We start from the raw sequence: 230686 nt of genomic DNA, 5'->3' as shown, positions 1-230686 counted from the left end.
TGCAATCCACCCTGGATATGGTTTCTTGTCAGAAAATATTCAATTTGCAAAACGTTGTGAAGAAGAAGGGATTATCTTTATCGGTCCAAAAAGTAAGCATTTAGACATGTTTGGAGATAAAGTTAAAGCAAGAACACAAGCGCAGCTAGCTCAAATTCCAATTATTCCTGGTAGTGATGGTCCAGTAAATTCAATAGAAGAAGTTGAAGAATTTGCTGAAAAGTATGATTACCCGATTATTATTAAAGCATCCCTTGGTGGCGGCGGTCGCGGTATGCGTATTGTACGTGCTAGTGAAGAGTTAAGAGAATCGTATAATCGCGCGAAATCAGAAGCAAAAGCAGCCTTTGGTAATGATGAAGTGTACGTTGAAAAATTCGTTGAAAAACCTAAACATATAGAAGTACAAATTTTAGCAGATGAAGAAGGTAATGTTGTTCATTTGTATGAGCGTGATTGCTCTGTACAACGACGCCATCAAAAAGTAGTTGAAATTGCACCGAGCGTGTCGCTTTCAGATGATTTGCGTCAGCGTATTTGTGATGCTGCAGTAAAGTTAACGAAAAATGTAAATTATTTAAATGCTGGAACGGTAGAATTCCTTGTAAAAGGTGATGAGTTTTACTTCATTGAAGTAAACCCACGTGTTCAAGTTGAACATACGATTACAGAGATGATTACAGGAGTGGATATCGTTCAATCGCAAATTTTAATAGCTGATGGACATGCATTACATAGCAAAATGGTAGGTGTTCCTAAGCAAGAGGAAGTGGTTGTGCATGGATTTGCAATCCAATCTCGTGTAACGACTGAAGACCCACTAAATAATTTCATGCCGGATACAGGGAAAATTATGGCGTACCGATCAGGCGGTGGTTTTGGTGTTCGTCTTGATACAGGTAATAGTTTCCAAGGTGCAGTTATTACACCGTACTACGATTCTTTACTTGTAAAAGTTACTACTTGGGCACTTACTTTTGAACAAGCCGCTGCAAAAATGGAACGTAACTTAAAAGAATTCCGTATTCGTGGTATTAAAACAAATATTCCATTCCTAGAGAATGTAGTAAAACATAAAAACTTCTTATCAGGAGAATATGACACTTCATTTATTGACGCGTCACCTGAACTATTCTTGTTCCCGAAACGTAAAGACCGCGGAACAAAAATGTTAAATTATATTGGTACAGTAACAGTAAATGGCTTCCCAGGAGTAGGGAAAAAAGAGAAACCAATTTTCCCAGATGCTCGTATACCAAATGTGATACACTCAGAGCCAATGCAAAATGGAACGAAACAAATTTTGGATGAGCGTGGAGCGGATGGATTAGTAAAGTGGGTACAAGATCAAAAGCGTGTACTTTTAACTGATACAACATTCCGTGATGCACATCAGTCATTACTTGCAACTCGTGTTCGTACAAAAGATTTACATCACATTGCAGAGCCGACAGCGAGAATGTTACCAAACTTATTCTCAGCAGAAATGTGGGGCGGTGCAACGTTTGATGTTGCGTATCGTTTCTTGAAAGAAGATCCATGGGAACGATTACTAGATCTTCGTGAAAAAATGCCAAACGTTTTATTCCAAATGTTACTTCGCTCTTCAAACGCAGTAGGTTACAAAAACTATCCAGATAATTTAATTCAAAAATTTGTGGAATGTTCTGCTCAAGCTGGAATTGATGTGTTCCGTATTTTTGATAGCTTAAACTGGGTAGAAGGCATGAGAGTTGCAATTGATGCTGTACGAGATACTGGTAAAATTGCAGAAGCGACAATGTGTTACACAGGAGATATTCATGACCCGTTACGTAGTAAATACGATTTAAATTATTATAAAAACTTAGCAAAAGAGTTGGAAGCATCAGGAGCTCACATTTTAGGAATTAAAGATATGGCGGGCTTACTAAAGCCAAACGCAGCATATGATTTAGTTTCAGCATTAAAAGAGACGGTGTCGATTCCAATTCACCTGCACACACACGATACGAGCGGAAATGGTATTTTAACGTATACGAAGGCAATTGAAGCAGGTGTTGATATTGTCGATGTAGCGGTGAGTTCAATGGCTGGTCAAACGTCACAACCAAGTGCGAATACACTATACTATGCGTTAGGTGGAAACGAAAGACAGCCAGGTGTTAATATAGACTCATTAGAAAAACTATCTCATTATTGGGAAGATGTACGAAAATACTATGCTCCATTTGAAAGTGGTATGAATGCTCCTCACACAGAGGTATATATGCATGAAATGCCGGGTGGACAGTATAGTAATCTTCAACAACAAGCAAAAGCGGTTGGCTTAGGAGATCGCTTTGATGAAGTTAAAGTGATGTATCGCCGTGTTAATGATATGTTTGGCGATATTGTAAAAGTAACACCATCATCTAAAGTTGTCGGTGATATGGCATTATTTATGGTTCAAAATCACCTAACAGAACAAGATATTTTAGAACGTGGACATGCTATGGACTTCCCAGGATCTGTTGTTGAAATGTTCTCTGGAGATTTAGGACAACCATATGGTGGTTTCCCGAAAGAATTACAAAAAATTATTTTAAAAGGGAAAGAGCCATTAACAGTAAGACCGGGTGAATTATTAGAACCGGTAGATTTCGATGCTTTAAAAGAAGAGTTATTCCACAAAATTGGACGCGAAGTAACAATTTTTGATGTAGTCGCATATGCATTGTATCCAAAAGTATTTATGGACTACGAAAAAGTTGCTGGGATTTATGGAAATGTATCTGTGCTTGATACACCGACATTCTTCTATGGTATGAGACTTGGTGAAGAAATTGATGTGGAAATCGAGCAAGGTAAAACATTGATGGTTAAACTAGTTTCCATTGGGGAGCCACAGCCAGATGGAAATCGTGTGCTTTACCTGGAGTTTAATGGACAACCGCGTGAAATCGTAGTGAAAGATGAAAGCGTGAAATCAACTGTTGCACAGCGTGTGAAGGGGAATCGTGAAAATCCAAATCATATTAGCGCAACGATGCCGGGAACTGTTATTAAAGTAGTTGTAAAAGAAGGCGATGAAGTGAAAAAAGGTGATTCCATGGCAATTACAGAAGCGATGAAAATGGAAACGACGGTTCAGGCGCCATTTAGTGGTAAAGTGAAAAAAGTATATGTAAATGATGGGGATGCAATTCAAACGGGTGACTTACTTATTGAATTAGATCATTAAAATAAAGAAAAAGAGCTGTGCGAAAGCAGCTCTTTTTTGTGTGTAAATAATACCTTGCCGAATTGGCAAGGTATTAAAATTTTACTTTATTTTGTTTGCTTAGAAGTTGATTCAGTTTCTTTTGCATTGACGGTACTTCTTGTACCTATCATAACTAAATAGCATAGTACAGCAAACAGGCAAGAAATGAAGAGTGAATGTAATAATGCCATTGCTAAACTAGCATTTGTCAATACGACTAAAATTCCTACTATAGCTTGAAGTGTAACAAGGACAAATGAAATAATCCATCCCCAGTATACTACACGCTGCTGCTTGTAATGGCGAATAGCGATAATCATCGCATATAGTATCCAAGCAAAAATTAACATCGCTGCAACTCTATGTCCCATTTGAACCCACTCATGTAGTTGAGTTGGCATAGGTCTATTTTTGCTACATAAAGGGAAGTCTGGACAGGCTAAGGTAGCTCGTTCGTGACGTACTAAAGCTCCTGTGTAGACAACGATATAACTGTAAATTGTTACACCATAAATATGAAATTTCATTTTTTTGTCCATAATAAGTGAACGTGCATCAAATTTCTGATCAATTTCAAAAATAAGACACGTTAACAAGATGACAGAAGCAAATGAAATTAAGGAAATACCGAAATGAATAGCTAATACAGCAGGCATTTGACCCCAAACAACCGCCGCCGCCCCCATTAATGCTTGTGCAACTAAAAATACGAAGGATAAAATTGCTAACGTCTTTGTTTCGCGCACATGTTTATAATATTTCCAGGACAAGATACAAAGAAGAGTAACAAGGATTCCTGCTGATCCAGATGTTAAGCGGTGACTTAGCTCAATAATAGTCTCCATTGATAAATTAGATGGAACAAATTCACCGTTACAAAGAGGCCATGATTTGCCGCATCCTTGGCCTGAACCCGTTTTTGTAACTAAAGCGCCTCCTAGTAAAACTACTAATAAATCGAGACTTGTAATGACTGCTAACCATTTAATAAAGCGTTGCAATCTCTTTCACCATCTTTCTGCTATGAAGTTATTGCGAAATATTTTCATTCCATTATGTATAGAATAAAACGTGCTACAGTCCTATGATATATAAAAAATAATAAAATAGCAAAGAAATGGAGGGCGAGGACAACGTACGTATTATAAAGAAAAAAATGGAATTTAAAATACATATTTTAGGAGGAATTCAGGCTATTTTGAAAAGAAATGGGGAGAATACATGCTAAATATGACAAAATAGTTTATTATAGAAGATAACATCATGTTATGATAAGGATAAATTAGAATAAAGTTTTTTAATGTTCGACACAAAAAGTTCATGTTTTCTTCACAAAATGTTCGGGAAATGTGATTTAATATATTGGAGTATGGGCGTAGATTAGTAGTAGAGTGGGTTAACAATATATCTACTGTAATAATATTGCTATATAGAAGCGAAATATTTCACATGAAATATATGCTTAGAAAGATGATAGGTTTAAGAGGGGGTTAAAGTGATGAACCATGCAACAAGTGAGCTGCATGATGAGTCAGCTGTTTCAATTGTACCGGAAACAACTCGGTTACAAGATTTATCAGCGCTCGTTAAAATGGGGATTGTAAACTCAAATACACTTACTGTATTTACAGGATTTTGGTTGGCTTTACATTTTAATGGATTGAGTGTTATGGACAATCTAGATAAGTTATTTTTCACAATCGTTGGTTCGGCATTAATTATGGCAGGGGTATGTTGTTTAAATAACTACATTGACCGAGATATCGATCCATTAATGGAAAGAACAAAAAACCGTCCAACGGTAACAGGTAAATATAAACCTGGCTTTGCACTTGCATTTGGACTTGTAATTTTACTTCTTGGCTTTGCATTTTTATTACTTACTACACCGATGGCAGTGTTAATCTCATTTATTGGTGCCTTCACATATGTTGTTTTATATACGTTATGGACGAAGAGAAAATATACGTTAAATACTGTTGTAGGTAGTATATCAGGAGCAGTTCCACCTTTAATTGGATGGGCGGCAATTGATCCGTCTTTAAATCATCCAATTGCTTGGATGTTATTTTTAATTATGTTTATTTGGCAAATCCCACATTTCCTCGCATTAGCGATGAAGCGTGTTGATGAATATCGAAATGCAGGAATCCCAATGCTTCCTGTTGTACAGGGATTTGATATTACGAAACGTCAGATTATGATTTGGACAGTATGTTTATTACCACTACCATTTTATATGAGTGGACTTGGAATAACATTCATGGTAATTGCAACATTGCTTAACATCGGATGGATCGCATTAGGGCTTTATGGCTTCCGTCAGCAAGATGACATCAAGTGGTCCGTAAAAATGTTTGTTTATTCCCTGAATTACTTAACAATCTTATTTGTGTCAATGATTGTAGTTACATTCTTCTAAGACAACGACATGATTGGATTTCTTTACGTTGAGATTTACTTTACTTAACTATAAAGTACAATCTAATTCACAAAGAAAGTGGGGGTTGTTTGTATGAAGAAACAGTGGCGACTGCTTTCGTTCGTTTCACTGCTGGCTTTACTGTTAGGGGGATGCGGTAAAGCTTTTCAGTCTACTTTAATTCCGCAAGGGGAAGTAGCAAAAATGCAATATGATTTGCTCTTGCTAGCGAGTGCAATCATGGTAGGAGTAGTACTTGTAGTTACTATTATTTTCTTATATGTAATTGTGCGTTTCCGACAAAAAAAGGGTGAGGAAGATTATATTCCAGAGCAAGTTGAAGGAAATCACAAACTAGAAATTATATGGACAGTCATTCCGATTATTCTTTTGTTAATCTTGGCTGTTCCGACTGTTACATATACATTCAAGCTTGCTGATGTAAGTGCGATGGAGAAAAAGAATATTGATAAAGATACTATCGTTGTTGATGTAACAGCGAATCTTTATTGGTGGGAATTTTCTTATAAATCAGAAAAAATAGTAACTTCTCAAGATTTAGTTATCCCCACAGGTAAGAAAGTGTATTTGAATTTGAAGGGTGCCGATATTAAACATTCGTTTTGGGTTCCATCTTTAGCTGGGAAAATGGATACAAATACAGATAATGTAAACAAAATGTGGTTAAAGGCAGATAAATCGGGCACTTATAATGGTTTTTGTACAGAATTTTGTGGCCCATCACATTCTTTAATGCAGTTCAAAGTGAAAGCTCTGGATGAAAGCGAGTACAAAAAGTGGCTTGCTGACATGAAGAAGATTGATGGAAAAAAAGAAGTAGCTTCTACAAAGGCGCAAGAGGGTCAAGAAATATTTAATAAAAGCTGTATTGGTTGTCATGCAGTTGGATCAAATGATAGTAGACCACCTTCTGCTCGTATCGCACCGAACTTAGCAAACTTCGCAGATCGCGATATGGTTGCTGGTATTGCCGAAAATAATGAAGAGAACTTAAAAAAATGGCTCAAAGATCCTGAAAATATGAAACCAGGTAATAAAATGACTGGTAAATATGGCAACTTAACGGATGATCAAATTAATGCATTAAATGCATATTTACAAACGTTAAAGATTGAAAAATAAAGAGGGATCATTTGCGAAGGGGAGGTTGAAAACGTGAGTTCTGTAGCAAAAAAACAGGGGATGGGTGCTGTCATATGGGATTATTTAACGACAGTAGACCATAAAAAGATTGCCATTCTCTATTTAATTGCAGGTGGATTGTTTTTTGTAATAGGTGGAATAGAAGCACTATTTATTCGCCTGCAGTTAGCGATTCCTAACAATGCTTTTCTTGTTGGGGATGCTTATAATCAAGTATTAACGATGCACGGTACAACAATGATTTTCCTCGCAGCTATGCCACTCGTGTTTGCATTTATGAACGCCGCTGTACCACTTCAAATTGGAGCACGTGATGTGGCGTTCCCGTTTTTGAATTCGCTCGGATTTTGGTTATTTTTCTTTGGTGGATTATTTTTAAATTTAAGTTGGTTTTTAGGAGGAGCGCCTGATGCAGGGTGGACATCGTATGCATCTTTAGCTTTAGCCTCTAAAGGACATGGTGTTGATTTTTATGTACTCGGCTTGCAAATATCAGGTATTGGTACATTAATTGGAGGTATTAACTTCCTTGTTACAATTATTAATATGCGCGCGCCAGGGATGACGTACATGCGCATGCCGATGTTTACATGGACAACATTTGTAACATCTTCACTTATTTTATTTGCATTTCCACCATTAACTGTAGGATTAGGACTTTTAATGTTAGATCGTTTATTTGGCACAAGTTTCTTTAATCCGGCACTAGGTGGGAACACGATTATATGGGAGCATTTATTCTGGATCTTCGGTCATCCGGAAGTATACATTCTTATACTCCCAGCTTTCGGAATATTCTCAGAAATCTTCGCCACATTTTCGAAAAAACGATTATTCGGTTATTCCTCTATGGTGTTCGCGACAGTATTAATAGGGTTTTTAGGATTTATGGTATGGGCGCATCATATGTTTACTGTTGGTCTTGGGCCTGTTGCAAATGCTATCTTCTCGGTTGCAACAATGGCGATTGCAGTTCCAACGGGTATTAAAATATTTAACTGGCTCTTTACAATGTGGGGTGGAAGTATTAGGTTTACAACACCAATGATGTGGGCGGTAGCTTTTATTCCATCCTTCGTTATGGGTGGAGTTACAGGTGTTATGCTTGCTTCTGCACCAGCTGATTATCAGTTTCATGATAATTATTTCGTAGTAGCACACTTTCATTATGTAATTGTTGGTGGTGTTGTATTTGGTTTACTTGCAGGTGCGCATTATTATTGGCCACTTATGTTTAATAAAATATTAAATGAAACATTAGGTAAGATAACATTTTGGTTATTCTTTATCGGTTTCCATTTAACATTCTTTATTCAGCATTTCCTTGGATTGATTGGTATGCCACGTCGTTACTACACATATCTTGAGGGCCAAGGGTTGGAAATGGGGAATATGATTAGTTCTATCGGAGCTGTGTTTATGGCTCTTGGAACGATTGTTCTTTTATTCAATGTAATAAAAACAACGGTATCAAAAGAGAAGGCTGGCCGTGATCCATGGGATGGACGTACATTAGAATGGACAATGCCAGCACCTACACCGGAATACAATTTTAAACAATTGCCATTTGTTCGCGGGTTAGATCCGTTTTGGATTGAAAAACGTGAAGGTAATAGAGAGATGACAGCAGCGGAACCGGCCGGTGATATTCATATGCCAAATGCTTCATTTTCACCATTTATCATTTCTCTAGGCTTATTCATAGCAGCATTCGGTGCGATGTATATGCAGGGTGGCAAAGATAAATTTTGGTTATTAGTAGCGATTATCGGTTTAATCATTACGTTTGGTACAATGTTCCTTCGTTCAGTAATTGATGATCATGGATATCATATTCATAAGGAAGATTTAGATGATAAGGGGGGCAAGGCGTAATGCATGTAGATGAGAAATTAACGAATGAAACATTTCCAGCAGAGCCTGAAAAAGCAACCCTTGAGGGGAAAAATAAGTTTGTTGGTTTTTGGTTATTTCTTGGAGGCGAAACAGTGTTGTTCGCTTCCTTATTTGGCACATATTTAGCGTTAAAGAACTCTACAAATGGTGGACCAACATCTCAAGAGATGTTTCAAATGCCACTCGTTTTCATTATGACGATGCTTTTGTTAACAAGTAGTTTAACGAGTGTATACGCAATGTATCATATGAAAAATTTTAACTTTAAGAAAATGCAACTTTGGTTACTTGTAACAGTGTTGCTTGGCTTAGGATTTTTGGGGTTTGAAATATATGAGTTTTATCATTATACGCATGAATTTAAGCATACTATGAGAAGTAGTGCATTTGGTTCTGCATTTTATGCTCTTGTTGGTACACACGGGCTCCACGTGTTGTTTGGATTATGTTGGATTTTAACATTAATCTTTAGAAACGCGAAGAGAGGCTTAAATTTATACAACGCACCAAAGTTTTATGTTGCATCAATTTATTGGCACTTTATTGACGTAGTTTGGGTGTTTATTTTCACTGTAGTATATTTGATGGGAATGGTGGGATAAACAATGACGGTTAAGCAAACGAATAATCCTAAGGTGGATCTTGTTTATCGGAAGAGAAAAAGTGCAGAGGAAATGAAGCACCAAGTTGTTACATTTTCACTAATGATTTTTTTAACATTAGTTGCATTTGCAGCGGTGGCATATCCGAAAACATTTAGCCCGATTTTTTCGGTTCCATTTATATTATTGTTAGCAGTCATTCAAGTTATATTTCAGTTATATTATTTCATGCATATGAGTCATAAAGGGCATGAAGCGGCGAGTTTCTTCTTGTACTCTGGATTGTTAATTGGTTTATTAACAATATTAGCCTTTATGACAATTGTGTGGATTTAAACAGTGATAGTAGGGGGCTCTGATATATCAAAGCCCTCTTTTTATATGAAATATAAGAATTTTGAAAAGGTAGGTGTGGAAATGGAAAACTTATGGGTATTTGGTTTTCAAGCTTTATGGAGTCCAATTTTTTTATTATTTATGATCTCGATTCTTATTAGTTATTTTTTAATTATTGGACCGTATAGAACGCGATTTGAAAATGCGACGAAGGTAAGTAAGAAGCAAATTTTTTATTTTACGACCGGGATTGTTCTTTTGTATTTTGTAAAGGGAGGACCTATTGATTTAATTGGTCATATCATATTTAGTGCACATATGTTTGAGATGGCAGTAATGTATATTGCGGTGCCTCCGTTATTACTGCTTGGTATACCTGTTTGGTTATATCGTTATATTACTTCTTTTAAGTTCGTTCAAATTGTGATAAAGTTTTTTGCTAAGCCGCTTATTGCGTTGTTTGTATTTAATGGCCTGTTTTCCTTTTATCATTTGCCAATTGTTTTTGATGCAGTAAAACAAAGTCAAATAGCGCATCCTATTTGCCTTGCTATATTGTTTTTTGCAGCAATGATGATGTGGTGGCCGATGTTAAATCCACTACCAGAATATCAAACTTTAAGTGATATTAAGAAGCTTGGTTACATGTTTGCTAATGGTATTTTATTAACGCCAGCTTGTGCGTTAATAATTTTTGCGACTGCACCATTATTTGCAACATATACAGATCCGGCCGCTTGGATGAAGGCAATGGAACTCTGTGTACCGGCGGGTACTTTATCAGATTTAAATATAACTGGACCAGAATTTTTACATTGGATGCCGGTAGTACAAGACCAGCAAACAGGTGGTATTATTATGAAAATTGTCCAGGAAATAGTGTACGGTACGATTATCGGTTATGTGTTCTTTAAATGGGCACGTAGAGAGCGTGAAAAGGATAAAGAGCAGCTGCAAGAGTTACCTCCTTATTTGCAGACGAAATAAAAACTAGCGCATCGTGTTAATGCGCTAGTTTTTTTGTTATTCAATAATTTGAAATTCTTTTAACTCTTTTTCGATATTTTGTAGGAGTTGTTCGCTTTTTTGAAGTACATTCGTTGGAAAAATCTCATCATCGCCATATTCAACGCCATGAGGATAATAATGTTTTCCTAATAAGGGTGGCAATAGTTTTACTTGAGCGTGTCTGCCGCCGATGTCACCTTCAACAGCAAATCCTTGTACACGTAAATAATAAATATCCTTTAATATTTCAAATTTATAATCATATGTAACGCGTTCGTAATCCCATTGTCCGGCAAGTACAAAATGATTGTTTTCCATAATCTCAGTTAAAAGAGTTAGATCAACGACTGCATCATTAAAGTTTGTATTTGTAAATTGCATAGAATACCTCCTTATTTTAATGTTAGTTCATTATTTTTATAATAGTACGAATAATAAGAAAGTGCAATTCGTATTGCGAGAAAAGGGATAATCCAGACTTTTTTCGTGAAAATATGATATAGTGAAAAGAGTACGGTACACACAAAAAAAGGGAATAAAAGGATTTGTGTATATCTCGATTTTATGCTTTGTTCAGGAGGTATATCGTTTGAAGAAATTATTGCGTATCGTAATGATTACATTTTTAATTTTAGCTGTTGATTTATACGGGAAGTTACTCGTGTCACAATATATATTAACCCCATCTCACTCTAAGCAAGAAAATAAAATTGTGAAAAAGAAGAAGCAAGTAAATGAAGAATCCACAGACACTGTTTTAAATATGATTGGCGGGGACTCTGAGAATTTATTAGCGAAGTGGGGCGAACCATCTCGAATAGAGCCGTCTGCTTATGGATATGAATGGTGGGTGTATAATCAAGATTTAGCTCAGTATGTTCAATTTGGAGTTGCTGAACGTAAAGTTGTAACGGCGTATGTTGCTGGTGAGCAAGTTAAGGTGGCTCCCTATTATATAAATGAAAAGTATGAAGAGGTATATAAAAAGAATCCACTTTCACATGAGATTTCATTAAAAAGAGGAAAGAATAGTTATCAATTTGAGTTATCTGATACGGAAGTAATGGAACAACCGCTAGTACCTGTAGAAGATGGATGGGCACAATTATACTTTGATCACTTTACACATGAGCTTGTTGGTCTTCGTTATATGGATGATGAAACGTTATTACGACAAAGACCATATCAACTTGTTTATTCAGGTGAATTAATAGCGGAACAGCCGCTGACACCAGAAAAAATGAAGCAAGTAGAAAATGGAAATATGCAACAAATTCTCGATTTAACAAATATTATTCGGAGTCGTCATCAATTACCGTTGTTAACATTGGATCAACAAACTGCAGATGTTGCATTTGGCCATAGTAAAGATATGAAGGATAATAATTATTTTTCACACGATTCACCTACTTTTGGTACGTTAGGAGATCGCTTGCAACGTGGGCAAGTGGCTTTTCAACTTGCTGGTGAGAATATAGCGGCGCAACATAGTGATGGAATTGCCGCGGTACAGGGTTGGTTAAATAGTGAGGGTCATAGAAAGAATTTATTAAATGAACAATTTACTGGATTAGGTGTTGGGGTATATGATAAATTTTATACTCAAAACTTTATCCGAAAATAAAATGAAACTTTAATCAGTAGGGGCATCCTTCATTGATTATTAGTCTTCACCAATCGGGCTTTAATTGTCCACAAATAGGAAGATAAAAAGGTGCATGAATCGTCTAAAAATAGGCGAACCATGTGCCTTTTTTTTCTTACAATATAGTAGATATACATGAAGAGGTGAGGATTATGCCAACAACAAAAGGGCCGTTACATCCATCGGTTCAACAGTTTAAAGAGTTTGTAAACCATCACCCTAAAATGGTTCATGAGGTTAGAAGTGGTCAAAAAACTTGGCAGCAATTTTATGAAGAATGGTACTTACTTGGTGAAGAAGATCAAATATGGACAGCATATAGACCTGATGGAGCACCTGCTTTTTCTTCGGTAAAAGAAAATAAAGAAGAAAAAGAAAATCGAACAGAAGAGGAAAAAACTGCTGATGTGATGGGGCAAATGCTTTCTTTCTTTAAAAAGCTAGACGTAGAACAAATGCAACATCATTTAGCAAATGTAACGAGTGCGATTGGTAGCGTGCAACAAGTTATTCAACAATTTCAAGGAAACCGTGCGCAGCAAGAACAAAGTACTTCTGAAAATAATCCTTTTTTCTTTCAAAAGGATTAGGGGGAAAGAGAATGAGAGCAGAGCTTATGGAGTTTATAAAAGCTGATGAGGATTTAGCTCGCTATATTCGGGAACAGCCATACTGGTACCGGAAATTGACGCGTAACCCAGAAGAAAAAGAAGCTTTTGAGTTAGCTGCCATGCAGCATTTCAAAAAAACGATACCAGATAAAGTGGAAAAATTTCAAAATCAATTGGCCGTTGCTTCAATTATGATTGATATGTTCCAGTATATGAAGCAGCAAAATACGACGTAATTGGAAGGGAAAACTATGTCCGTTATGCAAAACTTTTGTTACAATAGAATCGGATTATTTAAAAAAGGAGTTGCAGCATGACGGAAATTTGTTTAGTACGACATGGACAAACTGATTGGAACTTTCAAGAGATTATTCAAGGGCGCGAAGATATTCCACTCAATGAAGTTGGGAAGAAGCAAGCGAGTCAAAGTGCAGCTGCCTTGCAAGCGGAATCGTGGGATATAATTATAAGTAGCCCGTTAATTAGAGCGCAAGAAACAGCTAAGGAAATTGCTGGGGCTATTGGATTACCATCTATTTTATTAGATGAGCGATTTATGGAACGTAATTTTGGGGAAGCTTCTGGGAAACCAGTTGCAGCCGTTAGAGAGTTAATTACAGAAGGTAATGTAGAAGGAATGGAGCAGGATGAAGAAATCGTAGAGCGCTGTTTTACGGCTTTACAACAGGTTGCAGCAGCACATGGAGATAAACGTATTATCATTGTTGCGCATTCACATGCAATAAAAGCTATTTTACACGCAATTGCACCAAATGAAATTACATTTAAAACGCCGTTAAAAAACGCATGTATTAGCTACGTGAAAGAGAATAGCGGGAAATGGGATGTTCTTAAATATAATATTGCGGAGCATATTAGTGTATAAGAGTGCAAGGAGATTGTATGAAAAGTAATTAGAATCATATCTTTCTTTTAGGTGAGACACTTCAATTAGTAGTTCTGTTCCAAATGTGTTATGATGAATACTCGGAGGTGTCTCTCATGATTGTAGCGACGCTGGAAAGCGTATTGATTTTAGATAAGGCAGAGCAGCTTGCAAAAGCGATCATCTGTTCAGATATAGCAGAAGATTACCGTAAGTATTATAAGGATTTACAAGAAGATATAGAAGTCCAGACGCTAATTCAGCAATTTACAGCGATGAAAGAGCGATACGAAGAAGTGCAACGTTTTGGTAAATATCATCCTGATTATACTTTCGTTTCGACGAAAATGAGGGAATTAAAGCGTTCTGTAGATATGCATGATAAGGTTGCAACTTTTAAAAGAGCAGAAACAGCTTTACAGAAGTTATTAGATGAAGTTAGTGTAGCAATTGGTTCTGAGGTATCTTCTTCCGTTAAAGTTCCAACAGGAAATCCGTTTTTTGATGCGGGTGGCTGTGGCGGTGGTTGTGGTACCGGAGGCGGTTGTGGTTGTAAAAAAACGGGGTAATTTACCCCGTTTTTTAGAATATAGAAGAAAACGTATACAGAGTTTGTTCTTTAATGTCATAAATTTATGATTGGTTTTCATAAAATATAAGAATATAAGTTTTTAAAAGGAGAAGATGGAGAAGATTATGTTCGGGCAACGACAAAGTATGATTGTTTATTTACATTCATTGAAACATGCCAAGATTTTAAGGAAATATGGTAACATTCATTACATATCAAAACGTTTGAAATATGCCGTTGTATATTGTGATATGGAACAAATTGAGCATATGATGCAAAAATTGAATAAACTTCCTTTTGTAAAAAAAGTAGAACAGTCGTATCGCCCATTTTTAAAAACGGAATTCGAAAATTCGCGTCCTGATCGGGCAAAAGAATACGATTATAGCTAAGTAAAAAAATCCCCTGCTAAATTTAGCAGGGGATTTTTTACTTGAAATAACGTGTTATTTCATTGGAGGAATGAAATTGTTCATTCGTAAAATACCAATTAGATGATTAAAAAATAGTTCTTTTTCAGGGAAAGTTGTTGATGGTTTTACAGTAAAGGGAGTAACTTTTTCCCCTATTTGTTCCGCCATTTCTTCAAATAAAACGACACGTTTACTTTTTTTATTTTCAAGTACAGGAATGCCTTCACGACATATGTATAATGGTTGGAAATCACCAGTAGTTGTCGGTTTTAGTATTACAACAAGTGAACACACTTTTTTTTCGTTTTTTACAGTTTCGAATTGTAACATATGTGTTACACGTTCTTGGTTTGTTTTGGCAATTTCAAGTAATTCATATAAGTCAGAGTAGCCTTCTCCGAGTTCTATAAAGCGTTGAATCATATTTTTTCCTCCTCTTTCTTTTACTGTACCACCTCACTTTTTAAATGAAAAGTAGACAAATAAAAAAACCCTGCAAAGCAGGGCCCTTCTAATACTAGTATGTACTACTAGTAAGAAGGCAAAGGGAGAGGAGAAACCGGAGGAAGAACTTATGGGGAAACGTAAGTCTTCTCCGCGGTTGGCAACAACATCGAAAATGATGTTGTTATATTTATTTATGTCCAATCTAAAATGAAGATATACATAATGAAATTAAAATTTATGTTAGGCTTTTTATTTTTCTTTTTTTTATTTTATGATAGGATAAAAAAGGTAAAGTGGAACTGATGTACATAGAGGGTTGTTGCTTGCAAATAGTGAAATGGATATGAAAGAAATAGCGAGCGATTATTTTAACTGAGGTTTTCAATTAGTTAAATAAAAGATTAATGAAAAAATGTATGAAATAGTATGAATCGGTAGCGGTTACCGACTTGAAATGAATTTGATGTAATCGCTCTATAGATTGAAATAAAGGTAGTGACAACAGATGAGAGTAGTTTCAGGAAAATGTAAAGGGCACCCACTTAAAGCGGTACCTGGTAATACAACGCGTCCAACGACAGATAAAGTGAAAGAATCTATTTTTAATATGATAGGTCCTTATTATGATGGTGGTATCGCTCTTGATTTATTTGGTGGTAGCGGTGGTCTTGGAATTGAGGCCATAAGTAGAGGGATTGATAAAGCGATTTTTGTTGACCGAGATAGTAAAGCGATAAAAGTCATTCATCAAAATTTAGAAAGCTGTAGACTACAAGAACAAGCTGAAGTGTACCGAAATGATGCAGAGCGTGCGGTAAAGGCGCTTATAAAGCGTGAAATATCATTCGATCTTATACTAATAGACCCTCCATATAAAGCTCAAAAAATTGTGTCTTTAGTTAGTGTAATGGATCAACATGGATTGTTAAATAAAGATGGCATCATTATGGCAGAGCATGGGGATGACGTGGTTTTACCTGATTCTATAGGAGAACTTGTAAAAGTACGGGCAGAAAACTACGGGATTACAGCAATTTCGATTTATAAGTATGAAGGTGAGGGGACAGAATGACAAGTATAGCTATTTCTTCAGGGAGTTTTGATCCAATTACCCTTGGACATTTGGATATTATTAAAAGGGGAGCAAAAGTATTTGATGAAGTATATGTAGTTGTTTTAAACAATTCATCAAAAAAACCATTCTTTTCGGTAGAAGAACGCCTAGAGTTAATTCGAGAGGCGACAAAGGATATTCCGAATGTAAAAGTTGATTCACATAGTGGATTATTGGTGGAATATGCAAAAATGCGTAATGCAAATGCAATATTACGTGGTTTACGAGCAGTTTCTGATTTTGAATATGAGATGCAAATTACTTCAATGAATCGAAAACTAGACGAAAGTATCGAAACTTTCTTCATTATGACAAATAATCAATATTCATTTTTAAGTTCAAGTATTGTGAAAGAAGTTGCGAGATATGGTGGGAGTGTAGTAGACCTTGTTCCTCCGATTGTAGAGCGTGCTTTAAAAGAAAAGTTTAAAACCCCGTTAAAGTGAACGGGGTTTTTCTTTATAAATGCGTAAAAACAATAAGATGACATATAAATATAAACAAAATAAGGTGAAGATTGGTCCGTAGTGTATAAATGATGTCCAAATATCAGTTAGTGTATAAGAATGATTCAATAAAAATACGGGAAGATCTTCTTGCGTAGGCGAGAAAGAATGAACTTTTTCATAAAATGGTCCCCAAAATATAAAAGTGAAAATAGGAGCGAGAATACTTTGGATAATTCGAGCTAAAAAATATGGTTTAAAGCGGATATCTGTCTCCGCTAATATGCTTGCTACTTGTGCCTGAATAGAAAGACCGCTAAATGCTAAAATGAAGCTTGTTACCATCGCTTGTTGAAGAAGTGTTGATTCATTAATTTGACTAATCATTTGGCTTCCAAGCGTCATTTCAAAAATACCGGATAATATCGGAATACTAAATTGGGATGTAAGTTGGAAGAATGATAAAATATGTTGCATAATAAAAGAAAGCGCTTCTGTAATTTCGAAAACAGTAATCATTTTATTTAAAACAGAGAATAAAATAATAAACCCACCAATCATGAGCAATGTTTGAATAGAAGAAACGATAGCGTCACCGAGTAGTTTTCCGATTGGTCTTTTTTCTTGCATACGTGTTTGGTGGAGGATGGAAAAAGGATTTTGAAAGGCACGCTTTTGATTCGTATGTGTGTCTTTTATGTAAATATCGTTATTACCATAAAAGCGCATAAGTAATCCGACGATAAAGTTACTTATATAATGTGCTGCTGCTAATACGAGTCCTAATTTCGGATTATTGAAAAAACCAATAGAAACCGCTCCGAAAATAAAAAGTGGATTAGAAGAATTTGTGAAAGATACGAGTCGTTCCGCTTCAATTTGTGTTAGTTGATTGCTCTTGCGTAGTCTAGCGCTTAATTTGGCGCCAGCGGGGAATCCTGAAGCCATTCCCATTGCCCAAACAAATCCGCCTACCCCTGGAACACGAAACAGTGGACGCATTAGTGGTTCTAATATAACACCGATAAATTTTACAATACCAATACTGATTAGAAGTTCCGCAATGATGAAAAACGGTAGTAGTGAAGGGAATACAACTTCCCACCATATATTTAACCCGCGAATTGAAGCTTGCAAAGCATCTTGGGGGTGAAGTACAAGAGAAAAGGTTAAAAACAACATTGATATGGTAAGAAAAGCAGTTTTCCATTTTTCGTACATGTAAGAAAATCCCCCTTTGTCCCAAAAACGTTCATTTCAGTATACGTGGATATGTGGTGAATTTAGACCATAAGTATGAAAAAGGAATGAAAAAAATTAAAGGGTGAGAAAAATGAAGGAACCAAAAATCGGTTTAGCGCTTGGATCCGGAGGTGCAAAAGGTTTTGCTCACATAGGGGTAATAAAAGTGTTAAGGGAAGCTGGCATCCCTATTCACATGATAGCAGGTAGTAGTATAGGGGCATTAATTGGTACATTTTATGCAGCAAGTTGTGACGTTGAAAGACTGTATAAATTGGCAGCTGTTTTCAAAAGGAAATATTATTTGGATTTTACAGTTCCTAAAATGGGATTTATTGCTGGAAAACGTATTAAAGATATGATTAAAATGTTTACATATAATAAAAATTTAGAAGAGTTAGATATCCCGACAGCTGTTGTGGCTACTGACATTTTGAAGGGGGAGAAAGTTGTTTTTACAAGTGGTCCGATTGCGGAGGCGGTTCGAGCTAGTATAGCTGTACCAGGGGTGTTTGTTCCAGAAAAAATAGATGGCCGCTTATTAGTGGATGGAGGGGTAATTGACCGTATTCCCGTATCGGTTGTAAAAGATTTAGGTGCTGATATTGTTATTGCTGTTGATGTATCTCCAATTAAGGTGAATGGAGAGGTTACATCGATTTATGATGTAATTATGCAAAGTATTGAAATTATGCAACATGAACTTGTGATGAATCGGCAAATAGCATCAGATTTAATGATGCGGCCAGCAGTGGAACAATTTAGTTCGCGTGCTTTTACACATATTGAAGACATTATTAGGGTCGGAGAAGTGGAAGCGGAAAAACATATTTCAAACATTTATTTACTAATTGAGCAGTGGAAGGAGAAACATAATGTTTAAGCGTTTTCGGTTTATATATGCAATTTTAATAGGGGTTATATTGGCGATGCTACTTGTTTATGTGCGCTTGCCGTATTATGTGACAAAACCAGGTATGGCCGCGAAATTAGCGCCGTACGTGCAAGTTGACGGTGGAACTAAAGAGTCTGGTGATTTCATGCTTGTCACTGTCTCAATGGGACCTGCTAATGTGGTGAACTTAATAGCCGCGCAATTTAATAAATATACACACGTTTCGAAGGCGGAAGAAATATTGCAAAAAGGCGAGAGTGATGAAGAATATCAATTTCGCCAAAATTATGCAATGAAAGATTCGCAAAATGCAGCAATCTATAATGCGTATAAACGTGCAAATCGCTCTGTTTCTTTTGAAAATAAAGGTGTACTAGTTGCTGGTGTAGCAAAGGGTATGCCGTCAGAGGGAAAGCTTAAGCTTGGAGATGTTATTATAGCTGTCGATGGAAAAATATTCGACAAGACGGAACAATTTATTGAGTATATGACAGGGAAAAAAGAAGGGGACACAGTAAATATTGAATACAAGCGGGGCGGAAAACAGTTTAAAGAAAATTTAAATGTAAAGACGATTCCTAATGGGAATGGACGCGTCGGTATAGGGGTCTCTATCGTTACGGAAAGAGAGTTAGTAGTAGATCCGAAAGTGAAAATCGATTCCCATGAAATAGGCGGTCCATCAGCGGGGTTAATGTTTACACTAGAAATTTATAATCAGCTCGTTGAAGAAGATTTAACAAACGGACATGAAATAGCTGGAACAGGTACAATCAATGATAAAGGAGAAATTGGTCCAATTGGTGGTATTCAGCAAAAAGTAGTAGCTGCTAGTGATGCGGGAGCTGAAGTGTTTTTTGCGCCAAATGAAAAAGGTGTAGAGAAATCGAATTATAAAGATGCTCTTGAAGCTGCGAAAGATATTAAAACGAAGATGAAAATTGTACCGGTGGACACACTGGATGATGCACTAACTTATTTGGAAAAAATGGGTGAAACAAAGTAAACCTCTCTGAAGAAGAGAGGTTTTTCTTATAGGAATTTTTTCGTTATTTCATCATAACGAATTGGATGATGCGTTGCGTCTTGTTTTAGCAGTTGTGTCCGCAAAGGTTCTTGCATTATGGAGAAATATACAGCATTTGATTTTCGTTCTATGTCTAAAGTTGGATGTTCGAATGTTTTTGTATGAGTAAGGATTGGGAGTTCTATTTTTTTCTTATTTCTAGAAAGATAAGTTTGTCCTTTTTGTGACATTCCGAGAAGACGGATATACGGCGCATGTTGCTCTATATTTGCTTTGTGTATTTCTTCCTTCGTTGTATTTGTTAAAATATGTGTACAAGCTCTTTGCAATCTAGTCCATGTATAACGTTTTGTTTTTAATGCTTCCATGAATGAATAGAAAGATGAACTGTTTTGTATTTTTGATAAAATACGATGCTCTAAACCTTCTTCCATTTCATATATATGTTGTAAGTCCTCTGAAGACATCGTCATAAGTTTGTATTTAAAAAATGAAAAGTATTTTTCCCAGTTATGTAACGTCCCGTAGTTTTGCTTGTAGTTTTCTAAAAGAGAAGCAGTCATTTTCGGGATAAAAGGCTCAATAGTTGTAGAGGAACTGTTTTCATTAAATAGCTGTTTGCGAATACTTGTTGCACTTGCAATATGTTGATCGTGAAATGTTTCATCATGATAATGAGAGGCGAATCTTTTTATAGTTTGTGCTTGCATCGAACTGTTTTGTAAGAGAATTGCTTTAATGTACTGTAAGCCTAAAATGTTATTTGGTTGTGACATATCTACGTTTTTTTCGGGTGGTAAGATGTGTAGAAAGGCTTCAGATGTAGCTTTTGCATAACTATTACCTGCATTCATAAATTGCTTTACAAGACGATTAAAAGTCTCTTCTTCATTTTTTTGTATAGCGATGGTATTGTAGAAATTTTCAGCTTGTCCATCTTCACTACCGAAACAAATTTCAGAAACACCAAGTGCGTTTAAAATCGAAATTGCGCCATTTGCGAAAGTTTCGGCCTTTTGTGTTGCGAATGCATATGGAAGCTCTACAACGAGGTCTACGCCGTTTGTTAAGGCCATTTTGGTACGATACCATTTGGAGATGAGTGCGGGCTCACCACGCTGCAAAAAAGGACCACTCATAACGGCGATAATAATATCAGACTGTGTTAACTTTTTTGTTTGTTGCACATGATAAGCATGACCGTTATGAAAAGGGTTATATTCAACAACAATACCACTGGATTTTATGGTAATCTCTCCTTTCGATGTAGCATCTTTTTGGAAAACGTGATAGTCTATATATTATTTCCTATGATGACTTCATTATAGTGTAAAGAAAAAACATTGACAAATATAAAATGGCTAGCTATAATTTTGTTTGTTGCCTTGAGGTGATATGATATGAAATGGTCCATCCATCAATTGAATAAATTGAGAAATAAAGGATTGACATTAAATGAAATGGTAGATGTAAGTGGGCTAAAAGAGGTCGAGAAAGATATTCGTGAAATTAATCCTGCTCATGTAACAGGAAGAGTTGATTTTGGCTCCGGTAAGTTTACGTTTCATCTACATATAACTGGAAGCATGGTTTTACCATGTTCTCGCTCTTTAGTAGATGTGACATTACCATTTGACATTAAAACAACTGAGGTGTTCCAAACTTCGGAAGAAGAATTTGAAACAGAAGCTGAAATTCATTGTTTAGAAGGAGAAGTACTTGACTTACTGCCCGTAATCAAGGAAAATATACTTTTGGAGATTCCAATGCAAATTTTCAGTGATGATGTTTCTGGTGGAGCACCGATGCAAGGTCAAGACTGGCAAGTGATTTCGGAAGAAAACAAAGAAAAGACTGTTGATCCACGATTAGCAGGACTTGCAAAGTTTTTTGACAAATAATCGGAAGACTGGTTTAGGCCTTCATATGAAAATAACTATTTCTTTTAAGGAGGTGGGAAGAATGGCTGTACCTTTTAGAAGAACTTCTAAAACAGTAAAAAGAAAGCGTCGTACGCATTTCAAATTATCAGTACCTGGTATGGTAGAGTGCCCAAGCTGTGGTGAAGCGAAATTAGCTCACCGTGTATGTAAAGCATGCGGTACTTACAAAGGTAAAGAAGTAATCAGCAAGTAATTGCGGGGAAATAAACGTAGAAGATATCTTCTACGTTTATTTTTTTTGTCTTATTCTTTATTTGTTGTATTCTATCTTTTCTAGTAACTGCATATGCTTAATAAAAAATGCATAGGGAGGACTAGAGAGATGGCGACAACAAGACAAGATGCTTGGACTGATGATGAAGATTTGCTTCTGGCAGAAGTAGTACTCCGGCATATTCAAGAAGGTGGAACGCAACTTTCTGCCTTTAAAGAAGTGGGGAGACATTTGTCTCGCACACCAGCAGCATGTGGATTTAGATGGAATTCTTATGTTAGAAAGCAATACAAAGAACGTATTGAAGAAGCAAAGCAACTTCGTAAAGTAGAAAATTATGAAGTGAAAGAGACAAAGGTATTAGAGCCTACATCAATTACATTGAATGATGTTATTGAATTTTTGCGAAATTATAAAGATGAAAGCTCTTTAATGGTGTTGCAACAACAAATTGAATCGTTACAAACAGAGAAAGAACGTCTTCTGGAGCGATTATCAGTATATGAGGAAGAATATAGAACATTACTTGATTATATCGATCAAAAAAGAAGTGTAATGGTAGCGGAAAGAAATGGCGCTCGCTCGAATGGAGAATTAGAAAAATTAAAGAAATAAAAACAGCTGCGTAACAGCTGTTTTTTTTTGTTTCTTATGCAGATTCTTCGTTTGTAATCGCATTCGAATTTGTTTCTGGATGCCAAATATAAAAATCACCATCAGTTACTGATACTGGCTGGAAACTTAATTTATCCCAAAAACCAGATGACTGGATACGTGCTATCGTTTTAATTGGGAATTGTAGTTGTTTCGCATAATTAACAAGCAATTGTCCGAATCCTTGTTTTTGAAAAGTCGGCAATACTTCAAGTTTATAAAGTTCTAGGTAAGTACCTGTAATTTCAAATGGTTCCCCGCCGTTCCTTTTCATATATAGACTCATACGTGCGATTAGCGATCCTCCATAATAAATACCGTAAAATGGAGACTCACTATCATTTTCAATAATGTTTGCTTGTAATTCTTCCAACATGGATAGTTCTTGAGCTCCGCACCCTTTAAATTTTTTAAATTCATCTAATGTTTTATAATTGATGAGCAAGCGTTCAACTTTTGGGAATCCCATTACATCACGTCCTTTTCTTATCTTGTTGAATGCAGAAAAGTTAAAATATTTATAATAATATTATAACTCATTTTTAAATTTTTATGAAGAAGATAGAATATTTCTTTCATTATTTTTTTGAGGATTTGCTAAACTAAGAATAGAACTATGTATATGGGTAGTATATACGTAGTGAAAGAAGAGGTTGCATTTGTTAAAAGATAATTGAATCCTCAACTATGTAATTGTAATTTAATAAGATATAAAGGGGGAAAGGCAAGGGAACTTATAGCACTTGTTAATATGAGTTCTTTGTGTGAAGATGAAAATTGGAATTGTTGGACCGGGAGCTATTGGTCTCCTATATACATTTTATTTACAAAAAAGTAATCAAGATGTTACGTTGTTTACAAGAAACGATAAGCAAGCAGAAGAATTAAACTTAACGGGTGTAACTTGTATTAGGAATGGAGAACGTGAAACGGTATTTCCATCTATTTTACCGATAGAAAGTATGCTGGATAAACAGTTAGATTATATATTTATTGCTGTAAAGCAATATCATGTAACTGATATATTACCTTTTGTGCAGGGAGAATCGTCATTAATCTTTTTGCAAAATGGAATGTCACATCTTCACGTTATGCGAAAAATAGGAAATGAACGTATAGCAGTCGGGATTGTGGAGCATGGTGCAAAAAAAGAGGATGGACATACAGTTCGTCATACTGGAATAGGTGTTACAAAGTTTGGTGTAGTGCGTGGTCAATCTAGTTGTTTTAAAAAGGTATTTAATTGTTTTCCTTTTGATTATTTTCCGATTCAGATAGAAGATGATTGGAAGGGGATTATGCGTAATAAATTAGTAGTCAATGTATGTATTAATCCGTTGACGGCATTATTGCGGGTTGAGAACGGGGAGTTAATTTCAAACCCACTTTTTTATCAAATGATGGAGCAAGTATTTCAGGAAGTTGCATTTCTTGTTAAAGAAGAAGATAAGGAAATGCTATGGAAAATGGTATGCCAAGTATGTGAAAAAACATCCCATAATACTTCATCTATGTTAGCGGACGTAAGAGCGAATAGACAAACGGAAGTTAATGCGATTGTTGGATATGTATTAGAAGAAGCTAAGGAACAACAACAATCTGTTCCGACACTTCAATTTTTGTTCAATGCAATAAAAGGAATGGAATTATAAGTGTTTTTCTTTGCTTTTACGTGAAACATTGAATACAATGTGGGTTGGTGAGAGAACAGGATACGAAAGGAAGAATTATATGGAGATAAAAGAAATCTCTGTTCCACTACAAGGTGTTGTAGCGGACTATATGAACGGTAAAAAAGAGATACAGTCATGTTTTGATTATCTGTTAACAGAGGATGCTTTTAAACAGCGTTTACATGATTTACGTGAGAGAGAGTTTTTCCGTCAAGATTTAGTAACGCATTTATTAGAATATAATACACAATTGCAAGCGGGAGAATTTACAATTCAAAATATAAAAGCGCTTGAAGATGAAAATACATATGTAGTTATAGCTGGACAACAAGCTGGGTTATTAACTGGTCCGCTTTATACAGTTCATAAGATCATTTCAATTTTACAGCTTGCAAAAGAAAAAGAAGAGAGCTTAGGGGTTCGGGTTGTTCCTGTCTTTTGGATTGCTGGTGAAGACCATGATATGGATGAAATTAATCATACATTTGTAACGAAAAATAAAAAAATAAAAAAGACCATTTTTCATGATCGTTATCCGAAAAAGGCGAGTGCTTCTGAGTCTGAGTTTTCTATTGAAGACTGTAGAAAATGGGTCGAAGAGATTTTTAAAACATATCCGGAAACGAATTTTACAAAGGATGTATTACAATTTGTTGATGATGCTTTAGGTAAATCGCATACATATGTAGATTTCTTTGCGCACCTTATTACGAAAATGTTCGCAAATTCTGGTTTAATTCTTGTAGATTCACATCATCCTGCATTAAGAAAATTAGAAGTGCCGTTTTTACAACAAATTATAAGTAAATATAAAGAAATTCAAGTAGGGCTTCGTAATCAACAGGAAGTACTTAAGGAATTAGGTTTTAAACCGATTATTGAAACGAAGACAAATGCAGTGCATATATTTATGGAAATTGATAATGAGCGAGTATTGCTTGAAGAGAATCAAGGGAAGTTTATTGGAAAAGATGGAGTGCATTCATTTTCGTATGAAGAATTGATGGAAGAGATGGAAAGAAGTCCAGAACGTTTTAGTAATAATGTTGTAACGCGCCCTCTTATGCAAGAATATGTGTTTCCTACGTTAGCGTTTATTGGCGGTCCAGGGGAGTTAGCTTATTGGAGTGAATTGCAACAAGTGTTTCATACGGTAGGTTTCCAAATGCCACCTGTTGTTCCGCGGCTTACAATTACTTATATGGAGCGAGATATAGCGACAGATTTATATGATTTAGATTTGCAAGAAATTGATCCATTTCTAAATAATATAGATAATCTGCGTGACAATTGGCTTTCTAATCAAATAGAGGAGCCGATAGACGAGCGATTTATAGAAGCGAAAAAAGAAATAATGGATATTCATACATCATTACAACAATTCGTGAAAAAAATAGATCCAGGGTTAAATGAGTTTGCGGGGAAAAATGAACTGAAAATTAATGAGCAAATTGAACTGTTAGAAAAAATGTTGAAAAGAAATGTTGAGAAGAAACATGAGGTTCAACTGAATAAATTCCGCCGTTTACAATTCGCGCTTCGTCCATTAGGAGCACCGCAAGAACGTGTGTGGAATGTGTGTTATTATTTAAATCAGTTCGGCCTTGATTTTGTTGACCGGGTAATGGAACAATCTTTTTCGTGGGATGGAAAACATCATGTAATAAAACTATAGAATCTTGCTCTTTTGAGCAGGATTTTATTTTTATTCTGTTGAATTAACTGTGAAGTGGAATATTTCTGAATTATCCATCTTATTTTAATGTAATGAATCGCTATGTATCAGGTATATATATATGACAAAATAGCACAAAATGTAAACGGATTAATATCTTTTTCGACAGGTTTTTGTTTAAATTCCCGCAAAAAATGATAAAATTTAGTATATAATAAAATAAAATAGCGATTTGTATAGCGTACTACCTTGTTGGAAGTTAAATGAGTCGTTCTTTAGTAGCATTTCATCCTCTAGTAGTAAATTGTGTTTGTAGAGTGAGAAATGTATTTAACATAATTAATTGGAAAAAGAGTAGGTGCAGCAATGTTCAAACACGTAACAGTACTTTTGAAAGAAACAGTAGATGGCTTAGATATAAAACCGAGTGGTACATATGTAGATTGTACACTGGGTGGAGGAGGACATAGTTCTTATTTATTATCTCAGCTAACAGATGGTGGAAAGTTAATAGCATTTGATCAAGATGAAATAGCGATTCAAAATGCGAAGGAAAAATTTTCTTCTTATGGTGAACAATTTGTAACAGTGAAGAGCAACTTCCGTTATTTATCTGAAAAACTACATGAATTAGGTATCACAGAAGTAGACGGGATTTTATTCGATTTAGGTGTTTCATCCCCACAATTAGATACACCAGAGCGTGGCTTTAGTTATCATCATGATGCACCGTTAGATATGCGGATGGATCAAGATGCCCCATTAACAGCATATGATGTTGTGAACAGCTGGTCATATGAACAACTCGTAAGAATTTTCTTCCAATACGGAGAAGAAAAATTTTCAAAGCAAATAACAAGGAAAATTGAAGCTTATCGCGAGAATAAGGCTATTGAAACGACAGGAGAATTAGTGGAATTAATTAAAGAAGGTATTCCAGCTCCGGCACGTAGAACAGGTGGACATCCTGCGAAGCGAGTATTTCAAGCGATTCGTATTGCTGTAAATGATGAATTAAAAGTATTTGAAGAAGCGTTGGAATCTGCAATTGATATGGTCAAGCCTGGTGGAAGAGTTAGTGTTATAACATTCCATTCTTTAGAAGATCGTATTTGTAAAACGACGTTTAAGCGAAATAGCACAACGCCGCAATTACCACAGGGACTACCGATTATTCCGGATGAATTTAAGCCGAAATTAAAGCTTATTACAAGGAAACCGATTTTACCTTCTGACATTGAATTAGAAGAAAATAATCGAGCGCGTTCTGCGAAGTTGAGAATCGCTGAAAAACGATAAAAAGGAGAGAGAGGTATGACTAATTTAGCTGTAAAGTATAAACAACAGGCGCAAGAAGAGGTACAAATTCAAGCGCCGCCACAGCAGATGGTTAAGCCAAAAGTTAAAACGAAAATTACAAGAATTGAAAAGCTATTGTACGTAACGTTTATTGGATTTTTATTATATGCTTGTGTAGCATTTATTGGGAATAAAGCTGGTCTATATCAAGTTAATGTAGAAGCAGCGACGATAGAAGAACAAATTGTGAAAAAACAAAAGGAAAATCAAGAATTGCAGGCTGAAGTAGAAAAGTTAAGTCGTTATGAACGTATCGCTGAAGTTGCAAAAAAACACGGGCTAGAAATTAATGCGAATAATGTGAAAGGCCTAAAGTAAGGCAAATAGGTGTGAAGAAAAGATGAAGAGAAATATGACCAAATTTCATACCAATAAGGGAGCAGGTTATTTTATGATATTTTTCCTCCTGCTCTTTTTGCTGTTATTAGCCCGATTTTTTTACATACAAGTAACAGGAACAGTGGACAATCATGATTTGAAGAAACTTGCTGAACAGAAACATAGTAAAAAAGGAGTTCTCGAAGCAAATCGAGGAACAATTTATGACCAAAATGGTCATGTGCTAGCACAAGACGCAAATTCCTATAAAATGGTAGCGGAATTAAAAGGTGCTAAGCCTGTTGAGGATAAAGAGGATACTGCAAAGAAAATCGCTGGAGTACTCGGAACGGGCGAAGATGCGATCTTAGCCGCTTTAAATAAAGATAGAAGTCAAGTGGAATTTGGAACATTGGGTAGGGGCTTGACGAAAGAAAAGAAAGAACAAATAGAAGCGTTGAAATTGCCAGGAATCTCTTTTATCACCGAAAATGCGAGAGTATATCCAAACGGTGATTTCGCATCTTACGTCATAGGGCATGCCAGCCCTGATGAGAATGGAATCGCAGTAGGTCAATTTGGCTTAGAAAAGAGTTTGGATAAGTATTTAGGTGCTTCTAATGGTGAGGTAGCTTATACAGGGGACCGTAAAGGAGTATCTCTTGACGGTGGGAAAGTGAATGTAAAGGCACCTAAAAATGGAGATAATGTGTATTTAACGCTTGACCAACGTATTCAAAGTTATTTAGAAGACGCAATGAAAGAAGCGAGTAAACATTATGAACCAGAAAATTTAATTGGAATTGTTGCGGATCCAAAGACGGGGAAAATATTAGCGATGTCTAGTAAACCTGGTTATGATCCGAACCAGGGAAAGATGGATTATTATTATAACGATGCAATTGCAAATGCATTTGAACCGGGATCAACAATGAAGATTTTCACATTAGCGGCGGCCATTAATGAAGGTGTATATAATGGACAAGACTTTTATCAGTCTGGTACATATCAAGTTGGTAATCGCAAAATAAAAGATCACAACGGCGGCGCTGGATGGGGTTCTATTACTTTTGATGAAGGGGTAGAGCGCTCTTCAAACGTAGCGTTTGCAATTTTAGGTGATCAAAAACTTGGTCCAGATCGTTTCCGGAAATATATTCATAATTTTGGATTAGATGAAAAAACAAACATTGATTTACCTAGTGAAGGGTCAAATACAATTTTATTTGATCAACAAATACAACAAGTAACAACAGCGTTTGGACAAGGTTCTACAGTTACACCAATTCAACTTGTACAAGCTGCAACAGCGATTGCAAATGATGGGAAAATGATGAAACCTTATACAATTGATAAAATTGTGGATCCAATAACAGGTAAAGTACAGCTAGAGCATAAACCAAAAGAAGTAGGGAAACCTGTTTCCAAAGATACAGCAGCGCAAGTAAGGCAATTACTAGAACGTGTTGTTACATCACCGAAAGGAACAGGAACTGCATATAAAATTGATGGGTACTCAGTTGGGGGGAAAACAGGTACAGCACAAATTCCTGACGGGAAAGGTGGCTATATGACGGGAAGAGAGAATTATATATTCTCATTCTTAGGTATGGCACCGATGGACGATCCGCAACTTGTTGTGTATGTGGCAGTTAAACAACCAAAATTAAAAGATGATGAAAACGGGGCTAAGCCTTTAGCAGATATCTTTAAATATGTAACGAAAAATAGCTTAGAGTACTTAAAGATTAAGCCGAATGAAGTAAAAGACCCGAAAAAATATGTGAAAGAACAACAAACTGTCGTTCCAGATGTAACCGGAAAAACGATGGAAGAAGCGAAAAAAGCAATTGATAAAGCAAAACTTCGTCCAATCGTATTAGGTGAAGGTAAAGTGCAGCAGCAAGTGCCAAAAGCAACTGAACAAACATTAAAGGGTGATCGAGTCTTCTTAGTAGGAGATAAACCTCCAATGCCAAATATACAGGGATGGGCACTGCGTGATGTTATGAATTTAGCAAAAACATTAAAGCTTAACTTAAAACCTTCTGGTACAGGATATGTAACTGAGCAAAGTGTAGCGGAAGGGACATTGTTGCAACCTGGTACAGAATTAGGTGTAACACTCGTACCACCACTTGAACCGCAGCAAGAAGCAGAAAAGCCATAATGGTAATAGGGAAGAAGTTCTAATTAAATAAGTACAAGCATATATTGGAACAAGCTAGGCGTAAGGGAGGCTTGTTCCAATATGCGTGTATCAAATGTAACAGTTAGAAAACGACTTATTTTTATACTTATATCGGGTATACTCATTTTCACCATTATCGATATTCGTCTTGGATATGTGCAATTTTTTCTTGGAAATATGTTAACGGATCGTGCGAAGGATTCATGGAGTCGTAATATTACTTTTGAACCAGAGCGAGGGAAAATTTTAGATCGAAATGGTGTGGAGCTTGCTACGAATAAAAGTGCACCGACCGTCTTTGTTGTGCCGAGGCAAATTGAAAAACCAGCAGAGACTGCAGAGAAGTTAGCTGCAGTATTAGGTGTGGAAAAAGATGATGTTTATAAGCGGATTACAAAAAAAGAATCGATTGTAAGGCTTGATAAAGGCGGAAGGAAAATATCGCATGACAAAGCGAAAGAAGTACGCGGATTAAGTTTAAAGGGTGTGTACATCGCAGAGGATTCTATCCGGTACTATCCATTCGGTAATTTTTTGTCACACGTATTAGGATTTGCGGGCAGTGATAATCAAGGGCTTATGGGACTAGAGAAATATTATGATAAAGAGCTAAATGGTGATAAAGGTCATGTGCGATTTTTTGCAGACGCGAAAGGACAGAGAATGCCTAACGTTGGAGATGATTTCAAAAAACCAGAAGCCGGCTTGAATTTAGGATTAACAATTGATTCACGCATTACGAGGATTATGGAAAGAGAAATGAATATTGCGGAATCAACGTATAATCCTGACGGTATGATAGCAATTGCAATGAATCCGAAAAATGGTGAAATTTTAGGTATGTCAAGTCGACCAAGTTTTGATCCAGCAGATTTCCAAAGTGTTTCTCCGGAAGTATATAACAGAAACTTACCTGTATGGAGTACGTATGAGCCGGGGTCAACATTTAAGATTATTACATTAGCTGCAGCCTTGAATGAAAATTTAGTAGACTTAGAGAAAGATACATTTTATGATGATGGGGCAGCTGAAGTTGGTGGAGCTAGATTGCGGTGTTGGAAAGCTGGCGGCCATGGTAGCCAAACGTTTTTAGAGGTAGTTCAAAACTCTTGTAACCCAGGATTTATTGAACTCGGTGATCGTCTTGGTAAAGATCGATTGTTTAAATACATTCGCAATTTCGGGTTTGGACAGAAGACCGGAATTGATTTACAAGGTGAAGGTAGCGGGATTTTATTTAATTTAGATAAAGTTGGTCCAGTCGAGCAAGCGACGACTTCATTTGGGCAAGGTGTTTCTGTTACACCGATTCAACAAGTAGCAGCTGTAGCGGCCGCTGTAAATGGTGGAACTTTGTATCAGCCATATATAGCGAAGGAATTTATTGATCCGAAGAATAATCAAGTTGTCAGCAAAAAGACACCTGTTGCGAAAAGGGAAGTTATTTCCAAGGAAACTTCAGAGAAAGTTCGTTACGCATTAGAGAATGTTGTAGCGAAAGGTTCGGGTAAAGGGGCTTATATTGATGGATATCGTGTAGGTGGAAAAACTGGAACTGCTCAAAAGGTGAAAGATGGAAAATATTTAGATAATAACTACATTGTATCATTTATCGGTTTTGCTCCAGCTGACGATCCGCAAATTGTTGTTTATGTAGCAGTGGATAATCCAAAAGGAGTCACTCAATTTGGTGGAGTTGTAGCAGCACCTATTGTTGGGAATATTCTTCGTGACGCACTTCCTGTAATGGGAGTGGAACCGAGAAAAGAGCAAGTTGAGAAAGAATATAAATGGGGCGATACACCAACTGTGGAAGTTCCTAATTTAATTGGTATGAAAAAGAAAGATTTACAAACGCAACTTGTAGACTTGAAGCTTGATATAAGTGGTGATGGTGGGAAAGTAATTAAACAATCACCAGAAGCAGGAGCTAAAGTAAAAGAGGGTTCAAAAGTTAGAATTTACTTCGGGAATTAAAGGTAACTGATTGTGTTTTATGGTACAATTGGTGGAAGTGAGTTCTTTATAGAAAAATTGCTTTACTTGAGACGATAAGTGTCTCATTAATAAATAAATCTATTGATTAGACTATAGTAGCACTTACCTCCTATTTTTATATAACTAGGAGGTAACGTGTTACTTGCTAAAATAAGAGATAAATAAACAATGTAGAGAGGGTTTAGTGAAATGAAGTTGCATACACTTGTATCATGTTTGCATGATTTTCCAGTTGTTCCAACAGAAAATCCAGAAATAACATCTATTGAAGCGGATTCACGTAAAGTGAAAGAGGGAAGCTTATTTATATGTATGAAAGGATATACGGTTGATAGCCATGACTTTGCTAAGCAAGCAGCCGCACAAGGAGCGGCTGCTATTGTTGCGGAAAGACCAATTGATGTTGACGTTCCAGTTGTACTTGTGAAAAATACTTTTCGTTCGCTAGCGGTTTTAGCTGATTATTTTTATGGCCAACCAACACACAAGTTACATTTAATCGGTATTACAGGTACAAATGGAAAGACAACAACATCGCATATTATGGATGAAATTATGCGCGCACATGGTCATAAAACAGGGCTAATTGGAACGATTAATATGAAAATCGGTGATGAAACATTTGAGGTGAAAAATACAACACCAGATGCACTAACACTTCAACAGACATTTTCAAAAATGGTTGAACAAGGTGTGGATAGCACAGTAATGGAAGTTTCGTCTCATGCTTTAGATCTTGGCCGTGTACACGGGTGCGATTATGATGTTGCAGTATTTACGAATTTAACACAAGATCATTTAGACTATCATAAAACGATGGAAGAATATAAACATGCGAAAGGGTTGCTTTTCGCACAGCTTGGCAATAGTTATCATCATAATCGTGAAAAATACGCTATATTAAACAGTGATGATCCAGTAGCAGAAGAGTATATGAGAAGTACAGCAGCTACTGTTGTAACATACGGTATAGATGTTGCAAGCGACATTATGGCACGAGATATCGTAATGACGAGTGGCGGTACAACATTTACACTTGTAACACCGTATGAAACTGTAAATGTTACGATGAAATTAATTGGTAAGTTTAATGTATACAACGTGTTAGCTGCTACAGCAGCAGGTCTTGTTTCAGGAGTGAGCTTACAAACAATTATTGATGTAATTAAAGAGCTTGCTGGCGTTCCTGGACGTTTTGAAGTTGTAGATGGTGGACAAAATTACACAGTTATTGTTGACTATGCGCATACACCTGATAGCTTAGAGAACGTACTAAAAACAGCAAAACAGTTTGCAAAAGGCGATGTATATTGTATCGTTGGTTGCGGTGGTGATAGAGATAGAACGAAAAGACCAATAATGGCAAGTGTCGCAACCGAATATGCAACTCATGCAATTTATACATCAGATAATCCAAGAAGTGAAGATCCGAAGGCTATTTTAGATGATATGGTAAATGATGTGAATGGGAATAATTATGAAGTAATTGTCGATCGAAAAGAAGCGATACGTTCCGCTATCTCGAAAGTAAAAGCAGAAGATATTATTATTATTGCTGGTAAAGGGCATGAAACGTATCAAATTATTGGTAAAGAAGTTCATCATTTTGACGATCGTGAAGTTGCTAAAGAAGCAATCACGGAGCGTTTAAACAACGAAGTGTAACAGCATGAGAGGAGGACTACATGTGCTTGAACAAGGTTTATTAGTAACGGCTGGGGTAGCATTTTTAATTTCTGTTGCCCTTTCGCCATTATTTATTCCATTTTTAAGAAAGTTAAAGTTCGGACAGAGTATTCGTGACGAAGGACCGAAGTCACACCAAAAGAAATCAGGGACACCAACGATGGGTGGTATTGTCATATATGTATCTATGATGGTGACTACGCTTATTATGGCGATTAAATTTAACAATTTAGGTGCAGAAGTATCATTGTTATTATTAGTTACATTTGGGTACGGATTAATCGGATTTTTAGATGACTACATAAAAGTAGTAAAGAAAAGAAATCTTGGTTTAACATCAAAACAAAAATTGATTGGTCAGCTTGTAATTGCTATTGCGTTCTTTTTAATTGGAAAAGGGCAAGCATTTCACACGTATATCATGATTCCAGGAACTGATGTTAAATTTGAATTAGGCTGGGCGTATTTTGTTCTCGTATTATTTATGCTTATTGGTGGATCAAATGCGGTTAATTTAACAGATGGTTTAGATGGTTTATTATCAGGAACAGCTGCTATTGCATTCGGAGCATTTAGTATTATTGCTGTAGCTCAAGAACAATTTGGGGTAGCGATTTTCTGTATGGCAGTCGTAGGAGCTGTACTTGGCTTTTTAGTATTCAATGCGAATCCAGCGAAAGTATTTATGGGGGATACTGGTTCTCTAGCTTTAGGTGGTGCTATCGCAGCTGTAGCGATTTTGTTAAAACAAGAATTGTTACTCGTTATTATTGGCGGTGTATTCGTAGCGGAAACTTTATCTGTTATTATCCAAGTTATTTCGTTCAAAACAACAGGAAAGCGTGTCTTTAAAATGAGTCCATTACATCATCATTATGAATTATGTGGTTGGTCAGAGTGGCGCGTTGTTGTAACGTTTTGGTCTGTAGGATTTTTATTAGCTGTGCTAGGAATTTATATCGGGGTGTGGATGTAATTGAAAACTGTAACTGAATATCAAAATAAAAATGTTCTTGTATTAGGTATTGCTAAAAGTGGTTATGCAGCAGCTACTTTATTAAAAAAGTTAGGGGCAAACGTCATTGTAAATGATGGGAAACCATTAGCGGGTAATGTGCTTGCAGCTGAGTTACAAGCGGAAGGAATGGATGTTGTATGTGGTGGACATCCATTAGAATTGCTGGAGAGAAACATTTCACTTGTCGTAAAAAATCCAGGAATTCCATATTCTAATCCACTCTTAGTGGCGGCGAAAGAAAAACAAATTCCAATTGTAACTGAGGTTGAATTAGCATATTCCATTTCAGCAGCACCGTTTGTTGGGATTACGGGATCTAACGGTAAAACAACAACGACAATGTTAACGTTTGAAATGTTAAAAGAAGGACAAAAGCACCCAGTTATTGCGGGGAATATAGGTACTGTAGCTTGTGAAGTTGCACAATTGGCGAAGGAAAATGAAGTTGTCGTTACGGAACTTTCATCGTTTCAATTGATGGGAGTGGAATCGTTCCAACCAAAAATTGCAGCCTTTTTAAATTTATTTGAAGCGCATTTAGATTATCACGGGACGAAGAAAGAGTATGGTTTGGCGAAAGCGAATATTTTCAAAAACCAAACTGAAGCAGATTATAGTATAATTAACGCAGATGATGCAGATGTCATGGCGTTATCGGCATATAGTAAAGGACAGAAAGTATTATTTTCGACGACGAAAGAAATTGAAGATGGTGCGTATATAAAAGATAACGCTCTTTATTTTAAAGGCGAAAAAGTAGTTAAAGTAAGTGATATTGTTTTACCTGGTAAGCACAATTTAGAAAATATTTTAGCAGCAATGAGTATTGCTAAATTACTAGGTGTTTCTAATGAAGCAATTACTGCTGTGTTAAAAAGTTTTACAGGTGTAAAACATCGCTTAGAATATGTAACAACGATTAATAATCGTAAATTTTATAATGATTCAAAAGCGACGAATATGCTAGCGACAGAAAAAGCATTATCTGCATTTACACAACCGATTGTATTATTGGCTGGTGGACTTGATCGTGGTAATGAATTTGATGATTTAATTCCATATTTTAAACATGTCAAAGCGATTGTGACATTTGGACAAACTGCACCAAAATTAGTAAGAGCGGCAGAAAAAGCAGGATTAGATGTAATTGAAAGTGTCGATACTTTAGATGATGCAGTAGTGAAAGCTTATGCTCATTCTACCGATGGTGATGTAATTCTTCTTTCACCAGCATGTGCAAGCTGGGATCAATTTAAAACATTTGAAGAAAGAGGAGACATTTTTATACAAGCTGTGCATAAACTTATATAAAGTAAATCAAAACATCAGTAGGCTAACACCTACTGATGTTTTGTTACATAGGGCAAAGGTTCTGCCCAAAGAGGTGGTGTTCATGGGTAATGAAGAAAACGCCTGATTTTATTCTCATCATCGTTACACTTGCGTTGTTAACAATCGGAATGATTATGGTTTATAGTGCGAGTGCGGTTTGGGCCTCTTATAAAATGGGGGATTCATTCTTTTTTGCAAAAAGACAATTGTTATTTGCGAGTCTTGGGGTAGTAGCTATGTTTTTTCTGATGAAAATTGATTATTGGGTATGGCGTACGTATTCAAAAGTAATTTTACTAGTTTGTTTCGTTCTTCTTATTCTCGTTCTTATTCCTGGAGTAGGTCTCGTTCGTGGAGGGGCGCGAAGTTGGATTGGAATCGGGGCATTTTCTATCCAACCGTCAGAGTTTATGAAATTCGCGATGATTATTTTCTTAGCAAAATTTTTAGCGGAACGACAAAAATTAATTACATCTTTTAAACGAGGTTTACTACCGGCTCTTAGTTTTGTATTTCTTGCTTTTGGGATAATTATGTTACAGCCAGATCTTGGTACGGGAACGGTAATGATTGGGACATGTATTATTATGATATTTATTTCGGGAGCAAGGGTCTTTCACTTTGCAATGTTTGGTTTGCTTGGTGCAGCGGGATTTGTAGGGTTAATTGCATCAGCGCCATATCGAATGAAACGCATCACATCATATTTAGATCCGTGGTCGGATCCGCTCGGAAGTGGATTTCAAATTATCCAATCGTTACTCGCAATTGGACCTGGTGGTTTATTTGGGCTTGGACTTGGACAAAGTAGACAAAAATTTCTTTATTTACCTGAACCACAAACAGACTTTATATTTGCAATCTTATCTGAGGAATTAGGTTTTATTGGTGGTTCATTTGTGTTATTATTATTTAGTCTATTATTATGGCGTGGGATTCGTATAGCATTAGGAGCGCCAGATTTATATGGTACGTTTTTAGCAGTAGGTATTGTGGCGATGATTGCGATTCAAGTAATGATTAATGTTGGTGTTGTAACAGGACTGATGCCTGTTACCGGTATTACTTTGCCATTTTTAAGTTATGGTGGATCAAGTTTGACCTTAATGTTAATGGCAGTAGGTGTATTATTGAATATAAGTCGCCATTCTCGCTATTAAACCCTGTTTAAAAGACAGGGTTTTTCGTGTGTGTGTGAAAATACAATATGTATATAGAAATAAATACGATTGAATAAGAACAGGGAAGTGGAGGAATCAGTAGTGCGAGTATTAGTAAGTGGTGGGGGTACTGGAGGACATATTTATCCAGCTCTTGCTTTAATTAGAGAAATAAAAAAACTAAATCCGGAAGCAAGATTTTTATACATTGGTACAGAGAATGGATTAGAGAGTACCATCGTACCGAAAGCGGGTATTCCGTTCCAATCTATTGTTATAAGTGGATTTAAACGAAAAATATCTCTTGATAATGTAAAAACCGTGATGCGTTTCCTAAAAGGTGTTCAAGATAGTAAACGATATATTCGTCGTTTTAACCCTGATATTGTGATTGGTACGGGTGGATACGTATGTGGGCCAGTTGTATATGCTGCGGCTAAATTAGGTATTCCGACTATTGTCCATGAACAAAATAGTGTACCTGGTGTAACGAATAAATTTTTAAGTCGTTATGTCGATAAAGTTGCAGTTTGTTTTGAAGCAGCGGCAGAACATTTTCCACAGTCAAAAGTGGTTATGACAGGTAATCCACGTGCATCAGAAGTAATGGACCAAAATGGAATGAAAGGAAAACGTTCGGTAGGACTATCCCTTTCTAAAAAATCCGTGCTTATTTTTGGTGGGAGCCGCGGGGCTAGACCGATTAACGATGCTTTTGTAGAAGCGATTGAACAATTTGGGAATAAAAGTTACGAAGTATTATATGTAACAGGCGAAGTACATTATGATAAAGTTATGGAAGCCGTGAAACAAAAAGGGAATCCGAATAATGTTATTATTAAACCTTTTATTCATAATATGCCAGAGGTACTGACGGGTGTAGATCTTGTTGTTTCAAGGGCAGGGGCTACAACGCTTGCAGAATTAACAGCGTTAGGAAAGCCGAGTGTATTAATTCCAAGTCCGTACGTAACAAATAACCATCAAGAAAAAAATGCACGATCAGTTGTTGATAAAGGAGCAGCTAAAATGCTACTTGAAAAAGATTTAACATCTGAAACGCTTATTCGTGACATTGATGAGATTTTATTGGATACACAAACATTACAAAATATGAAACTGGCTACTAAGCAACTTGGTATTCCAGATGCAGCAAATAAGCTATATGAAGTAATGAACAAGCTTATTAAAAAATAACATTAGGTGAACGCCCCGCATATTACTGTAATAAGGAGACTTGATATGGGGGAGATTGTCTATGGAACAATTAGTAAAAGAGCTTTTAGAAGCAAATGTTGGTCGCGTGTTAGTTAATGAACCGTTAGCGCGTTACACGACTATGAAAATAGGCGGACCAGCTGATATTTTAATTGTACCAAAGCATGTTGCTGGTATTGAGAAGACTCTAGAGTTAGTAAAGAAGTACAAGACAAGGTGGACTGCAATTGGTCGTGGTTCAAATCTTCTCGTATCTGATCAAGGTATAGAAGGTGTGGTTATTCGTTTAGGAGAAGGATTAGACCATTTAGAAGTCGAAAAACATAGAGTAAGAGTCGGTGCTGGATATCCCCTTATTAAATTGTCAACTTTACTTAGTCGACAGGGATTAGCGGGCCTGGAATTTGCAAGTGGTATTCCAGGAAGTGTTGGCGGTGCAGTGTATATGAATGCAGGCGCTCATAAGTCCGACATATCGAGTGTATTAACGAAAGCTCGTATTTTGTTTGACAATGGAACAATTAATTGGTTGACGAATACCGAAATGGGCTTTTCTTATCGCACATCTGTATTGCAAATGAAACGCCCTGGTATTGTTTTGGAAGCTGAATTCCAATTGGAGGTAGGCGAACGCGAGGGAATTGTAAGAAGCATGCAAAAGAATAAAGAGTATCGCCGTGAAACGCAGCCTTGGAATCACCCTTGTGCAGGAAGTATATTTCGAAATCCAGTCCCCTATTTTGCAGGAGATTTAATAGAAAAATCAGGGCTTCGTGGTTATACAATAGGTGGAGCTCAAATTTCTGAAATGCATGGGAATTTTATTGTTAATACTGGTGTGGCCTCAGCGCAAGATGTATTAGACTTAATCGCATTGGTAAAGCGTACAATTAAAGATAAATTTGGTGTTGATATGCATACAGAAGTAGAAATAATTGGAAGATAACGGTTGTTCGTTCCGCTCATTATCATTTATGTTATAATAAGAAGATAAGAACGGCATGAGGAACATGCCGTTCTTTATGTTACATAGGGGGATCGTACATGAAAAATAGTAAAGTGATTAAACTACAAGATCGTGTACCAAAATTAAAGAATCAAAATAAAAAAAATAAGAAACCTGTTAATCATCGGTTAATTTTATACATATCGATTTTATTTTTATTAGTACTCTTTTTAATTTATTTTCGGTCTCCGCTTAGTAATATAAAAAAGATAAGTGTCTTTGGAAATCATTATATGACAGATGAACAAGTTATGAAGGAATCAGGTGTGACATATGATACGAGTTATTTCCGAGTAACAGCACATAAAGCAGAAGAAAACTTAACGAAACGAAAAGAAATTAAAGAGGTAAATGTAAAAAAACGTTTCCCAAACAAAATTGATGTTCATATCGAAGAATATTTAACAATTGGCTATATAAACAAAGATGGGAAATTACAACCGTTATTAGAAAATGGGAAAACACTCGATGTACTTCCGAACGGAAAGCTTCCAGTTGCAGCACCAATTTTTGAACCATTTAAAGAGGAAAAAATGAAGGAATTAATTGCAGAACTAGAAAAATTAACGCCAACTATTTTAAGGTCTATTTCTGAAATCCGTTATACACCAACGAACGCAAATGAAGATCATCTTACTTTATATATGAATGAAGGATATGAAGTGAGCACCACTATTCAAAATTTCGCAAAGCGAATGGAAGCTTATCCACTTATTTTAAAAACAATTGAACCTGGTAAGAAGGTTTTAATTGACTTAGAAGTGGGTGCATATACGAAGGAACTAGGTGCTGAAGAAAAGAAAGAATAGAATGATAGTTTTTACTGCGTTATTACGTATGAAATGAAACAAACGTTCTTTTATATGGATGCTAATTTGCAAGAATGCTTAATTTGATGAAAAAAATGTAAATTTTCTTAGATTCATACTAGGATTGGTACAAGTTTCACTTTTCTACAAGTACATCTTAGTGTAGACTTATACTTGGCGGTAATCTTTACACTTGAAATATAATTATTTCAAGATAGAGCAGTTATTCACAGGTTACTGCGATATTCTTAAATGAATGTTAAATAAAAATAAGAAAAATATAGGGTTAAAAAAGGGAAACGTACAAAGACGTTGAATATTTTTCTTATAAATAGTAAAGTTGCGATTGTTGTTCCATATATTGAGTTGTATGGTATAAATAAAGAAGGAGGTGCCAAAGAATGAACAGCAATGAAATATATGTTAGTCTTGACATCGGTACATCCAATGTTAAAGTCATCATTGGTGAAATGGTTAATGATAGCTTAAACATTATTGGTGTTGGAAACGTAAAATCAAATGGTTTGAAAAAGGGATCGATAGTTGATATAGATGAAACTGTTCGATCAATTAAAAAAGCAATTGAACAAGCTGAGCGCATGGTGGGTATCCACATTGAGCAAGTTGTAGTAGGTGTCAATGCAAACCAGGTACAGTTGCTCCCGTGTCACGGAGTAGTCGCTGTTTCAAATGAAGATCGTGAAATCGGGAATGAAGATGTCTTACGCGTTCTAGATGCAGCGCAAGTTGTGTCAATTGCTCCTGAACGTGAATTTATTGATGTGGTACCTCGACAGTTCATTGTAGACGGTCTTGACGAGATTAACGATCCACGCGGGATGATCGGTGTAAGATTAGAAATGGAAGGTACACTTATTACAGGCTCGAGAACTTTACTACATAACCTACTTCGTTGTGTAGAAAAAGCAGGTCTTGAAATTGTTGATATTTGTCTGCAACCTTTAGCGGCAGCGACAGTTGCGTTATCTTCGGATGAAAGAAATAGAGGGGTAGCCCTTGTTGATATGGGCGGAGGATCTACAACCTTATCTATTTTTAAAGATGGAGAGTTGCAAGCAACGAGCGTATTGCCATTAGGTGGAGATCATATAACGAAGGATATAGCGATTGGGCTGAAAACTTCAACAGAAAATGCAGATCAAATTAAGCTGAAATATGGACATGCTTTTTATGATACAGCATCTGAAGAAGAGATGTTTACGGTTCCTATTATGGGAAGCGATCAAACAGAACAATATTCTCAGTTGGAATTATCGGATATAATAGAGGCTCGTGTAGAGGAAATTTTAATGTTTGTTCAAGATGAAGTGCATAAGTTAGGAGTAAAGCAAGCTGCTTCTGGATATGTACTAACTGGTGGGATAGCTTCTATGCCGGGTGTTCTTGATCTTGCATACGATATTTTACATGAAAATGTTCGTATAGCAACTCCTGATTATATTGGTGTTCGTGAGCCTCAATATACAAGTGGAGTTGGATTAATTAAACATTCTTATCAAAAAGCTAAATTACGTGGGAAAAATGTGCAGGAAAAGCAAGAACATTTTGAACCAGTACCAGCACCAATGCCGGTACAACAGCAACCTGCGAAACAAAAAACTCGTAATCAAAACAATACTAATCAAAATGATGACCGCATGATGTCAAAAGTAAAACGTGCATTCCGTTATTTATGGGATTAAAATTGGACACGAAAAATGAGGTTCTAGGGGGATTTCGACATGTTAGAGTTTGATACTACTCAAGATCAATTAGCGAATATAAAAGTTATCGGTGTCGGCGGTGGCGGAAACAACGCTGTAAACCGTATGATTGAACACGGTGTACAAGGTGTAGACTTTATCGCTGTGAATACTGATGCACAAGCATTAAATCTATCAAAAGCTGAAACGAAAATGCAAATTGGTGGAAAATTAACGCGTGGACTTGGTGCAGGCGCAAACCCTGAAGTAGGGAAAAAAGCTGCAGAAGAAAGTAAAGAACAGATTCAAGAAGCGCTTCGTGGCGCGGATATGGTCTTCGTAACTGCTGGTATGGGCGGCGGAACTGGAACTGGTGCAGCTCCAGTTGTTGCTCAAGTTGCAAAAGAACTAGGCGCGTTAACAGTTGGTGTTGTAACACGTCCATTTACATTTGAAGGGCGTAAACGTGCAACTCAAGCTGCATCTGGTATTGCGTCATTTAAAGAAAATGTAGATACACTTATCGTAATTCCAAATGATCGCTTATTAGAGATTGTTGATAAAAATACGCCAATGTTAGAAGCGTTCCGTGAAGCAGATAACGTATTACGTCAAGGTGTTCAAGGTATTTCTGATTTAATTGCTACACCAGGTCTAATTAACTTAGACTTTGCAGACGTAAAAACAATTATGTCTAATAGAGGTTCTGCTTTAATGGGTATCGGTTCTGGTAATGGTGAAAATCGTGCTGCGGAAGCTGCGAAAAAAGCGATTTCTAGTCCATTACTAGAAACATCTATTGATGGAGCTCAAGGTGTTATTATGAACATTACGGGTGGCGCAAACTTAAGTTTATATGAAGTACAAGAAGCAGCAGACATTGTAGCTTCAGCTTCGGATCCAGAAGTAAATATGATCTTCGGTTCTGTTATTAATGAAGGATTAAAAGATGATATCGTTGTCACTGTAATTGCAACTGGTTTTGATGATAGTGCTTCGACACAACCACCAAAACCAATTATCCGTCCGACTGCGAATCACACACAACAGCAACAACAACCAGTAGCTCAACCTTCAAAACAACGTGAAGTTAAGCGTGAAATGAAACGTGAAGAGCCGGTTGTGCATGATCGTCATACAGATTCAGATGACATCGATATTCCAGCATTCTTACGTAACCGTCGTAGACGATAAAAGAAAAGGAGCTTTCATGCTCCTTTTTTTTGTTGTCTAAATGGAAAAGATCTGCTAAGCAGATCTTTTTTCAGGCTGTGGAGAAAGCCTTCTCCACAGCCTATTTTTGTGTCTGAACCTCTTTTTATGTGTCAACACTGATAAAAAAGAGGAAAAGGAGAGATTTCTTATGATGGGTGCTTTAAAAAATCATCGCGACGAGCGTGTATCTGTTTCTGTAGAAGAATTGGTTCCACAAGATCATTTCCTTCGTGCGATTGAAGCGACAATTAGTTTTGATTTTATTGAGGAGAAGTTACGCCCTTATTATTGTGAAAACAATGGCCGTCCGTCAATCCATCCTATCGTTTTATTTAAGATGATGTTTATTGGATATTTTTATGGTATTCGTTCTGAGCGTCAATTGGAAAAGGAGATTAAAACGAACATTGCCTACCGTTGGTTTTTAGGGTTCTCTCTATCAGATACAATTCCAGATCATTCTACAATCAGTTGGAATCGCCGTACTCGTTTCGTTCATACAAATATTTTCGAAGAAATTTTTGATGAGATTGTGAGACAAGCGACGGAGCGCCGTATGGTAGGAGGACGTGCGTTGATGACAGATTCCACACACATTAAGGCCAATGCCAATAAAAATAAATTTGTACATAAATATAAAAAAGAAAAGGCAAAGTTCTATATAGATGAACTAGAAGCTGCGGTAATCGAAGATCGTGAGGCGCACGGAAAAAAGAATTAAAACCTAGAAAGGAAAGTGATACCCCTACTAAAAAACTCGGATAAGTACAACGGATCCAGATAGTGGATTTTTAATGAGAGATGGAAAACCGAACGGTTTTCATTTTTTAGATCATCGTACGACTGATGCGAAGTACAATATTATTACAGATACCTATATAACGGCTGGAAATATGGCAGATTCCGAGCCGTATTTAGCACGTCTACAAGCTCAAGTTGATAAATTCGGGTTTGAAGTGGAAGCTGTAGCTCTTGATGCAGGCTATTTTACAGGATATATCTGTAAGAAGTTATCAGAAAGAAATATATTTATGGTGATGGGGTATCGCCGATTTGGAAAGAGAAATAAAGAAGTACCGAAAAGCCAATTTAAATATGTAGAAGAAATGAATGCATTTGCTTGTCCGATGGGATGTATTTTAGAATATGCGACAACGGATCGCGAAGGATATCGTCAATATAAATCGAATCCAGAAGACTGCGCTGTTTGTCCGCTACGTGAGGTATGCTTTTCAAAGAAACAAAAACAAAAAGTTATCACCCATCATATATGGGAGAAATATAAAGATATCGCTAGAAAAAACAAACTAACAGCTACAGGGAAAAAGTTGTATAAAGTACGATGTTCAACTATAGAGCGAAGCTTTGCGGATGCAAAAGAACTACATGGCTATCGATATGCTCGGTTTCGAGGGCTGAAATCTGTCCAAATGCAGGCTTACCTCACCGCCGCTTGTCAAAACATGAAAAAAATAGCCCTCCATCTAACCAAAAAGGGGTTGGTGGAGGGCTATTTTTCTAAATTCTACTATTTTTTGTTGTTTTCTTTCGCTAAAATCAAAAAAGATTCCAGAGTGTTGGGAACCCTAAAGGGTTTCCCAACACTCTGGGAAAAGATCTGCTAAGCAGATCTTTTTTTTATTTTGCATATGGAGAGCCCAGTCCTATTTTTAAACCATAAGCTGTGATAAATAAATTGAAACTTTAATTAGTCGGGGGTGTTCATCCAAAAATGATTGTTAGCCCGACGCCCACTTAACTTCTGTACTTTTTTATAGCTGAATTTTGAGGCAGGGTCTTACTGCCCGCAAATAGCAAGATAAACTTTGTATATATATAATTCAATTATTATGTATACAAGTAAAAAATTTATATTATTCTATGAAAAATACACTTTTATTTTTTACCGACAGATTATGTCTAGAAAACACAAAATAACAAAAAAATCCCTCCACCAATTGACACACTTTCCTATTGGATATGCATTATACTAGTCTCAACTTAAAAAAAGAGGTGAATTGTTTGGTTGTTTACGCCGACATCGTTTGGTTGTTAAACGCCTGCATTGATTTTCTTTTACTTTTATTAACAGCCACCGTGTTAAAAAAGAGAATCAAAAGATGGAGGCTTGTGTTAGGGGCATTTATAGGTTCAACTATTGTTATTTTCGCCTTTACGCCTTTTGCTTCTATGATGACACATCCAATTATGAAACTATTGTACTCGTTACTTATTGTGTATACAGCATTTGGGTTTTCGACATTTAGAAATTATACACAAACTGTTTTTACTTTCTATTTTGTAACCTTTATGGTTGGTGGAGGATTAATTGGAACGCATTACTTTTTGCAAACGAACGAAATGGTAAATGGATTAGTTCAATCTAAATCAGTTTCTTACGGTGATCCAATTAGTTGGGTATTTGTTATTTTTGGTTTTCCAGTAATTTATTATTTTTCTAAAAAGCGTATAGAAAGCGTAGAGGTCACAAAGATACACTATGATCAAATCGTGAAAGTGGAAATTCAATTAGCTGGAGAGGAACTAGAATTAGCAGGTCTAATTGATAGTGGGAACCAACTTTATGACCCGTTAACGAAAACACCCGTTATGATTATGCATATTTCATCATTAGAACATTTTTTGCCAGCTTGGTTAACAGAACAAATTTATTCCAAAACAGAAATTCCTCAAATACCAGAAAATGATTCTGGATGGGCGACGAAACTACGTTTAATTCCTTTCCGAGCAGTAGGAGTAGAGAATCAATTTTTATGGGCAATTAAGCCAGATTGTGTGCGAGTTTATCATGAAGGTAGTTCGGTTGTTGTAAACAAAGTACTGATTGGATTAAATACACAACAATTATCTACTAATGGTGAGTATCAATGCATTGTACATCCGAAAATGTTGATTTCGCAAAAGATGGTAATTGCTTAATTATGAGAGGCGGGATAATATGGTGAAATTTAAATTTTATTTGGTATACCTTTGGTATAAAGTATTGCTGAAATTAGGAATTAAGACCGATGAAATTTATTATATTGGTGGAAGTGAAGCGTTGCCACCGCCGTTAACGAAAGAAGAAGAGGCAGTTCTTTTGAATAAATTACCAAATGGAGATCAAGCTGCGAGGTCGATGCTTATTGAACGTAACCTAAGGCTTGTTGTATATATAGCAAGAAAATTTGAAAATACAGGGATTAATATTGAGGATTTGATTAGTATAGGAACAATTGGTCTTATTAAGGCAGTGAATACATTTAATCCAGAAAAGAAAATTAAATTAGCAACATATGCATCTCGTTGTATAGAAAATGAAATTTTAATGCATTTGCGTCGAAATAATAAAAATCGTTCGGAAGTTTCTTTTGATGAACCGCTTAACATTGATTGGGACGGAAATGAACTGTTACTATCAGATGTTTTAGGTACAGATGATGACATTATTACAAAAGATTTAGAAGCTACTGTAGATCGTCATCTTTTAATGAAAGCATTGCATCAATTAAATGACCGTGAAAAACAAATTATGGAGCTTCGGTTTGGACTCGCTGGTGGCGAAGAGAAGACACAAAAAGATGTGGCTGATATGCTTGGAATTTCACAGTCTTATATTTCTCGTTTGGAAAAAAGAATTATAAAAAGATTACGAAAAGAATTTAATAAAATGGTGTGAAGAATAAGACCAGTCGGTATCTAGACTGGTCTTATTCTTTTTTTGTGCATTAGGAAATATGATATTTGTGAAAAATGATGGAAAAACCGTATGCATAAAATCCCCTTCAAAGGAAATACTTTACACTGTACAGCAACTCCCGATAGGAGGGAACACTTTGACGAGAAACAAAGTAGAAATTTGCGGTGTTGATACAGCTAAACTTCCAGTACTAAAAAATGAAGAGATGCGTAAATTATTTCGTGAAATGCAAAGTGGAGAGATAAGCGCCAGAGAGAAATTAGTGAATGGAAACTTACGTCTTGTGCTGAGCGTCATCCAAAGATTTAATAACAGAGGAGAATATGTTGATGATTTATTTCAAGTTGGTTGCATTGGACTTATGAAATCCATTGATAACTTTGATTTAGGCCAAAATGTAAAGTTTTCAACGTATGCTGTGCCGATGATTATTGGAGAAATACGCAGATATTTGCGTGATAACAATCCAATTCGTGTATCTCGCTCATTACGAGATATTGCGTATAAAGCGTTGCAAGTAAGAGAAAAATTGATTGCTGAAAATTCAAAAGAACCAACAGCAATGGATATTGCGAAAGTTCTTGAAGTGACACATGAAGAGATTGTTTTTGCACTAGATGCGATTCAAGATCCGGTTTCATTATTTGAACCGATTTATAACGATGGAGGAGATCCTATCTTTGTTATGGATCAATTAAAGGATGAAAAACAAAAGGACGAGCAGTGGGTTGAAGAACTGGCGTTGAAAGAAGGAATGAAGCGTTTAAATGATCGTGAAAAAATGATTATTCGAAAACGTTTCTTTCAAGGAAAGACACAGATGGAAGTTGCCGAAGAAATTGGGATTTCTCAAGCGCAAGTATCACGTTTGGAGAAGTCTGCTATTAAGCAAATGAATAAGACGATTCAAGGATAAGGTCCTCACCAGTTATGGTGAGGTCTTTTTTATATATAATATTTTGCGCTCATAGTAGATTGGGTAGGTTCATATAATGAAAATAAAATGGATGTTCTATTAGTAGCGGTTATATACTGTTTATCCGCTTCGAAATTAGGCTGAAGTAAAAAGTTAGATGGAAGCGGGACTGCCCGTAAAAGTCCGATTGGCATGGGTTAATAATCAGTAGGGATGGGGATAATCCCACTGATTAAGGTTTCACTTTATTTGAGAGCGTACTTACGATTCATGATATAAGGGAGAGGATGAATATGATACGGATTTCGGAGTTTCAAATGAAGGATGTTGTAAATGTTTCAGATGGAAAGAGGCTTGGGAATATTGGAGATATTGATATTGATATAGACACAGGAAAGATTAGGGCGGTTATTATTTCTAAGCAGGCACGAATGCTTGGACTCTTTGGGAAGGAAGTAGAATTTGTGATTCCTTGGGAGCAAATTATGAAAATTGGAGAAGATGTCATACTTGTAAAAGTAGATCATGTTAATTCTGTAACAGAATCAATACAAACACCGACAATTTCATAAAGAATATTACAAATTCCTCTTTTTTTTCTGTTGTCATTATGAAAAAATAAAAGTATGGTAAAATAGACAGGAAGTACCATACTTTTTTCTGTTATTTTAATTAAAAGGAGTCGCTTTATGAGAGAACCATTTAAATATGCGGACGGTATACTGTATTTACAAGCGTGGAAAGAACTTGGAAACATTACTGTTGGATTTACGACAAAAGATGGTGGAGTAAGTACAGGCTCCTTTCATGCGATGAATTTAGGATTACATGTGAATGATATCGTGGAGAATGTTCATGAAAACAGACGCATTTTAGCTAATAAGTTACAAAAACCATTAGAAAAATGGATTTGCTCTGAACAAGTTCATGACCATTATGTTGAGAAAGTAGGACTGCAAGAAAAAGGGAAAGGCGTTTATTCATATGAAGACGGTATTCCAAAAACGGATGGCATTTATACGACTAACAAAGATGTTCTCTTAACATCTTGTTACGCTGATTGTGTTCCGCTCTATTTTTATGCACCATCACATGATATGATAGGACTTGCGCATGCTGGGTGGAAAGGGACTGTAACAGAGATTGCGAAAGAAATGATTCAAAAGTGGAATGCAGAAGGTGTTTCAAGTGATGAAATTCATGTCGCAATTGGTCCTGCAATCGGATCATGTTGTTATGTTGTTGATGATCGTGTATTAACAGCAGCACAGCAAGTAGTAAACGGATCTGTTCCTCATAAAGTAATTTCTGATGGTCAGTATGCAATTAATTTAAAAGAAGTTAATCGTATATTATGTGTACAAGCAGGCATAAAAGAAGAACATATTGTAATGTCATCTCTTTGTACAAGCTGTGAAGAACAATTATTTTTCTCTCATCGTCGTGATCAAGGTAAGACGGGGAGAATGTTGAGTTTCATAGGTTTTAAGGAGGAGTGAAGTAAGTGACAGTGCAAGGGAATTTAGCAGATGTAAACGAAGTAATTAAAGAATCTTGTGTACGAGCTGGACGTTCGATGAAAGATATTAAGCTCGTTGCAGTTACAAAAACTGTAGGGATTGAAAAAACAAGCGAAGTAATTGAAACAGGAATTATTGATTTAGGTGAAAATAGAAATGAAGGTTTCTTACAAAAATACGAGCATTTCGGTTCAAAAGTGAATTGGCATTTTATTGGATCATTGCAAACGAGAAAAGTAAAAGAAATCATTAATGAGATTGATTATTTACATTCATTAGATCGTCTTTCGCTTGCAAAAGAAATTCAAAAACGTGCTGATAAGAAAGTTAAATGCTTTATTCAAGTGAAAACATCATCTGAAGAATCAAAGCAAGGATTGGCGATAGAAGAAACAATTTCTTTTATTCAAAGTTTGCAAGAATTGGATAAGATTGAAGTGGTAGGATTAATGACAATGGCTCCGTTTACAGGAGAAGAGGAAGAGATTCGTCGCTGCTTTAAGGAATTGCGCATGCTACAAACAGAGGTGCAGGAGCTAGAATTATTACATGCACCATGTAAAGAATTATCAATGGGAATGTCAAATGATTACACGATTGCAATTGAGGAAGGCGCTACATATATTCGTTTGGGAACGGTTTTAGTAGGAAAAGCGTAGGAGGAAGGAGAAAGTTATTATGAGTTGGTCAAAAGTAAAATACTTCTTTTTTGACACACCGGAAGAAAAAGAAGCAGCTCAATATAGTTATGAAAAGGAGCAAACAGACATGAAAAAGCAACAAGATCCCCCAGAACAACAAGATGTTCCGTTTGCGAAAGTGCAACCGAAGCAAAATGTAGTGAGTATTGAAACAGCGAAGCAATCTTCAAAAGTTGTTTTACTAGAACCACGTACATATTCGGAAGCGCAAGGCATTTCGGATCACTTAAAAGGTAGACGAGCTGTTGTAATTAATTTGCAAAGAATGTCTACAGATCAAGCTGTACGTATCGTTGACTTTTTAAGTGGTACTGTATACGCTATAGGCGGGGATATTCAAAAAATAGGCCCGAAAACATTTATGTGTACACCTGAAAATGTTGATATCGTTGGTGCGATTTCAGAGTTATTCGGTGAAGAAGAAGAGACAAATATAAAGAGGTGGTAATACGCCATGACAACAGTTTTAACAGTGTTACTTACTGCTATCGAGATTTACTCGTGGGCACTAATTATTTACATTCTCCTATCATGGTTTCCTGGCGCAAAGGAATCAGCTTTTGGAGATTTTCTTGCGCGTATTTGCGAACCGTATTTAGAGCCGTTTAGGAGGTTTATTCCACCATTTGGTATGATTGATATTTCTCCACTTGTTGCTATTGTTGCCTTGAAACTTGCTAGAGGTGGTTTAGTGAGTTTATTCAACTATTTTTTATAGTGTGAGGTTAAATACATGAGCATCTATGAGCATTTTAGACCTGATGAAGAGGTCTTTGTGGATAAAGTATTAGAGTGGAAACAGGCTGCTGAGTACCATCAAGTCAAGTTAACAGATTTTCTTGATCCAAGACAGCAACAAATTGTTTCTATGGTAATTGGGCAAGGAGATGTAGCTGTACGGTTTGATGGTGCGATGCCTGAAGCCGAACGGAAAAGAGCAATAATTTATCCAGATTATCTAGAATTAAATGAAGAGGAATTTCAAGTAGAAGTATTAGAAATTGACTATCCTTCCAAGTTTTTTACGCTAGAACATAGGCAAATATTAGGTGCATTCATGTCGCTTGGTTTAACAAGGGAAAAATGTGGTGATATTTTGCTTCAAGAAGACCGTGCCCAAATTGCAGTTGCCAAAGAAGTTGTATCGTATATTGAAATGAACTTACAATCAATAGGGAAAATGAAAGTCACACTCTCTCCTATACAAGTAGAGAAAATTTTGCGTGTAGGTGAAAAATGGGGAGAAAAATCTGGGACTGTTTCGTCACTTCGTCTAGATGTTTTATTAGCTGAAATGCTACATATATCTAGGCAGAAGGTACAGCCTCTTATAAAAGGTGGCTTAGTAAAAGTCAATTGGAAAACAGTAGAGCAAACTTCGTATGAATGTTTTCCGGGGGATGTTTTCTCGGTTAGAGGGTATGGACGAAGTAAATTATTTTCTGTAGAAGGTAAAACGAAGCGCGACAAATGGAGAGTTTTGTATGGTATACTAAAATGATTGGTTTTTTAGAAGGAAATTCTCTTATTTTGTCGAAGAAAAGATATAATTGAAAGAGGAAATTTAGATAACTACTTGGAGGTGGCGTTGTGCCGTTAACACCATTAGATATTCATAACAAAGAATTTGGTCGCGGGTTTCGTGGCTACGATGAAGATCAAGTAAATGAGTTTCTTGATCAGATCATCAAAGATTATGAATTAGTCATTCGTGAGAAAAAAGCTTTAGAAGAAAAGGTTGCACAATTAGAAGGAAAGTTAGATCATTTTTCTAATATTGAAGATACGCTGAACAAATCTATCATTGTCGCACAAGAAGCTGCTGAAGAAGTGAAGCGTAATGCACAAAAAGAAGCAAAATTAATTGTACGTGAAGCAGAAAAAAATGCAGATCGTATCATTAATGAAGCGTTAGTGAAATCAAGAAAAGTTGCTTTTGATATTGAAGAGTTGAAGAAACAAGCGAAAGTATTCCGAACTCGTTTCCGTATGTTATTAGAAACACAACTTGAAATGTTAAACAACGATGATTGGGATAAACTAATTGAATTAGAAGACGAAGTGGACGAACTGTTGAAAAAAGAAGAAACAGTGTAAGCTTGACGTTTTTCTCATTATTACATATAATTTTAAACAGCATATTTATTAAGAAAAACGAAGATAGGGATAAGTACCTTTTTCATACCTTATATAGCGAACTGAGGATGGTGTAAGCTCAGGATAAGGAGATAATGGGAATATCACCCTGGAGTTCCGCGCTGAACAAATTTAGTAAGCGTAGGCGTATATTCGCGTTAAGAATATAAAGAGGACCTTATGCATTTGTATATGGTCTACTAGGGTGGTACCGCGGGAGACTTTCTCGTCCCTTTTTGGGGATGAGAGGTCTCTTTTTTATTCCCTTTTTTAAGGTCTGTCGTTTATATATTTAAGGAGGAATTGAGCATGGAGTACAAAAATACATTACTAATGCCAAAAACAGAATTCCCGATGCGTGGGAATTTACCAAAACGTGAGCCTGCAATGCAAGAAAAATGGGCTGAAATGAATATTTATGAAAAGGTACAAGAACATACGAAAGGCCGTCCTTTATTTGTACTACATGATGGACCTCCATATGCAAATGGTGACATCCATATGGGACACGCACTAAATAAAGTGTTAAAAGACTTTATTGTTCGTTTTAAATCAATGACTGGATACTGTGCACCATATGTACCAGGTTGGGATACACACGGTTTACCAATTGAGCAAGCTTTAACAAATAAAGGTGTAAAGCGTAAAGAAATGACAGTTGCTGAGTTCCGTAAGTTATGTGCAGAGTATGCATATGAGCAAGTGGAACGTCAACGTGAACAATTTAAGCGTTTAGGTGTACGTGCAGATTGGGATAATCCATATATTACTTTAGAGCCAGCTTATGAAGCACAACAAATTAAAGTGTTTGGTGACATGGCGAAAAAAGGTTATATCTATAAAGGACAAAAACCAGTTTACTGGTCTCCAACAAGTGAATCAGCTTTAGCAGAAGCTGAAATTGAATATCAAGATAAAAAATCAGCATCTATTTACGTAGCATTCCCTGTAAAAGATGGAAAGAACGTATTAGAAGGTGATGAGAAATACATTATTTGGACAACAACGCCTTGGACGTTACCTGCAAACTTAGGTATTTCTGTTCACCCAGAACTTGAATATGCTATTGTGAAAGTAAATGATGAGAAATATATCATCGCTTCTGAACTATTTGAGACAGTTGCAAAAACGTTAGAGTGGGAAAATGCTGAAGTTGTGAAAACGGTAAAAGGTAGCGAACTTGAGTATACAGTTGCAAAACATCCATTCTACGATCGTGACTCATTAGTTATGCTAGGAGAGCACGTAACAACAGATGCAGGTACAGGTTGTGTTCATACAGCACCAGGACACGGGGAAGATGACTTCGTTGTTGGTAAAAAGTATGGCTTAGAAGTACTTTGCCCAGTTGATGATAAAGGTGTATTAACAAATGAAGCACCTGGATTTGAAGGCTTATTCTATGATAAAGCTAACAAGCCAATTACGGAAAAATTAGAAGAAGTAGGCGCGTTACTGAAACTAACATTCATTACGCATTCATACCCACATGATTGGAGAACGAAAAAACCAATTATTTTCCGTGCGACAGCGCAGTGGTTTGCATCTATTGAAGCGTTCCGTAAAGAATTATTAGAAGCTGTTGCGGAAACAAAATGGGTACCAGCATGGGGAGAAACTCGTCTTCATAATATGGTTCGTGACCGTGGTGACTGGTGTATTTCTCGTCAGCGTGCATGGGGTGTGCCAATTCCTGTATTCTATGCAGAAAATGGTGATCCAATTATTACAGATGAAACAATTAATCATGTAGCAGATTTATTCCGTGAGCACGGTTCTAACGTATGGTTCGAGCGTGAAGCGAAAGATTTATTACCAGAAGGATTTACACATACAGGTAGCCCAAATGGTGAATTCCGTAAAGAAACAGACATCATGGATGTATGGTTCGATTCAGGTTCTTCTCACCAAGCGGTATTAGAAGAGCGCGAAGACTTACAACGTCCAGCTGATTTATATTTAGAAGGATCTGACCAGTATCGTGGTTGGTTTAACTCTTCATTATCAACAGCAGTTGCTGTAACTGGTAAAGCTCCGTATAAAGGCGTACTAAGCCATGGTTTCGTACTAGATGGTGACGGACGTAAAATGAGTAAGTCGATTGGAAACATCGTCGTACCGAAGAAAATTATGGATCAATTAGGCGGAGACATTTTACGCTTATGGGTATCTTCTGTTGACTATCAATCTGATGTACGTATTTCAGATGATATTTTAAAACAAGTAGCAGAAGTGTATCGTAAAATCCGTAACACATTCCGTTTCTTATTAGGAAACTTAGATGATTTTAATCCAAGTGAAAATACAGTAGCGGTAGCTGAACTTCGTGAAGTAGATCGTTACATGTTAGTGAAGTTAAATGACTTAATTACAAAAGTAAAAGATGCATATGAAACATATGACTTTGCTGCTGTATATCATGCAATTCACAACTTCTGTACAATTGATCTAAGTTCATTCTACTTAGACTTTGCAAAAGACATTTTATACATTGAAGGTGCAGATCACGCGGATCGTCGTGCAATTCAAACTGTATTATATGATGTTCTTGTTGCATTAACGAAACTTGTAACGCCAATCTTACCGCATACAGCTGATGAAGTATGGCCATATGTTCCTGGTGCAGAAGAAGAAAGCGTACAGTTAACTAATATGCCAGAAGCTACAGAAGTAGAGGGTTCAGAAGCGTTAAGAGCAAAATGGGATGCATTTATGACATTACGTGATGACGTTTTAAAAGCGTTAGAAGTAGCTCGTAATGAGAAAGTAATTGGTAAGTCATTAAATGCGAGCATTACGCTATATCCGACTGCAGAAATGAAGGCTATGTTAGAGTCTATTAGCGAAGACTTAAAGCAATTATTCATCGTCTCTGAGTATAAACTTGGTGGTACAATTGAAGAAGCACCAACAGATGCACCAAAGTATGAGCATACAGCTGTAGTTGTAGCGCAGGCGACAGGTGAGACGTGTGAACGTTGTTGGGTTGTTTCAGAAACAATTGGTAAAGATGCAGAACATGAAACATTATGTGAGCGTTGTGCAACGGTTGTTAAAGAAAATTATGTAAAATAATGAAAAAAAGCTGACTGCTCATAATAGCAGTCAGTTTTTTGTTGATGATATATCAAAATAACTTTCACTCTCTTTCCTATGAAGGAAAAATGTGTGTGAGGTAAGCGTGGAAATTTCGGACACACTAATTGTACATTGCAGCTGGGAGGAATGTACACGTGAATGAAATTTATATGGAAATAAAAGAAGAATTACAATTGATGAGAAAAGAGTTGCAAGATAGATTGGCGAAAGAAGTAATGCACACATACTATATGGAATTTGGGCAAGAACTTGGATACGAAATAAAGGAAGAGACAAAGAAAAAATTGCTATTACATGATATAAAAGAGGATTTAAAAGATGTAGAACGTGCATTGTTTAAAATGGAAATAGATATGTACGGTATTTGTGAAGAAACTGGAAGAGCGATTTCTACAAAACAAATGAAAACAATGCCGACTGCTCGTACTATTCATGAATTTTTCTATGAAAAGGTAAATGTATGAAATACGCACAACGATATTATGTTACCTTTTTTTAATTTATTTTATTCTTCTACAAAGGTTCATTGTGAAAAGGTAGCAGCTATGCTAAAATTTTGAGGTACACTGTCTTTGTGGGGGAAATGAAAATGATATATTATGTAATAGCGTTATTTGTCATTGCCATCGATCAAATATCGAAGTGGCTAATTGTAAAGAACATGGAATTGGGTACGAGCATTCCGATTATCGATAATGTATTATACATAACATCTCATCGAAATAGAGGAGCTGCCTGGGGTATTTTAGAAAATAAAATGTGGTTTTTCTACATTATTACAGTCATTTTCGTAGCATTTATCGTATTTTATATGAAAAAATATGCGAAAACGGACAAGCTTCTAGGTATTTCATTAGGTCTAATTTTAGGCGGAGCAATTGGCAATTTTATTGATCGTGTATTTAGACAAGAAGTAGTGGATTTCATTCACGTGTATATTTTCTCGTACAACTATCCGGTATTCAATATAGCTGACTCAGCATTATGTATTGGAGTTGTATTAATTATTATTCAAACAGTATTAGAAGGAAAGAAAGCGAAGGAGTAATTGAATGAGTGAAGTAGTACAAGTAACAGTTGCAGAAGAACAAAAAAGCGAGCGAATTGATAAATTCGTTGCAGAAATAAACAGTGAATGGTCACGTTCACAAGTGCAGCAATGGATTAAAGATGCTGTTGTGACAGTAAATGGGAAATCAGTTAAAGGGAATTATAAAGTAAAAGGAAATGATGAAATTACAGTAACAATTCCCGAGCCAGAAGAGTTAGATATTCAACCGGAAGATATGAATTTAGAAGTTTATTATGAAGATGCCGATGTACTAGTTGTAAATAAGCCGCGTGGCATGGTAGTACATCCAGCACCAGGGCATACGAAGGGTACGCTTGTAAACGGACTTATGCATCATTGTACAGACCTATCAGGTATTAACGGTGTAATGCGTCCTGGTATAGTACACCGTATTGATAAGGATACATCTGGATTATTAATGGTTGCTAAAAATGATATGGCGCATGAATCACTTGTAAATCAACTTGTAGCAAAAACGGTAACAAGACGTTATAAAGCGATTGTACATGGTGTAATTCCACATGATAAAGGAATAATTGACGCTCCAATTGGTCGTGATAAAAAAGAACGTCAAAGTATGACTGTTGATGAAAATGGTAAGAATGCAGTTACACATTTCCAAGTGTTAGAGCGATTTAAGGATTTCACACTTGTAGAATGCCGCTTAGAAACGGGACGTACACACCAAATTCGTGTTCATATGAAATATATTGGTTATCCACTTGCAGGGGATCCAAAGTATGGTCCGAAGAAAACATTAGATATGAATGGACAAGCACTTCATGCAGGGATTTTAGGTTTCGATCACCCTCGTACTGGTGAATATATTGAGTTTGAGGCACCGATTCCAGAAGTGTTTGAAGAAGCGCTAAATATTTTACGGAAATAGTATTGACAAATCATAAGAAAACTGAGATACTGACAACAGTTAAATAATAATCCTTTAACACAGCCCCGTGAGGTTGAGAAGGTAACGGTTTGAAATACTTAGGGTATGTTGTACCCTTTTTTCAAAAGTCCTCTCGCACACGCTGAGAGGACTTTTTTTATACCATTACTCTCACGCAAGAAAAAAACTTGGAGGTGTAGAGCATGCAAGAGAAAGCTGTCGTTTTAGATGACCAAATGATTCGCCGCGCTTTAACACGAATTAGTCATGAAATCGTGGAACGAAATAAAGGTGTCGATAATTGTGTTCTTGTCGGAATAAAAACACGTGGAATTTTTATTGCACAACGTTTGGCAGAACGAATTGGTCAAATTGAAGGAAAAGAGATGGAAGTAGGAGAGTTAGATATTACGTTGTATCGTGATGATTTAACACTACAATCGAAACATAAAGAACCACTTGTAAAAGGTTCTGATATTCCTGTAGATATTACGAAGAAAAAAGTTATCCTTGTGGATGATGTGTTATATACAGGAAGAACAGTTCGAGCAGCAATGGATGCTCTTATGGATTTAGGTAGACCATCACAAATCCAATTAGCTGTTCTTGTTGATAGAGGTCATCGTGAATTACCAATTCGCGCTGATTATGTAGGAAAGAACATTCCAACATCAAGTGAAGAGCGTATCGAAGTTGATTTGCAAGAGACAGATCAACAAGATCGAGTAAGCATATACGATAAGTAAAGCCCTTTTAAATGTAGTCCTGTGAGGCTGCCAAAGGGTCTTGACTTTCATATGTCAAATTTGGCATACGAAAGTGTAGGACTCTTTGTGCACAGGCACAAAGAGTTTTTTTATTGCAAAAATCAAAACTGAAGGAGGATGTAACAATGGAGCAAAAGCCAGTGTTAGACATTCATGAAGTACCGAAACCGGGAAAATGGTTTTTATTAAGTATACAACATTTGTTCGCGATGTTTGGATCAACAGTGCTTGTTCCGTTTTTAACAGGACTGAATCCATCAGTAGCTTTAATATCAAGTGGATTAGGAACGCTAGCGTTTCTTTTAATAACGAAAGGTCAAGTACCAGCATATTTAGGATCATCATTCGCCTTTATTGCACCAATTATTACAGCGAAAACAGCAGGTGGACCTGGAGCAGCGATGCTTGGAGGAATGCTTGCGGGACTTGTTTACATCTTAATCTCACTCGGAATTAAGAAATCTGGGTCAGAATGGATTATGAAATTACTTCCGCCAATCGTAGTTGGCCCAGTCGTAATGGTAATCGGTTTATCTTTAGCACATACAGCAGTGAACATGGCGATGAACGGTGCGGATGGTAAGTATAGCATTACACACTTTTCAGTAGCATTAGTAACATTAGCAATTACAATCATTTGCTCCATATTCGGGAGAGGATTTTTCAGTATCATACCAGTGCTACTTGGAATCATCGGAGGGTATATATTCGCTTACTTCCAAGGGCTAGTAGATTTAAAGCCAGTAGCTGAGGCAAAATGGTTTGTCATACCAGACTTCACAGTACCGTTTGTAACATATACTCCGGAGTTTTCATGGAAAATTGTACTCTTAATGGTGCCAGTTGCACTTGTAACAATTTCAGAACATATCGGACATCAAATTGTACTTGGAAATGTTATTAAAAGAGATTTAATTGAAAAACCAGGTTTACATCGTTCAATCTTCGGTGATGGGATAGCAACATTGATCGCATCACTAATAGGAGGACCACCGAATACAACGTACGGTGAAAACATCGGTGTGCTAGCAATTACGAGAGCATACAGTGTATACTTATTCATCGGTTCAGCAGTGTTCGCAATCATGTTTGGATTTATCGGGAAGATTTCAGCACTGATTCATTCGATTCCAACACCAGTTATGGGTGGTGTATCAATCTTACTCTTCGGTGTAATCGCATCAAGTGGTTTACGTATGATGGTAGACGATAAAACAGACTTAGGTGACAAACGAAACTTAATGATTGCATCAGTTATACTAGTAATCGGTATTGGCGGAGCGGTACTGCACGTAGGTGAATCGTTCCAAGTAGAAGGAATGGCGCTAGCAGCAATTGTAGGTGTACTATTAAATCTACTACTACCAGAGACAAAACAAACAAATAAAACAAAACAATCTAAGCAGATTGCATCATAAAAATAACCTTTTAATTCAGTCCTGTGAGATAGAAAAGGGTGGCTACTTTAACGCACCCTAGTCTCAAAGACTAGGGTATTTTTATACAGTTATTGTTATATAAATTCAATGGTGTTATCATAAAAAACAGAAAGATGAGGGATGACGATGAGCCATTTGTTAACGATGAGTGAATTATCGGAAGTAGAAATTTCAGAAATCCTAAAAGACGCAGAAGATTTCGCGAATGGAAAAGAGAGAAAAACGACAGAGCAAACATTTGTTGCGAACTTGTTCTTTGAGAATAGTACGAGGACGAGATTTAGCTTTGAAGTTGCTGAGAAGAGATTAGGACTTGAAGTATTAGACTTTTCCGCAGATGCATCTAGCGTACAAAAAGGAGAAACTTTATACGATACGATAAGAACACTAGAATCAATCGGAACAAAAGCGGTAGTCATCCGCCATGAGCAAGATCGTTACTTCGATGAATTAAAAGATCAGGTGAATATCCCAATCTTGAACGCTGGAGATGGATGTGGAAATCATCCAACGCAATGTCTGCTGGATCTTCTAACAATTAAACAAGAGTTTGGAAAATTTGAAGGTTTGAAGATTGCAATAGTTGGGGATGTTCGTCATAGCCGAGTAGCACGTTCTAATGCAGAAGCATTAACGAAACTGGGCGCGACAATTTACTTTGCAAGCCCAGAAGAGTGGAAAGATGAAGAGAACACATTTGGAACGTACAAGAGTTTAGATGAACTTGTTCCAGAAGTGGATGTGATGATGTTACTTCGTGTACAACATGAGCGTCATGACCATTATGAAACAGACATTATGAAAGAGTATCACGAGCAACATGGGTTAACAGTTGAAAGAGAAAAACGTATGAAAGAAGGAAGCATTATTATGCATCCAGCCCCTGTAAACCGTGATGTTGAAATTGCGAGTGAACTTGTCGAGTGTGAACGCTCACGCATATTTAAGCAAATGGAAAACGGGGTCTACGTAAGAATGGCTGTACTAAAACGCGCATTACCAAATGTATTAGGAGGAATGAAACATGAATTATTTGTTTAAAAACGGTCGTTATATGAATGAAGAAGGAAAAATTGTAGCAACAGATCTTCTCGTACAAAACGGTAAAATTGCGAAGGTAGCAGAAAATATTACGGCAGATAATGCTGAAGTAATCGATGTAAATGGAAAGTTAATGGCACCTGGATTAGTAGATGTACACGTTCATCTTCGTGAACCAGGTGGTGAACATAAAGAAACAATTGAAACAGGAACACTTGCAGCAGCAAAAGGTGGATTTACTACAATTTGCGCAATGCCAAACACACGCCCAGTACCAGATTGCAGAGAACATATGGAAGACCTGCAAAAGCGTATTAAAGAAAAAGCACATGTAAATGTATTACCATATGGAGCAATTACAGTACGTCAAGCAGGTTCTGAAATGACCGATTTTGAAACGTTAAAAGAACTTGGAGCGTTTGCTTTCACTGATGATGGCGTAGGCGTGCAAGATGCAAGCATGATGTTAGCTGCAATGAAGCGTGCATCGAAATTAAAAATGGCAGTTGTTGCACACTGTGAAGAGAACACACTTATTAATAAAGGATGTGTACATGAAGGGAAGTTTTCTGAGAAACACGGATTAAACGGTATCCCATCAGTATGTGAATCCGTACATATTGCAAGGGATATACTACTTGCGGAAGCTGCAAATTGTCACTACCACGTATGTCACGTAAGTACAAAAGGATCTGTACGTGTAATCCGTGACGCGAAACGCGCGGGAATTAAAGTAACAGCAGAAGTAACACCGCATCACTTAGTATTATGTGAAGATGATATCCCATCGGCTGATCCTAACTTTAAAATGAATCCACCGCTTCGAGGAAAAGAAGATCATGCAGCGTTAATTGAAGGACTATTAGATGGAACAATTGATATGATCGCAACTGACCATGCACCGCATACTGCAGAAGAGAAAGCGCAAGGGATTGAAAGAGCACCGTTCGGAATTACTGGTTTTGAAACAGCATTCCCGCTTTTATATACAAACCTTGTGAAAAAAGAAATCATTACATTAGAGCAACTGATTCAATTCTTAACAGAAAAACCAGCTGACACATTCGGTTTAGAAGCAGGGCGCCTAACAGAAGGTAGAACAGCTGATATTACAATTATCGATTTAGAACAGGAAGAAGAAATTGATCCAACAACATTCTTATCAAAAGGAAAAAACACACCATTCGCAGGTTGGAAATGCCAAGGTTGGCCGGTTATGACAATCGTTGGTGGTAAGATCGCATGGCAAAAGGAGAGTGCATTAGTATGAAAAGACAACTTATCTTAGAAGATGGAACAGTATTAATTGGAAAAGGTTTCGGAGGAGAAATAGAAAAGTCAGGTGAGGTTGTATTTACAACTGGGATGACTGGATATCAAGAAACTTTATCTGATCCATCATACTGCGGTCAAATCGTAACATTTACGTATCCATTAATCGGAAACTACGGCATTAACCGTGATGATTTTGAATCAATTCACCCATCTGTAAATGGTTTAATCGTAAACGAAATTTGTGATCACCCATCAAACTTCCGTAATGAAATTTCGTTAAATGATTACTTGAAAGAAAGAAATATCCCAGGATTAGCAGGAATTGATACGAGAAAATTAACAAGAAAAATTCGTCAATATGGAACTTTACGCGGACGTCTTTGCAATATGGATGTGGATGTAGAGGAAATCGTTAGCCAATTGAAAGCAACTGTCTTTACAGATCATGTGAAACGCGTATCAACAAAAGATCCATATCCAAGTCCAGGCCGTGGACACCGAGTTGTACTTGTAGACTTCGGAATGAAACATGGTATTTTACGAGAATTAAATAAGCGTGATTGTGATGTAATTGTTGTACCTTACAATACAACAGCAGAAGAAATTCTACGCCTTAGCCCAGATGGAATTATGTTAAGTAATGGACCTGGGGACCCAAAAGATGTACCAGAAGCAATTGAAATGTTAAAAGAAATTATTGGTAAAGTTCCTTTATTCGGGATTTGCCTAGGACATCAATTGTTCGCCCTGGCATCTGGTGCGAATACAAGTAAGTTAAAATTCGGTCACCGTGGTTTAAATCATCCAGTAAAAAATCTTACAACTGGAAAAGTAGCAATTACATCTCAAAACCATGGTTACGCAGTAGAAGAAGAATCAGTTGGAAATACAGAACTGGAAATTACACATGTTGCTTTAAATGATGGAACAGTAGAAGGTCTTCGTCATACGAAGTTCCCAGCATTTACAGTACAATACCATCCAGAAGCTTCTGCAGGACCAGAAGATGCAAATGATTTATTCGAAGATTTCTTAGCAATGATTGAAAACTTCAAGAAAGAAGGGGAAGAGTTATGCCAAAACGCCTAGACATTAACACAATTTTAGTAATCGGATCAGGACCAATTGTAATTGGGCAAGCAGCAGAGTTTGATTACTCTGGTACACAAGCTTGTCAATCTCTTAGAGAAGAAGGTTACAAAGTAATCCTTGTTAACTCTAACCCAGCAACAATTATGACAGATACTGCAACAGCAGATAAAGTATATATAGAACCATTAACATTAGAATTCGTAAGCCGTATCATTCGTAAAGAACGTCCAGATGCACTCCTACCAACATTAGGTGGTCAAACAGGCCTAAACATGGCGGTTGAACTTGCGAAATCAGGCATACTTGAAGAGTGCGGAGTTGAAATTTTAGGAACAAAATTATCAGCAATCGAGCAAGCAGAGGATCGTGATTTATTCCGTACATTAATGCAGGAATTAAATGAACCAATTCCATCTAGCACGATTATTCATACGCTGGAAGAAGCACATGAATTTGTAAAAGAAATTGGTTATCCAGTTATTGTTCGCCCAGCATTTACAATGGGGGGAACAGGTGGCGGAATCTGTAATAATGAAGAAGAACTAATTGAAATCGTATCAGGTGGATTAAAACATAGTCCAGTAACACAATGTTTATTAGAAAAGAGTATTGCCGGTTGTAAGGAAATTGAATATGAAGTAATGCGTGATTCGAATGATAACGCGATTGTAGTATGTAACATGGAAAATATCGATCCGGTTGGGGTTCACACAGGTGATTCTATCGTTGTAGCACCGAGCCAAACATTAAGTGACCGTGAGTATCAAATGTTACGAAACACTTCATTAAGAATTATTCGTGCATTAGGAATTGAAGGTGGATGTAACGTTCAGCTTGCACTTGATCCACATAGCTTCCAATACTATGTAATCGAAGTAAATCCGCGTGTAAGTCGTTCGTCTGCACTAGCATCTAAAGCAACTGGATATCCAATTGCGAAGCTAGCGGCGAAAATTGCAGTCGGTTTAACATTAGATGAAATTATAAATCCAGTAACACAAAAAACATACGCTTGCTTCGAGCCAGCATTAGACTATATTGTTTCAAAAATTCCACGTTGGCCATTTGATAAGTTTGAATCAGCAAACAGAACACTTGGTACACAAATGAAGGCAACTGGTGAAGTTATGTCAATCGGACGTAACTTAGAACAATCATTATTAAAAGCGATTCGTTCTTTAGAGCTTGGCGTTTATCACCTAGAGTTAGACCACTTAAAAGAGCTTGATAAAGAAACGATGAAAAAGCGTATTATAAAAGCTGATGACGAGCGTCTGTTCGTTGTAGCAGAAGCAATCCGTCAAGGTGTAACGAAAGAAGAAATCAACGAATGGTGTGAAATGGACTTCTTCTTCTTACAAAAAGTTGAAAATATCGTAAACATGGAACGCGAAGTAAAAGCGAATGTAGGAAATATGGAAGTGTTACAATCTGCTAAAGAAATGGGCTTCAGTGACCATTACATCGCCAATGCTTGGAACAAAACAGAGCGTGAAATTTACGATATGCGTAAAGAAAGCAATATGACTCCTGTTTATAAGATGGTAGATACTTGTGCGGCAGAGTTTGAATCTGCAACACCATACTACTACAGCACATATGGTGACGAGAATGAATCGATTGTAACAGATCGTAAGAGTGTAGTTGTACTAGGATCTGGTCCAATCCGTATTGGTCAAGGTGTTGAGTTTGATTATGCAACAGTTCACTCTGTATGGGCAATAAAAGAAGCTGGATATGAGGCAATCATTGTTAATAACAACCCAGAAACAGTTTCAACAGACTTCAGTATTTCTGACAAATTATACTTTGAACCATTAACAATCGAAGATGTAATGCACATTATCGATTTAGAAAAGCCAGAAGGTGTTATCGTCCAATTCGGTGGACAAACGGCAATTAACTTAGCGGCTAAATTAGAAGCACACGGTGTAAAAATCTTAGGAACATCACTTGAAGATTTAGACCGTGCAGAAGATCGTGATAAGTTTGAAGCAGCTTTAACAAAGCTTGGTATCCCGCAACCAGTTGGTAAAACAGCAACGACTGTAGAGCAAGCAGTAGCGATCGCTGACAAAATTGGTTACCCAGTATTAGTAAGACCATCTTACGTACTAGGTGGACGTGCGATGGAAATCGTATATCGTCAAGAAGAATTACTGCACTACATGAAAAATGCGGTTAAAGTTCACGCAGATCACCCAGTATTAATCGACCGTTATATGGTTGGTAAAGAAATTGAAGTAGATGCAATTTCAGACGGTGAGAATGTATTCATTCCAGGTATTATGGAACATATCGAACGCGCTGGAGTTCACTCTGGGGATTCAATTGGAGTATATCCACCACAGAGCTTATCTGAAAAACTAAAAGAACAAATTATTGAACATACAATTGGGCTTGGAAAAGGTTTAAACATTGTTGGATTACTAAACATTCAGTTTGTAGTATTCAAAGATGAAGTGTATGTAATTGAAGTAAATCCACGTGCGAGCCGTACAGTACCATTCTTAAGTAAAATTACAGGCGTACCGATGGCAAATATCGCAACGAAAGTTATTTTAGGTCAAAACCTTGTAGAACAAGGATATGGAACTGGCTATCACCCAGAAGAGAAGGAAGTGTATGTAAAAGCACCGGTATTCTCATTTGCGAAACTACGCTCAGTTGATACAACATTAGGGCCTGAAATGAAATCAACAGGGGAAGTAATGGGTAAAGATTTAACGCTTGAAAAAGCATTATATAAAGGACTTGTTGCTTCAGGAATTAACATTCCAACGCACGGATCAGTAATCATCACTGTAGCGGATAAAGATAAAGAAGAAGCGCTGGAAATTGCAAAACGCTTCCATGAAATCGGCTATAACTTATTAGCAACAGCAGGAACAGCACAATCGCTAACAGAACAAAACATTCCGGTGCAAGTTGTAAACAAAATTGATTCTGAAGACTACAACTTACTTGATATTATCCGTCAAGGGAAAGCTCAGTTTGTAATCAATACATTAACAAAAGGAAAACAACCAGCGCGTGATGGTTTCCGCATTCGCCGTGAATCAGTAGAAAATGGTGTGGCTTGCTTAACATCACTTGATACAACGAGAGCAATCTTGAGAGTATTAGAATCTATGACATTCTCAGCTCATTCAATGAAAGAAATTACGCAAACGAAGCGTCACGAGGTGGTACATGCATGATGCAAAAGCAAAATATGATCGTCGTTAACCAAAAAGAAATCGCAAAAAACATTTACGAATTAGTGCTTCAGGGGGATTTAGTGCAGCAAATGAACGATCCAGGGCAGTTTGTACACATTAAGGTAGCAGAGGGCATTACGCCCCTTCTGCGCCGCCCAATTAGTATTTGTAATGTCGATCAAGACAAGAACGAATTTACAATGCTATATCGTGCGGAAGGACAAGGGACAAAAACATTAGCGAAAAGAAAACAAGGTGAACTTGTAGATGTGTTAGGACCACTTGGTCATGGATTTCCTGTAGAAGAAGCGGAACCTGGACAAACGGCTCTATTAGTTGGTGGGGGAATTGGTGTACCACCACTATATGAATTGTCACAGCGTCTTGTAGCAAAAGGAGTACGCGTTATTCACATCTTAGGTTTCCAAACGAAAGATGTTGTCTTCTATGAAGAGAAATTCGCAGAACTTGGTGATACGTATGTTGCAACAGTTGATGGTACACATGGTACAAAAGGGTTTGTAACAGATGTAATCGATAGCTATGGAATTGACTTTGACATTCTCTACTCATGTGGACCTTTAGCGATGCTTCGTGCATTAGAAGGACGCTATAAGGAGAGAAAAGCCTACATTTCATTAGAAGAACGTATGGGCTGTGGTATCGGAGCATGTTTCGCATGTGTATGCCATTTGCAAGCAGATCCGAGTGGGCATTCTTACAAGAAGGTGTGTAGCGACGGACCAGTATTTCCAATCGGGGAGGTTGTACTATGAACAGATTGCAAGTTGAATTACCAGGGTTATCATTAAAAAATCCAATCATCCCAGCATCTGGTTGCTTCGGATTTGGTCGTGAGTATGCACAGTTCTATGATTTAAGTGTACTTGGATCAATTATGATTAAAGCGACAACAGAACAACCTCGTTATGGAAACCCAACGCCTCGTGTTGCTGAAACACCAGGCGGAATGCTAAATGCAATCGGGCTTCAAAATCCTGGATTAGAAAAGGTAATGAATTCTGAATTACCTTTTCTCGAGCAATTTGATCTTCCGATTATTGCAAACGTTGCGGGTTCACAAGCTGAGGATTACGTAGCGGTTGCGAAGGCGATTTCAAAGGCACCTAATGTTCATGCGCTAGAATTAAATATTTCTTGTCCAAACGTAAAAACGGGTGGTATCGCTTTTGGTACAAATCCTGAAATTGCTGCTGATTTAACGAAGCGAGTAAAAGAGGTTTCTGAAGTACCGGTATATGTGAAATTGTCACCGAACGTGGCAAACATTGTGGAAATTGCAAAAGCAATTGAAAATGCGGGTGCGGACGGTTTAACGATGATTAATACATTGCTTGGTATGCGTCTAGATTTAAAAACTGCAAAACCAATTTTAGCAAACCGTACGGGTGGACTATCAGGGCCTGCGATTAAGCCAGTAGCAATTCGTATGGTACATGAAGTAAGTCAAGCGGTTAACATTCCGATCATCGGAATGGGTGGTATTGAAACAGCGGAAGATGTAATTGAATTCTTCTATGCGGGCGCAAGCGCGGTCGCAGTTGGAACGGCGAACTTTATCGATCCGTTCGTATGTCCGACAATTATTGAAGAATTACCAGCATTACTAGATGAATTAGGATTTGATCATATTTCGGAATGTCAAGGAAGGAGCTGGAAGCAAACATGTCACAGTCGTTAATCGTTGCACTAGATTTTCCAGGGAAACAAGAGGTAGAACAATTCTTACACCACTTTGAAGGGGAAGAGTTATTTGTCAAAGTTGGTATGGAGTTGTTTTACAAAGAAGGTCCTGCAATTATTACGTACTTAAAAGAAAAAGGACATAAAATCTTCCTAGATTTAAAACTTCATGATATTCCGAATACGGTAAAAAGCGCTATGCGTAGCCTAGCTAGTCTAGATGTAGATATGGTAAATGTTCATGCTGCTGGGGGAAGCAGTATGATGAAAGCTGCGATTGAGGGATTAGAGGAAGGTAAGCAAGAAGGAAAAGAGAGACCGATTTGTATTGCAGTTACACAATTAACAAGCACTTCGGAAGCTATGATGAAAAAAGAGATTGGCATTGAGAAAACGTTAGAAGAAGCGGTTGCTCATTATGCAAAATTAACGAAAGAAAGTGGACTTGATGGAGTTGTTTGTTCAACACTTGAAGTACCAAAATTACGTGAAGTATGCGGAAATGAATTTGTAACAGTAACACCGGGGATTCGTCTTGCAAGCGATGATGTAAATGACCAAGTGCGCGTAGCAACACCGAAACGTGCGAGGGAACTTGGTTCAAGCTACATCGTAGTTGGACGGAGTATTACAAAAGCAGAAAATCCGCTTGAAGCGTATAAAACAGTAAAACAACAGTGGGAAGGTGTAACAGTATGAAAAAAGAAATCGCATCGCATTTATTAGAAATTGGAGCAGTATTTTTACAACCGAATGACCCATTTACTTGGTCTTCTGGTATAAAATCACCAATTTATTGTGATAATCGTTTAACTTTATCTTATCCAAAAGTACGCCAAGCGATTGCAGCTGGATTAGAAGAGTTAATTAAAGAGCACTTCTCAACTGTAGAAGTTATTGCAGGAACAGCAACTGCTGGTATTGCGCACGCTGCATGGGTAAGCGATCGTATGGATTTACCAATGTGCTACGTGCGTAGTAAAGCAAAAGGTCACGGTAAAGGGAACCAAATCGAAGGAAAAGCTGAAAAAGGTCAAAAAGTAGTAGTAGTAGAAGACTTAATTTCAACTGGCGGTAGTGCAATTACATGTGTAGAAGCACTTCGCGAAGCTGGCTGTGAAGTATTAGGAATCGTATCAATCTTCACATACGAGCTTGAGTCAGGAAAAGAGAAACTAGAAGCAGCAAACGTAGCATCATATTCTTTAAGTGATTACAGTGCATTAACTGAAGTTGCAGCAGAAAAAGGTATGATCGGACAAGCTGAAACGAAAAAATTACAAGAGTGGCGTAAAAATCCAGCAAATGAAGCTTGGATTACAGCGTAACACGAAAAAAGACGACCGCGGGGGAACGCGGTCGTCTTTTTTATATCATTGCTAAAATTTTATGTAAAGTTCCATCGATATCAAAGAAAATCATAGTACAATCTCCTCACTAATAACTACTTATTGTTTTCTGCAACTTCATATCCTCTCACAAACAATAGAGTCATATAAGAAATAATAAATGAGAAGATACTATACATACCGACCCAAAAGAAAAACTTTGGAGGGAAGGCGATAGCACCTACTATTAAAAAACTAGCAAACGTTACAATTGGCATTACATAGTACGTTCTCGTTCTACGTGTTCCAATAACAGAAACGATAAAGATAAGTAATGGACAAATTAATAAGACAAAAATCAATTCATTCATAGTTATGTCCCCTTTTCTAATTGAAGTAATCTGTTTCTCGTAAACGTTTTGAAATAAATACTCTCCTAATATAACTTCGCTAACATATACATAATCCCTTTTGAAAGTCAGTAATAAATGATTGATTTCACAATGAAAAACGTAAGCAAGAGAATACTCGCTTACGCTATAGAATAAACATCGCAACGATCGTGGTGACGATTAAGCCAATCACAACTGGTAAAAAGTTTCGGCGCGCAAGTTCAAAAGGATCTACTTTGCATATGGCAGCGGCAGGAATAAGCGCCCAAGGAATTAAAGTGCCACCGCCAGTCCAGATTGCTGCAATTTGCCCAAGTGCTGTTAATGTAGCTGTTCCATGCCCAAGTGCTGTTCCGAAAAGATTGGCAATCGAACCAGTAAGTGATATACCGGAAAAGCCAGATCCATCTAAGCCTGTTATGACACCAACGATAGTTAATGTTCCTGCCGATACATATTGGTTTAAAGGAACAATTTGAGATAAGGCGATTCCTAAGTCGTTAATGATTCCATGTGAACCTTTCGGTAAATAGTCCCCGATAATTTTCACAAAGCCGCTATCTCCTAAATAAAAGAGTGCAGCAATTGGGATAACTGGACCAAAGATTTTAAATCCAAATTGGAGCCCTTCTATAAAATAATCGGTCGTTTTATTCAGTCCATTACCTTTGTAGGCGATGAGAGAAATAATGATAATCATAATAACAGTCGTCCCGCCGATAAGTGCAGTTGCATCGCTTCCTTGTAGTTTAAATTGAATCATGCAAAGAATATCTATGGCATATACGATCGGAATACAAATAGCGAGCCATTTTTTTGTCTGAGGAGATAATGAAGTGAGCGTTTTAGAAGACTCAGTTGATGGAATAGATTCTTGTATAGATAAGCCTGTATGAAATTCTTTTCGTAAGAAGAAAAATGCGACGGAAGTTGTCACAATACCCATAACGATAACGAGGGGAACACTGGCTGAAACAACGCTGGAAACAGGAAGACCAGCAGCATCTGCAGTTAATTTCGGTGCACCTTGAATAACGAAGTCACCAGATAAGGCGATGCCGTGTCCGAATAAGTTCATAGCGATTGCGACTCCAATTGGCGGAAGGCCGACGCGTACAGCGACTGGTAATAAAATGGCCCCCATTAAGGCGACAGCTGGAGAAGGCCAAAAGAAAAAGGAAATTGTCATCATTAAAAGACCGATAATCCAGTAGGCATGTGCAGGTGTACGAATCATCTTTGTAAATGGTGAAATCATCGTATCATTTATGCCGGTATGAACGAGTAGGTTGCTCATTGATACGATAATGGAGATGATTAATATAGTTGGTAATAGTTCGGTAATGGCGTAAATGAAACTTTGAAAGATACCACTAATGGCAAGAGGGATAGAACTTGTAGCGGTTAATGCTAATAAAAAGATAAAAACGATACAAATGATCGTCGTATCTTTTCTAAAAATAAAAAAGGTAATAATAGTGAGTAAACAAAGAATATAGAGAGCATGTAAAAGCGTTAATTCAACTCCCATAACATTCACATCCTTTAGGCATTCGTGTAGTTCATTGTATGGAAGCAGTGAAAGTATGTGAGGATAGGAAAAAGAAAAAAAGTGAAATTTCATGTACTGTAATGGTAAGAACAATAAATGGATGTTACAATACAATTAACCCTAAAAATGGAATTAAAGAAGGGCTTATGCGCAAAGAAATTAGATTTTGGGGATTTATCATATCTTGTAGTCTATTAATCATTTTAAATCTGCTTACAAACAATGAATGGATAAGTATCATACCTGTTCTCGGGTTTGTTTTTATACTGTTATATCGTTGGGATGACATGAAACAACATGGTAAGAAAGGTATTGGAATTATGATAGGTATCATTGTTGTTTGTTCATTTGTCGTAGGGGTTATTTTAATAGAGGGCCAAAAGCAAATGGAGAAAATGTCTATTTTTCAAGATTGGATGTCTTCTGCGAAAGGTCTTTATCTTGTAATTGTAGTCGTTATTTTTCTAAGAGTCATGATAAGAATAGCAAGTTACATATTAAAGGAGAAGTAGAATGGGGGAGTACGAATGAGAGAGAAAATAGGGTAACTAACTGTTACGATTTATTTAACCAATTATAACTAAAGTTAATTAAATATATCAGTAAGCCCTGCTAGTCAAGTGATTGGCTAGTAGTGAGGGTTAACTGCGGGCAATCCCTAAAGCTGATTGAACTACAACGTGGCTAGAAATGGCGAGCGTGAATGTCGCGAAAGCAGAAAAAATCAATCAAATCGTGCACGGTTAAATCCTAAACACTAGAATAATGGGTCTTCCGCATCGAATCGTCTAAGTCAAAATTGATAAGATGAACGTTCAACGACTATCTCGTATAACTGACGAGAGTATATCACAAGCCTATGGTGATGGGAAAATCCTCTATCTCTAAAGAGATAAACATATAGTCTGCGCTCATGTGAAAACATGAGAAGTTCATAAGAGAACTGGCCAAGGAATTGCGCCCTTAGTTGAACGAGATAAATTTTATTGAATCTATCAAACTTCATTGAATACACTGAACGTATGTGCAATATTGGATTCAATGAGGTAAGAATAATAATGAAATTTTTACGAGTTAGTCAAGTATCGGAATTAACAGGTTTGTATCCTAGTAGTCTTAGGAGAATGCTGGTGGAACACGCTACTATTCAGAAGAACAAATCTTTCATTATCTGAAAGGTGAGTGCCGAATAATCGCACAGTAAAGGAGTAAAATTCTGATGATATTGGCGAAGAAAGTCAGACTGATTCCAACGCCTGAACAAGAAAAAGTGCTTAGAAACCATGCTGGTGCTGCAAGATTCGCTTATAACTATTGTAAAAAAATGAGTGATAGATACTATAAGTTATTTGGAAAATCTGTTTCACAGTTAGCTTTACAGAAACGATTTACAAAGATCAAGAAGCGAAAGCGATATGAGTGGTTAAATGACATCAACGCACAAGTTCCCAAACAGGCTTCAAAAGATTTTGATAAGGCGAGGAAAAATTCGTTCGAAAAGTACAAAAATGGTTATCACACTTCTTATAAATCTAAAAAAGATTTAATTCAAGGATTTTATGCCAATTATGAAAGACTGATTATAGGAAAGAAAGTAGTTCATATTCAGTCTATTGGAGAAGTGAAAGCAAGCCAACAACTACCAAGAAACAAAAAACTATCCAATCCAAGAGTTACATTTGATGGTCGTCACTGGTGGATTAGTGTAGGGTTCCAAGAAGACTTTGAATCACAAGAACTAACCGATGAGTCGATTGGTGTGGATGTTGGTGTAAAAGAGCTTTTTGTAGCTTCTAATGGTATGAAAGAACGAAATATAAACAAAGATGCCAAGGTTAAAAAACTTTTGAAAAGGAAAAAGTCAGCACAGAGAGATATGTCTAGGAGATTTAAAAAAGGTGTAAAAATTCAATCTGCCGGATATGAAAAAGCTAAAACTGAGCACCTGCGGTTATCTAGGAAAATTACGAATATCCGAAATAACCATATCCATCAAGCAACAGCTAAATTGGTGAAAACCAAACCAATGAGAATTGTTGTGGAAGACTTACCTATCTCAAACCTGTTAAAAAACAAAAAACTATCGAAAGCATTTTCATTTCAAAAATTAAACTTCTTTTTTCAATGTTTGTCATACAAGTGCGAGAAGTATGGCATTGAGTATGTAAAAGCTGATAAATGGTTCGCCTCAAGCAAGATTTGTTCATGTTGCGGAGTAAAATACGACCATTCAGTTCAACCAGAAGGACAGTGGAGTTTAAAAATACGTGAGTGGCGTTGTGTTGGGTGCAATAGCCATCACGATAGGGATGTAAATGCGTCGATAAATTTATCAAGATGGGTAAAATAAATGCTTGATAATAGGAGGTAACGATACTGCCTCGTGTGGAGTGTTATACCCCTCGTCCCTTCGGGGGTGCGAGAACACGATGAAGCACTAACTTGTATAAATTTGATTGAATTGTATAGATTTAGTTAAGTTTATCGTATCGGTATTATGGTGTGCTCGTTTGTTTACTATTATCAGTTATTTCGGGGCAACTTCTTAAAAGTGAATGGGTACCAGTAATATTATGTATAGGAGTATTGATTTTTGCTCCTATGTATCGCTGGGATGAATGGAAAGCATATAGTCGAAAAAAGAAAATTGTTTTCAGCATCGAGTTTGTCATTATAATTAGTACGATTCCGTTTTTGTTATTGAAAGGAAATGAGATAATAGATGGAATTGTAATGTTTCAAGGGTGGTTATTTATTGCGAAATTGCTATATTTAATATGCATTTTAATATCGGTAGCGGTAGTCGCTAAAAAAGTAAACGAAAAGTTATTCGTTAATGAATAAAAGAAAATGCCACCTTATTCGGTGGCATTTTCTTACTTTACTGAATGAGCTTTTTGCATCTTTTTAACTAAACGAATTTGTCCGCGATGGTTGATCTCATCTTCAAATACGTGAAACCACTTAAAGTAGTTATGAAAAAACTCCTGTTAAAAAGTTCATGATTTTTAACAGGGAATGACAATTAGTTCCCGATTTGCCTTTGTAATAACCTCATAGCCCTCTTTTGTGATGACAATATCATCTTCAATTCTACACCCGCCCCAGTTTGGTATATAAATACCTGGTTCAACTGTAACAACCATACCTTCTTCTAAAGTAGCCTTACTTTCTTGGGATAGACGGAGAGGTTCATGAATTTCTAACCCAAGCCCATGACCAGTAGAGTGGCCGAAATATTGACCGTATCCATGTTCTGTAATGTAATCTCTCGTTATATCATCGATACTTTTCGCAGTTTCTCCAGGTTTAATGGCTGCAGTTCCACGCTTTAATGCTTCTAATACAACATTATATATTTCTTTGAATTCTTCCGATGGTTCGCCAATCGCTACAGTACGTGTTAAATCGGAACAATACCCGTTATAAAGTGCACCGAAATCTAATGTAACGATATCGCCGTGCTCGATTATTTTATTCGATGCAACGCCATGAGGAAGTGAAGAGCGAACGCCAGAAGCTACAATAATTTGAAATGATGAGGATGTAGCCCCTTTCTTTCGCATGAAAAATTCTAATTCATCTCGGACATCAGTCTCACTTATTCCTGGCTTTAGAAACGTAAGGATGTGGTGAAATGATTCGTCAGCAATATTAGCCGCAATTTTCATTGTTTCTATTTCAGGTGTGTCTTTAATAATGCGAATATCTTCGATGATTTCGCACACTTGCACCATTTCCGCATGTATGTATTTTTGTAAGTTTTTATATTGTTGTAATGTCATGTTATTTTCTTCAATTCCAAGTTTTTGAATGTTTAATTTCGATACTTGATTTGCGATTTCTTTTTCTAGATTTCCTTTATGCATAATAATTTTAGCTTCTTTTATTTGTGATTTCGCTTGATCTACATAGCGGAAATCAGTTATAAAAACAGCTTTATCCGCAGAGATTAAGACGACGCCAGCGCTACCTGTAAAGCCTGTTGCATATTGGCGATTTTCTTTTTTGGTAATAAGTAATCCGTCAATTTCATATTTTTGTAGTTGATTTTGGATTTTATTAATTCTTAAAGTCATGTTAATTTCCCCCTTTTCACAGTATTGAATAAAGCAAATAGCGTGCCAAAAGTTAACTTTAGAGAAAGGATAGTGGGGAATATATATAAGGGAAGGTAAAGTTCTGTCCGCTATTTGTGGGAAGGACTATTTGAAAACTACGGATTGCTTCAAAATATTAGTGAGCAAATGAAAAGAACATCGAATCGATTTTTTTACACACTGTAAAAAAATTTATACAAATACGAGAAAATAATGTCAAATTTTTTTGGAATATCGAAGTTAGGAAAGAAAAGGATAAGCGATGTTTAGAGTGTATATTTGAAAATAACATTACATTTATTATTTATTTTAATATAAAAATTAATATATAAATAAAAAATTATTGATACAATAGGTAATTGTTGGGTTTCTCTCGAAGATAGGGATACGTAACGAATAAATAGGATTAAGGAATGTGAGTATATGAAAAAATTAAGTAAAGTAATGTCATTTTGCTTGGTAGTTAGTATGTTTGTTCTAGCAGGTTGTGAAAAAAGTGAAAACAAAGTTCAAGTAAATGAAAAGATTGAACAGCTTGATGAAGCACCAGAAGTGACAGGAAAAGAAGCGAAAAAGATTGTACGAAAGAGCGTAGATAGGATAGCAAACGCTTTTAGTGAGATGGAAAAAGAAAATGGATGGAGCCGAAATAATCCTGGAGATATGGAGACAGCGAAAAAAGGAGTTAAGGGATTAGTTACAGATAAGTTTGTAGAAAATCAGCTTCCTAAGTCGCTTGACACATTTAATAGGTCTAGAGAGACGGATATGTTGCCATTCCCAATTCATATTGAGCCAGACGTGAGAATAACTTGTTCACAGAAAAATGATGTTTTAAAGATTGAGACGCTTATCCTTGCAAATGATATGGGGAATGAAGCGGAGACGTGGGAATTTGTTTTAGTTTATACCGATGGAAAATGGTTAATGGATAAATGGTCATCAAATACGCCAGTAGATTTAAAGTTAACTAAAGAAGAAGCTAACGAAATTCTTAGAGTTCAAGGTTTCAAGAATGTCTCTTTCGTTAGAGAAGAGAATAGTGGAAATAAGAAATATATTTTTAAAGAAAGTAACGGAGTAGTTGCTGTGGATGCCCAAACATCTGTTATTACTCACAATGTAGATGATGAAGAGCAAGAAAAGGTAACGAAACAAGATTTTATTCAAGAGCAAGAAACAGCTAAGGGAAATGATTCCAGTACGTATACTAGTTCAAAAGAAGAGAAGCAGCCAAAAAAAGAATCTTCTTCAGTATTAGGTAAAACTAAGGCTCTAAATGAGTTAGTTGCTCTAGAAAACGAAGAAAAACATACAAATGTTATGTCAACAAATGACATAGTAAATGAAATAGAAGGAAATTATCAACTATGGGATAATAAACTAAATGAAATTTACAGTACATTAAAAAATACGATGTCAGCTGATGCATTTCAGTCATTAAAAACAAAACAGATTGCATGGGTTAAAGAAAAAGAAAGTAAAGTTACAGCGATTGGTACAGATCCAAATAATGGAACGATGAGACGTATAGAGGCTTCGGAAGAGAAATATAAGATGACAAAAGAAAGATGTTACGAATTAGTTAATGGATATATGAACTAAATTAAAGAATGCGTTGCTAGCAAGCAACGCATTTTTTAATTTACGCTTTTAATTTCATTACTGTATCAGCATCTGGTGTTACATATAATGTTTGTTGATTGTCATATGTAACAAATCCAAGTTTTGCACCGCTCGGTTTTTTGACATGGCGTACCTTTGTGAAATCTACAGGAACAGAACTAGAATCTTTTGCTTTACTGTAATAAGCAGCGATTTTAGCGGCCTCTTGTAAAGTCTCTTCCGTAGGTTCAAGAGAACGAATGACAACGTGGGACCCAGGTATGTCTTTCGTATGTAACCAAATTTCATCACGACGGGAGAATTTCGTTGTTAAATAATCATTTTGCTTATTGTTTTTACCGACGAAAATTTCTGTGCCATCACTAGCTAAATATTTGTCCAATACTGGTTTTGTCGGTTTTTTCTTTGTGTTTTTCTTCTTACGATTACGTACATAACCTTCTTCGGTCAGTTCTTCACGAATCTCTTCAATATCTTTTGAAGAAGCAACCTCCATTTGTTGAAGTAAGCTATCGAAATAAAGGATTTCTTCATTTGTTTTTACGATTTGTTCTTCTACAATAGCAACTGAATTTTTCGCTTTTTGGTACTTTTGGAAATAGCGTTGTGCATTTTCAGATGGTGTTTTTAAAGGATTTAATGTGATTTTTACAGTCCCACCATTTTCGTCGTAATAGTTAACGACTTCTATCTCTTTATCACCTTTTTTCAAAGCGTACATATTGGCTGTAAGTAGCTCTCCAAATAGTTGATATTTATCTGCTTTTCCGGCATCTTGTAATGTTTTTTCTAGTTTAATTAGCTTCTTTTCGTTTTTTGTTTTTTCATTTTGCATAAAGCGTTCTAAATCGTGAGCTTGTTGTTTTACACGATCGCGCTCTGCTTTACCAAAGAAGAAACGATCTAATAATTCACTAACAGATGAAAATGTTTTTTCGTTTCCTTGTAAGTGAGAAAGAGGGAATAGGTAAAAGAACTCTTTTCCATTTGCTGTTATCATTGCTGGCACGTACTGATGTGTTAGCAATGGTTTTTGCAAGCTGAAGAAAGCTTCAGATAATGCTTTTTCATTTGCCATACCTGCTTTTTTTACAACTTCTTTTGCAAATAATGGGGAAATTCCCATGAATGCTCCGACAAGTTGTTTGTCCATGTTGCCAGATAAAAAGTCTAGCGGTTTAATAAAATCATCTTCTGTTTCGATAAGAAGCGGATTAACTTTATGTTGTGCCGGTGGGGCAACATATTCAGCTCCAGCATATACAGTACGATGTCGGTTTACCGCTAAAGAAACGTGTTTTAAGCTATCTAAAATAACATTTGTTTTCGTATCTACTAAGATAATATTACTGTGTCGTCCCATTATTTCGATTACTAATGTTTTTACTGATTCGTCACCGATTTCATTGCGACTGCGGACTGTAATTTGAATAATACGTTCTAAGTCAATTTGTTCAATTTTTTCAATAAATCCACCTTCTAAATGTTTGCGAAGAAGCATACAAAACATCGGCGGTAGCGCTGGTGAATTGTAGTTTTGATTTGTTAAGTGCATACGCGCATATGTAGGGTGAGATGAAAGAATTAGTTTTTGGTTTTTTCCGTTTGCTCGAATATGTAATAAAACTTCATATTTTGAGGGTTGATATATTTTTGAAATTCTTCCTGTTTGAAGAGAATTTGCAATTTCATGTGTAATTGCTCTTGTAAATAATCCATCGAATGCCATGAATGAACACTCCTTTCTAACTAAAAGTTAATTATAGCATTTTTTTGGACGAGGCTGAATAAGCTTTCATTAGAGTATGTCTGGAATCAGGAGGTCGATGGCAGGATGAACTGGTATGAAATGCGAGCACATGAAGTGGAGGAAAGAACGAATACGAATGTGGAGGTAGGTCTTACAGAGCAAGAAGCAGAGGGCCGATTAAAGAAATTTGGTACAAATGAATTGCAAGAAGCAAAGCGGCCTTCTGCGCTTATGGTGTTTTTAGCGCAATTTAAAGATTTTATGGTACTTGTTTTATTTGGTGCTACAATTATTTCAGCTTTTTTAGGAGAGTATATTGATTCGATTGCAATTGTTGCAATTGTTATTATTAATGGTGTCCTCGGTTTCTTCCAAGAGAGGAAAGCTGAAAAATCGTTGGAAGCTTTAAAAGAATTGGCAGCTCCTCAAGTTACTGTACTAAGAAATGGGAAGTGGATAAAAGCGCCGTCAAAAGCGCTTGTACTAGGTGATATTATTAAATTTTCTAGTGGTGACCGTATTGGCGCGGATGTTCGCCTTGTGGAATCTTCAAGTTTATATATTGAAGAATCGGCTCTTACAGGAGAGTCATTGCCTGTACAAAAGAAGGTAGATGCGTTACAAGGTCAAGATGTTTCAATTGGTGATCAAAAAAACATGGCATTTATGGGGACGATGATAACGAGAGGTGCTGGAACAGGGGTAGTCGTAGCAACTGGAATGAATACAGCTATGGGGCAAATTGCAAATATGTTGCAAAATGCTGAGCAAATGGAAACGCCATTACAAAGAAGATTAGAACAGCTTGGAAAAATTTTAATTATTGTTGCTCTTATTTTGACGGCTCTTGTTGTACTAGCTGGTGTATATCAAGGGAATGAAGTGTATCACATGTTTTTGGCTGGGGTTTCGCTTGCTGTTGCAGCTATTCCAGAAGGATTGCCAGCTATCGTTACGGTTGCGCTATCACTTGGTGTACAGCGTATGATTAAAAAGAGGGCAATTGTGCGAAAGTTGCCAGCTGTAGAAACGTTAGGCTGTGCTTCTGTTATTTGCTCAGATAAAACAGGAACAATGACACAAAATAAAATGATGGTAACACATATGTGGTCAGGCGGAGAATTGTGGAAAGTAACAGGTCAAGGCTATGAGCCAACAGGTTCGTTTATGAAAGGTGAAGAAGTAATTGACCCTACTAAGACGAAATCACTGTATCAACTACTTACATTTGGCTGTTTATGTAATAATGCGAATGTTATTCAAAAGAAAAAGACGTATGTGTTAGATGGAGATCCAACAGAGGGAGCTCTCGTTGCTGCTGCAATGAAGGCGGGAATATCACGTGAAGCTCTTAAAGGAAAGTTTGAAGTCATTCGTGAATTTCCTTTTGATTCAACTAGAAAAATGATGAGCGTTATCGTTCGTGATTGTGAGGGTAAAAAATTTGTTATTACAAAAGGAGCACCAGATGTTCTTTTGCAAATGAGTCAAACAATTTTGTGGGGAAATAAGCAGCAGCCTTTAAGTGAAATGTATCGAAAAGAAGTGCAGGCAGCGATTCATAGTTTAGGAAGTCAAGCTTTACGAACGATTGCGGTGGCATTTAAACCGCTAAAAGCTACAGATTCAATTGAACATGAAAGAGAAGTCGAGCAGGATTTTATGCTTGTTGGAATACAAGGAATGATAGATCCGCCAAGACTAGAAGTGGCGCAAGCGGTGAAAGAGTGTAAAGAAGCTGGTATTAGAACGGTAATGATTACGGGAGATCATAAAGTGACGGCAATGGCAATTGCGGAACAGCTAGGGGTTTTACCGGCGGGTGGACGCGTTGTTGAAGGTGTAGAACTTGCGAATATGGATGTAGAGGCATTAGAAGATATTGTAGAAGATACGTATGTATTCGCTCGTGTGTCTCCTGAGCATAAATTGAAAATCGTTAAGGCGCTGCAAAATAAGGGACATATAGTAGCTATGACAGGTGATGGAGTGAACGATGCTCCAGCTATTAAAACAGCTGATATAGGGATTGCGATGGGAATTACAGGGACAGATGTTGCAAAAGAAGCTTCGTCACTCGTGTTGTTAGATGATAACTTTGCTACGATTAAATCGGCGATTAAAGAAGGTAGAAACATATATGAAAATATTCGGAAGTTTATTCGGTATTTGTTAGCATCTAACGTTGGTGAAATTTTAGTTATGTTATTTGCGATGTTACTTGCACTGCCATTGCCGATGGTTCCAATTCAAATTTTATGGGTGAACTTAGTTACTGACGGTTTACCAGCGATGGCATTAGGTTTGGATAAGGCTGAAGGAGATGTGATGAAGAGAACACCACGCCATCCGAAAGAAGGGGTGTTCGCTAGAGGGCTTGCGTGGAAAATTATAAGTCGTGGTTTTCTAATCGGAGCAGTGACATTAGTAGCGTTTATTATTGCATTTAACCAGCATCCGAATGAATTGAAGTATGCACAAACGGTAGCCTTCGCAACATTAGTACTGGCTCAGCTTATTCATGTATTTGATTGTCGTAGTGAACATTCTATATTTCACCGCAACCCGTTTGGAAATATATATTTAGTAGGGGCGGTTATTATTTCTTTACTGTTAATGCTTGTAGTTATATATTATCCACCATTACAGCCGATTTTTAGCACAATGCCGATACAAGCACGAGATTGGTTGTTAATTGGAGGATTATCATCTATTCCGACCTTCTTATTAGTAGGATCCTTATTAACAAGAAAAAAGGGGAAAAAGAAAAAGCCGCTGTTATATAAGAAGGGATTAAACTTGAAATAGTCAATGATATGAAAATATGATATAATTTACAGAAGGTAGTAGAGCCTTGTCTCTATTGCCTTTTTCATTGAGTTATTTCATGGCTTGGATGTGATAAAGATGATTTGTAGTATGACAGGATTTGGAAGATCGAAGGTAGAAAACGATACTTTTCAAATAACAGTAGAAATGAAGTCGGTGAACCATCGTTTTTTAGAAATGAGTATTCGGCTTCCGAAGCAAATGATGGCGTTTGAAGACAAGATTCGTAAAATAATTGCAAAGCAAGTTCGCCGTGGACGTATTGAAGTGTCTATTAGTATAACAGGTGAAGGGCTTGTTGAAAGAAAATTAACTGTGAATTGGGAACTTCTCAAGCAGTACCAATCCATTATGGAAGATATAAAAGGGAAATTTCAATTACAAGATTCTATTACACTCGGGCAACTAATGGGAATGCCAGAAGTAACGGCAGTTGAAGAAATAGAAAATGTAAATGAACAATTTGAAACCGGTTTATATGAGGCTGTTCGCCAAGCTGCTCATATGTTGAAAACGATGAGAGATGGTGAAGGAGAACGATTACATAAAGATATAGCATATCGTTTGCAAGAGATTCATAATTGTGTAAATGCAATTATTCCACATGCACCAATTGTTACACAAAAATATCGTGAACGATTAGAAAATCGCTTAAAAGAATTACATAATCAAGATTTAGATGAACAACGATTGTTGACAGAAGTAGCAATATTTGCAGAACGTTCAGATATTCACGAAGAATTAGTTCGATTACAAAGTCATTTAGATCAATTTCGTGAAGCATTGCAAATTACAGAGCCTGTTGGAAGGAAAATGGACTTCATCGTGCAAGAGATGCATAGGGAAGTTAATACGATAGGTTCTAAGGCAAATGACTTAACAATTTCAAAATATGTCGTAGAAATGAAAAATAACCTTGAAAAAATTCGTGAACAAGTACAAAATATTGAGTAGCTTTCAAAAAATATATAAAGTTATACGTGGTGGAGAAATCGGATAGACTTACTAGGAGGCGCAAACTATGGCCATGCGGTTTTTAAATATTGGATACGGAAATATTGTATCTGCTCATCGAATTATTGCTATTGTAAGTCCGGAGTCAGCTCCTATTAAACGGACAGTACAGGAAGCGCGTGAACATAATGCTTTGCTTGATGCTACGTATGGGAGAAAAACAAGGGCGGTTATTGTTATGGATGATGGGCATGTAGTATTAAGTCCAATTCAGCCAGAGACGATTGCACATCGTTTGAATAATAAAGAAGATTTAAGTGAGGAAGGGTAGGTTTTACATATTTATGAGAAGTAGAAGAGGATTGCTCATCGTTCTTTCGGGACCTTCTGGTGTCGGGAAAGGAACGGTTCGAAAAGAGCTGTTTAGCCATGAAGACACACGTTTTCAGTACTCTATTTCAGTAACGACACGTAAACCGCGTGAAGGTGAAGTAGATGGTGTGGATTATTTCTTTAAAGAGAGAGAAGAATTTGAAGAAATGATTCGTAATGAAAAGTTACTTGAATGGGCTGAGTTCGTTGGTAATTATTACGGAACACCGATTGATTATGTTGAAAAAACGTTACAAGAAGGAAAAGATGTGTTCTTAGAAATTGAAGTGCAAGGAGCAATTCAAGTTAAGAAAGCCTTCCCAGCAGGTGTATTTATTTTCTTAGCACCTCCAAGTTTATCTGAACTAAAGAACCGAATTGTCGGCCGTGGTACAGAAACTGAAGATGTTATTGAAAATCGTTTAACTGTAGCGAAAGAAGAAATCGAAATGATGGACGCTTATGACTATGTTGTAGAAAACGATCAAGTTGAATTAGCTTGTGACCGAATTAAAGCAATTGTGGTTGGTGAACATTGCCGCCGCGAAAGAGTGGCAAAATACTATAAAGAAATGACGGAGGGTCTATAATTATGTTAAATCCATCAATTGACTCATTATTAACAAAAATCGATTCTAAATATACACTTGTAACAGTAGCTGCAAAGCGTGCACGTGAAATGCAAATTGCTGATAATTGTGTTATTGAAAAGCCTGTTTCTTATAAATGTGTAGGTAAAGCATTAGAAGAAATCGATTTAGAAGTATTAAAATATGTACCAAGCGATGACACAATAATTGATTAAGACATTCTTTTCGACAAATTAAAACATAGACTTTATAATTTTCTATGTAACGGTAACAACCTATTTACAAGTAGGTTGTTATTTTTTTACGATAGGGATGAAAAGGAATCGAAAAAGACGGAACGAATACTGGTACTGACGAGCTGGAAATTCTATTTCAGTAGAATAAGTTTGAAAAAGAAAGAGGACGAGTCATATGCTAAAAGGGAAAAAGATACTTCTATGTGTAACAGGAGGCATTGCAGTTTTTAAAGCGGCTGCGTTAACAAGTAAATTGACACAAGCTGGCGCTCTTGTAAAAGTAATGATGAGTGAGTCGGCAATGAAGTTTGTTACGCCTCTTACATTTCAAGCACTTTCTCGCCATGATGTATATACGGATACGTTTGATGAGAGAGACTCCGCTGTTATTGCTCATATTGATTTAGCGGATTGGCCAGATGTTGTACTTATTGCACCTGCTACAGCTAATTGCATTGGAAAGTTAGCTGGTGGTATTGCTGATGATATGATTACAACTACTTTGTTAGCTACTACAGCTCCAGTGTGGATTGCACCTGCTATGAATGTGCATATGTATGAAAATAAAATTGTTCAAAAAAACATGATGACGTTAAAAACATTAGGATATACATTTATTGAGCCTGGGGAAGGTTTTTTAGCATGTGGTTATGTAGCAAAAGGAAGACTGGAAGAACCTGAAGCAATTATTGGACGATTAGAAGAGGCTTTCTCAGAACAACAACCATTGCAAGGAAAACGAATATTAATAACAGCTGGACCGACACGTGAAAAGATTGATCCGGTTCGTTTTATGACGAATTTTTCTTCTGGAAAGATGGGGTATGCGATCGCAGAAGTTGCAGCAGGCTTAGGTGCTGATGTCATACTTGTGTCAGGACCGACAGCATTAGAGTCACCATTACATGTCACAACAATACAAGTAGAATCTGCACAAGATATGTTAGAGGCAGTCCTTCAGCATTATCAGAGTGTGGATGTTGTCATCAAAACAGCAGCCGTTGCAGATTACCGTCCGAAATATGTTCATGATAATAAAATGAAAAAGAAAAATGGCGATGCTGTAATTGAATTAGAAAGAACAGTGGATATTTTAAAAACGTTAGGTGAGAAGAAGGACCGACAGTTACTTATCGGTTTTGCAGCTGAAACGACAAACATAGAGGAATACGCAACGAGAAAATTACGTGAGAAAAATGCAAATATGATTGTTGCGAATGACGTGAAAGCGCAAGGAGCTGGGTTTGGTACGGATACAAATATTGTGACAATGTATAGAAAAGATGGAGAAATCATTGAGCTGCCACTTTTAACGAAGAAAGAAGTGGCTCGTGAAATATTAAAGCAAATAGAAATGATGTTAGAAGATGATTATGTATGAAGTTTGCAAGTGTAATTGTTGATGTACCTGCACGTCAAACAGATCGACCGTTTGATTATATTATCCCTAAAAAATGGGAAGATATCGTGCAAACAGGAATGCGTGTAGTAGTCCCATTCGGTCCGAGGAAATTGCAAGGTTTTATTATTGGCATAAAGGATTCGGTTGAACTAGAAAGTAAAAAGTTAAAAGCGTTGTATGAAATATTAGATGTCACTCCGGTTTTAAATGATGAATTATTAAAACTTGGGTATTGGCTTACAAGTGAAACGTTATGTTATATGATTTCAGCTTTTCAGGTGATGCTTCCGACGGCGATTAAAGCAACATATAAAAAGCGTCTGCAACTTCGTAACCGAGAAGAAGTAGCACCAGAAATTCTTTCTTTATTTCAAGGGAAGGAAACGATAGATTGGGAAGTTATCGAAGCACAGCCGCACCTATATCGCACTATTCAACAAGAAATTAAAAATGGTACGACTGAAGTGGTTTATCAAGTAAAGGATAAAGTGCAGAAGAAGAAACAAAGAGTAGTTCAACCGGAGTTGCCGGCAGATAAATTGGAATTAGCAGCATTTGAACTGAAAACTAAAAAACAACAAGATGTACTCTATTATTTTGTAGAAAACTACAAAAGTGTACCGTTAAAAAATTTAACAGAAGAATTACAAATAACAGATGCTCCAATAAAAGCACTTGTTAAAAAGGGTCTAATCTCAGAAAAGTATGTAGAGGTATACCGGAGTCCGTATGACGATGATGATTTTGAACAAACGAAACCATTTCCGCTTACTGAGGAACAAAAACAAGTAATTACACCGATTTTATCATCAATTACAAATGAAACTTACAATCCATTTTTACTATATGGTGTTACAGGAAGTGGTAAGACTGAAGTGTATTTACAATCTATAGCAGCGGTGCTCGAGAAAGGAAAAGAAGCAATTGTGCTTGTTCCTGAAATTGCGCTAACGCCCCAGATGGTAGATCGCTTTAAAGGTAGGTTCGGTTCGCAAGTTGCAGTTCTTCACAGTGCGCTTTCTGTTGGCGAGAAATATGATGAATGGCGAAAGATATTAAGAAAAGAAGTGAAAGTTGTAGTTGGTGCGCGTTCAGCTATTTTTGCTCCATTCGAAAATTTAGGAATCATTATTATTGATGAAGAGCATGAATCAAGTTATAAGCAAGAGGATAACCCAAAGTATCATGCAAGAGATGTAGCAGTGTGGAGAGGACAATACCATAAGTGTCCAATCGTTCTCGGAAGTGCAACGCCGACACTTGAATCGTTTGCTAGAGCGAAAAAAGGTGTCTATGGGTTGCTTACAATGGAAAAACGTATGAACAAACAAGCTTTGCCGACTGTAGAAATTGTTGATATGCGTGAAGAGCTTCGTGATGGAAATCGTTCAATGTTTTCAAAGGCACTGCATGAAAAAATAGCAGATCGATTAGAAAAGAAAGAACAAATGGTTCTCTTTTTAAATAGAAGGGGGCATTCTACGTTTGTGATGTGCCGTGATTGTGGGTATGTCGTACAATGTCCGCATTGTGATATTTCGTTGACATATCACAAAATGAACCATCGTTTAAAGTGTCATTATTGTAGTCATGAGGAAAATATGCCAACGGAGTGTCCTGCTTGTAATAGTACGTATATTCGTTTCTTTGGTACAGGGACGCAAAAGGTTGAAGAAGAAATCACAAAACTATTCCCTGAGGCGCGGGTCATTCGAATGGATGTGGATACAACAAGCCGTAAAGGAATGCATGAAAAATTATTAAAGGCGTTTGGTGAAGAGAAAGCAGATATATTACTTGGAACACAAATGATTGCAAAAGGGCTTGATTTTCCGAAGGTGACGCTTGTTGGCGTTTTAACGGCGGATACGATGCTTCATCTACCTGATTTTCGGGCGAGTGAAAAGACGTATCAGCTATTGACACAAGTGAGTGGACGTGCAGGAAGACATGAATTGCCAGGTGAAGTTGTAATTCAAACGTATACGCCGGAACATTACAGTGTAGAATTAGCAAAGAATCAACAATATGATGTATTTTATGAGCACGAAATGCAAATGAGGCAAATGAGACAATATCCGCCATATTACTACGTTGTACTTGTAACTGTATCTCATCCGGAGTTATTAAAGGCAGTCCAAGTGACGGAAAAAATTGTCGGTCATTTACGAACGCATTGTTCAAGGCAAACAATGGTGTTAGGGCCGGTTGCTTCAGCAATTCCAAGGATAAAAGATAGATATCGTTACCAATGCATGATAAAATACAAACGGGAACCAAACTTAAAGAACGTGCTCAAAATGGTAAATGAACATTATCAAGCAGAAATGCAAAAAGAGCTACAAATCTCAATTGATTTTAATCCAACAATGTTAATGTAGCGGAGGGAAATATGGCAGTTTTAGAAATTGTAAAGCATCCAAATGAAGTGTTAGAAACACCATGCGAAAGAGTAATTAACTTTGATAAAAAGTTAGTGAAATTGTTAAAAGATATGCATGAAACAATGTTAATTGCAGACGGAGTTGGTCTAGCTGCGCCACAAGTGGGGGTAAGCTTACAAGTTGCTGTTGTTGATATAGGTGATGATACGGGTAAAATTGAATTAATTAATCCTGTTATTTTAGAAAAACGTGGTGAACAAGTAGGTCCCGAAGGCTGCTTAAGCTTTCCGGGACTTTATGGTGAAGTGGAGCGTGCCGATTACATTAAAGTACGTGCACAAAATCGTCGCGGTAAAATATTTTTATTAGAAGCGGATGACTTCTTAGCGCGTGCAATTCAGCATGAAATCGATCATTTACACGGTGTTTTATTTACATCTAAAGTGAAAAGGTATTATGAAGCAGGCGAATTAGAATAGGTTTAAAAGGAGCGGTTTTTGAATGATGAAAGTAGTATTTATGGGGACACCGGACTTTTCTGTGCCGGTGCTTCGTCGTCTTATCGAGGACGGATATGACGTAGTTGGTGTTGTAACGCAACCTGATCGTCCAGTTGGTAGAAAAAAGGTTTTAACACCTACTCCTGTTAAAGTAGAAGCGGAGAAACATGGTATTCCAGTAGTACAGCCGTTAAAAATTCGTGAAAAAGACGAATATGAAAAAGTATTAGCACTAGAGCCAGACTTAATTGTAACAGCAGCATTTGGACAAATCGTACCGAATGAAATTTTAGAAGCGCCAAAGTATGGATGTATTAATGTCCACGCATCATTACTTCCAGAACTTCGCGGTGGTGCACCAATTCATTATGCGATCATGGAAGGTAAAGAGAAAACAGGTATTACAATTATGTATATGGTAGAAAAATTAGATGCGGGCGATATATTAACGCAAGTAGAAGTAGAAATTGAAGAGCGTGAAACAACAGGTTCATTATTTGATAAGTTAAGCGAAGCAGGAGCACACCTTTTATCTAAAACGGTTCCTTTACTAATTCAGGGTAAACTAGAACCAATTAAACAAAGTGAAGCTGAAGTGACGTTTGCATATAATATAAAACGTGAGCAAGAGATAATTGATTGGACAAAAACAGGTGAAGAAGTATACAATCACATTCGCGGATTGAATCCATGGCCAGTTGCTTATACGACTTTGGCAGGACAAGTTATTAAAGTATGGTGGGGAGAGAAGGTCTCTATTACAGAGAAAGCTGAACCAGGTACAATAGTAGCTCTTGAAGAAGATGGATTTGTTGTTGCAACAGGGAACGAGACAGGCGTTAAAATCACTGAATTGCAACCATCTGGTAAAAAGCGTATGAGTTGTTCACAATTTTTACGTGGAACAAAACCTGAAATTGGTACGAAGTTAGGAGAAAATGCATGAGACAAAATGTTCGTGAGTTAGCTCTGGATGGCTTAATTCAAGTAGAAAAAAGTGGTGCATATAGCAACTTACTTTTAAATAATTTGATTGAAAAAAATACAATTGACAGAAAAGATATTGGTTTATTAACTGAAATGGTATATGGAACAATTCAACGTAGTGACACACTAGATTATTATTTACAACCATTTTTAAGAAAAAAGGTTGAAGCGTGGGTAAGAGTGTTGCTTCGCCTATCTCTATATCAAATGCTATATTTAGACCGAGTTCCAGAAAGAGCGGCTATTCATGAAGCAGTTGAGATTGCAAAGCGTCGTGGGCATAAAGGGATTTCAGGCATGGTAAACGGAGTATTGCGTTCAATTCAGCGAGAAGGTGTACCTTCGTTAGAAGAAATCGAAAATCCAGTAGAACGTCTTGCGATTGCAACGAGTCATCCAATGTGGCTTGTACAAGAATGGGCATCCGAATATGGTTTAGAGACAGCAGAGAAAATGTGTGAAGTAAATATGTTGCCACCTGTACCAACAGCACGTGTAAATGTTGATAAAGTAACGGTAGAAGAAGCGGTTGCGTTATTAGCTGATGAGGGTATAGAAGCAAAACGTGGCGAGTTGTCAGAGGATGCAATTCAAATTGAAAGAGGAAATGTCGCACATACAGAAGCGTTCAAAAAAGGTTTCCTTTCTATTCAAGATGAAAGCTCAATGCTTGTAGCACGTGCTTTAGAACCGAATAAAGGAGATACAGTTCTAGATAGTTGTGCTGCTCCTGGCGGAAAAACAACTCATATTGCAGAGCGTTTGGACGGAACTGGTAAGGTAATGTCGCTTGATTTACACGCACATAAAGTACGTTTAATTGAACAACAGGCGAAGAGACTTGGTTTAGAAAATGTAGAAACGATGGCTTTAGATGCTAGAAAAGTTCAAGAGCATTTTGCAAATGAATCTTTTGACAAAATATTAGTAGATGCACCATGTTCTGGATTTGGTGTTATTAGACGTAAACCTGATATTAAGTTAGGTAAAGATAAGGGCGATAGTGAAAGGTTATCAACGATTCAACTTGCGATACTAGAAAAAATAGCACCATTGTTAAAACAAGGTGGTCGCCTTGTTTATAGTACGTGCACAATTGAAAAAATAGAAAATGAACAAGTGATAAAGCAATTTTTACAAGAGCATCCTGAATTTGAATGGGATACTACGATAAAAGATCGCATGCCAGAAAAGTTAAATCCGTATATTGATGAAGGTCAAGTACGAATTTTACCGCATTATTTTGCAACAGATGGCTTTTATATTGCTTGTTTAAGAAAGAAGGTGTAGCATCATGGAAACGACTGTAAAAAAACAAAAGAAAAATCTAGAAACAAAGAAACCATCAATTTATTCTTTACAACTTCATGAAATGCAAGATTGGTTAAAGGAACAAGGAGAACCTAAGTTCCGTGCAGGACAAATTTTTGATTGGCTATATAAAAAACGTGTAAAAAATTATGAGGATATGTCAAACCTTGCTAAAGGATTGCGCGATAAATTGTCGAATTCCTTTGATATTACTACTTTAAACACTTTAGTAAAACAAACGTCTTCGGATGGAACGATTAAATTCCTATTCCAGTTATACGATGGATACTCTATTGAAACTGTACTAATGCGACATGAATATGGAAATTCCATTTGTGTAACAACACAGGTGGGTTGCCGCATTGGCTGTACGTTCTGTGCTTCTACACTTGGTGGGTTAAAACGAAACTTAGAGGCTGGAGAAATTGTAGCGCAAGTAGTAGAAGTTCAGCGTGCGCTTGATGAAACAGAAGAACGTGTAAGTTCTCTTGTTGTTATGGGAATTGGAGAACCATTTGATAATTATGATAACTTAATGTCATTCTTACGCATTGTAAATCATGAAAAAGGAATTCATATTGGTGCAAGACATATGACAGTTTCAACAAGTGGAATTGTTCCAAAAATTTATAAGTTCGCTGAAGAAGATATGCAAATTAATTTTGCGATTTCATTGCATGCTGCAAATACAGAGATACGTTCAAAATTAATGCCGATCAACCGTGCTTATAAGCTACCTGATTTAATGGAAGCTGTTAAATACTATGTAAATAGAACAGGGCGTCGTATTACATTTGAATATGGCTTATTTGGAGGAGAAAATGACCAAGTTGAGCACGCTGAAGAACTTGCTGCGCTCTTAAAAGGTGTAAAATGTCATGTAAACTTAATTCCGGTAAACTACGTGCCAGAACGTGATTATGTACGTACGCCACGAGAGCAAATTTTCTTATTTGAAAAGACGCTAAAAGATCGTGGAGTGAATGTAACCATTCGCCGTGAACAAGGTCATGATATTGATGCAGCCTGCGGTCAGTTGCGTGCAAAGGAGCGCAAAGAAGAGACGAGGTGACTAGATGAAAGCCGTGTTTCTATCGGATAAAGGAAAAGTTCGTCAACATAATGAAGATAGTGCAGGAGTTTTTCGCAATTTAGATGGAAATATTTTAGCGGTAGTAGCAGATGGAATGGGAGGTCATCGAGCTGGCGATGTAGCTAGCTCGATGGCTATTCAATTATTCCATGATTATTGGAAGCAAACGCATAATATGAATGAGCCTAAAAAGGTAGAAAAGTGGTTACATACTAACGTTGGAATTATTAATGAGCGCATATATGCTTACTCTCAGCAGCATGCAGAATGTAATGGCATGGGAACAACACTTATAATAGCCATTTGTACATCGAATTTTGTGACGATAGGTCATATAGGAGATAGTCGTTGTTATATGGTATCAGAGGGGGAAATGACGCTTGTAACGGAAGATCATTCGCTTGTAAATGAACTTGTAAGACATGGCGAAATTTCAAAGGAAGATGCAGAATATCACCCGAAAAAGAATGTTTTGTTAAGAGCATTAGGAAATGAAGAAACAGTTGGATTAGATGTTAAAACATTGGTGCTTGAAGAAGATGATCAATTACTTCTTTGCTCGGATGGATTGTCTAACAAAGTTTCTATTGCTGATATGCAACAAATTTTACAATTGAATGAACAGCTCGAGGCGAAGGGAGAGCATCTCATTCAATTAGCAAATGATCGTGGTGGAGAAGATAATATTACCCTCGTTATTATTGATTATACGGATTCGACAAACGAAAGTAGGTGAAGTGCAACGTGCTGATTGGAAAACGCTTAAATGACCGTTATAAGCTGCTGAAAATGATTGGCGGTGGAGGAATGGCCAATGTATATTTAGCTCATGATGATATACTCGGCCGAGATGTAGCGGTAAAAATATTAAGACTCGACTATTCAAATAATGAAGAGTTTATTAAACGTTTCCATCGAGAAGCGCAATCTGTTACAACGTTGTCGCATCCAAATATTGTGAATATGTATGATGTTGGGGAAGAGGATGATATATATTATCTTGTAATGGAATATGTACCTGGACGAACATTGAAGCAATACATAATTGATCGAGGGATGTTACCGATAGGAGAGGCTCTTGATATAATGGAGCAGTTAACGTCCGCTATGGCACACGCCCATCATTTTGAGATTGTACATCGTGATATTAAACCGCACAATATTTTGATTCGAGATGACGGAGTGGTCAAAGTAACAGACTTTGGAATTGCGACAGCTACAAGTGCAGCAACAATTACACATACAAATTCGGTGCTCGGTTCGGTGCATTATTTATCACCAGAACAAGCGCGCGGCGGTATAGCGAATAAACAATCAGATATTTATTCACTTGGGATTGTTATGTTTGAATTGTTAACAGGAAGACAACCGTTTTCTGGTGAATCTGCTGTTGCAATTGCGTTAAAACATTTACAAAATGAAATGCCATCTCCAAAAAGATGGAATGACAATATTCCACAAAGTGTTGAAAATATTATATTAAAGGCAACTGCGAAAGATCCGTTCCATCGATATCAATCTGCTAACGCGATGAAACGAGATATTGAAACAGCACTATACCCAGAACGAATAAATGAACAACCATTTTACATACCAGAAGATATGGAAGCAACGAAAGCGATTCCAATTATTCAACAAGAACAACTATTTCAAAATGTAAGTGATGAAACGATTGTATTAAAAGGAAGTAAAGTGGATGAACAAGTAAGAAAAGAAGAGACCAAATCAGGTAAGAAGAAAAAGCGAAATAATAAATGGCTGAAAGTTTTAATTACAACATTTTTACTTTTAGCGATAGGGATAACATTAGCACTTACTGTTATTCCAGGCTTCTTTATTCCGAAAGATGTGAAGGTTCCTGATGTGGCTGGTATGAAATATACGACAGCTGTAAATACATTAGTTGAAAAAGGTTTTGAAGTTACTGAACCTAATCTTGTATATACAGATGATGTTGAAGCCGGAAAAGTGATAAAAACAGATCCTATAGCAGGAAGAGTAGTGAAAGAAAACTCTAAAATTACTATCTATCAATCAGGTGGGAAAAAGAAAAGTAAGATGCGTGATTTGACAGGAAAAGATTTCGAGAGTATAAGAGCTGAGTTAGAAGAAGAATATAAACAAGTTACAATAAATTATATTGAAAATGATAAGCCGAAAGGTGAAATTGTAGAGCAAATACCAACGCCTGATCAAATGGTTATAGAGACAGAACAAGAACTGAAAATTTGGGTAAGTAAAGGACCTTATCAAATAAGACCAGGTGATTTTTCAGGATGGACTGAAAATAGTGTAAAAGGTTATTTAAATGAAAGAAAGCTTGTTTCTGATATAAAAAGAGAGTATTCAGATACGGTTGATAAAGGTCTTGTTATTTCACAGTTACCAAAGCCTGGGACACCTTTAAAAGAAGGAGATAAAGTATCGGTTGTTATCTCCGATGGTCCGAAGCCTAAAGTGACGAAAACGGTAAAAGTGGATAACATTTCTATCCCATATGAAGCTTCTGCAACAGGTGAGAAAAAGCCGCAAACAATAGAAATTTATAAAGAAGATATGCAGCAAAAAATGGATAAACCAGTTGAAACGAGAACAATTACTGAGTCAGCGATTATTTCTTTAGAATTTGTAATTCAAGAAGGTGCAAAGGGACACTATAAAATTGTTCGAGATGGAGTAACGATTATGGACAAGGAAGTACCATATCCAGCTCAATAATAGTGAATTCCATCGTCCTTATATAGAAGATGGAATTTATTACTCTTGCCTGTTATGCTGTCTACATCGTGGACTGTATAACAGGCAAAAATATATGATTCAAAAAGCTGTAAAAGTGATACTGTTGTAAATAATATTTCAAATTTGATGGTAGATTAAATATATGAACCTGGATATATATTTGGTGGGCTTTGAACTAATTGTTTAAAGAACGCTAGTCTATTCATATTTAATTGCAGTTTCATTTTATACAAAATAAAGGAGAATTATATGCCAGAAGGAAAAATTGTAAAAGCTCTAAGTGGGTTTTATTATGTGCAGAATGAGGAAGGGATTACACAATGTCGTGGGCGTGGTGTATTTAGAAAGAATAAAATTACGCCACTTGTAGGAGACCAAGTTGTTTTTCAAGCGGATAATCCGAATGAAGGTTATGTGTTAGAAGTATTTGATCGAAAAAATGAACTTGTTAGACCTCCTATTGCTAATGTTGATCAAGCTATTCTTGTTTTCTCTGCGGTAGAACCAGATTTTAATCCAGGACTGTTAGATCGATTTTTAGTATTAATTGAATATCATAACATTAAACCAATTATTTGTATTAGTAAGATGGATTTAGTAGATGAAAAAATGAGAGAAACTGTTGAATCTTATGCAAATGATTATCGTGAAATGGGTTATGATGTGTTGTTTACTTCTATAAATACATCGGAAAGTATTGATATTCTGAAACCATTCTTAGAAGGTTGTATTTCCGTCGTTGCAGGCCAATCTGGTGTTGGGAAATCTTCAATGCTAAACGTATTACGTCCAGATTTAGAATTGAAAACTAATGATATTTCTTCACATTTAGGACGTGGAAAGCATACGACAAGACACGTAGAATTAATTACAGTTGGAAGCGGACTTGTTGCGGATACACCTGGTTTTAGTTCGCTTGATTTCATAGATATAGAGGTAGAAGATCTTACATATTGTTTTCCAGAGTTGAAAGAAGCGAGCCAATACTGTAAATTTAGAGGGTGTACACACCTTGCTGAACCGAAATGCGCGGTGAAAGCTGCGGTTGAAGAAGGAAAGATTACCGAATATCGTTATAAGAATTACAAACAATTCGTAGAAGAAATTAGAGAGAGAAAGCCGAGGTATTAGTCATGATTAAAATTGCACCATCGATTTTATCAGCAGATTTTTCAAGATTAGGGGAAGAGATTAAAGATGTAGAAAAAGGCGGAGCTGACTACATTCACGTCGATGTAATGGATGGGCATTTCGTACCAAATATTACGATTGGACCATTAATTGTAGAAGCAATCCGTCCGATTACATCATTACCGTTAGATGTACATTTAATGATTGAAAACCCTGATAACTATATCCCAACTTTCGCAAAAGCGGGAGCGGATATTATTACTGTTCATGTAGAAGCGTGTCCTCATTTACATCGTACAATTCAGTTAATTAAATCTCATGACATTAAAGCAGGGGTTGTATTAAATCCGCATACTCCAGTTTCAGCGATTGAGCATGTATTAGAAGATATAGACATGGTATTACTTATGACAGTAAATCCTGGATTTGGCGGGCAGAAGTTTATTCATTCTGTATTACCGAAAATCAAACAAATTGCAGAAATGGTTAAAGAGCGAAATCTAGAAGTGGAAATTGAAGTTGATGGTGGTGTCAACGCTGAAACGGCAAGACTTTGTATTGAAGCAGGAGCGAATGTTCTTGTAGCGGGATCAGCAGTATACAATCAAAAAGACCGCGGTGAAGCAATTCGTGTAATTCGCGGATAAAGAATGAACGAACCTTTATCCTAGTGAAGCTTCTAGTTCATTAAGACTTCACTATTTATACATGTTAGAGTGGCAAATAAGGAGAAAGGCAATCTACCGAATGGCAGATTGCCTTTTTACAATAGAAGGGGAAGGAAAAATGATTATTCATATTTTAGCGGGAGGACCTGCAGAATACTGCGCAGATTTTTCGCGGTATGAAAATGAAGAAGTAGTTTGGGCGGCTGTTGATAGAGGAGTGTACCGTTTGTTGAAAAAAGGAATCACTCCGGCTGTTGCGTTTGGGGATTATGATTCAGTTACTGATGAGGAATTAGCGTGGATGAGGCAGCAAACAAATGAATTACATATCGTCCCGCGAGAAAAAGATCAAACAGATTTAGAAATTGCAATTAGCTGGGCTTTAGAACAGAAACCAAAATTAATTCGTATTTTTGGTGCTACTGGTGGAAGACTTGATCATGGTTTAGCAAATATTCAGATGCTTTTAAAGGGATTAGAAGTAAATATAGAAATGTGTATTGTGGACAATAAAAATGAAATAATGGTGAAAAAGTTTGGTATGTATATAATTGAAGGAAACGAACATTTTCCATACGTATCATTTGTACCAGTTACTGAAAGGGTAGAAGGCATTACACTTCACGGTTTTAAGTATCCTCTTACTAATAAAACAATAGAGTGGGGATCGACACTTTGTATTAGTAATGAACTCGTTGAGGAAAAAGGTACTTTTTCATTCACTTCTGGCATATTAATGATGATAAGAAGCACTGATTGAAGAAACAATTTTGCTCCTTGCATCATATAGTGAACAAGTGGAGTAATGGGGATTAGGAGGGAAACCATGAGATTTTATACAATTAAGTTACCTAAATTTCTTGGTGGAATTGTTCGTGCGATGTTAAATACCTTCAAAAAAGACTAAAAAAAGCACCTATTACCGGTGCTTTTTCCAATGGTATAATAAAAAAAGAGCCTAGCGGCTCTTTTTTTTATTATTAAACACGTTCGATTTTGCCAGATTTTAATGCTCTAGCAGAAACGTAAACACGTTGAACTTTTCCGTCGATGCGTACGCGAACTTTTTGAAGGTTAGCGCCCCATTTACGTTTTGTAGCGTTCATTGCGTGAGAACGAGAGTTACCAGAACGAGCTTTTCTTCCAGTGATAGCACAAACACGAGCCATTTATATTTCCCTCCCTTAACTACCGTAACATACGTAATTTTTCAATGTTAGCCTTTTATGCGATGCTAAAAACACTACTATAATTTAACACAACTAAAAAGAGAATGCAACACCGTAGGAAAAAGAAATCAAGAAAAAATACTTGACACTATATGTCAATGAAGAAAAGGTGAAATCAAGAAAAATTGCTTGACATATTATAGTGGTACATGTTGTATAATAACAATGGACTATTTTGCTCATCATAAAAAAATGTAATTTAAAACATAAAATATGAGAGTGAAAAAGAAAGAACGATGGAATTTTCTTTAAAAAGATTATATGATAGTAACTAAAGTAGTCTAGCTCACTTTCACCATTTATGAAGGGGGAAACGAGATGTCAATTGAAATTAAAACGAAGTACGGTCAAATTGATATTAGTACAGATGTAATTGCAACAATTGCTGGAGGTGCCGCAGTAGATTGCTACGGTATCGTAGGTATGGCATCGAAAAATCAGTTAAAAGATGGATTAACAGAAATTTTACGAAAAGAAAACTTCACTAGAGGCGTTATTGTTCGTAAAAATGAAGATGAAGTACATATTGATATGTATATTATTGTGAGCTATGGTACGAAAATTTCAGAAGTAGCACATAACGTGCAGACTAAAGTGAAATATACATTAGATCAAACTGTAGGACTAGCAGTAGATTCTGTAAACATCTATGTACAAGGAGTTAAAGTAATAAACTTGTAATGTGCATTAAGGAGGAAAATCTGTGTCAATTCAAAAAATTGATGGAAAACGTTTATCACAAATGATCATTCAAGGAGCCAATAATTTAACAAATAATGTTCAGCTTGTTGATGCATTAAACGTATTCCCAGTTCCAGATGGCGATACCGGTACAAACATGAACTTATCAATGACTTCAGGCGCACGTGAAGTGAAAGCAAATCCTTCACAGCATGCTGGTAAAGTCGGTGTAAGTTTAGCCAAAGGATTATTAATGGGAGCTCGTGGTAACTCTGGGGTTATTTTATCTCAGTTATTCCGTGGTTTCTCTAAATCCATTGAACAAAAAGAAGAATTAACGACAGTTGATTTTGCCGCAGCTTTAGAAGCAGGAGTAGAGGCAGCTTACAAAGCGGTTATGAAACCAATTGAAGGAACGATTTTAACGGTTGCAAGAGAAACGGGTAAATATGCAGTGACAGTTGCGAAAAAACAGCGCGACTTTGTTTTGTTTATGGAAGACGTTGTAAAAGAAGCGAACGCATCGTTAAATCGTACGCCAGATTTATTACCTGTATTAAAACAAGTTGGCGTTGTAGATAGCGGTGGTAAAGGTCTTGTTGTTGTATATGAAGGATTTTTAGCTGACTTAAAAGGAGAAACGATTTCTTCTAATATGCCTGCCCAACCATCTATGAATGACATGGTACGTGCAGAACATCACCGTAGTGTACAAAGCCAATTGAGTACAGAAGATATTAAGTATGGATATTGTACGGAATTCATGGTGAAATTAGAGCCTGGAAAAATGAAGGAACATAATTTCTCTGAACAAAAATTCCGTGAAGATATTAGTGTGTACGGAGATTCACTACTTGTTGTATCGGATGATGAGGTTGTAAAGGTTCATATTCATGCGGAACATCCTGGAGATCCTATGAACTATGGACAACGTTACGGTAGTCTAATTAAGATTAAAGTAGAAAATATGCGTGAACAGCATACTGCTTTATTAGATGAACCTACCATGGTACCTGAACAAACGAATCAGCCAATAGAGAAACAACCGTATGGTATTGTAACTGTAGCTATGGGATCGGGTATTAAAACTCTATTTGAGAGCATTGGTGCAACGAAAGTTATCGAAGGTGGCCAAACGATGAATCCGAGTACGGAGGATATTGTGAAGGCGATTGAAGAGGCAAATGCTGAAAAAATCATCATCTTACCAAATAACGGGAATATCGTGATGGCAGCAGAACAAGCAGCGTCAGTTGTAGAACAAGAAGTTATTGTTATTCGTTCAAAAACAGTTCCTCAAGGTATGGCTGCAATGTTAGCATTTAATCCAGTTGGAACGCTAGAAGAGAATGAAGAAAACATGAAAGAAGCTTTAGCTCATGTGAAAACAGGTCAGATTACGTATGCTGTTCGTGATACGGAAATTGACGGTGTAGCGATTCAAAAAGATGATTTCATGTGTATTGCAGATGGGAAAATTGTATCTACAAATGCGGAGAAAGTAGGAGCTGCAAAGCAATTACTAGAAGCGCTAATTGATGAGGATTCTGAAATCGTAACGATTCTACAAGGTGAAGATGCAACAGATGAAGAAGTGGCTAAATTAGTTGCGTTTGTAGAAGAGAACTTTGAAGATGCAGAAGTAGAAGTACATGCAGGGAACCAACCGGTGTATTCTTTCATCTTCTCTGTAGAATAAGAAAAGATTCGATTTGAAAATAAATGGGTTACTTACTTGCTAATGGATAAGAAATAGTGATATGAAGTTTATTACTAGTTTTTATTCAAAAGGCTAGCATATTGATGATAGAAAAGAGCCTTGCTGCTAATAGTGAGGCTCTTTTCTTACGTATTGTACAACTTTGTTTTATCCCGCTATTTGTGGGCAGTAAAACTTCCACCCCTTATATTCGGCTGGAGCAAAGAAGTTAAGTGGGAGATTAATTGTCCGTAAACGTCCACTGATTATAGTTTCACTTTATATAGAGGGATTAGAGTAGTTTCTCTTAGAATGCCTATGATAGAATATATAAGGTGAAAGAGAGCCATTACAGATGTCAATGATAATAATGGATAATCAATAGAATGAATCAAAGAAAATAATGTGACGGAGCGTGAGAATCTTGAATGAAGTTGTACAAGTTCCTGTTACGGATGTAAAGGGAATCGGAGGAGAAACATCTGAGTTGTTACACGAGATGGGAATTTATACAGTTTCTCATCTATTAGAACATTTTCCGTACCGCTATGAAGACTATGCGATGAAAGATCTTGCTGAAGTAAAGCATGACGAGCGTGTAACGGTTGAGGGGAAAGTTCATAGTGCTCCTTTACTGCAATATTATGGGAAGAAGAAGTCACGTCTTACAGTTCGTGTTCTCGTCGGTCGTTATTTAATTACAGCTGTATGTTTTAATAGACCATACTATAAACAAAAGTTAAATTTAGATGAAACGGTAACGATTACTGGTAAATGGGATCAGCATCGCCAAACAATTGCTGTATCAGAACTGAATTTTGGACCGGTTGTACGACAACAAGAAGTAGAACCTGTATATTCAGTGAAAGGAAAACTGACAGTAAAACAGATGCGCCGGTTTGTTGCACAGGCATTTAAGGAGTATGGAGATTCTATAGTCGAAGTGTTACCAGATGGTTTGTTAAGTCGATATAAATTATTATCACGCTATGAAGCGCTCAGAGGGTTACATTTTCCAGTGGGACAGGAAGACTTAAAGCAAGCGCGTCGCCGTTTTGTATATGAGGAGTTTTTCTTGTTTCAGTTGAAAATGCAAACATTACGGAAAATGGAAAGGGAAAACTCGAAAGGGACGAAAAAGGAAATTTCATTAGTAGAATTGCAAGAGTTTACTGATGCGCTTCCGTTTCCATTAACTGGTGCACAACGCCGGGTTGTAGATGAAATAATGAAAGATATGATATCTCCGTACCGAATGAATCGATTATTGCAAGGGGATGTAGGTTCTGGGAAAACAGTTGTTGCTGCGATTGCTCTTTATGCGGCGAAATTGGCTCATTATCAAGGTGCTTTGATGGTTCCTACAGAAATTTTAGCCGAGCAACATTATCAGTCGCTCGCGGAGACGTTTTCACATTTCGGTATGAAGGTTGAATTGCTAACAAGTTCTGTTAAAGGTGCGAGACGTCGAGAAATTTTGTCGAGATTAGAACAGGGAGAAGTAGACATCCTTGTTGGAACGCACGCTTTAATTCAAGACGAAGTTATATTTCATAGGTTAGGTCTCGTTATTACCGATGAACAGCATCGATTTGGTGTGGCGCAGCGCCGGGTTTTACGTGAGAAAGGTGAAAGTCCAGATGTATTGTTTATGACGGCGACCCCAATCCCGCGTACGTTAGCTATCACTGCATTTGGAGAGATGGACGTTTCTATTATCGACGAAATGCCAGCTGGTAGAAAGGTAATCGAAACGTACTGGGCAAAACATGATATGTTAGATCGTGTCCTCGGCTTTGTGGAGAAAGAGATAAAAAAAGGAAGACAGGCATATGTTATTTGCCCTCTTATTGAAGAGTCTGAGAAGCTGGATGTACAAAATGCTATCGACTTACATAGTATGCTGACTCATCATTATCAAGGGAAATGCCAAGTTGGATTAATGCATGGGAGACTATCATCTCAAGAAAAAGAAGAGATAATGGGACAGTTTAGTGAAAATAAAGTGCAAATTCTTGTGTCGACAACAGTTGTTGAAGTAGGCGTGAATGTACCAAATGCGACTGTTATGGTTATTTATGACGCGGAACGTTTCGGTTTATCACAGCTCCATCAGCTGAGGGGGCGTGTTGGGCGTGGTAGTGAACAATCATATTGTTTATTAATTGCGGACCCGAAATCAGAAACGGGAAAAGAAAGAATGCGCATTATGACTGAAACAAATGATGGATTTGTATTGTCAGAAAAAGATTTAGAGTTACGAGGTCCTGGGGATTTCTTTGGAAGTAAGCAAAGTGGTCTACCAGAATTTAAGGTTGCTGATATGGTACATGATTATCGGGCGTTAGAAACAGCAAGACAAGATGCAGCGATACTAGTTGATTCAGAAGCGTTTTGGCATAATGATCAGTATGCTTCGCTGCGTACTTATCTTGATGGGACAGGTGTATTCCAGGGAGAGAAGCTCGATTAAAAGTAGTCTGCAAAAGTTTTTGTTGCATTCTACTTTTAATGATTATATACTACTTTTAGTACCTAGTCATAAAAATGGATGGTGCGGTATGAAAAAAAGAAGAAGTAAAAAAGAAAGACAAGAATTATTACAACAAACAATAGAAACGAATCCTTTTATAACGGATGAAGATTTAGCGGAAAAATTTCAAGTGAGCATACAAACTGTTCGTCTTGATCGTATGGAATTATCTATTCCTGAATTAAGAGAACGAATTAAGCATGTGGCTACAAAACAACATGAAGAAGATGTGAAATCTTTACCGTTAGAAGAGGTTGTCGGAGAAATTATTGATATAGAATTAGATAGACATGCGATTTCTATCTTTGAAGTAAAGGTAGAACATGTATTTAAAAGAAATCAAATTGCTCGTGGGCATCATTTGTTTGCACAAGCAAACTCACTAGCTGTTGCGGTTATTGATGAAGAATTAGCTTTAACTGCAAAGTCCACCATTCGATATATTCGTCCTGTAAAATTAGGAGAGCGTGTTGTTGCAAAAGTACGTGTTGAAGATGTAGAGAATGATAAAGGACGGACGGTTGTCAAAGTGCGTAGTTTTGTTGGAGAAGAACTTGTCTTTACAGGCACTTTTGAAATGTATCGATCTAGTAATTATAGTGAGGAAGGTAACAACTTATGAAAATCGCAATAGATGCAATGGGCGGCGATCATGCACCAAAGGCTGTAGTATTAGGAGCAATGAAAGCTATTAAGGAATACTCAGATTTACATATTACTTTAGTAGGGAAAGAAGAGGGGATTCGTCAATATTTAACGAGTGAAGAGCGAATTACTATACTTCATACGGACGAAAAAATCGAATCGACAGACGAACCAGTAAGAGCGGTTCGTCGAAAAAAACAAGCTTCAATGGTACTAGCGGCGCAGCAAGTAAAAGACGGCGTAGCGGATGCTTGTATATCAGCAGGTAGTACAGGAGCTCTGATGGCAGCTGGATTGTTTGTTGTTGGTCGTATGGAAGGAATTGAACGACCAGCTTTATCACCTACAATGCCAACTGTTGATGGAGAAGGTTTTGTTATGTTAGATGTTGGAGCCAACGTTGATGCAAAACCAATTCATTTATATCAATATGCAGTAATGGGCTCTGTTTACGCAGAGAAGGTAAGAGGAATTAAAAATCCACGCGTTGGACTTTTAAACGTTGGAACAGAGGATGGTAAAGGAAACGAGCTTTCAAAACAAGTCTTTGCTATGCTCAAGGATGCACCAATTAATTTCGTTGGAAACGTTGAATCAAGAGATTTATTGCAAGGTGTAGCAGACGTTGTTGTATGTGATGGTTTTACGGGTAATGTAGCGCTAAAATCATTAGAAGGAACAGCACTTGCGTTATTCTCTATGTTAAAAGAACAATTAATGAGTTCGTTTACGAGCAAATTAGCAGCAGCGGTATTAAAACCAAAACTTATGGTATTGAAAGATAAAATGGATTATTCGGAGTATGGGGGAGCGGCGTTGTTTGGATTGAAAGCTCCTGTCATTAAGGCTCACGGTTCTTCTAATGACCAATCGATATTTAGTGCGATTCGTCAAACGAGAGAAATGGTAGCGAAAGAAGTAATTCCTACAATTTCAAGTGTAATGGAGAAGGAGCCGCTTCAATAAGAGGAGGATTTGAAATGGGAAAAATAGCATTTCTTTTTCCGGGCCAAGGTTCACAGGCAGTTGGAATGGGTAGACAGTTAGCGGAGAATAATAAAGAGGTTGCGAAAGTGTTTGCAAAAGCGGATGAGGTTTTGCATGATTCTCTTTCAGAAGTGATTTTTGAAGGACCGCAAGAAAAGTTAACATTAACGACAAATGCGCAGCCGGCACTATTAACAACGAGCTTTGCAATTTTAACAGCTTTGAAGGAGTATGATATTACACCTGATTTTGTCGCAGGACATAGTTTAGGTGAATATAGCGCTCTTGTAGCTGCTGGTGCATTAACATTCGAAGACGCTGTATATGCTGTAAGGAAACGCGGGGAATATATGGAAGAAGCTGTTCCAGGCGGGGAAGGTGCAATGGCAGCTATTTTAGGTGCGGATCCGGATATGCTGAAACGAGTTACAGAAGAAGTAACAAGTGAAGGATATGCAGTACAAATTGCTAATATGAATAGTACGAAGCAAATTGTTATTTCTGGAACAAAGCAAGGAGTAGAACTTGCTTCTCAAAGAGCGAAAGAAAATGGTGCTAAAAGAGCAATTCCGCTCAAAGTAAGTGGACCGTTTCATTCCTCGCTTATGAAACCAGCTGCTGAGAAATTCCAAAGTGTTTTAAATGAAATTACAATTCAAGACACGAATATTCCTGTTATTGCAAATGTTACGGCAGATGTTATTACGCGTGGTACAGATATTCAAGCAAAGCTAATTGAACAGCTCTATTCGCCTGTATTATGGTACCCATCTATTGAGTATATGGTGAATCAAGGGGTAGATACATTTATTGAAATCGGACCTGGAAAAGTACTTGCTGGTCTTATGAAGTCGATTGATTCTTCAGTGAAAGCATATGCGGTATATGATGAAGAGACATTAAAAGATACCATTTCAAATTTGAGAGGAGAAAGCTGATGTTAAAAGGGAAAGTAGCATTAGTAACTGGTGCTTCACGTGGGATTGGTCGTGCGATTGCTATTGATTTAGCGAAACAAGGGGCAAATGTTGTAGTAAATTATGCTGGTAATGAGCAAAAGGCGAATGAAGTAGTTGATGAAATAAAGAAATTAGGTTCAGATGCCATTGCAGTAAGAGCAGATGTTGCAAATGCTGATGATGTTACTGCAATGGTGAAACAAACTGTAGATACGTTTGGACAAGTTGATATTCTTGTAAATAACGCTGGTGTAACAAAAGATAATTTATTAATGCGTATGAAAGAAGAAGAATGGGATACAGTTATTAATACAAACTTAAAAGGTGTTTTCTTATGTACGAAAGCAGTATCGCGCTATATGATGCGTCAACGTCATGGACGTATTATTAATATCGCTTCTGTTGTTGGTGTAACAGGAAACCCAGGACAAGCAAATTATGTTGCTGCTAAAGCTGGTGTAATTGGATTAACAAAAACATCAGCAAAAGAATTAGCGAGCCGAAATATTACTGTAAATGCAATTGCTCCAGGGTTTATTGCGACTGATATGACGGATGTATTAGATGAAAATATAAAAGCCGAAATGTTAAAATTAATTCCTGCAGCTCAGTTTGGAGAAGCACAAGATATCGCAAATACTGTAACGTTTTTTGCTTCTGATCAAAGTAAATATGTTACAGGTCAAACGTTAAATGTTGATGGCGGTATGGTAATGTAATAAAAGAATCGATTTCACCTAGTTTTTTTGGACAATATTTTATATAATATTTGAGGGGAGGTGAATAGAATGGCAGATGTTTTAGAGCGTGTAACCAAAATTGTCGTTGATCGTTTAGGAGTAGAAGAAACTGAAGTAGTACCAGCTGCAAGCTTCAAAGAAGATTTAGGCGCAGACTCCCTAGATGTAGTAGAACTTGTAATGCAATTAGAAGATGAATTCGAAATGGAAATTTCTGATGAAGATGCTGAAAAGATTGCTACTGTTGGCGATGCTGTGACTTACATAGAGAGTCATCTATAATGCTTAAGTGAAGTCCCGTTTTTTAACGGGGCTTCTCGGCTTATATCTGGAGGGACCTATGCCGTACCGAAAACATAGAGAAAAAAAATACGAAGCAAAATATCGTGAAGCTTTTAAAGTATTTCAAGAAGAGATAGGTATTACGTTTACAGATGAAAAATTATTGATTCAAGCGTTTACGCATTCATCGTATGTGAATGAGCATCGAAAAAAACCGCATGAGGACAATGAGCGTCTTGAGTTTCTTGGCGATGCTGTATTGGAACTCACTGTATCACAGTATCTGTTTCAAAAATATCCGACAATGAGCGAAGGAGAGTTAACAAAACTACGTGCAGCTATTGTATGTGAGCCATCTCTTGTTCGTTTTGCAAACGAAATGTCATTTGGTAGCCTTGTTTTATTAGGGAAAGGTGAGGAAATGACGGGTGGACGTGAACGACCAGCTTTATTAGCGGATGTCTTTGAAGCGTTTATTGGTGCCCTTTATCTTGATCAAGGGCTAGAAACAGTTTGGGGATACTTAAAAGAAGTTGTATATCCAAAAATTAATGAAGGTGCTTTTTCTCATGTGATGGATTATAAGAGTCAATTGCAAGAATTGATTCAGCGTGATGGTAGTGGCAATGTTGAGTATCAAATTTTGCAAGAAAAAGGACCAGCCCACAACCGAGAATTTGTGTCCCGTGTAACTTTAAATAATGAGGCATTAGGTCTTGGAAGTGGTAAGTCAAAAAAAGAGGCAGAGCAACAAGCTGCTGCAGAAGCATTGAAAAAATTAAAAGAACAATCATGAGGAATCCCCCTTTGAATGAGGGGGATTCCTTATGCATAGAATGAAACTTTCCTTTTATTTATAAATAAAAGGAGTGGGAAATCCGTATAGTAGTTTGTTTTCGTACAGACAACGTTTACAACAACGGAGAATAGGAGGAAGGCCTTTCGTGTTTTTAAAAAGATTAGAAATAGCAGGATTTAAGTCTTTTGCTGAGCGTGTATCTGTCGATTTTGTTCCAGGTGTAACTTCTGTAGTAGGACCTAACGGGAGCGGGAAAAGTAATATTACTGATGCAATTCGCTGGGTACTTGGTGAACAATCTGCAAAGTCATTACGCGGTGCAAAGATGGAGGATATTATTTTTGCCGGCAGTGATACGAGAAGAGCGGTTAATGTTGCTGAAGTTACATTAACTTTAAATAATGAAGACCAACGCTTACCGATTGAGTATAACGAGGTGTGTGTAACGCGTCGTGTATCTCGTTCGGGTGATAGTGATTTTTATATTAATAAACAATCTTGTAGATTAAAAGATATTATTGATTTATTTATGGACTCTGGTATGGGAAGGGAAGCTTTTTCGATTATTAGCCAGGGGAAAGTCGAAGAGATTTTGAGTAGTAAATCAGAAGAACGTCGTGGTGTATTTGAAGAAGCTGCGGGTGTGCTGAAATATAAACTTCGTAAAAAGAAAGCTGAAGGGAAATTGGCGGAAACACAAGAAAACTTAAATCGTGTACAAGATATTATTCACGAATTAAGTAGTCAAGTAGAACCACTAGAAAGACAAGCTTCTATTGCGAAAGATTATCTTGAGAAAAAAGAAGAATTAGAGAAAGTAGAAGCTGCGCTTATTGTACATGAAATTGAAGAATTACATGAAAAGTGGGAAGCGCTTCGAAATCAATTTGGGCATAATAAAGATGAAGAAGCTAAAATGTCGGCGAACTTACAAAAAAGTGAAGAAGAGCTTGAGGAATTACGCGGGCAATTACAAGCCGTTGATGAATCTGTAAATTCCTTACAAGAAGTTCTACTTCTGTCTAGTAAAGAACTAGAAAAACTAGAAGGGCAACGCGAGCTGTTAAAGGAAAGAAAGCAAAATGCAACGACACATTGTGCGCAGCTTGAAAAGCTAATTGTTGAGTTAACAGAGAAAACTACAAGTTATGATGGCGAAATTGAAACAAGTACAGAAGCTTTAATGCAATTTGTGAATCAAGTAAAAGAATTGGAGAAGAAATTGCATGATAACGAGCAATTACTTGCGACTTTTGCTGAGAATTTAGAGGAACAAATTGAGAATTTAAAAGGTGACTATATTGAACTTTTAAATCAACAAGCAAGTCTTCGTAATGAATTATCTATGATTGAAGAACAATCAAAACAGCAAAACTCTAAAAACGAACGACTTGATGAAGAAAATGAAAAGTATGTACAGATGCGTGTGGAAATTACAGCGAAAAAGGCGAAACTTGTAGACAGTTATGAGCAAGCGAGAGAGAAAATAGCTGGCATTATTTCTAACATACGGAAGACAGAAACGGCACTTGGGAAATGTAAGTCACAGTATAGTGAAAATGAAACGAAACTGTATCAAGCGTATCAATTTGTGCAACAGGCGCGCTCTCGGAAAGAAATGTTAGAAGAGATGCAAGAGGACTACTCTGGCTTCTATCAAGGGGTACGTGAAGTATTAAAGGCTAGAGAAAATAGACTACAAGGTATTGAGGGAGCTGTTGCAGAACTTCTGACTGTGCCGAAAGAATATGAAATCGCAATGGAAATCGCCCTTGGGGCAGCGATGCAACATATCGTAGTACAAACAGAAGAGCATGCTCGTAATGCAATTGCATTTTTAAAGCAAAATAAACATGGCCGTGCAACGTTTTTACCTCAAGCTGTTATTAAAAGCCGATCGCTATCATTTGATCAATTACGCATTGTGAATCAGCATCCATCGTTTGTCGGTGTAGCGGCAGAACTTGTGCAGTACAATAATAAATATGAGAATGTAGTTTCAAGTTTATTAGGTACAGTTGTTGTTGCGAAAGATTTACGCGGAGCAAATGAGCTAGCGAAACAACTGCAATACCGCTATCGTATTGTAACACTCGAAGGTGACGTAGTGAACCCGGGTGGTTCTATGACGGGTGGAGCTGTAAAACAGGCGAAATCCTCTTTATTGGGACGTCAACGTGAACTTGAAGAGTGGACTAAAAAACTAACTGACATGGAAGAAAAAACAACGAAGCTAGAAAACTTTGTTAAAGCAGTAAAGCAAGAGATTCAAGAAAAAGAAGTACAAATACGAGAGCTACGCCAAGGTGTAGAGACCGAACGTGTAGATGAACAGAAGCTAAGAGAAGAAATTAATCGTTTAGAATTAGATGAACATCGTATTAATGATCGTTTATCGATTTACGATTTAGAGATTGAAGGATTTTTACAAGATCAAGTAAAAATGCAAGGGCGCAAAGAAGAGTTAGAAAAGATTTTAGCGACTCTTCAAGCTGAGATTGGGGAATTAGATAGCAAAATCGTCGTTTTAACGAAACAAAAAAGTGAACAATATTCTTCAAAAGAAAAAGTTCAGAAGGAAATGACGGAGCTAAAAGTACAAGCTGCTGAACAACAACAACGTTTGTCTAATCAAAAAGAAAAAGTCGAACGATTGACGAAGGAAAAAGAAGAGACTGATGCGACGCTTGTAAAAACGAAAGAAGATTTAGCGTTCTTAAAGCAAGAGATGACATCTAATTCAAGTGGCGAAGAACAAATTACGAATATGATTGAGAAGAAGGCGTATGATCGTAATCAAACTTCGGAGTTAATTCGTTCTCGTCGTGAACAACGCGTATCATTGCAAGAAAGAGTCGAGCATTTAGAGCGCGGTGTGAAAGAAACAATAGGTAAACATAAATATATTCTTGAGATGCTGAAAGATCAAGAAGTGAAAATTAACCGACTTGATGTAGAGCTGGAAAATAGATTGCAACATTTACGTGAAACATATACTATTTCATTTGAAGCAGCAAAACTTAAGTATACAATGATGATGCCTGCAGAAGATGCACGTAAAAAGGTGAAACTAATTAAACTATCCATTGAAGAGTTAGGCGCAGTAAATTTAGGGGCAATTGATGAGTATGAACGTGTAGCAGAGCGCCATACATTCTTATTAGAGCAAAGAGATGACCTAGAAGAAGCGAAATCGACATTGCATCAACTTATTACGGAAATGGATGAAGAGATGAAAAAACGCTTTTCTACTACATTCGAAGGGATTCGAACAGAGTTTCAATCTGTATTCTTTGAATTATTCGGAGGTGGAAGAGCGGATTTAGTAATGACAAACCCAGAAGATTTACTAAATACGGGTATTGATATTGTAGCGCAACCACCAGGGAAGAAACTACAAAATTTAGGTTTACTTTCAGGGGGAGAGCGTGCTTTAACGGCAATTGCGCTCTTATTTGGTATTTTAAAAGTACGCCCAGTTCCATTCTGTGTTCTAGATGAAGTGGAAGCAGCTCTTGATGAGGCAAACGTTGCTCGTTTTGCGCAGTATTTAAAGAAATTTAGTGATGAAACGCAGTTTATTGTAATTACACACCGAAAAGGTACAATGGAAGAGTCTGATGTATTGTACGGTGTAACAATGCAAGAATCAGGGGTGTCGAAGCTTGTTTCTGTTCGTTTAGATGATGGCGAAGAACTTGTTGCAAGTAGATAGGAAGGATGGGAAGTATGAGCTTTTTAAAAAAATTAAAAGAAAAAATTTCAAAACAAACGGATACGGTAACAGAGAAGTTTAAACAAGGATTAGAAAAAACGAGAAATTCATTTGCTGATAAAGTAAATGACTTAGTGTACCGTTACCGCAAAATAGACGAAGATTTCTTTGAAGAATTAGAAGAAATTTTAATTAGTGCGGATGTTGGAGTTTCGACAGTGATGGAATTAATTGATCAGTTGAAAGAAGAAGTGCAACGTCGTAACATTCAAGATCCGAAAGAAGTACAGGCTGTTATTTCTGAAAAGCTAGTGGGCATTTACAAAGGTGACAGCGATTTTAGTAATGAAGTTAATATACAAGAGGATCAATTAACAGTAGTTTTATTTGTTGGTGTGAATGGTGTGGGGAAAACGACGACGATTGGTAAGCTTGCACATAAATTTAAATCAGAAGGTAAGTCTGTCCTATTGGCGGCAGGAGATACATTCCGTGCTGGGGCGATTGAGCAATTAGAAGTATGGGGCGATCGTGTTGGTGTAGAAGTAATTAAACAAGGGTCAGGATCTGATCCAGCGGCTGTTATGTATGATGCTGTACAAGCGGCAAAGGCCCGTAAAGTGGATGTATTGCTATGTGATACAGCGGGACGCTTACAAAATAAAGTAAACTTAATGAATGAGTTAGAGAAAGTGAAGCGCGTAATTGAGCGTGAAGTACCAGGGGCTCCTCATGAAGTATTACTTGTTATTGATGCAACAACAGGGCAAAATGGTTTAAGCCAAGCGAAAACATTCCGTGAAGCCACGAATGTTACTGGTATTGTTTTAACGAAGTTAGATGGAACTGCTAAAGGTGGTATCGTCTTAGCGATTCGTAACGAAATGGATGTTCCGGTGAAATTTGTTGGGCTAGGAGAGCAAATGGATGATCTGCAACAGTTTGATCCAGAACAATATGTTTATGGTTTGTTTGCGAACGTAGTAGAAACAGAAGAAGTGTAAGTGAAAGAAGCGGTATTTCCGCTTCTTTTTTATAAAAATATGTGATGTTAAGAAAAAAACTTGACACTCTTTTATACTCCATGTAAACTAAGTCATGTAAAGGGAAATCACTTAACGAAGGATGATCCAACATGCTCGAGAAAACAACGAGAATGAACTATTTATTTGATTTTTATCAATCGTTGTTAACGCAAAAACAAAGAAGTTATATGTCGCTTTATTATCTAGATGATTTATCTCTTGGTGAAATTGCGGAAGAATTTGATGTAAGTCGCCAAGCCGTGTATGATAACATTAAACGGACTGAAGCGATGCTTGAAGAATATGAAGATAAATTAGTATTACTTCAAAAGTTTCAAGAGCGACAGCGACTTGTTGCAAAGCTAAAACAGCTACTCAGCGAAGAAGAGCATGTGAATGAAGAAATGAAACAAGTTGTTGAAGCTATCGAAAAATTAGATTAGGAGGGCGGCAATATGGCATTTGAAGGATTAGCCGACCGACTTCAACAGACAATGCAAAAAATCCGTGGCAAAGGAAAAGTTTCTGAAGCCGATGTAAAAGAAATGATGAGAGAAGTTCGTCTAGCTCTTTTAGAAGCGGATGTTAACTTTAAAGTAGTAAAAGATTTTATAAAGCGTGTGTCTGAGCGTGCTGTCGGACAAGATGTAATGAAAAGTTTGACACCTGGACAACAAGTAATTAAAATCGTACAGGAAGAACTTACAGAACTTATGGGCGGAGAGCAAAGCAAAATTGCTGTTGCTAATAAGCCACCTACTGTTATAATGATGGTTGGTCTGCAAGGTGCGGGTAAAACAACGACGACAGGTAAGCTTGCAAATTTGCTTCGTAAAAAGCATAATCGTAAACCGATGCTTGTTGCAGCGGATATTTACCGTCCAGCAGCGATTAAACAGCTTGAAACATTAGGGAAGCAATTGGACATGCCTGTTTTCTCCTTAGGAGATCAAGTAAGTCCGGTTGAAATTGCGAAACAAGCGATTGCGAAAGCGAAAGAAGATCATCACGATTACGTTTTAATCGATACAGCGGGTCGCCTGCATATTGATGAAGAACTAATGGGTGAATTAGCGAAAGTCAAAGAAGTTGCGAAACCGGATGAAATTTTCCTTGTTGTCGATGCGATGACAGGACAAGACGCGGTAAATGTAGCACAAAGTTTCCATGAACAGTTAGGATTAACAGGTGTTGTATTAACGAAATTAGATGGTGACACGCGCGGTGGTGCGGCATTATCTATTAAGGCTGTAACAAATACACCAATTAAATTTGCTGGTATGGGTGAAAAACTAGATGCAATTGAAGCGTTCCATCCAGAACGTATGGCATCCCGTATTTTAGGGATGGGCGACGTCTTAACATTAATTGAAAAAGCGCAAGCTACAGTTGATGAAGAGAAAGCAAAAGAACTTGAGCAAAAAATGCGTACGCTTTCGTTTACGCTTGACGATTTCCTAGAACAACTTGGACAAGTGCGTCAACTTGGACCGCTTGACGAATTGTTAGGAATGCTTCCTGGTGCAAATAAAATTAAAGGGCTGAAAAATGCACAAGTTGATGAAAAACAAATTGGGCATATTGAGGCAATTATTCGTTCTATGACTAAAGTAGAACGAGAACAACCGGAAATAATCAATGCTAGTCGTAAAAAGCGCATTGCCAAAGGTAGCGGTACAACGGTACAAGAAATCAATCGTCTAATCAAGCAATTTGATGATATGAAAAAAATGATGAAGACGATGACGGGAATGCAAAAAGGTAAGAAAAAAGGACTAGGTGGATTGAAGTTTCCATTCATGTAAGGAAAAAAGATGGCTCTGTTAAGAAAAAATACTTTACAAAGCAATAGTCTTTTTGCTAATATAATTATCTGTGTGAAATAAATTCGGAGGTGCTTTATAAATGGCAGTTAAAATTCGTTTAAAACGTATGGGAGCTAAAAAAACTCCTTTCTATCGTGTAGTTGTTGCAGATTCTCGTTCTCCTCGTGACGGACGTTTCATTGAGGAAATCGGTACTTACAATCCGGTTGCTCAACCAGCGGAAGTTAAGATCAACGAAGAAGCAGCATTAAAATGGTTAGGAAATGGTGCTAAACCATCTGATACAGTTCGTAACCTTTTCTCTAACCAAGGTATCATGGAGAAATTCCACTTATCTAAACAAGGTAAGTAATTGAGGCAATGACAATGAAAATGTTAGTCGAGACAATTGTTAAACCTCTTGTGGATCATCCTGGAGATGTAAAAGTTACACAGGAACTTTGCAACGGAGAAATAAAGTATCGATTAACTGTACATCCTGAGGATGTTGGAAAAGTCATTGGAAAGCAAGGGAAAGTTGCGAAAGCGATTAGAATGCTCTTGTATTCAGTGGGACATCATAATGATGAGAACGTCACACTGGAAATTCAATAAACGTAAAAAGGGCGAGGAGTTATTTCCTCTCCCTTTTTTAACATTTAAAGAGAAATTGCATGGTCCATATATAAAATGGAAATGCTTAATTTATATAGAAACCAGGGGTGACATACTATTTATGACAAAATGGTTTAATGTAGGGAAAATTGTAAATACTCATGGCGTAAAAGGAGAAATTCGTGTTATTTCTCGTACTGATTTTCCAGAAGAGCGATATAAAGTAGGGAACACGTTATACATATGGGATGAGAAAGGTACAGACTACCTTACAGTGAAGGTAACTTCTCATCGTCAACATAAGACATTTGATTTATTAACACTTGAAGGATACAACAATGTAGATGAAGTAGAGAAGTTAAAAGGTTCTTTAATAAAAGTACCAGAAGAGCAGTTAGGCGAACTAGCTGAAGGTGAATACTACTACCATGAAATTATTGGTTGCAACGTTGTAACGGAAGAAGGAGAAGCGTTAGGGACAATCAAAGAGATTCTATCTCCTGGTGCGAATGACGTTTGGGTGATTAAACGTCCAAAGGGTCAAGATTTGCTAATTCCTTATATTGATGACGTTGTACTTCAAGTTAACATTGAAAATAAATTAGTAACCATTCATGTAATGGAAGGGCTACTATAATGAAAATTGACATTTTAACATTGTTTCCAGATATGTTTACGGGTGTATTTGGTTCTTCAATTTTAAAGAAAGCACAAGAAAAAGAAGCGGTAGAGCTTCGTGTTGTCAATTTTCGTGAGTATACAACTAGTAAGCATAATAGTGTAGATGATTATCCGTATGGTGGGGGCGCTGGTATGGTATTAACCCCGCAGCCTATCTTTGACGCAGTAGAAGAGTTAACGAAGGAAACAGACCGTAAGCCGAGAATCGTCTTAATGTGTCCACAAGGAGAGCGTTTCACGCAGAAGAAGGCAGAAGAGCTTGCTGGAGAAGAGCATGTTATTTTTGTATGTGGCCATTATGAAGGATACGATGAACGAATTCGTGAGCATCTTGTAACAGATGAGATTTCTATTGGGGATTACGTATTAACGGGTGGAGAATTGGCTTCTATGGTAGTCACTGACAGTGTTGTACGTCTTTTGCCAGGAGTGCTTGGGAATCAAACGTCACAAGTGGAAGACTCTTTTAGCACAGGTTTGTTAGAACACCCACATTATACACGTCCTGCTGATTTTCGTGGTATGAAGGTACCGGATGTACTAATGTCAGGAAATCATAAAAACATTGATGAATGGCGCCATAAAGAGTCACTACGTCGTACGTACACACGTAGACCGGATTTACTGGAAGAACGAGAATTATCTAAGCAAGAAGAGAAATGGCTGGAACAGATTAAAGAAGACCGATAAGGGCTTGATATATTTTCTATTGCAACAGTCCTAGCAATATGCTATTATAACATTTGTGCTACTGAAATCAGTAGCCGTATTAACGATGTTCCGCTGTAATTTAATAAGACTTTATAAGAGCATCTGTTTAAAGGAGAGAATTTAATATGCAACAATTAATCACAGAAATCACAAAAGGCCAATTGAAAACTGACCTTCCTTCATTCCGTCCTGGAGACACTTTACGTGTACACGTAAAAGTAGTTGAGGGAACTCGTGAAAGAATTCAGCTTTTCGAAGGTGTTGTAATTAAACGTCGTGGTGGCGGAATCAGTGAAACATTCACAGTTCGTAAGATTTCTTACGGTGTAGGTGTTGAGCGTACATTCCCAGTTCACACGCCAAGAATCGCGAACATCGAAGTACTTCGCCGTGGTAAAGTACGTCGTGCTAAGTTATACTACTTACGTAACCTTCGCGGTAAAAAAGCACGTATTAAAGAAATTCGATAAGACATGTATGGGAGCTTGTAAATACACAAGCTCCCTTTTTCCAATCTATATGAAATTTTGGTATAATACGAGCAGCTTACATAACAGTGGAGGGGAAAGCATGAAGAAAGAGAAGAGCTCACTTTGGGAATGGATCAAAGCAATTTTGATTGCTGTTGTATTAGCGGGCGTAATTAGACAGTTTTTCTTTGCCCCAATTCTCGTAGACGGTGTATCGATGTCGCCGACTTTACATGACCGTGATCGAATGATTGTTAATAAAATTGGCTATCACATAGGTGATCCGAAACGCTTTGATATTATTGTATTCCGAGCGACGGAAGAAAAAGATTATATTAAGCGTATTATTGGCCTGCCAGGCGACGAAATCGAATACCGTAATGATAAACTATATGTTAACGGGAAACCTTATGAGGAGCCGTATTTAGATAAGCAGAAAAAACAACTTGCTGACGGACCGCTTACATATGATTTTACTCTTGAAGAAATGACAGGAAAGAAAACTGTTCCAGAAGGTCAATTATTTGTTTTAGGCGATAATCGTCGTTTTAGTAAAGATAGCCGTTCGATTGGTACAATTTCAATGGACCAAGTGATTGGTAAAGCAAATATGCTATATTGGCCGTTAAAAGATGCGCGTATTGTGAAATAAAAGAAAAAGAAGGTGGCAACATGGTAATTCAATGGTTCCCAGGACATATGGCAAAGGCTAGACGCCAAGTAACAGAAAAATTAAAGTTAATTGATGTTGTAATTGAGCTTGTAGATGCTCGATTACCTTTATCTTCTCGTAATCCAATGATTGATGAAATTATTACACATAAACCAAGGCTTGTTGTTTTAAATAAAGCGGATATGGCGGATGATCGTCTTACAAAGCAGTGGATTGCATATTTTGATGAAAGAGGTCAAAAGGCAATTTCAATTAATGCGCAAGCTGGACAAGGTATGAAAGAAATTGCAGCAGCTTGTAAAGTTCTTGTCAAAGAAAAATTCGATAAAATGGTTGCTAAAGGCATTAGACCAAGAGCAATTCGTGCTTTAATTGTAGGTATTCCAAACGTTGGTAAATCTACACTAATTAATAAATTAGCGAAGAAGAATATAGCAAAAACAGGAGATCGTCCTGGTGTGACAACGGCCCAGCAGTGGATTAAAGTTGGGAAAGAAATGGAATTATTAGATACACCAGGTATTTTGTGGCCTAAATTTGAAGATGAATTAGTTGGTCTTCGTTTAGCGACGACTGGTGCAATTAAAGATTCTATATTAAATCTACAGGATGTAGCTATTTATGCGTTACGTTTTATGGAAAAACATTATCCGGAACGTTTAAAAGAGCGATATAATTTAAATGACATTCCAGAAGAAATTGTGGAGTTATTTGATGCAATTGGAAAAAATAGAGGTTGCTTAATGGGCGGCGGAATGATTGATTATGATAAAACATCTGAGCTTATACTTCGTGAGCTTCGTGGTGGAAGATTAGGAAAAATGACATTTGAAACACCAGAAGAGTTTGCAGAGCAGGTAGAAGATGCGGAAAAAGTAGAAGAAGTATAAGACGTGCGTTTGTACGTCTTTTCTTTTTGGTTACGTTTAAAAGGAGTGTAAATAGATGCAAAAAATGACTATTCATGAAGCGGAATGTTTGCTGCAAGAAATTATGAATGAAGAAGACGAGCGTTTTCAAATGTTAGTGAAAGATGAGCGAAAAGGTGTTCAAAAACTAATTTTGAAGTGGTATAAACAAAAAGAGTTAGCGCAAAAAGAAAGAGAAAAATTTCTAGAAATGTCAAAGTACGAAAATGAGTTACGTGAAAAAGGGCTCACATACATTGCTGGTATTGATGAAGTGGGTCGTGGGCCGTTAGCGGGACCGGTTGTGACGGCGGCAGTCGTCCTTCCGGAAGATTTTTATATTCCAGGATTAAATGACTCGAAAAAATTAAGTGAAGCGAAACGTGAGCGTTTTTATGATGAAATTAAAGATCATGCAATTGCGATTGGAGTTGGAATTATATCACCACAAGTTATTGATGAAATAAATATTTATCAAGCGACGAAGCAAGCGATGTTAGATGCCGTTGCTAATTTATCATGTACACCAGAATATTTATTAATCGATGCGATGAAGCTTCCTACATCAATTCCGCAAACATCAATCATTAAAGGTGATGCGAAAAGTGTCTCTATTTCAGCTGCATCTATTATTGCGAAAGTGACGAGAGATCGCATGATGAAAGAGTTAGGAGGAAAGTATCCTGCATATGGATTCGAACAACATATGGGATATGGGACGAAACAGCATTTAGAAGCGATTGAAGTACATGGAGTATTAGAGGAACATCGAAAATCATTCGCGCCAATTAAGGATATGATTCAAAAATAAGCTGTATATTCACAGCTTATTTTTTATTTTGGTATATAAACATTATTATTTTCGAAAAAGAATAAAGCGATTTCAGTTTTCTGACACTTTATTGTAGACAGCGTGCCAATCATCTTATACAATGGCAATGTAATGTTTTTTAAACATTAAAAAACTTTTCGAGTAAAACAGGAAAACAGGGGAGGATGGGACCATGAATATCCATGAGTACCAAGGTAAGGCAGTCCTTAGAAGCTATGGGGTTAGCGTTCCGAACGGGAAGGTTGCATTTACAGTAGAAGAAGCTGTAGAAGCAGCGAAAGAATTAGGAACGGAAGTATGTGTAGTTAAAGCGCAAATTCACGCTGGTGGACGCGGCAAAGCTGGCGGTGTAAAAGTTGCGAAAAATTTAGAAGAAGTTCGTACATATGCAGAAAGCATTTTAGGAACTACACTTGTGACGCATCAAACAGGTCCTGAAGGTAAGGAAGTAAAACGCTTACTTATCGAAGAAGGTTGCGATATTAAAAAAGAATATTATGTAGGTCTTGTATTAGATCGTGCAACTTCTCAAGTTGTTTTAATGGCATCTGAAGAAGGTGGAACAGAAATTGAAGAAGTAGCAGAAAAAACGCCTGAAAAAATCTTTAAAGAATATATTGATCCAGCAGTAGGTTTACAAGGTTTCCAAGCGCGTAGAATCGCGTTTAACATCAATATTCCAAAAGAACTTGTAGGACAAGCTGTGAAGTTTATGATGGGCTTATACAGTGCGTTTATCGAAAAAGATTGCTCTATCGCTGAGATTAATCCACTTGTTACAACAGGTGACGGTAAAGTTATGGCGTTAGATGCAAAATTAAACTTTGATTCTAATGCGTTATATCGCAATAAAGACATTTTAGAACTTCGTGATCTTGAAGAAGAAGATTCAAAAGAAATTGAAGCTTCTAAATATGACTTAAACTACATTCCTTTAGATGGAAATATCGGTTGTATGGTTAATGGTGCAGGTTTAGCAATGGCTACAATGGATATCATTAAACATTACCATGGTGACCCGGCTAACTTCTTAGATGTTGGTGGCGGCGCAACAGCTGAAAAAGTTACAGAAGCATTCAAAATTATCCTTTCTGACAAAAATGTAAAGGGTATCTTCGTTAACATTTTTGGTGGCATTATGAAGTGTGATGTTATCGCAGAAGGTGTTATTGAAGCGACGAAGCAGGTAGGTCTTGAGTTGCCTTTAGTTGTACGTCTTGAAGGTACAAATGTAGAGCTAGGAAAGAAAATTTTAAATGAGTCTGGTTTAAATATTGTTGCAGCAGAATCTATGGCAGACGGTGCACAAAAAATTGTTTCACTAGTGGGCTAATAGAAAGCGGGGGAGAAAAATGAGCGTATTAGTTAATAAAGATACAAAAGTTATTGTTCAAGGTATTACAGGTTCTCAAGGGTTATTCCATACAAAGCAAATGATTGAATACGGTACGAAAATTGTAGGTGGTGTAACACCAGGTAAAGGTGGCACTGATATTGAAGGCGTACCAGTATTTGATACAGTAGAAGATGCTGTGAAAGCAACAGGCGCAAACGCTTCAGTTGTATACGTTCCACCCGCTTTTGCGGCTGATGCAATTATGGAAGCAGTTGATGCAAAGATTGATTTAGTAGTATGTATTACTGAAGGAATCCCTGTATTAGATATGGTAAATGTAAAGAGATATATGGCGGGTAAACATACACGTTTACTTGGACCAAACTGCCCTGGTGTCATTACACCTGACGAATGTAAAATTGGTATTATGCCAGGATATATTCACAAAAAAGGTCATGTTGGTATCGTATCTCGCTCTGGTACATTAACGTATGAAGCTGTACATCAGTTAACGCAAGAAGGTATTGGCCAATCTACTGCTGTAGGTATCGGGGGAGACCCTGTTAACGGTACGGACTTTATTGATGCGTTAAAAGCATTTAATGAAGATGAAGAAACGCATGCTGTAATTATGATTGGTGAAATCGGCGGTACGGCAGAAGAAGAAGCAGCAGAATGGGTACAAGCTAATATGACAAAACCAGTTGTAGGCTTCATTGGTGGTCAAACAGCGCCTGAAGGCAAACGTATGGGTCATGCTGGGGCGATCATTTCTGGCGGCAAAGGAACTGCTGCTGAAAAGATTAAAACAATGGAAGCTTGTGGTATTAAAGTAGCGGAAACACCAGCTGTTATGGGTGAAACATTAATCTCTGTTTTAAAAGAAAAGGGATTATTTGAGACTTGTAAAAACTACTAATCTTTTTGAAAGACACCTTCTTATTAGAGGGTGTCTTTTTACACATTTTTTGTTTACATAATAAAAATTATGGGTAAGGAGAATTGAGATGAAAAGAGAACGTTTATTGCACCTTCATTACATGTTGGCGGATCATTGGAAGGCGATGGAGAGACTACTATATGTTGATCCAGAACTGAAGGGAATATACACTTTTAGTCCGAAACAATTTGAATATTACGCTGGAATATCCTCGAAAAAATCTTTAGAACTAGTAAATTTTCTTCAAATTTCAAATCTCCAACAATATGTATCCCAGTTAGAAAAAAAGAGAATATTTTATATAACAATATGGGATAAGGACTATCCACAATTACTGCGAGAAATACAAGATCCCCCTTTTGTTTTATACGGAAAAGGAGAAAGAGATTTTCTAAATAAAGTAAATAAATTAGCGATTGTTGGAACGAGAGAACCGTCTTTATATGGAAAGGAGAGTATGAAGTTTATTTTACAACCTTTACTTGAAAAAGAATGGCTTATTGTTAGTGGGTTTGCAAGAGGGATAGATACAATTGCTCATGAAGTTACAGTAAGGCAGCATTGCCCGACCATTGCAATATTAGGACATGGATTATCTTATATGTATCCAAAGGAGAATAGAGGTTTATATGACACGTGGAAAGATTATATATTGTTATTGACAGAGTATCCGCCCCATTATGTGCCGAAAAAATGGTATTTCCCAAAAAGAAATCGAATTATTAGCGGTATAAGTAAAGGTGTTTTAGTTGTAGAAGCAAAAACGAGAAGTGGATCCCTTATTACTGCAGACCTTGCGCTAGAACAAAATAGAGAGGTGTTTGCGCTTCCTGGACCTATATTTATAGAGAGTGCAGCGGGAACGAATCATCTAATTCAACAAGGCGCAAAGCTAGTAAGAAATGCGGAGGATATCCTTGAAGAAATTTTAAATTAACCATATATTTTTATGTTTTTATTAAACAATTATTGACAAATGGTAGATTGTCGCTGTATGGTATATTCATTCTTGATTGACAAAAACAAGAGAAATCAATAAGATTGATGAAGACTTGAATCCACCTCTTAAGGAGGCACTAGCATGTCAGATTACCTCGTAATCGTGGAGTCGCCTTCTAAGGCGAAGACCATTGAAAAATATTTAGGGAAAAAATACAAAGTCGTCGCGTCCATGGGACATGTCCGCGATTTACCTAAAAGCCAAATGGGGATAGAAGTAAAGAATAACTTCACCCCGAAGTATATTACCATTCGTGGTAAGGGTCCCGTTTTAAAAGATTTAAAATCAGCGGCAAAAAAAGCAAAGAAAGTCTATCTCGCGGCCGATCCGGATCGTGAAGGAGAAGCAATTGCTTGGCATTTAGCAAATACGTTAAATGTGGACGTTGAATCAGATTGCCGAGTTGTATTTAATGAGATTACAAAAGATGCAATAAAAGAATCATTTAAATATCCTCGTGCAATTAATATGGATTTAGTAGATGCACAACAGGCAAGGCGTATACTCGATCGTCTTGTTGGTTACAATATTAGTCCTTTATTATGGAAGAAAGTAAAAAAAGGATTAAGTGCAGGACGCGTACAATCTGTAGCAGTTCGTTTAATCATCGAACGTGAAAAAGAAATTCAAAGTTTTGAACCTGAAGAATTCTGGACAATTAAAACAGAATTTGTGAAAGGGAAAGACACATTTGAAGCAAGCTTTTACGGTGTAGATGGTGAAAAAGTTCAATTAACGAACGAAGCACAAGTGAACGAAATAATCGAAAAGATGAAAGACAATGCGTTTTCGGTTGAAAATGTAACGCGAAAAGAGCGAAAGCGTAACCCTGCATTACCGTTTACAACATCTTCCTTGCAACAAGAGGCAGCGCGTAAGTTAAATATGCGAGCAAAGAAAACAATGATGCTTGCACAGCAGCTGTATGAAGGGATAGATCTTGGAAAACAAGGGACTGTAGGTCTTATTACGTATATGAGAACTGATTCAACACGTATCTCAGAAACAGCTCAAACAGAGGCTCGTGATTACATTACTGAGGCATTTGGTGCGGAATACATAGGAACAGAGAAGAGGAAAGAAACGAAAAAGTCGAAAGCACAAGATGCGCATGAGGCGATTCGTCCTACTTCGGTAATGAGAAAGCCAGAGGAACTAAAAAGTTTCTTAAGTCGTGATCAACTCCGTTTGTATAAACTGATTTGGGAGCGATTTGTTGCAAGTCAAATGGCATCTGCTATAATGGATACTGTTACAGCGAAACTCATTAATAACAATGTTCAGTTCCGTGCAAGTGGATCAGTTGTAAAGTTCCCAGGATTTATGAAAGTGTACGTAGAGTCGAAAGATGATGGTGCGGAAGAAAAGGATAAGATGTTGCCACCGTTAGAAGTAGGTGAAACTGTATTTTCAAAAGATATAGAACCAAAGCAACATTACACACAGCCTCCGCCGCGTTACACAGAGGCTCGTCTAGTAAGAACACTTGAAGAGCTTGGAATTGGGAGACCGTCTACTTATGTACCGACACTTGAAACAATCCAAAAACGAGGATACGTTGCTTTAGATAATAAACGCTTCGTTCCGACTGAGCTTGGTGGAATAGTAATCGAACTTATTTTAGAGTTTTTCCCAGAAATTATTAACATTGAATTTACTGCCAATATGGAGCAAAGCCTTGATGAAGTAGAAGAAGGAAATGCAAATTGGGTGAAAATTGTTGATGATTTCTACGTAGGATTTGAACCGCGCTTAGAAAAAGCGGAAAAAGAAATGCGTGAAGTGGAAATTAAAGATGAACCAGCTGGGGAAGACTGTGAATTATGTAGTCACCCGATGGTCTTTAAAATGGGTAAATATGGGAAGTTTATGGCTTGTTCAAATTTCCCGGAATGTCGTAATACAAAACCGATTGTAAAAGAAATCGGTGTTACTTGTCCGAAGTGTGATAAAGGGCAAATTATTGAACGCCGTAGTAATAAAAAGAAACGCCTTTTCTACGGATGCGGTACGTATCCAGAATGTGACTTTGTATCTTGGGATAAGCCGATTGGTCGTAAATGTCCGAAGTGTGAAGGTATGCTCGTAGAGAAAAAGTTAAAAAAAGGCGTGCAAGTACAATGTATTTCGTGTGATTATGAAGAAGAACAACAAATGTGAGCGTAACTGCTCACATTTTTTTCGGGAAGAAAAGGAAAGGTGATATATATGACAACACAAGTAGTAAACGTCATTGGCGCAGGTCTTGCAGGAAGCGAAGCAGCTTACCAAATTGCAAAGCGTGGTGTCCAAGTGAAATTATATGAAATGAGACCAGTAAGGCAAACACCAGCTCATCATACAGATAAATTTGCTGAATTAGTATGTAGTAACTCACTTCGCGCAAACACATTGACAAATGCTGTTGGTGTTATTAAAGAAGAAATGCGTCTAATGGATTCTGTCATTATTCGTGCAGCTGATGAGTGCTCTGTACCAGCAGGAGGTGCTTTAGCTGTAGACCGTCATGAATTCGCGGCGAAAGTGACTGAATATGTGAAAAATCATCCGAACGTAACTGTAATGAATGAGGAAATCACTGAAATTCCAGAGGGACCAACTGTTATCGCGACAGGTCCACTTACGTCTCCGGATCTTTCTGCACAATTAAAAAAACTAACAGGTGAAGATTATTTTTATTTCTATGATGCTGCAGCGCCAATCGTTGAGAAAGACAGCATTGACATGAATAAAGTATATTTAAAATCCCGTTATGATAAAGGTGAAGCGGCATATTTAAACTGTCCAATGACAGAAGAAGAGTTTGATCGTTTTTATGAGGCTTTAATTGCTGCTGAGACAGTGCCTTTAAAAGAATTTGAAAAAGAAATTTTCTTTGAAGGTTGTATGCCAGTAGAAGTTATGGCAAGTAGAGGAAGACAGACGTTAGTATTTGGACCGATGAAGCCTGTTGGGTTAGAAGATCCGAAAACAGGGAAAACACCGTATGCGGTTGTTCAGTTACGTCAAGATGATGCAGCAGGAACATTATATAATATTGTAGGTTTCCAAACACATTTAAAGTGGGGGCCACAAAAAGAAGTGTTACAGCTAATTCCAGGACTAGAAAACGCAGAGATTGTACGTTATGGTGTAATGCATCGTAATACGTTTATTAATTCGCCTAATTTACTTCGTCCAACATATCAATATAAACAACGTGATGATTTATTCTTCGCTGGTCAAATGACTGGTGTAGAGGGTTATGTTGAATCAGCAGCATCAGGATTATTAGCGGGTATTAACGCTGCTCGACTTGTAAAAGGTGAAGAGCCAGTTGTATTACCACCTGTAACTGCAATGGGAAGTATGGCAAATTATATTACTGCGACAAATGCGAAAAACTTCCAGCCAATGAATGCAAACTTCGGTTTATTTACACCGTTAGAGAAGAAAATTAAAAAGAAACAAGAGCGAAATGAAGCATATGCTACACGCGCTTTGGAAACAATTCAAAATTTTGTAAATATTTAATTAAATTTCTTGCAAAGGCTACTAAGTTGTGATACGATTTAGTAGCCTTTATTGAGGTGAATTATATGGATGTGAATGTGAAGAAATTGTTACAATTATTCGTTGGATATTTACAAATTGAAAGAAATTATTCAAAATATACAATTGCAAGTTATCAAAATGATTTAGAACATTTTGTGCAATTTATGGAGCGAGAAGGCATATCCTCTTTTTTAGATGTTACATACGCGGATGTTCGTTTATACTTGACGACGTTGCACGATCAGAAGTTAGCCCGTAAATCTGTCGCAAGGAAAGTATCAAGCTTACGAAGTTTATATCGTTTTTTGATGCGTGAAGGTTATCAAAAAGATAATCCGTTTGCACTTGCGTCACTTCCCAAGAAAGAATTGTCAATCCCAAAGTTTTTATATGCTGAAGAGTTAGAGGAATTGTTTGAAGTTTCTGATACAGGGGCACCATTAGGTCAAAGGAATCAAGCTTTATTAGAGTTGATGTATGCAACTGGGATTCGTGTAAGCGAATGCGTTAATTTGCAACTTACCGACATTGACTTTGCAGTGGGAACAATTTTAGTGATGGGAAAAGGGAAAAAACAAAGATATATTCCGTTCGGAAGCTATGCACAAGATGCTTTAATTACTTATATAGAGAACGGGAGAAAACAGTTAGCTCAAAAGACTGAAGAACAATCTCATATGGTATTTTTAAATGCGAAAGGTAAGCCGTTAACAGATCAGGGTGTACGTTATGTTTTGAACGAACTCATTAAGAAAGCTTCACTTACAATGCGGATAAGTCCCCATATGTTAAGGCATACATTTGCTACACATATGTTGGATGAAGGAGCGGATTTACGTACTGTGCAGGAGCTATTAGGTCATGAGAATTTGTCAACCACACAAATTTATACGCATGTCTCTAAAGAAAGATTGCGTTCTGTGTACATGAAGCATCACCCGCGGGCATAAATTGCTTTTAAGGCTATAAAAACATATAAAGGAGTTTTTTCTATGGGAAATTTCCACGCTACAACGATATTTGCAGTTCATCATAATGGAGAATGTGCAATGGCTGGAGATGGTCAGGTAACGATGGGGAATGCTGTTGTAATGAAACATACAGCTCGCAAAGTTCGCAAACTTTTCCAAGGGAAAGTTTTAGCTGGTTTTGCAGGATCAGTTGCTGATGCATTTACTCTTTTTGAAATGTTTGAAGGGAAATTAGAAGAGTATAATGGCAACTTGCAGCGTGCTGCAGTTGAGATGGCGAAACAATGGCGTGGTGATAAAATGCTACGTCAGCTAGAAGCAATGCTCATTGTCATGGATAAAACAACGATGCTCCTTGTTTCAGGTACAGGAGAAGTGATTGAACCAGATGATGGTATTTTAGCAATTGGTTCAGGCGGACATTATGCACTTGCTGCTGGTCGTGCTTTAAAGCAACATGCAAGTGAACATTTAACAGCGAAACAAATTGCGAAGGCCAGTTTAGAAATTGCAGGCGATATTTGTGTTTATACGAACCACAACATAATTGTTGAAGAATTGTAGAATCCGTAAGGGAGGCATTTTATATGCATTTACATTTTACTCCGCGTCAAATTGTGGAAAAATTAGACCAATACATCATCGGTCAAAAAGATGCAAAGAAAGCGGTTGCTGTAGCTCTACGAAATCGATACCGTCGCAGTAAATTAGTTGAAAATTTACGTGATGAAATTGCACCTAAAAACATTTTAATGATTGGACCGACAGGTGTTGGTAAAACAGAGGTAGCACGGCGAATGGCGAAACTCGTTGGAGCACCTTTTATTAAGGTTGAAGCGACGAAATTTACAGAAGTTGGATATGTGGGTCGAGATGTAGAGTCGATGGTCCGTGACCTTGTTGAAACATCCGTTCGCATTGTGAAAGAGGAAATGGTAGTTAAAGTTCAAGATAAAGCAGAAGAGCAAGCGAATCAACGTCTTGTTGAAATTTTAGTGCCGAGTCCGGAGAAGCAATCTGGATTTAAAAATCCATTAGAAATGCTTTTTGGTGGTAATCAAAATTCAAACCAAACATCTGATGCACAGGAAGATGATGAAATCGAAAAGAAACGTCAAGATGTGGAAAGAAAGCTTGCGGCAGGCCTTCTTGAAGATGAAGTGATATCGATCGAAGTGACGGAACAACAGTCTTCTATGTTTGATATGTTGCAAGGAACTGGCATGGAGCAAATGGGAATGAATTTCCAAGATGCACTAGGAAGTATCATGCCGAAAAAAACGAAAAAACGTAAACTTTCTGTAAAAGAAGCAAGAAAACTCTTGACAAATGAAGAGGCACAGCGCTTAATTGATATGGATGAAGTTACACAAGAGGCTGTTTATCGTGCTGAACAGCTCGGGATTATTTTTATCGATGAAATTGACAAAATTGCTGGTAAGCAGTCGAATAGCGTAGATGTATCGCGTGAAGGTGTGCAACGTGACATTTTACCGATTGTAGAAGGATCGAATGTAGCAACGAAATACGGATCAGTAAAAACGGATTATATTTTATTTGTTGCAGCTGGAGCGTTCCATATGTCTAAACCGTCGGATTTAATTCCGGAATTGCAAGGGAGATTTCCGATTCGAGTAGAATTAACAAAATTATCGGCGGATGATTTTGTTAAAATATTAATCGAGCCTGACAATGCGCTAATTAAACAGTACACGGCGTTATTAGCGACTGAAGGTATAGAAATTGAATTTTCAGACGAAGCTATTCGTAAGATTGCTGAGATTGCTTATCAAGTTAATCAGGATACAGATAATATTGGAGCGAGAAGACTTCATACTGTTATGGAGAAGCTCCTTGAAGATTTATCGTTTGAGGCATCTGAAATTACGTTAGAGAAAATAACGATAACACCTCAATATGTTGAGGAAAAATTAGCGACAATAGCTAAAAATAAAGATGTGAGCCAGTTTATTTTGTAATAGTGTCATCAGGTGACTCGCCCTAGTTTCCAAGTGATGAAAAAATATGTAAGTAACATGTAGGAGGAAATTTTGAAATGGAATTATTAGCAAAAACGAGAAAATTAAATGCGTTATTACAGAGCGCAGCAGGAAAGCCTGTAAACTTTAGAGAGATGTCTGACACAATGTGTGAAGTAATTGAAGCGAACGTGTTCGTTGTAAGTCGTCGCGGTAAATTATTAGGATATGCGATTCACCAACAAATCGAAAACGAACGTATGAAGCACATGCTTGCAGAGCGTCAATTCCCAGAAGAGTATACGCAAAGTTTATTCAATGTTACAGAAACATCTTCAAATTTAGGTGTGGATAGTGACTACACAGCATTCCCAGTAGAAAATAGAGAATTATTCGGTCAAGGTTTAACTACAATCGTACCAATCGTTGGTGGCGGTGAGCGTCTAGGTACACTAGTATTAGCTCGTCTTGGTCAAGAGTTCTTAGACGATGATTTAATTCTTGCTGAATACAGCTCAACTGTTGTAGGTATGGAAATCTTACGTGAAAAAGCAGAAGAAATCGAAGAGGAAGCACGTAGTAAAGCTGTTGTTCAAATGGCGATTAGCTCATTATCTTACAGTGAGTTAGAAGCAATCGAGCATATCTTCGAAGAATTAAATGGAACAGAAGGTTTACTTGTTGCAAGTAAAATTGCTGATCGCGTAGGAATTACTCGTTCGGTAATCGTAAATGCACTACGTAAATTAGAAAGTGCTGGTGTTATTGAGTCTCGCTCTTTAGGTATGAAAGGAACATACATTAAAGTGCTAAACGACAAGTTTCTACAGGAACTTGCTAAATTAAAAACAAACTAATTTATAAAAAAAACTCTCCTCAAGCGAGGAGAGTTTTTTGTTTTTTTAAGTGAATGATTTTGCTTACGTAAGGCGTCATGACAACATTCATTAGAAAACTATTAATTAACCTTCAATTCCTTGCTTAAAGGAATTGAAGGTTGGTAATACTAGGATTTGAGCGTGAAAAAAAGAAAGTTTTACATTGTTCGCATTTTCGACTTGATTGTAATATTTCAGTATGATATAGTAAGCAGTGGTGTCAGTACAAAGTACACACGTTTACTGATTTAAGTGTTGGTGCTACGTTCGTAGTTTCGCTTAGAGATGAAGTAAACGGAGGATATCAAAAAAACCATTTAGGAGGAACTAAATTATGTCAGTAATTTCTATGAAACAATTGCTTGAAGCTGGTGTTCATTTCGGACATCAAACTCGTCGTTGGAACCCAAAAATGAAGCGTTACATCTTCACAGAGCGTAACGGTATCTACATCATCGACTTACAAAAAACTGTGAAAAAAGTTGAGGAAGCTTACAGAACGATGCGTGACATCGCTGCTGAAGGTGGAGACATTTTATTCGTAGGTACTAAAAAACAAGCACAAGAAGCTATTAAAGAAGAAGCAACTCGTGCTGGTATGTACTTCGTTAACCAACGTTGGTTAGGTGGAACTTTAACAAACTTCCAAACAATCCAAAAGCGTATCAAGCGTCTTAAAGATATCGAAAGAATGCAAGAAGATGGTACTTTCGAAGTACTTCCTAAGAAAGAAGTTGTTCAACTTAAAAAAGAGTTAGAGCGTCTTGAGAAATTCTTAGGCGGTATTAAAGATATGAAAGGTCTTCCAAGTGCATTATTCATAGTAGACCCTCGTAAAGAGCGTATTGCAGTTGCTGAAGCACGCAAATTACACATTCCAATCATCGGTATCGTTGATACAAACTGTGATCCGGACGAAATCGATCACGTTATTCCAGCAAACGATGATGCAATTCGTGCTGTAAAACTTCTTACATCTAAAATGGCAGACGCGATCCTTGAAACAAAACAAGGTGAAGAAACTGTTACTGCGTAACAAATTTGGAAAGGTGATAAGGGGTTCGGCCTTTTATCACCTTTTTTAAGGTATAAACACCTTTATAAAAGGTATAAATACATATTTTAGGAGGATGAAAAATATGGCAATCACTGCACAAATGGTAAAAGAACTTCGCGAAAAAACTGGCGCAGGTATGATGGACTGCAAAAAAGCTTTAACAGAAACTAACGGCGACATGGAGAAAGCAATTGACTTCTTACGTGAAAAAGGTATTGCGAAAGCTGCTAAAAAAGCAGACCGCATCGCTGCTGAAGGTTTAACTTTCATCGAAACAAACGGTAACGAAGGTTTAATCTTAGAATTAAACTCTGAGACTGATTTCGTTGCGAAAAACGAAGGTTTCCAAGCGTTAATTAAAGAATTAGCTGCTCACTTATTAGCTAACAAACCTGCTAACGTTGAAGAAGCTATGGCTCAAACAATCGAAGGCGGCAAAACAGTAGAAGAGCACATCAACGAAGCAATCGCTAAAATTGGTGAAAAACTTACACTTCGTCGTTTCGAAATCGTATCAAAAACTGATGCTGATGCATTCGGCGCTTACCTACACATGGGTGGACGTATTGGTGTATTAACAGTTCTTGAAGGTTCTACTGACGAAGCAGCTGCTAAAGATGTAGCAATGCACATCGCAGCAGTTAACCCTAAATACATCGACCGCGATGCTGTAACAGCTGAAGAAGTTGAGCATGAGCGTCAAGTATTAACACAACAAGCTTTAAACGAAGGCAAGCCTGAAAAAATCGTTGCGAAAATGGTAGAAGGCCGTCTTGGCAAATTCTTTGAAGAGATTTGCTTACTTGACCAAACATTCGTTAAGAATCCTGACATGAAAGTTCGTCAATTCGTTGAGTCTAAAGGCGGAACATTAAAAGGATTCGTTCGCTACGCTGTTGGTGAAGGTATCGAAAAACGCGAAGACAACTTTGCTGAAGAAGTAATGAACCAAGTAAAAGGTAACAACTAATACAGATTAGGGAACACATTGTGTTCCCTTTTTTAAAATAAAGATGTAAGCAATTGGAGGTTCATTATGAGTAAACCGAAATATAATCGTGTCGTTTTAAAGCTGAGCGGAGAAGCTTTAGCTGGCGAGCAAGGATTTGGAATTAACCCAGCTGTTATTAAGTCAGTTGCGGAACAAGTGAAAGAAATTGCAGAACTTGATGTAGAGGTTGCTGTTGTTGTTGGTGGCGGTAACATTTGGCGTGGGAAAATTGGAAGCGAAATGGGCATGGATCGTGCAGGAGCAGATTACATGGGCATGTTAGCAACAGTTATGAATTCATTAGCTCTTCAAGATAGCTTAGAGAATATTGGAATTCAAACTCGCGTACAAACTTCAATTGAGATGCGTCAAGTGGCAGAGCCTTACATTCGTCGTAAAGCAATTCGTCACTTAGAGAAAAAACGTGTTGTTATCTTTGCTGCAGGTACAGGTAACCCATACTTCTCTACAGATACAACAGCAGCATTACGTGCAGCTGAAATCGAAGCGGACGTTATTTTAATGGCGAAAAATAATGTGGATGGCGTATATAGTGCAGATCCATCTATTGACCCAACAGCTACGAAATACGAAACACTTACTTACTTAGATGTATTAAAAGCAGGTTTAGGTGTAATGGATTCTACAGCTTCTTCTTTATGTATGGATAATGATATTTCATTAATTGTATTCTCGGTTATGGAAAAAGGTAACATTAAACGTGCCGTTTTAGGCGAAAATATTGGAACAGTTGTAAGGGGGAAATAAATTATGGGACAACAAGTATTGAAGTCTTCAAATGAAAAAATGGAAAAAGCAGTTGCTGCTTATTCTCGTGAATTAGCAACAGTTCGCGCTGGTCGTGCAAGCTCGTCTGTATTAGATAAGGTACAAGTTGATTACTATGGTGCACCAACACCAGTTGTGCAATTAGCGAACATTACAGTTCCAGAAGCACGTTTGCTTGTAATTCAACCTTATGATAAAACTTCTATCGGTGATATTGAAAAAGCAATTTTAAAAGCAGATTTAGGCTTAAACCCTTCTAATGATGGAACTGTAATTCGTATTGCATTCCCTGCATTAACAGAAGAGCGTCGTCGCGATCTTGTAAAAGTTGTGAAGAAATATGCTGAGGAAGCAAAAGTTGCTGTTCGTAACGTACGTCGTGACAGTAATGATGACCTTAAGAAGCTTGAAAAAGCTGGCGACATTACAGAAGATGATTTAAGAGGATATACTGAAGATATCCAAAAAGAAACAGATAAATATATTGCAAAAGTTGACGAAATCGCAAAAAACAAAGAAAAAGAAATTATGGAAGTGTAATAGCGATAATTTCGCAAATATGACCCTCTTCTTAAGGGGGTCTTTTTACACTTTTAGGCATACGTCTGCTTGTTGGAGGGTATGAATGATGTTTAAAAAGTTTCCTTTTTTTAAAAGTAAAAAGGTCACATCGTTTGATCATCTCATTGAAAAAGTGAAAAAAGGATATATCCCAGAACATATTGCTATTATTATGGATGGTAATGGAAGATGGGCAAAGAGAAGAGCCATGCCTCGCATTGCTGGTCATCATGAAGGTATGCAAGTTGTGAAGAAAATCACAAAATTTGCAAGTAAGCTTGATGTGAAAGTATTAACTCTTTATGCTTTTTCGACTGAGAACTGGAAAAGACCGAAAAAAGAAGTTGATTATTTGATGAAGCTTCCAGAAGAATTTTTAGGTGCATTTTTACCAGAGTTGATTGAAGAAAACGTACAAGTCCGAGTAATAGGGCAAAAAGATCGTCTTCCTACGCATACGCGCAGAGCGATGGAAAAAGCCATGGAAGATACGAAAGAGAATACGGGATTAATTCTTAATTTCGCGTTAAACTATGGAAGTCGAGATGAAATCGTTTCTGCTGTGCAACATATGATGAAAGATAGTGAGGAAGGAAAAATTCGTTCGGAAGAAATAAGTGAAGAAAAAATTTCTTCTTACTTAATGACGAGTTCTTTACCTGATCCAGAGTTGTTAATCCGTACAAGCGGAGAGCTACGTATTAGTAATTTCATGTTATGGCAAATTGCTTATTCGGAATTTTGGTTTACAGATGTGTATTGGCCAGATTTTACCGAGGAACATTTGCTAAATGCGATTACAGACTTTCAACATAGAGGGCGCAGATTCGGAGGCGTGTAGAAAGAGAGGGTTTGGTAGTGAAACAGAGAATTATTACTGGAGTGATTGCTGCCGCGCTATTCATTCCCATCGTAATTTACGGTGGCGTGCCTTTTACAGTTTTAGTGTATGCACTTGCTTCTATAGGTTTATATGAATTAATTCGTATGAACAAGCTTACGCTTATTTCGGTACCAACAGTTTTAGCTGCAGTATTATTGTGGATTATTTTAATTCCGAGTAGTGCATCAGAACTGTTTACGTGGATTGGGTTAGGTAAATTAGAAATCACATTTGTGATTGTTTTATTACTTTTATCATATACAGTCCTTTCTAAGAATACATTTACTTTTGACAATGCTTCATTTTTACTTATGGCAACGACATATGTTGGAATGGGATTCTTATATTTAAATGAAACGAGAATATTAGGAATCAAATATGTGTTCTGTGCACTATTTGTCATATGGGCAACTGATTCAGGTGCATATTTCATAGGAAAAGCATTTGGAAAAAGAAAATTATGGCCAGAAATTAGTCCGAATAAAACGATTGAAGGTTCATTAGGCGGTATTGTTTGTGGAATTGTTGTTGCACTTGTTTACAATATGTTCTTCCCAGTTGAAGCGAATGTAGGAGTTTTAATCGTTCTGACGATTATCATTTCTATTTTTGGACAAATTGGTGATTTAGTGCAATCTGCATTTAAACGCCATTATGGTGTAAAGGATTCAGGTACAATTTTACCTGGACATGGTGGTATTTTAGATCGAACAGATAGTTGGTTATTTGTGTTACCAATTCTATACTTCTTATTACAATACAATTAATAAATGAACGAGGGGTTGGAGTCATGAAAAACATTAGTTTACTAGGTGCAAGCGGATCAATCGGTACACAAACATTAGATGTGTTACGCTCGCACCCAGACCAATTCCGTCTCGTTGCTTTTTCTGTAGGGAAAAATGTTGATTATGCAGTAAAGGTAATTCAAGAATTTTCCCCGCAAATTGTCTCTGTGCAAAGAGAGGAAGATGTTTTAAAATTACAAGCTGTTTCTGGTAATACAAAAGTAGTATATGGTAGCGAAGGCTTATTAGAAGTAGCGCTGCACCCAGATACAGAAATTGTAGTGAATGCTGTTGTAGGTAGCGTAGGGTTGTTACCGACACTTCGCGCAATTGAGGCGAAAAAAACAATTGGAATTGCAAATAAAGAAACGTTAGTAACTGCAGGGCATCTTGTAATGGAAGCAGCACGAAAACATAATGTATCGTTACTTCCAGTAGACAGTGAACATTCAGCTATTTTTCAATGCTTGAATGGTGAAAATGAAAAAAGAATCTCTCGCTTAATTATAACTGCTTCAGGCGGAAGTTTTCGTGATAAAACGAGAGATGAATTGCATCAAGTGACCGTAGAAGATGCACTTCGTCATCCAAACTGGTCAATGGGTTCGAAAATTACAATTGATTCTGCTACAATGATGAATAAGGGGCTAGAAGTAATTGAAGCACACTGGCTTTTTGGTATCCCTTATGAGCAAATCGATGTTGTTCTACATAAAGAAAGTATTATTCATTCTATGGTTGAATTTGAAGATCGTAGTGTAATGGCACAGCTTGGCTCACCTGATATGCGAGTACCGATTCAATACGCGCTTACATATCCTGATAGATTGCCTCTTTCAGACACGAAACAGTTAAATTTATGGGAAATGGGAACATTGCATTTTGAGAAAATGAATCAAGAGCGTTTCCGTTGTCTACGTTTTGCGTATGAAGCTGGAAAGACAGGTGGAAGTATGCCGGCTGTAATGAACGCGGCAAATGAAGTAGCTGTTGAAGCTTTTTTACAAAAGAGAATTGGTTTCTTAACAGTGGAAGACCTCATTGAAAAAGCAATGCACCATCACACTGTCATTGCACGTCCGAGCTTAGAGGAAATTCAGGAAATTGACGCAGCCACAAGACGGTTTGTGATGGAACAAATTTAGCAAAGGTGGTTATGGAATTGAATACAGCGATTGCCTTTATATTAATTTTCGGTGCACTCGTATTTTTCCATGAGCTAGGGCATCTATATTTCGCAAAAAGAGCAGGTATTTTGTGCCGCGAGTTTGCGATTGGTTTTGGTCCGAAAATATTCTCATTTGAAAAGAATGAAACGGTGTATACGATTCGATTACTGCCCCTTGGTGGCTATGTAAGAATGGCTGGCGAGGATGCGGACACAGTTGAGTTAAAACCTGGAAAAAAGGTTGGACTTGTATTAAATGAAAAAGACGAAGTTGTGAAATTAGTTTTTGACGGACATGAAAAATATCCAAATGTTCGTGTCATTGAAGTCGAACAAGCTGATTTAGAGCATAATCTTACAATTTTGGGTTATGAAGAGTACGAGGAAGAGCTGCAAACATTCCGAGTAAATGAAAAAGCTCGTATCATTTCTGCGGGAGAAGAAATTCAAATCGCTCCGTACAATAGACAATTTGGCTCTAAAAAATTGGGCCAACGTGCTCTAACAATTTTTGCAGGTCCTGCAATGAACTTTATTCTAGCATTTGTTATTTTTGTGATTCTTGGATTTGTACAAGGAGTTCCTGTTGACAAACCAATGGTCGGAAAAGTAATGGAGAATAGTGCTGCAGAACAGGCTGGATTAAAAGAAAACGATACAATTCAAGCAATCAATGGGAAGAACACTAGTACATGGAAAGATGTTGTAACGATTGTACGTGAAAACCCAAATAAAGAAATTACGTTACATGTAAAGCGTGATAGTGAGCAATTTAATGTGAAAGTAACACCAACGCTTGATAAAGAAGGAAAAGACGAAGTTGGTAGAATTGGTGTTTATTCTCCTGTAGAGAAAACAGTGATGGGTTCTATTAAATCAGGGTTTGAACAAACATACGAATGGACGAAACTAATTTTTGATTCTCTTGTGAAATTAGTAACGGGTCAATTTTCTATTAATGAGTTGTCAGGTCCAGTAGGAATTTATAATCTAACAGATCAAGTTGTAGATTATGGATTTACGCGTGTACTAAGTTTAGCGGCAGTTTTAAGTATTAACCTTGGTTTATTTAATTTATTACCAGTCCCAGCTTTAGACGGTGGACGTTTGTTCTTCTTCTTAATTGAAGCATTACGAGGAAAACCAATTGATCGTCAAAAAGAAGGAATGGTTCACTTTATTGGGTTTGCATTATTAATGTTGCTTATGTTAGTTGTAACATGGAATGACATCCGTAAGTTTTTCTTGTAAAATAAGAAGAAGTTTATAATGAAATAGAGCTCATAGAATAAAATCCCTCACCTAACTCGAGGTGAGGGGTTTTATTGCGTGTAAGAGTAAAATGAAGAGGTGCGAATAAATGAAACAAAGTATGGTATTCAGTCCTACATTACGTGAAGTTCCAGCAGATGCTGAAATTAAGAGTCATCAATTATTACTTCGCGCAGGGTTTATGCGTCAAAATGCTTCTGGTATTTATAGTTTTCTACCATTTGGTTTAAAAGTGTTACACAAAGTAGAACGTATTGTTCGTGAAGAAATGGAGCGCGCAGGGGCAGTAGAACTATTAATGCCAGCTATGCAAGCTTCTGAATTATGGCAAGAATCAGGTCGTTGGTATTCTTACGGATCAGAATTAATGCGTATGAAAGATCGTAATGCTCGCGAGTTTGCGCTAGGGGCAACTCATGAGGAAGTAATTACAGATCTTGTACGTGATGAAATTAAATCATACAAAAAACTACCATTAACATTATATCAAATTCAAACAAAATTCCGTGATGAGCAAAGACCACGTTTCGGTTTATTACGCGGAAGAGAATTTTTAATGAAAGATGCGTATTCTTTCCATGCAACACAAGAAAGTTTGGATGAAGTATATAGCGGTTTATACAAAGCGTATTCTAATATCTTTGCTCGTTGTGGTTTGAATTTCCGTGCAGTTATCGCTGATTCTGGAGCAATGGGTGGAAAAGATACACACGAATTTATGGTGTTATCTGATGTAGGTGAAGATACAATTGCGTATTCTGATACATCTGATTATGCGGCAAATATTGAAATGGCTCCTGTTGTTGCTACGTATACGAAGAGTGATGAAGCCGAAAAAGCACTTGAAAAAGTAGCAACTCCAGATCAAAAAGCTATTGAAGAAGTATCTGCATTCTTAAATATCGCAGCGGAAAAATGCATTAAATCTATGGTGTTTAAAGTAGATGCGAAATTAGTAGTAGTACTTGTTCGTGGCGATCATGAAGTCAATGATGTAAAAGTGAAGAATGTATACGGAGCTTCAGTCGTTGAGCTTGCTTCACATGAAGAAATAAAAGAGTTATTAAACTGTGAAGTGGGTTCTTTAGGGCCGATTGGTGTTACAGGGGATATCGAAATTATCGCTGACCATGCTGTAGCATCAATTGTCAACGGATGTTCAGGAGCGAACGAAGAAGGATTCCATTATGTAAATGTAAATCCAGAACGTGACTTTAAAGTAAGTCAATATACAGATTTACGCTTCATCCAAGAAGGAGACCAATCTCCAGATGGAAATGGAACAATTCTTTTCGCACGTGGAATTGAAGTTGGTCATGTATTCAAATTAGGAACTCGTTATAGTGAAGCAATGAACGCAACGTTCTTAGATGAAAACGGAAAAACAAAACCACTTATTATGGGTTGTTACGGTATCGGTGTATCTCGTACAGTGGCAGCAATTGCAGAGCAGTTTAATGATGAGAATGGTTTAGTTTGGCCAAAATCTGTTGCGCCGTTCCATGTGCATGTAATTCCAGTAAATATGAAATCTGATGCACAACGTGAAATGGGTGGAAATATCTATAACTCATTACAAGAGCAAGGATACGAAGTATTACTAGATGATCGTGCAGAACGTGCAGGTGTTAAATTTGCAGATGCAGATTTATTCGGCCTTCCAGTTCGCGTGACAGTTGGTAAAAAAGCAGACGAAGGTATTGTAGAAGTGAAAGTACGTGCTACAGGCGAGTCTGAAGAAGTGAAAGTAGAAGAACTTCAAACATATATTGCTAATATTTTAAAATAAGAAGAGGTACCTCGTAATGAGGTACCTTCTCTTTCTTTGTAAACGTATTTTGTAAAAGAAGAAGGAAGAAATCTTTCTTTGTAGTACGTTTCAATTTATAATAGCAAATGGAAGGAGAGTGCTTATGTCATTAACAAATGAACAACAAGAGCGATTTCAAATTTTGCTCCAACAGTTGCAAATACCAGAAGACCTTATAAATCAATATTTACATGGCGGTGGTATTGAAAAGCTAGTTATTGATAAAGCGAATAAAAGTTGGCATTTTGACTTACAAGTGCCACGTATTTTGCCGACAGAATTATATGAGTTGCTAGAAACAAAGCTTAAGCAATCATTTTCTCATATTGCAAGAACAACATTTGCATTAGAAGCAGAGAATAAACAATTTACAGAAGAAGAAGTGAAGGCATATTGGCCGCTTTGTACAGAACGAATTACATTTTCACCTATGTTCGCGTACTTAAAGAAGCAACTTCCGCAGGTCAATGGCGTGAAGTTGCTATTAAATGTGAATAATGAGCTGGAATCTACTACTTTAAAGAAAAACGTTGCGAAACCAGTAGGTGATCAATACGAAGCTTTTGGATTCCCGCGTTTTCAGTTAGACACACATATAAAGCAAAATGCAGAAGAAATGCAAAAGTTTCGTGAGCAAACACAGGAAGAAGATCGTCAACGAGTTATACAGGCTATGGAAGAGATGGCTAAAAGGCAAGCTGAAGAAAGTGATGTTGTTCACGAAGGACCAGTTGTGCTTGGTTATCTTATTAAGCCAGATGAAGAGATTACGCCGCTGCGTGAAATTCAAGATGAAGAAAGAAGAAAAACCGTTCAAGGGTATGTTTTCCATGTAGAGACGAAAGAACTTCGTAGTGGACGTACATTATTAACTTTAAAGATAACTGACTATACGGACTCTATTATGATTAAGATGTTCTCACGTGATAAAGAAGATATCCCGATGTTACAATCCTTGAAAAAAGGAACTTGGGTAAAAGCGCGTGGTTCAGTTCAAAATGATACATTCGTGCGTGATTTAGTTATGATCGCAAATGATATAAATGAAATAACGGGACCTTCTCGTAAAGATAAAGCAAAAGAAGGGGAAAAAAGAGTAGAACTTCATCTTCATACTCCAATGAGCCAAATGGATGCTGTTACTTCTGTTTCTAAGCTCGTTGCCCAAGCCGGAAAATGGGGGCATGAGGCTATTGCAGTTACAGACCATGCTGTTGCACAGTCGTTCCCAGAAGCATATTCTGCTGGTAAAAAGGCTGGAGTTAAAGTTCTATATGGTGTAGAAGCAAATTTAGTTAATGATGGTGTGCCGATAGCATATAACGAAGCACATCGTCTACTTGCAGAAGAAACATATGTTGTCTTTGACGTTGAGACAACAGGGTTATCTGCTGTATATGATACAGTCATTGAGTTAGCTGCTGTAAAGATAAAAGGTGGAGAAATTATTGATCGCTTTGAATCTTTCGCAAATCCTCATCAGCCATTATCGGCGACGATTATTGAATTAACAGGTATTACAGATGATATGTTAACTGATGCACCAGAAGTGGACGAAGTGTTTAAAAAGTTTGAGGAATGGATGGGTGACCATACACTTGTTGCTCATAACGCAAGCTTCGATATGGGCTTTATTAACGTAGGTTTTAAAAAGGCTGGGATAGAAAAAACGAAAAATCCAGTTATTGATACGTTAGAACTTGCACGGTTCTTATTCCCAGAAATGAAAAATCATCGATTAAATACGATGTGTAAAAAGCTTGATATTGAATTAACGCAACATCACCGTGCGATTTATGATACAGAAGCAACGGGATATTTACTTGTGAAGATGTTAAAAGATGTGATTGAAAAGGGATTTGAATATCACGATCAACTAAACGATAGTATGGGACAAGGGGATGCGTATAAACGTGGGCGTCCAAGTCATATGACGTTACTTGCCACATCAGATGTTGGGTTGAAAAACTTATATAAACTTGTTTCATATTCTCACTTGAATTACTTTTATCGTGTACCACGTGTACCACGATCACTATTAAAAAAATATCGCGAAGGCATTTTAGTAGGGACAGCTTGTGACAAAGGTGAAGTGTTTGAAGCTATGATGCAAAAAGCGCCTGAAGAAGTAGAAGAAATTGCACAGTTTTACGATTACATTGAGGTTATGCCTCCAGAAGTGTTACGTCATTTAGTGGAACGTGAACTCGTTCGAGATGAAGGACAGTTAAAAACAATAATTTCTAACTTAGTAAAACTAGGTGAGACGTTAGATAAGCCAGTTGTTGCTACTGGGAATGTGCATTATTTAGATCCAGAGGACGCGATATATCGGAAAATTTTAGTCAGTTCGCAGGGAGGAGCTAATCCGTTAAATCGCCATTCATTACCGCCTGTACATTTCCGTACAACAAATGAAATGCTAGATTGTTTTTCATTCTTAGGTGAAGACAAAGCAAAAGAAATTGTTGTGACAAATACACACAAGATCGCGTCATTAATTGGTGATGTTCGTCCAGTAAAAGATGATTTATACACACCGAAAATTGAAGGTGCTGATGATGAAACACGTGATATGAGCTATATAATGGCAAGAAGTATCTATGGAGATGAACTACCGGAAATTGTAGAAGCTCGTTTGGAAAAAGAATTGAAAAGTATTATTGGACATGGATTCGCCGTTATTTATTTAATTTCACATAAGCTTGTGAAAAAATCGTTAGTGGACGGTTATCTAGTAGGTTCGCGTGGATCGGTAGGTTCATCATTTGTTGCAACGATGATGGAAATTACAGAAGTAAACCCATTACCACCGCACTATGTATGTCCAAAGTGTAAACAATCAGAGTTCTTTAATGACGGTTCTGTAGGTTCTGGTTTTGATTTACCAGATAAAGAATGCCCAACATGTAATGTTCCATATGTGAAAGATGGGCATGACATTCCTTTCGAAACGTTCCTTGGATTTAAAGGGGATAAGGTACCGGATATCGATTTGAATTTCTCCGGAGAATACCAACCACGCGCCCATAACTATACGAAATTACTGTTCGGTGAAGATTATGTATACCGCGCAGGAACAATTGGTACGGTTGCGGAAAAAACCGCTTATGGGTATGTGAAAGGTTATGCTAATGATCATAACTTAACAATTCGAAATGCAGAGATTGATCGCTTAGTTGCGGGATGTACAGGTGTAAAGCGTACGACCGGACAGCATCCAGGTGGTATTATCGTTGTACCAGATTACATGGATATTTTTGACTTTTCACCAATTCAGTTTCCGGCTGATTCAATAGGTGCTGAGTGGAGAACAACGCACTTTGACTTCCACTCAATTCATGATAATTTATTGAAACTTGATATATTAGGACACGATGATCCGACTGTTATTCGTATGCTTCAAGATTTAAGTGGTATTGACCCGAAAACAATCCCAACGGATGATCCAGAAGTAATGAAAATTTTCTCTGGTCCAGAGTCTTTAGGGGTAACGGAAGAACAAATTAACTGTAAAACAGGTACACTTGGTATACCAGAGTTTGGTACGAAATTCGTAAGACAAATGTTAGAAGAAACGAAACCAACGACGTTTTCAGAGCTTGTCCAAATTTCTGGACTGTCCCATGGTACAGATGTATGGTTAGGTAATGCGAATGAATTAATTTATAACGGTACGTGTACACTGAGTGAAGTTATCGGTTGTCGTGATGACATCATGGTATATTTAATTTATCAAGGCTTGGATCCATCATTAGCCTTCAAAATCATGGAGTCGGTGCGTAAAGGTAAAGGTGTACCAGAAGAATGGGAAGAGGAAATGAGAAATAACAATGTACCAGGTTGGTATATTGATTCATGTAAGAAGATTAAGTACATGTTCCCTAAAGCCCATGCGGCTGCTTACGTACTTATGGCTGTACGTATTGCATACTTTAAAGTACATTTCGCACTTTTATTCTATGCGGCATATTTTACAGTTCGTGCAGATGACTTTGATGTAGAGGCGATGGCGAAAGGTTCAGCATCCATACGTGTAAAAATTGATGAAATTGCACAAAAAGGATTGGATGCAGCACCGAAAGAGAAGAGTTTATTAACGGTACTAGAAATGACACTTGAAATGTGTGAGCGTGGTTATTCATTCCAAAAGGTTGATTTATACCGCTCGCATGCAACCGAATTTATAATTGATGGGGATACTTTAATTCCTCCATTTAATGCAGTTCCCGGTCTTGGTACAAACGCAGCTTTCAGTATTGTTGAAGCTCGTAAAAATGGTGATTTCTTATCAAAAGAAGACTTACAGCAGCGCAGTAAGGTTTCTAAAACGATTATTGAGTATTTAGATGGTCAAGGTTGTCTAGGAGATTTACCGGATCAAAACCAATTGTCACTGTTCTAATAGGTAGGAAAAATCTTTGCAAATCAACATTTGCTATGGTATACTATAAACCGAGATAACCATGTCATGTATATTTTGTGAAAAAGAGAGTGGGGAAACCCACTCTTTCGTGTTACTATCTACATTTTGCTTATGTAGATAGTAAAGATATTTCTGTCGTATATACATATTTTGTTACAAGTTTTACTTCTTAAATTTGGTAATACTAAGACAGATATTCCCTGCTTAACGGCAGGGGCTTTTGTTAGCTAACGAGAAAGAATAAGATAGACCGTCTTTATGAACGGGATCTTTTCTTGTAAATGGTACATGGCGGCAGGAAGGAGGCTGTTTATGGATAAGAAAGTCACAGAAATTGTAGAAGCATTTGCGCAGCCAATCGTTGAAGAGTTAAATCTTGAACTTGTAGATGTAGAGTATGTGCAAGAAGGACAAGACTGGTTCTTACGCGTATTCATCGATTCTGAAAAGGGAGTCGAAATTGAAGAATGCGGTGCGGTAAGTGAACGTTTAAGCGAAGCTTTAGATAAAGAGGATCCAATTCCTCATCTTTACTTTTTGGATGTATCATCTCCTGGAGCGGAACGTCCATTAAAGAAAGAGAAAGACTTCCAGCAAGCGGTAGGAAAACAAGTGGCAATTAAAACATATAAGCCGATTGATGGTGAGAAGATGTTTGAAGGAAAGCTACTTTCCTACGACGGTAATACAATTACACTACTATTAACAATTAAAACACGTAAAAAAGAAATCCAAATTCCAATGGATAAAGTTGCAAATGCGCGACTTGCTGTTACGTTTTAGTAAGAAGGGGGATCTTCATGAGCACTGAGTTGTTAGATGCTTTGCTCGTATTAGAGTCAGAAAAAGGTATTAGCAAAGATATTATTATTGATGCGATTGAAGCAGCATTAATCTCTGCTTATAAACGCAATTTTAACCAAGCACAAAACGTTCGTGTGAGCTTTAACCCAGAAGTGGGAACAATTCAAGTTTTAGCACGTAAGGACGTTGTAGATAATGTGTTTGATCCACGTCTTGAAATCTCTGTAGAAGAGGCAAGACAAATTAATCCAAACTACCAAGATGGTGACGTACTAGAAATTGAAGTAACGCCAAAAGATTTTGGTCGTATTGCAGCGCAAACTGCAAAACAAGTTGTAACACAACGAGTTCGTGAGGCGGAACGTGGTGTAATTTATTCAGAATTTAGTGATCGTGAAGAAGACATTATGGTTGGTATTGTACAGCGCCAAGATGCTCGTTTCATCTATGTAAGCTTAGGTAAAGTAGAAGCTTTATTACCTGTAAGTGAGCAAATGCCAAATGAGCAATATAAACCACATGATCGTATTCGCGTATTTATTACAAAAGTAGAAAAGACAACAAAAGGACCACAAATTTACGTATCACGTACACATCCTGGTCTTTTAAAACGTTTATTCGAAATGGAAGTTCCAGAAATTTATGATGGAACTGTAGAAATTCGCTCTGTAGCACGTGAAGCAGGCGACCGTTCTAAAATTTCTGTATATGCAGAGAATATCGATGTTGATCCAGTAGGTTCTTGTGTAGGACCGAAAGGACAACGTGTACAACGCGTTGTAGATGAACTAAAAGGTGAAAAGATTGACATCGTTCGCTGGTCGAATGACCCAGTTGAATATGTTGCAAATGCTTTAAGTCCATCACAGGTTGTTAAAGTACTTGTAGATGAAGCAGAGAAAGCAACAACTGTTGTTGTTCCAGACCACCAGCTTTCATTAGCGATTGGTAAGCGTGGACAAAATGCGCGTCTTGCAGCTAAATTAACAGGCTGGAAAATTGATATTAAAAGTGAGTCTGATGCGAAACAACTTGGTATTGTGACAGAAGAAGATAGCGTAATCGCATTCGGATTCGATTCAGCTGAAGACGAAATCGAATAGAGGTGATGAGTATGAGCAATCGAAAAGTTCCGTTACGAAAATGTATTGCGACGCAAGAGATGAAATCAAAACGAGAGCTAGTTCGCATTGTTCGTTCCAAAGAGGGCGAAGTGTCTATTGATTTATCAGGAAAAAAATCAGGACGAGGTGCATATTTATCAAAAGATAAAGAAAGCATTATTCAAGCCCAAAAGAAAAACATTTTGGAACATCATCTAAAAGCGAAAATCGACAGTTCTCTGTACGAAGAGCTTCTTGAGCTTGTTGAGAAGGAGTCGAAATAAGTGTCTGATTGGAAATCATTTTTAGGACTAGCAAACCGCGCTCGAAAACTTATTTCGGGTGAAGAACTCGTTTTAAAAGAAGTACGAAGTGGCAAAGCAAAGCTAGTATTGCTTTCTGAAGATGCGTCAGCGAACACTACAAAACGTATCATTGATAAAACCACGTACTACAACATACCAATGAGAAAAGTCGAAAATCGACAACAATTAGGGCATGCGATTGGGAGAAACGAGCGAGTCGTTGTAGCTGTTTTAGATGAAGGCTTTGCGAAAAAGCTACGTAGCATGCTCGATACAAATTACCGGGGGTGAAGGTATGAGTAAAATTCGAGTACATGAATATGCAAAAAAAAATAATATCTCAAGTAAAGATCTTATGACAAAACTAAAAGAGATGAATATCGAGGTTTCGAATCATATGACAATGTTAGAAGATGAAGTAGTAAACAAATTAGATAATCAATATAGCGCTGGAGCGGAAAAACCTTCTGTTGCAGATGAGTTTGAAGTAGAAGAGAAAGTTGTTCGCAGTAAAAAGAACAGCAATAAGAATAAGAAAAAAGGCAAAGCAAATGAAGATAAACGTCAAGATAACTTTGCTGGAAGACAACAAACACCAATAGTAGAAACACCAGATAAAATCACTTTCTCTGGAAGCCTTACAGTAGGTGACCTTGCTAAAAAGTTAAGCAAAGAGCCATCTGAAATTATTAAAAAGCTCTTCATGCTAGGAATTATGGCGACAATTAACCAAGACTTAGATAAAGATACAATTGAGTTAATTGCTACTGATTACGGTATTGAAGTAGAAGAAGAAGTAGTTGTAAGCGAAACTGAATTTGAAACATTCATCGATGAGCAAGATGATGAAGAAAACTTAAAAGAACGTCCAGCTGTTGTTACAATTATGGGACACGTTGACCATGGTAAAACAACATTGCTTGACTCTATCCGTAATTCAAAAGTAACTGCTGGCGAAGCTGGTGGAATTACTCAGCATATCGGTGCATACCAAGTTGATGTAAATGATAAGAAAATTACGTTCTTAGATACACCAGGTCACGCGGCATTTACAACAATGCGTGCTCGTGGTGCACAAGTAACAGATATTACAATTCTTGTTGTTGCAGCTGATGACGGTGTTATGCCACAAACAGTTGAAGCGATTAGCCATGCGAAAGCAGCTGGAGTACCAATTATTGTTGCTGTGAATAAAATGGATAAACCAGCGGCAAATCCTGATCGTGTAATGCAAGAATTAACAGAATATGAATTAGTTCCAGAAGCTTGGGGCGGAGACACGATTTTCGTACCAATTTCTGCGATTCAAGGCGAGGGAATTGACAACTTACTAGAAATGATCCTTCTTGTGAGTGAAGTAGAAGAATATAAAGCAAATCCAAATCGCTATGCAGCTGGTACTGTAATTGAAGCACAGCTTGATAAAGGTAAAGGAACTATCGCGACATTACTTGTTCAAAACGGTACACTTCGAGTTGGAGATCCAATTGTTGTTGGAACATCATTCGGTCGTGTTCGTGCAATGGTAAGTGATATTGGTCGTCGTGTAAAAGTTGCTGGTCCATCAACTCCTGTTGAAATTACAGGTTTAAATGAAGTGCCACAAGCGGGAGATCGTTTCATGGCATTCGCTGATGAGAAGAAAGCTCGTCAAATTGGTGAATCACGTGCACAAGAAGCGTTAGTTGCACAACGTGGTGAGAAATCTAAATTCAGCCTGGAAGATTTATTCCAACAAATCCAAGAGGGCGATGTAAAAGAAATTAACTTAATTGTGAAAGCAGACGTACAAGGTTCTGTAGAAGCAATGGCAGCATCACTTCGTAAAATTGATGTTGAAGGCGTAAAAGTAAAAATTATCCATACAGGCGTAGGTGCGATTACAGAATCTGATATTATTTTAGCTTCTGCATCTAATGCAATTGTAATTGGATTTAACGTACGCCCTGATGTGAATGCGAAGCGTACAGCTGAATTAGAGAAAGTTGATGTTCGTTTACACCGTATTATCTATAAAGTAATCGAAGAAATTGAATCAGCAATGCAAGGTATGCTGGATCCAGAATTCGAAGAAAAAGTAATCGGTCAAGCGGAAGTTCGTCAAACATTCAAAGTAACAAAAGTTGGAACAATCGCAGGTTGTTACGTAATAGACGGTAAAATTACACGTGATAGTGGCGTTCGTATTATCCGTGATGGCGTAGTAGTCTTCGAAGGAAAACTTGATACGTTAAAACGTTTCAAAGACGACGTAAAAGAAGTTGCACAAAACTATGAGTGTGGTATTACAATTGAGAGATATAATGATCTTAAAGAAGGGGACATCATTGAAGCATACGTTATGGAAGAAGTGAAGCGATGATTATCGCTTCACTCTCATTCGAGTGTATGATTTACGATGTGCATTCTTTAAAAGAGAAACGAGCAATTTTGCAACGTGTGTTAACTCGTGTGAAACAGCGCTATAATGTAGCTGTTTCTGAAGTTGGGCATCAAGATGTATGGCAACGTACAGAAATTGCAATTGTTTCCGTATCCTCAAATCGTGTTGTCTGTGAAAAAGAAATGAATCGTGTACTTGAGTATATCGATTCATTTCCTGAAATTGAACGTACGATAACACATTTGGAATGGTATTGAATGAGGTGAAGAGTTATGAAATTACGTGCGAACCGTGTGGGCGAGCAAATGAAAAAAGAATTAGGCGACATTATCAGTCGTAAAATTAAAGACCCACGTATTGGATTTGTTACAGTAACAGATGTACAAGTGAGTGGAGATTTACAAATTGCTAAAGTATACATTTCTGTTTTAGGTGACGAAGAACAGAAAGAAAATACATTAAAAGGTTTAGCGAAGGCAAAAGGCTTTATTCGTTCAGAAATTGGCCAACGTATTCGTCTTCGTAAAACACCAGAAATTACCTTTGAGTTTGATGAGTCTATCGGATATGGTCATCGAATTGATACACTTTTACATGAAATTAATAAAGACGGTAAACGTGAAGAATAATGGATAGACATTTGTCTATCCATTTTTTCAATGTAAAATAAGTTTTGCATAATTGCAATTACTACAAAAGAATAATGATGAGGTGAGTATATGGAAGGTGTAGTATTATTACATAAGCCAAAGGGAATGACATCACATGATTGTGTGTTCAAATTAAGAAAGATATTGCGTGAGAAACGAATTGGTCATACAGGGACACTGGATCCAGATGTAACAGGAGTATTACCTATTTGCGTTGGGCGTGCAACAAAAATTGCGCAATTTTTAACAAGTGAAACAAAAACATACGAAGGTGAAGTGACATTAGGATTTTCGACAACAACAGAAGATGCTTCTGGTGAAGTTGTGGAGAAACAAGATGTAAATCGTGTCATTACACGTAAAGAAGTAGAAGAGGTACTAGCGGAATTAACAGGGACAATTGAACAAATGCCGCCGATGTTCTCAGCTGTAAAAGTTAACGGAAAAAAACTATACGAATATGCAAGGGCAGGACAAGAAGTTGAACGTCCAGTTCGTACAATTACAATTCATGAATTTGTATTACTTGATGAACGTGAAGTTTTTGAAGGGGAAAATATTTCATTTCGTTTCCGTGTAACGTGTAGTAAAGGAACATATGTAAGAACACTAGCAGTAATGATAGGTGAAAAACTTGGATTTCCATCACATATGTCTCACCTTGTAAGAACAGCATCTGGTGAATTTTTACTAGAAGATTGCATATCATTTGAAGAAATTGAAGAAAACGTGCAAAATGGAACAGTAGAGTCTATTTTCATCTCAATTGATGAGGCGCTAAGTAAGTTTCCAAAAATGGTTGTAGATGAAAAGCAAGCTGAAAAAATAAAGAACGGTATGTTCTTAAAGAATGAATTAGAAACAACAGCACCATTTATTACAGTATTTGATAAAAATGATCGTTGCTTAGCAATTTATGAACATCACCCAAAACACCCTGGAATGCTAAAGCCAATGAAAGTACTTGTGAATAATCAAGAACTAAAGCTATAATGAATTATTGGAAGGATTATTACAGAAAAAGGTGAATTCAAGCGTGAAACTTATTCATTTAACTCATCCACATGAACAAAATAAAATAGAATTACCACCTACTGTAATGGCATTAGGATATTTTGATGGCATTCATTTAGGACATCAACGTGTGATTCGAACAGCGAAAAAAATAGCGGATGAAAGAGGATGTAAAAGTGCTGTCATGACGTTCCATCCACACCCATCTGTTGTATTAGGAAAAAAAGAAGCGCATGTGGAGTATATTACACCGATGCGCCTTAAAGAAGAAATCATCGCAAGTTTAGGAATTGATATCTTATATGTGGTGAAATTCGATGAGCCATTTGCTGGATTATTACCACAGCAGTTTGTCGATGAGTATATTATTGGTTTAAATGTAAAGCATGTAGTAGCAGGCTTTGATTATTCATATGGACGTTTAGGAAAAGGGAAGATGGAGACTTTACCATTTCATGCAAGAGGGGAGTTTACACAGACCGTGATCGAAAAAGTTGAATATCAAGAAGAAAAAGTAAGTTCTACTTCATTACGAAAGTTAATTCGAAACGGTGAAATGGAACAAATTCCATCTATTTTAGGGAGAGCTTACACGGTAGAAGGAACAGTTGTACACGGTGATAAGCGTGGACGTCAAATTGGTTTCCCAACTGCAAATGTGGGTTTAAGTGATGAATATTTGTTGCCACCTGTAGGTGTATATGCGGTAAGGTTGAAGGTTCATGATGAATGGCATGATGGTGTATGTAATATCGGATATAAACCAACTTTCAAAGAGAATGAGCGTCAATTATCTATTGAAGTGCATCTATTTGAATTTAATAAAGACATATACGATCAAAGTGTTACAGTGGAATGGCACATGCGTATAAGAGAAGAAAAAAAGTTTAATGGAATTGATGAGTTAGTTGCGCAAATCGCTCAAGATAAAAAGGTTGCCCAAGAATATTTTGCGAGCGTAAAGAATATACTTGCTTTTTCAAATGAAAAGTAGTATTCTATGTTATGTACTTTATGACAACCATTACTTGGCATTGCGACTCACCGATGCTTGCTAGGTAACTGGGGGTTTAATTATTAGGAGGTGAAATAGGATGGCTTTAACACAAGAGCGTAAAAATGAAATCATTGCACAATTTAGAACTCATGAGACTGATACTGGTTCTCCAGAGGTTCAAATTGCTGTCCTAACGGAGCAAATTAACACTCTAAACGAGCACTTACGTACTCACAAGAAGGATCATCATTCACGTCGTGGTCTATTAAAGATGGTTGGTAAACGTCGTAACTTACTTACTTACCTTCGTAATAGCGATATCACACGTTACCGTGAATTAATCACAAAGCTTGGCTTACGTCGATAGTCAAAGAAGCGGGAATATTCCCGCTTTTTTGTTAGGTAAAAATATATCTTCTACTCTTTATAGCTTACTTAATTTTCGGCAATACTAGAGGAAAGAATATTGTGATATACTACCCATTTACATAGAAGAATTGAATATTTTAAATTGAGAGGGGTACTTAAATGAGTCAGGAAAAGCAAGTCTTCTCGATAGATTTAGCTGGTCGTCAGCTAACAATTGAAACAAGTCAGCTTGCAAAACAAGCAAACGGAGCAGTATTAGTAAGATATGGCGACACAGCAGTTCTATCTACAGCAACTGCATCAAAAGAGCCAAAAAATGTAGATTTCTTCCCGCTTACAGTAAACTATGAAGAGCGTTTATATGCAGTCGGAAAAATCCCAGGCGGTTTTATTAAGCGCGAAGGCCGTCCAAGTGAAAAAGCAATTTTAGCAAGTCGTTTAATTGACCGTCCAATCCGTCCACTTTTCGCAGATGGTTTCCGTAATGAAGTACAAGTTGTCAGCATCGTAATGAGTGTTGATCAAGATTGTTCTTCTGAGATGGCAGCTATGCTTGGTTCTTCATTAGCATTATCTATTTCAGATATTCCATTTGAAGGTCCAATCGCAGGTGCGACAGTTGGTCGTATTAATGGCGAGTTCGTTATTAATCCAACAGTAGAACAGCAAGAACAAAGTGATATGCACCTTGTTGTAGCTGGTACGAAAGATGCAATTAACATGGTTGAAGCAGGAGCGGATCAAGTACCTGAAGAAACAATGTTAGAAGCAATTATGTTTGGACACGATGAAATTAAACGTCTAATTGCATTCCAAGAAGAGATTGTACAAGCTGTCGGTAAAGAGAAAACAGCAGTGAAACTTTATGAAGTGGATGCTGATTTGAACCAAGCTGTACGTGAAATGGCTGAGACAGATATGCATTCTGCAATTCAAGTGCACGAAAAACATGCACGTGAAGATGCAATTAGCGTAGTGAAAAAGCGTGTAATTGAGCATTACGAAGCTGAGGAAGCTGATGCTGATACATTAGGACAAGTAAGTGAGATTTTATATAAAATTGTAAAAGAAGAAGTACGTCGTCTTATTACAGTTGAAAAAATCCGCCCAGATGGTCGTAAAGGTGACGAAATTCGTCCTTTAGCATCAGAGGTTGGCATTTTATCTCGTACACATGGTTCTGGTTTATTCACACGTGGACAAACGCAAGCATTAAGTATTTGTACATTAGGTGCATTAGGCGATGTGCAAATTTTAGATGGTCTAGGTGTAGAAGAGTCAAAACGCTTTATGCACCATTATAATTTCCCTTCATTTAGTGTTGGTGAAACAAGACCAATGCGTGGACCAGGTCGTCGTGAAATTGGTCACGGAGCACTAGGAGAACGAGCTCTTGAACCTGTACTTCCATCTGAAAAGGATTTCCCATATACAGTTCGTCTTGTATCTGAAGTATTAGAGTCAAATGGTTCTACTTCACAAGCAAGTATTTGCGGTAGTACATTAGCGATGATGGATGCGGGTGTACCACTTAAAGCACCAGTTGCTGGTATTGCAATGGGTCTAGTGAAATCTGGTGAGCATTACACAATTTTAACAGATATTCAAGGAATGGAAGACCATTTAGGTGATATGGACTTTAAAGTAGCAGGTACTGCAAAAGGTGTAACTGCACTACAAATGGACATTAAAATCGATGGTTTATCTCGTGAGATTTTAGAAGAAGCATTACAACAAGCGAAAGTTGGTCGTATGCACATTCTAAATCACATGTTATCTGTTATCGCTGAACCTCGCATTGAGTTATCTGCGTATGCTCCGAAGATTATTACAATGGCAATTAACCCAGATAAAATTCGTGATGTTATTGGACCAAGTGGTAAACAAATCAATAAAATCATTGAAGAAACTGGCGTTAAAATTGACATCGAGCAAGATGGTACAGTATTCATTTCATCAATTAATCAAGAGATGAATGAAAAAGCGAAGAAAATTATCGAAGATATCGTTCGCGAAGTACAAGTAGGCGAAATCTACTTAGGAAAAGTTAAACGCGTTGAAAAATTCGGTGCGTTCGTTGAATTATTTAGCGGTAAAGATGGACTTGTTCACATTTCTGAACTTGCACTTGAGCGTGTAGGTAAGGTAGAAGACGTTGTGAAAATCGGTGATGAGATTTCAGTTAAAGTTATCGAGATTGACAAACAAGGTCGTGTAAACTTATCTAGAAAAGTATTGCTAAAAGAAGAGCAAGAAAAAGAAGCAGCTAAAGAAGAAGCAGCTAAAGAAGAAGCAGCTAAAGAAGAAAACGCACAAGAGCAACAATAAGTGAAAGCCAGTTTAGCTGGCTTTTTTTGTTATGTAAAAAATGTGATTTATTTAGATTTTTATGTGAGTATAGGTATAGTTTTCATCATAACGCTCAAATTAACAAAGATAAGAAGAAAATGGTTTCTTTTTTATAGTTAATGGGAGGGTTTATATGAAAGCTCGTATATTAGCGTACATATTTATATTTTCTTTATATATGGGTTGTGGCTTTTATTCCGTTTTTGCGCAGGATAACTTGCATGAAGAGATTCAAAAGCATGTAAAACAGTACGAGATTATGCCGCAAAATGCGATGATTGATAAGATTTGGAAGGCGACGCCTGGGTATAATGGAAAACAAGTGGATATAGAAGCGTCCTATAATAATATGAAGAAAATCAAGAAGTTTGATCAAAAACAACTTGAATTTAAGGAAGTATCACCGAGTGTTCACTTAGAAGATTTACCACCAGCTCCCATTTATCGAGGACATCCAAATAAAAAGATGGTGGGATTAACAATTAATGTGGCCTGGGGTAATGAGTATTTGCCACGTATATTAGAGATATTGAAAAAACATGATGTGAAGGCGACTTTCTTTTTAGAAGGACGCTGGGTGAAAGAAAACTTACGATTTGCTAAAATGATTGTCGATGCAAATCAAGAAGTAGGAAATCATTCTTACACACACCCTAATATGAAAACGCTGTCTACAGATGAAATACGAGATCAATTACAAAAAACGAATCGAATGATAGAAGCAGCTACAAATCAGAAAGTGAGATGGTTTGCTCCGCCAAGTGGAAGCTTTCGGGATGAGGTAGTAAAAATAGCGGATGATTTCCAAATGGGGACGATTATGTGGACTGTAGATACAATTGATTGGAAGCGGCCAGAACCGGGTGTACTATTGCAGAGAGTAATGCGAAAAATACATCCAGGTGCTATTGTGCTAATGCATCCTACTTCATCTACAACAGAAGCGCTAGATACTATGATTAAAAATTTAAAGGAACAAGGATATAAAGTGGGGAATATTACAGAATTACTAGATGAAAAACGTGTGGATTAAATACATTTGCATGACATTCATCTCTAAACTTGTTATCATTAAATAATAGCAATTATTTAGAGAAACTGGCATTAGGAGGAAAGTTTTTGATTAAAAAATATACGTGTAAAAATGGTGTAAGAATTGTTATGGAGAATATACCAACTGTACGCTCGGTTGCGATTGGTATATGGATCCACGCAGGTTCAAGAAATGAAAATGAAAAAAATAATGGGGTTTCGCACTTTTTGGAACATATGTTCTTTAAAGGGACAGAAACGCGAAGTGCAAGAGAGATTGCAGAATCATTTGATAGCATTGGTGGACAAGTAAATGCTTTTACTTCAAAAGAATATACATGTTACTATGCGAAAGTGCTAGATGAGCATGCTAAATATGCATTAGATGTTTTAGCAGATATGTTCTTTAATTCAACATTTGATGAGGAAGAACTGAAAAAAGAGAAGAATGTTGTATGTGAAGAAATAAAAATGTACGAAGATGCGCCAGATGATATTGTGCATGATATGTTAACGAAAGCAACATATGAAACGCATCCGCTTGGATATCCTATTTTAGGAACAGAAGAAACGCTTGAAACATTTACAGGTGATACGTTACGTCAATATATGAAAGATCATTACACACCTGAAAATGTTGTTGTATCAATTGCAGGGAATATTGATGAAGCATTTTTACAAACTGTAGAGCAATATTTCGGTAGTTACGAAGGGACAACAAATCGTGAACAAGTACATAGCCCAATTTTCCATTTCAATAAAGTAGCACGTAAGAAGGAAACAGAACAAGCTCATTTATGTTTAGGATATAAAGGTTTGCAAATGGGACACGAAGATATTTATAACTTAATTGTATTAAATAATGTTTTAGGCGGTAGTATGAGTAGCCGTTTATTCCAAGAAGTACGTGAGCAACGCGGGTTAGCGTACTCAGTGTTCTCTTATCACTCTTCTTATGAAGATACAGGAATGTTAACACTTTACGGTGGAACAGGTAGTAAACAATTAGATACACTGTATGAAACAATGCAAGAAACGTTAAATACGTTGAAAAATACAGGTATTACAGAAAAAGAGCTTGTTAACAGTAAAGAACAATTAAAAGGAAACTTAATGTTAAGTTTAGAAAGTACGAATAGTCGTATGAGCCGTAATGGTAAAAACGAATTGCTCCTTCGTAAACATCGTTCTCTTGATGAGATTATTGAAAGTGTAAACACTGTAACAAAGCAAAATGTAGACGAGTTAATTCGCAATATGTTTACCGATGAATTCTCTGCGGCACTTATTAGTCCAGATGGAAAACTGCCAAAAGGAATGAAACTTTAATCGATCTTGTAATTCATTCGCTTTCGGAAATAACCGTATCTCTTTTATATGAGATACGGTTATTTTTTTTATATATGCAGAATAGGTACTTATTATAGGATAACCTTCATAAAAAGTAGGATAGGGGGAGATTTAATGCGTTTAAGTGAATTAAGTGGCAAAGAGATTGTGGATTTAGAAAGAGCAGAAAAAATGGGAGTTTTAGGTCATGCAGATTTAGAAATTGATGAGAGAGATGGAAAAATACAAGCGCTTATTATACCTGCTGGGAAATGGGGAGGTTTTAAAAGAGAACAGCAAGAAGTGAGAGTAGAATGGAGCAAAATAAAGAAGGTTGGAAATGATATGATACTTTGCGATCTTACGAACCATTCAAGATCATAGTGAAAGATGACCATTTTGGTTGTCTTTTTTTATCTTTATATAAAGAAGATAAATCACGTGTGCTTTTTGTTTTTCAATCACCTCAAACTCGTACATTACATATGATGTGGAGGAAAAAGAAAAAGTAGGCATTTTTCTTATAAATGAAAGAAAAAGAAGGTGAATTAGGGAATGTTGACTGAGATGCATATTGCTGTCATAGGAGGAGATGCACGGCAGCTAGAAGTAATTCGCAAGCTAGTCGAACTGGACGCGAAACTTTCATTAATAGGGTTTGAACAGTTAGATCATGGCTTCACAGGGGCAGCAAAGGAAAGTATACAAGATTTAAATTTCACTTCTTTAGATGCAATTATTTTGCCGGTTGCAGGGACGAATGCCAGAGGAGAAGTAGATACTATTTTTTCAAATGAAAAAGTTTCCATAACGAAAGAACAAATTGAAAAGACGCCAGAAAACTTCACTATATATTCAGGTATTGGTACACCTTACTTGGAAAATCTCGTAGCTACTACAAATCGCAAACTTGTAAAATTATTTGATCGTGATGATGTTGCAATCTATAACTCTATTCCGACCGTAGAAGGTACACTAATGATGGTTATTCAACATACTGATTACACAATTCATGGATCGAATGTAATGGTTTTAGGATTTGGTAGAACTGGTATGAGTGTTGCAAGAGCCTTTCAATCATTAGGAGCACATGTCAAAGTTGGAGCGAGACGTTCGGAACATATTGCTCGTATTACAGAAATGATGTTTTCTCCTTTTCATATGCAAGACATAGAGAAAGAAGTAGGTAATATCGATATTGTTATTAATACAATTCCGCATCTCGTTGTGACAGCGAATGTTCTTTCAAAAATGCCAGCTCATACGCTAGTTATTGATTTAGCTTCTAAGCCAGGTGGCACGGACTTTCGCTATGCAGAGAAGCGTGGAGTGAAGGCACTATTAGCACCTGGTCTTCCTGGGATTGTTGCACCGAAAACAGCAGGACAAATATTAGCGAATGTTCTTTCTCAGTTATTAATAGCGGATGCAATCGCAAAGGAGGATGATGAGAAATGAGTTTGAAGGGAAAACGAATTGGTTTCGGATTTACAGGGTCACATTGTACGTATGAAGAAGTTATGCCACATTTAGAGAAGTTAATTGCAGAAGGTGCAGAAGTACGTCCCGTTGTTTCTTATACTGTCCAATCAACAAATACTAGATTTGGCGAAGGGGAAGAATGGATTAAAAAGATCGAAGAAATAACCGGTTTTAAGGCAATTAATTCAATCGTTGGCGCAGAGCCACTAGGACCGAAAATTCCACTAGATTGCATGGTGATTGCACCACTAACAGGGAATTCGATGAGTAAATTTGCAAATGCAATGACAGACTCTCCAGTATTAATGGCAGCAAAAGCGACGCTTAGAAATGGAAAGCCTGTTGTGTTAGCTGTTTCGACGAATGATGCGTTGGGGCTTAATGGAGTAAACCTCATGCGCCTAATGGCTACAAAAGACATCTACTTCGTACCATTTGGCCAAGATGCACCAGAGAAAAAACCGAACTCAATGGTAGCTCGTATGGAATTACTTGAAGATACAGTATTGGAAGCACTACAAGGAAAACAATTACAACCTGTTGTTGTAGAAAAATTCAGATATATGAATTAAAAAACGAAAAAAACGTACAATTTTTGTTGAAACCATCATTCTTACTGTAGAATATGATAAAATTAACGTTATTAAGATTAGAGGGGGCATTGTAAGCTCCTTCTAATTCTAAGTTATAGAAGGATTGGTATCTAGAAAGGGGCATAGTGATGGAAAAGCAAAAAACTTTTCATGTCGCTGTAGTTGGAGCAACCGGCGCAGTTGGTGAACAAATGTTAAATACTTTAGAGAAACGAGAATTTCCAATTGGGAAGTTAACGTTACTTTCATCTAAACGATCTGCAGGTAAGAAACTTGTATTTAAAGGCGAAGAATTTACAGTTCAAGAGGCAACTCCTGAAAGTTTTGAAGGAGTAGATATTGCACTATTTAGTGCAGGTGGATCTGTATCGAAACAATTAGCGCCAGAAGCAGCAAAGCGCGGTGCAATTGTTGTTGATAATACAAGTGCATTCCGTATGACAGAAAACGTGCCACTTGTTGTACCTGAAGTAAATGAAAATGATTTAAAAGAACATAATGGTATTATTGCAAATCCAAACTGTTCTACAATTCAAATGGTAGTAGCTCTTGAGCCAGTTCGCCAGCAATATGGTTTAAAACGAGTAATCGTTTCCACATATCAAGCTGTATCAGGTGCTGGTGCGGCAGCTATTGAAGAACTTCATGAACAATCACAAGCAATCTTAAATGGCGAAGAAGTAAAGGCGAATGTTTTACCTGTATCAGGTGACGAAAAGCATTTCCAAATCGCTTTTAATGCTATTCCACAGATTGATAAATTCCAAGATAATGGATTTACATTCGAAGAAATGAAAATGATTAATGAAACGAAAAAAATTATGCATATGCCTGAATTAGAAGTAGCTGCGACATGTGTACGTTTACCAGTTGTATCGGGTCATTCCGAGTCTGTATACATTGAAGTAGATAAAAAAGGCGTAACAGTAGAAGAAATGAAAAACTTACTTGCAAATGCAGAAGGTATTGTACTGCAAGATAATCCAGCAGAGCAGTTATATCCAATGCCAGCTACTGCAGTAGGTAAAAATGAAGTATTCGTTGGAAGAATCCGTAAAGATTTAAATAATGATAAAGGATTCCACCTTTGGGTCGTATCTGATAACTTATTAAAAGGCGCTGCATGGAATTCTGTTCAAATTGCAGAGCGCTTAGTAAAATTACAATTAGTGTAAACGGCTAAGAGAAGGTGCAAAATATGAAAATTATTGTTCAAAAATTTGGTGGTACATCAGTACGTGATGACAATGGGCGCAAGCATGCGCTTCACCATATAAAAAAATCGTTAGCTGCTGGTTATAAAGTAGTTACTGTTGTATCAGCAATGGGCCGTAAAGGTGAACCGTATGCAACTGATACGTTATTAAGTCTTGTAAATCAAGAGGAACCTAATATTTCTAAACGTGAGCAAGATTTATTATTATCATGCGGAGAATTAATCTCAGCAATTGTTTTCTCTAACATGTTGAATGAGAATGGTATAAAAGCAGCAGCATTAAATGGTGCGCAAGCTGGTTTTGTAACGAATAATGACTTTACGAATGCTAAGATTATTGAAATGAATTGCGATCGTATACATGAAGAGTTACAAAATGTAGATGTTATCGTCGTGACTGGATTCCAAGGTCAAACGAAAAATGGAGATACGACAACACTTGGACGCGGAGGTAGTGATACCTCAGCTTCAGCATTAGGTGTTGCGCTTCATGCTGAATATATCGATATCTTCACAGATGTTGAAGGTGTTATGACTGCGGATCCTCGTATCGTAAAAGATGCACGTCATCTTCAAACTGTAACATATAACGAGATTTGTAACATGGCTTATCAGGGTGCGAAAGTTGTTCATCCGCGTGCGGTTGAAATTGCGATGCATGCAAAAGTACCACTTCGTGTACGTTCTACGTATTCTGATAGTGAAGGTACGCTTATTGCGGCATATGATGGTGCTACAAAAGGGCAGGATGTAGAAGAACGTCCTGTTACAGGGATTGCCCATGTGTCAAACGTAACGCAAATTAAAGTGCTTGCAAAAGAAACTGCATATGATTTACAACAACACGTGTTTAAAGAAATGGCTAATGAAGGGATTAGTGTGGACTTAATTAACATTTCTCCTACTGGTGTAGCTTACACAGTAAAGGATAGTGTATCAGCGCGTGCAGTTGAGGTTTTAAAGCAACTTGGATATGATCCAGTGGTGACAGAGCATTGTGCGAAGGTTTCTATCGTTGGTGCTGGAATGGCAGGTATTCCAGGGGTTACAGCGAAAATTGTCACAGCTTTAGCGGAAAAAGGTATTCAAATTCTGCAATCAGCAGATAGTCATACGACAATTTGGGTTCTTGTAAAAGAAGCCGATTTAGTGGAGGCTGTGAATGCATTACATAGTGCATTTGAGCTTTCAAAAGAAAAGCAACTGGAACAATAAGGAGTGAGATCATGATAGATTTTGGGACAATTGCAACCGCGATGGTAACACCGTTTGATAAAAATGGTAATATCGATTTTGCAAAGACAACGAAATTGGTAAATTATTTAATTGATAACGGTACAACAGCAATCGTGGTAGGAGGGACGACTGGAGAATCTCCTACATTAACATCAGAAGAAAAAGTAGCGTTATATCGCCATGTCGTATCTGTTGTCGATAAAAGGGTGCCCGTCATCGCTGGAACAGGTAGCAATAATACGCATGCTTCTGTCGATTTAACAAAAAAGGCAACTGAAGTTGGTGTTGATGCAGTTATGCTAGTGGCACCGTATTATAATAAACCGAGTCAAGAAGGGATGTACCAGCACTTTAAAACAATCGCTGAAAGCACTCCGCTTCCGGTAATGCTATATAATGTTCCAGGACGATCTATTGTACAAATCTCCGTTGATACAGTTGTTCGTTTATCAGAAATAGAAAACATTGTTGCGATTAAAGATGCAGGCGGCGATGTATTAACAATGACAGAAATCATTGAAAAAACAGCGGACGACTTTGCAGTATACAGCGGTGATGATGGTTTAACATTACCAGCTATGGCAATTGGAGCAAAAGGTATTGTTTCTGTAGCATCTCATGTTATCGGGAATGAAATGCAAGAAATGATTGCTGCATTCCAAGCTGGAGAGTTTAAAAAAGCGCAGAAATTACATCAATTACTAGTAAAAGTAACGGATGCACTATTTATGGCGCCGAGCCCAACACCAGTAAAAACAGCATTACAAATGGTGGGATTAGATGTAGGTTCTGTACGTTTGCCACTTCTTCCATTAACGGAAGAAGAAAGAATAACGTTACAATCCGTAATGCAATCTATTCCTCGTTAATAAAAATGACCTAGTGTGAAACTAGGTCATTTTTATTTTGACTAACTATATGTAAGTGATGAAAATTAGCTATAGTTAATAGGCTGTAATAAGAAGGGGGTGGCAGGGGGGAGAATTAGTAAGAAACTGATTACAGAGATAAGATTTTTTTAGTGAATATCGTTTCATGTTTATGTAAAGAATTTACATGAATATTTTTCCATCAAACTCTTATTACGTAGGGAAAATAGTAAAACTGATATGAATTTTGCCCTCTTAAATTATAATCTCATTTTAATGTCTTCTCTTGTCTTTCGCATAATTTAACTTGTGTTCTATTTCTTGTATCAGTTATAATATGGCTAAGTAGCTTAGTACGGGTATGCTTAGCAAAATTGGTAAAAATTAAGATTTAATGAAATTTTCATATCATATCGAATAAGATATTTGATTTATATAATGAAAGAGAGGTGAAACCTGGTTTAAAAAATTAACAAGGACATGATATCGCATAACGGTAAGGACATTCGTCTTGGACGGTGAATATATGGTGGTTGTAGAGTTTCCCCTGGTGTCTCTGCAATTTTAGTGAAATCAGTGTTTGCAAGATTTTTAAACCAGGCAACAACATGAAGAGAAAAGAGAATGAGTCTGTTAAAGTATTTGCTCTTGGCGGAGTAGGTGAAATCGGAAAAAACATGTACTGTGTTGAAATTGATTCTGAAATCTTTATTGTAGATGCCGGATTGATGTTCCCGGGAGATGAAATGTTTGGGATTGATATTGTTATTCCTGACATTACATATTTAGTAGAAAATCAAGAGCGAGTAAAAGGACTATTTATTACCCATGGTCATGAAGATCATATTGGTGGAATTGTTTATGTGCTTCGTAAATTATCTATTCCAGTATATGCGACGAAATTAACGGTAGGACTTATACAAGAAAAGCTTGGCGAAGCAGGAATGTTAGGCCGTGTAGACTTAAAAACAATTGACTCGAATTCAACAGTAGAGTTTAATTCAACAAATGTGTCATTCTTCGGAACGACACATAGTATTCCGGATTCTGTGGGTGTTTGTTTCCATACATCAAAAGGTGCTGTAGTATATACAGGAGACTTTAAATTTGATCAAACTCCAATCGGAAATAGTGGAGCAGATATTGGGAAAATGGCACAAATTGGAAATGAAGGCGTACTTTGCTTGTTATCTGATAGTACAAACGCTGAACGTCCTGGTTATACAGGTTCGGAAAAAGAAGTTGGTATAGAGATTTCTAAAGTATTCTATAGTTCAGAAGGACGTATTATTGTTGCTTCATTTGCCTCCAATGTACACCGTATTCAACAAGTGTTTGATGCAGCTGCTGAAACTGGAAGGAAAGTAGCGGTAGTAGGACGTAGCATGGTGAAAGTGGTAGATATTGCAAGACGTCTTGGTTATTTAGATGTTCCAGAAGGTATGGTTATTTCATTACAAGAAATAGACAATTTCCCGGAAAAAAAGGTAGCTATCTTAACGACTGGTAGTCAAGGGGAACCGATGGCAGCCCTTTCTAGAATGGCGAAACAAGCTCATAAACAAATTTCAATTCGTAAAGGTGATACTGTTATTATTGCAGCTTCTCCAATTCCAGGAAATGAAGTATCTGTATCAAAAATTATTGACTTGTTATTTAGATCTGGTGCTGAGGTTATTTATTACGGTGAAAGAAAAGTTCACGTTTCAGGTCATGGTAGCCAAGAAGAATTAAAGCTGATGATAAATTTAATGAAGCCGAAGTATTTTGTACCCGTACATGGTGAGTTCCGTATGCAAAAAGCACATGCGTATTTAGCGGAAGATGTAGGTATTAAGAGAGAAAATATCTTTATCGTAGAAAAAGGCGATGTAATTGCTTTTGGTGACGATGAAGCAAAATTAGCTGGTAAAGTGCAAGCTGGTAATGTTTTAATTGATGGATTAGGTGTAGGTGACGTCGGTAACATCGTTCTTCGAGATAGAAAGATGTTATCTCAAGATGGAATTTTAGTTGTTGTTGTAACACTTGGTAAGGATGAAAAGAAAATAATCTCTGGTCCAGAAATTATTTCACGCGGCTTTGTATATGTTCGTGAATCGGAAGCATTAATCGAACGATCCACAGATATTGTACGTATGATTGTTGAACAATCAATTAAAGAATATACAATTGAATGGTCTATGTTGAAACAAAATATTCGTGAATTATTAGGGCAGTTCTTGTACGAAGAAACGAAGAGAAAGCCAATGATTTTACCGATTATTATGGAAGTATAAAGAAGGTCACCTTTACAGGTGATCTTTTTCTTTTTTAACCCTATCGAATGAAATTCATAACTTAAGAAATAATAGTTATATACGAGTGAAAGGGGATGCGATATGACAGAACGTGATCGTTATACAAATGAAGAAAAAGAAGCTGAGCCGAAAGAAGTTCCAAAAGAGGCTTCTATAGTGGAGAAAATTCAGCAACTTGGACAGACAAATGTACCACAAATGAATGAATCGCGTATTCATTGCTTAACAATTGTTGGGCAGGTGGAAGGTCATATTCAGTTGCCACCACAAAATAAAACAACAAAATATGAACACATCATTCCGCAAATTGTCGCGATTGAACAAAATCCAAAAATTGAAGGTTTACTGTTAATATTAAATACAGTTGGGGGTGACGTTGAAGCTGGATTAGCGATTTCTGAAATGGTGGCTTCGCTTTCAAAACCAACTGTATCTCTTGTTTTAGGAGGAGGGCATTCAATCGGTGTACCGATTGCGGTCTCAACTGATTATTCATTTATTGCCGAAACAGCGACGATGACAATTCATCCGATTCGTTTAACAGGTCTTGTTATAGGTGTGCCACAAACATTTGAGTATTTGGATAAAATGCAAGAAAGAGTCATTCGATTTGTGACAAAGCATTCGAAAGTAACGGAAGATCGTTTTAAAGAGCTTATGTTTGCAAAAGGGAATTTGACGCGAGATATTGGGACGAATGTAATAGGTGGAGATGCAGTGAAGTATGGTCTTATAGATGGTGTCGGTGGTATTGGTAGCGCACTTCGAAAATTAAACGAATTAATTGATGAACGCAAGGATAATAGTACAGAAGGGACAATGCTACAATGATTTTATATACAATTATGCCAGAGCAACTTGTGTATCCGGCCGATTATTCACAATGCGAAAGTCAAAAAGTTGTGAATATAAATGGCGTGGAATTAGTGGTTTCTGAGGAGGATAATCAATGTTACTCTATTGTACGTGTATTAAGTACGAATCCGTCTCACTACCTAGAGTTTGAGCCTGGACAGAAAATTACCTTTTAGCAAAAAGAAGGATTTTGTTTAGGAGCTATGGTATAATATAAAAAACAAGACGGTTGAGCAGCCATGAGTAGGCTGCTTTCTTCTGTTTATTTAACATTTTACAAGAAGTGTAAAAATAGAAGATATAAAGACCTGAAAAATAGAGAGAAAGACATGTAAGTAGAGCTTTTTTATAAGAAAGTTGTACTTAATTTTTAGAACACGAGGTGAAGAAATGGCAAAACAAAAGCAAAGAGGGACGAAGGCTAAGGCAAGACGTACGATAAAGCCAACTTTGTATTATGAAATCGTCGGGTTGACTCTTTTTGCACTTTCGATTATTACGATTTTACAGCTAGGTGTTGTAGGGAAATCGTTTGTGTTATTTTTTCGCTTCTTCTTTGGTGAGTGGTACATAATTGGTGTGTTAGGTGTAATAGCTTTATCTGTTGCGTTTGTAATAAAGCGGGGATGGCCCAACCTTTTAAATAAACGGCTAATAGGTGTTTATTTAATTGTACTAGCAATATTAATGTTTAGTCATATTACATTATTTAACCTGCTTACGAAAGATGGAGCTGTACAAAATACTTCTGTAATTGTTAGTACAAAAGATTACTTCTTCCTTGAAATGAAAAAGGGCCCGGATAGTGTTCATTTAGGTGGTGGTATGTTCGGTGCATTGATGTTCGCAACGTGCTACTTCTTATTTGACGAAGTAGGGGCATATATCATTGGAATTATTTTAGTTATTCTTGGAATACTTTGTATAACAAATAAACATATTGGAGAAGTACTTGCTCCGGTAGGGAGAATTCTTAGAAGTCAGTTTCAAGTAATGCAAGGGGATTATAAAGATTGGAAATCTCAAAGGGTTGCCGAGCAAACTGAAAAGAAAAAAACAACAAGAAGCAAGAGGCGTGAACGTGTTGCTGAACAAGAAGAAGCTATTGAGCCAGTAGAAGAAATAGAAATTGGTCCACCAATTATTTCGAATTTTACTGAGAATTATCCAGTACGTGAAGAGACGGAAAAGCAGCTAGAAGAAAATGATTTAATCACTCCTCCGTTTATTGAAGAGGCAGTTCCGCCTGCGCCAGAAGAACAACCTCACAAGAAACGAGGAGAAAAAATCGTTGAATCGCTAGAAGGTGAAACGAAAGCACCTCCTATGCAATTTTCTAATGTGGAAAATAAAGATTATAAGCTTCCTTCGCTTGATATATTAAAGTTTCCCCAAAATAAGCAAGTTACAAATGAAAATGCGGAAATTTATGAAAATGCTCGTAAATTGGAACGTACATTCCAAAGTTTTGGTGTGAAAGCGAAAGTAACAAAAGTACATAGAGGTCCTGCAGTTACGAAATATGAAGTGTATCCTGATATGGGAGTAAAGGTAAGTAAAATTGTTAGTTTAAGTGATGATTTAGCGCTTGCTTTAGCAGCGAAAGACATTCGTATTGAAGCACCTATTCCCGGGAAATCAGCTGTAGGGATTGAGGTTCCGAATTCAGAAGTTTCTATGGTAACGCTGAGAGAAGTTCTTGATTCAAAGGCGAATAACCACCCAGAAGAGAAGTTATTAATCGGTCTTGGACGTGATGTTACAGGAGAGGCTGTATTGGCACGTTTAAATAAAATGCCCCATTTATTAGTAGCTGGTGCGACTGGTAGTGGAAAGAGTGTATGTATTAATGGAATTATTGTAAGTATTTTAATGCGTGCAAAACCGCATGAAGTAAAATTAATGATGATTGATCCGAAAATGGTAGAGTTAAATGTATATAACGGTGTTCCGCACTTATTAACACCAGTCGTAACTGATCCGAAAAAAGCATCACAGGCTTTGAAGAAAGTTGTGAGTGAAATGGAGCGTCGTTATGAATTATTTGCGCATAGCGGTACGCGTAACATTGAAGGATATAATGATTATATTAAAGAACATAATAGCCAATCGGAAGCGAAACAACCTGAATTACCATATATTGTAGTAATTGTGGACGAGTTAGCTGATTTAATGATGGTTGCTTCTTCGGATGTAGAAGATGCGATTATGCGTTTAGCGCAAATGGCACGTGCTGCTGGTATTCATTTAATTATTGCGACTCAGCGCCCGTCAGTTGATGTTATCACAGGTGTTATTAAAGCGAATATTCCATCGCGTATTGCATTTGCTGTATCTTCCCAAATAGATTCTCGAACGATTCTTGACGGTGGTGGTGCAGAAAAGTTGCTAGGTCGTGGAGATATGTTATTCATACCAATTGGTGCATCGAAACCTGTTCGTGTACAAGGGGCATTTTTATCAGATGATGAAGTTGAGAGAGTCGTAGAATCTGTTATTGCGCAGCAAAAAGCGCAATATCAAGAGGATATGATTCCACAAGATGTTCCTGAAACAAAGCAGGAAGTAGAAGATGAATTATACGATGAAGCGGTTCAGCTTGTAGTAGAAATGCAAACAGCATCTGTTTCTATGTTACAACGTAGATTTAGAGTAGGATATACGCGAGCAGCTCGTTTAATTGATGCCATGGAAATGAATGGTGTAGTAGGTCCTTATGAAGGTAGTAAACCAAGGGGAGTACTCATTAAAGATGTGCAAGAAAAAAGTTCTTAAAAAAAGCCTAATTGTTTTTACAATTAGGCTTTTTTATATGCTGTTTTTGTTATATACTATAGTCATCGACTAAGAAAGGGCTTACATTTTTAAGGGTCCTTTAGAATACGAATGCTTATCGTTTTGGTTTTCAAAACGTTCGATATTTAATGTAGAAAAATGTTGAAATCTGTTGACACATATGGGAGCAAGTGGTAAGATTACTTCGAAAAGAATCACTGCCTCATATAATCTTGGAGATAAGGTCCATAAGTTTCTACCTGGCAACCATGAATTGCTAGACTATGAGGGGAAAAGTGTGTAACAAAGGATGTAAGGAATCTTTGTGCCGAACTTTTTCTCTATATGAGAAATGTTTATGGTACAAAGTTTTTTTTATGGAATAAAGTGTGAAAATTTCATCTTGAAAAATTATTAATATTTGTTCGATAATTACGCTTATTTTTAGTATTTAGTAATTTATACTATGTTGTAAGTTGAAAAAAGAGAAAAGAAGTCTTACATCAGAGGTCGAATAATTGAAATGCGGGGGAGTCTTATGTCAGTAAAATCCGATAGTCGTCACCTATATTTGCGGGTGATTGATCACATCAAAGGAAAAATTAAAGATGGGGCTTACAAAGAAAAACAAAAGTTACCTTCAGAGTTTGATCTAGCGAAAGAACTTGGTGTAAGTAGGGCAACTTTAAGGGAAGCACTACGTATTTTAGAAGAAGAAAATGTTGTTATTCGTAGACATGGTGTAGGGACATTTGTAAATGCGAAGCCGTTATTTTCTTCCGGAATAGAGCAACTTTCTAGTATTACAGATATGATTTCTAGTGTGGGGAAAACACCAGGAACAATCTTTTTATCATCATCTACAACAACTTTAACAGAAGAAGAAAAAGAGAAATTTAATTGTGAAGATGCTTTTAGCGCAGTAATGATTGAACGTGTTCGTACAGCGGATGGGGAACCAGTTGTATATTGCATTGATAAACTGGCAAAAGAGATATTACCAGATTTATCGGGATACAATGAGGAATCGCTGCTTACAGTAATACATAATAATACGCACAAGCGTATCACATACGCAGTTGCTCACATTGAACCGATTGGTTATCACCCGAAAATTTCACCGATTTTAGAATGTGAACCTGAAACGGCACTGCTAGTTTTAAAACAAATGCACTATGATCAAAATGATGAGCCAATCTTATATTCTATTAATTACTTTAGAGCTGATAAGTTTAGCTTCCACGTATTAAGAAAACGTATGTAGGGAAGTTCCTTTTTAGGGAGGTGACAGCAAGAAGTAAGGGACAGCAGCGTATGAATCATTAGACAAAACATTTCAGGAGGGGTTTCTAGTATGAAGAAAAAAACAGGTCTTTTATTATCGTTAACGTTAGCAGCAAGTACAGTGTTAGGTGCATGTGGTAACTCGGATAAAGCGGATAGTGACAAAAAAGGGGATAAAGAGTTTAAGGTTGGTATGGTTACAGATGTTGGGGGCGTTGATGACAAATCATTTAACCAATCAGCTTGGGAAGGTTTAACGAAATTTGGTAAAGACAACGATTTAAAGAAAAATGAAGGATATCGTTACCTTCAATCAAGTAAAGATGCTGATTACATTCCGAATTTAACGAAATTTGCGAAAGATCATTATAACACAACATTTGGTATCGGCTACTTAATGGAGAAATCAATTGAAAAGGTGGCTGAACAGTATCCAAAAGAGCAATTTGCGATTGTAGATACAGTTGTAAAGAAGCCGAACGTAACAAGTATTACATTTAAAGACCATGAAGGTTCATTCCTAGTTGGAGCTGTAGCAGCGATGACAACAAAATCAAATAAAGTTGGTTTTGTTGGTGGTGTGAAGAGTCCGTTAATTACAAAATTCGAATCAGGTTTTAAAGCTGGTGCAAAAGCAGTAAATCCAAATATCGAAATTGTATCACAATATGCTGATGCATTTGATAAGCCAGAAAAAGGATCTGTATTAGCTTCAGCAATGTACGGTCAAGGCGTTGACGTAATTTACCATGCTTCAGGTGCAACTGGTAACGGTGTATTCACAGAAGCGAAAAACCGTAAGAAAAAAGGTGAAAATGTTTGGGTAATCGGTGTTGACCGTGACCAAAATCAAGAAGGCATGCCTGAAAACGTAACTTTAACTTCAATGGTAAAACGTGTTGATGTTGCAGTAGCAAAAGTAGCGCAAGAAGCGAAAGATGGTAAGTTAAAAGGCGGTAAAGTAGAAGAGTTCGGCTTAAAAGATGATGGCGTTGGTATTGCGAAAACAACTGATAATGTGAAAAAAGTAAACCCAGAAATTTTAACAAAAATAGAAGAGTTTGAGAAGAAAATCACTGCTGGTGAAATTAAAGTACCTGCGACTGATGATGAATATAAAGCATACGAAGCTGCTCTAAAGAAATAATGATAGAGCAATAGCAAAGGTTAGTTCTTAGAACTAACCTTTGCATATATAAAAATACTTTTAATAGAGTGTAATTAGGGAGTGTTCCCTGCTAGAAGGAGGAACAAAATGGAATACGTAATTGAGATGAACAATATTACAAAAGTATTCCCAGGCATTGTAGCGAATGATGATATTACGCTGCAAGTAAAACAGGGAGAGATACACGCTTTACTTGGAGAAAATGGTGCAGGGAAATCAACGTTGATGAATGTACTGTTCGGTTTGTATCAACCAGAACAGGGCGAAATTAAAATTAAAGGAAACCCTGTAAAAATTACAAATCCGAATATAGCAAATGACCTTGGAATTGGGATGGTCCATCAGCACTTTATGCTTGTTCATAATTTTACAGTTACAGAGAATATCATTCTTGGAAATGAGCCGAAGAGAAAAGGGAAAATAGCTGTTGAAGAGGCTGCAAAAGAAATTAAACAATTATCTGAACAGTACGGTTTAGCTGTTGATCCAAATGCAAAGATTGAAGATATTTCGGTTGGGATGCAGCAAAGGGTTGAAATATTAAAGACGCTTTATCGTGGTGCGGAGATTTTAATATTCGATGAACCGACTGCAGTGTTAACTCCTCAAGAAATTCATGAGTTGATTCAAATTATGAAAAAGCTTGTGCAAGAAGGAAAATCTATCATTCTTATTACACATAAATTAAAAGAAATTATGGAAGTTTGCGATCGTTGCACAATTATTCGTAAAGGTAAAGGAATTGGTACAGTTGACGTTGCGAAAATGGATGAACATAAACTTGCAGAATTAATGGTCGGACGTCAAGTGAATTTTAAAACAGAAAAAATAGGGGCCAAACCGAAAGAGGAGGTTCTGTCTGTTGCGAATCTTGTCGTTCATGATGCACGCCAATTACCTGCTGTAAAAGGCCTTGACTTAACTGTTCGTGCAGGAGAAATCGTTGGTATTGCAGGGATTGATGGAAATGGTCAAAGTGAATTAATAGAGGCGATTACTGGTTTACGAAAAGTTGAGTCAGGTTCTATTGCAATTAAAGGAAAAGAAATAACGAATTGGCCTGTTCGAAGAATTACAGAGGAAGGAATTGGTCATATTCCAGAAGACCGTCATAAACACGGGCTAGTTCTTGATTTTTCTGTTAAAGACAATATAGTTTTGCAAACATACTATAAAAATCCATTTTCAAAGAAGGGGATTTTAAACTTTAGCAAAATCACAGAGAAAGCAAAGGCGCTTATTGAACAGTTTGATGTACGTACGCCTAGCGAACAAACATTAGCGCGTGCTCTATCAGGTGGAAATCAGCAGAAAGCTATCATTGCACGTGAAGTAGATCGTAATCCAGATTTATTAATTGCAGCACAACCAACACGTGGTTTAGATGTAGGTGCGATTGAATTTATTCATAAAAAATTAATCGAGCAGAGAGATAATGGGAAAGCAGTATTACTTCTATCGCTAGAACTGGATGAAATTTTAAATGTAAGTGATCGAGTTGCTGTTATATATGAAGGTAAAATTGTAGCAATTGTCGATGCGAAAGAAACAAATGAACAACAGCTTGGTTTGTTGATGGCTGGCGGAACGGAGAAAGAGAAGGTGAATACAAATGGCTAAAAAATTTTTAACGGAGCGAACAATTAACATTTTAGTTCCTGTATTATCCGTTATTTTTGGTTTACTTGTTGGTGCCATTGTAATGTTAGTTAGTGGATATGATCCAATTGTTGGGTATGCAGCGCTTTGGGAAGGAATGGTTGGAAATCCGCAGGCTATCGGTGAGACGCTACGTACGATGATTCCACTCGTGTTAGCTGGTCTGTCTGTTGCATTTGCGTTTCGTACAGGTCTCTTTAACATTGGGGTAGAAGGACAATTATTAGTTGGATGGCTTGCCGCTGTCTGGTTTGGATATGCAGTATCGTTACCAGCATTTTTGCATATTCCGTTATCTATTTTAGTAGCCGCGATTGCCGGTGGTTTATGGGGATTTATACCTGGTTATTTAAAAGGAAAGCTTAAAGTAAATGAAGTAATTGTCACAATTATGATGAACTACATTGCACTTTATGTTACGTATGATCTTATTAAACGTTTTATACATGAAGGTAATGAGAAATCTTATGATGTACAAGCGAGTGCTTCATTAGCTTCTGATTGGCTATCTTCATTGACAGATGGATCTCGTTTGCACTGGGGAATTGTTGTAGCTATTTTAATTGCTATTGTAATGTGGTTCGTATTAGATAGAACTACGTTAGGATATGAGTTGAAATCGGTTGGTTTTAACCAAAATGCATCGCAATATGCAGGGATGAAAGTCTCTCGTAATGTTGTATTATCAATGACAATTGCTGGCGCTTTTGCTGGAATTGGTGGGGCAATGGAAGGTCTAGGAACATTCCAAAGTATGACGGCAATGACATCGTTTACTGGTATTGGATTCGATGGGATTGCGGTAGCTCTTCTTGGAGGAAATAATCCGTTTGGTATATTATTATCGGCTTTACTGTTCGGTGGTTTGAAAAGTGCAGCCCCGCAAATGAATTTTGAAGCAGATGTACCTTCTGAGTTAATTAATGTTATTATCGCATGTATTATTTTCTTTGTTGCTTGCAGTTATGTTTTACGCTGGGCACTTACACGCATGAGCAAGGAGGGGAAATAAATGAGCTTTATAGATATTTTAGCCATTCTTGTGACTGGTACTTTATATACGGCAGCGCCACTTATTTTTACGGCGTTAGGTGGAGTGTTCAGTGAACGTTCTGGGGTTGTAAATATAGCCTTAGAAGGTTTAATGTTATTTGGTGCATTTACTGGTATCGTTACAACGTTATTAATGGGTGATACGTGGGGAGCAATGACTCCTTGGATTGCACTATTATTTGCAGCTATTGGTAGTGGGTTATTTGCACTTCTTCACGCAGTAGCGTCCATTACATTCCGCGCGGATCAAGTAGTAAGTGGGGTAGCGATTAACTTTTTGGCTCTCGGTTTAACAGTATTTGCGATTAAGAAAATCTTTGGTAAAGGACAGACTGATTTTATTCAATACCGTATTGAAAAAATCGATGTCCCAGGTCTATCAGATATTCCAGTTATCGGAAAAATATTTTTCTCAAACGTACCGTTAACATCGTATATTGCCATTATTTTAGCATTTGTTGTTTGGTACATTATTTATAAAACACCGTTCGGTCTTCGTCTACGTGCTGTTGGTGAACATCCAATGGCAGCAGATACGATGGGGATTAATGTATATAAAATGCGTTATATTGCAGTTTGTATATCTGGAATGTTTGCAGGAGTGGGTGGTGCGGTCTTCGCAATGTCGATTTCTGGTAACTTCTCAGGTGCTACAATTACTGGACAAGGTTTCTTAGCACTAGCAGCTATGATCTTTGGTAAATGGAATCCACTTGGTGCTCTTGGAGCCGCACTGTTCTTCGGATTTGCGCAATCACTTGGGATAACAGGTGGTACAATTCCTGTATTGAAAGAAATTCCAAGTGTATTCTTAACGATATTACCGTATGTATTTACAATATTAGCACTTGTTGGTTTTGTAGGCCGATCTGAAGCTCCGAAAGCATTAGGAACGCCTTATGAAAAAGGAAAACGATGAGTATTTAGAAAGTATAAAAAAAGCTCGCACATTAGTGCGGGCTTTTTTACATAGAATATATTTAATACGGAATTTTACTATGTTCCTTACATATTAAAGTTTTTAGAAAGACTCAAATGTAAGCATAATAAGGAAGAAAAGTTGATTTTTTATTCCTAAAAACTGTATATTGAAGAGGAATATTCCTACATACGTAAAGGAGGGCTATTAATGAAACTAATGGAACAGCAACTGCATGAATTAGGTGGCTTGCGAGTACATATTATTCCGACTGATAAATTTAAAACAAATACCTTTGTATTTCGTTTTAAAGCACCTTTAAATGAGGAGACGGTGACAGAGCGTGCCCTATTGCCGTACGTATTGCAAAGTGCGACAGAAAAACTGCCTTCTGTAATTCGTCTTCGTCAATATTTAGAAGAATTATATGGATCTTCTTTAGCGGTAGATGTAAGTAAAAAAGGGGAAGACCATATCATCTCTATTTATGTAGACATTGCAAATGAAACATATTTACGCGATGCACCACCGTTATTTGAAAAAGCGCTTTCTATGTTATCTGATATTGTTTTACATCCAGCAACAGAAGGGGACGGTTTTCTATCTTCTATTGTAGAAAGTGAGAAACGAGCACTCTTGCAACGAATTGAAGCTACTTATGATGATAAAATGCGTTATGCAAATGAGCGTTTAATTGCAGAAATGTGCAAAGTAGAACCATATCGCTTAAGTGCAAATGGAAAAAAAGAAAGTGTTGCTTCTATTACAAATGAAAGTTTGTATCAATATTATCAAAAAGTGTTAGCTGAAGATGAAATGGATTTATATATCATTGGTGATATTTCAGAAGATGCTGTGGGGCTTGTAAATAAGTATTTTTCGATTTCACCTCGCGCTATGAAAGAGAGAAATGTACTTCTTCATAAACGAAATAATGAAGAAAAAGAAATTGTTGAAAAACAAGAACTAAAGCAAAGTAAATTAAATATCGGCTATCGCACATTCATTACGTATAAAGATGAAGATTATTTTGCATTACAATTGTTTAACGGATTATTTGGAGGGTTTTCTCATTCGAAGTTATTCGTAAATGTCCGTGAAAAAAATAGTTTAGCGTACTATGCAGCATCGAGATTTGAAAGTCATAAAGGTTTGCTCTTCGTTATGTCTGGAATTGAAGCGAAGAACTTTGAAAAAGCTGTTGAAATTATTAAAGAACAGATGAAAGCAATGCAAAGCGGTGATTTTTCAGAGGAAGAGATTCAGCAAACGAAAAGTGTAATTCAAAATCAAATCTTAGAGGCAATTGATACACCACGTGGTTTTGTTGAAATGCTTTATCACGGGGTGATTTCAGAGCGTACGCGTCCAGTTGAAGAATGGCTAACGGGCATAGAAAGCGTGACGAAAGAAGAGATTGTGAAAGTTGCTAATAATATTGAACTAGATACAATTTACTTTTTACATGGAACGGAGGGAGAATAAATGGAGAAAATTGTGTATGAGCAATTAAAAGAGACGCTATATTATGAAAAACTTCCGAATGGATTAGACGTATATATCTTACCGAAACAAGGCTTCAATAAAACATTTGCAACATTTACGACGAAGTACGGTTCTGTTGATAATACATTTGTACCGCTTGGAAAAGAAGACATGACTCGTGTACCAGATGGAATTGCTCATTTCCTTGAGCATAAATTGTTTGAAAAAGAGGACCATGACGCGTTTCAATTGTTTAGTAAACAAGGTGCTTCAGCGAACGCTTTTACATCTTTTACAAGAACCGCTTATCTCTTTTCCTGTACATCAAATGTAGAGAGAAATTTAAATACACTGTTAGACTTTGTACAAGAACCGTATTTCTCTGAAAAAACGGTTGAAAAAGAAAAAGGTATTATCGGTCAAGAAATTCAAATGTACCAAGATAACCCAGACTGGCGTTTATACTTTGGATTAATCGATAGTTTGTTTGTAAAACATCCAATTAAAATTGATATTGCAGGGACGATTGAGTCTATTAGTAAGATTACAAAAGACCTACTGTATGAATGTTATGAGACTTTTTACCATCCGAGCAACATGTTATTATTTGTTGTTGGAGCGATTGATCCTGAAAAAACAATGGATTTAGTTCGTGAAAATCAAGCGAAAAAAGATTACGAAAATCAACCAGAAATCGTTCGCTCTTTTGAAGAGGAACCAGAAGAAGTAAATGAAAAGAAAAAGATTATTTCAATGCCTGTTCAAACTCCAAAATGTTTAGTTGGTATTAAGGCAACGAATTTAAAAGAAAAAGGGCAAGCTCTGTTAAAACAAGAAATTGCGCTTACATTACTTTTAGATTATTTATTTGGAAAAGGGTCAGTTCATTACGAATCTTTATATAATGAAGGTCTTATTGATGATTCGTTCTCGTATGATTATACAGAAGAAAATAACTTCGGTTTTGCAATGGTTGGTGGAGATACGAAGCACCCTGATGAATTGGCAGAGCGATTAAAAGGTATTTTACTACAAACGAATTATGATCAGTTAGATGAGACTGCGCTGGAACGGGTGAAGAAAAAGAAAATTGGTGGATTTTTACGATCGTTGAATTCACCTGAATATATTGCAAATCAGTTTACACGATATGCGTTTAATGAATCTAGTTTATTTGATGCTCTTACAGTGTTAGAAGGATTAACTGTTCAAGACCTACAACAAGCAGCAAAAACATTATTAGTTGAAGAGAAAATGAGTGTCTGCCAAGTGTTACCAAAAAAATGAAGTAATATGTGAATAAAAAACGCAGTATCTATATCCCTCATCTAACGTTTGGTTATTGCCAAATGGTAAGATGAGGGTATTATTTATTTATACATAAAAAGATAAGAGAGGGAATTTATGAAAAAGTATGCATTAGTAACTGGAGGAAGCGGAGGGATTGGCTCTGCTATTTCGAAGCAGTTAATCGAGGATGGTTATACAGTCTATATTCATTACAATAAAAACGAAGAGAAGATAAGGGGGTTACAAAAGGAGTTTGATGCAGTGATTCCTGTGCAAGCAAATTTAGCTTCTATCGATGGAGCAGAGAAATTGTGGGGACAAATCGAACATCCTATTGATGTTATTGTATACGCAGCTGGAAAGAGTATATTTGGATTAGTAACGGATGTTACGAATGAAGAATTAGATTATATGGTGGAGCTTCAAGTGAAGAGTGTATATAGACTTTTATCGATGGCGCTTCCACCGATGATCGGGCGGAGAAGTGGTAATGTTGTTGTTATTTCATCCATTTGGGGGCAAATAGGAGCGTCTTGTGAGGTGCTGTACTCAATGGTGAAAGGTGCACAAAATTCATATGTGAAGGCTTTAGCGAAAGAAGTTTCTCTAAGTGGATTGCGCGTTAATGCGGTAGCGCCAGGTGCGATCGAAACAGAAATGTTAAATGTATTTTCAGAAGATGATAAAAATGAAATTGCTGAAGATATTCCATTAGGTAGAATAGGACTACCCGAAGAGGTAGCAAAAACAGTCTCCTTCCTCGTTTCGCCAGGAGCTTCTTATATTACGGGGCAAATTATCGGAGTGAATGGCGGTTGGCATTGCTAAAAAATTCTTACATAAAAAACAAGAAATTGTACAAATTAAGCATGATTCTATTACTAAAATAGTGAGGTGCTTAAACATGTCAGTGTTAGATAATTTTGATCAGTGGAAGAGCTTTTTAGGAGAACGTTTAGAACAAGCGGGGGGGAAAGGGCTTGATGGTGGTGCCGTATCAGATATGGCATTTCGTGTTGGTGATTATTTAGCAAATGAAGTAGAAGCGCGCAACGATCAAGAAAAATTATTGTCTGAGCTTTGGAAAGTTGCTGATGAACAAGAGCAACATACAATTGCAAATTTAATGGTGAAGTTTGTACAACATAAGTAAAAGTAGAGAGGAGCTTCTCCTCTCTACTTTTTTTGTATAGTAATTAGGAGGAATAGATTATACATTTAGCTTCCCTATTAAGGTGAAATCATATAATATAGTACGTAGGTGTAAAGTAAGCGTAGGGGAGTGATCTTGGATGATTGAATGGTATTTTGAATATGAAATACATAAAAACCGACCTGGCTTACTTGGTGACGTTTCTTCGTTAATCGGTATGCTTGGCATCAATATTGTCACAATTAATGGTGTAGATAATGCACGACGTGGACTTTTGCTTATGTGTGATAATCAAGAACAAATCTCTAGACTTGAATCAATTTTAAATACGATGGATAATATAACGGTAACGAAATATCGTCCGCCAAAGCTTAGAGATAAGCTAGCAGTTAGACATGGTAGGTACATACAACGAGATGCAGATGATAAGAAAACATTTCGATTTGTGCGTGATGAATTAGGATTGCTTGTAGACTTTATGGCGGAGATAATGAAAAAAGAAGGTCATAAATTAATTGGGATACGAGGAATGCCTCGTGTCGGAAAAACAGAATCTATTGTTGCCGCAAGTGTTTGTGCAAATAAGAGATGGTTATTCGTATCATCTACTCTCATTAAGCAAACTGTTCGTAGCCAATTGATTGAAGATGAGTATAGCGACGATAATATTTTCATACTAGATGGAATTGTGTCGACAAAGCGTGCAAATGAAAGACACTGGCAGCTCGTTCGTGAAATCATGAGATTGCCTGCAACGAAAGTTGTGGAACATCCGGATGTGTTTGTGAGTCAGTCAGAATACACATTGGATGATTTTGATTATATTATCGAATTGCGTAACGATTATGATGAAGAAATTCAATATAATTTAGTAGATGAAATTGAGCAAGGTACGCAAAACAATTTCTCTATGTTCGACTTTTAAAGAAATATTGAGGTGTTAGTAGTGACGGAATTAGGACAAAAGCTGACAGAAGCAAGAGAAGCGAAAGGCTTATCTATTGATCAGCTGCATGAGATTACAAAAATTCAAAAACGCCATTTAGTAGCGATTGAAGAAGGCAATTATGATGTGTTGCCAGGAGCTTTTTATGCGCGTGCATTCATTAAACAATATGCAGATGCTGTTGGATTAAATGGAGAGGAACTGCTTGTGGAATATCAGAGTACGATACCACAGTCTGAAAAACGTGAAGTTCCACAAGTATCAACTGGACAAAAAACACAAGAAACAATGCAAAAATCTTCATCATGGCCAATTGCGGATCATATGCCCAAAATTTTGATTGCGTTGTTAGTAATCGCATTTGGAGTGGTAGTCTGGTTTGTTATTCAAGCGTTAACTGGAAAAGATGATAGGCAAGTTCAAAATGCTCAAAGTGAGAAAATTGAGGTTCAAAAAGCAAAAAATTCTCCGTTAGATACGAAGAAAGATGAAGCGAAAGCGGAAGAACCAAAAAAAGAAGAACCAAAGAAAGAAGAACCAAAGAAAGAAGAGCAACCAGCGCAACCAACTGGACAACAAGAAGTGAAGGTAGTTGGAACGAGTGGTAAGGTATCTACTTTGGAAATTCATAATAATAAAACATTAGAACTGGAAATTTCAGCGAAGGGTGCAAGCTATGTAGATGTTAAAGATGATGCGGGTAACGAAATTCTAAACACTACAGTACAAAGTGGTCAAACAGAAAAACGTGATTTATCAACAGTAAAAGAAGTGCGGCTTAATATTGGAAGTGCACCGAATGTTGAAATTAAACTGAATGGCCAAGTGGTTACTTTCCCATTAGATCCAGCAAAAGAATATCACCAAAGATTGGTGATAAAAAACCAAGGGATAGGGCAAGCTGCGCAATAACAGTCATCGCTTCGATGACTTTTTTCAATGAACAAATGTTTTTGACATAATGGAGGAATAGCTGTGAATTTACCAAATAAAATTACAATATCTAGAATCTTCTTAATTCCAATTTTTATGGTAATTATGTTAGCGCCCTTTGAGTGGGGCTCATTTATAATTGGTGATGTAGAGTTACCAATTCAACATTTAGTAGGGGCACTTATCTTTATTATTGCTTCGGCTACAGATTGGATTGATGGACATTATGCAAGAAAGTATAATCTTGTAACGAATTTAGGGAAATTCCTTGACCCGTTAGCAGATAAATTACTTGTTTCGGCAGCACTTATCACATTGGTAGAAATGCAATATGTACCTGCTTGGATCGTTATTGTAATTATAAGCCGTGAGTTTGCAGTAACAGGTTTACGCCTTGTACTTGCTGGGACAGGGGAAGTAGTTGCAGCAAATCAGCTAGGGAAAATTAAGACATGGACACAAATTATTGCGATTGCAGCATACTTATTACATGATGTACCGTTAAATCTACTTCATATTCCAGTTGCAGATATTTTCATATGGATTGCATTATTCTTTACCGTTATTTCAGGATGGGATTATTTCTGGAAAAATAAAGATGCTTTTGTAAACTCAAAATAGAAGTTTATGGGGGAATTGGGATGAATGCTGAAATTATTGCGGTTGGAACGGAATTATTACTTGGACAAATTGCAAATACAAATGCCCAGTTTTTATCTGAAAAGTTAGCTTCAATCGGAATTAACGTGTACTACCATACTGTTGTTGGGGATAATAACAAGCGATTACAGAAGGCAATTGAATTGGCTGAAGAACGAGCTGATATGCTCATTTTTACAGGTGGATTAGGACCGACAAAAGATGATTTAACGAAAGAAACAATAGCGTCTAGTTTAGATGAAGAGCTTGTGTATGATGAAAAGGCATTAACATCGATAAGCGATTATTTTAAGCGTACAGGCCGTGAATTTACGGAGAATAATAAAAAGCAGGCGCTCGTTTTAAATGGATCGACTGTATTTGCGAATGATCACGGTATGGCGCCTGGTATGGGATTAAATACGAACGGAAAAGTTTATATTTTATTACCAGGACCACCAAAAGAAATGAAGCCGATGTATATAAGTTACGTAGAGCCTTTTTTATGTAAGTTTACAACGGGGGAAAATATTTATTCTCGTGTTCTTCGTTTTTTTGGTATTGGGGAATCTCAATTAGAGGTGAAAGTTCAAGATTTAATTGATGGACAAACGAACCCAACCATTGCACCACTTGCAAATGATGGAGAAGTGACATTACGTTTAACTGCCAAACATCATGATGCTGATGAGGCGGAGAAACTGATTCAGCATGTGGAAGATTTGATTTTAGAAAGAGTAGGAGAATTTTTCTACGGATATGACCAAGATTTCCTTCATTACAAGGCAATAAGGCTATTGAAGGAAAAAGGGTTAACTTTAGCGTGTGCAGAAAGTTTAACAGGTGGTCTTTTTGGAAATCAAGTAACAGAAAATGCTGGTGTTTCATCTGTATTTAAAGGCGGTGTCATTTGTTATCAAAATGATGTGAAGCAACAAATTTTACATGTACCTGAAGAAGTGTTACGTACTGATGGCGCGGTTAGTAAACAGTGTGCTCGCTATCTTGCTGAAAATGTAAAGGAACTGTTAAAAGCAGATATCGGAATTAGTTTCACTGGGGTGGCAGGACCGGATGCTTCAGAGCATAAAGAACCAGGAACAGTATTTATTGGATTGGTGATTAAAGATGAACCAGCTGTAGTCTTCTCGCTTAATTTAAGTGGAAGTCGTCAACAAATTAGAGAACGCTCTACAAAATATGGATTTTATCATTTATTTAAAAAGCTAGAAGAGATATAAATTTCTTCTAGTTTTTTTTGTTGGAAAACCTAGTTTTATTCGATATAAAATAAAAAAACGAATAAATGTTCGATTTTTGTTGGCAAATTGAATTGAAAATAGGTATAATAAGATTAGCAATTTAGTTAAGGAGGAATTTTGAATGAGCGATCGTCAAGCGGCATTAGATATGGCGTTAAAACAAATAGAGAAGCAATTCGGTAAAGGTTCAATTATGAAATTAGGAGAACAAGCGGAGCGTAGAATTTCTACAATTTCAAGTGGTTCTTTAGCACTTGATGTGGCACTAGGGGTAGGCGGATACCCACGTGGCCGTGTTATTGAAATTTATGGACCTGAAAGTTCAGGTAAAACAACAGTTTCATTACACGCAATCGCGGAAGTACAGCGTCAAGGTGGACAAGCAGCGTTCATTGATGCGGAGCATGCAATGGATCCTGTATATGCACAAAAATTAGGTGTTAACATAGATGAATTACTATTATCACAGCCTGATACAGGGGAGCAAGGACTAGAAATCGCAGAAGCACTTGTACGAAGTGGAGCGGTTGATATTATCGTAATTGACTCTGTGGCAGCTCTTGTACCGAAAGCTGAGATCGAAGGGGACATGGGTGACTCTCACGTTGGTTTACAAGCTCGTTTAATGTCACAAGCACTTCGTAAACTTTCAGGTGCAATCAACAAATCAAAAACAATCGCAATCTTTATCAACCAAATTCGTGAAAAAGTTGGGGTTATGTTCGGGAACCCAGAAACAACTCCAGGTGGTCGTGCGTTGAAATTCTATTCAACTGTCCGTCTTGAAGTACGTCGTGCTGAGCAGTTAAAGCAAGGTAACGATATTGTTGGTAATAAAACGAAAGTAAAAGTAGTTAAAAATAAAGTAGCACCGCCATTCCGTGTTGCTGAAGTTGATATTATGTACGGAGAAGGTATTTCAAGAGAAGGTGAAATCTTAGATATGGCTTCTGAACTTGATATCGTTCAAAAGAGCGGTGCTTGGTACTCTTATAATGAAGAACGCTTAGGACAAGGTCGTGAAAATTCGAAGCAATTCTTAAAAGAGAATACGGATTTAAGAGAAGAAATTGCCTTCTTTGTTCGTGAACATCACGGAATTGGTGAAAACTCTGGTGTTGAAGACACGGAAGATTCAACTCGTCAAGATTAAAAAATAAAAGACACGGTCCCGTGTCTTTTATTTTTTAATCCACTATGAAAGCGTTGTATATAGCTGGAGATAAAATATTTATTCTATCCAAAAGGCTATGTGTAAAGGGGAATATTCATATATTTTAAGTGAATGAATTGGGATTTTCTAAGGTTTTCCAGGATAATATGCCGTCTGTTTTTTTAATCCATATAAGATTCAGGGCTGAAGGTAAAGAAAGTAAAAGTAGACAACGCTTGACAATGAAAATTGCGATAGATACAATGAGAATGTATATTTTTTCTTATATACGATATACTCTTCTCAAGAAGAGAAGTAATATTCGGAGTAAGACTTAAATCTTGCCGAAATAATAATATGACATTTTAATTGTGAAATGAAGAAAGTCCCTTAAAAAAGCGGGACGACGGTCTTTGCTGTACGTTGTAATTCAATGTACATGCCGACAGTCTTTTTTCATTCATAGCAAGGGGAGGTGAAATCATGAGTAGTAGTACAGTTTGGATACTCATCTCCATTTTGCTTGCAACAGTCGGTGCAGTTGTTGGCTTTTTTGTTCGAAAGTCTATTGCTGAAGCGAAGATTAATGGTGCAGCTAATGAAGCAAAACGTATTCTAGACGAAGCGAATCGTGATGCTGAAGCACTTAAGAAAGAAGCGCTTTTAGAAGCAAAGGATGAAATTCATACACTTCGTACAGAAGCTGAATTAGAAATTCGTGACCGTAGAAGCGAATTACAAAAACAAGAAAATCGTTTAATGCAAAAAGAAGAGAACCTTGATCGTAAAGACGAAACGCTCGATAACCGCGAGCGACAGTTAGAAAAGAAAGAGGAATCTCTTGTAGCGAAACAACAACAGATTGAAGAGTTGGAAAGCAAAGTGGGAGAGTTAGTTCAAAAGCAACAAACAGAATTAGAGCGCATTTCCAATCTGACCCGCGAACAAGCGAAAGCAATTATTCTTGGTAAAGTGGAAAGTGAAGTTTCTCATGAAATTGCCGTTATGGTAAAAGAAAGTGAAGTTCGCGCGAAAGAAGAAGCGGATAAGAAGGCAAAAGAGATTTTATCTCTTGCAATGCAAAGATGTGCAGCTGATCATGTTGCTGAAACAACCGTTTCGGTTGTAAATCTTCCAAATGACGAAATGAAGGGACGTATTATCGGACGTGAAGGTCGTAACATTCGTACGTTAGAAACGTTAACAGGTATTGACCTTATTATCGATGATACACCAGAAGCTGTAATTCTATCAGGATTTGACCCGATTCGTCGTGAAACAGCTCGTATCGCTCTTGATAAACTAGTACAGGACGGACGTATTCACCCAGCGCGTATTGAAGAGATGGTCGAAAAATCAAGACGTGAAGTGGACGAGTATATTCGTGAAGTCGGAGAGCAAACAACGTTTGAAGTGGGTGTTCATGGCTTACATCCAGATTTAATTAAAATTTTAGGTCGTTTAAAATACCGTACAAGTTACGGACAAAACGTCTTAAAACACTCTATGGAAGTTGCATACTTAACTGGACTTATGGCAGCGGAGCTTGGTGAGGATGAAAAACTAGCAAGACGTGCTGGTCTATTACATGATATCGGAAAAGCAATCGATCATGAAGTAGAAGGTAGCCACGTTGAAATTGGTGTTGAACTCGCAACGAAATATAAAGAGCATCCTGTTGTAATAAACAGTATCGCATCTCACCATGGTGACACAGAACCAACTTCTATCATTGCAGTTCTAGTTGCTGCAGCAGATGCATTATCAGCTGCAAGACCGGGAGCTCGTAGTGAAACGCTTGAGAATTACATTCGTCGTCTTGAAAAGTTAGAAGAAATTTCAGAGTCTTATGAAGGCGTAGAAAAATCTTTCGCAATTCAAGCAGGACGTGAAGTTCGTATTCTGGTAAAACCAGATACAATTGATGATTTAGAAGCTCATCGTTTAGCTCGTGATATTCGAAAACGTATTGAAAATGAACTGGATTATCCAGGACATATTAAAGTAACTGTTATTCGTGAAACACGTGCAGTGGAATACGCAAAATAAAGTGGTGAAACACCACTTTATTTTTTTGTGTTGGAATTGGGTAAAATAAAGAAAATTATTTATGAGCAGTATGCAAGTGAAAGAAACTTATAATAGATAAATTGTAACGGTTGTAAGGAAATAGCTTTAAGGTTATAGTATGGTAATAAAAAATGTAGTACATAGAAAGGGTAAGACATATGAGAATATTATTTGTTGGGGATGTAGTAGGATCTCCTGGTAGAGACATGATTCAACAGTACGTACCGGCATTAAAGAAGAAATATACACCGACAGTAACAATTATTAATGGAGAAAATGCTGCGGGTGGACGTGGAATTACGGAAAAAATATATCGAAACTTTTTAGAGTGCGGGGCACAAGCGGTTACGCTTGGAAACCACGCTTGGGATAACCGTGAAGTATTTGAATTTATCGATGATGCAAAATATCTTGCAAGACCAGCTAACTTCCCAGAAGGAACGCCGGGAAAAGGGCTTATCTTTGTAAATTGTAATGGAACAGAAGTTGCAGTTATTAACTTACAAGGACGTACTTTCCTTCCTCCAATTGATTGTCCATTCCGTAAAGTGGATGAGTTAATCAGTATTGCAAAAAAACGTACAAACATTATCTTTGTTGATTTTCATGCTGAAACAACAAGTGAGAAGCAGGCGTTAGGTTGGTATGTAGACGGTCGTGCTACAGCGGTAGTAGGTACACATACACACGTTCCTACAGCTGATAATCGTATTTTACCAAGTGGAACAGCTTATATTACAGATGTTGGTATGACAGGCCCATATGATGGGATTTTAGGTATGGATCGCGAAGCGGTATTGAAGAAGTTTTTAACGAACTTACCAGTGCGTTTTGAAGTGACGAATGGTAGAACACAATTAAGTGCAGTGTTAATTGATGTGGATCCTAATACAGGGAAAGCAAAGAAAATTGAGCGCATTTTAATTAATGATGACCAGCCATTTTTTGACTGATTTTTAACAAAAAGTTAGAGAATTCGTTATATTTTAATTTTTTAGAAAAATTACAGAAATTTAGCAGGAATACGTGCCATTCCTCGTGAATATAAGTTAAAGTGAAATAATTGCTATTACTTTTTATAGAAACGAGGAGGAAACGCGGAATGGAAATATTAAAAGTTAAAGCAACGTCGGTCCCTAATTCTGTAGCTGGTGCACTTGCAGGTGTTATTCGCGAACGCGGAACAGCAGAAATTCAAGCTATTGGTGCAGGTGCATTAAACCAAGCGGTAAAGGCAGTAGCAATTGCAAGAGGATTTGTAGCGCCTAGCGGTTTGGACTTGATTTGTATCCCAGCGTTTACAGATATTATGATTGATGGTGAAGAGCGTACAGCGATAAAATTAATTGTAGAACCTCGTTAAGTTGAAACAACCTGTTTGCATGTATGCAAACAGGTTGTTTTTGTAATGGAGGAATGAAAATGAAAATTTTTGATGCACATTGCGATGTACTCTTTCAGTTATGGAGTGCAAAGGGAAAAAAAGACTTTCAAAACGATTCACAATTACATATTACATTTGAACAATTAATGAAAAGAAAAGGAAGTATACAATGCTTTGCTATATATATACCAGAAACAGTAGCGTATGAAAAGCGTTTTGAAGTTGCGCTGCAAATGATAGATATTTTTCATAATGAAATTCTATCGCTACCAGGAATGAAGTTTATTCAGACAAAAAACGATATTAACATGCTAAAACAGGACGAGATTGGAGCATTATTAACATTAGAAGGATGCGAAGCAATTGGAAAAGAAGCGATGAAATTACGTTTGTTTTATCGCTTAGGTGTACGTTCCTTTGGATTGACATGGAACTATGCCAATCTGTTAGCTGATGGAGCGCTAGAGGCACGTGGAGCAGGTTTAACTACATTTGGTAGACAAGTTGTACAAGAACTTAATACGTTACATTTATGGACCGATGTGTCTCACTTAAATGAAAGAAGCTTTTGGGATGTTATTGAAATTGCTAAAAACCCAATTGCATCTCATTCAAACTGTTATCAACTTTGTGGGCATCCACGCAATTTAACCGATGAACAAATAAGAGCCCTTATAAAGAAAAATAGCATTATTGGTATTACTTTCGTACCGCAGTTTTTAACGAATGAAAGACAAGCGAATATAGCAGATATATTAAGGCATGTGGAATATATTTGTTCATTAGGTGGAGAAAAAAATATAGGATTCGGTTCTGATTTTGATGGGATTTTAGAAACTGTTGTAGGTGTAGAAGTATATAGGGATTATGAAAATATAATGAATCAACTGTGTAAAAAGTATAATGAATCAACTGTAGAGCGATTTTTGTATAAAAATTTTGTTGACTGTATAACGTTCTAAAAATTATATTTTAATAATTCGGAAAAGTTAAAATAAATTCACTTGAATTTATTGATTTTTTTAAGACCTAATACTAGAATGGTAAACGAAATAGCATTATACTAAAGATTCAGGGAAAACAGAAGAGGCATAATTTGCGTCCATTGTAGTTTATTTGCATAAAAAATGCTAAACTAATACTGTAAAAAAATACACTACAATGAATGCAGCCAAAAGGGGTGTAGGAGATGATTAGTCAACTTTCATGGAAAGTTGGAGGCCAACAAGGTGAAGGAATTGAAAGTACAGGGGAAATCTTCTGTATTGCATTAAACCGATTAGGATATTACCTATACGGTTACCGCCACTTCTCATCACGTATTAAAGGCGGCCATACAAATAATAAAATTCGTGTAAGTACAACAGAAGTACGCGCGATCTCAGATGATTTAGATATTTTAATTGCTTTTGATCAAGAAACAATTGATTTTAACTTCCACGAACTACGTCCGGGCGGAATTGTAGTTGCGGATGCGAAATTTAATCCGACAATACCTGATAATACAGATGTAAATCTATATGTGATACCGTTTACAGATATCGCTTCAGAATTAGGCACATCTTTAATGAAAAATATGGTTGCTGTTGGGGCATCTAGTGCGGTATTAGGATTAGACGAAACAGCTTATTTAGAGGTTGTTGAAGAAATCTTTGGTCGTAAAGGAGAGCAAGTCGTTCAAAAGAATATGGAAGCAATTAAACGCGGCTCTCAATACATGAAAGAATTGCTTGGTGAGAAAGTAAACATGATGCAGCTTGAAAAAGCTGACGGTAAGAAACGCATGTTTATGATTGGAAACGACGCAATCGCATTTGGTGCGGTAACTGGTGGCGCTCGCTTTATGTCTGCATATCCAATCACACCTGCATCTGAAATTATGGAATATTTAATTAAAAAGTTACCGAAAGTCGGCGGAACAGTAATCCAAACTGAGGATGAAATCGCAGCTTGTACAATGGCGATCGGTGCAAACTACGCTGGTGTTCGTACATTAACAGCATCTGCTGGTCCTGGTCTTTCTTTAATGATGGAAGCAATTGGTTTAGCAGGTATTACTGAAACACCGCTAGTTATCATTGATACACAACGCGGTGGTCCAAGTACGGGCTTACCAACAAAACAAGAGCAGTCTGACTTAATGGCTATGATTTACGGAACACATGGTGAAATTCCAAAAATCGTAATGGCGCCAAGTACAGTTGAAGAAGCTTTCTATGATATTGTAGAAGCGTTTAACTTAGCAGAAGAATATCAAGTGCCTGTTATTTTCTTAACAGATTTACAGCTTTCTTTAGGAAAGCAAACAGTAGAACCACTTAAGTTAGATAAAGTGGAAATTCGCCGTGGTAAGCTTGATTTAGAAGTAGAATTACCAGAACGTGAAAATAAAGCATACTTCAAGCGTTATGAAGTAACAGAAGATGGAATTTCACCACGTGTTTTACCTGGTATGAAAAATGGTATTCACCATGTTACAGGTGTAGAACATGATGAAACGGGTAAACCATCTGAATCAGCGTTAAATCGTAAAGATCAAATGGACAAACGTTTCCGTAAAATGGCGAATTTACAGTTTAATACCCCTATTTACAAAAATGCTAAGCATGACGACGCAGACGTATTGTTAGTAGGCTTTAACTCAACTCGTGGTGCGATCGAAGAGGCAATGCAGCGTTTAGAACAAGAAGGAATGAAAGTAAACCATGCCCATGTACGTTTAATTCATCCGTTCCCAACAGCTGAAATCGATCCACTTGTGAAAAAAGCGAAGCGTGTTGTAGTAGTAGAAAACAATGCAACTGGTCAGCTTGCTAACATTATGAAAATGAATCTTGGCAATGGCGAGAAAATTTCTAGTCTTTTAAAATACGATGGAAATCCATTCTTGCCGAAAGAGATTTACAACGAATGTAAAAAAGGGGTTGTATTAAATGGCAACATTTAAGGACTTTCGTAACAGTGTAAAACCAAACTGGTGCCCAGGTTGCGGAGACTTCTCGGTGCAGGCTGCGATTCAGCGTGCGGCAGCTAACGTTGGTTTAAATCCAGATGAGCTAGCTGTTATTTCTGGTATCGGCTGTTCCGGTCGTATTTCAGGGTATATTAATTCATATGGTTTGCATAGTATTCACGGACGTGCTCTTCCAATTGCACAAGGTGTGAAAATGGCAAATCGTGATTTAACAGTTATTGCATCCGGTGGTGACGGTGATGGTTTTGCGATTGGTATGGGACATACAATCCATTCTATTCGTCGTAACATTGATATTACGTACATCGTAATGGATAACCAAATTTACGGATTAACAAAAGGTCAAACTTCACCACGTAGTGAAGCTGGATTTAAAACGAAAAGTACACCACAAGGTTCAATTGAACCATCACTAAATGTTATGGAAATGGCTTTAACAGCTGGTGCGACATTTGTGGCGCAAAGCTTTTCAAGTGATTTAAAAGAATTAACGCAAATTATTGAAGCTGGTATTAACCATAAAGGCTTTTCATTAATTAATGTATTTAGTCCATGTGTTACTTATAATAAAGTAAATACTTATGATTGGTTTAAAGAGAATTTAACGAAACTAAGTACAGTAGAAGGATATGATCCATCTAACCGCATGATGGCTATGCAAACATTAATGGAAAAGAACGGGTTAGTAACAGGTTTAATTTATCAAAACACAAAGCAGCCTTCTTACCAAGAGCTTGTAAAAGATTATAGTGAAAAACCTTTAGTGCAAGCTGATTTGAATATGGATCAGAAAATGTTTGATGAGCTTGTTGCTGAATTTATGTAATGATCGGAAAGAAGGTTGCCGCTTGGTAACCTTCTTTTTGAGTGAATAAAAATAATTAATAGATTTGTTTACTTAGAAAATTCAGAATGATAAAATAATATATAAATCGTTGTATAAAAATAGCATGTTCATTAACTGTGAAATGAAATATAGGATAAGAAGCCTTCTTCGTTAAAGTTGGCTAAAGGCTCTATACTATGATAATGTGTATAGGGATAAAGCAATATACTTTTGGGTAGGACAAGATGAAATAAAAAAAGGGAATGTCTATTTGTGTGGGGAAGACTTCATTCTTACGGATGATTAGATCGATTACTCAAGTTTCAAAGGGCAAGTTATCTCTCATGCTATCTAACATCATTGAGATGGGTCTAAGCGCATTAAAATGGACTACAGAGTGTGTGTATAGTTAAGGGTGAAAGGAGATTACCGATGAACGAGCAACAACGATTAGCAAGTCGACAAGCAAATTCCTCTACGAAAAAAGAAGAGAAAGATTATAGTAAATACTTTGAAAGTGTATACCAACCACCTTCCTTGAAATTGGCGAAAAAGCGTGGGAAAGAAGAAGTTAAAATTGAAAGAGATTTTGGCCTACCTAAAGAGTTTCGCGATTTTGGCGCAGGAAGAAAGTTTTACATTCGTACATATGGCTGTCAAATGAATGAGCATGATACAGAAGTAATGGCTGGGATTTTTACAACACTTGGATATGAGGCAACCTTTTCAACTGAAGAGGCAGATGTAATTTTATTAAATACTTGTGCAATTCGTGAAAATGCTGAAAATAAAGTGTTCGGTGAACTTGGTCATTTAAAATCATTAAAGCGAAGAAATCCGGATCTTATAATTGGTGTATGTGGTTGTATGTCTCAAGAGGAATCTGTTGTAAATAAAATTATGCAAAAAAATCAGCATGTAGATATGGTGTTTGGTACACACAATATTCATAGATTACCGTATATCTTAAAGGACGCAATGTTCTCAAAAGAGACGGTAGTTGAAGTTTGGTCAAAAGAAGGGGATGTAATTGAAAACCTTCCGAAAGTACGTCGTGGTGATATTAAAGCTTGGGTAAATATTATGTATGGTTGTGATAAGTTTTGTACATATTGTATTGTACCGTATACACGCGGAAAAGAGCGCAGCAGACGTCCAGAAGATATTATTAAAGAAATTCGCCATTTAGCTGCGAACGGTTATAGAGAAATTACGTTACTTGGACAAAACGTAAACGCATACGGTAAAGACTTTGAAGATATACAATATGGTCTTGGCGATTTAATGGATGAACTTCGTAAAATCGATATCGCGCGTATTCGTTTTACAACAAGCCATCCACGTGATTTTGACAATCATTTAATTGATGTTCTTGGAAAAGGTGGTAACCTAGTAGAACATATCCACTTACCGGTTCAATCTGGTAGTACAGATATGCTTAAAATTATGGCGCGTAAATATTCGCGAGAACACTATTTAGAGCTTGTACGAAAAATTAAAGAAACAATTCCGAATGCAGTGCTAACGACTGATATTATCGTTGGTTTCCCAAATGAAACGGATGAGCAGTTTGAAGAGACGATGTCGTTATATCGTGAAGTAGGATTTGATACGGCATTTACATTTATTTATTCTCCGCGTGAAGGTACACCAGCTGCAAAAATGCAAGATAATGTTCCGATGGAAGTGAAGAAAGAGCGATTACAACGCTTAAATACACTAGTGAATGAATATGCAATTAATAAGAATAAGCGTTATATAGGTCAAATTGTAGAAGTATTAGTTGAGGGAGAAAGTAAGAATAATCCTGAAGTACTTGCGGGATATACACGTACGAATAAACTTGTAAACTTTGTTGCTTCAAAATCTTTAATTGGTCAGCTTGTGAAAGTAAAAATAACGGAAGCAAAAACTTGGTCTCTTAACGGGGAATTGGTTAAGGAGCCGATTGAGGTGAAATAATAGATGAAAGTATATACGAAAGATGAAATTGTTGAGCAAGCGAAAGAATTAGCAAAAATGATCTCTGAAACAGAAGAAGTCGATTTCTTTAAGCGAGCAGAAGCACAAATTCATAAAAATGAAAATGTAAAGCGAGCAATTGATGAAATAAAAGCTTTGCAAAAACAAGCAGTAAACTTGCAACATTATGGGAAATGGGAAGCTTTGAAAAAAGTAGAAGCTGAAATTGATGCACTTCAAGATAAGTTAGATAATATCCCAGTTGTACAGGAGTTTAAATCTTCACAAACGTATGTAAATGACTTACTACAGCTAGTTGCTAGTACCATTTCTAACAATGTAACAGATGAAATATTAGTTTCAACTGGCGGCGATGTGTTGAAGGGCGAAACTGGTGCAGCAGTAGAAAGTAAAAAAGGAAATTGTGGTTGTTAAAGAGATGTCTTATTGACATCTCTTTTTTTAGTGGGTTATATCGGAAATTCTTCTCAAAAAAAAGAATGACACATTCCGCTATTGTCACGCATATGATTAAGTGAATAGTGATTGAGGAGGGTTACGAATGTCCGAATTTAGAGAGATTATTACAAAAGCAGTGGTTGGAAAAGGACGTAAGTATACAAAGTCAACGCATACATGTGAATCGAATAATGAGCCAACGAGTATTTTAGGGTGCTGGGTAATTAACCATTCGTACGAAGCGAGAAAGAATGGAAAACATGTGGAAATTGAAGGTTTCTATGATGTAAACACTTGGTATTCATTTGATGGAAACACAAAGACTGAAGTTGTAACAGAACGTGTTAACTACAATGATGAAGTAAGTATTGGGTATCGTGATAAAAACTTCTCTGGTGACGATTTAGAAATTATCGCTCGTGTAATTCAGCCGCCAAATTGTTTAGAAGCTCTTGTATCGCCAAATGGTAATAAAATTGTTGTGACGGTAGAACGTGAATTTGTAACAGAAGTAGTCGGGGAAACGAAAATTTGTGTAAGTGTAAATCCTGAAGGTTGCGTAGAATCAGACGAGGATTTCCAAGTCGATGATGATGAGTTTGAAGAATTAGATCCGAACTTTATCGTCGATGCAGAAGAAGAGTAAGAGAAAGCTAGGGAGAAGTTCTTCCTAGCTTTTTACAGTACATAAGTGGTTCTGCATGAACATGATTCCTTATGAAATGTGCTATAATGAGGAGAGACTCCTGGAATAGGAGATATGGATGTCCGTGAAGTGTGACATATATGAATATAGATTATTATGTAAGAATTATGGAGGAAAGACATGACGCAATATACGCCTATGATACAGCAATACTTAAAGGTTAAGGCAGACTATCAAGATGCCTTTTTATTTTTCCGATTAGGTGATTTTTATGAAATGTTCTTTGAAGATGCGGTTAAAGCAGCTCATGAACTTGAAATTACATTAACGAGCCGAGATGGTGGTAGTAGTGAACGTATACCGATGTGTGGTGTACCGCATCATGCAGCTAAAAATTATATTGAACAACTTGTTGAAAAAGGATATAAAGTAGCTGTTTGTGAGCAAGTGGAAGACCCAAAAACAGCTAAAGGTGTAGTACGTCGTGAAGTAGTACAACTAATTACGCCAGGAACGATGATGGAAGGGCGTACAATAGACGAGAAGGAGAATAACTTCTTAGCAGCATTAACACATTTCGAAGATGGATCTTATGCGCTAGCTTGTAATGACTTAACGACTGGACAAAATACAGTGACGTTATTAACTGGTTCAGTAGAAGATATTTTATTAGAAGTGTATGCGACTGGTTCAAAAGAAATTGTTGTAGATTCTACATTTTCAAAAGATGAATTAAATAAGTTAACTGAAACATTAAAAATGACGATTTCGTATGAAGATGCAACAACTATTCCAGAAGGATTAGAACATCTTGTGAAAAGTGTTTCCCAAGCAAAATTAATTAAAGCAATTGGACGCTTATTTAACTATGTGATAAGAACACAAAAACGTTCGTTAGATCACTTGCAACCAGTAGAAATTTATTACACGAATCAATTTATGAAAATTGATGTGCATTCAAAACGTAATTTAGAGTTAACAGAGACTCTTCGCACGAAGGAAAAGACAGGCTCATTATTATGGCTATTAGACAAAACAAAAACGGCTATGGGTGGGCGTATGTTAAAACAGTGGATGGAACGTCCGCTTATCCAGAAAGAAAAAGTTGAAGAGCGTTTAGAAATGGTTGAAACGTTTGTAAATGATTACTTCTTACGTGAAGATTTAAAAGAAAAGTTAAAAGAAGTATATGATTTAGAGCGTTTAGCAGGGAAAGTTGCATTTGGTAATGTAAATGCACGGGACTTATTACAATTAAGACGTTCTTTACTGCAAGTACCAGCTATTTTAGAAGCGATTAGTCTTTTAGATAATGCTTATGCAGCAAGGTTAATTCAAGGTGCAGATCCATGTGAGAGCTTAACTGAATTACTAGGAAGAAGTATTCAAGAAAACCCACCGCTTTCTATTAAAGATGGAGATATTATTAAAGATGGCTATAATGATAAGCTTGATCAATATCGTTACGTTAGTAAAAACGGAAAAACGTGGATTGCTGAGCTTGAAAAACGAGAGCGTGATATTACAGGGGTTAAATCATTAAAAATTGGGTACAACCGTATTTTCGGCTACTATATTGAAGTGACGAAGGCTAATCTTGCAGCACTTCCAGAAGGGCGCTATGAGCGTAAACAAACACTTGCAAATGCAGAGCGTTTCATAACAGATGAGCTAAAAGAAAAAGAAACATTAATCTTAGAAGCAGAAGAGAAAATTGTACAATTAGAATACGATTTATTTACAGCACTTCGCGAAGAAGTAAAAGTATTCATTCCGAAATTACAGCATTTAGCGAAAGTAATTAGTGAACTAGACGTACTGCAAAGCTTTGCGACAGTTAGTGAAGAAGAGCAGTTTGTAAAACCTGTTTTAACAAATAAGCGCGAAATCTTTATTAAAGATGGTCGTCATCCTGTCGTTGAAAAAGTATTGAACGGGAAATTGTATGTACCGAATGATTGTATTATGCCGGAGAAGATGGATGTCTTTTTAATTACAGGACCGAACATGTCTGGTAAAAGTACGTATATGAGACAATTAGCACTTGTTACTGTTATGTCACAAATTGGTTGTTTTGTACCAGCGACAGAAGCAGTATTACCTGTCTTCGATCAAATCTTTACGAGAATTGGTGCAGCGGATGATTTAATCTCAGGTCAAAGTACATTTATGGTTGAAATGTTAGAAGCGAAAAATGCAATTGCAAATGCATCAGAGAGAAGTTTAATTTTATTCGATGAAATTGGACGCGGTACATCTACGTATGATGGTATGGCACTTGCGCAAGCAATCATTGAACATATTCATGACCAAATTGGTGCGAAAACATTATTCTCTACACATTATCATGAATTAACAGTGTTAGAAGAAAGTTTAGACCAACTAAAGAATGTACATGTTTCAGCAATTGAAGAGAATGGAAAAGTAGTTTTCCTTCATAAAATTCAAGATGGAGCGGCTGATAAAAGTTACGGAATTCACGTTGCTCAACTTGCCGAGCTTCCAGAGAGCTTAATCGCTCGCGCGAAAGAAGTGTTAGCACAACTAGAAGGACAGGAAGAAATTGTTATTCCGAAACGAGTAGAAGTGAAAGTACCAGAAGTCGCTCCAAAACCAGTTGTTGTAAAAGAAGAACCGGCAGAAATACAAGAAAAGAAAGAAGAGACTGAAGAAGATTCACAACTATCTTTCTTTGGAGGAGAACAGTCTTCGGAAAATCAAGACAAGCCTGTGCTAAATCCAAAAGAAACGGCAGTACTTGCACAAATTAAAAAGATTGATTTACTCGATATGACGCCTTTAGAAGCGATGAATGAGCTGTATCGTTTACAGAAAAAGTTAAAGAAAGGATGAGTAAGTAGATGGGGAAAATTCGCAAACTCGATGATCAACTCTCTAACTTAATTGCGGCAGGGGAAGTAGTAGAGCGCCCTGCCTCAGTTGTAAAAGAACTCGTGGAAAATTCCATCGATGCGAATAGTACATCTATTGAAATCCACTTAGAAGAAGCTGGATTATCGAAGATTCGCATCATCGATAATGGAGATGGTATTGCTGAAGAAGATTGTATCGTTGCATTTGAACGACACGCAACGAGTAAAATTAAAGATGAAAATGATTTATTTCGTATAAGAACGCTCGGTTTCCGCGGAGAGGCCCTGCCGAGTATTGCCTCAGTGAGTGAATTAGAATTAATTACGAGCACAGGTGATGCGCCTGGTACACACCTTAGTATTAAAGGTGGAGACATTATAAAACAAGAGAAAACGGCAAGCCGAAAAGGAACAGATATTACAGTACAAAACTTATTCTTTAATACACCAGCGCGTCTTAAATATATGAAAACTATTCATACAGAGCTTGGGAACATTACAGATATCGTGTATCGTATTGCAATGTCTCACCCAGAAGTATCGTTAAAACTGTTTCATAATGAAAAGAAATTGCTTCATACATCAGGAAACGGTGATGTAAGACAAGTACTTGCATCGATTTACAGCATTCAAGTTGCGAAGAAGCTTATTCCGATTGAAGCTGAATCTCTAGACTTTACAATTAAAGGATATGTAACATTACCAGAAGTAACGAGAGCGTCGCGTAACTATATGTCAACGATTGTAAATGGCCGTTACGTTCGAAATTTCGTATTAATGAAAGCAATTCAGCAAGGATATCATACGTTATTGCCAATCGGACGATACCCAATCGGCTTCTTATCAATTGAAATGGATCCAATGCTTGTTGATGTCAACGTACATCCAGCAAAATTAGAAGTACGCTTTAGTAAAGAACAAGAATTGCTAAAGCTTATCGAAGAAACATTGCAATCGGCATTCAAAAAAATACAACTCATTCCAGATGCTGGTGTAACAACGAAGAAAAAAGAAAAAGATGAAAGTGTGCAAGAACAGTTCAAGTTTGAGCATACAAAACCGAGAGAATCATCTATGCCTAATATCGTTTTACCAACAGGAATGGATGAGAAACAAGAAGAAACAACGACTGTAAAACAACCAGCACAACTGTGGCAACCGCCGAAGCAAGAATGGCAACCACCACAGTCACTCGTAAGAGAAGAGCAAAGCTGGCAGCCATCCTCTAAGCCGGTAATAGAAGAAACGGTTCGAGAGGAAAAGGAATGGACTAGCAACGATGACGATTTTGAACTAGAGGAATTGGAAGAAGAAGTCGGGGAGATAGAAGAGATTGAAATGAACGGTAATGACTTACCGCCGCTTTATCCAATTGGACAGATGCATGGAACATATATTTTCGCTCAAAATGATAACGGGCTATATATGATTGATCAGCATGCTGCGCAGGAGCGCATCAATTATGAATATTTCCGTGATAAAGTGGGACGAGTTACGCAAGAAGTACAAGAATTACTTGTACCGTACCGCATAGATTTATCTCTTACCGAATTTTTACGTGTCGAAGAGCAGTTAGAAGAACTAAAAAAAGTCGGACTATTTTTAGAGCAGTTTGGCCATCAATCCTTTATCGTTCGTTCGCATCCAACGTGGTTCCCGAAAGGACAAGAAACAGAAATCATTGATGAGATGATGGAGCAAGTCGTCAAACTAAAAAAAGTTGATATTAAAAAATTACGTGAAGAAGCAGCTATTATGATGAGCTGTAAAGCATCGATTAAAGCAAATCAATATTTAACGAACGATCAAATATTCGCTTTACTTGAAGAACTTCGTACAACAACAAACCCATATACATGTCCGCATGGAAGACCGATTCTGGTGCATCATTCTACTTATGAGTTGGAGAAGATGTTTAAGAGGGTTATGTAGGGATAATAAAATTAGATGTAAGAGGGGAGCAACATATTAATGTTGCTCCCTTTTAATATGTAGAATTAATTGTTAAACGAGAATAGGGTGGAGTGATTTTACAGTTTATTCAAATTTGAGCAATCATACTTAAGGTTGTAAGGTAGTTTATTTCTAGGATAAGACAGCTTTAATTTATCTATGTATAAAAAAGCGCTGTATATCAGCACTTTTTAAAAGGTGCGTGAATTGTATAATGAAGATTTACACATTGTTAAAAACGTAACTATGCATGGCCAAATATTGATTTTTATTTGGTTAATTGTTATAAGGATCTATACAATTATTTATTTTTATTTTTATTTTTATTATTAATTTTTTCAGTATATAGCACCTGTTCTTTGTAGTGTTTCTTAATTGGGAAATTATGTGTATCTGTGCCGTTCTTGAATTTTTTATCAATGGGGTTCTCTAGAGGAACTGTTGTAGTTTCTGTAAATTCATATGGGTAATTTATTTTAGATTTATCTTCAAACATGAAAATGCCTCCTTTTTAGGATTTCCTAAATTCTTTACTATAACATGATATGCATATATATTTTTTTGGACTAGTTATTTATATAGGTTAATGGAATTTAATTACATAAATACTGAAATATTTTAAAGAAAAACAATTTGAGAAAGATATTGTATTGATAGCTGCTAACTAATAGTACTGTTTTTAAGTTATCGTGATGTAGTATCTTGGTTCATCTAACAACCATTATTTGGTGGGTTATTTTATTTATCAGCGAAGTAAACTGTGGATATATATTCAGTATAGATTGTTTTTATAATGTACTTTATATTCGGTGTTCCTAATAATTTGATGTAGGGTATTATAGTCGTATTAAGCTATTAGGAACATTTAATGTTGTTTCACAACTGAAAGGGAATTGCAAAAAAACTGAAACTTTTCTCATAAAAATTCAATCTTACTTGAAAAATGAAAGGAAAATGAAATTTTTCAAAAGGAATTCTTTGTTAAGATAAAAAGCATACATACAAAAAAGTATTGACATATCTCAAAAAATGTAATTTGAGATATAGTGGGGGAAAAGATGAGATTAGAAAAACAATTAATAAAAAAGATGTATTATGAAACATTCCTAATGGAGAATGAAACACATCCACCTCTTCAAGTACTTGGAGAAGCTTATGTAAACGAAGAAAAAAATGAGATTTCTGATGGATCTAATATTCGTTTTGCACAAGGTGAATTTTATTATCACCATCAAGATTTTGAAGCAGCTATTTTTAAATGGGAGAAAGTTAGTAATGAATTAGCGCCATGGGCACAAAAAAATATTGCGGATGCTTACTTCGAACTTAACCAATTATCAGTTGCTGAAAACGTGTATACTTCTATTAATACTGATAACAAAATACTGATGACCGAAATTGTACTGCAACTACTGTCTCTTTATATCGAGCAAAATAATTTTGATGCAGCTTTCGCTGCTATTAAAGAAGCAGTTTCTTTAAATCCTGATTATCCAAACGTCACAATAATTGCCCGTTCCTTTTATGAAGAACAGCAAGATTTTGATAGTGCAGTAGAGCTTGCTGTGAACGAGTTAATTCGAACAGAATCTTATCCGTGGTTTGAGGTTCTAAAAGAATATATCGATAAAGGATTTACTAAAAATATTTCACCAGACTATTTTTATAAAGTATTAGTTACATTAAATAATGTAGATCAAGTACAATTTACGCAAATTGTTTCATCACTTTGGCACAGCTATAAAGATGAACAAAATTACTTATTATGGCTCAACACAATAAATGAATTTTTCATACATATCGAAATACATTCGTCCGATATATGGGACGAAATTTCTTCTCTTTACGAAGAAACATACTTTGAATTAATTCAAGGTCAATATATGCTTAGACAATTACACGATATCATTCCAAACCTGTTAACAAATTGGTTAAAGGTAGTCAATCCCTCTCATGCTGTATTTCCATCTGCAGCAGTATTGGCATGGGATGAGATTTTTCCTTCTAAAATAGATTCAGCGGATATAAAAGATGCAGAAGACCTACTGTCATATTCTATTAATCATGTGAATGGCTTAGAGTATAGTTTACATCTTTTTGAATCTATTACACACTGGGCACAAGAACATGATTTAGAAATGGGTCACCGATTTAGCTGGTTAGTTGGTGAGCTTGCAGATTTAAGAACAAATCGCCTATTAGTAACTGGAACTTCAGGGAACGGAAAAGCTTCATTTATTAACTCTATTTTAGGAGAAAATATATTAGAAAACTCAATCTCAAATGTAGTTGTTTTTAAAAATGACGCTTATACAGAAATTAACGCTATAACAGATTCGGAAATTACAACAACTGAGAATTTCTCTGATTTCCATAACATGATGGCAGTGCACCGTCAAACATATAGAGATAGAGCATGTGTTGAATTTAAATTACCATGCAGGTTTTTAAGTAAAAATAAACTTACATTCGTTGTTACACCTAGCTTTAATAGGAACAATGACGCGAGAGATGAGGTGTTTGAATATTTAAACTCTGTAGATGAATTATTATTCGTATTGAATACGGATTCACCTTTTACTGACAAAGAACGTGACATTCTATTAAGTATCCAAGAACATACACCAAATCTACAAGTTCATTTCTTATTAAATAAAATCGATAACATTTACAATGAAGCAGAAGCAAAAAGAGTTATACAAGATACGCAAGTGAGAATAAATACATATTTCCCTAATGCAAGAGTTCTCCCTTATTCTTCGTTATATACAAATAGTAAACAACTAAACGATTTAACTGAGTTTATTCATTTTAACTTTAACCATAAAAATATCGATGCAGAACGTACTGAAAAGCTATTGTTTTTCATTCGAAAAACAATTACATATCTTTTGGATAAACGTGTCGAGAGGGAAAATAATCTAGTGGATTCTATTAATTGGAATGAAGATATGTTAGTTAAACTAAATGCTTGTATTAATAACCTTACTGCTTTTGAGAAGGAAAAAATTCATTTAATTACAGAAGCATATCGTACAATGAAAAACGAAATTACTAATGATCTTACAGAACATATTCCGAAACTATTGCAGAGTTGTTCCGATTTAATTAGTGAAGAAAGTGATTTTAGTCACATTGATATTGAACTAAATACAGCGATGAATGAAAGGGTGCAACAATATCTAGAACAAACTGTATTACCTAATCTTGCTCGCTCTATGCAAAATTGGATTGCGACTTCTAATAACGAGCTCCTTCAAAGTCAATTGTACTTAGCAGAAACCAGTGAAGGACTTAATTCTTTATTTGGAGAAAATCGAATACAGTTAGAATGTGACTTTAAAGTAATTGATGACTGGCGCAGAGATACTGATAGAATGACAACTAGAATACAAATGGAAGAAGTAAATATTTTACGCCGATTTACGCCAGCACAATTTTTACTGAAAAGTGCCGGAAAATTATTTGGAGTTATTCCTAAAAATAAAGCTATGCTATATAACAAATACAAACAGTATTTAGAAAATGAAGATTATACCGATGTAACGGCTTCTATTATGAAGAAATTTTTCTTGCAGTTTGAGCTATTTGAAAACACACAAGAGCGGGATATTAATATGTTCTTTAGAAATCCATTTGGCTCGTTGGAACAAGCTGTAAAAAACACTCATTTAGAAATAAAAGAAAAACAAGATAAACTGCATAAAATGAAATCAAACCCTGAATTTTATCATGATCCTATAACGCTCTTTGAATTAAGATTACGTCAATGTGAAGTAATCTTGAATATAGGTGAGGATAATTCCTATACAGATTTACCTTTAGAAACAATCGTAGAATAAAAGTAAAATATATCAGGTTTTTTATATAAAATTGCACCATGTGTTATAAGAAAGTAAAAAGGGAGCAACTTTTAATAAGTTACTCCTTTGCCATATAGATTATTTTTCAGTTTCTTTAATTTTAGTTTTTACTTCTCCAGTTTTAATTTTATTACTTTCTGAGAAACGTAATAAATCGCCTTCAATAATTTTGTCAGACATTCGTAATTCATTTTGTGCACGGTTAATCATTTCTTGAGCTTCTTTTTTTGGTAAATCTACAACCTCACCTGTTTCTCGATTATAAAAAGCATGATTTGTATATGCATACTTGTCTGTAATAAAGCTACCATCACGTAAAACAACAAAACCGGCATATTCATCTGAAAACATATCATGGCCAAAACGGATATCGTTAGTAGTATCAATCCCTAATAAATTTAGAATAGTAGGTTTCATATCGATTTGTCCCGTAGGCTTTGAAATAGTTTGACCTTCTGTTTGGCCAGGGATATGAATATATAAAGGTGTGCGTTGTAAATTTAAAGTATCAAATTCTGTTATTTGATCTTTTTCTAAAAAATGTGCCATTGCGCGATTATGTTTTTCAGAAATGCCATAATGATCACCGTATAACACAATAATAGAATCATCATACATTCCCTCGGCTTTTAAACGCTCAATAAATTTTTTAATTGATTCGTCTAAGTAACGTGCTGTTACGATGTAACGATCAAATACGCCATTACCAGAGTTGTATGGTTCAATGAATTTTGTATCTTCATCATACGTAAATGGATAATGGTTTGTTAAAGTAAGGAAACGAGCGTAAAATGGTTGATCAACAGTTTTTAATATATCTACTGATTGATCAAAGTATTCGATATCTTTTAATCCCCAATTTAAATTTGTTTCTGGCGTGATTTTGTAATCAAGTTCATTATAGTAACGATCATAACCAAGAGCAGAGTACATAATATTACGATTCCAAAATGTTGCGTTATTCGCATGGAATACAGAAGTGAAATAGCCTTGCTGACGTAAAATTTCTGGAGTCGCAGTATAATCGTTGTTACCGTGCGTGAAAAATACAGCTCCTCGATTTAATGGATACAACGATGTATCTATTAGAAATTCAGAATCTGATGTTTTTCCTTGACCAGTTTGGTGGAAAAAGTTATCAAAGTAATAGCTTTCATTTATGAATTCATTCAAGAACGGTGTAACTTCTTGACCATTGACGGATGCACCTATTAAAAAGGTTTGCAAGGATTCAAGAGTAACGACAATTACGTTTTTTCCTTTCGCTGCACCAAACATATTAGGATTTGGTTCACTTTGGTTTGATTTTACGTAGTTTTCAGTTTCTTGTAATTTACTACTATCTGCAAGTGCCTTTTGGGATCCAGCTTTTACTTGTAGTGTTAAATCATATACTTGATGAGTGTATAGTCCTAAATTTTTCACAAGCATTACGCGGTCGAAGGATCTCGTTAATAATTCAGGTCGTTCTTTTTCTGCAAGCTGTAGATTTGCAAAAAATACACCAATTGTTAAAAGAAAATATAATAAGCGTGCAGAATGAGTTACACGTTCTGTTTTAAAGACTATTGCTTTCTTTTTTAATAAAATAAAGAAGAAAATAATGTCTACGAATGCGAGTATAATTTTGTAGTTCAATATTTCTATAATACTGCCGCCTAATTGGCCGAAGTTTGATGTTTGTCCAAGTACTGGTAACGTAACGAAATCATTATAAAAATCATAGAACATTACATTCCCAACAAGTACGATTGTTAATAAGAGATTAATACATAGCGCTATATAATTTCTCTTTTCACCGGTTGCAAATAATGCTAATCCAACAAATGCTAACGATGCAGCGAGAGGGCTAATAAACAAAATAAGTTCTTGTGTAGAAGACTCAATTTTTAAATCAAAACTGAATCGCGTAATAAGATATGTTTTTAACCATACTGCTAAAGCAATTATTATAATAAAGCTTATATTTTGCAGTTGTAAATTTATATTATTCTTCATTTTTACACCTTCTTTATAGAATTTATTTAACTAATGTTATATATTATATTTTTATAACTATCAGAGTGTGGTGAACTATTTAGATTATCTTTTTCTAAAGGTAATAATTTGAAGTATTCATATACATATAATGGAGAATTTTAAAGCGAAGTAACATAAATCTAATTTTTTTAGAAACGGAGCAGAAAAAGTCATAGTTGTAGTAAAAAATACTTATAGACATCCTAACATATTAAACACTACGGCGATGTTACAAAATATCAAACAAATAAAAGTGAAAATGAATAGAGACTTGTAAAACTATTGACATTCAATTTGTTAGAATTGAATGTCAATAGTTTTACATACATGGTTATATTAAATATGTATCATGTAAAATCCCGATTCTTTGTGGGTTAATCAGTAGCACGGGAAGGATTTCATTCCTGCTATTACTACATAAGTAAAGTACTGGTGAAACTCAAAATGTTTGATTGGTATCTAAATTATAGCAATTAAATGTCAGACAAGTATTTTCCAACATACAGGCCACTTGCAGCTGCTTGAGATAATGAATGAGTGACGCCTGAACAATCTCCAATTAAAAATAGCCCATTCATACTTGTTTCAAAATGGTTATTGATTTTTATTGTAGGAGCGTAGAACTTCCCATCAATTCCATATAATAAAGTATCTTGATCGATAGGTTCTTGGATAAATTGTTCTAAACGTAATAAAAATTTTTTGAGTCCTTCAATATATAGTGGAGGAATTTCTTTATTCAAGTCTCCATAATCTCCGTGTAGTGTAGGCTGTATACGATTATGTTTCATGGTGTTCTCCGCTGTAGGTTGTTTCTTTATTAAGTCCTCTAAACGTTGTATAACAATCCGATCTCGTCCTTGGTTAATGTTTTTAATAATTGAACTTGCGTATACATTTGCTTCTTTGAGAGTTGGAAAATAGCGCGGGATAAATAAAGTGAAATTTAAGTTAGAAGTGCCAGTTTCTTGCTCTCGGAAATTTTGACCGTCAGGCATAATCAAGCCGTCTTCGTACTTTCGAATAATGCGTCCTTTTGGATTCATACAGTAAGTAGTAGCTGTGAAAAGTTCATGCTCATAAGAAAGTTTCGTCTCAAATGTATCTTTTAATATAGAACGTAATTGATGTTCTTTCATCTCTACCCTAATACCTAAATCTACACGAGTTTGCTCCTGAGAAATATTTTGAGAAGTGCACATTTCTTTTAACCAATCCGCCCCGGAACGACCGGTTGCAAATACTAATTTCTTAGAATGGACAGTTTTTTGATTTGTATATATTTTAAAATGGTCTTTCTGCTTAACGATATTTTGTACATCTATATGAAATTGGATATCTATTTTGGTAAGTAAAAATTCATAGAGCTGCTGAAAAATATTACTTGAAAGTGTAGTACCCAGATGCCTTACTTCTGTTGTTAGCATTTGTAAACCACATGTCTCAGCCTTCTTAGTGAGAGTTGGATTTTCTGTAGAATATTTTGAAACTGAACTTCCACCAAACTGACACAGAATTTCATCTACTTCCGCCATGAGTTGCATAAATCCTTCTTTACCTACTTTTTGCTCGAGTTCGCCTCCAAATCCGTTTGTATAATTAAATTTCCCTTCTGATTTTCCTAAACCACCAAAACCGAAATACTTATCACATGAATTACAGTTACATGTTTTCCCTTGGTCTAAAGGACAATTTCGATGTTCTAACGGTTTACCTTTATCAAGAATTAAAACCTTTTTGTTGCTTTTGGCTAATGTATAAGCCATAAAAATGCTACTCACCCCAGCACCGATAATTGTAATATCATACATTTTTTTTCACCTGCTAACGAATAGTTTGTTTACTATTTTCCTAGTGTATAACACTTTTATGAAGTTAAGAAATAGCTTTCATGAATAAAGAGAAAGTTTTTGGACTTTATACTTTTTCAATTTCTCTGAGTGGTGGATGAAATACAAATGTTTTTATTTGAAAGGAGATATAGTTTTAAATAATCACTTTGTCATATGATTCATAAAAGCCTACATATAAAAAGAACAGACCTTTTCAGTAAAAAGGTCTGTTAATCATTTGAAAAAGTTGTTAAGTGCATAAATCAGAAGGGAATTATAGTTTTATTTAGCGAAGGCATGGTTACCGATTACAGCTACTGTTTGACGTGTCGTAATCCATTTGTCTGTTGATGTTTTTGGGTTGTAGAAATAAAGCCAATCAGAATGTATTCCATTTGTGGAGATAGCCTCTTCTACAGCCATTTTTGCTTCAGCGCTTGCAGGCTGATTAATTCTTCCATCTGTAACAGGGGTAAATGCATATCCGTATTTAATAGGTTCATAAATAACACCTGTTATTGTATTTGGAAATCCTTTTGCATTTACTCGATTTAGGATAACTTTTGCTACAGCTACTTTTCCTTTATATGATTCGCCACCTGCTTCAGCGGTAACTAAGCGTGCCATTAAGTTTTTTTCCTTTTTGGAAATACTGGAATTAATTTTCAAATGTTGTCCTGTATAAAGCTTGTTACCGACTGTGTTGTTAATTTGTTTTATAGATTGAACGGTTACGTTGTAGCGCTTTGCTATCGTTTCTAATGAATCTCCCGGTTGTACTTGGTAAATAATTTGTCCAGAAGTGTTCGTAGTTTTTTCGTTTTGATGAACTGTAACCTCATTTGATTTCATAGATCCTGGAATATGTAACTGTTCTCCAATAAAAGCTTGATCGTTTCCTTTATTATTCGCTTGTTTAATGGCTTGAATGGAAACGCCATATTGCTTACTGATGCCCCAAAGTGTATCATTCTTTTTTACTGTATGTATGGTGGAAGCTTCAGCTGTACTTTGATTACATACGAATGTAAGTGCTACTGCAGATAAAGGAATTATATGTTTTAGTTTTAATAATTTCATTGTAAATCCTCCTAAAAAAGTAAGGTGTAACTGTTGAGTAATGTAATTCAGAATATGCAAATGTAAATATTTTAATGTAAGTATATTAGCACATATAAAATAAATAATCATTATAAGTTTTTTATTTACACCTATATAGGATGTAAATATGAAATATTGCATATGAAAGCCCATTGAAGTTTATGTTGTTGATTACTATAATTTATCTAGTAGAAAGGAACTTTAAATTTTCCTAATGCATTGAGAATATGTGAATGATTTTTTAATTTTACTTCTAAATAATATTTCATATTTATGAAATATTATTTATTTTTTATTAAGTAGCTTATATTATATTCAATAAGTTTGATATAAAACAGAAAAAGAGAGGGATAAAAATGAGCAATAAGAAGTTTATTTTGAAATTATTCATATGTAGTACTATACTTAGCACATTTGTATTTGCTTTCAATGATAAGCAAGCAGTTGCTGCTAGCGCTGATAATGGGCTTGAAAACTGGTCAAAATGGATGCAACCTATACCCGATAACGTACCGTTAGCACGAATTTCAATTCCAGGAACACATGATAGTGGAACGTTCAAGTTGCAAAATCCGATAAAGCAAGTATGGGGAATGACGCAAGAATATGATTTTCGTTACCAAATGGATCATGGAGCACGAATTTTTGATATTAGAGGGCGTTTAACAGATGATAATACGATAGTTCTTCATCATGGGCCATTATATCTTTATTTAACATTGCATGAATTTATAAATGAAGCGAAACAATTTTTAAAAGATAATCCAAGTGAAACGATTATTATGTCTTTAAAAAAAGAGTATGAGGATATGAAAGGGGCAGAAGATTCATTTAGTAGTACGTTTGAAAAAAATTATTTTCTTGATCCTATCTTTTTAAAAACAGAAGGGAATATAAAACTAGGAGATGCTCGAGGAAAAATTGTGCTACTAAAAAGATACAGTGGTAGTAATGAATCTGGAGGATATAATAATTTTTATTGGCCAGATAATGAGACGTTTACGACAACTGCAAATCAAAATGTAAATGTAACAGTACAAGATAAATATAAAGTGAGTTATGATGAGAAAGTAAAATCTATTAAAGATACGATAAATGAAACGATTAACAACAGTGAAGATTGTAATCATCTATATATTAATTTTACAAGCTTGTCTTCTGGTGGTACAGCATGGAATAGTCCATATTATTATGCCTCTTATATAAATCCCGAAATTGCGGCATATATTAAACAAGAGGATCCAAAAAGAGTTGGTTGGGTTATTCAAGATTATGTTAGTGATAAGTGGTCACCGATTCTCTATCAAGAAGTTATAAGAACTAATAAGTCACTTTAATTTTCACCATAATTGCATAGAAACAATGTAACTCTATTAAAAGTCTTGTGGAATTCCCATAAGACTTTTTAATATTTGATATTATAAGAATCAAAGTTCTTTGAATAGATTTATATAGTTAATATAATTATAAGATTGATACAAAAAAATGTCGATAAATGCCGATTGTTGTTGTAATATAAAACGTATAAACATAATATATAGATGAAATGAATTTATTGTCTTTTATTAAAAATAGTAAAATTGGAACGAAATTAAATGTGTTAGTCATTATATCAAGTTTGGCGTGTATCATGTTATCTTCACTGGGTTTTTTAGGGCTTCAAAAAGGTGAAAAAGCATCTTCTAGTATGTATGACGAAAGGCTATTACCAGTTGAATGGATAGGAATTGTAGAATCAAATTTTTACCATGTGAATATGAATTTTATGGAGATTATGATATCGAAAGATGAAAAAAGAATGAAAGAACTAATAATAGAAATGGATAAGACTAGGAAAGAAACTGATGAGTTATTAAAACAATTTGAAACTAGAATTAGTTCTCATAAAGAAAAGGACTTATATAATGCGTTTCAAAGTCAGTTCAAAGATTTAAGAATACAAATGGAGAAAGCACAGGAATTGGGACTGACTAATAATGAAGAAGCGTATAGCTATTATTTAAAAGAAATTGACCCTAATATGGAAAAAACAATTCAGTCTATTCGTGAACTTATTTTATATAATAATACCGCTGCTGAACAACTACAAAAAGAGAATGTTAATAGTGTAAAAAATACAATAATAACATTTGTAATTATTTCATTTGTAGGAATCATAATAATCATTTTTATTGGTTATTTAACAAAAAATGCTATAAAAAAACCAATCGTATTATTACAAAAAGATATGGAACGAGTATCTGCTGGAGATTTAACAATACGAACTTCTTATAAATCCGAGAACGAATTAGGCCTTATTGTACAATCCTTTAATAGTATGTTAGATAACTTGCAACAATTAGTCGGTCAGGTGAAGGTTACAGCGAAAGAAGTGATTACTTCAACTGAAAATATGCTGCAAGAGACGAAAACGGCAGCACATATATCAAACGAGGTTGTTCGAACTACTTCTGAAATAAATAAAGAAATAGAGGGACAAGTGACTAGTATTCAAGAAAGTTCAACTTCGATGGAAGAAATTGCAACTGGAGTTCAAACAGTAGCTGAATCTTCAGCGATGGTTGCTGAAGTTGCTGTTGCAACAATAGACCAAGCAAATTCTGGTAGTGAAGTTATAAAACAATCTATTCATCAAATGAATAGTGTGAATGAAGTTGTCGAAGAAACTTCTAAGGTCATTGATAGACTTGTTACGCGGACACAACAAATTGAAGAAGCGCTGGATGTTATTACTAATATTGCGGAACAAACGAATTTACTCGCCTTAAATGCTGCAATTGAGGCAGCACGCGCTGGAGAAAATGGAAAAGGATTTGCAGTAGTTGCAGCTGAAGTAAGAGGTCTGGCTGAGAAATCTAAAACATCTGTAAATGATATAAATAATTTAATACGTTTTATACATCAAGATACACAGGATACAGTTCATGTAATGAAAAAAGGTCAACAACAGGCTAGCGGTGGTAAGGAAGCAGCACATAAGGCAGAACTCGCATTTTCATCTATTATGCAAGATATTAATAGAATAACGTCCCAAATTCAAGAAGTGTCTGCTGCTACAGAAGAAATGTCTGCTGGGACAGAAGAAGTGAATGCTTCTTTATCAATAGTTTCTGAAACTGCAACACAAGTCGCACAAGAAACGAATCGAACGGTACAATCAATTCAAGCACAAGCCACATTGATTCAAGAAATAACGAAGAAATCTAATGAAATGAAAAAGAAAGCCGAAAATTTAGAAATGCTCATTTCACAATTCATTATTGGAGAATAAGTCTGTTAAAACCTATCATTAGTATAAACTTTAAGATACTCAACATAGTGCTGCGTTGCACAATTTGAAAAAGGACCTTTATAGGTTCTTTTTTTATAAATAGTGTGAATGATATGTTTAATTATAGTGAAAAACAGAAACTTATTATATAATAAATTTGTACCTATAAATTTTATATGTAATAATGAATTTGATTTATGCTAATGAAACGGAGGTATAGACTATGAAGTTTCCACATGATTTTTTATTCGGGGCTGCTTCAGCTTCTTATCAAGTAGAAGGTGCATGGAATGAAGATGGAAAAGGTGTTACGAATTGGGATGAGTTTTCAAAAATTCCTGGCAAAACATACAATGGGACAAATGGTGATGTAGCTGTTGATCATTATCATCGATATAAGGAAGATGTTCGCTTAATGGCTGAGATGGGATTAGAATCGTATCGTTTTTCTATTTCTTGGGCGAGAATTTTGCCGACTGGAGATGGAGGGGTAAATGAAAAAGGAATAGCATTTTATAACAGCCTAATTGATGAATGTTTAAAATACGGGATTGTACCGTTTGTAACTTTATATCATTGGGATCTACCATTAACTTTAGAAAAAGACGGTGGATGGACGAATAAACGAACAGCAGAAGCTTTCGTAAAGTACGCAGAGATTTGCTTTAAGGCATTTGGTGATAGAGTGAAACATTGGATTACTTTTAATGAAACAGTGATGTTTTGTGGATTAGGGTACTTAAAAGGTGCACATCCACCTGGAATACAAAATGATGTTCCAAAGTATTTTCAAGCGACTCATTATGTATTTTATGCACATGCAAAAACAGTTGCAGTGTACAAGCAGTTGAAACAATATGGAGAGATTGGTATCACGCATGTTTTCTTACCTGCTTATAGTGTGGATGATCAAAAAGAAAATATACTAGCAGCAAATCATGCGAATGAATATGAAACGTATTGGTACTATGATCCAGTTTTAAAAGGTGAGTATCCATCTTATGTTTTACAACAATTAAAGGAAAAAGGATGGACTCCTAATTGGACGGTTGAAGAATTAGAAATTATTAAACAAAATGCCGAAAAAAATGATTTTATTGGCTTGAATTATTATCAACCGATACGAGTGGAAAGATACGATATGGATATAAAGAATGAGGAACATTCTCGAGAAAGCTCAACACTTGCTCCAGGTAGTCCTTCTTTTGATGGTTTTTATCGAACAGTTAAAATGGATGATAAAACATATACAAAATGGGGATGGGAAATATCTCCCGAAGGTTTCTTAGATGGATTGCATATGTTGAAAGCACGCTACGGTGACATAAAAATGTATGTAACGGAAAATGGACTTGGTGATGAAGATTCAATCATTGACGGAGAAATTGTAGATGTTCCGAGAATTAAATTTATTGAAGAGCATTTAAAAGTAATGAAGTGTGCAATTCAAGAGGGAATTAATTTAAAAGGTTATTATGCATGGTCAGTTATTGATTTGTTAAGTTGGTTAAATGGATATAAAAAGCAATATGGCTTTATTTTTGTCGATCATAATGATAACTTAAAACGTAAGAAGAAACTTTCGTTTCATTGGTATAAACATGTGATCGAAACGAGAGGAGAAGAGTTATAACAGATAAAAGAGTATTTTAGGAGAAAGTGTATGAGTGCAAAGTATAAACAAATTGCAGATGTGTTAGAGCAAAACATTCGAGATGGGCTTTTTAATGAAACGAAAAAATTACCTACAGAAGAAGCGTTGATGAATCGATTTGAAGTAAGCCGTAATACGATACGTAAAGTAATTAGTCAACTTGTGAATAGATGTTATATTTTTCAAGTGCAAGGTAGTGGTATGTTTTTACGTGAAACTTCTGTAACAGATTACATTAATTTAGGAAGTTTACGTGGATTAACGAAAAATCTCGTTTCACAAAATATTGAAACGAAAGTGCTAGAGATTGAAGTAATAGAGGCAAATGAAGAGATAGTAGAACGGATGCAATGTGAGATTGGAACTAGACTATATTTTTTGAAGCGTTTAAGAATTGTAGACGGTAAACCATTCTCTATTGAAGTAAGTTATTTCAAAAAAGATATCATTCCTTATTTGAATGAAGAAATAGCATTAAGTTCTGTATACAGTTATTTCATTGAGGATTTACGATTAAATATTGGCTTTGCCGATAAAGTTATTAGTTGTGAAAAAATAAATAAAGAAAATGCAAAGCTTTTAGAACTAAATGAAGGTGATCCAGCGCTGCTTATTGAAAATACAGTTTATCTTGTAAATGGAACAATTTTCGAGCTATCTCAATCAATGTTTCATTATGAAAAGACCAAACTTTTAAATCGAATTAATTTTAATTGAAAATGAATATAAGTAGCCTTGTAAAAAAGCAACTGGTCCTAAGTGAGCAGTTGCTTTTTATTTTTAAAGTGGATGAGCAAAAAAACACAAAAGTGGTTGGTCCGTTTTTTACAAACTTCTATTATGATAAGAGAAGAAAGGTAGTATTTTATTCATGCTTTAAAATAGACTGGCCTTAGAGAGGTGGAAGACAATGAGTTTTGCGATTTCACTAGTTGTTATTATTGTAGTTGTATCACTATTTGGGACCGTACTAGTCGCACGAAATGTAGAAGAGAATTACGGTAAGTCTACAAAGAGGAATGTGAAAAACTTATCCGCTATCTATGTCATTCTTCTTTTAGTGCTTCTTGTAGGAGTTACTTGGTATGCGGTCGTTATTTTATAAAGTTTGTATATGTTGAAGGAGTTAATGCATTGATGAAAAATGAGCGCCACGTTTTAGTTGTTTTCCCGCATCCAGATGATGAGTCGTATTGCGTGGCTGGCACAATTTTGGCTTATACTGAGCAGAAAGTCCCTCTTACTTATGTTTGCTTAACACTTGGTGAAATGGGGAGAGCGATGGGGAATCCACCTTTTGCAACTCGTGAATCTTTATATGCAATTAGAGAGAAAGAGTTAAAGCGAGCTACAAATATTTTAGGGATTGAAAATTTACGTATGATGGGATATCGTGATAAAACTCTTGAATTTGAAGAGCCTGGAAAATTAAGAAGCTTGATTCAAAACTGTATTGAAGAATTGGATCCTTCTGTAGTTATTTCTTTCTATCCTGGGTATGCAGTTCATCCGGATCACGATGCAACAGGGGAAGCAGTAGTAGAGGCCTTAGCTAATATTTCGGAAAGTAAACGACCAGCCTTTTATGCTGTAGCTTTTTCGAAAAATCATGAAGACGAAATAGGACCTCCAGATTTTAAAAATGAAGTGAAAAAATATGTTTCGAAAAAATTGGAAGCATTACGAGCACATGCATCACAATTTACAACTAAAGTGGATGAGCTGGAAAGGGAGTATGAAGACGGTATTTCAGGCACAGTTGAGTGGTTAGAAAGAGAACCGTTTTGGATATATTCATTCAATGATAAAAATATGTGATGCTACATCTGAAGGTGATGAATATGTATTTTGAATATAAGAATCGAAAGATTTTTTACAATATAGAAGGATCGGGTCCTGTCATATTGTTTTTACACGGTCTTGGAGGAAATTCGAATAATTGGTTATATCAAAGAAAATACTTCAAGAAGACATGGACCGTAATCTCACTCGATTTACCTGGGCATGGGAAATCCGAAGGGATGGAAATTAATTTTAAAGAATATTCAAATATTTTATATGAGTTATGTAATCATTTAAAGCTAAAATCAGTAACAATTTGTGGTCTTTCAAAAGGAGCTAGAGTGGGTATCGATTTTGCTATTCAATATCCACGTTTTGTTTCTAGCTTAATTGTTGTAAATGCATTTCCTTATTTGGAACCAGAAGATCGTCAAGAACGACTTAAAATATATGACTTACTTAGCGTAAATGATAACGGGAAAACTTGGGCGAATACGTTATTGAGAGCAATGGGAGTAGAAGATGATGATGCAATTGTCCGAGGGTTTCATCAATCCCTACAAACTATTAATCCAATGCATATTCAAAGGCTATTCGCTGAATTAGTTGATTACGATCAAAGACCATACCTCTCTAACATTGCATGTCCTGCATTAATAATACGAGGAGAGAATGATTATTTTGTTCCGGAAAAGTATGTGAGAGAATTTGAAAAACACCTGAGAAACGTGACTTTCATTGAGTTGGAAAATAGTGGACACTTGCCTTATTTAGAACAGCCTACTAGCTTTAATGTGACGGTAGAGGCATTTTTAAATCATGCGCTTGATTAATACCATTTTTGCAGTGAATACTGTTATTAATGAGTTCAGGACACCAGCTTGGAGAGGAGGGAACTAAATGGAATGGCAACCGAATCGTGAAGATAAGATACCAGTTTATAAACAAATTGCTGATTACATTGAAAGAGGCATTTCTACCGGTGAATTCCCTTCTGATAGAAAATTACCTTCTGAGCGTATGTTAGCACAGAAGTTACAAGTGAACCGGAGTACAGTAGTAGCTGCTTATGAGGAATTAAAATCACTTGGGGTAGTAGACCGGCAAAAAGGAAGCGGCACCCGGGTGAATACAGACATATGGGGTGTGTCACATAAACGAATACCGAACTGGGGTAGGTACGTTGAGGATGGATCGTTCTTGCCTAATGTGCCACTTGTTCAACAAATTCGAACGGAAACACAAAAAGATGATTTAATCAATTTAGCGAGTGGTGAATTGTCACCAGAATTAATTCCGAGTGATAGATTTCGAACAATTTTGTCGGAGAAAACATTTATGGGAAATCTCGGTTATGACCATCCGCTTGGAAATGAAATGTTGCGAAAAACCATTGCGGCACATGTCGAGCAATATAAACAAATAGAAGCAGATTCAAGCTCTATTCTTATTACATCTGGAGCTCAGCAAGCACTTAATCTTATCGTTCAATGTTTGTTAAAGCCTGGAGATGCGATTGCAATTGAGGATCCCTCCTATTGTTATTCACTTCCGATGTTTAAATCAGCAGGTTTAAAAATATTCCGTTTACCAGTTGATCAGCATGGTATGAATCCAGATGACTTAATCGATTTGCACAAAAAGCATCGCATTCGTATGGTGTTTTTAAATCCGGATTATCAAAATCCAACTGGAACGGTACTTTCATTGGCAAGACGTAAAAAGGTTTTAGAACTATCTTCTGAATTTGGTATACCGATTGTAGAAGATGATCCGTATAGTTTGACTTCTTTTAATGGAGAAGTGAATCCAACATTGAAATCGATGGATCAAAATGGGAATGTTCTTTATGTGAGCTCATTATCAAAAATTGTTGCATCAGGATTACGTATTGGTTGGGTAATTGGCCCCACGCGCGTAATTGAGAGATTGGCAGATGCGAAGCAGCAAGTTGATTTCGGTCATAGTGTATTTACACAGTGGGTAGCGAACCAATTTTTAGAATCTGAGGATTTTCATACGCATATTACGTTGCTTCGTGGACAACTGAAACAAAGAAGAGATGAGTTAATTAGAAAGCTTGAAGAAATATTAGGGGATCAGATTGAATTTTTTGTTCCTGAGGGCGGAATACATTTATGGTGCAAAGTGCAAGGAACGTTTGATGAATATCATTTACTAGGTGAATCTATACAAAATGGTGTAGCATTTGTCCCAGGAAGCGTCCTAGGTTCGAAAAGTGAATATATCCGATTTACTTTTGGCAGAGCGAATGTAGAACAAATTCAGCTTGGAGTTACAAGGTTTGCGGAAACATTAAATGAGATTTCATAATAGCGAAGCGTAATATGGAAATGAGGGAAAGAAATGAAGTACGTGACGCTTTTACTTCAAGTAGGCGTGCTATATGTGTTTAGCTTAGCTGGTACGTGGATTCAAGGAGTATTCCATCTGTCGATGCCAGGAAGTTTAATAGGGATGTTAATATTGTTTCTACTCCTTTCTACTCGTATTTTTCCATTAAAGTGGTTTGAGGTAGGGGCAGAAAAGTTAATAGTATTTTTACCGTTATTTCTAATTCCTTCGACAACAGGATTAATGGAATATGGATCTTTTCTTTTAAGTAAGGGGAGTGTTATATTCCTTTTAGTAATTGCAAGTACGGTAGTAACATTGATTGTTTCAGGGTATGTAAGTCAATTATTAGTAACATCAAAAAAATAAAATCGACAAGGTGCACGATTCAAATGGTCTTAATTATTATTACTGTAGTAATTTATTTATTGGCGACAAAGTTATATAAAAAATTTACGTTTCCATTTACGTTACCGGTATTAACAGTTACAGCAATTATGATTTGCTTATTTTTGATATTTGGTATTTCTCATCATGAGTATAAGGAAAATGGGGGAGACATTCTTTCAGGTTTTTTGAGTCCTGCAATTGTAGCGTTAGCCATACCTCTATTTAAAGAGCGAAAGATACTTATGAAAAACTTTTTAGCGATACTAATCGGCGTAGTGATAGGTATAGTGGCTTTAACGAGTATGAATATAGTGATTGGTGGAATTTTAAATATAGATAAGGAACTTATATTAACAACTTTACCACAATTAGCGACAATGCCTATTGCCATTTCATTAGCGGATCAAATTGGTGGCATTCCATCTATGACTTCTAGTTTTGTAGTTGTTGCAGGAATAACAGGTGCTATTATCGGACCGACAGTACTTAAGTTTTTCCGTATAACAAGTACGATTGGAAAAGGAGTGGGGATGGGCTGCGCATCACATATTATTGGTGTGAGCCGTCTAGTGAAAGAAGGAGAGAAAGAGGCAACTATCGGTTCGGTAACGATGATTGTAACAGGGATACTTATTAGTATATTAGTACCTTATGGAGTGAAATTTTTATTTTGAAAATTAATGAATCGTAATAAGGAGTATAACACTACTCATTTTAGAGCGTAATGGAGATGATTAAAATGACAACATGGTTTATAGTTACATTATTTATTTTTGGTGCTCTTAAAGTACTAGTTTCTAGTATGCCAACTTCTGTTGTAGAATCAATTATTAGTAGATTTGAGTTACACCAAAAACTTGATGAGGAAAATACTACTGTAACGGTAGATGGGGAAAGTATAGAAGGAGAAATGAAACTTCAAGTTATTCATGAATTTAACGAGGCTTTATTTTTAGATAAACATTATTTTCCGCCGCAAGGGAATGGTACACCGATAGTCATGGAGACGAAGAAAGGAAAAAGAGAGATTAGATTTTCTATATATAGCTACGAGGAACACGTTGATGTAGTAAAGCAATATAAGAAGAAAGTAGTTGCATATCGTTTGCGATCAAAAAGCCTTCAAAGTCGTTCAGTAGCAGTAACTGAAGATTATGCTTAAGGAGAGACCGTTATTATAACGGTCTCTTTATTTTTGCATCCAAGTATATAATTTCCAAATAAGAGAAAAGAAAATGATATATCCAAATAAAGAATAAGCATGATGCCAATTCACGTTATGTACAAATAAACCTAACCTCTCAGCAACTTGTTCAAAAATACTAGCACAAAGCCCTATTAAAATAATAAATAGAGTTCTAGAAACTGCTAGATAATGTTTTTGAAATTTGTATGAAAATGATTGTTAAAATTGGTAGCACAAACAACGTAAAGCCTATGTTAGCTGAAAATATAGATGAGAAAGGTCTAACTGGAAAGGAATATATTTGTGTATGCACAAAGAAAGCATCTAAGCAAGTTCCAATAATAGAAGAAAGTAAGACTGTAACTAATAATGCTAAAAAATCATTCTTCTTCTCGAAGGAGGACATTTTTCTTTGCGAGAATTGCGAGTTCAATTTTTTCGAGTGTTTTGCAGTAGTCTTCTGTAATTTGTCCATTTATATTTTCCTCCTTATCAACTAAATAATTTACAACTTGCCAATCGTTAAACCAATCTTCATTTTCAACTTCTTCATGTTTCATATCCCGCCATGCATAGATGAGTGCAGGGCTGTATATACGATACGCGTCACTACGTAACTGGCATTTCTTTATTCGGCGTTTATAAAACTCACGCGAAAAAGATTCATTTACACTAGAAAATAAATGAGGCCAGTAATCTTTTCTTGAGCCTGTATGTGGATGGTGATGGACCCAGTTTATTATTTGAGATAAAATATGTGTATCCCGAAATAACAATGAATACAACCGTTTTCCAAGTGAAATTCGTTCATGCAAAGAAGTGAAATGTTTCATTGTATCACCAAATAGTAATACTTTTTGCTTTTTATCATTTTCGTAAAATGGGAAAAGGATATGATTAAACTGAAAAAAATCAAAGAGTTTAAATCCAATACTATTTAATACAGTCTTTTTAAAGTGTGCATTTTGAATAACTCTTTTTTCTAAGTAGTTTTGTTCATTAATAATAGTTGCGATCGCTAATGTTTTTTTGTTACCTGTTTTCCAAAAATCGTTCCACATTGTTTCCATAAATGTAGAAACATTTAAATGAGTGAGAAGGTGAAATAGCTTTTTTGATTTTTTTACACTTTGCTCGTATAGTAAAAATTGAGGATATACATCTTGGAAAATGAGCCAATTTCCTCTTTCTAAAAAAGAGAAAAATGTAATTTGATCTTTCTCGGATAAAAGCCTCGTATATAAATCTCCCTTTAAATCTGTCATATTCCAGCCACCGTTACGTGATACGATATGCCCAAGTAGTGCCCAATGTATTTCTGGATATTGAATGTAAAATTGGTAGTATGCACGTGTTCTTGTGACGTTATTTTTATTTAGTTCTTTTGTCTGAGCTTTAATTTTATCGATGATAAGTTGCTCTTCTTTCGTTAATTTATATATGGTAACAGAAGAGATGAGATCGTTTTTTTGTTGTAACTCGTTTTTTACGTCGAATAGGGAGAGAGGGAGTGCTTTTGAGAATTCTTTAGACGTATTGTTTGAATTGCTTTGGTACATTCCATTACCTCCCTTTTCTATGAGTTTAAATGTGGTATTGGTTATGAATCATTCCATTTATCCCGCTATTAACGAGCAGTAAGACTCCCATCTCAAAAGTTGGCTAAAGCAAAGAAGTTAGGTGAGGGTGGGGCTGCTCGTAAAAGCCCGATTGATTCAACTAATAATCAGTGGGGGATGGACAAAATTCCCCACTAATTAAAGTTTCACTTTATTTTATTACGAGTATAAGAAATAAATGAGCGGTGTTTTTTAAACCAGTAATATAGTTATCATTCAAACAGTATAAAGAAAATCTAATTGCTAAGAAGTGAAATGAAAAACAGAAACTATTAAAAAATAGTTTCTCAGAGTGTTGGGAAACCCTTTAGGGTTCCCAACACTCTGGAATCTTTTTTGATTTTAGCGAAAGAAAACAACAAAAAATAGTAGAATTTAGAAAAATAGCCCTCCACCAACCCCTTTTTGGTTAGATGGAGGGCTATTTTTTTCATGTTTTGACAAGCGGCGGTGAGGTAAGCCTGCATTTGGACAGATTTCAGCCCTCGAAACCGAGCATATCGATAGCCATGTAGTTCTTTTGCATCCGCAAAGCTTCGCTCTATAGTTGAACATCGTACTTTATACAACTTTTTCCCTGTAGCTGTTAGTTTGTTTTTTCTAGCGATATCTTTATATTTCTCCCATATATGATGGGTGATAACTTTTTGTTTTTGTTTCTTTGAAAAGCATACCTCACGTAGCGGACAAACAGCGCAGTCTTCTGGATTCGATTTATATTGACGATATCCTTCGCGATCCGTTGTCGCATATTCTAAAATACATCCCATCGGACAAGCAAATGCATTCATTTCTTCTACATATTTAAATTGGCTTTTCGGTACTTCTTTATTTCTCTTTCCAAATCGGCGATACCCCATCACCATAAATATATTTCTTTCTGATAACTTCTTACAGATATATCCTGTAAAATAGCCTGCATCAAGAGCTACAGCTTCCACTTCAAATCCGAATTTATCAACTTGAGCTTGTAGACGTGCTAAATACGGCTCGGAATCTGCCATATTTCCAGCCGTTATATAGGTATCTGTAATAATATTGTACTTCGCATCAGTCGTACGATGATCTAAAAAATGAAAACCGTTCGGTTTTCCATCTCTCATTAAAAATCCACTATCTGGATCCGTTGTACTTATCCGAGTTTTTTTAGTAGGGGTATCACTTTCCTTTCTAGGTTTTAATTCTTTTTTCCGTGCGCCTCACGATCTTCGATTACCGCAGCTTCTAGTTCATCTATATAGAACTTTGCCTTTTCTTTTTTATATTTATGTACAAATTTATTTTTATTGGCATTGGCCTTAATGTGTGTGGAATCTGTCATCAACGCACGTCCTCCTACCATACGGCGCTCCGTCGCTTGTCTCACAATCTCATCAAAAATTTCTTCGAAAATATTTGTATGAACGAAACGAGTACGGCGATTCCAACTGATTGTAGAATGATCTGGAATTGTATCTGATAGAGAGAACCCTAAAAACCAACGGTAGGCAATGTTCGTTTTAATCTCCTTTTCCAATTGACGCTCAGAACGAATACCATAAAAATATCCAATAAACATCATCTTAAATAAAACGATAGGATGGATTGACGGACGGCCATTGTTTTCACAATAATAAGGGCGTAACTTCTCCTCAATAAAATCAAAACTAATTGTCGCTTCAATCGCACGAAGGAAATGATCTTGTGGAACCAATTCTTCTACAGAAACAGATACACGCTCGTCGCGATGATTTTTTAAAGCACCCATCATAAGAAATCTCTCCTTTTCCTCTTTTTTATCAGTGTTGACACATAAAAAGAGGTTCAGACACAAAAATAGGCTGTGGAGAAGGCTTTCTCCACAGCCTGAGAAACTATTAAAAAATAGTTTCTGTTTTTTTATTTTGTCAATAAAATGTAACAAACGACGATTATGATTTGAATCAATTGAAAATAATTCAATAACCTTAATAAATACAATTTGAATTGAAATGTATGGTAGGAGGAAAAGGAATGCTTAATAAAATAATTTTAATTACTGGTGGTACAGGTTCGTGGGGACATGAACTTATAAAACAACTATTAGAAAAATCACCGAAAGAAATTAGAGTTTTTTCAAGGAATGAAACGGTTCAGTTTGAAATGCAGCAACAGTTTATAAATGAAGAGAGACTGAAATTTATTATTGGAGATATTCGTGATAAAGAGCAACTGGTATATGCTTGCCAAGGTGTACATTATATATTTCATCTTGCAGCTTTAAAGCATGTTCCAGTATGTGAATATTATCCTTATGAAGCTATAAAAACAAATATACATGGTACGCAAAATGTAATTGAAGCATCTATCCAGAATCAAGTTGAGAAAGTTATATATGTTTCAACTGATAAAGCGGCCGATCCATCAAATACGTATGGGATGACAAAAGCAATTGGTGAAAAATTAATGGTTCATGCGAATGTGCAAACGAAGAAAACAAAATTCATTTGTGTTCGTGGCGGAAATGTTTTAGGAACGAGTGGAAGTGTGGTACCGCTTTTTAAAAAGCAAATTAAGCAATCTTCAAAAGTAGGGATTACCGATGCAAATATGACTAGATTTTTCTTAACCATTGAAGATGCTGTTGGATTGTTATTTAAAGCAGCATCTGAAGGAAGAGGAGGAGAAATCTTTGTTATGAAAATGCCAGCATGTAAAATAACGGATTTAGCAAGAGTATTGATTGAAGATTCGAAAAAAGAAAACGTGAAGATAAAAGAGGTAGGGATAAGACCTGGTGAAAAATTAAGTGAAATGCTTTTATCTGAGGTAGAGAGTAAAACAAGTATTAGTTTTGATCAACATTATTTTGTGGTGCTACCGACTATTCCTATAGAAGGACTTCAAGAATATTATGCTAGTTATCCGCTTGTGGATGTGAAGAGTTTTAGTTCTCAACAAGACTTACTTACAAAACATGAGGTGAAACAAATGTTAGAAAAAGGAGGGTTTTTACGATGAAAAGAAATGCGAGCCTTTTAATAACTGGTGCAAATGGCTTCACAGGACGTCATGCTTGCCAATATTTTTTAGAGCAGGGCTTTCATGTAATTCCTATGTTTCAAAATCGTTCACATAGAGAAAAAATCGAAAATGGTATTACTTGTGATTTAACAAATAAGAGTGAAGTAATGAAGGTAATTAAACAAATAAAACCAGACTATGTATTGCATTTAGCAGGAAGAAACTCAGTTAATGAGTCTTGGACAGCTTCTCTGGAATATATAGAGATTAACGTAATAGGGACTTTATATTTATTAGAAGCCATTAAGCAGGAAGCCTCGCATTGTAAAACACTAGTTATAGGATCTGCATTGCAAGCAGATAGTATGAAAAACATAAAAGTTTCAAATCCATATAGTTTAAGTAAAACTATGCAAGTCATTATTGCGGAGGCTTGGGGCGGATTAATGGATTCAAATATTATCATTGCAAAGCCCTCAAATTTAATTGGTCCAGGAGTATCGAATGGTGTTTGTTCAATTCTCGCAAAAAAAATGATAGATATAGAATCGGGTAGAAGTAAAGCGATTATTGAAGTAAACAGTTTGAAAGATAGTAGAGACTTTCTAGATGTACGTGATGCAGTTAAAGCGTATCATGTGTTATTACGTGATGGTATAAATGGAAAACAATATAATATTGGATCAGGGGTAAAACGCTCTTTATTAGATGTATTGGAACAATATAAAGGATTAATACAGTTGAATTTTACTATAAAAGAAACAGAGGATAGTGAGAGCGGCTCAAATGAAAGTTTAGTATTAGAGGATATAAAAAAGTTAGGTTGGGTTCCAGAAATCCCATTTCAGCAATCATTAAAAGATGTACTTGAGTATGCGAAGTGTAGTGACATCTGCATTTAATGAAAAATATAAAAGGATGTAAGAAATATATGAATTGTTATGAGACTATAAATAATCAAAATATGCTATCGCTTTCGATTGTTGATACGCTGGATTGGAAAGATGAAGAAGAACATGTTTTGCGCATCTATGAGGCGATAAATACATGTCGAGCATATGTGGAAAAGGTTAATCGAAACCCCAAAACAATATATACAGGAACTAGTCCTGTAATCCAAGTCTTTACTCAGTATGAATGTAGTGAATATGGAAATGATTTTTATGAACTCATCAAAGATCTTTTGCAAGACATAGGTCTGGAGTTAAAGATTTATATAAATCATAGTAAGTTAATGTACATTTGAAAGATTACTATAAAGCTAGACTTTTAATGATAAAGGTGGGATATAAGCTATGAATAAAACGATTCTCTTTACTGGGGGCGGTACAGCCGGACACGTAATGATTAATATGGTATTGATTCCTAAATTTATAGAAAAAGGATGGGGAGTTGAGTATATTGGATCTCAAAATGGAATTGAAAAATTATTAGTTCAAAATGTTAAGTACAATAGTATTTCAACGGGGAAGCTCCGGAGATATTGGGATTGGGAGAACTTTAAAGATCCTTTTAAAATTATAAAAGGCAGCTTACAAAGTTATAAATTAATTAAGAAAATAAAGCCTGACGTTATCTTTTCTGCAGGAGGATTTGTTTCAGTTCCTGTAGTTGTAGGGGCATGGTTAAATAGTGTCCCTATCGTAATACGTGAACCAGATAGCACGTTAGGACTTGCAAATAAAATAGCATTACCTTTTGCTACAAAACTATGCACAACATTTCCTCATACAGGGGATAATGTAAGTAACGAGAAGAAGGTTTATGTAGGACCAATTGTAAGGGAAGAAATTGAGAGAGGTAACGTATTACGAGGAAGAAGGTATTGTGAATTTCAGCAAGATAAGCCAGTATTGTTAATAATGGGTGGGAGTCAAGGTGCTAAGTGGATAAATGATATGGTAAGGAAAAGTTTAGATACATTATTATTAAGTTTTAATATTGTTCATATGTGTGGTAAAGGGAAGATGGATCCTTCTATCGGAATGGAAGGTTATATGCAATTTGAATATATAGGAGAAGAGTTGCCACATATACTGAATATGGCAAGTGTTGTAGTTTCCAGGGCTGGTTCTACTGCTATTTCTGAATTGTTATTTTTGAAGAAACCGATGTTGCTTATTCCGTTAACTAATGGTTCCAGTAGAGGGGATCAAGTTTTAAATGCTGACTATTTTTCTAGGCAAGGGTATGCGGAAGTATTACTTCAAGATAGAATAAGCACCAGTACATTTACAGATGCGGTAAATAAGTTGTATGTAAATAAGGAGAGATATATTCAAAACATGAATGGATTTAAGAAAACAAATGAGGAGGGAATTCATCAATTAATAGATTTAATAAATGAAGTAGTTAAATAATAAAAAAAGGAAAGAAATTATTTTCTTTCCTTTTTACTATAGTTGTTCAAATTTATTATTACCTATAACGATTACAATCCGTATAGAGTTATAGGCATTTTGATTTACTATGGACGAATACCGTTTTCTAACAGCTTAGTAAATGCATTGGTATAAATAGGTTTACTGTAATAGTAACCTTGAATAAACTGACATTTATTTTTTTGAAGGAAATTTACGTGTTCTTTCGTTTCTACGCCTTCAGCAATGACAGACATTCCTAATGTATGTGCTAATGTGATGATCGTTTTAATGATTTCCATTCCATCTTCACACGTTTCAGACATTGTAAGAAATTCTCTCGGGATTTTTAACGTATCGATGGGATATAAAGGTAAGTAGGCTAGGGAAGAATAGCCTGTACCAAAGTCGTCGATTGAAATGTGAATCCCTAAACTTTTTAGTGTACGCAGTTTTATCAATGTTTCTCTCTCATCCATCATTGCAATTCGTTCTGTTAATTCTAGATCAAGGGAACTTGCTGGTAAGCCTGTAGTTGCTAAAGTAGAAGAAATAGATTTTACAAAGCCTTCTTGTTCAAATTCTTTAGCAGATAAATTTACCCCTATTTTTAAATGCGAATATCCGAGTGCGTGCCAACGTTTCATTTGCTCACAAGCCTGCTGTAATGTCCATTTTCCTATTGGAATAATTTGTAGTGTTTCTTCTGCAATCGGAATAAACTCGTATGGAGAAATAACACCTAATTCAGGATGATTCCACCTGATTAAAGCTTCTGCACCGATAATTTTATTAGATTCACTATCAACTTGAGGTTGATACAAAAGGAACAATTCTTCATTTTGTATTGCGTTTGGTAAATCTTTTTCTAATCGTAATCGTCTTTCGATTTTTTTAGCGATTACATCGTCATAAATAGAGACAGAGTTAAGCTCTTTTGCCTTTGCATCATACATTGCAACATTAGCGTTTTTTAAGAGTGTAGCGGTATCGATTCCACCAGATGGATATATAGCGATCCCGATACTAAGTGATAAAGTTAATTTATGCTCATGTATGACAAACGGCTTTTCCATGCTTTCAAATAATTGATTACATAACTCGAATAAGGAATCTTCGTCAGTATAGTTTTCGATTAAAATTGTAAACTCATCACCACCGATTCTTGACAGATGAGTATGTGATGGAAGACATGATTGGAATCGCTTTGCTACTTCTTCTAATATGTAATCACCTGACGAATGTCCAAGTGTATCGTTAATTACTTTAAAGCGATCTAAATCTAAATATAATAATGCAAACTCACTTTGTGTTGTTTGAGCATTTTTTATAAATTTTCTTAACTTCCTATGGAAAAAGGATCGGTTCCCAATTTTCGTTACAGTATCGTGGAATGCTAAATATTTTATTTCTTCTTGTTGTTTTTTTAGTGCGGTAATATCCTTTACCATAATATAGCTTCCTGAAATTTGTCCATCTATCATAATAGGAACGATGGTAACGTATAAAAAATAAGTAAAGCCATCTTTATATTGAGAACTAAGTTGTAAGGATGCGGATTCTTGTTGTTTAACTTTTTCTAATGCAGATATCAGTTTATGTTTATCTGCATCTAAAATGATAGAAAAACATGTCTCACCAAGTAACTCGTTCGTTGGTGCTCCAAGTAGTATACTTCCTGCTTTATTTACATTTAAGAATATTCCATTTAAATCAATCGTAAAAATGGGATCAGGATGATATTCATATAATGATTTGAATTTTTGTTGTTTCTGAGATAGGGCCTCTGATTTATGGACTAAATCAGAAGTTCTTAAAGTAACTTTTTCTTCTAGTTGAGCATTAAATACTTGTAAACGTTTTGTTAGGCTGTCGTTTTGCATACGCACAATAGAATGGCGAATAAGTACGAAAACAAAAGCGATACAATTCCCTGTAATGAGAGTTGAAGATGATGTTTGTTCTTTTAATGTAAACCCGATTAGTATTGCAACAGCAAGATAGGGAAATACGACTAAAACTTTCTTTCCTAGTATAGGGTTTACAATGAAATAATTTTTATGGCTATTATCATCTTCTGAAATAGACCCAGCTATTGCGATAAGCAATAGAGGTATTCTATATAAAAGACGTAAAAATGTTATAGTGTCAGTTGATAAATGGGTATTTAAGTAAAAATAAATATAGTTAAAAGTTGCAGAACTAATTAATACAAAAATAAAGATATAAATTTTCCGCTTGGACTTAAAAATTGTTGGGCGGAAAAAGAGACTAACACCTAGTAGAAGAAATAATAGATCTGCAATTGGATATAGAAATGAAAGGAAAATATCTCCGAGTGAAAGTGAGAATATATTTAAATTTGGCTGATTAAATAAATACCATTCTAATGTGAATATGGAAGTAAGTACTATACATATATCACAAATAAAGAAAGCTTTTTCCCATTTATTGCATTCTTTTAAGATCTTATAGCAAAAAGCGATAAGGCAGAAGAATAGAAAAAACATGTAAAATACATCAGAAATAGTAAAATGGTGTATTGGAAGTTCGAAAAAGGTATCTTGATACGTATATACTACTTTTCCTAATAAAAAACTACCAATTGCAATTGTAATACATATCCAAAAAGGATTTGAACTAACTTTTTTAGAGTATATAGAGTAAATTAGCGATATAAATGTAATGACTTCAACGATGAGTGAAGCGAAGCGTACATTGAAATTTGAAAAATTAGTAGGGAACAGAAAGAAAAACATAAAATAGATTGAATAGCATATTAATGTTGTGATTAATATACATAGCTGTAAATTTTTATTTAATTTCAAAAAAATCACCTTCTTTAAGTATGTACTATATTCGTAATATCTATACATAATAATATTACTTAAGGATTGTATCAGATTTCCTTATAAAAAGCATGCTTATAAGGAAAAAAACAAGAGTGCAATAATTCTTGAAAATGAAAAAACACTGCATTTAATGATTTTTAGTATATCAAGATTTTAGATGGGAATTGTATATTTAGTCATCCAGTATATTTTAAAGGTTTTTTAGTGCTTTGCAAGTGGAGATGCAAATTTGCATATAAAATGATGGGGTTTTCTTTCTAGGTGAGTTTTTGATTGCTATAGGCTAGTAAGTAACACCTTTGTATGTATCTATTTTCATACTAATGAGGGATTTCAAAAATGTTTTAAGTATATACAATAAAATATAGTCATTCATTACGTTTTTAGTATGGGAGGAAAAGCATGAAAAATTGGGTGAAGTTTCGAATAGCACGTCCAACAGATAAGTTTGAAGAGGTTATAGCATTCTATGAAAAAGGATTAGGTTTAAAGCGTATAGGTGAATTTTACGGTCATGAAGGTTACGATGGCGTCATGTTTGGACTACCAGATGAAGAATATCATTTAGAATTTACAAGATATATAGATGGGAGCCCATGTCCAGCTCCAACAAAAGATAATTTACTTGTATTTTATATTAAAGAATGTAATGAAATAGAAAAAGTGAGTAAAAGGCTGCACGCAATGGGATACGATGAAGTAGATCCAGAAAATCCATATTGGAAAGAAAAGGGGATTACTATAGAGGACCCAGATGGTTGGAGAATTGTATTGATGCAAATAGAAGAATGAGGCTAGAGAAGTTTCGAATTTTGATAGAGTAAAAGAAAATATAAAAAAGTTTCCTTGGAGGAGATACACTCATAGGGAAGCTTTTTTATATTTGTAATCTGAAAATTAAGATTTGAAATCAACTTCTGAAAAGATATAAAATGAGAACGTGTATTCTTTTGAGTTTGAGAGGGTTGTTTTTAAAGGTGAATATAAAAATAGGGAGGTTTTTTATGATATGCAAGATTAGGGATGCAGAAGTATACTATGAAATCATTGGAGAAGGAAAGCCAGTACTTATCATACATGGGTGTTCTCCTGACCATAGATTAATGAAGAAATGTATGGAAACAGTGTTTCAGAAGTCTAAAGGATATCAACGAATTTATATTGATTTACCTGGAATGGGAAAATTGAATGCCCCAGATTGGATAAATAGTTCAGATTGTATATTAGAACTGTTAACTGCATTTATTGAGAAAATCATCCCAACTAAAGATTTTTTACTAGTAGGAGAGTCTTACGGGGGATATTTAGCTAGCGGGATACTTTCAAAGATGTTTGATAGAGTTAATGGATTATTGTTAGTATGTCCTGTTGTTGTAGCGCAACGAGAAAAAAGGCTTCTTCCAGATAAACAGGTAATTGTAAGAGATGAAGAATTTTTAAACGCGCTTACTTCAACCGAAAGGGAAGAATTTTGTGAATTAGCAGTGGTTGCGAATGAGTATACATATAAGCGTTTCAAAGAAGAAATTAAGCCTGGGCTAGATATTGCTAATGATGGGTTTATTGAAAGATTACAAAAGAATTACTCTCTTACTTTGGACTTCCAGCATAAAAAATATGAGAAACCCGTTCTTTTTTTAGCTGGAAGACAAGATATATCGGTAGGTTATCAAGATATTGTAGGAATCATTGAAGATTATCCAAGAGCAACATTAGCGGTATTAGATATGGCGGGACATAATTTGCAAATTGAACAACCTGAATTATTTGAGAGTTTAGTTTCGGAGTGGGTTAGACGAACTGCTCAGCAAAGTTCATAAAAGAAGAATAAATTAATATTTTGATTGTGTTCAAGTTTTGATACGGAAAAGATTAAAGTAAGTAATTAACTTATAAATATTTTCAAGGAGGAATTATGAATACATATATCTATATGGTTAGGCATGGTGAATCGCCAAAATTAGAAGGAAATGAAAGAACACGTGGATTAACTGAGAAGGGAATTTTAGATGCTCATAGAGTAACTGAGATATTAGAAACAGAGGGAATTGATACTTTCATTTCAAGTCCGTATAAGAGGGCTATGTTAACGATAGAAAAGTCAGCTAATTACCATGAAAAAGAAATAGTAGTATATGAAAATCTCAAAGAGTGTAGGTTTTTAAGTGAGGATAAGATTATATCAGATAAGGAAGTGTATCCACTCGTAAAGAAGATGTTCTCTAATCCAGATTTCACACTAACTGGAGGAGAAACGTATGTGGATTGTCAGAGAAGAGTAGTGAAAATATTAAAAGAAATATTAATGGATTTTCAAGGACATAAAATTGTAGTTGGTACACATGGGCTTGTAATGACATTGATGATGAACTATTTTGATAACCAATATGGGCTTGAATTTTTAATGAATACATCAAAACCAGACGTATATAAGCTAGAATTTAAAGACGAGCAATTAATAAATGTAGAGAGATTATGGAGAGAAGCATGAAATGGAGTATATGGAGTGTGTTTTAAAAGTTACTTTTGAAACACACTCTTTTTTTTTGAAGAGAAAGCATCTTTATCAACTATTTTTAGAATGTTAAATCAATAAGTAATTATTCAGTTTTTGAATAGTTTATTGAGAAATTGGTTTAGGAAAACAACTTTAAATGTGACAAAACTCCAAACGCTGGATTTATATTCAATAGGAGAAAAAGATGTAGAATTTTGTCTTGTTGTACATGTTTACTTTTCATTTCGTTACATATAGGCTTTGTGGTGTAAGGGGGGAGAAATCGCCTTTACACTAAATTTATAAGGGGGTCATTGTGATGAAAAAAATGAAAAAATTTGCAGGAGTAGCTCTAGCGGGTTCAATTGGATTAAGTGGACTACTATTTTTAGAACCAAGTGTAAGTACTGCAGAAACACCACAAGCGAAAGAGGAGAAGTTCAATGCTATTAATATAGCGATGAATCAAAGTGAATCTTATTTATTGAGTGGTAGAAGTATTGATATTCTTTCAGGAGATAAAGAAGCGGTACAATTAAGTAATTATACAGTTCAGTTCAATAAACCAGGTAAGTATGTTATTAGAGTAAATGGTTGTATTTATAATGATGTATATACTTTTATTGTGAATGAGTAGTATATGCTTTTGATGTTTAATTAAATATATATTATTGGATGAAAAAAGAAACACCCTATTTGCGGTGGGAATCGTAAATAGGGTGAATTATTTGTAAGAAAGTTAATGAAAAGAGTAATTGGTATTAAGTTATGTTTTATATATTTTCATTAATTTGCTCTTTGTTTTTGTTATGTAAAATATGTAAGAGTGCTTGAAATACCTTAAATGAATGCTGGAATATTGGACTTTGAATAAAAGTGTATAGAAAAGTTACGATAAAAACAGGACCTCCTAGCATGAATCCAATGACTAGTACAAAGCATTCTACAATAATTCGAGCACGGCTAATAGATAACCCAGTTTTGTCAGAAATGGTAAGCATAAATCCATCGCGGGGTCCAGCACCAATGCCAGCCGCAACGTACATGCCGCCCCCAATGCCTGTAATTGCAATACCAGAAAATAAAATGAGTAAGTTTATCCATAAATAATCACTAGCGTTTGGAAGGATTTTTGATTGTAAGAAAAAGTCCATAATAGGACCGATAAGTAGTGCATTTAAAAATGTGCCCACGTTTATATATTTTCGATCTACTAGTAAAGAGATAAGAACGAGACATAATCCACATATGACACTCCAAGTGCCAATTGTCCACCCAAATCGTTGGTAGAGAGCCATATTTAAAACTTCCCAAGGGTGTAAACCGAGGAATTTAACTTTGACTGCGAGAGCATTTCCAAGTCCAAAAAAAATTAATCCTAGGAAAAAAAGAAAATAGCGAAAGAGAGTTAGCCTCATCTTTAAAACCTCCCAATATATAATGATGTATATTACATGTTTGAATTTAAATGTACAAATGTTATGTCTTTTTATGATTTATTAAAAATGTAAATGGATATATATTTTCACAGTCAAAAAAGTTAAAATATTTCGTTATAAGGATTATAATAGAGAGAGAACTATAAAAGGAGTGAACGAATTTGAAACAAGAACTTATTGAAAGATTTACGAGATATGTAAAGATTGATACACAATCAAATGAAGAAAGTCATACAGTGCCTACAACACCAGGGCAAATTGAGTTTGGTAAGTTATTAGTGGAAGAGTTGAAAGAGATTGGGTTATCAGAAGTGACGATGGATGAAAATGGTTACGTAATGGCAACACTGCCTGCTAATACAGATAAGGATGTTCCTGTAATCGGCTTTTTAGCTCATTTAGACACAGCAACAGATTTTACAGGGGAAAACGTAAAACCACAAATTCATGAAAATTTTGATGGTAATGCGATTACGTTAAATGAAGAATTAAATGTTGTGTTAACACCTGAACAGTTCCCGGAATTACCATCATATAAAGGACATACAATTATTACAACTGATGGTACAACACTTCTTGGAGCAGATGATAAAGCTGGTCTTACAGAAATCATGGTCGCAATGAATTATTTAATACATAATCCGCAAATTAAGCATGGAAAAATAAGAGTAGCATTTACACCAGATGAAGAAATTGGCCGTGGACCATCGCATTTTGATGTAGAAGCGTTTGGTGCATCGTTTGCTTATACGATGGACGGAGGTCCATTAGGTGGTTTAGAATATGAGAGTTTTAACGCTGCAAGCGCCAAATTAACTTTTAGAGGGACAAATACACATCCTGGAACAGCGAAAAACAAAATGCGTAATGCAAGTAAACTCGCTATGGAATTCGATAGACAGTTGCCAGTAGAAGAGGCGCCAGAATATACTGAAGGATATGAAGGGTTTTATCATTTACTCTCTTTAAATGGTGATGTCGAGCAAAGTAAAGCTTACTATATTATTCGAGATTTTGATCGTAATCATTTTGAAGCGCGTAAAAATAACATTAAAGATATTGTGAAAAACATGCAAGAGAAGTACGGCGAAGATGCAATCGTTTTAGAGATGAATGATCAGTATTATAATATGCTTGAAAAAATTGAACCGGTGAGAGAAATTGTTGATATTGCGTATGAGGCAATGAAAAGTTTAAATATTGAACCGAATATTCATCCAATTCGCGGTGGAACAGATGGATCGCAATTATCATATATGGGATTACCAACGCCAAATATTTTCACTGGTGGTGAAAACTATCACGGTAAATTTGAGTATGTTTCGGTAGATACTATGGAAAAAGCTGTTCAAGTAATTGTAGAAATTGCAAGACGATTTGAAGAACAAGCTTAAAAAGAGAACCAAGTAGTAATGAAGTGCTACTTGGTTCTTTTCTATAGTAAAAAATGCAAAGTGAAACTTGTTACAAGACGTTTGTAAAAGGGGGAAATGTTATGAGTGAAAATCAGTTTCATGGTTATATAGGGACATATACAAAAGCAGAGAGTAAGGGGATTTATAAATTTATACTTGATACGAACATCGGAGAACTTAAAGGGATTGAATTAGCAGCTCATATAGGAAGTCCGACATATGTAACGATTAGTCATAACAACGAGTACCTTTATTCTGTTGCGAAAGATAATGGGTTAGGTGGAATTGCTAGTTTTTCTATTCATAATAAATCCGGTAATCTAAATTCGA

At 36.3% G+C, this 230686-nt stretch carries 209 protein-coding genes, 2 pseudogenes, 1 riboswitch and 1 other annotated feature (2 of these 213 running past the window's edge); of the genes and pseudogenes, 191 read left to right on the top strand and 20 right to left on the bottom strand.

The window, feature by feature from the left end; all coding sequences use genetic code 11:
- Positions 1-3202 carry the 3' portion of a pyruvate carboxylase gene (gene pyc / locus JFU23_RS07625; protein WP_201031698.1) on the top strand. 245 nt of this gene lie to the left of the window's left edge, so the window shows 3202 of its 3447 coding nt (coding positions 246-3447); the start codon falls outside the window, past its left edge; it ends in the stop codon at positions 3200-3202.
- 86 nt (positions 3203-3288) lie between these two features.
- Here pyc and ctaA read toward each other — a convergent pair whose 3' ends face one another.
- On the bottom strand, positions 3289-4224 hold the full coding sequence (gene ctaA, locus JFU23_RS07620) for a heme A synthase (RefSeq protein WP_201031697.1): 936 nt from the start codon (positions 4222-4224) through the stop codon (positions 3289-3291).
- A gap of 497 nt (positions 4225-4721) precedes the next feature.
- On the opposite strand from ctaA, the gene cyoE reads away from it, so the two are divergent.
- The 6 genes from cyoE (at position 4722) to ctaG (ending at position 10630) form a co-directional block, all read left to right on the top strand.
- Positions 4722-5645 carry a heme o synthase gene (gene cyoE, locus JFU23_RS07615; RefSeq protein WP_002033731.1) on the top strand — a complete coding sequence of 308 codons (924 nt, stop codon included), beginning with the start codon at positions 4722-4724 and terminating at the stop codon, positions 5643-5645.
- Positions 5646-5738: 93 nt separating this feature from the next.
- Complete coding sequence (gene coxB / locus JFU23_RS07610) at positions 5739-6788, top strand: cytochrome c oxidase subunit II (RefSeq protein WP_002088304.1); 1050 nt, start codon at positions 5739-5741, stop codon at positions 6786-6788.
- Between the two features lie 60 nt (positions 6789-6848).
- Positions 6849-8684 (top strand): cytochrome c oxidase subunit I, encoded by a 1836-nt coding sequence (gene ctaD, locus JFU23_RS07605; RefSeq protein WP_201032269.1) that lies wholly within the window; start codon positions 6849-6851, stop codon positions 8682-8684.
- Positions 8684-9307, top strand: coding sequence for a cytochrome c oxidase subunit III (gene ctaE, locus JFU23_RS07600; protein ID WP_000557861.1), 624 nt, complete (start codon positions 8684-8686; stop codon positions 9305-9307). The genes ctaD and ctaE overlap by 1 nt, the downstream gene beginning before the upstream one ends.
- A 3-nt stretch (positions 9308-9310) precedes the next feature.
- Positions 9311-9643 (top strand): cytochrome c oxidase subunit IVB, encoded by a 333-nt coding sequence (gene ctaF / locus JFU23_RS07595; RefSeq protein ID WP_201031696.1) that lies wholly within the window; start codon positions 9311-9313, stop codon positions 9641-9643.
- Positions 9644-9724: 81 nt separating this feature from the next.
- The gene (gene ctaG / locus JFU23_RS07590; RefSeq protein ID WP_002121958.1) at positions 9725-10630 is read left to right on the top strand and encodes a cytochrome c oxidase assembly factor CtaG; all 906 of its coding nucleotides are present in this window, start codon (positions 9725-9727) and stop codon (positions 10628-10630) included.
- Between the two features lie 36 nt (positions 10631-10666).
- On the opposite strand, the gene JFU23_RS07585 is transcribed toward ctaG, so the two are convergent.
- The gene (locus tag JFU23_RS07585; RefSeq protein ID WP_002066906.1) at positions 10667-11032 is read right to left on the bottom strand and encodes a YugN family protein; all 366 of its coding nucleotides are present in this window, start codon (positions 11030-11032) and stop codon (positions 10667-10669) included.
- Positions 11033-11240: 208 nt separating this feature from the next.
- Here JFU23_RS07585 and JFU23_RS07580 point away from each other — a divergent pair, with 208 nt between their 5' ends.
- From JFU23_RS07580 to JFU23_RS07555, 6 genes are all read left to right on the top strand, one after another.
- On the top strand, positions 11241-12275 hold the full coding sequence (locus JFU23_RS07580; RefSeq protein ID WP_002088298.1) for a CAP domain-containing protein: 1035 nt from the start codon (positions 11241-11243) through the stop codon (positions 12273-12275).
- A 173-nt stretch (positions 12276-12448) separates the two neighbouring features.
- A complete protein-coding gene (gene ylbD / locus JFU23_RS07575) occupies positions 12449-12886 on the top strand; it encodes a YlbD family protein (RefSeq protein ID WP_002088296.1) in 438 nt (145 codons plus the stop codon).
- An 11-nt stretch (positions 12887-12897) separates the two neighbouring features.
- Positions 12898-13143, top strand: coding sequence for a YlbE-like family protein (locus JFU23_RS07570; RefSeq protein WP_002014770.1), 246 nt, complete (start codon positions 12898-12900; stop codon positions 13141-13143).
- A 77-nt stretch (positions 13144-13220) separates the two neighbouring features.
- A complete protein-coding gene (locus JFU23_RS07565; protein WP_002014767.1) occupies positions 13221-13793 on the top strand; it encodes a histidine phosphatase family protein in 573 nt (190 codons plus the stop codon).
- 116 nt (positions 13794-13909) lie between these two features.
- Positions 13910-14362, top strand: coding sequence for a YlbF/YmcA family competence regulator (locus tag JFU23_RS07560; protein WP_002014765.1), 453 nt, complete (start codon positions 13910-13912; stop codon positions 14360-14362).
- 127 nt (positions 14363-14489) lie between these two features.
- Positions 14490-14756 (top strand): YlbG family protein, encoded by a 267-nt coding sequence (locus JFU23_RS07555; protein WP_002088292.1) that lies wholly within the window; start codon positions 14490-14492, stop codon positions 14754-14756.
- Between the two features lie 54 nt (positions 14757-14810).
- Here the strand turns inward: JFU23_RS07555 and JFU23_RS07550 are convergent, their stop codons facing one another.
- Positions 14811-15200 carry a DUF7147 family protein gene (locus JFU23_RS07550; protein ID WP_201031695.1) on the bottom strand — a complete coding sequence of 130 codons (390 nt, stop codon included), beginning with the start codon at positions 15198-15200 and terminating at the stop codon, positions 14811-14813.
- A gap of 529 nt (positions 15201-15729) precedes the next feature.
- On the opposite strand from JFU23_RS07550, the gene rsmD reads away from it, so the two are divergent.
- A complete protein-coding gene (gene rsmD / locus JFU23_RS07545; protein ID WP_001266992.1) occupies positions 15730-16296 on the top strand; it encodes a 16S rRNA (guanine(966)-N(2))-methyltransferase RsmD in 567 nt (188 codons plus the stop codon).
- Entirely contained in the window at positions 16293-16784 is a 492-nt protein-coding gene (gene coaD, locus JFU23_RS07540; protein ID WP_002142952.1) for a pantetheine-phosphate adenylyltransferase, read from the top strand. Before rsmD ends, coaD begins: the two co-directional genes overlap by 4 nt.
- Here coaD and ylbJ read toward each other — a convergent pair.
- Positions 16776-18005: a sporulation integral membrane protein YlbJ gene (gene ylbJ / locus JFU23_RS07535; RefSeq protein WP_137056831.1), complete on the bottom strand. Its 1230-nt coding sequence runs from the start codon at positions 18003-18005 to the stop codon at positions 16776-16778. The two genes, coaD and ylbJ, sit on opposite strands and share 9 nt — an antisense overlap.
- A gap of 112 nt (positions 18006-18117) precedes the next feature.
- Here ylbJ and JFU23_RS07530 point away from each other — a divergent pair, with 112 nt between their 5' ends.
- Positions 18118-18909: a patatin-like phospholipase family protein gene (locus JFU23_RS07530; RefSeq protein ID WP_201031694.1), complete on the top strand. Its 792-nt coding sequence runs from the start codon at positions 18118-18120 to the stop codon at positions 18907-18909.
- The gene (locus JFU23_RS07525; RefSeq protein ID WP_002142950.1) at positions 18902-19927 is read left to right on the top strand and encodes a SepM family pheromone-processing serine protease; all 1026 of its coding nucleotides are present in this window, start codon (positions 18902-18904) and stop codon (positions 19925-19927) included. Before JFU23_RS07530 ends, JFU23_RS07525 begins: the two co-directional genes overlap by 8 nt.
- A gap of 26 nt (positions 19928-19953) precedes the next feature.
- Here JFU23_RS07525 and JFU23_RS07520 read toward each other — a convergent pair whose 3' ends face one another.
- Entirely contained in the window at positions 19954-21195 is a 1242-nt protein-coding gene (locus tag JFU23_RS07520; protein WP_164081469.1) for a nucleotidyltransferase, read from the bottom strand.
- A gap of 153 nt (positions 21196-21348) precedes the next feature.
- Here JFU23_RS07520 and JFU23_RS07515 point away from each other — a divergent pair, with 153 nt between their 5' ends.
- From JFU23_RS07515 to JFU23_RS07505, 3 genes are all read left to right on the top strand, one after another.
- Positions 21349-21849, top strand: coding sequence for a YceD family protein (locus tag JFU23_RS07515; protein ID WP_201031693.1), 501 nt, complete (start codon positions 21349-21351; stop codon positions 21847-21849).
- A gap of 61 nt (positions 21850-21910) precedes the next feature.
- The gene (gene rpmF, locus JFU23_RS07510; protein ID WP_001984764.1) at positions 21911-22084 is read left to right on the top strand and encodes a 50S ribosomal protein L32; all 174 of its coding nucleotides are present in this window, start codon (positions 21911-21913) and stop codon (positions 22082-22084) included.
- A 129-nt stretch (positions 22085-22213) separates the two neighbouring features.
- Positions 22214-22720 carry an RsfA family transcriptional regulator gene (locus JFU23_RS07505; protein WP_002066865.1) on the top strand — a complete coding sequence of 169 codons (507 nt, stop codon included), beginning with the start codon at positions 22214-22216 and terminating at the stop codon, positions 22718-22720.
- A 34-nt stretch (positions 22721-22754) separates the two neighbouring features.
- Here JFU23_RS07505 and JFU23_RS07500 read toward each other — a convergent pair whose 3' ends face one another.
- Positions 22755-23228, bottom strand: coding sequence for an N-acetyltransferase (locus tag JFU23_RS07500; protein ID WP_201031692.1), 474 nt, complete (start codon positions 23226-23228; stop codon positions 22755-22757).
- Between the two features lie 295 nt (positions 23229-23523).
- On the opposite strand from JFU23_RS07500, the gene panE reads away from it, so the two are divergent.
- From panE to pyrE, 40 genes and pseudogenes are all read left to right on the top strand, one after another.
- A complete protein-coding gene (gene panE, locus JFU23_RS07495; protein WP_061689327.1) occupies positions 23524-24411 on the top strand; it encodes a 2-dehydropantoate 2-reductase in 888 nt (295 codons plus the stop codon).
- Between the two features lie 79 nt (positions 24412-24490).
- Positions 24491-26107 (top strand): bacillithiol biosynthesis cysteine-adding enzyme BshC, encoded by a 1617-nt coding sequence (gene bshC, locus JFU23_RS07490; protein ID WP_033715902.1) that lies wholly within the window; start codon positions 24491-24493, stop codon positions 26105-26107.
- 366 nt (positions 26108-26473) lie between these two features.
- Positions 26474-27406, top strand: coding sequence for a 16S rRNA (cytosine(1402)-N(4))-methyltransferase RsmH (gene rsmH, locus JFU23_RS07485; protein ID WP_002014746.1), 933 nt, complete (start codon positions 26474-26476; stop codon positions 27404-27406).
- 15 nt (positions 27407-27421) lie between these two features.
- The gene (gene ftsL, locus JFU23_RS07480) at positions 27422-27784 is read left to right on the top strand and encodes a cell division protein FtsL (RefSeq protein WP_002014745.1); all 363 of its coding nucleotides are present in this window, start codon (positions 27422-27424) and stop codon (positions 27782-27784) included.
- 22 nt (positions 27785-27806) lie between these two features.
- Positions 27807-29954: a penicillin-binding protein gene (locus JFU23_RS07475; RefSeq protein ID WP_445816282.1), complete on the top strand. Its 2148-nt coding sequence runs from the start codon at positions 27807-27809 to the stop codon at positions 29952-29954.
- An 81-nt stretch (positions 29955-30035) separates the two neighbouring features.
- Complete coding sequence (locus tag JFU23_RS07470) at positions 30036-31952, top strand: stage V sporulation protein D (protein WP_002014741.1); 1917 nt, start codon at positions 30036-30038, stop codon at positions 31950-31952.
- Between the two features lie 210 nt (positions 31953-32162).
- Positions 32163-33638, top strand: coding sequence for a UDP-N-acetylmuramoyl-L-alanyl-D-glutamate--2,6-diaminopimelate ligase (murE, locus tag JFU23_RS07465; protein ID WP_002014740.1), 1476 nt, complete (start codon positions 32163-32165; stop codon positions 33636-33638).
- 22 nt (positions 33639-33660) lie between these two features.
- Positions 33661-34635 carry a phospho-N-acetylmuramoyl-pentapeptide-transferase gene (mraY, locus tag JFU23_RS07460; protein WP_002014738.1) on the top strand — a complete coding sequence of 325 codons (975 nt, stop codon included), beginning with the start codon at positions 33661-33663 and terminating at the stop codon, positions 34633-34635.
- Positions 34636-35988 (top strand): UDP-N-acetylmuramoyl-L-alanine--D-glutamate ligase, encoded by a 1353-nt coding sequence (gene murD / locus JFU23_RS07455; RefSeq protein ID WP_002142942.1) that lies wholly within the window; start codon positions 34636-34638, stop codon positions 35986-35988.
- An 89-nt stretch (positions 35989-36077) separates the two neighbouring features.
- The gene (gene spoVE / locus JFU23_RS07450) at positions 36078-37169 is read left to right on the top strand and encodes a stage V sporulation protein E (RefSeq protein WP_002014736.1); all 1092 of its coding nucleotides are present in this window, start codon (positions 36078-36080) and stop codon (positions 37167-37169) included.
- Between the two features lie 102 nt (positions 37170-37271).
- Positions 37272-38366, top strand: coding sequence for an undecaprenyldiphospho-muramoylpentapeptide beta-N-acetylglucosaminyltransferase (murG, locus tag JFU23_RS07445; protein ID WP_002088269.1), 1095 nt, complete (start codon positions 37272-37274; stop codon positions 38364-38366).
- Between the two features lie 61 nt (positions 38367-38427).
- Positions 38428-39333: a UDP-N-acetylmuramate dehydrogenase gene (murB, locus tag JFU23_RS07440; RefSeq protein WP_002033752.1), complete on the top strand. Its 906-nt coding sequence runs from the start codon at positions 38428-38430 to the stop codon at positions 39331-39333.
- A gap of 98 nt (positions 39334-39431) precedes the next feature.
- Positions 39432-40202 carry a cell division protein DivIB gene (gene divIB, locus JFU23_RS07435; RefSeq protein WP_002014733.1) on the top strand — a complete coding sequence of 257 codons (771 nt, stop codon included), beginning with the start codon at positions 39432-39434 and terminating at the stop codon, positions 40200-40202.
- 401 nt (positions 40203-40603) lie between these two features.
- Complete coding sequence (ftsA, locus tag JFU23_RS07430) at positions 40604-41905, top strand: cell division protein FtsA (protein ID WP_002014731.1); 1302 nt, start codon at positions 40604-40606, stop codon at positions 41903-41905.
- 39 nt (positions 41906-41944) lie between these two features.
- Complete coding sequence (ftsZ, locus tag JFU23_RS07425) at positions 41945-43099, top strand: cell division protein FtsZ (RefSeq protein ID WP_002014730.1); 1155 nt, start codon at positions 41945-41947, stop codon at positions 43097-43099.
- Positions 43100-43268: 169 nt separating this feature from the next.
- Positions 43269-44637, top strand: a pseudogene (locus JFU23_RS07420) (IS1182 family transposase); the annotation flags it as partial.
- 505 nt (positions 44638-45142) lie between these two features.
- The gene (gene spoIIGA / locus JFU23_RS07415) at positions 45143-46060 is read left to right on the top strand and encodes a sigma-E processing peptidase SpoIIGA (RefSeq protein ID WP_033709394.1); all 918 of its coding nucleotides are present in this window, start codon (positions 45143-45145) and stop codon (positions 46058-46060) included.
- Between the two features lie 19 nt (positions 46061-46079).
- Positions 46080-46799, top strand: a complete 720-nt coding sequence (gene sigE / locus JFU23_RS07410; RefSeq protein ID WP_002128857.1) for an RNA polymerase sporulation sigma factor SigE — start codon at positions 46080-46082, stop codon at positions 46797-46799.
- Positions 46800-46956: 157 nt separating this feature from the next.
- On the top strand, positions 46957-47736 hold the full coding sequence (gene sigG / locus JFU23_RS07405; RefSeq protein WP_002014725.1) for an RNA polymerase sporulation sigma factor SigG: 780 nt from the start codon (positions 46957-46959) through the stop codon (positions 47734-47736).
- 293 nt (positions 47737-48029) lie between these two features.
- A complete protein-coding gene (locus tag JFU23_RS07400; protein WP_012261605.1) occupies positions 48030-48308 on the top strand; it encodes a YlmC/YmxH family sporulation protein in 279 nt (92 codons plus the stop codon).
- A gap of 117 nt (positions 48309-48425) precedes the next feature.
- The gene (gene pgeF / locus JFU23_RS07395) at positions 48426-49235 is read left to right on the top strand and encodes a peptidoglycan editing factor PgeF (protein WP_201031690.1); all 810 of its coding nucleotides are present in this window, start codon (positions 48426-48428) and stop codon (positions 49233-49235) included.
- Positions 49236-49240: 5 nt separating this feature from the next.
- The gene (locus JFU23_RS07390) at positions 49241-49915 is read left to right on the top strand and encodes a YggS family pyridoxal phosphate-dependent enzyme (RefSeq protein ID WP_002033757.1); all 675 of its coding nucleotides are present in this window, start codon (positions 49241-49243) and stop codon (positions 49913-49915) included.
- Between the two features lie 19 nt (positions 49916-49934).
- The gene (locus JFU23_RS07385) at positions 49935-50405 is read left to right on the top strand and encodes a cell division protein SepF (protein ID WP_002014721.1); all 471 of its coding nucleotides are present in this window, start codon (positions 49935-49937) and stop codon (positions 50403-50405) included.
- Between the two features lie 6 nt (positions 50406-50411).
- Complete coding sequence (locus JFU23_RS07380) at positions 50412-50675, top strand: YggT family protein (RefSeq protein WP_002014720.1); 264 nt, start codon at positions 50412-50414, stop codon at positions 50673-50675.
- A gap of 15 nt (positions 50676-50690) precedes the next feature.
- Positions 50691-51458: a YlmH family RNA-binding protein gene (locus JFU23_RS07375; protein WP_201031689.1), complete on the top strand. Its 768-nt coding sequence runs from the start codon at positions 50691-50693 to the stop codon at positions 51456-51458.
- Between the two features lie 89 nt (positions 51459-51547).
- Positions 51548-52054: a septum site-determining protein DivIVA gene (gene divIVA / locus JFU23_RS07370; protein ID WP_001131609.1), complete on the top strand. Its 507-nt coding sequence runs from the start codon at positions 51548-51550 to the stop codon at positions 52052-52054.
- 51 nt (positions 52055-52105) lie between these two features.
- Positions 52106-52330 (top strand) — a binding site (T-box leader).
- Between the two features lie 72 nt (positions 52331-52402).
- The gene (gene ileS2, locus JFU23_RS07365) at positions 52403-55168 is read left to right on the top strand and encodes an isoleucine--tRNA ligase (protein ID WP_061689331.1); all 2766 of its coding nucleotides are present in this window, start codon (positions 52403-52405) and stop codon (positions 55166-55168) included.
- A gap of 158 nt (positions 55169-55326) precedes the next feature.
- Positions 55327-55656 carry a TraR/DksA C4-type zinc finger protein gene (locus tag JFU23_RS07360; protein ID WP_002014715.1) on the top strand — a complete coding sequence of 110 codons (330 nt, stop codon included), beginning with the start codon at positions 55327-55329 and terminating at the stop codon, positions 55654-55656.
- 125 nt (positions 55657-55781) lie between these two features.
- Positions 55782-56240: a lipoprotein signal peptidase LspA gene (gene lspA, locus JFU23_RS07355; protein WP_002128849.1), complete on the top strand. Its 459-nt coding sequence runs from the start codon at positions 55782-55784 to the stop codon at positions 56238-56240.
- A 4-nt stretch (positions 56241-56244) separates the two neighbouring features.
- Positions 56245-57153, top strand: coding sequence for an RluA family pseudouridine synthase (locus JFU23_RS07350; protein ID WP_002033761.1), 909 nt, complete (start codon positions 56245-56247; stop codon positions 57151-57153).
- 203 nt (positions 57154-57356) lie between these two features.
- Complete coding sequence (gene pyrR, locus JFU23_RS07345) at positions 57357-57899, top strand: bifunctional pyrimidine operon transcriptional regulator/uracil phosphoribosyltransferase (protein WP_001156489.1); 543 nt, start codon at positions 57357-57359, stop codon at positions 57897-57899.
- 146 nt (positions 57900-58045) lie between these two features.
- Entirely contained in the window at positions 58046-59338 is a 1293-nt protein-coding gene (gene uraA / locus JFU23_RS07340; protein WP_061689332.1) for a uracil permease, read from the top strand.
- Positions 59339-59485: 147 nt separating this feature from the next.
- On the top strand, positions 59486-60400 hold the full coding sequence (pyrB, locus tag JFU23_RS07335; RefSeq protein ID WP_201031688.1) for an aspartate carbamoyltransferase: 915 nt from the start codon (positions 59486-59488) through the stop codon (positions 60398-60400).
- Entirely contained in the window at positions 60384-61670 is a 1287-nt protein-coding gene (gene pyrC, locus JFU23_RS07330) for a dihydroorotase (protein ID WP_201031687.1), read from the top strand. Before pyrB ends, pyrC begins: the two co-directional genes overlap by 17 nt.
- Positions 61667-62764, top strand: coding sequence for a carbamoyl phosphate synthase small subunit (locus tag JFU23_RS07325; RefSeq protein WP_201031686.1), 1098 nt, complete (start codon positions 61667-61669; stop codon positions 62762-62764). Before pyrC ends, JFU23_RS07325 begins: the two co-directional genes overlap by 4 nt.
- Positions 62749-65967 (top strand): carbamoyl-phosphate synthase large subunit, encoded by a 3219-nt coding sequence (carB, locus tag JFU23_RS07320; RefSeq protein WP_201031685.1) that lies wholly within the window; start codon positions 62749-62751, stop codon positions 65965-65967. The genes JFU23_RS07325 and carB overlap by 16 nt, the downstream gene beginning before the upstream one ends.
- Positions 65964-66743: a dihydroorotate oxidase B electron transfer subunit gene (gene pyrK, locus JFU23_RS07315; protein ID WP_137059239.1), complete on the top strand. Its 780-nt coding sequence runs from the start codon at positions 65964-65966 to the stop codon at positions 66741-66743. Before carB ends, pyrK begins: the two co-directional genes overlap by 4 nt.
- Positions 66740-67669: a dihydroorotate oxidase B catalytic subunit gene (gene pyrD, locus JFU23_RS07310; protein WP_002088238.1), complete on the top strand. Its 930-nt coding sequence runs from the start codon at positions 66740-66742 to the stop codon at positions 67667-67669. Before pyrK ends, pyrD begins: the two co-directional genes overlap by 4 nt.
- The gene (pyrF, locus tag JFU23_RS07305) at positions 67654-68370 is read left to right on the top strand and encodes an orotidine-5'-phosphate decarboxylase (RefSeq protein WP_000083510.1); all 717 of its coding nucleotides are present in this window, start codon (positions 67654-67656) and stop codon (positions 68368-68370) included. Before pyrD ends, pyrF begins: the two co-directional genes overlap by 16 nt.
- Positions 68367-68999, top strand: a complete 633-nt coding sequence (pyrE, locus tag JFU23_RS07300; RefSeq protein WP_012261599.1) for an orotate phosphoribosyltransferase — start codon at positions 68367-68369, stop codon at positions 68997-68999. Before pyrF ends, pyrE begins: the two co-directional genes overlap by 4 nt.
- A gap of 116 nt (positions 69000-69115) precedes the next feature.
- Here pyrE and JFU23_RS07295 read toward each other — a convergent pair whose 3' ends face one another.
- On the bottom strand, positions 69116-69370 hold the full coding sequence (locus tag JFU23_RS07295; RefSeq protein WP_002033769.1) for a YbeF family protein: 255 nt from the start codon (positions 69368-69370) through the stop codon (positions 69116-69118).
- A gap of 166 nt (positions 69371-69536) precedes the next feature.
- Positions 69537-70922, bottom strand: a complete 1386-nt coding sequence (locus JFU23_RS07290; protein WP_033731203.1) for a membrane protein — start codon at positions 70920-70922, stop codon at positions 69537-69539.
- Between the two features lie 101 nt (positions 70923-71023).
- Between JFU23_RS07290 and JFU23_RS07285 the strand changes: the two genes are divergently transcribed.
- The 3 genes from JFU23_RS07285 to JFU23_RS07275 all read left to right on the top strand — a co-directional run bounded on the left by JFU23_RS07285 (position 71024) and on the right by JFU23_RS07275 (position 73787).
- A complete protein-coding gene (locus JFU23_RS07285; RefSeq protein ID WP_242483496.1) occupies positions 71024-71455 on the top strand; it encodes a YoqO family protein in 432 nt (143 codons plus the stop codon).
- 707 nt (positions 71456-72162) lie between these two features.
- Complete coding sequence (locus JFU23_RS07280) at positions 72163-73293, top strand: RNA-guided endonuclease InsQ/TnpB family protein (protein ID WP_201031684.1); 1131 nt, start codon at positions 72163-72165, stop codon at positions 73291-73293.
- Between the two features lie 152 nt (positions 73294-73445).
- Complete coding sequence (locus JFU23_RS07275) at positions 73446-73787, top strand: YoqO family protein (RefSeq protein ID WP_201031683.1); 342 nt, start codon at positions 73446-73448, stop codon at positions 73785-73787.
- 164 nt (positions 73788-73951) lie between these two features.
- Here the strand turns inward: JFU23_RS07275 and JFU23_RS07270 are convergent, their stop codons facing one another.
- Positions 73952-75022, bottom strand: a complete 1071-nt coding sequence (locus JFU23_RS07270; protein WP_201031682.1) for a M24 family metallopeptidase — start codon at positions 75020-75022, stop codon at positions 73952-73954.
- A gap of 444 nt (positions 75023-75466) precedes the next feature.
- Between JFU23_RS07270 and JFU23_RS07265 the strand changes: the two genes are divergently transcribed.
- The gene (locus tag JFU23_RS07265) at positions 75467-76648 is read left to right on the top strand and encodes a lysozyme inhibitor LprI family protein (RefSeq protein WP_078206262.1); all 1182 of its coding nucleotides are present in this window, start codon (positions 75467-75469) and stop codon (positions 76646-76648) included.
- A 40-nt stretch (positions 76649-76688) separates the two neighbouring features.
- On the opposite strand, the gene JFU23_RS07260 is transcribed toward JFU23_RS07265, so the two are convergent.
- On the bottom strand, positions 76689-78398 hold the full coding sequence (locus tag JFU23_RS07260) for an Rqc2 family fibronectin-binding protein (protein ID WP_002014489.1): 1710 nt from the start codon (positions 78396-78398) through the stop codon (positions 76689-76691).
- A gap of 105 nt (positions 78399-78503) precedes the next feature.
- Here JFU23_RS07260 and JFU23_RS07255 point away from each other — a divergent pair, with 105 nt between their 5' ends.
- The 17 genes from JFU23_RS07255 to spoVM all read left to right on the top strand — a co-directional run bounded on the left by JFU23_RS07255 (position 78504) and on the right by spoVM (position 96522).
- Positions 78504-81227, top strand: a complete 2724-nt coding sequence (locus JFU23_RS07255; protein WP_201031681.1) for a calcium-translocating P-type ATPase, SERCA-type — start codon at positions 78504-78506, stop codon at positions 81225-81227.
- A 99-nt stretch (positions 81228-81326) separates the two neighbouring features.
- Entirely contained in the window at positions 81327-82202 is an 876-nt protein-coding gene (locus tag JFU23_RS07250) for a YicC/YloC family endoribonuclease (protein WP_002088227.1), read from the top strand.
- 67 nt (positions 82203-82269) lie between these two features.
- Positions 82270-82533 (top strand): extracellular matrix/biofilm regulator RemA, encoded by a 264-nt coding sequence (gene remA / locus JFU23_RS07245; RefSeq protein WP_001251456.1) that lies wholly within the window; start codon positions 82270-82272, stop codon positions 82531-82533.
- A 13-nt stretch (positions 82534-82546) separates the two neighbouring features.
- The gene (gmk, locus tag JFU23_RS07240; RefSeq protein ID WP_002014492.1) at positions 82547-83164 is read left to right on the top strand and encodes a guanylate kinase; all 618 of its coding nucleotides are present in this window, start codon (positions 82547-82549) and stop codon (positions 83162-83164) included.
- A gap of 2 nt (positions 83165-83166) precedes the next feature.
- Entirely contained in the window at positions 83167-83379 is a 213-nt protein-coding gene (gene rpoZ, locus JFU23_RS07235; protein WP_002014493.1) for a DNA-directed RNA polymerase subunit omega, read from the top strand.
- A 196-nt stretch (positions 83380-83575) separates the two neighbouring features.
- Positions 83576-84781 carry a bifunctional phosphopantothenoylcysteine decarboxylase/phosphopantothenate--cysteine ligase CoaBC gene (gene coaBC, locus JFU23_RS07230; protein ID WP_201031680.1) on the top strand — a complete coding sequence of 402 codons (1206 nt, stop codon included), beginning with the start codon at positions 83576-83578 and terminating at the stop codon, positions 84779-84781.
- A complete protein-coding gene (priA, locus tag JFU23_RS07225) occupies positions 84778-87183 on the top strand; it encodes a primosomal protein N' (RefSeq protein WP_201031679.1) in 2406 nt (801 codons plus the stop codon). The genes coaBC and priA overlap by 4 nt, the downstream gene beginning before the upstream one ends.
- An 11-nt stretch (positions 87184-87194) precedes the next feature.
- The gene (def, locus tag JFU23_RS07220) at positions 87195-87665 is read left to right on the top strand and encodes a peptide deformylase (RefSeq protein ID WP_002014496.1); all 471 of its coding nucleotides are present in this window, start codon (positions 87195-87197) and stop codon (positions 87663-87665) included.
- A gap of 22 nt (positions 87666-87687) precedes the next feature.
- Complete coding sequence (fmt, locus tag JFU23_RS07215) at positions 87688-88632, top strand: methionyl-tRNA formyltransferase (RefSeq protein WP_002014498.1); 945 nt, start codon at positions 87688-87690, stop codon at positions 88630-88632.
- The gene (rsmB, locus tag JFU23_RS07210) at positions 88629-89963 is read left to right on the top strand and encodes a 16S rRNA (cytosine(967)-C(5))-methyltransferase RsmB (protein ID WP_201031678.1); all 1335 of its coding nucleotides are present in this window, start codon (positions 88629-88631) and stop codon (positions 89961-89963) included. Before fmt ends, rsmB begins: the two co-directional genes overlap by 4 nt.
- Before the next feature lie 4 nt (positions 89964-89967).
- Positions 89968-91056 carry a dual-specificity RNA methyltransferase RlmN gene (gene rlmN / locus JFU23_RS07205; RefSeq protein ID WP_002014500.1) on the top strand — a complete coding sequence of 363 codons (1089 nt, stop codon included), beginning with the start codon at positions 89968-89970 and terminating at the stop codon, positions 91054-91056.
- Between the two features lie 4 nt (positions 91057-91060).
- Positions 91061-91813: a Stp1/IreP family PP2C-type Ser/Thr phosphatase gene (locus tag JFU23_RS07200; RefSeq protein ID WP_201031677.1), complete on the top strand. Its 753-nt coding sequence runs from the start codon at positions 91061-91063 to the stop codon at positions 91811-91813.
- 8 nt (positions 91814-91821) lie between these two features.
- A complete protein-coding gene (pknB, locus tag JFU23_RS07195) occupies positions 91822-93795 on the top strand; it encodes a Stk1 family PASTA domain-containing Ser/Thr kinase (protein ID WP_201031676.1) in 1974 nt (657 codons plus the stop codon).
- Positions 93796-94065: 270 nt separating this feature from the next.
- Complete coding sequence (gene rsgA / locus JFU23_RS07190) at positions 94066-94947, top strand: ribosome small subunit-dependent GTPase A (protein ID WP_002014503.1); 882 nt, start codon at positions 94066-94068, stop codon at positions 94945-94947.
- Between the two features lie 2 nt (positions 94948-94949).
- Entirely contained in the window at positions 94950-95594 is a 645-nt protein-coding gene (gene rpe, locus JFU23_RS07185; protein ID WP_201031675.1) for a ribulose-phosphate 3-epimerase, read from the top strand.
- A 100-nt stretch (positions 95595-95694) separates the two neighbouring features.
- Entirely contained in the window at positions 95695-96375 is a 681-nt protein-coding gene (locus JFU23_RS07180; RefSeq protein ID WP_201031674.1) for a thiamine diphosphokinase, read from the top strand.
- Positions 96376-96441: 66 nt separating this feature from the next.
- Positions 96442-96522, top strand: a complete 81-nt coding sequence (gene spoVM / locus JFU23_RS07175) for a stage V sporulation protein SpoVM (protein WP_001213599.1) — start codon at positions 96442-96444, stop codon at positions 96520-96522.
- Positions 96523-96595: 73 nt separating this feature from the next.
- On the opposite strand, the gene rpmB is transcribed toward spoVM, so the two are convergent.
- The gene (rpmB, locus tag JFU23_RS07170) at positions 96596-96784 is read right to left on the bottom strand and encodes a 50S ribosomal protein L28 (RefSeq protein ID WP_000124776.1); all 189 of its coding nucleotides are present in this window, start codon (positions 96782-96784) and stop codon (positions 96596-96598) included.
- A 378-nt stretch (positions 96785-97162) separates the two neighbouring features.
- Between rpmB and JFU23_RS07165 the strand changes: the two genes are divergently transcribed.
- The 88 genes from JFU23_RS07165 to mutL all read left to right on the top strand — a co-directional run bounded on the left by JFU23_RS07165 (position 97163) and on the right by mutL (position 195718).
- A complete protein-coding gene (locus JFU23_RS07165) occupies positions 97163-97525 on the top strand; it encodes an Asp23/Gls24 family envelope stress response protein (protein WP_002014507.1) in 363 nt (120 codons plus the stop codon).
- A gap of 22 nt (positions 97526-97547) precedes the next feature.
- Positions 97548-99224 carry a DAK2 domain-containing protein gene (locus tag JFU23_RS07160; protein WP_002066784.1) on the top strand — a complete coding sequence of 559 codons (1677 nt, stop codon included), beginning with the start codon at positions 97548-97550 and terminating at the stop codon, positions 99222-99224.
- A 424-nt stretch (positions 99225-99648) separates the two neighbouring features.
- Positions 99649-101697 (top strand): ATP-dependent DNA helicase RecG, encoded by a 2049-nt coding sequence (gene recG, locus JFU23_RS07155; RefSeq protein WP_002014510.1) that lies wholly within the window; start codon positions 99649-99651, stop codon positions 101695-101697.
- Positions 101698-101785: 88 nt separating this feature from the next.
- Positions 101786-102379 (top strand): transcription factor FapR, encoded by a 594-nt coding sequence (fapR, locus tag JFU23_RS07150; RefSeq protein ID WP_000747354.1) that lies wholly within the window; start codon positions 101786-101788, stop codon positions 102377-102379.
- On the top strand, positions 102376-103368 hold the full coding sequence (gene plsX / locus JFU23_RS07145) for a phosphate acyltransferase PlsX (RefSeq protein ID WP_002128828.1): 993 nt from the start codon (positions 102376-102378) through the stop codon (positions 103366-103368). The genes fapR and plsX overlap by 4 nt, the downstream gene beginning before the upstream one ends.
- A gap of 14 nt (positions 103369-103382) precedes the next feature.
- A complete protein-coding gene (gene fabD / locus JFU23_RS07140; RefSeq protein WP_002128825.1) occupies positions 103383-104327 on the top strand; it encodes an ACP S-malonyltransferase in 945 nt (314 codons plus the stop codon).
- Positions 104327-105067, top strand: a complete 741-nt coding sequence (fabG, locus tag JFU23_RS07135) for a 3-oxoacyl-[acyl-carrier-protein] reductase (protein ID WP_002014514.1) — start codon at positions 104327-104329, stop codon at positions 105065-105067. The genes fabD and fabG overlap by 1 nt, the downstream gene beginning before the upstream one ends.
- A gap of 69 nt (positions 105068-105136) precedes the next feature.
- Positions 105137-105370, top strand: a complete 234-nt coding sequence (gene acpP / locus JFU23_RS07130; protein ID WP_002014515.1) for an acyl carrier protein — start codon at positions 105137-105139, stop codon at positions 105368-105370.
- Positions 105371-105428: 58 nt separating this feature from the next.
- Positions 105429-106166: a ribonuclease III gene (gene rncS / locus JFU23_RS07125; RefSeq protein WP_002033792.1), complete on the top strand. Its 738-nt coding sequence runs from the start codon at positions 105429-105431 to the stop codon at positions 106164-106166.
- A 148-nt stretch (positions 106167-106314) separates the two neighbouring features.
- On the top strand, positions 106315-109884 hold the full coding sequence (gene smc / locus JFU23_RS07120) for a chromosome segregation protein SMC (protein WP_201031673.1): 3570 nt from the start codon (positions 106315-106317) through the stop codon (positions 109882-109884).
- Between the two features lie 14 nt (positions 109885-109898).
- Positions 109899-110888, top strand: a complete 990-nt coding sequence (ftsY, locus tag JFU23_RS07115) for a signal recognition particle-docking protein FtsY (RefSeq protein WP_002088200.1) — start codon at positions 109899-109901, stop codon at positions 110886-110888.
- Positions 110889-111019: 131 nt separating this feature from the next.
- Positions 111020-111352, top strand: a complete 333-nt coding sequence (locus JFU23_RS07110; RefSeq protein ID WP_002033794.1) for a putative DNA-binding protein — start codon at positions 111020-111022, stop codon at positions 111350-111352.
- Positions 111353-111364: 12 nt separating this feature from the next.
- Entirely contained in the window at positions 111365-112714 is a 1350-nt protein-coding gene (ffh, locus tag JFU23_RS07105; protein WP_002014519.1) for a signal recognition particle protein, read from the top strand.
- Between the two features lie 100 nt (positions 112715-112814).
- Positions 112815-113087, top strand: coding sequence for a 30S ribosomal protein S16 (rpsP, locus tag JFU23_RS07100; RefSeq protein WP_000268750.1), 273 nt, complete (start codon positions 112815-112817; stop codon positions 113085-113087).
- Between the two features lie 14 nt (positions 113088-113101).
- A complete protein-coding gene (locus JFU23_RS07095; protein ID WP_002088196.1) occupies positions 113102-113329 on the top strand; it encodes a KH domain-containing protein in 228 nt (75 codons plus the stop codon).
- Positions 113330-113450: 121 nt separating this feature from the next.
- On the top strand, positions 113451-113966 hold the full coding sequence (gene rimM / locus JFU23_RS07090; protein ID WP_002014521.1) for a ribosome maturation factor RimM: 516 nt from the start codon (positions 113451-113453) through the stop codon (positions 113964-113966).
- Complete coding sequence (gene trmD / locus JFU23_RS07085; RefSeq protein WP_002014522.1) at positions 113966-114700, top strand: tRNA (guanosine(37)-N1)-methyltransferase TrmD; 735 nt, start codon at positions 113966-113968, stop codon at positions 114698-114700. Before rimM ends, trmD begins: the two co-directional genes overlap by 1 nt.
- 146 nt (positions 114701-114846) lie before the next feature.
- Complete coding sequence (gene rplS, locus JFU23_RS07080) at positions 114847-115191, top strand: 50S ribosomal protein L19 (protein ID WP_002014524.1); 345 nt, start codon at positions 114847-114849, stop codon at positions 115189-115191.
- Positions 115192-115291: 100 nt separating this feature from the next.
- Positions 115292-115843 (top strand): signal peptidase I, encoded by a 552-nt coding sequence (gene lepB / locus JFU23_RS07075; RefSeq protein ID WP_002066791.1) that lies wholly within the window; start codon positions 115292-115294, stop codon positions 115841-115843.
- A gap of 20 nt (positions 115844-115863) precedes the next feature.
- Positions 115864-116754, top strand: coding sequence for a ribosome biogenesis GTPase YlqF (gene ylqF / locus JFU23_RS07070; protein ID WP_002014526.1), 891 nt, complete (start codon positions 115864-115866; stop codon positions 116752-116754).
- A gap of 55 nt (positions 116755-116809) precedes the next feature.
- Entirely contained in the window at positions 116810-117583 is a 774-nt protein-coding gene (locus JFU23_RS07065) for a ribonuclease HII (protein WP_002142917.1), read from the top strand.
- 193 nt (positions 117584-117776) lie between these two features.
- Positions 117777-118937, top strand: coding sequence for an ADP-forming succinate--CoA ligase subunit beta (sucC, locus tag JFU23_RS07060; protein WP_002014529.1), 1161 nt, complete (start codon positions 117777-117779; stop codon positions 118935-118937).
- 19 nt (positions 118938-118956) lie between these two features.
- The gene (sucD, locus tag JFU23_RS07055) at positions 118957-119859 is read left to right on the top strand and encodes a succinate--CoA ligase subunit alpha (RefSeq protein ID WP_000115186.1); all 903 of its coding nucleotides are present in this window, start codon (positions 118957-118959) and stop codon (positions 119857-119859) included.
- 88 nt (positions 119860-119947) lie between these two features.
- Entirely contained in the window at positions 119948-120817 is an 870-nt protein-coding gene (gene dprA / locus JFU23_RS07050; RefSeq protein ID WP_002014531.1) for a DNA-processing protein DprA, read from the top strand.
- Positions 120818-120961: 144 nt separating this feature from the next.
- Positions 120962-123040, top strand: coding sequence for a type I DNA topoisomerase (topA, locus tag JFU23_RS07045; protein ID WP_002088184.1), 2079 nt, complete (start codon positions 120962-120964; stop codon positions 123038-123040).
- A gap of 48 nt (positions 123041-123088) precedes the next feature.
- A complete protein-coding gene (gene trmFO, locus JFU23_RS07040) occupies positions 123089-124393 on the top strand; it encodes an FADH(2)-oxidizing methylenetetrahydrofolate--tRNA-(uracil(54)-C(5))-methyltransferase TrmFO (RefSeq protein WP_002014534.1) in 1305 nt (434 codons plus the stop codon).
- 71 nt (positions 124394-124464) lie between these two features.
- Complete coding sequence (gene xerC, locus JFU23_RS07035; protein ID WP_078175468.1) at positions 124465-125364, top strand: tyrosine recombinase XerC; 900 nt, start codon at positions 124465-124467, stop codon at positions 125362-125364.
- A 42-nt stretch (positions 125365-125406) separates the two neighbouring features.
- Positions 125407-125949 (top strand): ATP-dependent protease proteolytic subunit HslV, encoded by a 543-nt coding sequence (gene hslV, locus JFU23_RS07030; protein WP_002014538.1) that lies wholly within the window; start codon positions 125407-125409, stop codon positions 125947-125949.
- A 23-nt stretch (positions 125950-125972) separates the two neighbouring features.
- Entirely contained in the window at positions 125973-127364 is a 1392-nt protein-coding gene (gene hslU, locus JFU23_RS07025; protein ID WP_002014539.1) for an ATP-dependent protease ATPase subunit HslU, read from the top strand.
- Positions 127365-127441: 77 nt separating this feature from the next.
- Complete coding sequence (gene codY / locus JFU23_RS07020) at positions 127442-128221, top strand: GTP-sensing pleiotropic transcriptional regulator CodY (protein WP_002014541.1); 780 nt, start codon at positions 127442-127444, stop codon at positions 128219-128221.
- 355 nt (positions 128222-128576) lie between these two features.
- Complete coding sequence (gene rpsB, locus JFU23_RS07015) at positions 128577-129278, top strand: 30S ribosomal protein S2 (protein WP_002088178.1); 702 nt, start codon at positions 128577-128579, stop codon at positions 129276-129278.
- Between the two features lie 103 nt (positions 129279-129381).
- A complete protein-coding gene (gene tsf / locus JFU23_RS07010; protein WP_002088177.1) occupies positions 129382-130269 on the top strand; it encodes a translation elongation factor Ts in 888 nt (295 codons plus the stop codon).
- Between the two features lie 66 nt (positions 130270-130335).
- Entirely contained in the window at positions 130336-131058 is a 723-nt protein-coding gene (gene pyrH / locus JFU23_RS07005) for a UMP kinase (protein WP_002014544.1), read from the top strand.
- Between the two features lie 3 nt (positions 131059-131061).
- On the top strand, positions 131062-131619 hold the full coding sequence (frr, locus tag JFU23_RS07000) for a ribosome recycling factor (RefSeq protein ID WP_000531506.1): 558 nt from the start codon (positions 131062-131064) through the stop codon (positions 131617-131619).
- 85 nt (positions 131620-131704) lie between these two features.
- Positions 131705-132481 (top strand): undecaprenyl pyrophosphate synthase, encoded by a 777-nt coding sequence (locus JFU23_RS06995; RefSeq protein ID WP_002014545.1) that lies wholly within the window; start codon positions 131705-131707, stop codon positions 132479-132481.
- A gap of 17 nt (positions 132482-132498) precedes the next feature.
- Entirely contained in the window at positions 132499-133290 is a 792-nt protein-coding gene (gene cdsA, locus JFU23_RS06990; protein WP_002088171.1) for a phosphatidate cytidylyltransferase, read from the top strand.
- A 23-nt stretch (positions 133291-133313) separates the two neighbouring features.
- The gene (dxr, locus tag JFU23_RS06985; protein ID WP_002014547.1) at positions 133314-134456 is read left to right on the top strand and encodes a 1-deoxy-D-xylulose-5-phosphate reductoisomerase; all 1143 of its coding nucleotides are present in this window, start codon (positions 133314-133316) and stop codon (positions 134454-134456) included.
- A gap of 17 nt (positions 134457-134473) precedes the next feature.
- Positions 134474-135730: an RIP metalloprotease RseP gene (gene rseP, locus JFU23_RS06980; protein WP_002088169.1), complete on the top strand. Its 1257-nt coding sequence runs from the start codon at positions 134474-134476 to the stop codon at positions 135728-135730.
- Positions 135731-135839: 109 nt separating this feature from the next.
- Positions 135840-137540, top strand: coding sequence for a proline--tRNA ligase (locus JFU23_RS06975; RefSeq protein WP_002128803.1), 1701 nt, complete (start codon positions 135840-135842; stop codon positions 137538-137540).
- A gap of 124 nt (positions 137541-137664) precedes the next feature.
- Positions 137665-141966 carry a PolC-type DNA polymerase III gene (locus tag JFU23_RS06970; protein WP_060749551.1) on the top strand — a complete coding sequence of 1434 codons (4302 nt, stop codon included), beginning with the start codon at positions 137665-137667 and terminating at the stop codon, positions 141964-141966.
- A 333-nt stretch (positions 141967-142299) separates the two neighbouring features.
- On the top strand, positions 142300-142770 hold the full coding sequence (gene rimP / locus JFU23_RS06965) for a ribosome maturation factor RimP (protein WP_002088165.1): 471 nt from the start codon (positions 142300-142302) through the stop codon (positions 142768-142770).
- 17 nt (positions 142771-142787) lie between these two features.
- Positions 142788-143894: a transcription termination factor NusA gene (gene nusA, locus JFU23_RS06960; RefSeq protein WP_002014554.1), complete on the top strand. Its 1107-nt coding sequence runs from the start codon at positions 142788-142790 to the stop codon at positions 143892-143894.
- Between the two features lie 11 nt (positions 143895-143905).
- Complete coding sequence (rnpM, locus tag JFU23_RS06955) at positions 143906-144178, top strand: RNase P modulator RnpM (protein ID WP_002088161.1); 273 nt, start codon at positions 143906-143908, stop codon at positions 144176-144178.
- Positions 144179-144490 (top strand): YlxQ family RNA-binding protein, encoded by a 312-nt coding sequence (locus JFU23_RS06950; protein ID WP_201031672.1) that lies wholly within the window; start codon positions 144179-144181, stop codon positions 144488-144490.
- Between the two features lie 4 nt (positions 144491-144494).
- Positions 144495-146561 carry a translation initiation factor IF-2 gene (gene infB / locus JFU23_RS06945; RefSeq protein WP_002014558.1) on the top strand — a complete coding sequence of 689 codons (2067 nt, stop codon included), beginning with the start codon at positions 144495-144497 and terminating at the stop codon, positions 146559-146561.
- Positions 146558-146839, top strand: a complete 282-nt coding sequence (locus JFU23_RS06940) for a DUF503 domain-containing protein (RefSeq protein ID WP_002088157.1) — start codon at positions 146558-146560, stop codon at positions 146837-146839. The genes infB and JFU23_RS06940 overlap by 4 nt, the downstream gene beginning before the upstream one ends.
- A 15-nt stretch (positions 146840-146854) precedes the next feature.
- Positions 146855-147211 (top strand): 30S ribosome-binding factor RbfA, encoded by a 357-nt coding sequence (rbfA, locus tag JFU23_RS06935; RefSeq protein WP_000776437.1) that lies wholly within the window; start codon positions 146855-146857, stop codon positions 147209-147211.
- A 90-nt stretch (positions 147212-147301) separates the two neighbouring features.
- Positions 147302-148225 carry a tRNA pseudouridine(55) synthase TruB gene (gene truB / locus JFU23_RS06930; protein ID WP_002033681.1) on the top strand — a complete coding sequence of 308 codons (924 nt, stop codon included), beginning with the start codon at positions 147302-147304 and terminating at the stop codon, positions 148223-148225.
- A gap of 43 nt (positions 148226-148268) precedes the next feature.
- The gene (gene ribF / locus JFU23_RS06925) at positions 148269-149240 is read left to right on the top strand and encodes a bifunctional riboflavin kinase/FAD synthetase (RefSeq protein ID WP_002128800.1); all 972 of its coding nucleotides are present in this window, start codon (positions 148269-148271) and stop codon (positions 149238-149240) included.
- A 100-nt stretch (positions 149241-149340) separates the two neighbouring features.
- Entirely contained in the window at positions 149341-149610 is a 270-nt protein-coding gene (rpsO, locus tag JFU23_RS06920) for a 30S ribosomal protein S15 (RefSeq protein ID WP_001229392.1), read from the top strand.
- A 161-nt stretch (positions 149611-149771) separates the two neighbouring features.
- Positions 149772-151940 (top strand): polyribonucleotide nucleotidyltransferase, encoded by a 2169-nt coding sequence (pnp, locus tag JFU23_RS06915; RefSeq protein ID WP_002137924.1) that lies wholly within the window; start codon positions 149772-149774, stop codon positions 151938-151940.
- A 154-nt stretch (positions 151941-152094) separates the two neighbouring features.
- A complete protein-coding gene (locus JFU23_RS06910; RefSeq protein ID WP_085312222.1) occupies positions 152095-152994 on the top strand; it encodes a polysaccharide deacetylase family protein in 900 nt (299 codons plus the stop codon).
- An 86-nt stretch (positions 152995-153080) separates the two neighbouring features.
- Positions 153081-154322: a M16 family metallopeptidase gene (locus JFU23_RS06905; protein WP_002088150.1), complete on the top strand. Its 1242-nt coding sequence runs from the start codon at positions 153081-153083 to the stop codon at positions 154320-154322.
- Positions 154323-154457: 135 nt separating this feature from the next.
- Positions 154458-154706, top strand: a complete 249-nt coding sequence (locus JFU23_RS06900; RefSeq protein ID WP_002014571.1) for a YlmC/YmxH family sporulation protein — start codon at positions 154458-154460, stop codon at positions 154704-154706.
- Positions 154707-154877: 171 nt separating this feature from the next.
- Complete coding sequence (gene dpaA / locus JFU23_RS06895) at positions 154878-155780, top strand: dipicolinic acid synthetase subunit A (RefSeq protein ID WP_002088148.1); 903 nt, start codon at positions 154878-154880, stop codon at positions 155778-155780.
- Entirely contained in the window at positions 155777-156376 is a 600-nt protein-coding gene (dpaB, locus tag JFU23_RS06890; protein ID WP_002111357.1) for a dipicolinate synthase subunit B, read from the top strand. The genes dpaA and dpaB overlap by 4 nt, the downstream gene beginning before the upstream one ends.
- 149 nt (positions 156377-156525) lie before the next feature.
- Complete coding sequence (asd, locus tag JFU23_RS06885; RefSeq protein WP_201031671.1) at positions 156526-157572, top strand: aspartate-semialdehyde dehydrogenase; 1047 nt, start codon at positions 156526-156528, stop codon at positions 157570-157572.
- 23 nt (positions 157573-157595) lie between these two features.
- The gene (gene dapG / locus JFU23_RS06880) at positions 157596-158828 is read left to right on the top strand and encodes an aspartate kinase (protein ID WP_002088068.1); all 1233 of its coding nucleotides are present in this window, start codon (positions 157596-157598) and stop codon (positions 158826-158828) included.
- An 11-nt stretch (positions 158829-158839) separates the two neighbouring features.
- Positions 158840-159718: a 4-hydroxy-tetrahydrodipicolinate synthase gene (gene dapA / locus JFU23_RS06875; RefSeq protein ID WP_002014579.1), complete on the top strand. Its 879-nt coding sequence runs from the start codon at positions 158840-158842 to the stop codon at positions 159716-159718.
- 608 nt (positions 159719-160326) lie between these two features.
- Positions 160327-161997, top strand: coding sequence for a ribonuclease J (locus tag JFU23_RS06870; RefSeq protein ID WP_201031670.1), 1671 nt, complete (start codon positions 160327-160329; stop codon positions 161995-161997).
- A 102-nt stretch (positions 161998-162099) separates the two neighbouring features.
- Positions 162100-162849, top strand: coding sequence for a translocation-enhancing protein TepA (gene tepA / locus JFU23_RS06865; RefSeq protein WP_002014582.1), 750 nt, complete (start codon positions 162100-162102; stop codon positions 162847-162849).
- A complete protein-coding gene (locus JFU23_RS06860; protein WP_002088064.1) occupies positions 162846-163049 on the top strand; it encodes a YlzJ-like family protein in 204 nt (67 codons plus the stop codon). Before tepA ends, JFU23_RS06860 begins: the two co-directional genes overlap by 4 nt.
- Positions 163050-163263: 214 nt before the next feature.
- Positions 163264-165648 carry a DNA translocase FtsK gene (locus tag JFU23_RS06855; RefSeq protein WP_201031669.1) on the top strand — a complete coding sequence of 795 codons (2385 nt, stop codon included), beginning with the start codon at positions 163264-163266 and terminating at the stop codon, positions 165646-165648.
- A 203-nt stretch (positions 165649-165851) separates the two neighbouring features.
- A riboswitch (purine riboswitch) is annotated at positions 165852-165953 on the top strand.
- A gap of 233 nt (positions 165954-166186) precedes the next feature.
- The gene (locus tag JFU23_RS06850; protein ID WP_002088063.1) at positions 166187-166912 is read left to right on the top strand and encodes a GntR family transcriptional regulator; all 726 of its coding nucleotides are present in this window, start codon (positions 166187-166189) and stop codon (positions 166910-166912) included.
- Positions 166913-167002: 90 nt separating this feature from the next.
- Positions 167003-168079 carry a BMP family lipoprotein gene (locus JFU23_RS06845; protein WP_002128714.1) on the top strand — a complete coding sequence of 359 codons (1077 nt, stop codon included), beginning with the start codon at positions 167003-167005 and terminating at the stop codon, positions 168077-168079.
- 108 nt (positions 168080-168187) lie between these two features.
- Positions 168188-169720, top strand: coding sequence for an ABC transporter ATP-binding protein (locus JFU23_RS06840; protein ID WP_201031668.1), 1533 nt, complete (start codon positions 168188-168190; stop codon positions 169718-169720).
- Positions 169713-170771, top strand: a complete 1059-nt coding sequence (locus tag JFU23_RS06835; protein ID WP_002088061.1) for an ABC transporter permease — start codon at positions 169713-169715, stop codon at positions 170769-170771. Before JFU23_RS06840 ends, JFU23_RS06835 begins: the two co-directional genes overlap by 8 nt.
- Positions 170772-171731 (top strand): ABC transporter permease, encoded by a 960-nt coding sequence (locus JFU23_RS06830; RefSeq protein ID WP_000008059.1) that lies wholly within the window; start codon positions 170772-170774, stop codon positions 171729-171731.
- A gap of 210 nt (positions 171732-171941) precedes the next feature.
- Positions 171942-173216, top strand: a complete 1275-nt coding sequence (gene yfmF / locus JFU23_RS06825) for an EF-P 5-aminopentanol modification-associated protein YfmF (RefSeq protein ID WP_002190489.1) — start codon at positions 171942-171944, stop codon at positions 173214-173216.
- Positions 173217-174503, top strand: a complete 1287-nt coding sequence (gene yfmH, locus JFU23_RS06820) for an EF-P 5-aminopentanol modification-associated protein YfmH (RefSeq protein WP_002190488.1) — start codon at positions 173217-173219, stop codon at positions 174501-174503. It begins immediately after the preceding gene.
- A gap of 117 nt (positions 174504-174620) precedes the next feature.
- Complete coding sequence (gene ymfI, locus JFU23_RS06815) at positions 174621-175334, top strand: elongation factor P 5-aminopentanone reductase (RefSeq protein WP_063219183.1); 714 nt, start codon at positions 174621-174623, stop codon at positions 175332-175334.
- 76 nt (positions 175335-175410) lie between these two features.
- Complete coding sequence (locus JFU23_RS06810; protein ID WP_000114449.1) at positions 175411-175659, top strand: DUF3243 domain-containing protein; 249 nt, start codon at positions 175411-175413, stop codon at positions 175657-175659.
- A gap of 139 nt (positions 175660-175798) precedes the next feature.
- The gene (locus JFU23_RS06805) at positions 175799-176584 is read left to right on the top strand and encodes a DUF3388 domain-containing protein (RefSeq protein WP_000574107.1); all 786 of its coding nucleotides are present in this window, start codon (positions 175799-175801) and stop codon (positions 176582-176584) included.
- A 21-nt stretch (positions 176585-176605) separates the two neighbouring features.
- Positions 176606-177517 carry a helix-turn-helix domain-containing protein gene (locus tag JFU23_RS06800; RefSeq protein WP_002142844.1) on the top strand — a complete coding sequence of 304 codons (912 nt, stop codon included), beginning with the start codon at positions 176606-176608 and terminating at the stop codon, positions 177515-177517.
- Positions 177518-177580: 63 nt separating this feature from the next.
- On the top strand, positions 177581-178159 hold the full coding sequence (gene pgsA, locus JFU23_RS06795) for a CDP-diacylglycerol--glycerol-3-phosphate 3-phosphatidyltransferase (protein ID WP_002014596.1): 579 nt from the start codon (positions 177581-177583) through the stop codon (positions 178157-178159).
- A 20-nt stretch (positions 178160-178179) separates the two neighbouring features.
- Complete coding sequence (locus JFU23_RS06790) at positions 178180-179418, top strand: competence/damage-inducible protein A (protein ID WP_002014598.1); 1239 nt, start codon at positions 178180-178182, stop codon at positions 179416-179418.
- A gap of 142 nt (positions 179419-179560) precedes the next feature.
- Positions 179561-180592, top strand: a complete 1032-nt coding sequence (recA, locus tag JFU23_RS06785; RefSeq protein WP_002014599.1) for a recombinase RecA — start codon at positions 179561-179563, stop codon at positions 180590-180592.
- 483 nt (positions 180593-181075) lie between these two features.
- Positions 181076-182641 carry a ribonuclease Y gene (rny, locus tag JFU23_RS06780; RefSeq protein ID WP_002014600.1) on the top strand — a complete coding sequence of 522 codons (1566 nt, stop codon included), beginning with the start codon at positions 181076-181078 and terminating at the stop codon, positions 182639-182641.
- A 179-nt stretch (positions 182642-182820) separates the two neighbouring features.
- Positions 182821-183615: a TIGR00282 family metallophosphoesterase gene (locus JFU23_RS06775; RefSeq protein WP_002014601.1), complete on the top strand. Its 795-nt coding sequence runs from the start codon at positions 182821-182823 to the stop codon at positions 183613-183615.
- A gap of 149 nt (positions 183616-183764) precedes the next feature.
- Positions 183765-184025, top strand: a complete 261-nt coding sequence (spoVS, locus tag JFU23_RS06770) for a stage V sporulation protein SpoVS (protein ID WP_000404341.1) — start codon at positions 183765-183767, stop codon at positions 184023-184025.
- 59 nt (positions 184026-184084) lie between these two features.
- Positions 184085-185008 (top strand): dipeptidase, encoded by a 924-nt coding sequence (locus JFU23_RS06765; protein ID WP_061688551.1) that lies wholly within the window; start codon positions 184085-184087, stop codon positions 185006-185008.
- Between the two features lie 227 nt (positions 185009-185235).
- Positions 185236-186993: a 2-oxoacid:acceptor oxidoreductase subunit alpha gene (locus JFU23_RS06760; protein ID WP_002014603.1), complete on the top strand. Its 1758-nt coding sequence runs from the start codon at positions 185236-185238 to the stop codon at positions 186991-186993.
- A complete protein-coding gene (locus tag JFU23_RS06755) occupies positions 186980-187846 on the top strand; it encodes a 2-oxoacid:ferredoxin oxidoreductase subunit beta (RefSeq protein ID WP_002088040.1) in 867 nt (288 codons plus the stop codon). Before JFU23_RS06760 ends, JFU23_RS06755 begins: the two co-directional genes overlap by 14 nt.
- Before the next feature lie 432 nt (positions 187847-188278).
- The gene (miaB, locus tag JFU23_RS06750; RefSeq protein WP_201031667.1) at positions 188279-189808 is read left to right on the top strand and encodes a tRNA (N6-isopentenyl adenosine(37)-C2)-methylthiotransferase MiaB; all 1530 of its coding nucleotides are present in this window, start codon (positions 188279-188281) and stop codon (positions 189806-189808) included.
- 3 nt (positions 189809-189811) lie between these two features.
- Positions 189812-190243, top strand: coding sequence for a YlbF/YmcA family competence regulator (locus tag JFU23_RS06745; RefSeq protein ID WP_002033698.1), 432 nt, complete (start codon positions 189812-189814; stop codon positions 190241-190243).
- Between the two features lie 127 nt (positions 190244-190370).
- The gene (cotE, locus tag JFU23_RS06740; RefSeq protein ID WP_002014610.1) at positions 190371-190913 is read left to right on the top strand and encodes an outer spore coat protein CotE; all 543 of its coding nucleotides are present in this window, start codon (positions 190371-190373) and stop codon (positions 190911-190913) included.
- 180 nt (positions 190914-191093) lie between these two features.
- Positions 191094-193766 (top strand): DNA mismatch repair protein MutS, encoded by a 2673-nt coding sequence (gene mutS / locus JFU23_RS06735; protein WP_201031666.1) that lies wholly within the window; start codon positions 191094-191096, stop codon positions 193764-193766.
- An 8-nt stretch (positions 193767-193774) separates the two neighbouring features.
- Positions 193775-195718, top strand: coding sequence for a DNA mismatch repair endonuclease MutL (mutL, locus tag JFU23_RS06730; RefSeq protein WP_201031665.1), 1944 nt, complete (start codon positions 193775-193777; stop codon positions 195716-195718).
- A 322-nt stretch (positions 195719-196040) separates the two neighbouring features.
- On the opposite strand, the gene JFU23_RS06725 is transcribed toward mutL, so the two are convergent.
- Positions 196041-196235: a hypothetical protein gene (locus JFU23_RS06725; RefSeq protein ID WP_201031664.1), complete on the bottom strand. Its 195-nt coding sequence runs from the start codon at positions 196233-196235 to the stop codon at positions 196041-196043.
- A gap of 562 nt (positions 196236-196797) precedes the next feature.
- Between JFU23_RS06725 and JFU23_RS06720 the strand changes: the two genes are divergently transcribed.
- The gene (locus tag JFU23_RS06720) at positions 196798-199581 is read left to right on the top strand and encodes a dynamin family protein (protein ID WP_201031663.1); all 2784 of its coding nucleotides are present in this window, start codon (positions 196798-196800) and stop codon (positions 199579-199581) included.
- 99 nt (positions 199582-199680) lie between these two features.
- Here the strand turns inward: JFU23_RS06720 and JFU23_RS06715 are convergent, their stop codons facing one another.
- From JFU23_RS06715 to JFU23_RS06705, 3 genes are all read right to left on the bottom strand, one after another.
- Positions 199681-201600 (bottom strand): LTA synthase family protein, encoded by a 1920-nt coding sequence (locus tag JFU23_RS06715; RefSeq protein ID WP_201031662.1) that lies wholly within the window; start codon positions 201598-201600, stop codon positions 199681-199683.
- Positions 201601-202094: 494 nt separating this feature from the next.
- Positions 202095-203432: an NAD(P)-binding protein gene (locus JFU23_RS06710; RefSeq protein ID WP_201031661.1), complete on the bottom strand. Its 1338-nt coding sequence runs from the start codon at positions 203430-203432 to the stop codon at positions 202095-202097.
- A 303-nt stretch (positions 203433-203735) separates the two neighbouring features.
- Positions 203736-204707 carry a LysM peptidoglycan-binding domain-containing protein gene (locus tag JFU23_RS06705; protein ID WP_201031660.1) on the bottom strand — a complete coding sequence of 324 codons (972 nt, stop codon included), beginning with the start codon at positions 204705-204707 and terminating at the stop codon, positions 203736-203738.
- 203 nt (positions 204708-204910) lie between these two features.
- Between JFU23_RS06705 and JFU23_RS06700 the strand changes: the two genes are divergently transcribed.
- From JFU23_RS06700 to JFU23_RS06650, 11 genes are all read left to right on the top strand, one after another.
- Positions 204911-205891, top strand: a complete 981-nt coding sequence (locus tag JFU23_RS06700; protein ID WP_201031659.1) for a phosphatidylinositol-specific phospholipase C — start codon at positions 204911-204913, stop codon at positions 205889-205891.
- A 209-nt stretch (positions 205892-206100) separates the two neighbouring features.
- Complete coding sequence (locus tag JFU23_RS06695) at positions 206101-207825, top strand: methyl-accepting chemotaxis protein (protein WP_374191744.1); 1725 nt, start codon at positions 206101-206103, stop codon at positions 207823-207825.
- A 223-nt stretch (positions 207826-208048) separates the two neighbouring features.
- Positions 208049-209458, top strand: a complete 1410-nt coding sequence (locus JFU23_RS06690; RefSeq protein ID WP_201031657.1) for a glycoside hydrolase family 1 protein — start codon at positions 208049-208051, stop codon at positions 209456-209458.
- A 30-nt stretch (positions 209459-209488) separates the two neighbouring features.
- Entirely contained in the window at positions 209489-210196 is a 708-nt protein-coding gene (locus tag JFU23_RS06685) for a GntR family transcriptional regulator (RefSeq protein ID WP_201031656.1), read from the top strand.
- Positions 210197-210389: 193 nt separating this feature from the next.
- Positions 210390-210584: a hypothetical protein gene (locus JFU23_RS06680; protein ID WP_002033711.1), complete on the top strand. Its 195-nt coding sequence runs from the start codon at positions 210390-210392 to the stop codon at positions 210582-210584.
- Between the two features lie 32 nt (positions 210585-210616).
- Positions 210617-211297 (top strand): bacillithiol biosynthesis deacetylase BshB2, encoded by a 681-nt coding sequence (bshB2, locus tag JFU23_RS06675; RefSeq protein ID WP_201032267.1) that lies wholly within the window; start codon positions 210617-210619, stop codon positions 211295-211297.
- Complete coding sequence (locus JFU23_RS06670; RefSeq protein ID WP_201032266.1) at positions 211297-212094, top strand: alpha/beta fold hydrolase; 798 nt, start codon at positions 211297-211299, stop codon at positions 212092-212094. The genes bshB2 and JFU23_RS06670 overlap by 1 nt, the downstream gene beginning before the upstream one ends.
- Before the next feature lie 67 nt (positions 212095-212161).
- Entirely contained in the window at positions 212162-213595 is a 1434-nt protein-coding gene (gene pdxR / locus JFU23_RS06665) for a MocR-like pyridoxine biosynthesis transcription factor PdxR (protein WP_201031655.1), read from the top strand.
- A gap of 33 nt (positions 213596-213628) precedes the next feature.
- Positions 213629-213985, top strand: coding sequence for a CidA/LrgA family holin-like protein (locus JFU23_RS06660; protein ID WP_002190466.1), 357 nt, complete (start codon positions 213629-213631; stop codon positions 213983-213985).
- A gap of 23 nt (positions 213986-214008) precedes the next feature.
- Positions 214009-214680 (top strand): LrgB family protein, encoded by a 672-nt coding sequence (locus JFU23_RS06655; protein WP_016100781.1) that lies wholly within the window; start codon positions 214009-214011, stop codon positions 214678-214680.
- Between the two features lie 65 nt (positions 214681-214745).
- Positions 214746-215168 (top strand): YfmQ family protein, encoded by a 423-nt coding sequence (locus tag JFU23_RS06650; protein ID WP_002088014.1) that lies wholly within the window; start codon positions 214746-214748, stop codon positions 215166-215168.
- Positions 215169-215195: 27 nt separating this feature from the next.
- Here JFU23_RS06650 and JFU23_RS06645 read toward each other — a convergent pair.
- The 3 genes and pseudogenes from JFU23_RS06645 to JFU23_RS06635 all read right to left on the bottom strand — a co-directional run bounded on the left by JFU23_RS06645 (position 215196) and on the right by JFU23_RS06635 (position 218561).
- A pseudogene (locus JFU23_RS06645) lies at positions 215196-215598 on the bottom strand (CBO0543 family protein).
- Positions 215573-216751 carry a DUF2515 domain-containing protein gene (locus tag JFU23_RS06640; protein ID WP_085312196.1) on the bottom strand — a complete coding sequence of 393 codons (1179 nt, stop codon included), beginning with the start codon at positions 216749-216751 and terminating at the stop codon, positions 215573-215575. Before JFU23_RS06640 ends, JFU23_RS06645 begins: the two are co-directional and overlap by 26 nt.
- Before the next feature lie 347 nt (positions 216752-217098).
- Positions 217099-218561, bottom strand: a protein-coding gene (locus JFU23_RS06635; protein ID WP_374191743.1) for an IS1182 family transposase whose coding sequence is annotated in 2 segments (ribosomal slippage) — positions 217099-218000 and positions 218000-218561 — 1464 coding nt in all. Because the reading frame shifts where the segments join, the coding sequence is not laid out codon by codon here.
- 242 nt (positions 218562-218803) lie between these two features.
- Between JFU23_RS06635 and JFU23_RS06630 the strand changes: the two genes are divergently transcribed.
- The 4 genes from JFU23_RS06630 to JFU23_RS06615 are packed head-to-tail and all read left to right on the top strand — an operon-like array spanning position 218804 to position 222153.
- Positions 218804-219790, top strand: coding sequence for a UDP-N-acetylglucosamine 4,6-dehydratase family protein (locus JFU23_RS06630; protein ID WP_201031654.1), 987 nt, complete (start codon positions 218804-218806; stop codon positions 219788-219790).
- Positions 219787-220695, top strand: a complete 909-nt coding sequence (locus JFU23_RS06625; protein WP_201031653.1) for an SDR family oxidoreductase — start codon at positions 219787-219789, stop codon at positions 220693-220695. The genes JFU23_RS06630 and JFU23_RS06625 overlap by 4 nt, the downstream gene beginning before the upstream one ends.
- A complete protein-coding gene (locus JFU23_RS06620; protein WP_201031652.1) occupies positions 220695-221039 on the top strand; it encodes a DUF6572 domain-containing protein in 345 nt (114 codons plus the stop codon). The genes JFU23_RS06625 and JFU23_RS06620 overlap by 1 nt, the downstream gene beginning before the upstream one ends.
- Positions 221040-221088: 49 nt before the next feature.
- The gene (locus tag JFU23_RS06615) at positions 221089-222153 is read left to right on the top strand and encodes an undecaprenyldiphospho-muramoylpentapeptide beta-N-acetylglucosaminyltransferase (RefSeq protein ID WP_201031651.1); all 1065 of its coding nucleotides are present in this window, start codon (positions 221089-221091) and stop codon (positions 222151-222153) included.
- Between the two features lie 107 nt (positions 222154-222260).
- Here JFU23_RS06615 and JFU23_RS06610 read toward each other — a convergent pair whose 3' ends face one another.
- Positions 222261-224981 carry a putative bifunctional diguanylate cyclase/phosphodiesterase gene (locus tag JFU23_RS06610; protein ID WP_201031650.1) on the bottom strand — a complete coding sequence of 907 codons (2721 nt, stop codon included), beginning with the start codon at positions 224979-224981 and terminating at the stop codon, positions 222261-222263.
- Between the two features lie 426 nt (positions 224982-225407).
- Here JFU23_RS06610 and JFU23_RS06605 point away from each other — a divergent pair, with 426 nt between their 5' ends.
- The 4 genes from JFU23_RS06605 (at position 225408) to JFU23_RS06590 (ending at position 228139) form a co-directional block, all read left to right on the top strand.
- Entirely contained in the window at positions 225408-225797 is a 390-nt protein-coding gene (locus tag JFU23_RS06605) for a VOC family protein (protein ID WP_137059614.1), read from the top strand.
- 212 nt (positions 225798-226009) lie between these two features.
- Positions 226010-226825, top strand: coding sequence for an alpha/beta fold hydrolase (locus JFU23_RS06600; RefSeq protein ID WP_201031649.1), 816 nt, complete (start codon positions 226010-226012; stop codon positions 226823-226825).
- Positions 226826-226920: 95 nt separating this feature from the next.
- A complete protein-coding gene (locus tag JFU23_RS06595) occupies positions 226921-227496 on the top strand; it encodes a histidine phosphatase family protein (protein WP_201031648.1) in 576 nt (191 codons plus the stop codon).
- A gap of 325 nt (positions 227497-227821) precedes the next feature.
- Entirely contained in the window at positions 227822-228139 is a 318-nt protein-coding gene (locus tag JFU23_RS06590; protein ID WP_201031647.1) for a hypothetical protein, read from the top strand.
- A gap of 136 nt (positions 228140-228275) precedes the next feature.
- Here the strand turns inward: JFU23_RS06590 and JFU23_RS06585 are convergent, their stop codons facing one another.
- Positions 228276-228920: a YczE/YyaS/YitT family protein gene (locus JFU23_RS06585; protein WP_201031646.1), complete on the bottom strand. Its 645-nt coding sequence runs from the start codon at positions 228918-228920 to the stop codon at positions 228276-228278.
- A gap of 182 nt (positions 228921-229102) precedes the next feature.
- Between JFU23_RS06585 and pepT the strand changes: the two genes are divergently transcribed.
- Complete coding sequence (gene pepT / locus JFU23_RS06580; RefSeq protein ID WP_002128664.1) at positions 229103-230335, top strand: peptidase T; 1233 nt, start codon at positions 229103-229105, stop codon at positions 230333-230335.
- 101 nt (positions 230336-230436) lie between these two features.
- Positions 230437-230686: the 5' end (the start) of a lactonase family protein gene (locus JFU23_RS06575; protein WP_201031645.1), read on the top strand. Its footprint extends 815 nt past the window's final position; the window shows 250 of its 1065 coding nt (coding positions 1-250); it begins with the start codon at positions 230437-230439; the stop codon falls past the right edge of the window.

The sequence above is a fragment of the Bacillus sp. TH50 genome (assembly GCF_016650565.1).
Lineage (GTDB): Bacteria > Bacillota > Bacilli > Bacillales > Bacillaceae_G > Bacillus_A > Bacillus_A mycoides.
Note: the sequence above shows the minus strand (reverse complement) of the source record. Positions and strands in the feature narration are given on the sequence as shown.

Excerpts from the sequence above, each read along its gene's own strand:
- cyoE (WP_002033731.1), top strand. The coding sequence starts at position 4,722 with ATGAACCATGCAACAAGTGAGCTGCATGATGAGTCAGCTGTTTCAATT.
- coxB (WP_002088304.1), top strand. The coding sequence starts at position 5,739 with ATGAAGAAACAGTGGCGACTGCTTTCGTTCGTTTCACTGCTGGCTTTA.
- ctaD (WP_201032269.1), top strand. The coding sequence starts at position 6,849 with ATGGGTGCTGTCATATGGGATTATTTAACGACAGTAGACCATAAAAAG.
- ctaE (WP_000557861.1), top strand. The coding sequence starts at position 8,684 with ATGCATGTAGATGAGAAATTAACGAATGAAACATTTCCAGCAGAGCCT.
- ctaF (WP_201031696.1), top strand. The coding sequence starts at position 9,311 with ATGACGGTTAAGCAAACGAATAATCCTAAGGTGGATCTTGTTTATCGG.
- ctaG (WP_002121958.1), top strand. The coding sequence starts at position 9,725 with ATGGAAAACTTATGGGTATTTGGTTTTCAAGCTTTATGGAGTCCAATT.
- JFU23_RS07585 (WP_002066906.1), bottom strand. The coding sequence starts at position 11,032 with ATGCAATTTACAAATACAAACTTTAATGATGCAGTCGTTGATCTAACT.
- ylbD (WP_002088296.1), top strand. The coding sequence starts at position 12,449 with ATGCCAACAACAAAAGGGCCGTTACATCCATCGGTTCAACAGTTTAAA.
- JFU23_RS07570 (WP_002014770.1), top strand. The coding sequence starts at position 12,898 with ATGAGAGCAGAGCTTATGGAGTTTATAAAAGCTGATGAGGATTTAGCT.
- JFU23_RS07565 (WP_002014767.1), top strand. The coding sequence starts at position 13,221 with ATGACGGAAATTTGTTTAGTACGACATGGACAAACTGATTGGAACTTT.
- JFU23_RS07560 (WP_002014765.1), top strand. The coding sequence starts at position 13,910 with ATGATTGTAGCGACGCTGGAAAGCGTATTGATTTTAGATAAGGCAGAG.
- JFU23_RS07555 (WP_002088292.1), top strand. The coding sequence starts at position 14,490 with ATGTTCGGGCAACGACAAAGTATGATTGTTTATTTACATTCATTGAAA.
- JFU23_RS07550 (WP_201031695.1), bottom strand. The coding sequence starts at position 15,200 with ATGATTCAACGCTTTATAGAACTCGGAGAAGGCTACTCTGACTTATAT.
- rsmD (WP_001266992.1), top strand. The coding sequence starts at position 15,730 with ATGAGAGTAGTTTCAGGAAAATGTAAAGGGCACCCACTTAAAGCGGTA.
- coaD (WP_002142952.1), top strand. The coding sequence starts at position 16,293 with ATGACAAGTATAGCTATTTCTTCAGGGAGTTTTGATCCAATTACCCTT.
- ylbJ (WP_137056831.1), bottom strand. The coding sequence starts at position 18,005 with ATGTACGAAAAATGGAAAACTGCTTTTCTTACCATATCAATGTTGTTT.
- JFU23_RS07530 (WP_201031694.1), top strand. The coding sequence starts at position 18,118 with ATGAAGGAACCAAAAATCGGTTTAGCGCTTGGATCCGGAGGTGCAAAA.
- JFU23_RS07525 (WP_002142950.1), top strand. The coding sequence starts at position 18,902 with ATGTTTAAGCGTTTTCGGTTTATATATGCAATTTTAATAGGGGTTATA.
- JFU23_RS07515 (WP_201031693.1), top strand. The coding sequence starts at position 21,349 with ATGAAATGGTCCATCCATCAATTGAATAAATTGAGAAATAAAGGATTG.
- rpmF (WP_001984764.1), top strand. The coding sequence starts at position 21,911 with ATGGCTGTACCTTTTAGAAGAACTTCTAAAACAGTAAAAAGAAAGCGT.
- JFU23_RS07505 (WP_002066865.1), top strand. The coding sequence starts at position 22,214 with ATGGCGACAACAAGACAAGATGCTTGGACTGATGATGAAGATTTGCTT.
- JFU23_RS07500 (WP_201031692.1), bottom strand. The coding sequence starts at position 23,228 with ATGGGATTCCCAAAAGTTGAACGCTTGCTCATCAATTATAAAACATTA.
- bshC (WP_033715902.1), top strand. The coding sequence starts at position 24,491 with ATGGAGATAAAAGAAATCTCTGTTCCACTACAAGGTGTTGTAGCGGAC.
- rsmH (WP_002014746.1), top strand. The coding sequence starts at position 26,474 with ATGTTCAAACACGTAACAGTACTTTTGAAAGAAACAGTAGATGGCTTA.
- ftsL (WP_002014745.1), top strand. The coding sequence starts at position 27,422 with ATGACTAATTTAGCTGTAAAGTATAAACAACAGGCGCAAGAAGAGGTA.
- JFU23_RS07475 (WP_445816282.1), top strand. The coding sequence starts at position 27,807 with ATGAAGAGAAATATGACCAAATTTCATACCAATAAGGGAGCAGGTTAT.
- JFU23_RS07470 (WP_002014741.1), top strand. The coding sequence starts at position 30,036 with ATGCGTGTATCAAATGTAACAGTTAGAAAACGACTTATTTTTATACTT.
- murE (WP_002014740.1), top strand. The coding sequence starts at position 32,163 with ATGAAGTTGCATACACTTGTATCATGTTTGCATGATTTTCCAGTTGTT.
- spoVE (WP_002014736.1), top strand. The coding sequence starts at position 36,078 with ATGAAGAAAACGCCTGATTTTATTCTCATCATCGTTACACTTGCGTTG.
- murB (WP_002033752.1), top strand. The coding sequence starts at position 38,428 with ATGGAACAATTAGTAAAAGAGCTTTTAGAAGCAAATGTTGGTCGCGTG.
- divIB (WP_002014733.1), top strand. The coding sequence starts at position 39,432 with ATGAAAAATAGTAAAGTGATTAAACTACAAGATCGTGTACCAAAATTA.
- ftsA (WP_002014731.1), top strand. The coding sequence starts at position 40,604 with ATGAACAGCAATGAAATATATGTTAGTCTTGACATCGGTACATCCAAT.
- ftsZ (WP_002014730.1), top strand. The coding sequence starts at position 41,945 with ATGTTAGAGTTTGATACTACTCAAGATCAATTAGCGAATATAAAAGTT.
- sigE (WP_002128857.1), top strand. The coding sequence starts at position 46,080 with ATGGTGAAATTTAAATTTTATTTGGTATACCTTTGGTATAAAGTATTG.
- JFU23_RS07400 (WP_012261605.1), top strand. The coding sequence starts at position 48,030 with ATGATACGGATTTCGGAGTTTCAAATGAAGGATGTTGTAAATGTTTCA.
- pgeF (WP_201031690.1), top strand. The coding sequence starts at position 48,426 with ATGAGAGAACCATTTAAATATGCGGACGGTATACTGTATTTACAAGCG.
- JFU23_RS07385 (WP_002014721.1), top strand. The coding sequence starts at position 49,935 with ATGAGTTGGTCAAAAGTAAAATACTTCTTTTTTGACACACCGGAAGAA.
- JFU23_RS07380 (WP_002014720.1), top strand. The coding sequence starts at position 50,412 with ATGACAACAGTTTTAACAGTGTTACTTACTGCTATCGAGATTTACTCG.
- JFU23_RS07375 (WP_201031689.1), top strand. The coding sequence starts at position 50,691 with ATGAGCATCTATGAGCATTTTAGACCTGATGAAGAGGTCTTTGTGGAT.
- ileS2 (WP_061689331.1), top strand. The coding sequence starts at position 52,403 with ATGGAGTACAAAAATACATTACTAATGCCAAAAACAGAATTCCCGATG.
- lspA (WP_002128849.1), top strand. The coding sequence starts at position 55,782 with ATGATATATTATGTAATAGCGTTATTTGTCATTGCCATCGATCAAATA.
- JFU23_RS07350 (WP_002033761.1), top strand. The coding sequence starts at position 56,245 with ATGAGTGAAGTAGTACAAGTAACAGTTGCAGAAGAACAAAAAAGCGAG.
- pyrR (WP_001156489.1), top strand. The coding sequence starts at position 57,357 with ATGCAAGAGAAAGCTGTCGTTTTAGATGACCAAATGATTCGCCGCGCT.
- uraA (WP_061689332.1), top strand. The coding sequence starts at position 58,046 with ATGGAGCAAAAGCCAGTGTTAGACATTCATGAAGTACCGAAACCGGGA.
- pyrB (WP_201031688.1), top strand. The coding sequence starts at position 59,486 with ATGAGCCATTTGTTAACGATGAGTGAATTATCGGAAGTAGAAATTTCA.
- pyrC (WP_201031687.1), top strand. The coding sequence starts at position 60,384 with ATGAATTATTTGTTTAAAAACGGTCGTTATATGAATGAAGAAGGAAAA.
- JFU23_RS07325 (WP_201031686.1), top strand. The coding sequence starts at position 61,667 with ATGAAAAGACAACTTATCTTAGAAGATGGAACAGTATTAATTGGAAAA.
- carB (WP_201031685.1), top strand. The coding sequence starts at position 62,749 with ATGCCAAAACGCCTAGACATTAACACAATTTTAGTAATCGGATCAGGA.
- pyrK (WP_137059239.1), top strand. The coding sequence starts at position 65,964 with ATGATGCAAAAGCAAAATATGATCGTCGTTAACCAAAAAGAAATCGCA.
- pyrD (WP_002088238.1), top strand. The coding sequence starts at position 66,740 with ATGAACAGATTGCAAGTTGAATTACCAGGGTTATCATTAAAAAATCCA.
- pyrF (WP_000083510.1), top strand. The coding sequence starts at position 67,654 with ATGTCACAGTCGTTAATCGTTGCACTAGATTTTCCAGGGAAACAAGAG.
- pyrE (WP_012261599.1), top strand. The coding sequence starts at position 68,367 with ATGAAAAAAGAAATCGCATCGCATTTATTAGAAATTGGAGCAGTATTT.
- JFU23_RS07295 (WP_002033769.1), bottom strand. The coding sequence starts at position 69,370 with ATGAATGAATTGATTTTTGTCTTATTAATTTGTCCATTACTTATCTTT.
- JFU23_RS07290 (WP_033731203.1), bottom strand. The coding sequence starts at position 70,922 with ATGGGAGTTGAATTAACGCTTTTACATGCTCTCTATATTCTTTGTTTA.
- JFU23_RS07285 (WP_242483496.1), top strand. The coding sequence starts at position 71,024 with ATGGTAAGAACAATAAATGGATGTTACAATACAATTAACCCTAAAAAT.
- JFU23_RS07280 (WP_201031684.1), top strand. The coding sequence starts at position 72,163 with ATGATATTGGCGAAGAAAGTCAGACTGATTCCAACGCCTGAACAAGAA.
- JFU23_RS07270 (WP_201031682.1), bottom strand. The coding sequence starts at position 75,022 with ATGACTTTAAGAATTAATAAAATCCAAAATCAACTACAAAAATATGAA.
- JFU23_RS07265 (WP_078206262.1), top strand. The coding sequence starts at position 75,467 with ATGAAAAAATTAAGTAAAGTAATGTCATTTTGCTTGGTAGTTAGTATG.
- JFU23_RS07260 (WP_002014489.1), bottom strand. The coding sequence starts at position 78,398 with ATGGCATTCGATGGATTATTTACAAGAGCAATTACACATGAAATTGCA.
- JFU23_RS07255 (WP_201031681.1), top strand. The coding sequence starts at position 78,504 with ATGAACTGGTATGAAATGCGAGCACATGAAGTGGAGGAAAGAACGAAT.
- JFU23_RS07250 (WP_002088227.1), top strand. The coding sequence starts at position 81,327 with ATGATTTGTAGTATGACAGGATTTGGAAGATCGAAGGTAGAAAACGAT.
- remA (WP_001251456.1), top strand. The coding sequence starts at position 82,270 with ATGGCCATGCGGTTTTTAAATATTGGATACGGAAATATTGTATCTGCT.
- gmk (WP_002014492.1), top strand. The coding sequence starts at position 82,547 with ATGAGAAGTAGAAGAGGATTGCTCATCGTTCTTTCGGGACCTTCTGGT.
- rpoZ (WP_002014493.1), top strand. The coding sequence starts at position 83,167 with ATGTTAAATCCATCAATTGACTCATTATTAACAAAAATCGATTCTAAA.
- coaBC (WP_201031680.1), top strand. The coding sequence starts at position 83,576 with ATGCTAAAAGGGAAAAAGATACTTCTATGTGTAACAGGAGGCATTGCA.
- priA (WP_201031679.1), top strand. The coding sequence starts at position 84,778 with ATGAAGTTTGCAAGTGTAATTGTTGATGTACCTGCACGTCAAACAGAT.
- def (WP_002014496.1), top strand. The coding sequence starts at position 87,195 with ATGGCAGTTTTAGAAATTGTAAAGCATCCAAATGAAGTGTTAGAAACA.
- fmt (WP_002014498.1), top strand. The coding sequence starts at position 87,688 with ATGATGAAAGTAGTATTTATGGGGACACCGGACTTTTCTGTGCCGGTG.
- rsmB (WP_201031678.1), top strand. The coding sequence starts at position 88,629 with ATGAGACAAAATGTTCGTGAGTTAGCTCTGGATGGCTTAATTCAAGTA.
- rlmN (WP_002014500.1), top strand. The coding sequence starts at position 89,968 with ATGGAAACGACTGTAAAAAAACAAAAGAAAAATCTAGAAACAAAGAAA.
- JFU23_RS07200 (WP_201031677.1), top strand. The coding sequence starts at position 91,061 with ATGAAAGCCGTGTTTCTATCGGATAAAGGAAAAGTTCGTCAACATAAT.
- rsgA (WP_002014503.1), top strand. The coding sequence starts at position 94,066 with ATGCCAGAAGGAAAAATTGTAAAAGCTCTAAGTGGGTTTTATTATGTG.
- rpe (WP_201031675.1), top strand. The coding sequence starts at position 94,950 with ATGATTAAAATTGCACCATCGATTTTATCAGCAGATTTTTCAAGATTA.
- JFU23_RS07180 (WP_201031674.1), top strand. The coding sequence starts at position 95,695 with ATGGCAGATTGCCTTTTTACAATAGAAGGGGAAGGAAAAATGATTATT.
- spoVM (WP_001213599.1), top strand. The coding sequence starts at position 96,442 with ATGAGATTTTATACAATTAAGTTACCTAAATTTCTTGGTGGAATTGTT.
- rpmB (WP_000124776.1), bottom strand. The coding sequence starts at position 96,784 with ATGGCTCGTGTTTGTGCTATCACTGGAAGAAAAGCTCGTTCTGGTAAC.
- JFU23_RS07165 (WP_002014507.1), top strand. The coding sequence starts at position 97,163 with ATGTCAATTGAAATTAAAACGAAGTACGGTCAAATTGATATTAGTACA.
- fapR (WP_000747354.1), top strand. The coding sequence starts at position 101,786 with ATGAAAAAAAGAAGAAGTAAAAAAGAAAGACAAGAATTATTACAACAA.
- plsX (WP_002128828.1), top strand. The coding sequence starts at position 102,376 with ATGAAAATCGCAATAGATGCAATGGGCGGCGATCATGCACCAAAGGCT.
- fabD (WP_002128825.1), top strand. The coding sequence starts at position 103,383 with ATGGGAAAAATAGCATTTCTTTTTCCGGGCCAAGGTTCACAGGCAGTT.
- fabG (WP_002014514.1), top strand. The coding sequence starts at position 104,327 with ATGTTAAAAGGGAAAGTAGCATTAGTAACTGGTGCTTCACGTGGGATT.
- acpP (WP_002014515.1), top strand. The coding sequence starts at position 105,137 with ATGGCAGATGTTTTAGAGCGTGTAACCAAAATTGTCGTTGATCGTTTA.
- rncS (WP_002033792.1), top strand. The coding sequence starts at position 105,429 with ATGCCGTACCGAAAACATAGAGAAAAAAAATACGAAGCAAAATATCGT.
- ftsY (WP_002088200.1), top strand. The coding sequence starts at position 109,899 with ATGAGCTTTTTAAAAAAATTAAAAGAAAAAATTTCAAAACAAACGGAT.
- JFU23_RS07110 (WP_002033794.1), top strand. The coding sequence starts at position 111,020 with ATGCTCGAGAAAACAACGAGAATGAACTATTTATTTGATTTTTATCAA.
- ffh (WP_002014519.1), top strand. The coding sequence starts at position 111,365 with ATGGCATTTGAAGGATTAGCCGACCGACTTCAACAGACAATGCAAAAA.
- rpsP (WP_000268750.1), top strand. The coding sequence starts at position 112,815 with ATGGCAGTTAAAATTCGTTTAAAACGTATGGGAGCTAAAAAAACTCCT.
- JFU23_RS07095 (WP_002088196.1), top strand. The coding sequence starts at position 113,102 with ATGAAAATGTTAGTCGAGACAATTGTTAAACCTCTTGTGGATCATCCT.
- rimM (WP_002014521.1), top strand. The coding sequence starts at position 113,451 with ATGACAAAATGGTTTAATGTAGGGAAAATTGTAAATACTCATGGCGTA.
- trmD (WP_002014522.1), top strand. The coding sequence starts at position 113,966 with ATGAAAATTGACATTTTAACATTGTTTCCAGATATGTTTACGGGTGTA.
- rplS (WP_002014524.1), top strand. The coding sequence starts at position 114,847 with ATGCAACAATTAATCACAGAAATCACAAAAGGCCAATTGAAAACTGAC.
- lepB (WP_002066791.1), top strand. The coding sequence starts at position 115,292 with ATGAAGAAAGAGAAGAGCTCACTTTGGGAATGGATCAAAGCAATTTTG.
- ylqF (WP_002014526.1), top strand. The coding sequence starts at position 115,864 with ATGGTAATTCAATGGTTCCCAGGACATATGGCAAAGGCTAGACGCCAA.
- JFU23_RS07065 (WP_002142917.1), top strand. The coding sequence starts at position 116,810 with ATGCAAAAAATGACTATTCATGAAGCGGAATGTTTGCTGCAAGAAATT.
- sucC (WP_002014529.1), top strand. The coding sequence starts at position 117,777 with ATGAATATCCATGAGTACCAAGGTAAGGCAGTCCTTAGAAGCTATGGG.
- sucD (WP_000115186.1), top strand. The coding sequence starts at position 118,957 with ATGAGCGTATTAGTTAATAAAGATACAAAAGTTATTGTTCAAGGTATT.
- dprA (WP_002014531.1), top strand. The coding sequence starts at position 119,948 with ATGAAAAGAGAACGTTTATTGCACCTTCATTACATGTTGGCGGATCAT.
- topA (WP_002088184.1), top strand. The coding sequence starts at position 120,962 with ATGTCAGATTACCTCGTAATCGTGGAGTCGCCTTCTAAGGCGAAGACC.
- trmFO (WP_002014534.1), top strand. The coding sequence starts at position 123,089 with ATGACAACACAAGTAGTAAACGTCATTGGCGCAGGTCTTGCAGGAAGC.
- hslV (WP_002014538.1), top strand. The coding sequence starts at position 125,407 with ATGGGAAATTTCCACGCTACAACGATATTTGCAGTTCATCATAATGGA.
- hslU (WP_002014539.1), top strand. The coding sequence starts at position 125,973 with ATGCATTTACATTTTACTCCGCGTCAAATTGTGGAAAAATTAGACCAA.
- codY (WP_002014541.1), top strand. The coding sequence starts at position 127,442 with ATGGAATTATTAGCAAAAACGAGAAAATTAAATGCGTTATTACAGAGC.
- rpsB (WP_002088178.1), top strand. The coding sequence starts at position 128,577 with ATGTCAGTAATTTCTATGAAACAATTGCTTGAAGCTGGTGTTCATTTC.
- tsf (WP_002088177.1), top strand. The coding sequence starts at position 129,382 with ATGGCAATCACTGCACAAATGGTAAAAGAACTTCGCGAAAAAACTGGC.
- pyrH (WP_002014544.1), top strand. The coding sequence starts at position 130,336 with ATGAGTAAACCGAAATATAATCGTGTCGTTTTAAAGCTGAGCGGAGAA.
- frr (WP_000531506.1), top strand. The coding sequence starts at position 131,062 with ATGGGACAACAAGTATTGAAGTCTTCAAATGAAAAAATGGAAAAAGCA.
- JFU23_RS06995 (WP_002014545.1), top strand. The coding sequence starts at position 131,705 with ATGATGTTTAAAAAGTTTCCTTTTTTTAAAAGTAAAAAGGTCACATCG.
- dxr (WP_002014547.1), top strand. The coding sequence starts at position 133,314 with ATGAAAAACATTAGTTTACTAGGTGCAAGCGGATCAATCGGTACACAA.
- JFU23_RS06975 (WP_002128803.1), top strand. The coding sequence starts at position 135,840 with ATGAAACAAAGTATGGTATTCAGTCCTACATTACGTGAAGTTCCAGCA.
- JFU23_RS06970 (WP_060749551.1), top strand. The coding sequence starts at position 137,665 with ATGTCATTAACAAATGAACAACAAGAGCGATTTCAAATTTTGCTCCAA.
- rimP (WP_002088165.1), top strand. The coding sequence starts at position 142,300 with ATGGATAAGAAAGTCACAGAAATTGTAGAAGCATTTGCGCAGCCAATC.
- nusA (WP_002014554.1), top strand. The coding sequence starts at position 142,788 with ATGAGCACTGAGTTGTTAGATGCTTTGCTCGTATTAGAGTCAGAAAAA.
- rnpM (WP_002088161.1), top strand. The coding sequence starts at position 143,906 with ATGAGCAATCGAAAAGTTCCGTTACGAAAATGTATTGCGACGCAAGAG.
- infB (WP_002014558.1), top strand. The coding sequence starts at position 144,495 with ATGAGTAAAATTCGAGTACATGAATATGCAAAAAAAAATAATATCTCA.
- JFU23_RS06940 (WP_002088157.1), top strand. The coding sequence starts at position 146,558 with ATGATTATCGCTTCACTCTCATTCGAGTGTATGATTTACGATGTGCAT.
- rbfA (WP_000776437.1), top strand. The coding sequence starts at position 146,855 with ATGAAATTACGTGCGAACCGTGTGGGCGAGCAAATGAAAAAAGAATTA.
- truB (WP_002033681.1), top strand. The coding sequence starts at position 147,302 with ATGGAAGGTGTAGTATTATTACATAAGCCAAAGGGAATGACATCACAT.
- rpsO (WP_001229392.1), top strand. The coding sequence starts at position 149,341 with ATGGCTTTAACACAAGAGCGTAAAAATGAAATCATTGCACAATTTAGA.
- pnp (WP_002137924.1), top strand. The coding sequence starts at position 149,772 with ATGAGTCAGGAAAAGCAAGTCTTCTCGATAGATTTAGCTGGTCGTCAG.
- JFU23_RS06910 (WP_085312222.1), top strand. The coding sequence starts at position 152,095 with ATGAAAGCTCGTATATTAGCGTACATATTTATATTTTCTTTATATATG.
- JFU23_RS06900 (WP_002014571.1), top strand. The coding sequence starts at position 154,458 with ATGCGTTTAAGTGAATTAAGTGGCAAAGAGATTGTGGATTTAGAAAGA.
- dpaA (WP_002088148.1), top strand. The coding sequence starts at position 154,878 with ATGTTGACTGAGATGCATATTGCTGTCATAGGAGGAGATGCACGGCAG.
- dpaB (WP_002111357.1), top strand. The coding sequence starts at position 155,777 with ATGAGTTTGAAGGGAAAACGAATTGGTTTCGGATTTACAGGGTCACAT.
- asd (WP_201031671.1), top strand. The coding sequence starts at position 156,526 with ATGGAAAAGCAAAAAACTTTTCATGTCGCTGTAGTTGGAGCAACCGGC.
- dapG (WP_002088068.1), top strand. The coding sequence starts at position 157,596 with ATGAAAATTATTGTTCAAAAATTTGGTGGTACATCAGTACGTGATGAC.
- dapA (WP_002014579.1), top strand. The coding sequence starts at position 158,840 with ATGATAGATTTTGGGACAATTGCAACCGCGATGGTAACACCGTTTGAT.
- JFU23_RS06870 (WP_201031670.1), top strand. The coding sequence starts at position 160,327 with ATGAAGAGAAAAGAGAATGAGTCTGTTAAAGTATTTGCTCTTGGCGGA.
- tepA (WP_002014582.1), top strand. The coding sequence starts at position 162,100 with ATGACAGAACGTGATCGTTATACAAATGAAGAAAAAGAAGCTGAGCCG.
- JFU23_RS06860 (WP_002088064.1), top strand. The coding sequence starts at position 162,846 with ATGATTTTATATACAATTATGCCAGAGCAACTTGTGTATCCGGCCGAT.
- JFU23_RS06855 (WP_201031669.1), top strand. The coding sequence starts at position 163,264 with ATGGCAAAACAAAAGCAAAGAGGGACGAAGGCTAAGGCAAGACGTACG.
- JFU23_RS06850 (WP_002088063.1), top strand. The coding sequence starts at position 166,187 with ATGTCAGTAAAATCCGATAGTCGTCACCTATATTTGCGGGTGATTGAT.
- JFU23_RS06845 (WP_002128714.1), top strand. The coding sequence starts at position 167,003 with ATGAAGAAAAAAACAGGTCTTTTATTATCGTTAACGTTAGCAGCAAGT.
- JFU23_RS06840 (WP_201031668.1), top strand. The coding sequence starts at position 168,188 with ATGGAATACGTAATTGAGATGAACAATATTACAAAAGTATTCCCAGGC.
- JFU23_RS06835 (WP_002088061.1), top strand. The coding sequence starts at position 169,713 with ATGGCTAAAAAATTTTTAACGGAGCGAACAATTAACATTTTAGTTCCT.
- JFU23_RS06830 (WP_000008059.1), top strand. The coding sequence starts at position 170,772 with ATGAGCTTTATAGATATTTTAGCCATTCTTGTGACTGGTACTTTATAT.
- yfmF (WP_002190489.1), top strand. The coding sequence starts at position 171,942 with ATGAAACTAATGGAACAGCAACTGCATGAATTAGGTGGCTTGCGAGTA.
- yfmH (WP_002190488.1), top strand. The coding sequence starts at position 173,217 with ATGGAGAAAATTGTGTATGAGCAATTAAAAGAGACGCTATATTATGAA.
- ymfI (WP_063219183.1), top strand. The coding sequence starts at position 174,621 with ATGAAAAAGTATGCATTAGTAACTGGAGGAAGCGGAGGGATTGGCTCT.
- JFU23_RS06810 (WP_000114449.1), top strand. The coding sequence starts at position 175,411 with ATGTCAGTGTTAGATAATTTTGATCAGTGGAAGAGCTTTTTAGGAGAA.
- JFU23_RS06805 (WP_000574107.1), top strand. The coding sequence starts at position 175,799 with ATGATTGAATGGTATTTTGAATATGAAATACATAAAAACCGACCTGGC.
- JFU23_RS06790 (WP_002014598.1), top strand. The coding sequence starts at position 178,180 with ATGAATGCTGAAATTATTGCGGTTGGAACGGAATTATTACTTGGACAA.
- recA (WP_002014599.1), top strand. The coding sequence starts at position 179,561 with ATGAGCGATCGTCAAGCGGCATTAGATATGGCGTTAAAACAAATAGAG.
- rny (WP_002014600.1), top strand. The coding sequence starts at position 181,076 with ATGAGTAGTAGTACAGTTTGGATACTCATCTCCATTTTGCTTGCAACA.
- JFU23_RS06775 (WP_002014601.1), top strand. The coding sequence starts at position 182,821 with ATGAGAATATTATTTGTTGGGGATGTAGTAGGATCTCCTGGTAGAGAC.
- spoVS (WP_000404341.1), top strand. The coding sequence starts at position 183,765 with ATGGAAATATTAAAAGTTAAAGCAACGTCGGTCCCTAATTCTGTAGCT.
- JFU23_RS06765 (WP_061688551.1), top strand. The coding sequence starts at position 184,085 with ATGAAAATTTTTGATGCACATTGCGATGTACTCTTTCAGTTATGGAGT.
- JFU23_RS06760 (WP_002014603.1), top strand. The coding sequence starts at position 185,236 with ATGATTAGTCAACTTTCATGGAAAGTTGGAGGCCAACAAGGTGAAGGA.
- JFU23_RS06755 (WP_002088040.1), top strand. The coding sequence starts at position 186,980 with ATGGCAACATTTAAGGACTTTCGTAACAGTGTAAAACCAAACTGGTGC.
- miaB (WP_201031667.1), top strand. The coding sequence starts at position 188,279 with ATGAACGAGCAACAACGATTAGCAAGTCGACAAGCAAATTCCTCTACG.
- JFU23_RS06745 (WP_002033698.1), top strand. The coding sequence starts at position 189,812 with ATGAAAGTATATACGAAAGATGAAATTGTTGAGCAAGCGAAAGAATTA.
- cotE (WP_002014610.1), top strand. The coding sequence starts at position 190,371 with ATGTCCGAATTTAGAGAGATTATTACAAAAGCAGTGGTTGGAAAAGGA.
- mutS (WP_201031666.1), top strand. The coding sequence starts at position 191,094 with ATGACGCAATATACGCCTATGATACAGCAATACTTAAAGGTTAAGGCA.
- mutL (WP_201031665.1), top strand. The coding sequence starts at position 193,775 with ATGGGGAAAATTCGCAAACTCGATGATCAACTCTCTAACTTAATTGCG.
- JFU23_RS06725 (WP_201031664.1), bottom strand. The coding sequence starts at position 196,235 with ATGTTTGAAGATAAATCTAAAATAAATTACCCATATGAATTTACAGAA.
- JFU23_RS06720 (WP_201031663.1), top strand. The coding sequence starts at position 196,798 with ATGAGATTAGAAAAACAATTAATAAAAAAGATGTATTATGAAACATTC.
- JFU23_RS06715 (WP_201031662.1), bottom strand. The coding sequence starts at position 201,600 with ATGAAGAATAATATAAATTTACAACTGCAAAATATAAGCTTTATTATA.
- JFU23_RS06710 (WP_201031661.1), bottom strand. The coding sequence starts at position 203,432 with ATGTATGATATTACAATTATCGGTGCTGGGGTGAGTAGCATTTTTATG.
- JFU23_RS06705 (WP_201031660.1), bottom strand. The coding sequence starts at position 204,707 with ATGGGCTTTCATATGCAATATTTCATATTTACATCCTATATAGGTGTA.
- JFU23_RS06700 (WP_201031659.1), top strand. The coding sequence starts at position 204,911 with ATGAGCAATAAGAAGTTTATTTTGAAATTATTCATATGTAGTACTATA.
- JFU23_RS06695 (WP_374191744.1), top strand. The coding sequence starts at position 206,101 with ATGAATTTATTGTCTTTTATTAAAAATAGTAAAATTGGAACGAAATTA.
- JFU23_RS06690 (WP_201031657.1), top strand. The coding sequence starts at position 208,049 with ATGAAGTTTCCACATGATTTTTTATTCGGGGCTGCTTCAGCTTCTTAT.
- JFU23_RS06685 (WP_201031656.1), top strand. The coding sequence starts at position 209,489 with ATGAGTGCAAAGTATAAACAAATTGCAGATGTGTTAGAGCAAAACATT.
- JFU23_RS06680 (WP_002033711.1), top strand. The coding sequence starts at position 210,390 with ATGAGTTTTGCGATTTCACTAGTTGTTATTATTGTAGTTGTATCACTA.
- bshB2 (WP_201032267.1), top strand. The coding sequence starts at position 210,617 with ATGAAAAATGAGCGCCACGTTTTAGTTGTTTTCCCGCATCCAGATGAT.
- JFU23_RS06670 (WP_201032266.1), top strand. The coding sequence starts at position 211,297 with ATGCTACATCTGAAGGTGATGAATATGTATTTTGAATATAAGAATCGA.
- pdxR (WP_201031655.1), top strand. The coding sequence starts at position 212,162 with ATGGAATGGCAACCGAATCGTGAAGATAAGATACCAGTTTATAAACAA.
- JFU23_RS06660 (WP_002190466.1), top strand. The coding sequence starts at position 213,629 with ATGAAGTACGTGACGCTTTTACTTCAAGTAGGCGTGCTATATGTGTTT.
- JFU23_RS06655 (WP_016100781.1), top strand. The coding sequence starts at position 214,009 with ATGGTCTTAATTATTATTACTGTAGTAATTTATTTATTGGCGACAAAG.
- JFU23_RS06650 (WP_002088014.1), top strand. The coding sequence starts at position 214,746 with ATGACAACATGGTTTATAGTTACATTATTTATTTTTGGTGCTCTTAAA.
- JFU23_RS06640 (WP_085312196.1), bottom strand. The coding sequence starts at position 216,751 with ATGTACCAAAGCAATTCAAACAATACGTCTAAAGAATTCTCAAAAGCA.
- JFU23_RS06630 (WP_201031654.1), top strand. The coding sequence starts at position 218,804 with ATGCTTAATAAAATAATTTTAATTACTGGTGGTACAGGTTCGTGGGGA.
- JFU23_RS06625 (WP_201031653.1), top strand. The coding sequence starts at position 219,787 with ATGAAAAGAAATGCGAGCCTTTTAATAACTGGTGCAAATGGCTTCACA.
- JFU23_RS06620 (WP_201031652.1), top strand. The coding sequence starts at position 220,695 with ATGAAAAATATAAAAGGATGTAAGAAATATATGAATTGTTATGAGACT.
- JFU23_RS06615 (WP_201031651.1), top strand. The coding sequence starts at position 221,089 with ATGAATAAAACGATTCTCTTTACTGGGGGCGGTACAGCCGGACACGTA.
- JFU23_RS06605 (WP_137059614.1), top strand. The coding sequence starts at position 225,408 with ATGAAAAATTGGGTGAAGTTTCGAATAGCACGTCCAACAGATAAGTTT.
- JFU23_RS06600 (WP_201031649.1), top strand. The coding sequence starts at position 226,010 with ATGATATGCAAGATTAGGGATGCAGAAGTATACTATGAAATCATTGGA.
- JFU23_RS06595 (WP_201031648.1), top strand. The coding sequence starts at position 226,921 with ATGAATACATATATCTATATGGTTAGGCATGGTGAATCGCCAAAATTA.
- JFU23_RS06590 (WP_201031647.1), top strand. The coding sequence starts at position 227,822 with ATGAAAAAAATGAAAAAATTTGCAGGAGTAGCTCTAGCGGGTTCAATT.
- JFU23_RS06585 (WP_201031646.1), bottom strand. The coding sequence starts at position 228,920 with ATGAGGCTAACTCTCTTTCGCTATTTTCTTTTTTTCCTAGGATTAATT.